The organism is Enterococcus sp. AZ095a (assembly GCF_050546735.1).
GTDB classification, from domain to species: Bacteria; Bacillota; Bacilli; order Lactobacillales; family Enterococcaceae; genus Enterococcus_D; species Enterococcus_D entomosocium.
In genome coordinates this window covers 915,686-1,120,000 of sequence record NZ_CP172953.1, presented here as the reverse complement: position 1 = coordinate 1,120,000, position 204,315 = coordinate 915,686, and the positions used below count along the sequence as shown (strand labels likewise).

Here is a 204,315-nt window from a genome sequence, read left to right as displayed (position 1 = left end):
TCCGGCTTCATGTAGGCGAGTTGCAGCCTACAATCCGAACTGAGAGAAGCTTTAAGAGATTAGCTTAGCCTCGCGACTTCGCAACTCGTTGTACTTCCCATTGTAGCACGTGTGTAGCCCAGGTCATAAGGGGCATGATGATTTGACGTCATCCCCACCTTCCTCCGGTTTGTCACCGGCAGTCTCGCTAGAGTGCCCAACTAAATGATGGCAACTAACAATAAGGGTTGCGCTCGTTGCGGGACTTAACCCAACATCTCACGACACGAGCTGACGACAACCATGCACCACCTGTCACTTTGCCCCCGAAGGGGAAGCTCTATCTCTAGAGTGGTCAAAGGATGTCAAGACCTGGTAAGGTTCTTCGCGTTGCTTCGAATTAAACCACATGCTCCACCGCTTGTGCGGGCCCCCGTCAATTCCTTTGAGTTTCAACCTTGCGGTCGTACTCCCCAGGCGGAGTGCTTAATGCGTTTGCTGCAGCACTGAAGGGCGGAAACCCTCCAACACTTAGCACTCATCGTTTACGGCGTGGACTACCAGGGTATCTAATCCTGTTCGCTCCCCACGCTTTCGAGCCTCAGCGTCAGTTACAGACCAGAGAGCCGCCTTCGCCACTGGTGTTCCTCCATATATCTACGCATTTCACCGCTACACATGGAATTCCACTCTCCTCTTCTGCACTCAAGTCTCCCAGTTTCCAATGACCCTCCCCGGTTGAGCCGGGGGCTTTCACATCAGACTTAAGAAACCGCCTGCGCTCGCTTTACGCCCAATAAATCCGGACAACGCTTGCCACCTACGTATTACCGCGGCTGCTGGCACGTAGTTAGCCGTGGCTTTCTGGTTAGATACCGTCAAGGGATGAACGTTCTACTCTCATCCTTGTTCTTCTCTAACAACAGAGTTTTACGATCCGAAAACCTTCTTCACTCACGCGGCGTTGCTCGGTCAGACTTTCGTCCATTGCCGAAGATTCCCTACTGCTGCCTCCCGTAGGAGTCTGGGCCGTGTCTCAGTCCCAGTGTGGCCGATCACCCTCTCAGGTCGGCTATGCATCGTTGCCTTGGTGAGCCGTTACCTCACCAACTAGCTAATGCACCGCGGGTCCATCCATCAGTGACGCAAAAGCGCCTTTCAACTTTCTTCCATGCGGAAAATAGTGTTATACGGTATTAGCACCTGTTTCCAAGTGTTATCCCCTTCTGATGGGCAGGTTACCCACGTGTTACTCACCCGTTCGCCACTCTTTTTCTTTCGGTGGAGCAAGCTCCGGTGAAAGAAAAAGCGTTCGACTTGCATGTATTAGGCACGCCGCCAGCGTTCGTCCTGAGCCAGGATCAAACTCTCATAATGATTTGTTTGAATGACCATACGGTCATTAAGCTCATAAAAATTAACTTTGCTAGCTATTGCTTGCATGTATTTGTTTCAATAAATTGAAACGTCCTACACATTGGTTCGTTTGCTTGCTTTGTTCAGTTTTCAAAGGTCTACCGTGCTGCGTTAGCAACTTTTATATCATATCAGAGCGACGTTTGATTGTCAACTCTTTTTTAAAAGTTTTTTTCAAGAAGTTGTTATTTAACTTCTCTCTTAACCTCAGCGACTTTTTCATCTTACCATCTCAACCGTTATATGTCAAACACTTTTTTGAAAAGTTTTTTTTGATTTATCAGGTTTTTTCAGAGACGATATTTTTTCGACTTTGTTATAATAACACTTGTAAAATGTTTCGTCAACAACTAATTTCAAAAAAGATCAATCAGTGTTTGTTACAAATGTCTTAACAAGGACAAGTAATAATATAGCAATTCTTAAAGGAAAAATCAACTAAAAAAATAGGCTTTTTGACAACTATTTTCATAGGCGAATTATTCATTACCAAACGTTTCGAACGTTCGTTTATAAGCAGTGTTTCGGCACTAAATCTATCATTTAAGAATGAAAAAAGAGAACTTAAGCTTTTTTGCTCAACGTTCTCTTTTCGTCCGATCTTCCGTTTGAAGAATCGGTATATAAATCCGAAAGATTGTTCCTTGGCCAATGACACTCTCCGCCGTGATTTTTCCTTTATAGCTTTCTAATAGTTGTTTTGCTATAGATAACCCCAAACCATTGCCACCTTTGGTTCTAGCACGGGCTTTATCTACTCGATAGAAACGATTAAAGATCTTATCGAGGTCTTCTTTGGAGATGCCTTCCCCGAAATCTTGAATGGCAATTTCAAAAGATTGACGATCCAATGAAATAGATAGATGAACTTCTTTTCGATCAGTGGAATACTTTACTGCGTTATCCAAGACAATAATAATGATCTGTTCAAAATGATTGCGATAGATTTTCAGCTTCAACTCATGATACAAATCATCATCCAACGTAAAGACAAAATCCGGATACAGTATTTTAAAGTTATTGAACACTTGATAGACAACTTCTTTTGCATTAGTTGTTTCATTTGCATAATGAACATCCACTTGTTCCGCTCTTGAGAGATCCAACATTTCCTGTACTAGCGTCTTCATTCGACTGATCTCTTGCATACTGGCTGCGAGGGACTCATCCAAGATCTCTGGATCATCTTTCCCCCAACGTTGCAAAAGATTCATGTGTCCTTCAATGATTGCTACGGGTGTCCGTAACTCATGAGAAACATCTTCAACGAATCGCTCTTGCTGCTCAATGTACAGGCGCATGCGATCCAACATCTCATTAAATATATCTGCTAAATCAGACAGTTCATCGTTCGTATTTAATTCTGGCATATGCACGGTTGACTGCGGGTTTTTCCGAACAGTTTCCATCGTATCCCGTAATACCTTTAATGGCTGAAGGAAATACGCTGATAAAAAGAACCCGAGGACACTGCTGAGAATCAGAGAGACGACTTCTAAGATAATCAAAGTCAGCAGCAGTTTGCTGCGTATTTCATAAAAAGAAGTCAACTCATAAAATGTTTGAGCATAGCCAATCCGCTCTCTGGTGCCTTTTGAATAAATGGGTTGGATCGAGAGAAAGCCTGTGATACCATCCAGCGTTACGATGGTTGGCGCTTTGCGCTGCGTGTCGATCAGTGCTAAATCATTTTCATGGGTTTTAAAAACAAGGTCCTCATTCAAATTATAAACAAACAGGCTCAATGGTGCTTGGCCTAATTCCGAAATAAAGGAGTCGATTTTCATTAAGTTGCCATCGATCGTTGAAGTGCGATCATAAATGCTCGTCGTCCCCGCATCATTTTTGGTTAAATTACGATACGTTCGGACCAATGTTAGTTCTTGATCCGAATTGGCTAAACGAGAAGCAACCTCTGACATCGTCCGCTCCACATTGTTTTCTTCTTTAGCGACGATCAAATTCACCGATGTTTTATAGGTGATCACGGCAAAGATCGTAAATACGACGAATATAAAGAAAGAACTTGCGAAGGCCCACTTTACAGTTAAAGAAGGCCCCTTCAGTTCTTTTAATTTTTTCATTCTTTTTTTAAGGTTCACGACCGCATCACATAACCTGTACCACGAACGGTTTGGATATAGCTTTCCTCCCCTGGTACATCAATTTTATTCCGTAAGTAGCGGATGTAAACATCGACAACGTTGGTTTCAACTTCTGTCTCATAGCCCCAGACTTTGTTTAATAAAACATCTCTGGCCAAAACGACATTAACGTTTTCCATTAAAGTCAACAATAGCTCATATTCGCGTTTTGTTAGTTCAATGACATCTGTTCCGCGACGAACGACACGATTTTCTTTTTCAATCGTTAGGTCTCGGTAAGTGATCGTGGTTTGTTTTGCAACGTTTTTGTCCCCTTCGATATCGATACGGCGAAGCAACGCACGTAAGCGTGCCAGCAATTCTTCAATTGCAAAAGGCTTCACAATATAATCATCGGCACCATGATCTAAACCTGATACTCGATCAATCACGGAATCTCGTGCGGTCATCATGATGATCGGGGTGTTCTTCGATTGACGCACGCGGCGGCAAACTTCTAACCCATTTAACTCAGGAAGCATTAGATCCAATAAGATCGCATCCCATTCATTATTCAGCGCCGCATCCAGTCCCGTCCGTCCGTTATAATGAACTTCAGTATTATACCCTTCATGCTTCAATTCTAATTCTACAAATCGAGCTAAGTTCTTTTCATCTTCAATGATTAGAATATTACTCATTATTGATAGCCCCTTTATTGATTATTCTGCCTTTAAATTAGACATTATCTGTCTTATTTTATCATGTATCTAAAAAATAAAAAAGAGATTGACCGAAAGTTCTCACTTTCGGCCTTTCTCTTTTGGATTCTCTTAAAGCTTACGCTTCATCATACCATGAATAATGGAAAATTCCCTCTTTATCTGTCCGTTCATACGTATGCGCTCCGAAGTAATCCCGTTGTGCTTGGATCAAGTTCGCTGGCAAACGATCAGAACGATAAGAATCGAAGTACGCGATCGCAGATGAGAACGTCGGCACAGGTACTCCTGCTTGGACAGCTAGTGCAACTACTTCACGTACAGAAGATTGATAACGTTTCGTAATATCTTTGAAGTAGTCATCTAATAGTAAGTTTTCAATGTCGGCATTCTTGTCATAAGCATCCGTGATTTTTTGTAAAAATTGAGCCCGGATGATACAGCCTGCACGCCAAATTTTGGCAATTTCACCAAAAGGAAGATCCCAATCATATTCTTTTGATGCAGTACGTAATTGCGCGAATCCTTGTGCATAGCTCATGATCTTACTGAAGTATAATGCTTCGCGGATCTTATTGATAAACTCTTCTTTGTTTCCTTCAAAAGCAACTGCTTCTGGTTTTGGTAAGACTTTGCTGGCATTGACCCGTTCTTCTTTGTAAGCCGAGATATAACGGGCAAAAACAGATTCAGTGATCAATGGTAGTGGTACGCCTAGGTCTAAGGCACTTTGGCTTGTCCATTTCCCAGTTCCTTTATTACCAGCAGCATCTAAAATCACATCAACGATTGGTTTGCCTGTACCTTGATCGTCTTTGCGAGTCAAAATATCCGCTGTGATCTCAATTAGATAGCTGTCTAATTCGCCTTTGTTCCATTCAGCAAAAATATCAGCCATTTCATCAACAGATAGACCTAATATGTTTTGCATCAAGTCATAAGACTCAGCAATCAGCTGCATGTCCCCATATTCGATCCCGTTATGAACCATTTTTACGTAATGGCCTGCACCGTTTGGTCCAATATAAGTCACACAAGGTGTTCCATCTTCGGCTTTTGCAGAAATTTGTTCCAAGATTGGCGCAACCAATTCATACGCTTCTTTTTGTCCTCCTGGCATGATCGAAGGACCTTTCAAGGCGCCCTCTTCCCCACCAGATACACCTGTACCGATAAAGTTGATTCCTGAGTTTGCCAACTCTTCGTTACGACGAACCGTATCTTTAAAGAAGGTATTTCCGCCATCGATCAAAATATCGCCTTTGTCTAGATGAGGCAATAATTCTTGGATCGTTGCATCTGTCGCAAATCCTGCTTTTACCATTAATAAAATACGACGTGGTTTTTCAATAGATTGAACAAATTCTTCTATCGTATAGGTTGCTTTAAAATTTTTATCTGGATGTTCTTTTACTACTTCTTCTGTCTTTGAACCAGTACGGTTAAATAAGGCAACTGAATAACCGCGGCTTTCGATGTTCAACGCTAAGTTTTTGCCCATAACAGCCATACCGACAACGCCGATTTGTTGTTTTGTCATCTTTCATCCTCCTAAGATTCAATTATCTTTTTCATTATAGCGCAAATGTACCTGCTTTTGAACTATTCTCTTTCGCTGGACAAAAATATTTCTGAAAAGTTCCATATTCGTCAAAAAAACAAAAAAACCTCAGGCTCCATGGTTAGCCTAAGGTTTTAGAATCCTCTTTCTGAAAAAAAGGAATTATGCTTCTTTTGTTGCTACGTCTTTGCCATCGTAATGACCACAGTTTGAGCAGACATGGTGGCTTTTTTTCATTTCACCACAGTTTGCACATTCGTTCAAACCGTTGATTGTCAATTTGTAATGTGTACGACGTTTTGCTTTCTTCGCTTTCGAAGTTTTTCTAGCTGGTACTGCCATTTTGCTACACCTCCTTGTTAATGAACGCAACCTTGAGGCTGCAATTTATTCCAATCCTACGCGTTATCGTCATCTGATTCAGTGAATAATTCGGATAATTTTGCAAGACGAGGATCAACTTGTTGAGCTTGCGCTTCTTTTTGATTTGCAAAGTCTTCTTCTGACAAAACAGCCCAATCGTTGCCAGATGGCATTGCTGAACCTTGCTTTTCTTCTTCTGTCAGGACTTGCAAAGGAATCGCAAGTAATAGGTTATCAGCGACTGATTCATCTAAGCTGATGGTTTGACCTTCAACGATCAAAACTTCTTCTTCGACGATCGTTTCATCGCGACGCTGAAATTGCTCTGGTGTCATGAAGTGTTCATCCACTGAAAAATCAAAAGGAATCGCTACAGGTGTCAAAGAACGAGTAGATGGCAATGTCATCGTCGTTTCTACTTGATAGTGCAGCAAGTATCCTTGCTTATCAACACTCATCAGCCCTTTTACTTTTACAGGAGACAAATCAATGATCTGTCCATCGCGTTTTATCAGTTGACTCTTTAAGTCAAGTGTTTCTTCAAACATCAGCGGTGTCTCTTGGTATTTTTTTAATTCCAATAAAGACCATTTCATTTTTATCACCCCTAAGCAACAAAAGCAATTATACAGGGCTTCTGAGGCTTTGTCAATGAAATTTTCTTGACACCTTTTTCATTTTTGATCGTGTCATTTTAATGCCCTTTCTCAAGGGATTTCGACCCTCTCAAAAAAACAACAGGAAGCGCACAACGTGCACTTGCCTGTTGCTTGATCAATCGTTAAAAATCATTAGATTGCTGTTGTTTCTCCACGATAAACGATACCGCGACGAGAATCAAGAGTAACCAATTCGCCATCTTTGATGGTTGTGGTTGCGTCTTTGGCACCAACGATGACTGGTAGATCTTTCGCGATTCCGACAACTGCTGCATGAGAAGTCAAGCCGCCATCTTCAACAACTAAAGCTGCTGCTTTTTCGATTGCTGGCATATATTCTTTATCTGTTGTTGGTACAACTAAAATCATGCCATCTTTTGCTTTCGCAATTGCTTCTTCGGCACTGTGAGCGATCACGGCATTGGCAACAACTGATTTTTCACCAATCCCTTGCGCTTCAAGCAATTTTGAACCGATCAATTGGATCTTCATGACGTTGGTTGTTCCGCGTTCACCAACAGGAACACCGGCTGTGATCAAGATTAGATCGCCTTCTTTAGCAAAACCTAAATCAACTGCTTGTTTTGCTGCTAATTCAAACATTTCATCAGTTGTTGATGGTTTTTCAGCAACGGTTGGGTAGACACCCCAGTTAAGCATCAAGCCACGTTTTGTACGTTCATCAAATGTAACAGCTAAAATGTCAGCATCTGGACGATATTTAGAGATCATTTTTGCAGTGTAGCCAGATTCAGTCGCTGCAACGATTGTTTTAACCCCTAGGTTTTTCGCCGCACGAGCAACAGATAAACCGATTGTTTCTGTTACATCTGTTTTATCGAATTGGTTGATTTGGAATGTGCTGTTTTCTGATAAAGCTTTTTCAGCTTCAATGTCGATCCGTGCCATTGTTGCTACTGCCTCAACAGGGTAGTCACCGTTTGCTGATTCACCAGAAAGCATTGTTGCATCGGTACCATCAAAGACAGCATTGGCAACGTCAGAAGCTTCTGCACGGGTTGGACGTGGGTTTTGTTGCATTGACTCTAACATTTGTGTTGCTGTGATAACTGATTTACCAGCAGCGTTACATTTTTTAATAATGCTCTTTTGAACCATTGGTACTTCTTCAGCAGGGATCTCAACACCCATGTCACCACGGGCAACCATGATACCATCAGAAACTTTGATGATTTCATCGATATTATCGATACCTTCTTGTGATTCGATTTTAGAGAAGATTTGCACATGAGTCATGTCTTTTTCTTCTAAAATTTCACGAATCTCTAAAACGTCTTGCGCTTTACGTACAAATGAAGCGGCAATGAAGTCGATATCGTTATCAAGACCAAAACGGATATCTTCTGCATCTTTTTCAGTAATACCAGGTAAGCTGATTGATACACCAGGAGCGTTGACCCCTTTACGTGATCCTAACATTCCAGCATTTTTAACAACAACCACTAATTCGCGGGTTGCTTCGTCTTTTTCTTTGATTTCCATGTCGATCAAACCATCATCAAACAAGATGTGTCCGCCCACATGAACATCTTCAAATAAACCAGGATAAGTTACAGCAATTTTTTCTTTTGTTCCTTTGTGTTCTGGATCCATTGAAATGCGTGTTTCATCGCCAACGTTAAATTGGATGTATCCAGCACGACCAAAGTCAGCTTCTGTCGTATTTTGTACAGTTGTACGGATTTCAGCACCTTTTGTATCTAAAAGGATACCGACATCTTTACCAGTTTTCTTCACGGCTTCACGAACCATTGTCATACGCGCTAATTGTTCTTCATGATCTCCATGAGAGAAGTTAAAGCGGAAGACATTCGCACCGGCTTCAATCAGTTGAGAAATAATTTCCACACTGTTACTTGCTGGTCCTAATGTACTTACGATCTTTGTTTTTTTCATTACTAAACGCTCCTATTCATTTATTTAAAATAGCTAATAAGCTTTTTTTACAAAATTACTGTTGCGTTGCTCTAAAAAATCTCTTTAGAATGAGATTTCTTTGTTCAAGTTATACAAGCTAAGATCTGGTTTGTGACGATTGTTTTCAAGGGTTTCGATAATATCAGAAGCAATCATTTCATTGTTTTCGATACCGATACATAGACCGCCTTTGCCTTGTTGCAATAATTCAACGGCATATGAACCAAATTTACTTGCTAACACACGGTCACGAGCGCTTGGTGAACCACCACGGACAACGTGTCCTAGAATTGATACACGGGTATGGAAATCGCCGTATTCAGAAAGTTTGTCAGCAAAATCATTTCCGCCCATCACACCTTCGGCTAAAACGATCAAGCAATGTTTTTTCCCGCGGTCGCGTCCTTCACGGATACGATCAGCAACAACTTGCATGTCAAAATCATGTTCTGGGATGATGATTTCATCCGCACCACCGGCCACACCTGACCATAAAGCGATATCGCCAGCACCACGTCCCATTACTTCGATCACAAATGTGCGGACATGTGATGTCGCTGTATCACGGATACGGTCAATCGATTCTAAGACAGTATTGATCGCTGTATCAAAACCAATCGTGAAATCTGTTCCTGGAATGTCGTTATCGATCGTTCCTGGAATCCCGATTGCTGGGAAACCGTGGCGAGTAAGTGCCATCGCACCATGGTAAGATCCATCTCCACCAATCACGACTAGCCCTTCGATGCCAAATTTCTTTAATTGCTCGATTCCTTTTAATTGCCCTTCTTGTGTCGCAAATTCTGGATAACGTGCTGAATATAAGAATGTTCCACCACGTTGAATTTTGTCACCAACATCAGCAACATCTAAGCGACGAATGTCGCCTGCGACTAGTCCGGCATAGCCATAGTTGATTCCGTATACTTCAAGTCCGTCAAAAATACCCTTTCTGACAACTGCGCGAATCGCTGCGTTCATTCCTGGTGCATCGCCGCCACTGGTTAGAATTCCAATGCGTTTCATTATTCTTTCACCTCATCAAAAGATTTTGTTTAGGGAAGCCCCTGTTTGCTAGTTTTCAAGTAATAACCACGAGACATATTCTACCATTATTCCATGAAAATGTCTTGAAATAGTGGGAAAAAGTTGAAAAAAGTGTAAGTTGAATTATCGTTTTCGGAAAATTACTTGAAAATTACATTTCCATTTCCTAATAATGCCTTCAGTTGTGTGACAAAGTTCGGCTCATCCGTTACCCAGTTTTCTTCTGCTAATAACACTTTTTTGCCACTACTTTCATAAAACATCACCACTGGAATATTTCCTTGATGCTGCTTCATTTCCTTCGACAATGCTTGCAGGTGCGACGTTTCGGCTTCAGCAGAAATCTTTAAGTAGCAAGTTTGTGGCGCAATTTTATTTTGAACGTTTTCTGCTAAGTCTATTTTATCAGCAATGAGTTGGATTTCACCATTGTAACGACTTACCTCGACCTTTCCTTCAATATAGAGAACAGCATTTTCTTCGATCAAGGAACGCACTTGTCGATAAACGATGGGAAAAATCGTTACTGAAACTTCTTTGCTAGCATCCGTTCCTTCAACAAATGCCATCTGTTCGCCTTTTTTTGTACGTATCTCCCGAATCTTGCGGACATACAAAAGGATGCGGACCCGTTCATTCGGAACCAGATCGGCAATATCGGTGATTTGTTTTAATTGATGCAATTTTTGAAACTGTTCTACGGGATGGCCAGACAAATAAACACCTAAGTATTCTTCTTCCAAAGCCAGTTTCTCTTCCAGTTTGTAATCGGCAACGGCTTCTTCTTTTAAAGCCATGGTTTCTAAGAGATCCAAACTGCCGCCACTATAAGTAATATTTTGGATTTTCCCTTCTAGTTGGATCAATGCTTGTTTTCGATTAGGCGCAATCACATCGAATACACCGATGCTCAAAAGCGGCAATAAATAGTCCAACTTTAACCACTTGCTGTTCCGCTGATTCAAGCGAAGTAAAAATTGATCCATGGACGTGAAATTGCCATGCTCTTTTCGTTCTGTCAAAATGTCTTGGATCATGTCGCGCCGAATCCCTTTGATACTGCTGAACCCAAAGCGGATTTGTTTCTCATTTTGCAGTTGAAAACTAAACCCACTGGTATTGATCGATGGTGGCAATACTTCTACGCCATAACGTGCGGCTTCATTTAAGTATTCTTTCATTTTGCTTGCAGTATTGCGTACCGAGTGCAAGATCGAAGCAAAAAAAGGTGCCGGATAGTGCACTTTCAGGTACGCCATTTGAAAGCCGATAAAGGAATAGGCAAACGCATGGGAACGGTTAAACCCATAGTTGGCGAAGCGCTCAATATAGTCATAGACCAAATTGGCGGTCTTCTCGTCATAATGATTGGCCAACGCACCTTGCACAAAATGGCGACGTTCTTCATCCAACACGTCTTTTTTCTTTTTACTGATTGCTCGCCGCAAAATATCTGCCTGTCCTAGGCTAAAACCAGCCATTTTGGAAGCTACTTGCATGATCTGTTCTTGATAAACAATGATTCCGTAAGTGTTTTGCAAGATTGGAATCAAGCTGTCATCCGGATAAGAGACCCGCTCTTGTCCTTTTTTCCGCTTGATAAAAGTATCAATATTTTGCATCGGTCCCGGGCGATACAAGGCATTGACTGCAGCAATGTCTTCGATACTTTCTGGCCCTAGCTTGCGCAAGACATTGCGTATTCCCGCTGATTCAAATTGGAAGATCCCTGCCGTCTCCCCTTTTTGAAACAAACGCAATGTTGCTGGATCATCAAGAGGAATCTCTTTTTGGGTTACGATTTGTTGGCTGATTCGTTTGATACCTTTCAAGGTATTATCAATGATCGACAAGTTTCTCAAACCTAAAAAATCCATCTTCAATAGGCCAATGGCTTCCACGTCATTCATGGTAAACTGGGTCAGCCAAATCCCATCGCTGCCTTCTTGCAAAGGCACCAAATCAAGCAGATTCTTGTCACTGATCACCACACCGGCGGCATGGGTCGATACGTGACGGGGCAGTCCTTCTAAGATTTTGGCGACTTGAAACATTACTTGATTCCGCTCATTGAACGAAACCAGCTCTCGCAGCTGATTGGATTGTTCATAAGCAAGATCTAAGGTCATTTTCAAGGCATTGGGGATGGCTTTTGACCAGCGATTAGCTTCACTTTGCGATAGACCAAAGACCCGAGAAACATCTCGCAAAACCATTTTGGCCGCCATGGTACCAAACGTGGCAATCTGTGCCATATATTCTTGCCCATATTTTTGGCGCACATACTGTAAAATCTCGTCTCTGCGATTGTCAGGAATATCTAAATCAATATCAGGCATCGTGTAACGTTCTGGATTCAAGAATCGTTCAAACAAAAGATCGTATTTGATTGGATCCACGTCGGTGATAGATAAAACATACGCCACCAGTGCTCCGGCAGCGGATCCCCGTCCAGCTCCGGTAACGATTTCTTGTTGGTGGGCAAAGTCCATGACGTCCCAAATAATCAAGAAGTAATCATCAAAGCCCATCTTATGGATGACAGACAACTCATAATCCAAACGCTGTTCGTACGCCGATGTAACGTGAGCAACACGCTGAGGCAGACGTTCAAAACAAATTTTGTGCAAATAGTCCGCGGCGCTTTCTTCTTGTGCTAATGGGTAATGAGGCAATAGCCGCTGATGCAGCGGCAGATCGACAGCGCATTCAGCTGCAATCCGCTGATTATTCATCAATGCCTGAGACGCTTCGCCAAATACAGCCGCAAGTTGGTCTGCCGGTTGTAGAAAAAACTGCGTAGTCGCTTGCTCTTTTGCCTGACGAAAGTCTTCAATTTGCGAGCCCTCTTTGATATGGGCCATCACTTTGACTGCAAAGGCTTCTTCTTGTGCTAAAGCCGCGATTGGTTGATACGCGCATGGTGCAATGTTTTGCTCGTTAAACCAAGTGATCGTTTCTGGATCTAGCCCCTTGCTAGTTATGCCTAAAAACAAGCTCTCAGAATCAAATTTATGGCTAATTGCTTGCAGTACTTTTTGATTAGCTTCTAAATCATCGTGCTGAGACGGCAAAAAGCCTTCACCTTCAGGTAGCAAACCAAAGAGGTCCTGCAAAGAATCACAAGCAGATAAATTCAACTGCTCGGTGATCATTTTTTCACTTGATAAACGCATCAAGGTTTGATAGCCCTTGAGGTTTTTGGCAAATACGTACAATGGAAAGGACATTGATCCCTCCCCGAAGGTACAGTCGAACAAAGCACCAAAAATCGGCTTGATGCCCTGTGCTAGGCATTGCTGATAAAACTCGACCGCGCCATAGAGAACATTATGATCGGTTAGGCCTAGGGTCTGATAGCCCATCTTTTTGGCTTGCTCTATATAGTGAGGAATTTTGATCGTACTTTGCAGCAACGAATAGGCGCTTAAGGTGGTGAGCTGTGAATACATTGAAATCCCTCCAAAAATGAAAATTCTCTTTCTTTCTGCTAGTAAATAGATTTGAAAAACAAAATGAAAAAGTGAAAATCTTTACAATAAATATTTTTGTGATAAACTAAAGTCGAAATGGAAGATACGCAGAAAAGAGGTGTCGTCATGCGTTACCTAGTCACTTTATTTTGGACTTTTGTATTAGGTCAAGTCGTTGGCTATCTAGGCAGCTCACTTGCTGGAGCAACTTATGATTTTCAATTAACTTCAATCATCTCTTTGGTCACAGGTGTGGTGATCATTCTTGTTGGTATTATCGCACCAGCGCCTGAAAAGACAAGCCATTAAAAAAAAACCAGTTACCTTTATTGTAACTGGTTTTTTTTTCTTTTCAACTATTCACTGATGTCCGTTTTACGTAAGCTTTTACGGAAATTAAATCCTGAGATAAAAATATTGATCAGTACAAACCCGCTCGTCACCCAAAAGACGGCTGGATAGCCAAAACCGGCTGCCACCGTTGAGCCGACCATTGGACCTAACACTTGCCCAAAGTTGGAGAACATTTGGTTGTAGCTATAGATACGGCTGACCCCTTCCATTGGAGTGATCTTGCTGATCAGTGTATTGATGGACGGCATCAAGGCACCGGTAGAAAAACCAAGCAAAAAGCGCAACACGCCTAGTTGAAACGGAGTAGAGACAAAGCCCATCGGAATGAAACAGAAAAATGACAGTACTAAGCCCCCCAACAGCACTTTGTGATTGCCATAACGATCACCGATTTTGCCTAAAAACGGCGAGGAGAGAATCGCTGAAACACCGGCAACAGAGACGATCAATCCGCTGACGAACAAAATATTGCCCGTATCCCCGCTTAAATCACGAATATACAATGTGAGGATAGGACTGATGCTCGTTACACCTAGCTGTAAAATCAGGGAAGTAATAAACAAGCCAACAAGCAACTGCATATTTTTGATTTGACCAAAAATTTCTTTAATGGAAAGCAGATCGCCCTTTTCAACTGGCTCAAAATCTTCTTGAACGAGAAAAATCGTAAGCAACAGCGTGATTAGTAGAACAACGCCTGTGATAATAAAGACATTTTTCATGCCAAACCATTGCGCTAACGCCCCACCCATCGAAGGACCAATCAAATTCCCTGCGATGGCTCCTGTAGCCAATGTCCCAAGCGCCCAACCGCTTTTTTCTCGAGGCGCCTGCGAAGCGATCAACGCAGTCGCATTTGGAATATACCCCGATAAAATTCCGGTAAAGAAACGCATGATCAATAACCAATAGACATTCGGTACAAAAGCCAAAGAACCCATCGTCACTGTCATCCCCGCAGCCGCGCGAATCATCATTAAACGACGACCTTTTTGGTCTGCTAGATTTCCCCAAACTGGAGCAATGATAGCCGCCGCAAACGCCGTTACTGAGATTGCTAATCCAGAAAACAACTCAATTTGACTCTCTGGAGCGCCTAACTCTTCTATATATAAGGGAATGAATGGCATGACAAGACTAAAACTGGCACCCGTAAAAAAACAACCTACCCATGAAATCAGTAGATTTCGTTTCCAATCAATCTTCATTTACAAACCTTCTTTCACAAATACTATACCGTATCGTGAGTAATAATCAAATAAAAAATCTTTCTGCATTTAAAATACAGAAAGATTTTCATCATTAAACTTAACTGATCAAAGCCAAAATGACAAAGTTCAGGATAAACAACGCATTGACGACCCAGATGATCGGAGACACTTCGTTGGCTTTTCCTTTCACTACTTTCACTAATGCATAGAAAATGAAACCAACAGCGATCCCATTTGAAATACTGTAAGACAAGCCCATAAAAATGGACGCGAAGAAGGCTGGAACTGCTTCTTCTAGATCAGTCCACTTGATGTCTGCAAAAGAAGCCATCATCATTACCCCAACTAAGATCAACGCCGGTGCTGTCGCTTGTGCGGGAACGATTGAGATCAGTGGAGAAAAGATACTGCTGATCGCAAAGAGTGCTGCCACCACAACGGAAGTCAAGCCCGTGCGTCCACCAGCACCGATGCCAGCTGCTGATTCCACATAAGTCGTTGTATTTGAGGTCCCTACGATGGCCCCTACAGACGTGGCTACGGCATCTGCAAAAAGAGCCTTATCCATTTTCGTATTCAACCCGTTACTATTTTCAACCGCTTCTTCATCTTTTTTCGAAAAGATCCCGGTACGACGTCCAGTCCCGATAAAGGTACCGATCGTATCGAAGACATCTGATAAGCTAAATGCTAAAATCGTCATGATTACTTGAGGGATTTTGGCAGAATCACTGAATAGTGAGCCCATTCCTTCAGAGCCAAACGCAGCGCCAAATGTGATTCCTAGTTCGCTGATGGAACTTCCTAATGAATTCCCGTGCCAATCAATGGCACTTAAATCCACCACACCCATCAAAATACCAATGATCGTCGTTCCTAAAATACCAAAAATAATTGCCCCACGTACATTTTTCACCACTAATAAAGTAGTCACTACTAAACCAATCACTGCTAACAAAACAGGTGCATTATTGAAATTCGCCAAAGCTGGGACGATCCCCCCATTAAAATTGGCACTCACAATCGTCTCACCGTCGACAACTGAACCCGTCACTGCGGCAGTGTCTGCACTGAAGTTTAGCAAGTTGGCATTTTTGATCCCTACATAAGCCACAAAGATCCCGATCCCGCCGCCGATTGCATGCTGCATGCTTTCTGGAATCGCATGAATGATCATTTTTCTGATTCGAGTCACCGTGATAAAAATGTTGATCAGGCCGCAGATGAAAACCATCGCTAATGCTTGCTGCCACGTATACCCCAAACCAAAAACAACGGTAAAGGTGAAGAATGCATTAAGTCCCATTCCAGGTGCTTGCGCGTAAGGCACATTTGCAAATAAGCCCATGATCAGGGTACCAATCACTGAAGCGATGATCGTTGCTAAGAAAACAGCTTGAAACGGCATGCCTGCAGCAGATAAAATCGTCGGATTCACAAACAAAATATAACTCATCGCGAAGAAGGTGGTGACCCCAGCCATCACTTCTGTGGAAACCGTCGTTTTATTCTCCTTTAATTTGAAAAACTTTTCCATGTTATGTTTCACTCCTGAACTTTAATCGTTTCTATGAAAAGAAAAAATGAATAATTGCGCTTTTCATCGAACAATTACAAATTATAAGGGAATAATTTTCGCTTTTCAAACCTTTTTCCGAATAAAACGAACCAAAAACGTTTAATGTTCGTGTTTTACTTTGTAACTATTATGAAAACTTATCGAAAACTTACTTGTATTGTGAAATGACAGAAATATGTTACACTTAAGCCACTACCATAAGAGAATGGAGCGAGTCTTTTGAAACCAAAAATCATCGCCATTGATTTAGATGGCACAACCTTAAATACTGAATCCCAACTTTCCCCTCGCACACGTGAGGTACTGGTTCGCGCCACCAAAGCGGGACACTTTGTTACCATCGCTACAGGAAGACCTTTTCGTATGAGTGATCAATTCTATAAAGAATTGGCGCTCACAACACCAATGGTCAATTTTAACGGTGGGTTGGTCCATAAACCTCGACAAGTATGGGCAAACGAAATGGAGCACTCGATCTCTCGAGAAATTGCGTTTGAGCTCATGGCACAAAAAGAGCAGCTGGGGCTGACGTTTGTGGCAGCAGAAAATCGTGAAACCTTTTTCATCGATGACCTAAGCGGATTTGATCAACACTTTTTCTTTTCGGGTAATGCTTCCGAAAAAAATCTATTAGCAAATTTAAAAACGGATCCCACTTCATTACTGGTGAAAACCGAAAATGAATTAGCAGAATCTGTTTCTTTACGTATCAAGGATCAATTTGACGATGCAGTCGATGTTCGCACGTGGGGCGGACCTCAAGCCATCTTAGAGATCGTACCAAAAGGGGTCCATAAAGCACTTGGTCTTTCGGTGATCGCGGATTCTTTGTCTTTGGATCGGCAAGATATCATCGCTTTTGGTGATGAACACAATGATTTGGAGATGCTGGATTATGCGGGTTGGGGCGTTGCTATGGCAAATGGCACGCAACAATTAAAATCGATCGCAAATGATGTTACTGACAAAACCAATGCGGAAGATGGCATGGTCGATTACTTGGAAAAATATTTAGGTCTATAAAAAAAGCCGATGCGGGATTGTCCGCATCAGCTTTTTTTTGCTTCCATATTCAAATCAAAGTGTTTCATAAACGATTTCTTTGGCTTCGGGAATCGATTCATCAATAAAGAATACTTTGTACCAGGTCAAGAATGTAAAGATCGTCCAGATTTTTCGCTGAAGATTCGGTTTTCCTTGGCGATGGTCTTCTAGCATTTGCAAAATCGCTGTTTGATCAAAGAAGGTTGCTGCAAAGTCTGACTCAAAAAGGGCTTTAACTGCTTCATACCCTGTTCCTTCTTTCAGCCATGCCTTGATTGGTACAGGAAAGCCTAGCTTTTCACGGTTTGCCCATTCTTTTGGCAAATGACGGTTTGACGCTTGTCGAAACACATCTTTCGTATTGTTTTGATTGATCAAATATTTCGTCGGGATCGTTTGCGCCAGTTTTTGCATCTCGATATCCAGTAACGGAACCCGTAATTCTAAAGAACTCGCCATGGACATTTTGTCTGCTTTTAACAAAATATCCTTCGGCATCCATTGATGAAGATCCAAATATTGCATCTTGTTGACCTCGTCTTTGAGACCATTGACTTTCTCATAATGAGGCGCAACGATTTCAGCAACAGATGGTCCTTTTTGATACGTTGGTTTTAAAAGCTGGAGTGCTTCCTCTTCTTCAAAGACCAGGGCTTGCCCGATAAAGAAGTCTTGGGCAGGTGCCGTTGCTTCATAAAGATGAATTCGACCATGGAAGTTTTTCATTTTGCCGATTTGACGCCCTAAACGAAAGCGGATGTTTTGCGGCAGTTTTTTCAAGCCTTGGGCAAAAACGCGAACCGCTTTAGAGTTTGTGTGGAAGCCATAGGCAGCATAACCGGCAAATAATTCATCTGCCCCTTCCCCAGATTGAACGACCCGCACTTGCTGTGCTGCTAGGTTGGCTAAAAAGTACAAAGGGACACAGCTTGGGTTAGAATCCGGTTCGTCCAAGTGATACTGAATCAGCGGAAATGCCTCAAAGGACATTTCACCATCGATGACCGCTGCTGTGTTGTTCAAGCCGAGCTTTTCCGTCAATTTGCGGGCTTCGATCGCTTCGTTGTAGGTTTTGTCATCAAACCCAATTGAAAATGAGTGATCTGGGCGCAAGACCGAGGCCACGTAACTTGAATCGACACCACTGGATAAAAATGAGCCGACTTCAACATCACTGATTTGATGAGCGGCAATTGATTCTTGGACTGCTTGATCGATTTTATCGACCCATTCTTCTCTTGAATGATTTTCTTTCACTGAAAAATCTGCATCCCAGTACTGCTTGATCGTCAATCCCTGTTCATTAAACAGATAATAATGCCCTTCTTGCAAACGATGAACGCCTTTAAAGAAGGTTTCTCCGTTCAAAGGCGAGTATTGGAACGTCAAATAAGGTTTCAACGCCTCCTGGTTTAATTCTTTCTTGAAATCTGGATGAGGCAAAAAGCTTTTGATTTCAGAGCCAAACATGAAACTGCCGTTCATTTGTGCATAGTAATACGGTTTGATGCCAAAGTGATCCCGCGCGCCGAAAAGCTCTTGTTTTTGAGTATCCCAGATGGCAAAAGCAAACATTCCCCGCAGGCGCTGCAAAACATCAATCCCCCACTCTTCATAGCCATGTAAGACTACTTCGGTATCCGCATGGGTAGAAAAGACATGACCTGCTTGGATCAATTCCTCACGCAATACTTGAAAGTTGTAAATTTCACCATTAAAAATGATTACTTTTGTTCGATCCTCATTAAAAATTGGTTGTGAGCCACCTTCTAAGTCGATGATCGATAAACGACGAAACCCTAATGCCACTCGGTCGTCGGTAAATTTCCCTGAACTGTTTGGTCCGCGATGAACGATCCGGTCCATCATGCGTTCAATAATGATTTCTTTTTGGTCTTTTGAATTGACAAAGCCGACAATTCCGCACATATTTTCACATCCGTTTTCATAATCCATTTTCATTTTTCTAAAGTAAATCATACCATAGAATTCAAGAGATACGATCTCTTTTTCAAAAAAATACAATCAATATATTTTTGCACAAAACACAATTTGAAGATAAACCTTATGATATCAAGGTTTCCAATCATCTCATACTCTCAATCTTACAAATTTGTTATCTAAGAAAATAGCTATCCTCAAAATTCTTAAGAAATTTTTTATGAATTCTATTTTTCTGAAAATATACAAAGATACTTTTCCCGAATTTACTGACTCCAGCAAACTTCTTTTGCTTCCATTCTCAGCATTGATTTCCTGAAAATAATCAGTCAGATTTGTTCGTTTGATAGTTTTATTGGACTATTGTGAAAAAAAGTGTTATTCTAACTATGGAATTTCGTTATCAACTAACCGTTGCCTTTCAATGACAAGTTTTAAGAAAGGAGAATGACTATGACATTCTATAACACAGATCTACAATATCGTGTAACTCTGGATACCAAATTGAATTTATTTATCGTTTTCGATAAAAAAGATGCGAATCATTTTGCGACTGGAATTACGATCGAGCAAGCTGTACAAGAATTGAAAAAAACTGCATAAGGAGTTTATCCAAATGAAGGATACCGATTCGTACTGAAAGCACCTCGCTAAGGAAATAATTAGCTAGGTGCTTTCTTGTTTTTTGGCTCGCTTTTGTCTGTTGCAGCATCCACTTCTTGCTTCTGTCCACTTTGCTGTTCATCTAGCTGTAAGATTTCATCAACAGATCCTTGCGTAATAAACTTACTCAATCCCTGTGCCGCAACTTTTGTATAACGCATAAAATAATCTTTTTCTTCAAAATCCATCTTCTTGCCTCCTACTGATACAACTGTGCTTTTATTAAGTTTACCATCTATTTCACTAGTCATTCTTGAGCGTCATTCCTTTAATACTTATGAATGATCCATTAATAGCATACACGTTACATTTGTCAAATCATCCTTTTCCTCTATTCATGAAAAGACAAATCTGTTTTCTGGTACAGAACATAGTACTATTGTCTTTTCAGGAGACTTTTATTTAGGAGGAATTTTTATGGCTACGTTTTTCGCCATTTTGTTTTTCATTGGATTGTTCTGTTTCGTTTTTGGCATTGTCTTATTTTATATTGGGCTTGTAAAACAAAATTCAAAACGAGATCGAAACGTTTTGATCATTGTCGCTTCCGCTTTTATTGCCTTGTTTTCTTATGGTGGCTTGTCCTTCTACGAAGATGTGACATCTTTCGATAGCATCACTGCGCAATTAAGCCTTTCTTTACGTAACGAATCAAGGCAAAGCGAATCCTTTGGCGATGCCGCTGCTTCCATGGAACAACCACAAGGAGAACAAAAAGCTGGCAACAACGAAGCAAGTAGCGCACAACAAGAAGAACCCGCGAACAACGAGCAACATACACCTGAACTTTCTCGTGAAGAAAGAAATGCACTGAATCGTGCAGAAAGATACTTATCCAGCAATGCGTTTTCTCAGTCGAGCTTAAAACGCCAACTACTCTATGAAGATTTTTCTGAGAGCGCAGCAGACTTTGCCGTAGCCACCGTGGATGCCGATTGGAACGAGCAAGCATTGAAAAAAGCGATTCGCTACTCGCAAAATTTATCCTTATCGGATGAGCGTGTGGCGAGCCAACTTTCCTTTGAAGGCTTTACTTCTGAACAAATTGAATACGCCTTATCACGTTTGCCCGATTGATTCTTTTCGTTTGTTGCAGGACCACAAGCAAAAAAGATATCGGCAAGTTGACGGAACAATTATGCTGTTTTCTAGACCGAGTGTAGGTTAATCGCTTTTCAGATGGTTATCGATCAACCTCGGCAGTCATTTATATTCTTCTGCCCACAACAAACAAAAAAGCCTATCTCGAAAGATAGGCTAAACGCTCCAAAGCGTTGGTATAAGGAGAGTACAGGATTTGAACCTGCGCGCCGGGATGAACCGGGTCGGCGGATTTCGAGTCCGCTGCATTACCACTCTGCCAACTCTCCATAACAGTTATTTTCGCTAGTTTTACAAAAAATGTCAAGAAAAATCTGCATCCAAAATGGAAATGGATACAGATTTTTTGTTCTTTAATCGAAAATATAGTTTTCTTTCTTTTCGATTACGCCTGCGATCGTCTCGTTGATGATTTTGATGATCTGATCATCGGTGGGTGTGATGATACCCGCCGACATTAAGGAAGCCAAACCAGTCACAACGATCCATGCGCCATTATGTAGTGCATTTATCGCATCTTCGGATAGATCTGCATATTTTTTTTCTGATTTGATCAAGGATTTGAAATAGGTGGATGAAAAATCATGCATCAATTTCCCACCGCCGTAGTCGTCGATAAAAAGGGCGATGTAGAGATTGTGCTGCTCTTGCGCGAAGCGTATATAATTCAGGCCTAAATCAACAAGTTTGTCTCCTGTTCGAACGACTGGAAAAACATTTTCCGATAAATCTTTGAAAACAGCCTCCACCAAGGTATTTTTTAAGTCCTGCATATTTTCGAACTCAAGATAAATTGGTTGAGTAGAAATTCCCATGTGCTTAGCGATATTCCGGGCCGTAAAGTTGCCAAAACCTTCTCTATTGATCAGTTCATAAGCGGCCTTCAAAATGTGTTCTCTTGTATAGACCTTCCTTCGCATCAATAAATCCCCCTTTTTATATTTATTTAATTGTAACCGAGATATTCATTTTTTAAAAATAAAACACTCCTTCCGTTATCTTATTTCTATTCACTTTGTTCACTAAAAACGAATGTTTAGTAATAGGAAATGTTCTGCTTTTTTCATTTATCACAAAAAATCCAACGGATGGCGTTCTAGTTATTTTTCAAATCTACTTTTCTTTCTTGTTGAAAACTCGCTGAAATTGTACACTAGGAGTGTAGCACGCAAATTCGATTGAAAAAGGGGTTTGGAAATGGCTGAATCAAAAGAGCTATTATTGGAGACCTGCTTATTAGCAGGGAAAATCATGATGGAAAACGGCTCGGAAGTGTATCGCGTGGAAGATACGATGAATCGAATTGCGGCAAACGCTGGAGAGCAAGGGAGTATTAGTTATGTAACAGCAACTGGACTTTTTATGGGCTTACGCAGTAGCCACTATGCACAAGTAGAAAATGTTCATGATCGAGTCATCAATCTCGAAAAAATTGTTGCCGTCAATGGGCTCTCTCGCGCCTATGCGGAAAAGAAACTTTCCTTAGCGGAACTGCATGAGGCATTAAAAAAGGTCAATCAGACAACACCAAGTTTTCCTTACTGGCTACAGGTTCTTAGTGCTGGCGTGGTCAGCAGTACCTTAATGATTATTTTTGGCGGTGCTTGGTTTGACTTTCTAGCGACCTTCGTCATTGGCTGCCTTGGCTTTTTGTGTGCGTATTGGGTCAAGAAACTGATCGACATTCGCTTTTTGGATATGTTTTGTGCCTCCTTACTGATCGGTACTTTGTCTGTCTTAGCGGTCTCTCTTCATATCGCACAAAACGTCGATAATTTGATTATCGGTGCCGTCATGCCCTTAGTTCCTGGTGTAGCAATCACCAATTCCTTTCGAGATATCTTGGCAGGCCATCTCATTAGTGGCACAGCTCGGGGAACAGAGGCCATCTTTACTGCTGCCGCGATCGGTGTCGGCATTGCCACGGTCTTCACCTTATTTGGAGGGATCTCATGACGATTTTTATTCACCTTTCCTTCAGCTTCTTAAGCACTGTAACCTTCGGCATCTTGACCAATATTCCTAAAAGAGCCTTAGTTGCCACAGGCATTGCTGGAACGGTTGGCTGGATGATCTATTGGTCATTGCAAACGATTGGCTACGGTCTAGGCAGTGCCAACTTCTTAGCCGCATTTGCCGTCGGTTGCGTCAGCATCTTTTTTTCCCGCAGAAAAAAAATGCCCATGATCATTTTTAACATTCCCAGCCTCGTTCCCCTCGTACCGGGTGGGCCTGCCTACAAAGCCGTTCGAGAATTCGCTTTGGGCGACAACTTTGTCGGTTTTGAAAATCTGATGATCGTTGTCATCACCGCTGGGGCGATTGCCGGCGGGTTCATGATGACGAGTCTGGTTGAAAAGATCGTCAATCGCTGGCAAGTGAAACGCACAAAAAAACGTCACCCGGATAAAAAAATCTCCTAAAACTATTGGCGCGCAGAAACTATAAATTTTTCTTATTTCAGACTTTAGTACAATGTTTTCTTTTCGGACTTCTTTTATAATAAAGGCATACCTTACAAAACTGTTTGACGTTTGTCATTTGTTTTACTGGATTTTTCTGGTCCCACCCCGTATAGTGAGATTATGAAACATAAAGGAGATGAAGTCCTGTGAGCATAGCAACTTCTCGTCGTATCATTAATACGATTTCTATTATTGGCTTAGGTTTATCGATCGCGTTAACCATCTATTTTATCAATCTAGGTGTTTTTAAAGATATTAATGCACTGCGAGGTCTAGTTGGAAATTCCGTTATCTTAGGACCAATCGTCTTTATCCTATTGCAGATCTTGCAAGTAGTAATCCCGATTATTCCCGGTGGTGTCTCCAGCGCTGCAGGTGTCTTGATTTTCGGTCCTTATCTAGGATTCGTTTATAACTATGTAGGAATCAGTATTGGTTCTGTCATTATTTTCCTGCTTGGCCGACGATACGGTAAACCATTCATTTTAAGTATGATCAGTGACAAAACTTACGATAAATATATCGGCTGGTTAGACAACCAAAGCCGATTTGAAAAACTTTTCGCCCTTGCAATCTTTCTACCGGTTGCCCCTGATGATGCCCTTTGTCTAATGGCTGGCTTGACCAACATGACAGTGAAGAAATTTACGTTGATTATTTTGTTGGCAAAACCTGCTTCAATTTTCTTGTACAGTATGGCATTGATTTACGGTGGAACATTCTTAACTGGTTTGTTAGGCGGATAAGAATCATATGTAAGAAAAACGATCAATTCAGCGAGCCGAACGTAAAGAAGCTGCTTTTCAAACAGGGAACTATGCCTGTGGCAAATGTGCTTCTAAAACTGTTCGGCTCTTTTTTACCGCCTTTCTAGAATAAATTGAACCACAATACTTACTTTGTTAGGATGACGACCATGAATTATTTAAAAAACAGCTTAGTCAACACGTGGGATTTTTTGAAAGACAGCAATGCCTACTTCCGTGATGTTTTATTGATGCACGGTGCCTTGTTGTTCTTAGTGATCCCGATATTATCAGCTTCCACCAAGTTCGTCTTAAAGCGCGGCGGCTTGCCTTATCTTTCTTTCGATAATATCGGTAGTATCTTTACAGATCACCCTGTTGTGTTGCTCTCATTAACCCTGATTTTGCTTTTGATCTTATTAGCCGTCTTTTTTGAATTTACTTTCTTACTGCTGAGTGTCTATTTTATCAAAAAGAAGCAGCCCATCAGCTTGCGGCAATTGTTACGAATGACTATTTTGCAATTGCGCAAATTACGGCCGATGACCTTTTTATTTTTCCTTTTTTACTTCTTACTGATTTTACCCATCGGTGGATTGAGTTTTAATTCGGATTTACTCGCAAAAATCAAAATCCCTGCTTTTATCATGGACTTTATTTTTGCCAATCGTGTCTTGATCATTGGGGCAGTGCTTTTGGTTTATGTTTTGTTGATTTACTTGGGGATTCGCGTGATCTTTGCCTTACCGGAAATGATTTTACGTGATCTGCCCTTTCGAAAAGCGATCAAAGAAAGCCTCCAAGTAACAAAACGCCGTTTTTTTGCCATCGTTGGTCAATTTGTCTTTATCGGTGGTAGTATCTTATTGATCACGACTCTGGGCTTCACGCTGCTGATTACCCTTCAAGCGGTGATTGAAGTTGTTACACCGGACTATGCGTTGTATAGTGCTGTTTTTATTATGACTTTCTTGCAGTTTATTTTGTTACTGAATGTCATTTTATCGACCGTGGCTATTTTTTACATCATCGTTGATTTCATGGATGATGAAGGCTTTTTACCAGAGATCCCTTCGTGGTTCCACCAAGAACCATTGAACCAGCGACATTTTCTAGGACTGAAAAGTTCCTTGTTTACCTTGGTCACGGTACTTTTTGGTGTTGGGGTTAGTCTGTATAATATGAACTATCTGACCTCAGCTGCTTCGATCCATCCGGTAACGATCTCCCATCGAGGGGTAAGCGACGGACAAGGGGTCCAAAATTCCCTTGAAGCGTTACGATTTACTAGTGAGAAATATCAGCCGGACTACGTGGAAATGGACGTCCAGCAAACAAGTGATGGTCATTTTATTGTCTACCATGATTTTTCTTACCGGCCTTTGACAGGCGGCAAAGGAAAACCCGAGCAATTGCCCTTGAGTTACGCCGAATCACTGACGGTTTCAGAAAACAACCAGACAGCCCGTATTCCAACTTTTGACGAGTACTTGGCGCTTGCCAATCAGTTGGACCAAAAATTACTGGTGGAGATCAAAACCCAACAAAAAGATACTGCGGCACTCGTAGATGCCTTCTTAGACCGATACCAAGAGGATTTAGTTGCAAATGGGCATATTATGCAAAGTCTCTCCTATACAGTTGTTGAAGAATTAAAAGAGAAGGCGCCTGAATTGACATCGGGATACATCATGCCTTTCAATATCGTAGGGCCGCCACTGACCAGTGCCGACTTTCTGACAATGGAATACAGTACGATCAACCGCAACTTCATCGCTTCTGCCCGGACCGATGGCAAGGAAGTGTTCGTTTGGACCCCCAATGATGCGGATACTATCAGCCGAATGCGTTTTTACGGTGTAGACGGGATCATTACTGACCAAATGGGGATTTTAAATGAAGAGTTGAGTTTGTCGGAAGAAGACATGACTTATTCAGACAAACTATTGAATTTCGTGATTGGCGTTGGCTGATCTCACACAAAGAAAAATACTGCTCACGGTGATCCGTTGAGCAGCATTTTTTGCTAGTTGGTTAGGCAACGTTCGTTTGCGTACAAATTTTATTGAAACTGACGATCATCCGACGATTACAAGCTTCTACTTGTGCTTGATCTTCTTCTTCATAACTTGAAACGACGATCAACGCCGTATGTACGTATAGTTTTTCCACCACACCAATCACAGGCTTGCTCGCCCCGACAGGTCGGCAGACATATTTTTCACCGATCGTAATATTCTCCATATCCTCACCTCAACCGTTTTCTTTCATAAAGATATAATAACAAAAAAGCATCAAATTGAAAACGTTTTATTTCAATTTATCACGCATTTGTCACCAAGAAATGACAGTTTCGTTCGTTCAAACGCACTGGTTTGTTCGTGCCACTTCTTAAAAAGCATTTTATACTAAAGAAAATCAAAAGGAGATGAGTCAAATGCCAATTATTCAAACCTGTATCTTTGGACTATTGTCTGCTGCGTTGCTTTGGGGATTAAAAGAAGACCGCTGATTTTTTGGATCAACTATCGAGGAACACAACAAACGCGAAAATAAAACAACGCCTTGAGCCAATCAGAACTGGCACAAGGCGTTTCTTTGTCGAATTATAGGCGTTCGTTCAATTCTTTTGCAAGATCTTCGAAACCTGGTTTGCCAAGTAAGGCGAACATGTTTTTCTTGTACCTCTTCCCCATTTCCTATTGTTTCCCACTTACAAAAACCCTTTAATATCAGTATTTTTATTAGTATTTTTCGTTTCTAACCTTTCTTATATTTAGATTCACTATCACCAAAACTATCACCAAAAATTTTAGATGTTTCTACCGATTCTAATTTTAAATTTATAATTCTGTTCGCTTTACAAAGAGAACAAACGTTCGTATACTTTTCGTAAGGAGTGATAATTATGGGAATGATTAAACCTTATGAGGATCGTAAAAAATTAAAGTGGATAGGATTCTTCTTATCTGAACATACAACTGATATTGATAGAGTTGACAAAGAGTTAGCTTATATATGCCCTCCTAAACCAGAAATGGATGAAGAAGAAATAGGAAAGTTTCTTCAGGAAGCGCTTATGAAACACAAAAAGTTAGCAGTGCAGCTTAATTATACCCAGTTGGGAAAATTTATGCCTGATATAACCGGGTTTCTGTCTGGGCACAATGATCTAGGAATCTACATCGGATCCACCCTCATAGAATATGGTGAAATTCGAAATATAGATTTCTATTCTGAGAAAAAGTGGTTTGATGTGTAATGAACATAATCAGCCAATACGAGCAAGGGTACTTAACATATTCTGAGTTCACAAATGAATTCCCTGACTCAATCTCTGAATCACAGGAATGCTTATTCGGATCAAAATGTATCGAGTTTTATGTTGCTGTCACTTTAGGTAGATCGGATTGTCGCTATTATGTACAACACTATGGAGGCGATTGTTATGAAATCGATGAAAGGCTATGTATCGAAGATTCGTGTATTGAAGATGAGCAAGACCCCTTTGGTGCGGTTCTCGCTTGATGGAGTTAACTGTTTGATTGCTGCACATAGTTTGAACTTCTTGGCTGATGTAAATGAAGGAATGGAAATCGTTGTCGCTGGTGAGTTTAACAATCGGAAGCAGTTTGTTGTGAAGAAGTACACTGTCATTGGCAAAACTAAGATTATGATTGAATTTGAAGCAATAAAAAAAGACTCCGACTAAGGGAGTCAACACGAACCGTAAAATTTCGTTTGAGATAGCCTCGAACCGTTTTTACGTCAAAAGTTTACGACTAGGTAAACAACATAGATATATATTAAAGTAATCATTCTAATAAGTCAAATACTTATTTCAACTTAATTATATATTAAATAATGTTTTAAGTCTAATTTTAATTCTTTCCAGATCACATTTATCTATTTTACCTAACTTTTGTTCTAACCGTATTGAAGATACTGATTTTACTTGCTCTGTTTTCACACAAGAATCATAAGTCAAAAAATTGTATTTATTTTTTTTAAGGATATAATGTGTCTTCAAAGGTCTTGTATTTTTGGTTAGTGGTATTACAACCAACTGACCATATCCATTATACCTAGTATCTGATATAACCAGACTCGGTCTTGAGTTACAGATCTCATAACCTACATTTTCTCCAAATATACATTTGATTATTTCACCTTGTTCAAAAAACATATTTCTTTTATCATTTGGTAAATCTATCCAGTCCAAACTGATTTGCTCTTTAGAAGGAGTCCATAACTGTAAATTTTTTTGCTTAGTTTGTTTTAAAGTATCATTAGTAACCATGCTTTCTCCTTTTACTTTGGAAATATTTTCAACCCTTTACCATCGTAGTTTGGATATCCATATATTTTATCTTCGATATAGCAAAAAAAATTATCTTTAATATTGCTTTTTATATATTTATGTATGCTATATGAACAAATATCAGCAATTTCTAATGGCCAATAAGACATTTGGTTATCTTTAGTTCTTTTTTTATTAAAATATACACCATCTATGACTCCAAAAGTATCTTTATCACTAAAATCATTGCCAATATCCACTAATTTTTTTATTTTTTCTAATACTTGTTTATCTTCATTTTTCCCTCTAGATTCCAATAAAATAGTGCCCGTTTTTTTCTGTCTTTTCATTTCAAAGCAAAAGCGTTCAAGTAAATACTCCACACACAAATCATATACAGGAAACGGGTTAACATATCTTAACTTATGATGTAACTTATTAAGATTTGTTGAATATATTTTAATTGGCAGACTCGATATTACTTCTTCTAAGTCGTATGTAAATTGATCATAGTTGATTATTTTAGGATTAAAAGGACCTTGTTTCTTCCTAATTTCTCTTGAATGAAATACAACTCTTTTTTTATTGAATACAGCATCGAACCAATACTTATTCTTCAACTGAATTATATCTTCTCTTGCTTCATCATAAAATTGCAAATCAAATAAAATACCTGTAATGGTGAACCATTGAGTATGAATATTAAACGGGTCTATATTGGACATGCAATCTGTTCCATTTTCATCTAAAGCTAATAGGTAATCAGTATTACAAATATTAGAAATTTCTGTCGGTTCATCGTACCAGCTCAATATTCCCACCAACTTATCTAGATTCCAGAGCTCTGTTTCTTTTATTGATATTTATTTTACAATATAAATAAGCTTATTTGAAGATAAAAAAATTTTCATTGTATTTTATGTGTTACTTTCTTTAAATATATCATATGATAAAGGTTGTTTTCCTTAGTAAATATATTTAAACAAAAGAAGATTGTAATTTAAGTGTTCTCCTAGGATTTTTATGAAGATATTAAATAATTAAGAGCCTATATAAAACGAATGGTACTGAACTTTATTTCTTGTTATCACAAAAACAACCACTCCCCGGGGGAAGTGGTCCTGAAAAAAGATATAAAATGAAATAGCCCCGGTCAAGGCTATGATTCCATTCTAAAAGAACATAGTTTTTATTTCAACAAAAAATCCACCCTATCTTGCGTAGAGTGGATCTCGAAAGAGTAAACGAAAAATAAACATTTTGGGTATGAGACTACGATACATCTTTTATTAATCAAACTCAACCAATTTATGACGGTTTTCTAATCAATAATATCTATTACATTGAAATAATGCTAAAATAAAAAAATCGAAGAGTACTAGGCACACTTCCCCAAGCATTACCGCCTAATACTCCTCGTAGAGTATTGCACGCATCTACTAATCTATAGGATAAACTTGGTTACTGCAAGTAAAACGAATACGATCTATGTACAAGCCCGCTGAAGCGGGCTATTTATTTATAAAAACCAACCATCTTCATGGAGGAGTAACATAATTAAATGAAAATTTTTTTTAATGAATATTGTTTTCAAATTTCATGCTGGTTAAAAAACGCTGTATACTTCTCTAAAAGTTTAAAGTCCTGCTCGAAGTTTTTTCTGATCAATATTTTATCTCCCAAAAACGACTTTCGAGATGTACGTGCTAATTTATGATAAACTTCATTTCTAATTAAATAGTCTAATTCCTCATTAATTTTCTCTAGGTTGCTTTGATCAGACAATGACTGAAAGTATCTTATCGCATTATACTCTAGGTGTTTTGCACTATTAATTACTTTTCTATAATGTAATTTATCAACTCTCATAGAATCACCTCTAATATAAATCTAACGCATTCTTAATTTTTTATCAATTTTTTAGATTTGATAAAAAATTAATTTCGTTACTATAATAATATAGATGGCTAAATTCCATGATAATTCTTGAAGATAAGCAGATAAACTAGACGGATTTCTGAACAATAATATCTATTAAATAAAAATAATGATAAAATAACCCAGAAGAGTATCAGGCACACTTCCCCATGCTTTCCCCGCCTGATACTCTTCATTGGCGATTTTATTTCGCCATAAGAAATTCTACATTAGAAACCAGTTGTGCTAGGACGTGTCCTTAATAAATTACCTGAATATTCAAGATAATTTATTTTTTTCATATAATAGTATTTTAATCAGAAAAATATTATCATGTGAATTTGTTTGAGGGAGGAATTTAATATGACTAAAAAGCAAACTATAATATTTATCTCAAAAATGCTCTTGTATTATGTCCTAATTATTTTGATTGTTTCTTTAATTTCTGGTAATTTTACTTTCTCGCACTTTCTATTCAACGATATATTAAGTCCAAAATCGTTCATTGTACTTTTTGGAATTTTTCTATTTTATAATGAAAAGAAGAAAAACTTTTAACGTAATTCAGGCAGAAGTTGATTCCCCTCTATAATTTATCTGAGTTTATGTACAAGCCCCCTACTCGACTGAGTAAGGGGTATTTTGTTTACCACGGAAGCTTGTTGTTGTTCAATTGTCATTAAAAATCAACAATATGATTAGTTTGAACACGTCAGAAAGAGTGCTTTTTATTATATTTAGTTCCTAGTTGTCGGTATCAGATGATGTGTGATTAAATTTTTTGGCACATATTTTTGCATATTTGTTTAGACCGTAGGATCTCTAGTTATAAGAACAGTTCCTTCGTATATTTTATCTGGTACAATAAAATAAAAAAAATAGAAATGAGGATAATTGTGAGTGAATTTTATGGTTCTCCCAATTTAAAAGAAAAAAAGATTATAAACAAGCAATCTATCATACATTTTATTATAGGATTAATAATATGTATGGTGATATTGTATCCATTTTTCTCGAAAAATCTTTTATACTCCCATGATGATTTTGCTTTTCATCGAAATCGATTAGAAAACTATTTTGATTCGGTTCATCATGGTAATTTTTTTCCAAAAGTGTTCCCTAACATGGCAAATGGTTACGGTTATGCTGCTGATCTATTTTACCCTTCTATTTTGATGCTACCTTATGTATTCTTGAGAACAGTGGGTCTTAGCTTTATCCAAAGCTATTATGGGTATATGTTCATCATCGCAGTATCCACTTATCTAGTTTCGTATTTTTCAATAAAAACTATTTTTAAAGACAATAATATAGCATTCCTATTCTCAGTTATTTATACTACTTCCACTTATAGATTACTTGATCAATTTCTAAGAGGCGCGCTAGGTGAAACGTTAGCATTTATTTTCCTACCACTTGTGTTTCTAGGCATATTCCGAATTTTTTTTGAAGAAAAAAATAAATGGATAACTCTTGCTGTTTCAATGGCGCTTTTAATTCATTCTCATATGATTACATCCTTGATAATAACAATATCAATTGGACTATTTTTTATTCATCAATTTTTTTCAAAAAAGATTTCTACAAAAATCTTCATGAACTTCATTAAAGCAATTGGTCTTAGTTTTCTTCTATGCCTGTATATATTTGTACCTATCATTGAACAAAACTCTAAAATAGCTTTTACCTATATTAATAATAGATCTATCTGGCCCACTGGGCTAAATTATAGCTTCAATGATCTGATCAATAATTCATTGGGAAATTATTCAGGTAACTGGGAAAATCTAAAACCTGGTTTAGGTATAGTTTTAATCTTATTTATGATCATAGGTCTGGTTTATTTCAGACAATACTCATTAGAAACGAAACGCTTTTATCTAATAGGTATTTTATTTGCAATAGTAGCAACTAATATTTTCCCGTGGGTTCTATTTAAAAGGAGCTATCTTGCTTTTATTCAGTTTCCATGGCGCATCTTATCGATTGCAACATTTTTCCTAAGTCTAAGTTTAAGTTTTTTCATTAGAGACTTAAATCTAAAAACATTGAAATGGCAAATCCCCGTTATCGTAACTATAATCTCGCTGTCCTTTACTCTAAATACTCTGAATAACTTTGAAGCAAACCAAATCCCTAGTATTACAAACAAAAGTTACTCAACTTTTGCTCCACAAGCAATCGGTGGTGGAAGAGAATATCTTCCTATTGATACCGACTTTGATGCTATATATGAAAATAAAGAAAATGAAATCACTCAGCCTTACGGTGTTGTGGTACGAGAAATAAAAAAGGACTTTAATTCCTTCTACTACACTACACATGTTGAACCTGATTTAGCAACTATAACATTACCAAAGATTGCTTATGTAGGATACGATATTTTAATAGATGGAAAACCCACTGAATCACTTAGAAAAGACGGCTTATTAACCTTTCATATTGAAAAAGGATTTCACAATGTTAAAGTAATTTATGCAGGAACATTCTTACAAAAATCATCTCTGACAATATCTCTTTTTGCATGGCTAGGTCTTTTAGCTTTGACTGCAAAACGACACGTAAATATTTTGAAAGATATCCTTACTGATAGATTCTGAGTAAGTGGGCTATTTTCAATTATAACTTTTTTAAAATATTCGGTGATTGGAAAAAAACGAGGAGTATGGTTGAATTTGAAGCAATATAAAATCTATATATTCTAACGGAGTAAGGAGATTCTAAATTGTGTCATGAAGATACAATTATAATTTGCTGAAAAATATCGGGATTTTTTAGACGATTTTCTGAACAATAATATCTATTAAATAAGAACAATGATAAAATAAATACGAAGAGTACTGGTCGCAGTCCAGAAGAACTTCCCCAAGTTTCCTGTGCCAGTACTCTTCTTAGATTAATGCATGTTGCACGATAAAGTCTAAGGTATAATTCAAATTAATACAAGCTAAACTACTTTCAAAATAATAAAAAAGCTCCCTACTCTAATTTGAGTAAGGAGTTTTTTATCTGTAACGAATCAGTTATTAATAATCCGGCTTACGATTCAAAACATTCGCAAGACGGTTATAATAAGGCGCAGCGTCTGTCCAGTTTGTCAAGAATGGAACTTCTTTTCCTGTATTCGCATGATACACTTGTCGAATTGCTCTCATTTCATCTTCGTGTCCAATTGCATATGCATGCTGACCATTAAACCAACGAACTGGAACATTTTTATTTGCTTGATAAAATACCCACATCAATATCTCCTCACTTTCATTTACTGTATTGTCATTTACTGGTGTTAAAAACAAATCAATTTCAAGTTGTCTTCGTGTCACAAGCCCCGGTATCACAGAGCCATTTCCATTTACATATTTTTTCATTTCGTTAGCTGCTGCTTGCCAATTTTTTGAATTAATATAAGTTAACAGTGTAGAACCCTGTAAAATATTTACACCCAAATTAAAGTGAAAACTTGCTAGGGCATCAAACTGGTTTTGGTTCAATTCTACCGTAACGTATTTATAAATACCGGGTAAATGGTTGGTTATATCCTGCTTCAGAAAATTGTTTGCTTGTTCTAAAGTAATAGTCATTCCAGCATATACACCTTGTGTATGACCATATCCTATTGTCCAAACGCCGACAACATCTTGGTACGCAGTCAAACTTAACCCTTCAAAACTTTTAATCAACTCAAAACCATTCTGAGATAGTTTCATATTTTCATTAGCCATTCTTTCTCCTCCTCCTGATGATTTTAGAAATCAGGTGTTCGATTCAAGACATTGGCCAAACGATTATGATAAGGAGTTGCATCAGTCCAATTTGTCAAAAACGGAACATCTTTACCTGTGTTCGCTTTATAAATTTGCTGAATTGCTTTCATCTCATCAGCGTGACCGATAGCATATGCATGCTCTCCATTGAACCAACGAACTGGTACATTTTTGTTTGCTTGGTAAAATACCCACATTAACATTTCCTCGCTTTCTTGATTTGGTATGTTTCCATCATCTGCATTTTTTAATCGATAATAATAAACCGGTAGTCCCTTGTAGTCACCCATCCAATTAGTTGCTGGTGTAGTGATAATCCCAGCACTACCACCTGCTGGTGTACAGTGTATAATGTTGGTGTTGTCTAAAAACACTCCAGTATGTCCATCATTTCCACCAGATGCGCCTTTAAATCCTGAAACGAATAAATCTCCACGTTTCACCTCTGACCTTGAAATAGGAATGAGCAAACTATTTTCTAAGCCGTATAATGATTCTGTATTACCAATATTTGTTGACTTGGGAAGGAATCCTCCCTCTATCAGTGCGAAAAACACCGCAGAGCTACAATCATAACTATTTGGTCCTAGACGATTCGCTTGGCTATAAGTTACCTTACCTTCTCGGTCCTTAAACCATTTGATCATAATTTCAATACTAGCCAATTTTAGATCCCCCTTTCTTTTCAACCATGCGTCCATGGTGAACGTACGTCCTTAAGTAAAGGATAAACCAAATCAAGGATTAAAAGAGGTCAAACCTCTTTATTAATAAACCACTTGTAATTTAAAAATGACTAAAAACACATAAAGAAAGCGACACTTTTCTGTGCCGCTTTCCTTTTAGCCTAATGCCCCACTAACAGGGGGTTTACCAGAAATTTGTTCAATTCGAGTATACCAAGGAGTGTTACCATCAAAATGATATGTTGGAATAGACTTACCATAATTATCCTTATAAATTCGCTCTATAATCGTAATCTGATCTGGATGGTCCAAATATTTTGAAGTTGTACCATCAAAATAGTAGGCATTATTCTGTCCTGAAGTTGTCTGACTAGGCCTCCAATAAATACACTCCATAACTGTTGAAATATTGATAGTCTGCGGAATACTATCTTTAAATTGATTGTACCAATAGATTGCTTGTTGAGATCGTGCAGGTTGATTAGGGTTAAGTGGATGCTCATAAAAAGCAATAAAGTATTCAGCTGCTTTACTGACGTCTGTTAATTCTGTAAAATCTTTAAATGAAATATAACTCAGATCTGGTCTTTGAGGATTTGAAAACCATTGTATATTATTGGTAACTTCATATTCGATCCTTTTACATTGAGAGATTACATTTTGATAGGTCAATCCGTTTTCTTTGGCCCAATTAATGTATTTCGTAGCCGGTGTCCATTGCACTAAGCCATAACCGCCACTCATATTTCCTACAATATCAGATTCCCAGCGATCAGCTATAATTCCGCTCTCACTTTGTATGTTCCCTAATAGCCCCGACACTGCTTGTTGAGTCCATCCTTTAGAAGTGAAATAATCCCAGATTTCTTTAGCTGTTTCTTTTTGTCCCATTTGTTAGTCCTCCTTAACTAATATTTCCATGTGTCTATAGTGAACTTATATCTGTAACAAAATTGTAATTAAGAAACTAATAATTACAAAAGAGGTTAAACCTATTTTGCCTGAATATTCCTATAGATTTAATATCACACTTTCTAAGAGTCAATAAAAAGGCGACACATTTTTGTGTCGCCTACTTTGTTATCCCAAAGCCCCAGCAACCGGCTTTTTACCAGAAATCTGTTCGATTCGAGTATACCAAGGAAGCTTACCGTCAAAATGATATGTTGGAATAGACTTACCATTGTTGTCCTTATAAATTCGTTCAATAATTGTAATTTGATCTGGATGATCTAAAAATTTTGAACTTGTTCCATCGAAATAATAAGCATTGTTTTGACCCGCTGTTGTTTGACTTGGTCTCCAATAAATACATTGCATTGTTGTTTCCCCACTTTCTGTGTCTGGTTTATTTTCATCATCTGTATTATTCAATCTATAATACTCAGTTGGTTCTGGGCCCATTCGTCCATCCGCTACAGTTGTTTGAATGTTATTATCAAACGCATTACAATGAATAATTGTTGCATTATCTAAAAAGACCCCCGTATGTCCATCGTTCGCCCAATACTTTGATAGAAAAATGTCACCTTTGCGACATTCCGATCGTGAAATTTTTTTTGCGATAGGCGGTAAAGTTGTATCGTGTAGCGATCCGGTCCATCCCATACTTCCCTCTGGGATAAATCCACCAGCAATCAAAGCGAAATACACTGTGGAACTACAGTCATAACTATTAGGTCCCAAGCGTCCATCTTGGCTGTAGCTTACTTTACCTTCTCGGTCTTTAAACCACTGAATCATATTATTTATACTACCCAAATTTAAAGCCTCCTATGGAAATTTATTTTGTGCGTCCACGAGTTCGAAACATGTTTCCCATTTCCACTTATAGTATAAATCGAAGTACAAATCAAAAGAGGTCAAACCGATAACCAGCCTAACCTCTTTGCGATTTCATTAATAAATTCCGCATCTCTTCTCTTTATAGTAGATTCGCTTAGAAAAGTTTCCGCCGATACAACCGCTAGGCATTTCTTCGAATGGCCGTTGTAATACTTCACGTAAAATATATCTCTAACATCAAGTGTCGAATCTTCTAAGACACTATTAACTACTCTTAAAAAGGATTTGTAAAATAAAATTTGATTCATTGTCCAACTTGGGTTTTCTTCCCCTAATGGATACTCCATATAAGGGTTCCTATCTGTTGCAATAATGTCTGAGAACTCTTTGAACGTTTTTTCGATTTTTTTATATTGCCATAGTATACTGCGAATGTGTGCTCTGGTTTCATTAGTCATTCTGACAACTCCTATCAATGGTTTGCAAATATATACAAAATAGTTCTAAGGTAATTTGTTGTTGTTCAATGCTTTTTGTAATGCAGAAATCATGCTCGAAACAGGACTAATAATACCGTCTGGTATAGTACCCAATCGTTTTTGGAATGCTTTGATAGTCGCTTGGCCCATTAAACCATCTTGTGTTACACCCAAATACTTTTGCAATGCCACAACAACATTTGATCCAATCAAAGAACTATCGAATTGAGCAGCATAAACGTTCTGATTAAATTTCTGCTTGTATTGGTGGCTTATAATGCCATCTTTACCAGCAGTATCAAAGTATTCTTGCAAACGACGAGCAGTAGTGTTACCGAATTGCCCATCGATAGCTAATTGAATCATTTGCGGCTTATTATCGGTTGGTTTAACAGTGCCAGTAGTGACGATTCGATAAAAATGATGTGGTAACCGTGTACTCATGTATGAATCATGGCTATCCGTATGAATTCCATTCCAATAATATGAACAGTGAATAAAGCTCTTATTGCTTAAAAAAATTCCAGTGTGTCCCGCAGATCCATGTGAAGCGCCAGGAGTCCCCGCAATAAAAATGTCACCGCGTTTTACTTCTGATCGGCTAATTTCTTTGAGTTTAGTACCAACCATTCTAAATAGTGTTTCCGTATTCCCCATTGATCCTACCGGTAAAAAACCAACAGCAATCATGGACAAGAACACAGCAGACGAACAGTCGTAACTTTCAGGGCCTAACCGTCGCTCCATTGAATAAGTTACTTTTCCTTCACGATCGGTCATCCATTTAATCATATTCTCAATTGAAGACATGGATTATTCCTCCTTCTTTTGTGTGAACTCTTGACCATCGCCATAATTAGGTTTTTCTTCATTCGGAGTTTCGTTATTTACTTTTAATCGTTTCATTATAGGGTCAAATACATTTGTTAAGACGCCAATCTTGTTTAGGTTCTCTACGATACTGATAAACTCGTTGACCATTTCGAGCGTGTACACACTGATAATTACAGTGACTGAAACAATATCCGGTAACACGACCGTCAAAGGAACAATCGCTACCAAAACCAGCAACAATGCAAATTTTTTCAACAATCCTGTACTCATTTTTCCTGATTTCAAATCATGATTGGCATAAGCTTGGATAAAGCCAGTTCCCACATCAATCGCCATTAGAACTAAAATAAATACCAGCCAAATCACAATTTTTCCATATTCATCTTTCATCATTTCCTGAGCCCATAACAACATTTTCATATCCATATATCTCACTTTCCTTTTCTATTTTTGACATTAAGTAACATAAAAAGAGCAAGCTTTACGCCTGCTCCTCCACTTCATTTAATAAATCGTCTTCAATCGCCCAGACTTTTTCTTGAAACTCGTCAACGTCCTTGCGGCATTCCACGCGATTTTGTCGATATAAATCTTGATTCTCAATTTGTTGATTGATATTCGTATTACCAGCTGAGTCTGTCGTTACAGTTGCCGAAAAATAAATTACACGTTGACCGTTTATTCTCGAATCTCCAGTGATACTAATTGCTTTTTTAACTCCTAATGCCATGATAATTTCCTCCAATATGCTTTATTTAAATATGGTCGCTGACTATTCAGCATCCTTTTTTTCAAATTCATCTAACAATCGATCATAAACTTCGGCATCTTTTCCTGATAGCATGCCATCATAGTCTTCCAAGATTCGAGGAATCTCGTCAAAATTTCGGACATACATGCCGCCTTCAATAACAACTTCTTCCTCCATGAGGATCGCTTGTTCCTTGTTGAATCCAGCTACATCTTTCGAATCCTGATCCTCGTCATCTTTTAGTTGACCATTTTCATTCAACAAACTGAATTTTTCCATGAGTGCCTTTTCTTCATCTGATAATTCTTTGAATGCTTCTCGGATCCGCTTGACTAATTTTGTACGATGACGACTGTCCTTATTTGCTTTGAGTGTCATACCTTCTAAGAAATTGATTGCTGGTACTAACTCACTGTTCTTCAAAGTGATTTTCATTTTAATTCCTCCATAAAATAAGAGCTAAAAGCTATGCTGCTTCTAACTCTCTTACTTTGTTTTCTAATTGATCGACTTCGTTTTTTAGAGATTGAATTTCTTGCTCGTGATCACTAAGGATAACATTTTGATACATGGTTAAACGATCATAAGCTAAACCCTCTACTTGACCAGAAGAGCCATACAAAACAACTTCTTTTAATCCTTTTAAATCAAAATCATCAGCCACAAACCCATAATACCTTTGCGCTTTGCCCCCACGAGCAATTTCAGCTTTGTCGTACCAAGAAGAAGGCAAAATAGACAAAAGTCGTTTTGCTTTAGAAATGACTTCCTCGGCCACTTGAATATCTTCTTTATACTTTCTTGCAGATGTTGACCGACCTATAGTTCCAGCACTTGTGATAAACATATTTGACGCACTAGAATATGTTCGATTATAAATGGCCATACTCCAAATTCTTGGCGTACTATCCATTCCTAGTGTTACACCTGCAGGTGCGTTAGAATAATAACTATCTCCGCCATTGTTTAGCTCCAAACGATCAGTTTTCAAAGTCATGTTCGCACCCGATGTGACGTTCAAATTAATAGTAGTGGTCGTTGCAATTTTTGTATTGTTGTATCTTGCTTCAATTGGCGTATATAGTGTTCCACTTTGATTATGTTTTATCCGAACTCCGTATTCTCCTTCTATAGATAAATAGTTATTCCCATCCATTTGCATGACATAACTATCTTTGTTACCTGTAACAATTCTTTTTGCTTCCACGGTATTCGTACTAACAAATCTAAGTTTTGCGTTTACTGTGTTGTTGAAATTTACTATGGCGTCCACATTCCCCAAACCATACATTTTCCACTCCATATTCGTTCTTGAAGACGTATCTGGAATTTGAAAGATTGGCATAGAAGTTGTATCAGTTGCTGAGCCGGTATTTATTGAAAATACCTCTCCTGGCATCTGTACAATAGCTAATCCCACAGGTTCTTTCGAAATATAAATAGGCTGGATTCTAGCTAATTCGTTTGTGCTTCTTCTAAAGTAGATGCTTCCTTTTAGAAGTTCCATACTATATTCACCGGAATCTGACTGAGTGATTTTCCCACCAGTCAAATCAATTGCATTTAAAGTGCCCGACACAATACTATTCGCATTCAAGTTGATAATGTTCACATTCGCTGCATTAAGCGTTCCTGTGGTAATCTTAGTCGCTGAAAGACTACCGATTTTAGCATCAGTGATCGCTGCATCTGCAATCTGTGCAGTGCTAACTGCGAGATTTGCTATCTGCGCTCTACCTATAACACCGTCTTCAATATACGTCTGGCCAGTAATTTGGACTTTGTTACCTGCAATCAAAACGCCATCTGTCGAGATATTAATTTGATTTACTACATCATCTTTTGATACTTTTAAATTAATGGTATCCGACAATTGGGTGATCTGGGATTGGTTAGAATTAGTAATATCAAACACTTCAAATTTTGCAACATACCATCGGAATGGAGCTTCAGGCGTAGGATTATCACCAGCAACAGATTGGATATATTGGAATCCAAACGTACTAAATGTTCCACCAGTACCACACTGTACTAAATATGCATACTCAGACCATGTTCCAGTACCTTGTCTAGGCGTTAACCAACGAACTGAACTGCCATCACCTACTTGATTATGTGCATGATACACCGTTCTACCAAATGGTATATTTGCTATAAACCTTATAATGAATTTAGCATTTACACGTGCATCTAGCCGATAATAGAATCCACCAAGTGCTGGACTTGAAGGGCCTTTTGTTTCTATCATCATTCGATAGGCACTGCCAGTGGGTTGAGTTCCACCTGAAGCTAATGGTATATTCTGGCGTGTAAGAACAACCGAACCTCCCGCAGTGTTGTTGTAAGGGATTAGGTTATTTGATCCTTTAAGGAATGTGGGATCCGCTGATAGTTGTAACGATCCTGCCACTCTGCCTTTCCAATCCGTATTCACAGCGGTAGTATTCATTTCGGATACAGTAGAGGTCAATCCATTAGCCGTTGCTTCAACTTGTGTAGCTTTAGTTAAAGCAGAGTTTGCAGTTGTCTCAACGCTTGATATGGTAGTTTTCAGGCCATTCGCTGTTGTTTCGACTTGCGTTGCTTTAGTAAGTGCTGAATCAGCAGTATTCTTGACACTAGCTACTGTTTGAATGGTTCCCTCAACTGTTGACTCAATTTGATTGACTTTAGTAACAGTAGCTACGTTGTCTGGGTCAGGAAACCAACCTAAGTATTTGTTTCCTTCGACAATTACAAACTCTTTGATTCTTACGATACAAGTAATGTTTGCTTGCAATGCTATTGTTATTTGAGGATTGTTCACCCACGTGTCAGTCCTTGTCCTACCGGTGCCTTTTACAATTTGCCATTCGCCTACTTTAGTGAAATCAATATGCCCCATCGGTGCATCCAGCATCGCACCGTTGTTAGTTCTCAAGAAGACGTTGGACCCTGTAGAAGTAGCATTGTTAGAAACTGATTCCACGTAGACCATAATCCCCAATGTGTATTGAGTGTCTGGCTTAAATCTTCCATCTGTGATGTTACGTGATATAGTTGATCTGTTTGTGGATGTACTTTCCTTAACAACTCGTGTGTATGCCCCATTTGATGTAATGCTTGTGATAAGCGAGGCTCCCCACCCAATGCTATCATCATAAAAGGAGCTGTTGGGCACTAGATTTCTTGCAGAAATATTGAAGTCATTTTGCCATTCTTCTACACTGGTCAACGTCTGCTTAACACCATCAACGGTTGATTCCAGAACGTTCGCCTTACTCAAGGCGCTATTTGCAGTGTTCGTCACCGTCGCTATGGTTTGTTTTTGCCCATCCACTGTGACGACTAATTCATTTAATTTCTTTGTGGTGCTTGTTGATGTCGTCTCAATATCTGTAATACGCCCAGTTAATCCAGTGACTGAGGTTTCAAGCGTTGCTGTTCTACTTTCGACAGCATTCGCCTTATTATAGGCTTCGTTAGCTTTACTACTAATAGAATTAACTGTCCCATTGATCGTAGTAACATCAGAAACAAGCCCATTGACATCAATCTGGATTTTATCGGCTTTAGCCTGTGCAGACTGTGCATCAGCTTTTGCTTTATCAGCGGCTTCTTGAGCATTTTCTCCGGCTTGTTTTGCCTGTTCGATTTCTTTCACCAAATCAGGATCTGTTGCAGTGGATACTTTAAACACCCAATCCAATTCTCCAGAACTATTTTTCTCATATACCCAAATTTCAGTATCTACACCATTTGGCTTAAACCAAATATCGCCTTCTTTTGGATCTATAGGCTCTGTTTGATCGTAGTAATTGCTGTTCCATTTATTGGCACTTAGAAGAGATTCAACATAATCCACTCGTTGATTTAAAGGACCACGGTATCTATAAGTTGTCTGTGAACTTGAATTGGTATTTGCTTTTGATTCTGAAGACATTCCACCATTAAAGGTGATATTGTACGACAGATTAGGGACAGAATATCTAGTACCGTCTTTATCAACAATATAGATCCAGTCTCCTGCTTCCAAAATGGGACTTCCACGCCACTTCAATTCGTAAGGAAAATAATTAAGTGTCTTGACTAGTTCCCACATTTGATTCAAATGTGTTTGAGTCATCACTTTATTCTCAAGCTCAACTTGTGATCCATTGGTAGAACCAACGCGAATGACATCCGTTTCTTCTTCACCGGTTTTAACCGTGATGCCACCAATTCGATAGCTGTTCTCATTTTTAGTAAATCCCTTTAACATGTATGATTCTGGAGTGATTTCAAAGTTTGTGGGGGCTAGTCTTTTTATTGTTAATTCACCCTTGCGATTAAAGCTAGCAAAACCACCTTCAAACTGAGCGATTAAACCGATTGCTTGGCGAAACGTATATCCTACAGGTTTCTGAACCCACTCAGTTCCAAGAGAAGCAAATGAGGCTTGATCAATTTCAACACCTGCTAAATTAGCTATTTCTAACGCAACTTCCCGATATGGCTTAGGATAGGTTAATTTTGATTCATATATTCCTTCCATATATATCATTTTGTCATTTGCAGTAATTATAGTCTTATTACTGTTTCTATCACGCTCAAAGTCTGTTATAAAAAAATGACCTAATTTAGTGAACTGATATTCACCATTAATTAAAATCCCCAACTCTGGTTCAATTTCTAAATCTTCTTTCACTGTTTCAATAATTGTTGGAAAAGTTACCTGAACCGAATTCAGAGGGGTTGAACCAATCTGAAACACTTCACCCGATATACTGCCAGAATTAAAAGAGAGTGAGGTAATTTCCTCACTCCCATAGGTGATATCATTCATTTTTAATCTGATTGACAATTGCCTTGATGTATTAAGCCAAGCAGCTTGAATTTCTTCACTTGTGGCTAACAAATTTCCTCACCTACCTCTCAATAAAACTCATCGTTAAGCCTTCCCACTTTGGCAGTTTATCATGCCAAGAGTATGCTGGAGCCGTTCGATCACCGACATAGAATGTTTTTGTAACAATGCCACCTTCCATGGGATCTGGATAAGTGACTTCAAAAAATACCGGCATCACCGCTTTTAAAATTGGTGAAATTTCTGCATCAGTTAGCGGACCCCACTCAAGGTCCATTTTCCTTTTTGTGGTTAGATAATCACGGGTCATATCACCTTTGGCGTTACGACCAGAATCACCATCAACCGCTTGGATACCAGCTGTAAACTTTTTAGGATTCTTGATCGTAACACCATTTATTTTTAAATATCCAGCCATAAAATCACTCCTTCCTATATGTTTAACTCGGTATACCCAAGCTGTTGATGGTATTTGTTGATTTCTTTAACTGCAATACGTCCGAATTCTTTACCGCCAATATTAATGACAATATCACCATTTGGCGCTTGTGTTGGCGTTGCTCCCAATGCAGAAACAGCATTCATCAATGTGGTTACCATAGATGAAGTGAAGTCTTTCATACCGCCACCTTCATAGTTCATTTGATTGTTGTTACTAAACGTACTGTTAGACGGTGTGAACGTTGGTTCTTGGAACATTTCCGGCAACACTATACTTGAATTGAACATATCCATTCCAAGGTACTCAACGGCTTGTTGAATCAATTCAGCGGCACGTTGTGGTTTCTCTAGTGGAATAACCATCTCTTTCTTGTTTCCTTCGCCCATACGGTATAAACCATCTTGATTGACTATGCCGCCGTTTTCATAACCTACAATTCTTCGACCAGTTGGTCCCCAACCTCTGCGACCATAAGGTAGGTCATACCGCCAATTTGAATTATTGAAGAAAGCTAACAATTGATGATAGCCATTAAAAATATTTTCATAGCCGCGTAGTTTATAAGCATTAAACGTGGACGGGATATATTGAAGCAGGCCTCTTGCTGGGTTCCCATTTGCCATGTTTATATCCCAAACAGCAGAACTTTGAGTAATGCTCTGATTACCACCAGACTCTCTTTGGATCTGAGCAAGAACACCGTTAATTTCCGAACTGCTAATCCGCTGACCTAGTTTACTTGCAGCCTGTTTGATTTTCGATGTCCATCCACCATTACCTACAGCAGCACCGCCGATTGCACCAAACGAAGCATTTTTGTCGATATCGCTTGGTCCAAGAGATCCATTGATATGCAAGTGATCGTAGTGGTCATTCTGCGGCCATCTTACCCAACTGCCACTTGATCCAGTACCAGACATTCCTTTACGGTCTCGGACTTTCCCTTGAGTGATTACATAAGCTACTTTTGATGCAAAGTTATCAAACACCCAATTGGCAGGAGCCATGTATTTAGATGATCCATTCATACTTGCTGGATACGCAACGTCAATTGCCTGATGCTTCCCATGGGAATGAGGGTCACCTGGTCTGAAACCAGAGGTGATTCGCATACCTGGATATCGACCGACAGTCTTTCTAGCGATATCGTATAGGTATTTGTATACACCCCAACTTCCCATTGATCCATCAAACGAACTATTTTGTGCTTCATGTCCTGCAGCAAATTTTGATTTAAACCATTCATAGGAACCCTCAGCAACAGTTCCAACAGCTCCTTTAGCCATTGATAATGCTGGCTCAAAAGCATTACTTAAATTAACAAATTTGGAAACTGCAGCATTCAATAACTTTTTAGGATTAGATGCATAAGACCAAATGTCTGAAGCAATTTCTTTTGCACCATTCCACTTTTCTTTGAACCAGTCACCTATTCCGTTAGCATAGGCCTGCACTCCGTACATTGCAGCAGTCTTTGGACCACTCAACACAGATGTTCCTTTTGGCAAATTTACCATCAAATTTCGCTGTGCCGGGAAGATACCTGTGCGACCGTCTGGCGTACGATAGGCTTCTTGATAGTTAGATCCTAATCCATCATTGACTAAAGCAGGCCCACCCGGGTGATATCCAGTACCTCTTGCATATTTGGGGACTTCCCACGAAGATAGCGTACTTTTTCCAGCTCCCACCTTTTTTAGAACCCAGTTGATACCATCAATGACGCCATTAACACCCTTACCTATTACACTAATCATGCCATTGAAGATCTTTCCAGCACCATCTTTTACAGACTTAACACCATTACTTAAACCTTTTCCGATTTTGCTTCCAAGACCATTTGCCCAATCGCCAATCTTTTCAAAAACACTCGAAGCAGTAGACTTCATCGAATTTAAAGAATTGCTCATATTTGTTCTTAATGTTGAAAAAGCATTGCTAGCGTTATTCTTAGCTGCTCCGGCCTGGTTTGAAACCTTATCTTTGATTTCATCCCATTTTGATCGCGTATTGCTCCAAGTCTCAGACCATCGATCAGAAACATTTCTTTTTAATTCTTGCAGTCTTGTTGAAGCATTTTCCTTAGCGGTTTTGGCTTTAGACGAAATAGTAGTAGAAAAGTTATCCCAAGTGTCCTTGGTGTTTTTCTTAACATCTGACCATCTGTTACTTACAGATTTCCAAATATCAGAGGCTTTATCAGAGACAGTTTTTTTCGCATCATTCCATTTTTCACTAGTCCACTTAGTAACTTTTCCCCAAGCTTCTGAAGTGGCCGTTTTAATGCCATCCCATTTTTCTCCAATCCATTTACCAAGTTTCCCTGCTGCTTCTTTAATCGTATCCCAATTTTTCCAAAGTAACACACCTGCAGCTACAGTTGCAGCAATCGCAATGGTTATTGGCCCACCTAAAATTGCTACTACTCCACCTATTGCACTGCCCACAGCCGATAGAATTCCAGCAAGTCCACCTATTGAACTGAGGAAACCGAATATTGAACTCAATACTCCGACGACTGTAGATAAGATACTTAATAATTTTAAGGTCGCCACAAATGTTCCGAAAACAATTACAAAGTTAGAAAAACCTTCAGAGTGCTTGGTTATCCAATCCCCTATATCAGATAATACGTCGGCTAAAGATTCTATGAATTCAACAACTACTCCGCCAGTCCATGTTGCTATAGGTTTTAAGAAGTTATCCCACAACCATTTAAAAGCAGGCTTTAACCCCTCGATAATTCCGTTTAGTAAATCTAGAGCACCACTCAGTAAATCTAAAAATGCCGGTATGACATTTTCTATAGTAAATTTTGCTAACGGCAGTAAAACATTCTCATAAAACCAAGCTAGTCCAGCTCCTATATTTTCCGCTAGCGGCTGAATAGATTTCAATAAACCCTCAATAGACGACAATAAAGGAGTAAAGTTAAGCTTCTTACCCCACTCTTCGGTAGCTCCAGCCATTACCCTTATTTTTTCTAATAAGCCATCAACAATTTCAAGAAGAGTTGAAAAGATAGATTCACCAACACTACCAGCTTTCCATGCCTCTGAGAATTGGGCAGCTATATTTGATACAGCATTATTTAATTTTGTGACGATTTCTAACAGATTTCCCAAAATAGATTCGCCTAGTCCGTTGTCATTCCATGCATTTCTAAATGAATTCGCTACTTCATGCAATAAGCCCAGAATCGAATTCCACAAATCAAAATATGATTGAATCAGGCGTGTTCCTCGTCCGTTGTCTTCCCAAGCTCGTCTGAAAGCACCAGCGATATCACCAATTATTCCGAGTATATCTGCAAGTAAGATCAATATATTTTCTATGAAAAGCTGCCCGGTCCCATTGGTCCAAACTTCCATAAATGACTTGCCGATAGCAGATGCAAGTCCAATAACCTCACCTAGTGCATACTTCCAAGCATCGATCACTCGTTGTCCTTGGTTTTTCCATGCATCCTGAAACGGCTTGAAGAAATTTTTTAGTATATTTTGGATATCTTTCATCCATTTAGGCGTGGAATAGGTACCAGTTGCAGATCCAAAATCAATACCAGGAGCAGAATCTTCTTTCTTTTCATCATCTGTATCCATCGTTAGCTTGTTGATTTGGTCAAATCCCATGAGAGACTTTTGTAGTTTCTTCACTTTCTCATTGGCTTTATTTGCGGAAGAGCCAGTATCTTTTAACGCCTGGATATTGTCATACAGTCCACTAGCGCCTTGTTTTGCTGCATCATAGGTTGTTCCGAATAGCATCGCAATAAAGGAAGCCAGCTGCCCTGTGAGTTGAGCTACTATGCTCATTAACGCATTTAGTGCTGGTAAGATTGCCGTGTATATTGGATAAAATGCCGTCATAAGGTTGACTTTAATCTGATTCAACGAAGCACTGAATTGATCGTTCGTTTTCAATGCTGACATCATACCGCTAGCTAGTTTGGTAATCGCGCCACCTAACAGCTGATAAACGACCAATGAAGGTAATAGATATTTCATCGACTGGCCAAAAGCATTCGTGCTTCCGGTCATTCGATTTGTTCCAGCTGTAACTTTGTTGGAATTACTAGAAAATAGACTTCCGAACTTTCCAATAAATCCAAGAGAGTTCCTCAAGCCATTTCCGACGCTCCCAAATCCGTGTGAAACTGCATTGGACATACGGTTGAATACTCCGCCATATTTAGAAACAGCTCGCTCAGATTGCTTCAACCCTGTGCCTGTCATACTTGCACCGTTAGAAGCATTACCAGTTTGAATGGAGGATTGGCCTAATGCAGAGTTGACTCGTTGGAGAGCCTTCCTCAGTGCTTCTGCACGATCTTCTGTTTGGGAATACTCCTTCTGTAGACGATCATTATCACTGATTAATTTATTCATCTTGATTGATTGTTTTTGAATCTCACCAGACGTTTTCAGTGATTGAGGAGTATCTTCATAGTTCTTGAATCCAGAACTAAAGCTGCCAGTTGGTACGCGTTGATCGTTGTATTCTGCCTTTAATGTTCGAATTCGTTTTCTCATCGCTTCGATTTGAACTTCGTTTTGGCTCATGCCTTTTGTAATGTTATCCAAGGAAGAAGGAACTGCATCAAGTTCTCGTTTGATGGTATTCCCCAATCCAGCTGCTTGATCTTTGAACTTCGTCATTTGCGCTTGCGCTCGGGCGATTTGTTCATCGTATTTTACGACTTTCCCTGTATCCCCTTGACTCGATGCCGTTTGTCTTTGCGATTTCAGATAAGCAATCTTTTCTTGCGCTGCTTTCGCTTGACCCATCTTGGCGTTGATCTCATTGACCATCGCATCAATTTCTTTGGTTACTTTTGGACGAGCTTTGCGAATACCAGAAGAAAAATTGTCGCCAACAGCTTCGGACGATTGCTTTGTTGATCGTTCGAAGTTTGCTAATGTTTTTTCGAGTGCTTGATTCATTTTTTCTAGTTGTTTCGTGAAATTGCTAGCACCTTTTTCAATATCCATGTTTTTCTCCGTACGATCCATAGAGTTACCAGACATTTGTTGGATTCGACTCATAGCACTTTCGATTTGCGGCAATACACGTTCCAATGACTGCTCAACTCTGGCAGTATTAATATCAAGGAGTACCTCAAGCGTTTCTAATTCCATGCTTTCTCACCTACCTTTCTTCTATGAGTTTTCTTCTCTCTCGTGTTGCATTGATCGCTTGTGCTTGAGCCAGGAAAATTTCTTGATCCCGCTTCATCGCGTCTTGCTTTGATTCCTCTTCTGTTTTGGCTTCCTCAACGGCTTGCTCAATCTGTTTGAGAAAAGGATAAGCATCCTCGAACCCAGGCATGTGTTTAGGATCGTTAAAAGCATAGATTGATAATTTTTGCTGCGCATAATCAAAATATGCCCTCTCTCTCATTTCATTTTCTTTTATCCGCTTGTTCGCTTGGACTTGTATCATGATTTCCTCAAGGGTCATTCCCCAATACTCAGTAGAGGGGATTCCTGCTTCAACCGCTTGAGGATACATATACTCAAGCATTTCAGATAAATTGGAGAAGTTTTTTACAGAAGACTGTCTTCGCTGTTCGTCTGATCCAAAGATTCCCCATCTGTCGCTTCGTTCTCCGTTTCTTTCTTTCCGAAAAAACCAGCTTCATCCAAAAATTCATTCACTTCACCGAATAGATCCATAGTCGTTTTCCCAGAATCTAGGTATTGTTCAAATGCTTCAGTGATAACTTTATCCGTTACACCGCTTGTTTTATTTGCCCCTTGCAACACGATTAGCAAACTATTTGATGGAGGCAATTTGATTTCGCCTTGTTTTTTAACAAAAAGACCCATGATCCCTTCATCTAATCGTTTTTCAATTGCCAAAACGGCTTTACCATCCAATCGCAGTTGTAAAGTTAGATCACCTAATTCGAATGGTGTTGTGTGTGGAAATTGTGCGATATTGTTTTTTGACATAATTGTTTTCCTCCTAAGATAAAAAGGCTAGTCTTTTGACTAACCTTCTACTGGTTCTGTTAATGTTAAAACGTGTGTGTCTGTTTTATTTCCGGAATTTGTTATACCTGTTGTTGTATAGGCTCCTGACGGCACATCTGCAGTCCAGGTAATATTCCCAGTGTTCGATACTGCCAAACCTGCAGTAGTTGGTGCAATTGTATACTTAACAGTTTTATCAGTAGCATCACTAGGTGATACAGTTGCTGACAATTGACGATTTGATGCAGTCCCCGCAACTGCGGTAGATGTCTTCGGTGACAAAGTAACCGACTCGGGGTTGATTACTTTGCCGGTGCAGGTGTCATAGTCGGCCCTTCACTAACAACCACACCTAAGTTAAATCCAATGGCTTGATTGACTTCTGCACCATCAAATTTATAATATGGTTCACCAGTAAACTCTGATTTTAAGCCATCTGGATATGTGATTGTCCAATCGACCGATTTATTCGCTTCAACCAAGGCGTGAATATCACGGAAGTTATCTCCTTGATATACGATCGCAAATTCTAAGTTGTCAGTATCTTCGATACCTTTGATATAAGCTTTCTTTTCTGATCCCAAGTGTGTTACATCCACTTTTTCTGGGTCACTACCCAATGCTGGGATAGATTTAACTGCTGCTACAGTTTTAGTTGTTGCACCATCTTTGTAGGTTAAGACGGTACCCTTTGATAATAGTCCTGCAAAATCCATGTGTAATTCCTCCTATTTTTTGTAAACATATTTCGTAACATTATCAACTACAGCTGTTACTTCAACGATGATTCGCTTTAGATCAGCTGTGTTAGCATCTTTAATGGTGCCAGAAAAACCAATACCACTGAATGTGTTTAAAACACTTTCAGCAATACTGGTCTGGCTTTTGTCTCCGTATAATTCAACTGTGATTGTCCATTCTGTTTGTAACTCTTTACCTAATGAATCAATCTGATGTGGCTTGTTAGCTGTCCGGTAGATAGCCAATGGGAATGTATTCCAAGTTGAAGGATAGTCCGTAGCAATCTTCTTGATAGCAGTAACGGCTTGTAATACTTCAACAGTGACTGCCTTCATATTAACTCGTTCCATCACTTCAACTCCCTTAACTTGCGTTGTACATGTTCTTTGTAGATTTCAGGTGCTTCACCGATCAAATCTACTAAAGAAGGATACAAGAACGGTCGTGCTGGCTGTCCTTTGGTAATGTAGAAGTCTGTACCTTGAACAGTCACACTAGGAATACCGTATATAGCTTCCAAATCAACTGCAACATCTTTTGCTGGGATAAACCATGCTGTTTGCGAGTAAACTGGTGTAAATCCTTCTGGTAAGTCTTTTTGACTAGCTTCACCGACAGGACCAGTACCAACTTCACGAAATAGCGCTTCTTGCTTGTCGGACCAGACACGCCCAACAATTTGGTTTTGTGTATTGATCACAACTTCATTCTTCAAACTTCCCAATAATTCACCACTAGAATATTTCATGCTAGACGATAATCGCAATTCAGCGGCTTGTTTAATCAACTCGGTAATTTCAAAAGTTGCATCCCACATCGCATCATCTAAGATTTGCGGTATTGCTTTGACTTTTCGCCGTAAACTTTCAAGGCCTTTGATTTCAACTCCCACGATTATCATTCCTTTCCAGCATAATGTTCTTGTGTGTCGAAAATGTCTGGATAGATTTGATTGTGAAGTCTGGTTCCTCATCTTTGCCGACATAGACGCAAATACCGTCTAACTCATTTTGTCCTTCGTTGATCTTGTCACCTTGGTATTTACATGCTTTCATTGTTTCAAGCTTGCTACCGTAGATCTGAGCGTTTACCGTACCGCTTGCAGCTTGTACATTCATACTGAACTCAATCGGATCAAACGGGTATGTGATTATTTCTTCTGCTTCTTCGTCATGAGTGACTTTTCGTTTTTTTAGGTAGACAATTTGTAAATCGCGTTCCCTAAGTCTCATCTGAACGACCTCACTTTTGCCACTCTATAGCGATTGAGTTTTGATTGAATCTTTGCAGGAATACCAATTTCGAAAGATTGAGATACACCGCCCTCAGTCCGGGCTGTTTCGCCTTCGTTACCTTCAGTATTCCTGCGAAAGATATACAAATCTTTAACAGAAGACGGCATATTGCCCACAAGTACATCACGATTGCAATAATCCAATGCATCATACATTGCATCTTTGATATCATCTTTCAGTACTTCTATGGCTGTTGAATCCGTAATAGAAAACTTACGCCCTAGTTCGACAGCAAGCTTATCTAGGACGATTTGATTTTGTTCATTCATAAGCTATCACTCCTTACAAAGTTACTTGATTGTCATTCATCAGCTGAATCAATGCATCACGATCAGCCTCTTCAGGAATTTCAACCTTTGCAGCTTCAAGCGCCTTACGTAAAGTTACTTCTTTAACGCCTTTGAACGGCACATTTTCGATTTCTTCGATTTTATCAAACAAATCATCATTCATATGATCGCCTTCGATAATTAACTCTTCACCTGAACCATAACGTCTCCCCGAATAGAATACAGGGATATCTTTTACTTTGACTTTAAACATTGTTTTTCCTCCTATGCGATTGGTTGTGCTTGAAACACTTCATCAGCAGCTGCAAATGAAGGCAATGCAGTTGCAACAGCTTTCGTCCAAGTTCCGACAGGATCACGCGTTTCATCGTAAACAGATGCCAATACATTGCTGACAAGCGTAGTATCAACCGCTGGATCCCGAGTCAAACGAGTTTCTTCTGCAGTAGGACCATATAGCGTTTCACCCAACAAATCATCATTGAACATTGCGAATTTGTTTTCAGGGAAATATTTCTTTGTTGTATACGTTCCGTCAGCTTGCTGTACTTTATATTTCTCGTCATAAGTACGGATTACTGGATAGCTATGAGTTTCCATGAATGCATCTAAGTCAGCTTGTGAAACTACACGCCCAGAATCTTTACCGAAGATTGCAGCAATGATTTTAGGATGCGTAGCAAGCGCACGATAGATTTTCCGAGAAGTGAGCGCACGAGTTGGCTTAGTATCCAATGCATCAATCCAACGTTCGATATCAGCCAATGGATCAGAATTTTCGTTCGTCCAAACGTTCGTACCAGTCAAGGCTTCTTTGTGTTCAGTAGGAACATGGTAATCAAGTGTGAAGTTCAATCCATTTTCTTTAACCGTAACTTGACCAGAGGCTAATACTTCCATACGCATAGCTTCCACACGAGCGCGTACACCAGCTACTAATTGATCGATGTCATTGTAAACTTGGCCAACTAGATACGCTTGTTCTGCAGGCGTGCGTGGATTTTCCAAAGCAATAATATCGGTTTCTTTCAATTGGATTTTTCGTTTGATCAAACTTAGTTCTAATTCTTGCTTGTTAGCAATTCGACTGCCGATTTCCGCTTCTGTATCAAAGTCGTGGATAGATGCTGCAATAGGAATACGGCTACCGCCGCTTAATTGATCCAATTTCAAAGACGGTTGTTTGCGCTCTGGGAAGAGTGTTTCACCTAGTAAAGGTTTATATTCGCGATCACGAACATAGCTTAAAACTTCGTTTTGTGTAAATAATTCCATAATTGTTGGCATGTTTATTTCCTCCTGCTTCCTTTTATTCTCCGCTGTCAGCGGCTACTTTTGGTTTTTTATCAGCATCTAAGAAGGTGATATTCTTCAGTGCAGTGATCGCAGCATTCGTTGGTGCTTCTGGCAAACGATCAGCCAATACATAACCACCTACAAGGATTGCTGCTGGTTGTGAGCCTGTATCAGCATCTACTGTTACTGAATTAAATACAATACCTAAAGCTGTACCGTCATTGGCTGGATAGATTTCACCAGCTTCGAAAGATTTGTCAGCTTGGTAGGTAAAGTTTTGGAATTTTGCGCTAGCTAAGAAGTTTAAGTGCTTAGCTGTTTTGATTGGTTTTACGTACATTTGTGTTTCCTCCTATTTTTTATTTCCAAAAGTCGTCATTGGTTGCTTTTTTCCGACTATTTGCATTCTTTGCATATTGGCTACCGATTGACTCTTTGTCATTACCACCGCTATTACCTGCTGGATTATCAGCTGATCCCGCAAGACGGATGTTCACTGCTTGTTCAACTGCATCACGAAAAGCTTTAGATACATTGCCATACGCTTCCTCTAGATTCTTTTCATCACCACCAAACAAAGGTGTTAATACAGTTGAGAGAGTGTCTGGGAGCTTATCAGCAGAAAGCCGTTTGATTACACCTGCTTCATCCTTGTCACGTTTCAAAGCCACACGATCAGCTTCTAACTGTTCACGCTCTTGTTGCAGCTCATATTGCGCTTTTTCTTCGGCAGACATTTGACCTTTTTTCTCGGCATCTTGAATACGTTTTTCAGCATCCGTCTGCCATTTAGCCTGTGCCGTTTCAATGGCTTTAGAAATCCGTTTGTCTACAACAGAATCGAATTCAGATTGACTGGAAAAAGAAATTGGTTTGCTTTCTCCATCATCTGACCCACCATCTGCACCGTCACCTTCGCCGCCTTCAGCAAAGAACTGCAGTTTCATTTTCATCAACCGATTGCCGTATTTGTGCCCTACAAATTGGTCCATTAACAATTTATTCTCTTTCATAACTTTCTCCTTTACCCATGCACACTCAAAACAGGCATAACAAAAAAGCACCCCATCCACGCTTTCGCCCAGACACAGTGCTTTACCTTTGATATTCTATTTTGAACCCACACACGTTATTAGATTTTACTTAGCTTTTATTGCCATCAAAGTTTGGGCATAAAAATAGCACCTAATCTAATAAAAGATTGGGTACTATTACTTCTCAAGTATTGACTCTATTTCGTGTTCAAAGAAAGCAACAGATCGATCTTTTAGCTTTCCAGATTGCGGCCTAATAACCAAATATTCTCCTTCATCGTCATTATCTTCACTAGTAGTATAGTCAATTATTCTACCTGACAATATAACACCATCCAAAAACGTTACTCGGACTTCTTTACCTAGATAGCTTTCTAAATCCATCTTAACTCTCTCCTTTCCATGGTACTAAATGGGTTCTATTTGCTGAATGATGAATCTTAAACCCCTTTACCTCTAAACCTGATCGATAATCAAAGCCTAAAAATGTATCAGTCATAATTTTTTCTTTGTTCATTCGACCGTTTTTACTAGTTTCGACAACCCCAGTACCAGCATACTTATCAAATAGCCCTTGAACATCGACATCATCATTAAAATAACTTTTTCCTGCTTTAGCAGTGCTTTTCATATGAGGCGCTTGTTTTTCAGCGTTTATAACAGATCCGTATCTTGCATCTTTCAGGCGCGATTTAACAAAGTAATGATCTTTCAATTCTTCCCATTCGTTACCCTTATTATACTTGATATTCTGGTACTTATCCAATGTCGAAGGTGTATTCTTATCACCTAATACATTTTTTAAGTTTCTGTATTCAGCATTATCTTTTGCAGCATTTTTTATTTTCTTTTGCTGTAATGCAATTTCTTCGTCAGAATACTTTTCTTTCAGCTTGTTCATCCAATCATTATAGGTTGTTTCTCCTTTTATCGGAATGACTTTGCCGCTAATAGGATCCAAAGCGTTTCTGGGCAATTTCAGCGTGCGTTTGCTATACATTACTGCAATCGTTCGACACCAAGGATGGAACGGCGGATATGTACCACTAGCTCCATTTACAACAGCTTCTGAGACTAAATAAAACTTATGGTCTTTGCCTCGACAAATCTCAGATGTCCGCAAATCCAACACAGCCACTAGCATGTACTCTTTTACGCCGTTATCTTGCCACGCTTTGAGTTTTGCTTGGTTAGCCATGTAATTAGCTTCCGTGCGTATCAACCGCCTAGCAACACCAATTGAGCGGTCAAATTCACTAGCTATTGCCTTAGCCATCTCAAACTCAGACATGCCAGTCATTGATTCGACAGTGAACAACTCTTCTAATCTTGCCGCTAAAGCTTCAGTGTCGCCCCACAGCCTTTTAGAATAATTTGATTCATGCCAATGGCTATCGAGGATGTTCTTTGTATACCTGGTAGATAATTCTTTGAACTGATAATCCTTTTTGTTCCATACCTCAATGACAACGCCATTTTTGGCATTCTCTTGGGCTTTACGAATAACTGATTCCGCGGTAGCCTCACGATATGACTCATGAATAGCATCTACATAGAATTCTGTCTGCTTTTCTAACTGAACATCTGCAACTTGCTTAGAAACTAAAAAAGACTTGGCTTTCAAATCTTCTGCACGAGTGATACGCTCTTTAAATGCTAATGTTTGCAAACGATTCTTCGCTGAAGCTTGTAACTCTGGGTCTTTAATCTGCTTTGACAGCTTTCTTAATTCTGCTAACTCTTCAACTGATGTTGTTTGATTCAGTATCTGTTTAGCCTCTTCCTCAGATAGTCCAGATCGTTGTTGAGAGCGAGCAAATAACTTCCTTACCTTTTGGGTCAAGTATTTCTGTGCTTGCCTGTAAGCTTTCGACACAGCTTCCTCAACCTTTATTGCACCGTCATTTATCTTTTGCTCAGCATCAATGTTTCGACGTTCCCAATAGGATAGCTTACGTTTCTTTTGAGCCATTTAATCAGCTCCTAGTCTTCTTCAGTCTCTTCGTTCGGCTCATCATCCAAATCCGAATGACTATCTTCAGCTTGCACACCTAATACTTTGGCTTGCAACTTCATATTTTCCTCTTTTTGCTGATTCAACATTTCAACCACTTCATGTGGATTATCGATATCATCCAACCAACCTAAGCTAATTAATAACGGTATAAACTCTTGCGATTCCTTGATCTGATTTATGATATCCGATCGGTTAATTGGCAAGTTAGGTTTGAACTTGATCGTTGTTCCTTCGACATCGACGTTATGGCCTTTTACATTTAAAATGTTTTGCAACAATTCCAAACGCTGCATGATTCCATCTTCCAAGTATCCAATTTTGATTGACAACACCAGCAACAACCCGAACAACTTGTATTTCATCGCTTCACCTGACTGGGTTCCAGCGAAGTTCTCGTCGTTCAGGTTAGGCACATAAGTAGTCTTGTGAAAATCGTCTAACAAAGAATCAGCAAGTGTCTGTACTTGAGTCTCATCGAATGTATTCGTAGCATACTGGAAATCTCCACCATCTGATTTGGCTGGCGCTTCTATGGCCATTGTTCCATTTATCTCATCCGGCTTTTCGTCAGGCAACCCAAATCCGAACATAATCATGATCGCTTTAACAAAGTTCTTCTTATCTTTGATACGATCCGTTTGTAAGACGTTGTAACCATCTATTTGAGATAGTTGTTGCTCATAGTCACCTTGCTTTTCTTCATTGTTTCTAAACTCAACTACAGGTACATCCTTGTAGTAATGCGGTTTAACTTTAGGATTCGGCGATTTATTGATTAAGCTTGTTGGATCTAGTCGCTTCGTTTTAGATAGATAAGTGATCACCCACTTTGGAGTGTAAACTGTTATCTCCCAGAATGTTCTTCTTTTCAAGTCACGCTTCTTGACCATACGAACAGCAAATAATTTTGTTCGATCAATAGTATCATCAACAACTAGAAACATCCCTCTAGGGTCAATCCAAGCAATTTTAGGCACTGTTTCCGGGACATCGTTTCCTTCGGTACCGGGCTTAATAGCAAGGTAATGTAACTCAAGCCCCATGCCCATTGTTGATAAACCTTTTTCCAATTCTTTATCGTGCTTCTTAATTTTCATTTTTTCTAACGCATCTGTAACAGGCGCAATGTCTTTATCTTTTGCAGCTGCGTAAGAAACAGGAGCGCCTACCGTGAATCCAACCATCATGTCCGTTACATATTTAGCGTTGTTGACAAAGATTTCATCCATTTCGTGTGGCGTTCGAATATTTGCTTGACCAATTTTATGCGGTCTACCTTCATAGTAATCAAACAACATATCTAGCCGTGGTATTTCTTTCTTATGCTCATCCATGCAGAAATTGATTACTTCCATACTAGGGTTATTAATATCACCAGCTAATTCACGATCAATAGCGATTGCCATTATTTCACCTTCTTTATTCCATCCATGTAGGACGATTAGTAATTTTAACTTTGTTGCTCTTAAAGATAATCGTGTAAACGAAATATCTAACGGCATCCATTGCATGGTCGTTTTGCTTAATAGGCTTATCCTCTCCACGATCCATTGCTTTAGAATCCCATATATAAGAACTAAATTCCTTTAGGGTATTCACACAAGAGGAATTAAACGCTATTTTTTCTTCGTTAAGGAGAGTACCCACAAAACGAATGCCATCTAGAACATCATTTTTTGCTTTTCTGATTTTGAAGTTACGTTTCTTTAACTCTGCAATAAAAGAAGCAGCAGATGGATCCACAATCACTTCTTTAATACGTATACCTTCTGTAAACTTCTGTAGTTCATCTGCAAATTCACTGTCTGTCTTTTGCTTTTTGTTATCACGCCCAGAATAATAGAATTCTTTTACGCAATACCAAATGCCATCTTTACTTTTTTGCCACAACAAAAATACGGTAGCGTTCTGCGTACCGTAGTCAATGCTTATATAATTATCACCGAAAATGAAATCAACTAATGTATTGTAGACATGTTTTGATTGATCAAACATATCGTAAATGATACCTTCAGCAACTGTCCACAAACCAAGAATATATCGTTTGTAGAAGACTCCTGAATACATGCTGCGATATCTCTTCTTGATAGATTCATCTAAACTAAGATTGTCATCCATCGTAAAGTGAAGATACACCAGATTTTTTTCTTTGATCTTGTCAATCCAATTCAGTTTGAACCAATGGTATGGACCATCTGGGTTGCAGTTAAACCAAAACTTGGAACCTTTCTCGGAACAACGCCCAGTCGCTTGGTTTACAAATGATTCTGGCATAAGTGCTACCTCATCAAAGAACATGCCAGCTAATGTAATACCCTGAATCAAGTCTTGGGATCGTTCATCTTTACCACCAAAAACATAAAAGTAATTGGTATTGCCTCTTTTAGTAACTTCCAACATATTGTCAGCACGATGATCTTTGTATCGATATCCTCGTGATAGAAGCATAAGTTTAAGCCAAAACAGTACGTTCCGCCGAAACGAGCCGATTGTTTTGCCTGCCATCCCAAGATTCTTGCTGTCAAATGTTGACATAGCCCAAATAACATAAGATAAGCACATAGAAATAGTTTTGCCACTACGAATAGCGCCATCGGCTATGATTCCGTCTTTATCCTTAACGGCAGACTTCTTTGTCCACCAAGTAAGAATCATCTTCTGCTTTTTGCTGAAAGGTTTGAACTTAAATACTACCTGTTTTATTCTTCTGGCCATAGTTTTTCACCCTCAGATTCTAATGCTTCCAAGAACCCATCATCTTCCGTATCAAACTCTTCGTCACCATTATTATTTTTGGCACGCAGATTGTCGATTTGTGAACTCATAAGTTCCAATTTAAGTCTTCTCTCGTCTCGATCATCGGAGATAGCTATGAATTGTTTAATCAAATTAGACAACGTTCCCATAGCTCTTGATTGAGCATTTAAGAAACTAGCTTGTTTATCCCATGCATATTGAAATTGGCGTGTAACCTTTGTTTGGACTGATTTGCCTGTTTTTTGGTCAACAAACATCGGATTTACTTCCGCACTGACAACATCCTCTGTATGATCAAATTCACTTTGAACGTTCATGATTTTCTGCGATTGTATAATTGCGGTGTATTGGATCATAATATTGTTCCAAAGGATATCACTAGGTTCAGAAGTATAAAGTTCTTGAATGATTTGGCGTGTAGCATCAGGAAGCCAGTTGGCAAACAGCCCATGACTTACAGCATTCTTATTATCAGTCGGAGGCTTACCACCAGGATTACCTTTGGCATTTTGATTGCCGCGCATTGAATCGTAACGCTCTTTTTCATTCGGAGCGCTCCGTTTCGCTTCGCCGTCCCATTTATCTTCAGATTTCCATTTACGGACAGTAGAAGCAGATACACCTAATTCTTCGGCAATATCTTTGAGAGGCTTCTGTTTATTTGATTCTATCCAAATACGATATCCTTCATCTCGCATTGGATTTCTCTGTCTAGCCATCCATTCTCCACCACCTCGCGATCTGTGTTTGTTTTGTAATTCTATACAAAAAAAAGACCTCAAGTGAGATCTTTAGACAATTACTTATTTAAAAAGATTAGTATTCTTAAAATTTTCAATTTTAAATGACTTTTGATTCAAGCTACTCTCAATTACAGATAATTTATCGTACACAAGTTTTAAACGTGGGATATTACCTTCGTCTGATAAATTGATATCCGAATTATTAACTAGTTTTTCTATTTTGGAAACGAAATAGTTTAAATTACCTATATCCCTTCTCAAATAAGGCGTGTAAACATCTATAACAACCATTAAATCAGCTATGGGATACGGACTTCTATTCAAATTTAAAAAAATTAAATCTAACGAAAGATGCTCGTAATCTAAAAATCCATTAGCCGATTGAGTTGCTGTTTCAATACTATTTATCAAAGGCTTCCTTATATCGTCTTTTAATGTATGTAAATCAGATAAATTAAGTATTTTCTCAATATCAGCAATTGTCTCCGCCCTTGTTTCTTCTTTGATTTGTTGAATTTGTTTATTACTTAATCTCCATTGTAATATTCCAGCAAATGTAAGTACAATCGCTAAAATAGCAAGAAATATTGCAAAAAAGTTATTTTGTTGGGACATCATCTGCTTAACAGATTCTACGTATTGTTCACTATTCACTTATGAATCACTCCTTTTCTATATGATATCAAGAAATCGAGTAATACCCAATAAAAATAAACAGCCCTAAAGGACTGCCTAGTAGGAAGTAGCAAATATCATGTGAGTAATCTAACCGACAACTCCCAAATCCACTGGTGAGGACTTGAACCTCACTTACGAGTCGTACACATTATATGCATAGCCTCTGCATTTCCCCGGTCTGCCACAGTGACATAATAAAAAAGACGGCTAGCGAATGAAGATAAGGAGTGTGTTCAACTCCATTCATAATAGATTTTTTTGCCGTCTTAGTTAAACACAGGGCGCTGGGAATAATTTTCAGAAAGGAGGTCTGCCAACGCATCTTAAAGGAGTGCGCCCTGTTATTTACAATAATTGACAATACTATCTTACTATGGATTATTGGCATTAAACCGCCATTATACCGCCAAAAAACCGCCATTTTTCAACGATAAGCGACAAGCTTGCCACGACGATAACTTTCAGCAAATTCAACCAATGCATCTGACTTCATTCGCTCAATTTGCCGAACTGAATAGCCCATCTCATCTGCGATCCTTAGATTAGAATACTGCTCTTGTAAGCAGAAGCTATAATGAAGTATCTGTCTGCTTGTTAGCTTCAAAGCCATAAGCGCCACGATTATTGCATCTCTTTCTGTTTCTGCATCCAATCTTTGAATGTAAGCATCCTCGGACTTATTTCCATTGCTAGGTGTTCTAGGCATATCAGTAATAATTGGTGAGCGGACATCGATCTTTGAACGACCTGCAATCCGCTCCAACCGACGATAGTTCTTCAAAACATATCGTGCATTCTTTCTCGTTTGAGAGAAATCAACTTCTCTTAGTAATAGCATCATTGCTCAATCGCCCCTTTGTCTGGTATAATGAAGTCACCTTGGCGGGGACAAAATCATTATTTTTGGGGCATTGGGCGATTGCTTAATGCTTTTTATTTTGCTTTACTTTCGATCTTTTTTAACTGCTCTGTGACGATTACTTCGACGATCAACACCATCTTGTTTCATAAAATAGCTTCCTCCATAATCTTGCTCCTTTTTGTCAGTAGCCTTGCCTATCACAACACATAAAAACATAATCACGACAAAAGCCGTTGTACCTAGTATTGCAAATGTCATCTTCATCCCCCTGCTTCCATCGCATCCCTGACTAGCGAATCATTGATAATAATCTTGTACTTCATCTGCTCATGCTGCAGTTGTTCTTGTAACTGCTCAATTTGTTCCTGTTGGTCCACTATCGTATAGGATAGCCAACTTGTAGCGATTATTGCCGATAGTATTATTACAATAAAAGATTTATTCTTCATCCGAAGCATTTCATCCTTCCTTACTAATAGTGTTTTCACACATTGATTTGATACAATATAACTGTCAGGCGGAAAACTGACAGTTCACTGTTTGAGATGGTAAGTAATTTGCCATCTCTTTTTTGTACATAGCAGTTTCCTTGACGGATACTCAATATTTACTTTAGAATATTTGTAATGCCTTTATATTCTTTTAACTAACCCTTTCAAGTTTTTAGGCATTGCCAGCAACTTTATAGTTGTTGGTTTTTTTATTTGCTCAAAAAGACTGATTAAAGTAATATTTAAAAAAAGGCAACTCCTAACTAAATGCAATTGAGGCCCGATTCATTTTAAATTTAGCCTTTCCAGTACCCGAATGCTCCAAGGTACTGGTTTTTTTTCGCATATATATAATTTTTTTACTTACACACTTTGTTCTGTTATCCTTTACTTCGAAGGTGCTTTTATGGATAACTTTAAGAGAATTGATATATGTGATTTATTTGATTCAAATAGCGCAGATATAAACGACTTATTGCTTCGAGGTATCTATGATAGAGAAATGTATATTGTATGGTATGAAATAATTTTTCCCTACCAAAATATAAAGATAAGTGATATTTTTGAAAATGATTATAAAATCCATTTCTAGTATCAAATGAGATTATTGAAATTATATTCATTCATCTAATCATTTTCTCTTACTTATTTGATATAGAACTACGGGAGGTAAACTAATGAAATTTCATAATTATAATGATGCAGATAAAACTTATCTTGGTTTAGCTGTAGCTTTTTTTGTACTAGGAATAGGGTCAAAGTTCTTTTGGATTCCAGCTGTTTTATTTTTCTTAGTTGCTTTCCTTAAAAATTAGATATTTAGGTATTTTTTTAGTTATCGCTGACGATTGCTGACTTATTTTTTTTACAATCTAAAGATTTTTTATTATCAAAAAATCAAATACCGATATTTTCAATTCATTTACATTAATTCTATTAATTAGTATATAATTTAACTGAAAGGTGGTTTATCTATGAAAAAAATTTGTTTTGTCTTAGTGCTCAATAATGTAATGTCGTATACGCCATTATCTCCGGGACTTCTTTTAAAAAAAGATACAAGTCTTAAAGATTATTTCTCTCAGTTTTACGATGTTTCAGTAAATTATCTTAGGGACAAAGATAATGTTGACTACTTGGTCCTTCCTGAGCCATTCGTTCCTTTTGATAATGAAAACAACCTTCCTATCATAAAAGTTCCTTCTAAATTCTTTCTGACTAAAGATTTTGAAAAAATTAAAGAGTACATTGATGACTACTTTAAAGAAAACGATGATAAGTAACGCTATCCTCGATCGTCTATAGCCCTTACTGGTTGATATCATTCTCAATCAGTTTTTTATTTCGTCGGATAGCTGACTATATTAGTGCTTCAAACAGACTTTCAAAGATATCAACAGGTATGCTGTTCCCAGCCTGTTTATACATAGGCATTCGAAACCTACCATTTCTTTTAACTGTTGAGGCGGCTGCAAAGTAATCCTCATCTGAATAGCCTTGTAGCCTCCAGCACTCTAGTTCAGTAAGATATCTAAAGCGATCGTTTCCACAATCAATTACCTGCGCTGGTGTGCGATCCTGTCGAGTTGTGATTGTGTATGCATATTCTTGGATCACTGTTGCACGTTTGATTCCTGTTTTTCCGATCACAGATAAGACACTAGGTTGCGTTACGTTGTAGATTGGATCGACCTGGTCGTTATTAAGCAAAAACTCTGTGATATCTTTCATAGGCTTACGATTCAAAATTTGAAAGTTAAAAGGTTCTTGATTAAGAACTGAAATCGTAAATACTCGTTGCCTTGCTTGAGGTAGACCGAAATCCCTTGCGTCTAACAAATCAAATGAATTCGAATACCCTAGTTTTTCCATTTCATCGAGATACCGATTGAAATTCTTTCGCATGTGTTTGTATGTCACGGCTTTTACATTTTCCCAAATCACAATTTTTGGCTTCCATATGCCCATATCACGTATGATTTTGATTGTTTCCCACATTAAGCTAGACCTAGTTTCAGATCCTTCGTCAGCACCTTGTTGCTTTCCAGCGATAGATACGTCTTGACATGGCGACCCATGAATCAAAATGTCCGGTTTTAGATTCCAGTTGATAACTGACTGAGTTTTGAAGGGTAATTCATCTGCAAAGATAGCGTTGTAACTATCAACGGCTTTCTGATCAATCTCCACATAATCAATTGACTTAGTCGGTATCCCTAAATTTCTCAATGCAATTCGAGGGCTGCCAATGCCTCCGAAAAGTTCTAAAATTTGAAGCACTAGCTTCACTCCTTAGTTGGTTATTTTGGTGGATTACTGACTTAATCATCATTCATATTTGCAAGCACGCTACCAAATATATACTCGACATTTTCCGCATCCAGCTCTTCTGGAATCTTGAAACTTACTTCTTCTACACAATATTCCCCGATCTCAACATCAATCACTATTTGTTTTATCTTTTTATCAGTCATGATCAACCGTCCTTTCCTAGTCGTTAATTTCTGCCGTTACTAAATTTTCATATATACAAACATTTATAGTATTTATTTATTTTGTTTGTTTATTATGGTATTTTATTTAAAAGGAGTGATTCTATGGCGAACAATATTGAATTTGAAGTTGAAAAAGTTTATAAAGGCAGAACCAACGAAATCTTTGTTATTACTGATCCCGAGACACAGGTACAATATATTCAAACAATTGTTATCAGTTCTGACGGAAAAGGCGTCGCAATTACACCAAGACTAGAGCCAGATGGAAGTATTCATTATAAGGATTAATTAGATCAACTTGTGTTGGTCTTTTTTCTTTCCAAGTTGGTAATTTCTTCCACTTACTGACTAACAGCCGCTAATATACTTCCTAAGACTATGCAGTCCTTTGCCACGTCTTTTCGTTTTACGATCTATCCAAGTACCAGTTGTTCCCCAATAATCAATCATGCCTTTTGGCGTATTGATCGCAAATTGATGGTTATTTGGATAATGCTTAAATTCAAAACCCAAAGCCTTAATATTTTTTGTCGCTGAATCGCCCATGCGCTTAACATGCTGCGTTCTACGCTCTTTCAGGTAAGGCTTCACATCATTCCAGTATTCAGCCATTTCTCCCATGAGATACCTTCTCTCTTCCTAAAGTGGATTAATTTCAATTTCTGTTCGAGGATTGAAGCTGTATACTTTACGGAAAATGCTAACTGCTATCTGCCCGTCGTCCTTGTATAAAATGCCATTTATCGCATCTGTCACTGCTTTGAAATAATTATCAATGTCTGGCTTTTTATCGCAGTACATGGTCTCATCCTCAAGCAAAGTCCTGTTTTTCTTTACTTTTGAGATATAAGCTGGTGGATACACGAAGAAGCAGACATCAACCACTACTGGTCCTTTTTCAATTAACAGCGGCCTTGTTGACATAGCATGATACTTAACTGCATTTTTATAGGCTTTCATCGCTGATTCCTCATAAGGAGTCTTACGATGCTTGGTGAACCTAGGTCTTGATTGAGGCTTTGGTGTGATCGGTATGACGATTTTCAAGCCATCTGCTCCTTTCACTGCTTCGTTTTGTTTAGATAAGCTGCTAGTTTTGCATCAAGCTCTGCTTGGCGCTCAGGTGATAACTGTTCTTCCCCCTGTTCGTTTACAGCCCAATCAGGTAGTTTTTCCTCACGCAGTGGCTTTTGATTATAGCCTTGTTTCCTAGCGCCTCTAGTTCGTTGATAATCCCTTGCTTGATCGATCGTTTTAACGTTAGCATCTGCCCATTCCTGTAAAGAAGCTGTTAAAAAGCTAATCGCTCGATTCTTAGGGACATCTTTACTACCAGCAAGTTTAATAGCAGCCTCTACAAGTTCATCGCCATAGATATCCACCAGATTAAGCAGATCATCGACCTGTACAACATTTGGAAAGAGCCATAATTTTTGGAAAGTTTCAAGGGACGCACTCTCGCCCGCAGTAGCATCTTCTTTTATTTCCTTTTCTTTACTTTCCTTTACTTTACTTTGTTGATTATTCCCCTGATTAACTGAGTTATTCCGCCCATTAATCGAGATATTCGACCGATTAACTTCATTTGTCAGCAAATACTTAAATTCAAGATCAACTTTTTTACGTTCCTTAGTGGCTAGAATGTATCTGTTTTGAATTCCTTTAGAAGTTAATACGGAGTATTTATCAAAAATATCTTTATCAAAGAATTTTACTTGCACGGCTTTTCTAACCAGTTCTTCAACTGTGCCCTCCTTCGTACCAACTTCGTCAGCCACTAAGAACGCAAGGTCGTCATCCCACAAAACGTAATACCCCTCATCTCGATAAATATTAGCCAGCAGGGCGACCAGTATATGAACGGCTTCTTTACCGCATGCTTTAATAATTCTTCTAACTTTTAAATTTGATAAAAAATCGACATCCAGAGGAAAATAATCAAGACCTTTCTTCGTTGGTCTTGCCACGCCTATTCCTCCTAATCAGAGGGAGTTTAACTCCCTCATTATTTTTCTATCGGTGGATTTGATGTATCGAACAATGTTTCAATGTTTTCAGATTCTTCAACTCGTTCAGCTTCTTTTAGATCTTGATTCAATGGCTCCATATCTGATAAATCAGTTTCTTCAATCAAATCGTTGTTTTCGTCTACTCGAAAGACTTTCTCATCCGAAGTAATTGCTGATTGCATTTCAACAGATAAAAGGCCCCATTTGGATAACATATTCCTAAGAACTGTTTTAATGGCCATTGAGTCGTAATTATCGATCCAAGCGCCACTTAATTTTTCTTTGTCATATCCCTTAGCATTCTTGATTCGATGACTTTCGATTTCTTGTTTGGTCCAGTAAACTTTTTTCTTAAAGCCGTTCAATAGTTCGAAGAATCCGACATAACCAATCACTTCATCTGATACTTTAGCTTTGTAGTCAAACGTAAATTCTTCGGTCAATGGATTCCAATCGATCAATTGCCCATCGTAGATTGCCAGAGCATTTAAAGCTTTATATTGGCCACTTCGTTGAGCAAGTTGAATATAACCCTTGTAACCTAGAATGAATTGAGCTTCGTTATGCTTGACCCATTTGTTCCCAACCTTTTCTGATCGATTAAAGGGAACTACATAAGCATAACCAAGGTTCTTATCAATCGGCAGATCCATTGTCGCTGCTTTTAAAGCTGATGCAATGATCGTCATTGGCTCGGCTTGAGATAAGTAATTATCACCACCAACTAGAGTCATAAGGGATCCCATAAAGGAATCCGACTTCTCGTGAAGAATATCTGTAAATTTCTTTTTCATTGCTGGTGTGTTCATTAAAGCCTTGAATCCTAATTTAGATGGATCAACAACCTGTGTACTCTTTTCAGCTAATTGGTTCTTCAATGCATCATTTGTGGCCATATTATTTAATCTCCTTTTCTGTGAGTCTTCGTGATTCAGTAACGTTGTAGATTTCCTCGTCTTTAGCTACTTCTGGATATTTTTCAGCAAGTTTCTTGCTGTTCATCCTTCTAGTGGATACTAACTTCCAAGAAACGATGTTGTTTTGAGCGATACCGATACTCGCATTTCTCTTGCCAAGTTCGCTTATGATTTCGTTATCCACTTGGCGAATTGCTGTTTCAATCTCCTTTTTTGCTTTCTTAAGTTCCCTTTTTTGCTCAACTAAATCATCAAATGAAGATGGCAATGTGGTTTCTGTTTCATCAAGTTCCGAATACCGATCTTTTAAAAAGTCTGAAGTTGCTTCGCTACCATCTATTGTTGGTTCTTTGCCCTCAATAACATTTTGCTCCCAGAAATCAACTAATCTTTCAGTAATCATGTCAATCAGTTCCTGATCACGATTAACTCGTTTCCAAATGAACTTTTGTCCACCGACCAAAACGGCAATGTAACAATATTTTTTATTTAAAACGTTCATGTAATGCTGAACCTGACACAAATAACTCAGAGGAACTTCTTCGCCTTCCCATTCCTTGCCTAAGTAAGCATTTGCTGTCTTACATTCCAAAATAGCATTTTCACCAACAACGTCTCTATCGATGTTCGCTCGCAAGAATGGATGCAACGGATGCTCGAATACCTGATTTCGTCGGTGAACTTTTTTGCCTGTTCGTTCTTGAAATTCTTTAGCAACAACTTCCTCTAGTACATTTCCCCAATACGCTGGTTCACTCTCAGTGTGTTCTAAATCGATTTGACCAGTCTTTTCTAGCCATAATTGATAAGGTGACTTCCATTTGTTTAAACCAAGGATTGTGGCGACATCTGAGCCACCTATACCCTTTCGACGATCTAATAACCACTCGTCATGAGTCATTTCCAGAGTTGATTTACTCATCATCTGTCATCTCCTCAATTGAAATTGGTTGACCCCATCCGGGAGTTGTCAAATACTCGTCTAACGCTTGTTCAAAAGAATTCATTGTCATTTCTCCTTTTCTGTTTTAAAATGGAGACAAAGATATTTATCCAAATATTTGATGGACTTGCTATTGCTTTGGTCGGCTAGCAAGTCTTTTTTCTTTGTCTTGGTAATCTTTAGCAGCTAAATCATAAACAACATTAGCGAAGCCCCATAAGAAAACTAAAACAAATCCTGCTGCAATGTGGATTGCTGTGAAAGCTACTACAAAAAACAAAAGTACAGTTACGGTCAAAGTGTCTTTAATTGAACGTTTCATAATTACGCCTCCTTATAGTTAAAAGTTCTATTACGTTCTTCCCATTCCTTAACCTTTTGCAGATCGTATTGAAGAATACCGCTAAGTTTTGAAAAAGGAATCGGATCAACATCCCGATGTGTTAATTTAGATAACGTTGGTCTTGAAATACCAAGATAATCAGCAATTACTTTTGCTTTCTTCCACTCAACCTCTAACACTTCATTTTTCCTCTCAAGTGGTACAACATTCTTCATTTGAGATATTTTCATAGTGGTTATCCCCTCATATATCTTTTTTTGATCCAGTGAGGCATTCTCTCTTTAATAGCCTCTTGGATAGTGACGTTTAAAATCTTCAAGATAGAAAAAACGATCGCCATTTCCACAATGATTTCATCCAGAAACTCATCTGTGTAATTTCTAAGTTCAGTTCTTTCAACATCAGTAAGCATTCTTACTTGTGATTCAGCTACGATTCTTTGAACTACTTTCTTCCGTTCTTTTCTTTCATCTGACTCGATCTCTTGAAATATCTCAAGATCGTTCGTTGATTTAACATCTGCCAGTTGGCCATCCATGGATTTGAAAAATCCTAAGTATTGATAACTGATGTCTCCTGTTAATTCATCAGTAGCTTGATACCCGTTTTCTTTCATTGCCTCTAGATACTCGATAGCCTTGTCGATATTGACATTGGCTCCATTAAAATGATCACTTATTGTTGCATTTGGTGTACTAGCATCGATCGCTAATTCTTTCTGCCTCTTTCCCGAAAGAAATAATGATAGTTTTAAGGTCCGACCGATTTTTGCTGCTTTCGGCATGCTTTCACTCCTTTTATTCGTTATTGTTTTTGGCACAAACGGCCATTTGTTGTTTAAAATGAACTTAAGCAACAAGTTCTGGTATTGAGGCGAATTGCCACTTTCTATCAATATATCTATAAATGTCCTGCGCTAAATCATCTGTAGCTAAGAAACGAATAATGATTTCTTCAACACCGCCAGTGTTTGTGAAAAGTTCGCCTTCAATACCGATCGAAATGCTAAACTTGCGTTTAATTGCAGGAATAATCATTTCTATATAGCGTGGTAAAAATCCCGAATCGACATTCGCTTTAATCATTTGTGGTTTGTCTTTCATTTCATCACCTCCTGACGTGTCATTTCGCGTAGTTCAGGTTCAAAAAAAAGAGTCCATTCAAAATCTAAAGCATCTGCTATTTTCATAGCTTTTTCAACAGATGGTCTCCGCCTCCCTTGCTCTATAGATGAATAAGTTGTTCTTGGAATGTTTGATAACTGAGCAACTTCATCTTGTGTTAGATCTTTTTCCAAACGCAATTTAGTTAACCAATTTTCCATAAAAATGATTCTCCTTTCAATGTGTCGTATTGCGTACTTTTATATTACTACGCATTTTGACACATGTCAACAAATAATTATTCTTTTTGACACATCTTATTTTTTTATTTTAACATACGCGCATTGCGTAGTATCATTATTACATATTGAAGCATTGGAGGTGCTTAGATGTTTGGTCATAGACTTATGGATTTAAGAAAGCAAAAAAAATTAACCCAAGCTGAAATGGCCGATATTTTGGGAGTCGCACGTACTACATATTCATCCTATGAACAAGGTAGACGTACCCCTGATGTTGATATTCAAAATAAAATAGCAGATTATTTTAAGGTCAGCCTTGATTACTTGCACGGTAGAACCGATTCAACGAATACTAAAAAAGATCCTAATCTCCTCATTGCAACTCACGTTGATGATGATTTGACTGAAAAACAAAAACAAGAAGTACAAGACTTCATCAAATTTATTAAGATGAGAGACCATGACAAAGAGTAGGTGATGTATTTGAATATTTCTGAACGTTTGATGGCTAAATATGATGAACTCACATATAAATTTGAAAAAGGTATGCCAGATCATCAGGATGGGCTAATTATTGGGAAAACAATATATTTGAGACCGGGGCAATCAGCAATTGAATTGGCAGCCACAATTTCTGAAGAAATTGCTCACTACCTTACCTCAGTTGGTGATATAACGGATCTAGATAGCCCTACCAATCAAAAACAAGAGAAAAGAGCTCGTGATATTGGAGCTGTGATGCTAGTGTCACCTTATGACATCATAGATTGTTTTGAGGCGGGATGTGTCTCTATTTGGGAATGTGCTGAACATTTGCAAGTGTCTGAAGTAACATTTAAGAATGCAGTAAAATGGTATGCAAGAAAATGGAACGGCATTAAAACAGAAAACAACTACACTCTCCTATTCCAACCGAATGGGACTGTAGCAGTTTTAAAATCATTTAATAATTTTTAGGAGATGGATGTTTTACTTCTGTTTCTATATAGTTGGAGGTGAGGAAAACGTTATTTGTTACTTCTGTTAATGAAAAAATGATGAATGGAAAAACTAACCCTTTTTCAGTTAAATGTAATAATGGGAAAACATATATTTTAAAAGGTATTAACGAAGACTGTTCAAAACTGACTCTTTTCAATGAATTAATTTCTTATAGACTGGCAAATTTATTGGAATTACCAATACCTCATTGCGAACTTGTTCAATTGCCACAGTCTGTCATTGACGATAATTTCCTATTAAATCAATTACATTTTGGGAATGGAACATGTTTCGCGAGTGAATACATGTTAGGTGCAACTAGAATAAGTCCAATCATTCTAAATCAAATTACTAATAGTAGTGATATACCAGGAATAGTACTCTTTGATCAGCTTATTTTAAACAACGACCGATCAAATAATGATGGAAATTTCTACTACGATAGAAAAAACAAGCGATTGATAATAATTGACCATTCACATATTTTTGGCGGGTGGCAACATTGGGAAGTTGCTGATTTAAAAAGGCTGATTGATATCCCTCCTAAAATTATTGATAATTTAGATGGGAAAAACTATCGTTATTTAGTACCTTATATAAATGGAAACAGTCCTTTTTCTAAAGTAACCAAAATTATTTCAAAAATTTCGCCAAAAGAAATTGATGGACTTTTCGAAAATATTCCTATAGAATGGGAAATCGAAAGAGAAAAAATTGAGGTAGCAAGAGAGTTAGTTCATCATCAAATCAAGAACTTCAATCTAATTTTACCTCAATTAAAAGATTGTTTCACTTTATGGAAAGGAGCTTGTTAAAACATGAAAAATTTCAAACTTTTTTATGCAGTGTTACAATACATGCCCGATCCAATCCGTAGAGAATCTATTAATGTTGGGTTGGTTTTTCATATACCTTCTCAAAAATTTTGTAAATTTATAAAGATAAAAAATAAGCATCGATTAAAATCTTTTGATGATGAATATGATCCTGACTTCATTTCTTTAATGTTTGAGTCTTTAGATTTCGAATTTAATTCAGAAAGTCTCGACTCATATACTGATCGCTTCGATAATATTTTTAGCGAATCTTTTCTTTCAGAAAACACAAAATTCTATGTAAATGAATTTAGATTTCTTCCCACAGAAACTATTGTGACAAACAATCAAGATATAAAAAAAGATATGTATGATATCGAAAGAACATATTTATATTACGATCGACCTAAAGGTGAACGAATAAGTACTCAAGAAGTTAAAGTTCTTATGAAGAAAAAATTATCTGAATATAAAATAAAAAATGAACTCAAAGAATTAAGTTTGCAAGGTGATTTTTCTAACTCTGATATTTTTGATTTCTACTATGACAATCACCTCTTTCGTGCGGTTTCTTTTGATAAAGATAAAATAGGAGCACTTTCTAATGAATTGAAAGTTATCTATTATGATCTCTATTCAAGAAAAGATGTGCTAAAAAAGTATACCATCAATTTAGTAATTGATAATGAAGTTGACTTTGTTGAAGATTCCTCCTCTGTATATAGTATATATAAGGATTTTGAAAACAAAATTTCAAATGATTTTGATAATGTAACGCTTTACCCTCTATCAAAATTTGCAGAGAAAGTACTTACAAATAGTTTTTAAAAAAAGCCTTCGGGCTTTTTTTCCCAAGATCAAAAGAACATACGTTCGTAATATCGTTGGTAAAATACGACTTATTCCCTCAATAAAAATATTGTAGGGAATTTTGAGCGTATTTTCGGATTTAATGTTCAGAACTACGAAAGGAGAATTCTCATGGCTTCTATAAAAAAATACTATCTGAAGAAAGCAAAACAATATAGATATGAAGTTTTCATTTCAAACGGAATCAATCCCGGAACAGGAAAACAAAACAAGATACACAAAAAAGGATTCAAGTCATTTGATGAAGCAAATAGTTACGCCAAAATAATTGAAGGAAAAATTGCATCAGAAGAATATTTCAAAGAAAATCCACAGAACTTAACTATAGAAGAATTTCTTGAGGATTGGGTAACCAATTATAAGCAAGCAGTCAAAGAAGGTACAAGAGTAGTTCACAGAGCCAATATAAGGATGTATATCATTCCCTATATTGGAAAATATTCTTTGAACAAATATACTCGAGCTGATCATCAAAAGTTTATTAATCTACTACTTACAAAGACAGGTTTAGGAAGAAGCGGACAAGGTTTGTCCATCACTACTGGCAAGAGCGTAAATGCGACGCTGAGCAATGCTTTCAAAAAAGCAATTCAATTAGGATATATAAAAGATAACCCAACTCAATTCGTTGAATTCCCAAGATTGATTGAGAAAAAAGAATCGATCAGATATTATGATCTGCAGCAAGCTGATAGATTTTTAGATTTTGCGAAAAAAGAATCCGAGGTTTTGTGGTACCCCTTCTTCCTACTAATCTTTGATCAAGGATTGAGGAAATCAGAAGTAATGGGTTTACAGTGGCAGGATATTGATTTCGGTGGGAATATGATCAGTATTGAAAGAGAACGGTTAGGATCAGTTGAAAAAGGTCTGAATATTAATGCTATCGTAACTGACGACCCAAAAACACCAGCTGGAATCAGAAGTATACCTATGACTAAAAGAAGCAAACAAGCGCTCCTTGCTTTTAGAAATCATATCCTGAGTTCTTTTGGTACTTTCCCTTCTACTGAAGATGGCGAACAATTTATCTTTTTGCAAACCAGTAAGAGATACAAAGGAAAGATAGTTCGTGATCGATCGGTGAATGGCGCATTTAATCGGATTGCTGAAAAAGCTGATTTGCCGAAGATTAGAGTTCACGATGGCAGACATACATTTGCTGTCAGGTCTCGGCAAGCTGGTCTGTCTTTAGAAGATATCAAAGACTTTCTTGGGCACAAAGACATTTCAACAACTCAAATCTATGCCCACATTTCACCAGAAGTCAAAAAGAGGTCTATGGAACAATTCGAAAACTACATCGAAAGCGAAAGAAAAAAGCACTCGCAATGAGTGCTTTTTATTTGTCACTATCACCAAAACTATCACCACTTACAAACCAAAGCGAACATGTTTCGTTCACCATCAATTTACAAAAGTGCGAAAAGTATTGGTTTATAGACGTTCGTTCAATTCTTTTGCAAGATCTTCGAAACCTGGTTTGCCAAGTAAGGCGAACATGTTTTTCTTGTACGCTTCAACCCCTGGTTGGTCAAATGGGTTCACACCGTTTAAGTAACCAGAGATACCTACAGCGATCTCAAAGAAGTACATCGTGTAACCTAACGTGTACGCATCCATTGTAGGAATTTTTACTAACAGATTAGGTACATCCCCATCTGTATGGGCAAGTAACGTTCCTTCAAAAGCTTTCGTATTAACAAAATCAACTTCTTTTCCTTCTAAGTAGCCAAGACCATCAAGATCTGCTTCTTGTGTAGGGATCGCAATTGATTTGCGTGGTTTTTCAACTTTTACGACAGTTTCAAAGATATTGCGACGGCCTTCTTGGATGTATTGACCAAGAGAATGCAAATCTGTTGAGAAGTTTGCACTTGAAGGATAGATCCCTTTTTGGTCTTTTCCTTCAGACTCACCGAATAATTGTTTCCACCATTCTGAGAAGTATTGCATGCCTGGTTCGTAGTTGATCAGCAATTCGGTTACTTTGCCTTTGCGATAAAGGATGTTACGCATTGCTGCATATTGATACGCTTCATTTTTTTCAAGGTCGTCACTTGCGTAAGCATCGCTAGCATCTGCTGCCCCTTGCATCAAGGCATCGATATCTGCTCCGCTGGCAGCGATTGGTAATAAACCAACAGCAGTCAATACAGAGAAACGGCCGCCGACGTCATCTGGAATGACGAAGGTTTCCCAGTTTTCGGCATCTGCTTCAACTTTTACTGCACCTTTCGCTTTATCCGTTGTTGCGTAGATCCGTTTGTTGGCTTCTTCTTTGCCGTATTTTTCAATCAAACGTTCTTTGAAAACACGGAAAGCGATCGCTGGCTCAGTAGTTGTTCCTGATTTTGAGATCACATTCACAGAGAAGTCACGGTCACCAATGATTTCGATCAAATCTGCTAAGTAAGTTGAAGAAATCGAATTACCGGCAAAAAAGATTTGTGGTGCTTTGCGTTCTTCATTTGGTAACAAGTTAAAGAAAGAATGATTTAAGAAATCAATCGCTGCTTTCGCTCCTAAATAAGATCCGCCGATCCCGATCACGACTAGTACTTCAGAATCAGATTGAATTTTTTCAGCCGCTTTTTTGATACGCGCAAATTCATCTTTGTCATAATTTTTAGGAAGGTCGATCCAACCTAAAAAGTCGCTACCAGCACCTGTTCCTTCGCGTAATTGTTTGTCTGCTGCTGTAACTTGACTTTGCATGTAGCTCAATTCGTATTCGTTCACGAATGGTGCTACTTTCGAATAGTCAAACTTGATGTGTGACATGATTTGTCCTCCTTGAAAAAATAGTTTTTCATACACTACCTACTTTACGTTTTTTTCCAACTTTTTTCAAGTAATTCCTGATAGATAGCCTGTCAGGTGATTTTAGACAAGTCCTTGAGCAAACATTGCTTTAGCAACTTTTTCAAAGCCTGCGACGTTCGCACCTAACATAAAATTATTTTTTTGATCGAAGGTTTCAGCTGTATCACGGCATGCTTCATAGATCGACTTCATGATATCATCCAATTTGGCATCGACTTCGGCTTTTTCCCATTGCAATCGTTGGGAGTTTTGACTCATTTCTAAAGCAGAAACGGCTACGCCGCCGGCATTGGCTGCTTTTCCTGGGCAGTAGAAAATTCCTTCTTCAATAAAATATTCTGCTGCTTCTAATGAGCTAGGCATATTCGCGCCTTCAGAAACGACCCGGACGCCATTGGCTTTTGCACGTTTGGCTTGCGAGAGATCAATTTCGTTTTGGGTCGCACAAGGAAAGGCTAATTCCGCTGGAGTATCAAAATCCCAGACAGTTGCCCCTTCATGATATTCCGCTGATGGCCGTTCCTTGGCGTAAGCCGTCAACCGTTCGCGTTTCACTTCTTTGATCTCTTTTAATAAGGCCAGATCAATGCCGTCTTTGTCATAAATAAAACCAGAGGAATCAGAACATGTAACAGGGATCGCACCTAATTCTTGCAATTTCTCAATTGCATAGATCGCAACATTGCCGCTTCCAGAAACGATCGCTTTTTTGCCTTCAAATGTTTCACCTAAGTCTGTCAATAAATGCTTAACGAAATAAACAGCGCCATAACCCGTTGCTTCTGTGCGGTTTTTACTGCCCCAGAAGTCTAGTGGCTTACCGGTTAAAATCCCGGCATCATATTGTTTCAATCGTTTGTAGGCACCAAACAAATAGCCGATTTCCCGACCTCCGACACCAATGTCGCCAGCAGGAACATCTAGGTCAGGTCCGATATGTTTTGACAGCTCCGTCATAAAGCTTTGGCAAAAACGCATCACTTCGGCATCTGATTTGCCTTTTGGATCAAAGTCACTTCCGCCTTTGCCGCCGCCGATCGGCAGACCCGTCAAGCTGTTTTTGAAGATTTGCTCAAACGCCAAAAACTTCAAAATACTCAAGTTTACACTTGGGTGAAAACGCAAGCCGCCTTTGTAAGGCCCCATTGCAGAGTTGAATTGAATCCGATAGCCACGGTTTACTTGCCAGTTGCCTTGATCGTCTTGCCACGGGACTCTGAATTGGATAAAACGTTCTGGTTCAGTTAAGAGTGCAAGGATATTTGATTCAATATATTCTGGATGCTCCTCTAAAAAGGGAACGATCGTAGGCAAAAATTCGTCAATTGCTTGAAGAAATTCCGGTTGGTGTTGGTCTTTCTCGTGAATCTTCGCTTGAATTTCTTTCACGTAAGCTGAAGCTTTGGTCATAGTGCATTACCTCCTTTAAGATATTTTCTATTTTAAAGAAATTTTCTGAAATTGCACGCTTTTTTTTAGAATTGTCAGAATTTTTTATCATTCGAAAAAAATCGCCCTCTCCTTTCAGCAGTCATAGGCGATGTGTTACAATCCCAAAGAGGTGAGAAGAATGGAAAAAACCTATGATGTCATCGTTGTTGGTGCAGGTACGAGCGGTATGATGGCTGCGATCACCGCTGCCAAACAAGGTGCTAGGGTCTTATTAATCGAAAAAAACAAAAAAATCGGCAAGAAACTATTGATGACTGGCGGCGGACGTTGCAATGTAACTAATAATCGGCCGGTAGATGATTTAGTTGCTCATATTCCAGGAAACGGCAAGTTTTTGTATAGTACGTTTTCCCAATTCAATAACTATGATGTAATGGCGTTTTTCGCAGACTTAGGTGTCGTCTTAAAAGAAGAAGACCACGGACGGATGTTCCCTGTGACGAACAAATCAAAAACTATCGTCGAAGCGCTGCTTCAAGCAATCAACGATCATCACGTCACCCTGTTGACGAATACGGTCGTAACCAAGCTGATCCATGATGGCAGCCAAATACGCGGCGTACGAACCGAAACCGATGAGTTCTCTGCCCCAAGCGTGATTTTGACAACGGGTGGCCGCACCTATCCTTCCACGGGCGCGACGGGGGACGGCTATAAGATGGCGAAAAAAGTCGGGCATACCATTACGCCGCTTTATCCAACCGAATCGCCGCTTGTTTCAGAAGAATCTTTTATTCAAGAACGGACCTTGCAGGGCATTTCCTTACAAGACATCACCTTGAGCGTCTTGGATCAAAAAGGAAAGCCCATCGTCGCCCATACCATGGATCTTTTGTTTACCCACTTTGGGTTATCTGGTCCAGCTGCTTTGCGCTGTTCCTCTTTTGTGAACCAAGAATTGAAAAAGCAGCAACCAGTGACGGTTGTTCTGGATTGTCTGCCGACGAAAGCCCAGGAAGCCTTGACCCAAGAATTAATTCAGTCTGCGGCTTCGAAGAAACAATTGCCGAATGCTTTAGCTGGCTTTTTGCCTGAGCGCTTGATGACCTTCTTTTTGCAGCAGCTAGACTTGCATGAGCTGGTTGCTGAAAAAGCCTCACCGGAACAGTTGACGGCGCTCGCTTCCTTGATCAAAGGCTTTTCAATCACCATTGTCCGCACGTTCCCATTAGAAAAGTCCTTCGTGACGGGCGGCGGGGTCCATCTGAAAGAAATCAATCCTAAGACCATGGAAAGCAAGAAAATCAATGGCTTGTATTTTGCCGGTGAATTGCTGGATATCAATGGTTATACAGGTGGTTTCAACATCACCGCTGCGTTTTGCACGGGTCATGTTTCTGGAAAAAACGCAGCAGAAACAGCTAGTTATTTCAGTTATTGATCGACGACCCAGGTGTTGGCAGCAATATCCTTGCCGTTGCTGCCAACACCTGGGTCTCCTCTCTTTTTGCTTATTAGTTGGGTTTTTCTCAAAGTAGGCGTAGACTAAAGATAGCAAGATCGAGGGAGGTTTTTTTTATGAAACGAATTTCAAGAGGTAAATTTGAACGAATGCAAAAACTTTCAAATGAGGACGGTGTGATTGCCGCACTAGCGATCGACCAACGTGGTTCCATGAAAAAAATGATGAAGGCGGCAACTGGACCGGATGACTTTACGATGGAACACATTTATGAATTCAAACAGTTGGTTTCCCAAGAACTGACCAAATATGTCAGCAGTATTCTGTTAGATGAGGAATATGGCTTCTTAGGGATCGAAGCAAAGAATCCCAATGCTGGCTTGATCCTTTCCTATGAAAAAACAGGCTATGATGTCAACACGCCGGGTCGTTTGCCAGAGATTTTACCCAATGAATCGTTGCAGCGCTTGGTGAAAAAAGGTGCGGATGCTGCAAAAGTCTTGGTTTATTATAATCCAGATGAACCCCAAGAGATTTTAGATACCAAACATGCGTTTTTGGAGCGTTTAGGTACGGAGGCACAGGCGGCCGATATTCCCTTATTTGTGGAACCGATCGTCTATGATGATGAGATCACAGATGACAAATCACCTGCTTTTGCCAAGATCAAACCGAGCAAGGTCATCCGAACCATTCAGGAATTGACGAAAGATCACTACCATATCGATATTTTGAAAGTCGAAGTACCGGTTCAGTTCGACTTAGTGGAAGGCTTCCAAAAAGAAGGCTTAGAGGCCGTCTATACGCAAGAAGAAGCAGCCAATTACTTCAAAGAAGCCAGTGACGCCGCGACTCGGCCATTTATCTATTTGAGTGCGGGAGTTCCAGCGAATGTCTTTCGCGATGAATTGACCTTTGCTGGTCAACATGGTGCCAAATTCTCAGGAATCTTAGGAGGTCGAGCAACTTGGCGCGATAGTGTGGAAATTTATGGGAAACAAGGTGCCAAAGCGTTGTTGGAATGGCTGGACACCCAAGGGAAAGAAAATGTTGAAGAATTAAACGCCATTCTAAAACAATATGCCACTCCATGGTTTGACTTTTATGGTGGTTTAGAAAATATTGAGGTTTTCGATATTGAAGTAATGGAATAAAATAGTACAAAATAATCCCCGTGAACGGCATTTCAAGATGGTTCACGGGGATTTTTTATTCGTGTTCAGGTGCCAACAAATCGGCAAAGATCGCCCTAGTCAATTGTTGCAACGCTTGTGGGGCAAGCCCCATCTGCAACCCGCGCTTTCCTGCAGAAACCACGATTTCTTCCAGTGTCTGCGCCCCACGATCAATATAAGTAGGAAAGAGCTTTTTCATCCCGATCGGCGAACAGCCGCCGCGAATATAGCCAGTCGTTTCTTCTAAATCTCTCAGATGCAGCATCTCTACTTTTTTGTTTCCACTGACTTTGGCTAACTTTTTCAGATCCACTTCTCTGTTTCCAGGAATCACAGCCACTAGCGGACCTGTTTTGTTGCCCACTGCCACCAGCGTTTTGTAGATGGCTTGCGGGCGTGCTAGTTGCACAGCGACGGATTGCGCATCGAGATGGTCTTCCGACCACTCATAGGTATATTCGTTATAAGCGATTTTCTGTTGTTCTACTTGACGGATCGCATTGGTTTTTTGTTTCTTCTTCGCCATTTTATCCCTCTTTTGTTTTGGTTTCTTTTAAGAGAAGGCCTTGGCTGGTCTTACTCATTGAGTGAAAATTCTTGTAAGTAGTTGGTCATTCGTTCGATCGGTATTTGTCCAGGTGCTGAAGCACCTTGCAACGAAGCAAAAGTAAAGACCGAACCAGTCAATGCCCCACTAACCCGGCTGATTTTCCCCAGCTCCCCCATCGACATGATCGCCAACGGCAGTTGGTTGAAGCCACGCGCTTTAGTAATGATCCCCATCAAACGTAAAACATCTTGGACTTGCTTGGGCATCATCGCTAACTTGCCAACATCGGCACCAAATTGATTCATTACGCCGATCTTTAAAATCAACACAGCATCTTCTGGCGTTTTCTCAAAATCATGATTGCTCAATATCAGCTTTACCTGTGCCTTTTTGATTTCTTGAATAAAGGCTCGACCTAAAAATTCAGCTTTCTCTAATTCGACATCGATCCAATCGATCAAGCCTGAATCAGCAGCAGCTAAACACAATTCTTTGTACTGGGTCAATGTGAACGCCCGCTCGCCCCCTTCTTCCAAGGTTCGAAAAGTGAAGAGCAGCTCTTTGTGCTTTAATGTCGTGCGAATATGTGATAACGCATCTAAGACCGCTTGCTGGTCTTCGACATGTTTGTAATGATCAACACGCCATTCGACGATCTGTGCCTCTGATTCCTCAGCAGCAATGGCTTGTTTCAAGATCTCTTCATTGGTTTTCCCAATCAATGGCACACAAATCAACGGTGTTTTCCCGTCTAACGTTACTGGTTTTGATCGGCTCATCTACTTCACTCCTTTTTCATTTGATAAAAGAATACTTTCAGATAGTTCCCTTCGGAAAAATGCTTATCTACCGCAAAATCAGCTGGTAGACGATAACTTTGAATACATTCATAAGCAACGTGTGCTTTCTCTAAGGATGCTTCGATCATTTCTTGAAACTTCCTCGGTGAAAGATTGGCCGCATTCGTTGAGGCGATCAACAAGCCATCAGGCGCTAAAATCGCCAAACTATCAGTGACTAAGTCGCCATAATTTTTCGCAACCGAGAAGACCTTTTTCTTGTTGCGGGCAAAACTCGGCGGATCTAAAACGATCACATCAAAGCGCAAGTCTTTTTTGCTGGCATAATTGAAGTAATTGAAAACATCCATGACATGGATACGCTGGGTATCTGGATCAATGCCGTTGACTGCAAATTGTTCGCGGGTCTTTTCTAGACTGCGTTTTGCCAAATCGACGCTCGTTGTTTGAGCAGCGCCACCGACAGCAGCAGCGACAGAAAACGCCCCCGTATAACTGAACATATTTAAAACCGTCTTGCCAGCTGCCAAGCCATCAACAAGTTGCCCACGAACTTCTTTTTGATCCAAAAAGATGCCCGTCATTAATCCTTCGTTCAAATACGTCGCATACGTGACGCCATTTTCCTTCACCAGTAAGGGTTCAGGTGCCGTTTTTCCATAGACCCATGCTGATTCAGGCAGATCAGACGTAAAGCGGATTTTTTCATATGCCCCTTTGATCTCGGGAAAGATTTGACGAAAAGCCGCCACGATCGCTTTTTTATGTTGATAAAGGGTGGCATTGTACCATGAAAAAACGACATACTCGCCATACAAATCTACGGTAAGTCCCCCCAATTGATCCCCCTCGCCATTAAACAGACGAAAGGCATCTGTCAGGTCATCTTGATAGTAAGCACTGCGTTTGCCTTTTGCTTTCGCAAAGCGTTGCGCAAAGAATGCTTGGTCGATCACTGTTTCTTCAAAGGATACGACCCAGCCGATCCCTTTATTTTGTTCCCCAAGATAGCCGACACCTAAGAAATGGTTGGCCTGATCAATAAAGGTGACCCACTCCTTCGTCTCGATTGCTTGTTGAAGATCTTCTCGTTGGATCAACGGATTCTTTTTGCGAAGCTTCGCTGATCCTTGCTTCGTTAGTTTTATTTTCATGTTCATCTGCTCCATTCATTCTCCTTTTTAGTATAGCAAAAAGCGACTGTATTGTCTGTATCCTTGAAAGTAAAGAAATACTTAATTCCGCGTCATGACAAGGAATTCATTTGACACGTCTTTCACAGCCTAGTAGAATGTATTGTGATGTAAAATCGTAATTTACCGGTTATACTGGAAAAAGAGAGGACGATTCCTTTGAAAAAAAATAAAGTATCCACCTTTGTGAATACAAGAATGGGCTTTTTTTTCCTATTAGCCCTATTATTTTGGCTAAAAAATATCTTTGCCTATATGGTGGATTTCCACCTAGGTATTGAAAGCAGCATTCAGTACTTCATCTTATTCATCAATCCGATCGCAACGACCTTATTGCTGCTGTCGATCGCATTGTACGTAAGAAGAACCAAAGCAGCTTATATCACCATGCTTGTGATTTATTTCCTGATGACCCTGCTGTTGTTCTCCAACGTTTCGTACTATCGAGAATTCACTGACTTTATTACCATCAACACAATGCTCGGTGTAGGAAAAGTGGCAAGTGGTCTAGGAGAAAGCGCGATTCGCTTGTTCCGTCCCTACGATGTGTTGTATTTTATTGACTTTATCGTGTTAATTGCAGCCTTTTCAATGAAGAAAATCAAAATGGACACTCGTCCTGTACGGGCACGGATGGCTTTCGCCATTTCAACATTGGCTGTCATGGTCTTTTCTGCCAACCTTTTCTTAGCAGAGGCGGATCGTCCTGAATTGCTTACTCGAACGTTTTCTCGTGACTATTTAGTCAAATATCTTGGGATCAACGCCTTTACGGTTTATGATGGGGTACAAACTTATCAAGCTTCGCAAGTACGTGCCGAAGCGAGTCCCAACGACATGAACGAAGTAGAGAGCTATGTTAAAGAACATTACGCAGAACCAAATGATGATCTGTTCGGTATCGCAAAAGGCAAGAATGTCATTTATATTCACTTAGAAAGTGTTCAGCAATTCTTGATCGATTATAAATTGAAAGATGAAGATGGCGTGGAACATGAAGTCATGCCGTTTATCAATAGTTTATACCATAGCGATAGTACCTTTAGTTTTGATAATTTCTTCCACCAAGTAAAAGCTGGGAAGACCAGTGATGCCGAAACATTATTCGAAAATTCCCTGTTTGGATTGAATCAAGGAGCGTTATTCACTCAACTGGGTGGGAAAAATACCTTTGAGGCAGCTCCAGATATTTTAGGTCAAACGCAAGGCTATACCAGTGCTGTTTTCCACGGAAATACCGGTACCTTCTGGAACCGAAATGAAACCTACAAACGGTTTGGCTATGATTATTTCTTCGATGCATCTTATTATGATGTCAATGATGAAAATTCATTCCAATACGGCCTACATGACAAACCGTTCTTTGAACAATCCGTACAATACTTAGAACGTCTGCAACAACCGTTCTATTCAAAATTCATTGCGGTTTCTAACCACTACCCATATTCTGAATTTACCAATGAAGAAGGCGGCTTCCCGCTAGCGAACACTTCTGATCAAACGATCAATGGCTATTTCGCAACCGCGAATTATTTGGATAAAGCCGTGGAAGAGTTCTTCAATTACTTGAAAGAAAGTGGCTTATACGAAAACTCAGTCATCGTTTTATATGGTGACCATTACGGAATTTCCAATTCTCGTAACCGTAACTTAGCAGAATTGCTTGGAAAAACAAGTTCTACATGGACAAACTTTGACAATGCCTCGTTACAACGTGTGCCTTATATGATTCATATTCCAGGACAATCAAACGGCGGCATCAATCATACGTATGGTGGCCAAGTCGATGCCTTGCCAACCCTATTGCACTTACTGGGTGTGGATACATCAAACTATATCCAATTAGGACAAGATTTATTCTCTGATCAAAACGAACAACTGGTTGCCTTCCGCGATGGCGACTTTGTGACACCAGACTACACCTACTACAGCAGTACATTGTATGACAATCGTACCGGCATGCCGATCAACGATCCATCCGATGAATTGCAAGCCAAAGTCGATGAATGGAAAGCCAAAGTCGACAAGCAGCTTTCGGTTTCTGATCAGATCAATAATGGTGACCTTTTACGATTCTACGCGAAAAGCGGTCTAGAAGAAGTTGATCCTTCGACCTATAACTACAAAGACGCCCTTCAGCAAATGATGGACATTGAAAAGAATCTAGGCAGTGATTCAACTAGTGCCTTTTCTCAAAATGGCAATCAATCGACCGTCGATCTGTATCAAACAAAAACCTTCCAAGAATACCAGCAGATGACGGAACAAGATAGCGGCGAGTAAAGTAAGAACAACCAATAATCAATCCAGTAAGGCACCTGCCTTGCTGGATTTTTTTGCACTATTTGATAGGAAAAAGTCGAACTTTCTTGCCACTTTTTTAGCTTCGATATTTTACTACAAGAACTTCATACTTTATTCAAACTCCCCTTTTATACTATGTACTAGGATGAGGTGACTTAGATGAAAACTATACATTTTGCGATTGCCAGCATTTTTTATCATAAAAAAGCCATGGTGCTTTATACGCTTGTATCCTTCTTTGCCGTGATTGGCTTGATCGTGACGTTTGCCTTGATCTATTCGATGGATCAAGTGATCGCTCAAACAAGAGATCTCTTGGCGACAGAAGATCTGCAAACGAAAGTAGCCGAAGAGATCCAACCAGTCACGACAATCTATCATCAACTGTTCTATTTGATTTTTAGTGCCTTTACACTGGTCTTTATTGGCTTTCAAGTTTACTATCAATTATATAAACGCTCGGAATACACAGCTTGGTTAGCAAGTGGCGCCACCACCAGACAATGGGTAGCGATGCAGATCATTGAAATGCTCTTGCCGCTCTTAGCAGCCGCTGTGATCGCCTTTGTCTTATTGCTACTCTTCCAGCCTTATTTCCAGCGGGAATTACTCAGTGGGCATATCATTGCCCTTGATCGAGAGCGTGCTTCTGATAACTTTTGGGAGGCTGTACAAAGTCTTCCTGGACAAGAATTCGCCATTACGATTCCGCAGAATAGTCAAATTCTGGTCCAAAATGTCGATTTGAACAGCACCACTTGGCTTGCTATTTTATTTGAAAGCACACGCCACACACTTGTCGTCTTACTTGCCGCTGTTACCAGTTTTACTGGTTTGATTGCCAGCGGACATAGTCTGTATTGGAGGAAAAAACAATGGAAAAACCAACTCAGCTAACGAAACCAATTGGTTTCTATTATGTTTCGAAAGACAATGAAACAAAAACTTCTGAATTAAGTTTGCTGCTTTCACAAAAAAAAGCCATCTTGATTCGTGCTCAATGGCCTTCCGTTCCCTTTTTATCCGTCATGGACAATGTATCTCTTGCAAATAAAAAAGGGGGCGATTTAGAGGGTGTTCTGCCTTATGTTCAGCTTCCCTTATCGGCTTTGAAAAAAGAGCGGACAGAATTAGGCCCCTTTGAGGAGATCAAAATTCAGCTGCTCTTAGCGTTACTTTCAGAAAGAGAAACCCTTTTAATCGAAAATGTCTTGAGCACGTTAACAACAGAAGAGGTCCAAATCCTGCTACCTTTGTGCCAAGAAATCGCCGAACAATTTGCTGTTGCCATCTATTTGATCCATGAAGACGAATGCTTTGCCCATACGCCCTATACCACTTATCTATAGTTTACATAGCCCTCATACAAAAAGGCTTGCTTGCAAAAGCAAGTCTTTTTGTTTGGGCTGCTGCCAATGAACCGCAAAAAAATCGACCGGCTAAGCGAATTTCTGCCGGTCGATTCCTTATTCTTCATTCAAGTCGATATCTGGAAAAGAGATTTTAAAGGTCGTGCCTTTGCCAAGTTCACTTTCTACACTGATCTTTCCTTTGTGCAGGCGTACGAGCTGTTCAACGATTGATAAGCCTAGACCTGATTCGCCAAATTGACGGTTTTTACGGGACGGATCGACTTTGTAGTAACGATCCCAAATATTTTTGACTTGTTCTTCAGACATGCCGATTCCCGTATCACTGATTTCGATAATCGTTTCTAAATAGCCTTTTTCTATTCGGACCCGAATTTCTCCTTCTTCCGTAAACTGGATCGCATTTTGTAAAATATTGACCATGATCTGGACGAAACGATCATAATCCGCGTAGACATCGATTGGATCGGTTGTTTCTAAAATCAGCACATCTTTGGCAATTTCTGCCTTGCTCTCCAGTTGCGTCAACAGATTTTTGATGGTTTGCGTCGCATCAAATTTTTTGATGACCATCGAGATTTGGTTGGTTCGGATTTTTTCGTAGTCAAGGTTTTCGTTGACAAGACGAATCAAACGATTGGTTTCATTTTTCATCAAGCGGATCGCATTGTCCTTTTGATTTTCAGGAATTGCGTTGTACTCTAAGCCTTCCAATAAGCCATTGATGGTCGTCAACGGGGTACGCATCTCATGAGAAGCATCGGCCATAAATTGCCGACGACGTTCTTCTTGCCGTTCAATTTCTTCTTGAGATTCTTTTAAGGATTTCGTCATTAAATTAAAATCTTCGGCTAATTCATCAAATTCATCCCGATTATGCACCGGCAAGAAAATATCAAAATTGCCATTAGTAATTTCTTTGGTTGCTCGTTTCATTCGATTGATCCGTCTTACTTGGAACGTAGCGAAAAGGTAACTGATCAATAATGAGACAACGATCGAGATCAAACAAACTTTAAACAAGTTTTGATTAAAAGCACTGACAAGATTCAAAATACTGCTTGCCGATTGCGAAACCACCATTACACCGTAAAAATCCGTGCGATTGACAGAAAAAGGTATCAACACATAGGAAGTCAGTTCTTTTTCCCCGTATAAATTTGTGGCGGAAGTCAGTTGTAGACGCGCCCCATTTTCTAAGGATTGCCAGTCTTTTTCAGAGATCGGAAAATCAACAGCATGAGCGGTATCTAGTGGATAAATAATGTCATCAGGACTTTTAAAGAAAGCAAAGGAGATATCTTGGTTGCTCAAAATATTCTCAGCCAAACGCAAGGAATACTGTAGATAGCCATCCCGGGTCATATTTTGCTGTAAATATTCTGAATCACTGATTTGCGAAATCGTCGCGACCGACGAAGCATACCCCATTAACTGCTCATAATTCCGTTCTTGTAACGTTTGGCGTGTCATTTGAGTAAACGCAATACCAATCGTCATCAAGATCACGAAGATCACCACGAAAAATGCAATCAGCTGTTGATACAGGTAGCGCATTAAGCAGCACCCGCATCATCAAATTTGTACCCAACGCCCCAGACGGTTTGAATGATCTGTGGCCCCACTTTTTCAATTTTTTGTCTTAGTTTTTTGATGTGTGCATCAACGGTCCGTTCATCGCCAAAGTATTGGTAATCCCAAACCAGTTCTAACAGCTGTTCTCTCGAAAACACTTGTCGCGGTTTTTTCGCTAACGTATAAAGCAAATCAAATTCTTTCGGCGTCAACCCATCGATGGGTTTGCCATTTAAATAGGCTTCCCTTGTTTTTGTGTTCATTTTGAAATGATCGGTGACGATATCAAAGGTAGCATCGGAAGCTTCAGGTGTTGTTTTTTCAACCAATTCACTGCGGCGGTGTAATGCCTTGATCCGTGCAATCAAGGTCAATGGACTAAAGGGTTTCGTCACATAGTCGTCCGCCCCCATCTCTAACCCGATGACTTGGTCGCTTTCTGAATCACGGGCCGTCAACATAATAATAGGAACTGTACTAGAGATTTTACGAATTTCGCGCGCCACCATCATGCCGTCCATGGAAGGAAGATTCAAGTCAAGGGTGATCATATCCCACTTGTCTGGTTCAGCAGCAAAGGCCTCTAGTCCTTCTTTGCCATCGTATTTAAATACTGCTTCCCATCCTTCATTCAAGAAAAACATTTGCATCATTTCAGAAACAGATTCATTGTCTTCAATCATTAATATATTCATTTTCTTCACCTCTATGTTCTTTATCAAATCGTTGCAGATTTTCTTCGATCAGGCCAAAGATCGGCACGATGAACCAAGGGATCACGATCATTTCAACTAGAAAAAAATTGGTCCATTCTTGCCATTTCAAGACAAACCCAATGAGCGCCATGATTCCGCCAAAAAGCAGAAAGAATCGGGCAGATAGTTTTTGGGCCTGTCGCCAATTGCGTTCATTTTGTTTTGCTAGATAGGAACGATATCCATAAATAAGGTTCATTTTTTTTGATGGAAAAAGAAAAAAAGTGAGACCAATCAAGAAAAAAATGCTGCCAATTACTAAAAAAATCATCGTTTCACTCCATTCTTCCTATAGTATACTCGAATTTCTTTCTTCTACCAACAACTTCACCGATTATTCATAAAGGTTTGCCTTTTTTTCAATCTTTGATAAGATTGTGAGTGGACTATGACTATAAACCTTAGGAGTAAGATACATGACCTATAAAGCATTAACTTTTTTTGATCTTGACGGTACACTTTTAGATGAGCACTCGCAAATCACTTCGGAAATTGCTGAGGCGATGGCGAGGTTGCGAAAAAACCAAGTACTGCCGATCATTGCAACAGGCAGAACCGAACCTGAAGTTACCGCTATTCGTGAAGCAGCTGGTATTACCTCGAACATCGTCATGAACGGTGCTTTTATCCGCATTGATGGCAAAGAAGTTTTTTCCGATACCCTTGAGCCTGAGCTTTGCGCACGGATGTACCAAGCCGTCAAAGACAATGGCGATGAGCTGTGTTATTACAATGAGAAAGGCTATTGGGCGACTGGTCACACCGAGGAAATGGTTGGTGCATATAACTACGTCCGTAGCCCTCTACCAGAAATCGATCCTCTGCATTATGAAACTGATCGGACCAATATGTTGTTGGTTTTAGGTGTCGGCAACGATGCTTATTATCATGAGCGTTTTCCCGAACTAACCTTTTATCGTAATACGCCCTTTTCAATCGATGTCGTAAAATCCGGGACTTCTAAAGGGACTGGCGTAAAAACCTTGGTAGAATTATTGGGTCTAGAAGATGTACCTACCTTTGGCTTTGGTGACGGCAGCAACGATTTCGCCCTTTTAGAAGCTTGTGACCACAAGATTGCAATGGGAAATGGGATTCAAGAGTTAAAAGAGCTGGCAGACTTCGTGACCTTGAAAAATACCGAAGGCGGGATCGTACACGCCCTGAAACATTTTGACTTAATCTGATTCTTTGCACACGCACGAAAATATGGTATACTAGTGAATGGTAGCGATACCCCTTTTATCAAGGGGATGTTACGGATTCGACAGGCATAGTTGAGCCTGAATTGCGCTTCGTAGGTTACGTCTACGTTAAAACGTTACAGTTAAATATAACTGCTAAAAACGAAAACTCTTACGCTTTAGCTGCCTAAAAACAGTTAGCGTAGATCCTCTCGGCATCGCCCATGTGCTCGAGTAAGGGTCCTATTCTAAGTGGGATACGTTTTATCTTTCCGTCTGTAAGATAAAAAAGAGATCATCAGACTAGCGATACAGACTGCCTGTCACTCGGCAAGCTGTAAAGCGAATCTACAAATGAGTTGACTATGAGCGTAGATTTTTAGGTAGCAATATGTTTGGACGCGGGTTCGACTCCCGCCATCTCCATTTTAAACTGTCAGTAAGTGACACTAAGAGCCAAAACCTTGATTTTACAGGGTTTTGGCTTTTTACTTGTGCCAGTATGTGACACTATTTGACTACCAATCTAAATAGTTTTTTCAAAAGCACGCAAAAAAAATCCCGCCACTCCGAAAAGTGGTGGGCTAGAAGTGATGCCGTCCGCTGGCGTGCTTCCTAAATCCTTCTGTGTCGCCTTCTCTGATTTCTATAGGATATAAAAACAAAGAGAACCTTAGAATAGTCACGTCGCTACAGTGTGATTACGATATTCTAAGTGTTCTCTTTTTTGCCTTAGCCTACTTTTCAAAAAGTTATTTTTTCGTGAGTCTGATAATTTCTGAAATATCGTCAATTTCTAATGCATTAGCGATTCTTTCAATATGTTGAAGGTAAACTTTCTCTCGTTTTCCATTTGCCAGCTTATTAATAATCGAAGGTTCAATATCCGATAAGCGTGCTAACTCTCTTAGAGAAATTCCTCGGCTTTTTACAAGCTCTTTTAAGCCTATTTCTATTCTTCTGTTCATGTGTTCCCCACCTTTTCTGCAAACAGATGTTGTTCCTAGAGACATCATATAGTAAAATAGGATTAAAAGTGGTGTCTATACAAACATCAATAAAATCAGAATGGAGGCGTTACGTTGAAAGAAATAGAAAAGATGGGTATTAAGACGAGTAATAAGCAGCCGGTAAAAGAAATTAGCTACCAGGACATATATGGTTTAGGAGATACTTTGGAGCAATTGAAATCTTGGCAAGAACCACTCGGTGTATTAGAAAAATTTTTCAGTGACAAAAAAAGACCCGTGAATAAGCAGAAAATCATCCGAGATTATCATGCCTGCTCCTTATTATTCCATGTTTTTCTCACAGACTTAGGTAGCTCCCTCGAAAAACTGGAACTCCAGATTGGTGATTTAAAGACTCGAAGAAAAGTTTAATACCAGAACGATAGGTTGAGCTCCTATCAAGGTATAGACTATCGTTCTCTTTGCTAATTGGTTTGATAATTGAAAATGTTTAACAGCTTATTCCCTTAGTTCTTCCCATTTGATATGATGAAAGCATCAAACGAAGGACGTGATTAGATGAAACTAACCTTACTGGCTCCCTCTTTTTCTGTCATCCAAGTAAAGAGTATTGATCCTTCGATACTGAAGATTGTTCCTCTTTTTTTTGCCCATACGTCAGAAGAACTTTCTTTGGTGTTACCAACTGCAAACGTTCCAGCTGAAACGCTAAACAGAGAAGATGGATGGAAAGCGATGAAAATAATTGGTGTGCTGGATTTTAGCTTGATTGGCATTATTGCAAAAATCTCTTCCCTTCTAGCCGAGGAGTCAATCAGTATTTTTGCTGTTTCTACCTTCAATACTGATTATATTTTAATCAAGGAGCATCAGGTAGAACAAGCTCGTACTGTTTTAACCGCCAATGATTATTCTTTTGTCAATTGAGAAAAAACTTTTTCTTCCTTACTACAAGTTACTCTCGATCGCTTTATGAAATACAAAAGAACGACTGAACCAAAGAAGTTCAGTCGTTCTTTTGTATTTCACTTGTCGTTGAAGAAAGATAAGAGTACTGGGTATCCCAAATAAAAGACTTCCCCAAGCTTTCATTTTCCCCAGTACTCTTCATTGCTCGTTGTTAAGATAATCATAATACAAAAATGATTTTTATTCAATAACTATGCTTTAAAAATAAACAAAATGCTATTTTGTGACAATTTATAGGGGTTTCACTTCATTTCTAGCTAATATTCCCTATATCTGTTTATATTCTAAATCGTTACGTGAAGCATCAGTTGATGAGATGCGATCCCTTCGATAGCGATCCTCCTTCTTTTAAAGTTTTGAATTTGAGGAAATTCAGCCTTGTCAATCTCGCATTCCCATGCTAACATGAATATGCAAACGTTAACATTAAAATGCACACGTGAACATTAGTTTGAGGAGGATTTTTAATGGCAAAAATTACAGATGTACAAACAGCGTATTATCGGATACCTCTTCCGGAAATCATGGAAGATGCGAAGCACGGCTTACACACCCACTTTGAAGTGCCTATCGTCAAGATCGTTACTGATGAGGGACGTGAAGGTGTGGGCTATACGTATACTGGTGGCTTCGGTGGCGAATCGATTGCCAAACTGATCGACAAAGAACTAAAAGCAATCCTCTTAGGGAAAGATCCAGCATGTGTGGAGGCCTTGTGGGATCAGATGAACTGGGGCATTCACTATGTTGCCAGAGGCGGTTTAGCGAGTTTCGCCATTGCGGCTTGTGATATTGCCTTATGGGACTTACGCGCGAAAAAAGCACAAGAACCCCTCTACAAACTTTTAGGCGGCGCAAGTAACAAAGTCAAATGCTATGGTGGTGCGATCGATCTAAACTTTTCTCTTGAAAAACTCTTAGCCAATAATCAAAAATATTTAGACATGGGATTAAAAGCGGTCAAAATCAAATTGGGCCAAAAAACACTTGCCGAAGATATTGCTCGAATAAAAGCGGTCAGAGAATTGATTGGTCCCGATGTTGTCTTTATGGTGGATGCCAACATGAGCTGGTCTGTTGAAAAAGCGATCAAAGCCGCCAAACTGATGGCGCCTTATGACATTTTGTTCCTTGAAGAACCAACAATCCCCGAAGATTACGAAGGCTACGCTCGTATCGCTAAAGAAGGGCAAATTGCAGTCGCAGGCGGGGAAAACTTGCGCACCCCTATTGAGTTTGCTCATATGATCAAATATGGCAATGTCGATTTTCCACAACCCGACGCTTCCAATTGCGGTGGGATCACCGGCTGGTTGAAAATTGCTGCCTTAACACAAACAAGTAACTTATCTGTTTCTACACATGGCATGCAGGAATTACACGTCAGTCTACTGGCGGCGATGCCTAATGCTGGGTATCTTGAAATGCACAGTTTTCCAATCGATCAATACACCACGAGACCATTAGTGATCGATCCATCCGATGGCCGTGCGATTGCACCAGAAGAACCAGGGATTGGTGTCATATTTGACTGGGAGAAACTTGCTCCTCATAAACAACCCTTTTAACTGAAAACCCACGATTATTTCCTTTAGGATTAGGAAATAATCGTGGGTTTTTATTACAGAATCAATGGCTTTTCTTCAAATGGAAGCCACCGTTCATCAATAAGGGAACGATACCAAGCGGCTGATTTTTTTAATGACCGGGTCCGTTCTTCATTTAACTCAATTCGGACGAGACCATAGCGGTTCTTAAATGCATTCATAGGTGAAACACAATCGGTAAATGCCCAAAGCATATAGCCTTCGCAGTTGGCGCCTTCCTCGACGGCTTTTAGCAGCCAGTAAAGATGTTCGGTAATAAACTGAATCCGATAATCATCTTGGACTTGACCTGTGGCATCCATATACTGTTCTTCATTTTCCCGCCCCATACCATTTTCAGTGATCAGCCATGGAATATTGCCATAATTTTCTTTAAGATAATTAGCCATATCGTACATGACCTTCGGATAGATTTCCCAGCCACGGGAGTTATTCATTTGTTTTCCTGGCAAATCAAATGTCTCATAAAACATTTCTGGATGAAATGGTGTATCCGAATGCCATTGATATCGTGGTGCCCGCACGCGTTTCGGGTAGTACTGATTGACACCTAAGAAATCCACCGTATGGGTGCGGATCGTTTCCAAATCTTCTTCTGTCGGATCAAAGTAGATGTCATAGGTTTGGCAAAGTGTGATAAGTTCCTCTGGATAATGACCTTTGACCATTGGATCAAAAAAGATCCGGTTGAAAAAGAGATCATACATTTTTTGCGCTTTTTGATCCTCCGGTGAGGAAGAGCGTGCGTAAACCATTTCTGGATTTAGCACACAACCGATGCGCCCCTCGTAGCCCTTTTCATGATAGACAGCCACCGCTTGGGCGGACGCCAATACTTTGTGATAGTTCCAAAGCATCCATTTTTTTGTGTTTTGCTCATGGGGCCAGCGGATCGCATCGAGATAGCAACGAGTCTGAATAACGATCGGCTCATTGAAGGTAAACCACTGTTTGACTCGATCACCGTAACGCTCGAAGGCGATTTCGGCATAACGGGTATATAGATCGACCACTTTCCGCGAGCTCCAGCCATCATAGGCATCCATCAAACTAGCTGGCAGTTCATAATGTTCCAAACAAAGCATCGGTTCGACGCCAGCCGCAAGCAATTGGTCGATAAGCTGATCGATATGAGCAGCATAGTCTTCGTCAACGATCAGCTGTTCATGGTCGGTAAAGAAGCGCGCCCAGTTGATCGATGTTCGGTAATGGGTCAAATGAACCTCCTGCATCAGTTCAACATCCTCTGAAAACTTTTCCATAAAATTCGTCGCAACAGCCGGCCCGTAGCCATTATGCCAGACAAAGCGTTCTTCTTTGTACCAGCGGTCGAGATACGAATCTTGCCCTTCTTTCTTTCCTTGCCAGCCTTCTGTCTGCCAAGCAGACGAAGCAGCCCCTAAAATAAATGTTTCAGGTATTTTTACCATTTTTTTAAAACTCCTTTATGCAACTTCATTGGTCGTACGATTCATTACCAAAACAAAAGGTAGATAGATCAAAATCGCCACGACAATACAGATCACTTGCGTGATCACAGCCCCGATATCCCCAGCAGTAGCTAGATAAGCATTGACGATCGGTGGCATCGGCCATGGGACCATTACCACCGCTTTAGCGGCAAAGCCTAGACTTGTCGCCACGTACCCAATCGTTCCTGTTACTAACGGTGTCAGGATAAAGGGAATCGCCAAAATGGGATTCAGCATAATTGGCATTCCGAAGATCACTGGCTCATTGATATTGAAAATCCCAGGTGCTAATGACAATTTAGTGATTTGGCGCATGTCCTCCCGTTTACTGACGATCAAAATTGCAATCAGCAAACCAATCGTCACGCCAGAGCCGCCCATACTCATATACATATCCCAAAACGGCATCGTAATGATATTGGGTACTTCTTTCCCAGCTTCAAAAGCTTCCGTGTTGACGGCGATCGCTGCCAGCAACAATGGTTCTCGAATGGGTTTGACCATCTGGTTCCCATGAATCCCGATGACCCAAAAGACTTGTGCGATAAACATCAACAACAAGATGCCTGGTAAGCCTTGGACGATTCCTTCCAGTGGTCGTTGGACGACATTGTAGATGATATCGTAGGCATACATCCCTGTGAGTGCTTTGATAGCAAAACCAGCGGTGGCGATGATGGTCACGGTGAAAATCGTTGGAAACAATGCCGAAAAACTTGCCGAAACATTCCCTGGAACACTATCAGGCATCGTGATCTGCAGCCGTTTTTGTCTTCCTAGCCACGCATAAAGCTCGATGGAAACGATTGCAACGAACATGCCTAAAAATAGACCTTTCGTGTCCGTGTATTGCTTAGCCAGCACGTTTTCGGCAACCACCGTCGCATCTTCGTGCAAAAATTCAAAGATCATTGGATTAACAGAAAGATAAGACATCACGGCGATGATTCCTGGAAAGACCCCAGAAATCTTATTTAGTTTTGCTAGCTCAATCCCAATCAAAAACACTGCATAGATCGTTAAGAAACTCAATGTCACATAACTGACCGCAGATGAGATTGGTTTTAAACTTTCTAAAAAGCGCAGTACCTCGATTTGTGCCAATCCATTTTCAGCATCAAAAACCATTGCTGAAAACAATGTACCAAATGCCCCTGTAATGATTACTGGAATCAAAGCAGCAAAGGCATTTTTAATGACCATGATGTAGCGTAAATTGTTGATCCTGTTGGCAAATTTTCCCAAAACGTCAGCGAGTCGATCCATAAATCCTTGCATAAAACTCCCTCCTATACCTTATTCTTCAATTGATGGAAAACGATTACATTACAAATGTAATTCATTTATTGAAGAATGTAAACGCAGGAAAAGCCTTTAAAACAGGGTATGTAAAGCTCCACGTTTACATACTTCGTTTTATCACTTATTATTATTTTGAGGTGAAGCAAATGGCGAACTACCATGACATCGCTGCCGATTTACGGAGCAAAATCAATCACGGGTTTTACGAAGAAGAGAAAAAATTGCCGAAGCAATCCGAACTGGCTGCGGATTATCAAACGAGCCGCGTGACGATTCAAAAAGCATTGAATATTTTACAAATGGAAGGCATTATTTACGGTAAAAAAGGCACGGGTACGTTTATCAGGGATTCCTATTCAACCTTCGATTACAACGCCAAGATCAATCGCGGGCTGACCAAGCGCCTTGGAGAAACAGGAAAGATCACCAGCAAGATCATTTCTTTTGCCATTCTTTTTCCCGATGAGAAAGAACAAGAAAAACTAAACATTCGCAGTGACCAGCAAATTTATGATATCGTTCGTTTGCGTCTATTTGACGATATACCCGTTGTTTTAGAATATACCATCATGCCGCTTCATGTCATTCCTGGCATTACCGAAGAAGTCTTAGCCTCTTCCGTCTATAGCTACATCACGAACCAACTCCACTCCTCGATTGGAACATCTGTCCGTCGTATCAAAGCGGATCGTGCAGACACCTACGACCAGCAATACTTAGCTTGTGCTGCCACCGATCCCATTTTAGAAGTGGAACAAACGGTTTACCTCGGCGATGGGACGCCTTTTGAATTTTCCCAATCACGGCACCGCTATGATATGGGGGATTTTATTGTTGTAAATAATTAATACGCTGCGTATCGATCCTCACTCAGAGGCACTCGATACGCAGCGTATTTTACTTAAAATACTGCTGATAGACTGTTTGACCAATTTCTCTTAGCCAACTGATCCCTCGGCCACTACCGGCTTTATCATAGGAAAATGCCGCAATGATGATCGTCGTTTCATTGGCTTGTAAATATGCTACATCGTGTTCGATGCGGTCAAGACGACCTGTCTTATTAAAAATGCGGCAAGAAGGCTGCGCAGTTTCAGCAAAATTCCCCGCTAATCCATCTTGAAATTGCTGCTGATTTAAAGGTGAAAATCCTAGTGCAGCTTCTTCTCGTTCCACACACCTTAGTAGCAGTTTGGCAGCCACCGAGGGTGTCAAGCGGTTCTCTTTGTCTTTGATCGGTCGCATCATATACCGTTCAAATTGGATCTCCGGCTCCTGAATCCATGCCTGAAGCGTGGGCAACCCTACTAAGTCCAATAGTACATTGGTCGCAGTATTATCAGATACGGCGATCATTGCCGTGAGAAGTTCACTGATGGTCCAACCTTTCTTCTGAGGAAAAAGACGGATCACCCCAGCACCCCCTGTCAGATCAACAGGGCTCACACAAATTACCTGTTGGGGATCGATCTTTTTTTCGATGATTTGTTCAAGATAATACGCGTACAAAACAAGCTTACTAATACTCGCTGCCGAAAACGACTTTTGACCCTGATAGTCAACAAGACATTCCGTTGGCGTACCGATCCATACCCCCATTTCCAACGTTGCCTGGTAGTTTTTTAGAATAGGATCAATTGCTACACGCAAGTCATCTTTTCCCATCAAATGCCCCTTTCCTTACGATCATGAAAAGAATGTTCATGAGTATTCCTGTGATTCATTCGGCTGGTTTTGCCAATAACGCGCCACAACTGCGAGTTCTGGTTCATAATTAGAGCCAGTGATTTTGGTTTTCATGACCCGTGACCCAGGTGTTCTTGAATGAATCATTTCGTCATCCCCCAAATATAGACCGACATGATGGACTTCGCCTTTTCCTTCTTCATAAGCAAACAACAGCAGATCCCCTGGTTGTGCCTGACTGTAAGGTACGATGTTTGCTTGTTGTGCTTGCTCGATCGTATCTCGGGGGATTAAAATACCATGAAGTCGATGCAGCGAATACATGAATCCAGAACAGTCAAAGCCACTGCCGCTAATGCCTGCCCAGACATAGGGCTGGTTTATAAATTGTTCTGCCAAGGCTATTATTTTTTCTGGGAGCTTTGCCCATGTGTCCGATAGGACGTGAGCAAAAGCTTTAGCGATCGTTGCTGGTCCATTAGGCGTAGCCACTTGATAGGAATCTGCGGTTTCCCCAACAAGTGGTAAAACTGTTCCAAAAGAAACAAGTCGTGTGGTCGAGTCAAAAACAAGCACGGCTTCTTTTGCAATCACACCAATCCTTCTTTTGGCTGTTGCATAGTCTGGTGACAATGGCTTCAATACCTCGTTCGGCAGATAACCCGGATACCCGAGTGGGTGTTTATTGCTTATTTGATCCAAGACGATCACATGGGACCAACCATCCGTTTGGGCGATGACTTCTACAATCGTCCCATATAATACTTCGGAGTCCACTAAGCTTTCCTGATAAAGCCGCATCGTATCTTCATCAGTCAAAAAAGTGTGCAGTGCTTCTAAAGGAAATGCTTTGATTTTTGCTAGTACTTTGTTTTCTTTGGGTTCCTTCCATAAGAAGGAAGAGCCAGCCTGAACAATTTGTTTCATCTTTGCTCCTCTCATAACTGTTTATTCGTTGATTCCTAGTCCGATGCGTTCGGTGACGCTCAAGCTTCCTGGACGCTGAAGAATCCCTTGCATTTCAGGGGAAGTCGTTTGGGTCTCCCACATAAAAGGAACATCCAGATCATAAAATTGGACATCCGCCATCCCCAAGGCAAAATGGGCGGCTGCAGCCATTCCCCCATACCCTTCAATCATCGAACCGACCATCACCGGCATTTGATGCTCTTTTGCCAATTGATAAATTTTTTGTCCCTCTTTGATCCCGCCGCTTTTCATCAATTTAATGTTCATATAATCGCAGCAGTTTTCAGCAATCAAACGTTTGGCATCCTCATAGGAAAAAAGACTTTCGTCTGCCATGATCGGAATCGTCGTCCGAGCAGTCACATAGCTAAGTCCAGCAAAATCATTGGCTTTGACGGGTTGCTCAACAAACTCGATCGGAATGTCTTGCCATTGGTCTAAAATCTGCACCGCTTCTTCTTTGGTCCAGCCTTGATTGGCATCAATTCGAAAGGGGATCTTTCCTGCCAAACGTTCATTGATGCGGCGAATTTTCGCAACCTCCTCTTCGATCGCGTCTACTCCCAGTTTGATTTTCAAGGAGCGAAATCCCGCCTGGATTTTCGCTTGGGCATCATGCAGCATCTGCTCCTGTGAACCAACACTGATCGTATAGTCGGTTGTCAGTGTATTGGCAGAACCACCTAAATAGCGGTAAAGAGGCAAGTTTGCCGCTTTTGCCAGTGCATCATGCAACGCGATATCAATCGCCGCTTTAGGGCTCGTATGATGCTGGATCAACGCATGAAGCTCATCCATTACCAGCAATTGGGCATCTACCTTTCTTCCTAACAGGAACGGGGTAAAGACAGTTTCGATATCTGTTAAAATACTTTCTTTTGTATCACCGGTGATCACTTCGGTAGGTGCTGCTTCTCCGATGCCAACGATCCCATTGTCAAAAGAAAGCAGCACTCGAATCACTTCGACGGCGTGCACTTCTCTGAGCGCCGTTTTAAACGGTGCATTCAGCTGGATCGGAATTAGCTTCGTTTCAACTGCTGTGATTTTCATTCGTGTTCCTCCCAAAAGGAAAAGCCGTTCTTATCTAGCTGGAATGAATGATTCCTCTTCACTGCTAGATAAAGAACGGCTTTATTCCTTGCTTTAGTTGCTGAACGCTTGGCGTTCCTCTTTTCTGCAGTACTGTTTGACTACGTCAGTCGGTAGATGTATGAAAGAATTGTTTTTTTTTACTTATTCTTCGACAAACACATTTTTATAATCATAGGCAGCACCGACACTATGAACGATGAGGCCTTTGATCTTAGGCGACCGCAGATGTGCTTCTGCACTTTGGAAAAGCGGTATAACGCCCAAATCTTCATTTAAGATTTTTTCTGCTTCCACCATATTTTCCCAACGGGCTTCTGGGTCGTTGGCATTTTCATTGGAGGCTTGTTCGATCAATTGGTCGTAGTCATCATTTAGCCATTTCCCACGATTGTAGGAACTGTCTTTTTTGAACAATTCCAAAAAGTTGATTGGATCTGCATAGTCCCCGATCCAATTGTTCATGACCATCTCAAAATCGCCGCTATTGGAACGATCCAAACGAACAGAAAAAGGAACGTTTGTGACTTCGACAGTCAATCCATCCAGTGTTTGCTGCAAGGTTCCTTGAATGTATTCCGCCATTTTTTTCGATTGGTCGGTATCTGAGGTCAGCAGCTCGAAAGACAACGTATCGATCCCCAGCTCAGCTTTGGCCTTTTCCCAATACTCTTGGGCTTTTTCTTCGTCATAGTCTAACGTCGTTGCCGCATCCTCAACAAAGTCAGCTTTTGTCTCTGGATTGAAAGCTAGGTCAGAAGGAACAAAACCGACAGCCGGTAATGAGCCGTTGCCTAAAATATTCTCAACGATTTGTTGCCGATTCATGCTATAAGAAATGGCTTGCCGCAAATTTGCATTTCGAAAAGGCGAATCTTCTGGTGCTTGATTCATTTCTAAATACTGAGTGGTTGCACTAGGCTGAACAATGTAATCAGGATGATTCACATTCTGCATCGCCAATTCACCGCTTAAAATAATGTCATCGGCTTGTCCGCTTTCGTACAAGTTATAAGCAGTCGATGAGTCTTTCACGACATCGAAATTAACTGTTTCAAGTTTGACTGAATCGGCATCCCAATAATCCGGATTTTTTTCCAATGACCACTGGATATCGGTGCCTGGGCCAGCATAATTGGTCAATAGGAATGGTCCATTGTACGCCGCGTTTTCACTTGTTAAGGCGTATTGATCACCAAATTCCTCCACGACACGTTCGTTTTGTGGGAAGAAGGTTGGAAAAGCCAGTAAAGATAAAAAGTAAGGTGTTGGTTTTTCTAACGTGATTTTCAACTCATGATCATTGACTGCTTCGATCCCTAACTCGCTTTTATCTAGCGTCCCATCTGAAATAGCGGCAGCGTTTTTAACGGGTGCCAGCATATAGGCATAATTGGAAGCAGTGGCTGGATCAACTGTTCGCTGCCAACTAAAAACATAATCAGCCGCAGTAACTGAATCGCCATTGGACCATTTTGCCTCTTCCCGCAGTGAAATGGTGTAGGTCAGCCCATCTTCACTGACTTCAGCTTCTTCACTTGCCCCGGCAATCACTGGAACATTGTTCTCATCCAAGCGATAAAGGCCTTCATAAGCATTGTTCAGAGTAATAAAGCTATAAGAGTCGGTTGCTAAAGAAATATCGGCACTGCCCATCTCCGCCGAAAATTGCACATTGATCACTTGCTCTACAGAAGAAGCTGCTGATGAATCCGTCTCGTTTTCTTGATTGCGATTTTGACAAGCTGCTAAAAATAAGCTGCCTAGTAACACAAGCGATACTGCATATTTGCTACGTTTCCCCATTTCTACTCATCCCCTTCTAACATTCAGATAATTCAAAAAATTCTGTTTGTTGTACCGAGTTTACCGCATGTTTATGCAGCCTGTCAATTTAACTCGACCAAAAAATGTAAGAGGTTACATAGCTGTGTCAGAAGCGCTCTTCTGAATGTAAAAATTAGAAAAGAGCGATTTTATGCTAAATATCGTTGAAAGGAGTAATTCCAAGAAAGCATACAAAAAAGTTCTGATCTCCTAGCGATCAGAACTTTGGCTGCTCTCTTATACATCATTTCGAAGAAAAATGGATAAAAAAACTCCCACTATTTTCCTAACATTTCGCAAAAAAAAGAAGACACAAATTTTGTCTTCATAGTGCTTTCTCAGAACCTTCCCACTTTTTCGGCTTTCACCTCAAGGAACAAAAGAAATCTCCTCAGAAAGTAAAATAAACGTATCTATTTTAAAAAGAGAGTGGTACACTAAACAAACGAAGAGTACTGCACGTGAGAAAAGAAAGACTTCCCCAAGTATCCATTTTCTCCAATACTCTTCGGACTCTTCAGTACGTATATTAATTATACGTACTTTTTTCATTTGTTCAAGGCTTTTGAGGAATTTGATCAAAAAATGACTATCGATAAAAAGATTACAAGATTCCATAGCTAATTGACAATCATTCTCAATTAGCGCTATACTAAACCAAATCGTCCCGAGTCAAAGGAGGAATTTCATGTATATCCGTACCGTTGCGTTTGAAGTCATTCCAGAAGGAAAAGAACTCTTTCTTGCTAAAATGAAAAAAGATACCGCCTCAATGAAAACATTTGCTGGCTGTCACTCTGCTGAAGCATGGTTTTCAGAATCAAAAGACAGCCTCGTTTTCCAGTTGGTGTCAAAATGGACTGAGAAAAAAGCCTTTCAAGCTTGGTTAAAACGTCCCGAACATTTGCAAAAGCACCGAGAGGCGTATCGAGCAGAAAAAGAAGGAACTGCAAAACCGAACCTTGTTTTGTCCAAGACCGGTCAAGAATTTGTCTTGATCAATGAAGAACCTACTACTCCTATTTAATGAAAAGAACACCTCTCAAACGCTCAAAGATTGATCGAGCATTTTGAGAGGCGCTTTTTTCTTCTGTGCTTCTTGGCAATTCTACTCCACCGTTCGCTCGTTCAAGGTTCTTCCTTGCTGATCTTTTAATTGCAGCCAACCATTGGTGCCCCCATAGTAAAGAAACATGCCTACCTCGTTGACACTTTTTAATACAACGTCTTCAATCGTGTGTCCCTCTTTGATCGCTGCTTGGTTTTCTTGCCGAATTTTTTCCGCTAAGCGAGCAGAAAAACCAACCGAGCCGTCTTTATTCAAAGGAATCTCTTGACTCAAAATTGCGCCTTTTTCAATTCGAACCTCGTTGCGTTTTTGCCAATAGACCCTTGCTTTACTTCCTTGATAGTCAACCATGAAGGGTTCATCTTGTAACTCTTTTGACCATTTGTGTCTCGGTTTGCCCCCTTTTTTTGCCTCTTTTGTCGTCTTTTTGCTCGTAGATCCATAGCCAAGAAAATCGATAAAACGATCAAATGGTTTTGCGCTAGCAGCAATGGTTTGCTGCAACTCTTGTGGGATGCCGATGGATGCTTTGGACCCATTGGTTAACTGATATTGTTCTTGATAATAGGCTGCTAAATAAGGAGCCATGATCTCCCAAGATGGTGTGAGGATCATCAAGCGGTCGTATTCTAGCTTGTCGTCAAAGGCTTTATCGTCTGCTACTGAGAAAATTTGGCCGTCTTTGATAAAAAATAGCACAATATTTTCTTTGACTTGCGCTAGACTTCCCTTAACAATTTGCAGTTGGCCTGCTTCATTCGGCCATTCAAAAAGCAACTGCTGCTCCTCAACGATCGTCTTTTTTAGTTCCATCCTAATCCCTGCTTTCTGTTTTTTTCTCGCCTATTATAGCACTTCTTTTGCTAGATACCTGAGTTTAAGAATCAAAAAAGAGACTGCTTCTGAGAAACAGTCTCTTTTTAAGGGAATTGGTTTACATGCATGGTTTCATTTTATTTTGATTGGGTGATTACCAATGGATCAGCTAAAAAAGCATTCAACTAGCGCTGGTTGATAGATCTCATTGTATTTTGCAACTACTCGTCCGCAACGTTCTTCGATATCTTCATGATCGATCCCATCGTAGCGGATCACATTTAATACGACACACCGTTCCATTTTTCTGACCACTTCACCGATCACGCGGCTTTGTAAGCCGACTGGTTTACATTCATATGCTTTACCTAATACAATTGTTTCTGCTTCCATAATTCTCTCCTTAAAAACTCATTTTTCTAATTGTATTATCATATTATCATCTAATTTTAATTAAATAAAGTAATATGCCCGACATTTTTAAATAATAACTAAAAAAAGCGTTCATTATTCAATGAACGCCCCGCTTAAAAACATTATGTTGTTTTATAGTTAAAATTAAAAACAAGTACTTTATTGACGGCTTGCTACCAATAAAGCAGCAAATTCTTCCAGATATTTCTGATCGATCGCATCATAGCTGTTCGTTTTTCCACTATCGATATCCAGCACTCCAAGCAACTGATCATCAACCACCATGGGAACTACGATTTCAGACATCGCTGCTGAGTCACAAGAAATATAATTTTCATGTTCTTTGACATTGGGTACGATCAATGTGGTTTTTTTCTCTGCTGATTCCCCACAAACCCCTTTGCCTAATGTGATTCTGGTGCAAGAGACTCTTCCTTGGAATGGACCTAAAATCAGTTCGCCTTCTTCAAACAAATAATAGCCGGCAAACACTGTATCTTCCAATGTTTCATTCAGTAAAGCAGAAGAGTTGGCTAGGTTGGCGATCCAATTACTCTCCGCTTCTAGCAACCCTTTTAATTGCAGAAGCATCAATTCATACGCTTCGATTTTTTTATTCATTTTATCACCTCTGTCCTTGATTATAAGCAAAGACAGAGGATTTGTCTTGTCTAAATTATTGGGTATTGGAAACAAAAATTGTGAAAAAAGAAGTTGCCTGAAACAGTCTACTTGCCAACCTATGCAGCTATCGATTCTGATCGATTGGGTCAATCATTTGTTGAACCTACTCTGCATCAATCACAGTAAAACGAGTATTTTCATGTTGCACTGTTTCAATTTCATCAAGAATTGCTTTGGCTAACGTACCGCTGGAAGTTACTGATTTCTTTTGGTCGTTGAAAAGCAAGTGATCTTTGCCTAAAATCGCTGGTTTAGCTGGTCCCTCTTGAAATAGATTCCCTGGAGAAATCCCGACCCAATGAACATTTTTGACGGTTTCTAAAAAGAGATATTCATCTAACTGATTTTCTGGGATCGCGATCCAGCTTTCACTTCCTGGGGCTTTTTTCAATTCGGTAAGATTGCGTTCACCCGCTTCGTTGAACAGGCTGCCAGCTCCTAAAATGAAGAACAAGCGTGTGTTCTTTTCTCGAAACAAATGAACCAATTTTGCTGCCAGATCCACATGCAAGTACGCTTGGTCAGGACTTGTCGCAAACGCATCGACCAACACATCAAATCCGTCGAGGTCTTCTTCTGTTAACGAAAAAGCATCTTTTGTAAGTGTTTTGACTGTATCACCAAATTGTTCTTTGGCTTTAACTTCATTTCTAACAATAGCAGTCACTTCATGTCCTCGCTGTACTGCTTCTTGATAAATAGCTGAACCTGCATTTCCTGTTGCGCCAATAACACCGATTTTCATTATAATCATCCTTCCTCATCTTTTGTTTGACTAAAACAGTTGTTACTATTCAAGTTACAACTAGAGTATAAAAGAAACTTTCTTTCCTGTCAAGAAATTGCTTAGCAGGTGAAAGTTCTTTTTACTGTGTTGTGTCCGTTCAATCTACTTGATCGGCCTCCCCTTGAATGCCTTCAATGATTGATTGCAGCGAGATGGCGCTCATCTCTTGCTCGATTTTCTTTTGCAGCACATCATAGGTTTCTTCTAATACCGCTTGGATATTCCCCCCAATCAAGCAGTTGGGATTGGTTTTTTTGTCTGCATGTAAAAGATGGTGGTCTTTTTCAACACTCGCATAAATGTCCAACAAAGAAATCTCGTTTGGTTCCTTCGTTAGTTTAGGGTTTGGTTTTCCTCTTTGGCTTTCGATCAACCCAGCAACCCGTAGATCACTCATAATCCGACGAACATAAGCCGGATTCGTTTCAACACTCTGGGCGATCCGATCACTTGATAAATCAGTTCCTTTAAAGAGGTGGATATAAGCGAGGATGTGAATGGCGTCGCTGTATTTGGTTGAGTATTTCACTTCGTCTCCACTCCTTTTTCTTGTATCATACCTCTTTTTTAGCATTAAGACAAAGGGGACTGACCAATCTTACAAAACTCGAGGATCCCGTCAAGAAAAAGCAGCCCTCAAAAAGTTAGTACAAAAGCCTAACTTCTTGAGGGAACTGCATCCTGAACCACTTTTTTACTTTTTATTTAAACAATCACTTTGCTAATAGCCATTCATCCATGCAGATTCAAGCTGATTGCCGTCGGGATCAACGATTTCATAGCCGACCATCATATCCTCTGGAATCCCCATATCAACTTGGAACGATTGGCCACCATTTGCTTCTGCAAGCTTTGCAAAATTCTTCGCTTCTTCTGGCGTATCAAAGCTAAACGCGATCAATGCACTACTCGTGTTCTTCGTATCCCCAATACGTCTGCCATTCAGAAACTGTTGATAAAACTCATGTTCTAACAACATTATCCAAATCGATTCACTCCAAACCATTCCGCTGCTAGTCTCGTTTGAGAACTCTTCATTTTTGACAAATCCCAACGCTTCATAAAAGGAGGTTGCACGTTTGATATCAGTGACAGGCAAATTTATAAACACCATTTTATTCGCCATTTTCTTGCCTCTTTTCTTTGATAAGTTGTATTGATGAATCCGCTCTCATTATAGCATCTATCGTTGGATTCACAAAAACATCAGACCTTATCCTACGCCGTTGGTTTCTATCAGCTCATTCAAAACTCGTTTTTCCAAGCAAAAAAACCTTTGCATGAAAGGCCTTTTGCTTTTATCACCTATGGAAAAGTAACCAGATACGCATCGCATAGAAGCCATTTTTTCGCTAATCAATTCAACTGCAAGCTGATCTGTTTTTTTCAATACTTAAAGCTCAAGTCTTGAATCGATCACGGTAGCTTTCCCACGATAAATTTTTCGATACTCTTTTGGCGTATAAGTAGTTGCTTTTTTAAATTTCTTACTAAAATAATTTGGATCATTGAATCCTGCTCTGACAGAGATTTCACTGATTGATCGATCACTTGTTGATAGTTCTTTTTTGGCAACTTCAATACGATAAATCATCAAGTACAATGAAAAGGTCATTCCTAATGTATTCTTGATCAAACGACTGGTGTGATACCGGCTTAAATGCAGGTGATCTGCTAAAGTATCTAACGTAATATGTTCTCTATAATTTTCATGAATATAGCGCAATATCTTATGTCTTAAAGAAAGCGAAGGAGAAGCCTCATTATTTTTCTCGATGTGTAGCAAGGAAATCTGATTGATGGATTGAATTCCCCGATCCAATGCATAAACAAAATCATTTGTGATCGGTTCGACCAAGTAATCAATCAAGCCGTAACGCAACGCTTTTTGAGCGGTAGCAAAACTTTCTACAGCAGAATACAAAATTGCTTTTGCATTAGGGCAAAATGAAAGCAATACTTTATATAATTCAAAAGAGTCCTCTTCGCCATCCGCATTAATCACTGCAATTTCAACCGGCTGCTCAAGACAGGTACGCTGAAGCGCTTTTTTTGAACAAACCGTCGGAAGCAAGATGACATTTGGAAAATGACGATCGATCAAACGAATCATATCGTTAACTGCTCCATGCTCTTTGCTATCAATGATCAATAAGTTACACACGAAATCTTCTCCTTCGTTTAAAATTCACCCGTTGGTTTTTCTATTTATTTCTCTTGAAAATCAATGACCATTCGCCCTTTGATTTTTCCTGAAAGCATTTCATCAAAAATATCATTGATCTCTTCTAACTGACGCATGACAACTTTTGGAACGACTTTTCCTTCGGCTGCGAATTGGAAAGCTTCTGCTAAATCAGTCCGTGTTCCAACAAGGGAACCGACGATTTTAATACCGTCCAATACAAGTCGAGGAATGTTCAAGTCCATGCTTTCTGGTGGAAGACCAACCGCTACAATCGTACCACCCGCACGAACGGCATCGACAGCAGAATTGAAGGCTGCTTTTGAAACAGCTGTTACTACAGCTGCATGTGCGCCGCCGGTTGCTTCTTGAATGATTTTTGCCGCATCTTCTTTCGCAGGATTGATCACAAGGTCAGCGCCATGATCTTTTGCAAAGTCCAATTGTTTGTCGTTGATATCAATCCCAATCACTTTTGCATTAAAGACATTTTTTGCATATTGTAAGGCTAGGTTTCCTAATCCTCCTAAACCATAGATCGCGATCCATTGACCTGGTTTAATGTCAGAAACTTTTACCGCTTTATATGTGGTTACACCTGCACAAGTAATGCTGCTGGCTTCAGCAGAACCTAAGCCCTCTGGTACCTTCACTGCATAGTCAGCTACAACGATACACTCTTCAGCCATACCGCCATCTACAGAATATCCGGCGTTTCTAACGGAACGGCATAATGATTCATTCCCGTTCACACAGTATTCGCATGATCCACAGCTTTCATATAACCAAGCGACACTTGCACGGTCACCGATTGCTAGAGAAGTAACATCATCACCGATCGCGACCACTCTACCGATTCCCTCGTGTCCAAGTACGATTCCAGATGCATCTCCGAAGTCACCATCTTTTACATGCAAGTCCGTATGGCAGACACCACAACACTCCATTTTCAATAATGCTTCATTCGGACGAAGCGCTCTCAATTCTTTTTCCTCAATTTTTACAACCTTATCGTTTGATACTACAGCTGCTTTCATAAAGACACCTCTTTCAATTCATTTAAATAAAGAACTTTCTTTTATTTGTGAAGTAATTAACTAACACGAAGAGGTCAGCAATAGCTAGATAAAAGAAAGTTCCCTATCGAGAAGGTTACCATAGAAACCATCAAAAAAAGGGGAATATATTGCTTTTTTTCTGTAATCATTTATGAGAAAAAAATAATGAAATAATTCAAGTTTTTTTCTTAGATTTCAAATTCCATAAACTACAAGGACTAAAAAAACGAAAAAAAATCATCATATAAATAACAAAAGTTTTAATAAAACCTATCAAGAGGAAATTACATAAACATGTAATCTTGGTCTTCCCCATTATTCTCTAATCCTTTTTTTATCAATTCGGTGATTTACGATTTATTTTCTTTCAGGCACTGAATGTCATATTGGTATTTAACGTGATGTCCCTCATCAGTGTTTTTCTAACAATTTTCACTCCCTTTTTCTCCTTCTCTGCACATAAAAGCAAATAATGCTGAAAGGTGATCGATCAAACAATCTTCAACCTGCAATCTGTCACTATCGGATAGCCGATAAATGACCACAAAAAGTTTCAGTCGATGGCATTGTGTTTCACTCAGACGACTGTTCCCATCAAAATACAAGTTTACCCAGTGGTATGCAGCAATGATCCCCTCCTATTCTTATAGTCGTTTCATGATTTTATCACAACGAATAGAAAGTTTTTTTCACCTCAGACAAAAGAAAAAAGCCCTTGAAATCAAGGGCTTTTGCTTCATCTGATAATAAATGATTAACGACGAATTTCTTTGATACGAGCTGCTTTTCCGTGTAATGCACGTAAGTAGTACAATTTTGCACGACGTACTTTACCGTAACGAACAACTTCGATTTGTGCAACACGTGGTGTGTGCAATGGGAAGGTACGTTCAACACCTACACCGTTTGATACTTTACGAACTGTATAAGTTTCGCTGATACCAGCACCGCGGCGTTTGATGACAACACCTTCAAATAACTGGATACGTTCGCGAGTTCCTTCGACAACTTTCGCGTGAACGCGAACAGTGTCCCCAGGACGGAAAGCTGGGATGTCCGTACGTAATTGTTCTTGAGTTAGTTCTTGAATCAATGGATTCATGTTTATCATTCTCCTTATTCCCAAACATTCTTAAAGCATGAAAGCTCCAGCGGAACATCGTAATAGTTGAGTTTACACTCACTGAAACATCTTACCACAGTCGACCACAGTCTGTAAAGAGAATTTTCTTGTCATCACGCAGAATATCAAAAAAACTGGCACTATTTTAGTTGCCAGCTTTCGCTTCTTCTTCAATTTCTTTTAAAAGCTTCTGCATTTCTTCCGTCAACGGATAATTTTCTAGCATATCAGGTCGGCGCTGAAAGGTGCGGCGCAATGATTCTTTTAATTGCCACTGCTCGATCAATTTATGATTGCCATTCATCAAAACTTCTGGTACTTTCATGCCTTTAAACTCTGCTGGGCGTGTATATTGCGGATGTTCTAATAAACCAGTGGAATGAGAATCGGTTTGTGCGGAGGTTTGATTGCCTAAAACTTCTGGTAATAGTCTGACCGTCGCATCGATCATGACCATTGCACCCAATTCGCCGCCAGTCAAGACGTAATCTCCCAGTGACACTTCATCAGTGACCAATAAACGGATTCGTTCATCGTATCCTTCATAATGACCACAAATGAAGACGAGGTGCTCTTCGGTAGAAAATTCTTCTGCCATCTTTTGATCAAAAGGTTTCCCCGCTGGGTCTAAAAGGATCACGCGTTTCTTCGTTTCTGGTGCTGCTTCTTCGATCGCTTTGATATTGTCATAGACAGGTTGGACTTTTAATAACATTCCTGCTCCGCCACCATAAGGATAGTCGTCCACTGTTTGATGTTTGTTGTCGGAATAGTCACGGAAATTTGAGACGTTGATTTCTAACAGTCCCTTTTCCCTTGCTTTGCCAATGATCGATTCTCCTAGAGGACCTTCGAACATTCGCGGAAATAGTGTCAATACATCAATTCTCATCGTCTAACAACCCCTCTGGGATTTCCACAATGACCTGACCATTTTCAAGATCGATCGTGTGGACAACCGACTCGATATAAGGAATCAAGGCATCCTTCTTCCCTTTTCGTTGAACGACCCAAACGTCATTGGCACCTGGTGAAAGGATCTCTTTGACTTTACCAATGATTGTGCCATCTTCTTCGACGACTTCCAGACCAATAATTTCATGGTAGTAAAACTCATTTTCTGCTAAATCCACCAAATCATCCTTGGTAACTTTTAAAATGCCGTTACGAAACGGTTCAACATCGTTAATATTGGGATAGCCCTCAAACGTCACTAAATCAAAGTTTTTGTGTTTGCGATGACCTGAAACAATCAATGTTATTGGCTCTTTATTTTCACGAAAAAGTGTCAATTCGGCCCCTTTACGGTAGCGTTCTTCTGGAAAATCCGTTTGTGATATCACACGTACTTCTCCACGGATTCCATGTGTATTGACGATTTTTCCTACGTTTAAATATTCTGTCACGTTCGTTCCCCATTTCTTCTAACTTCTGTTCTATTTTAGCATAGCAAAGTAGCGAATTCTAGCCGTTTCCTAGCGCCCCATGTTTTCCTCAAAATCATCGCGCGAAAAATGCCCCTTCGACGCTTGATCAAAGGGGCATTGTCCTAATATGAACCTTATTGATTCATAGAAACGGCCATTTTCAATGCTGAACGTGCATCTTGATGTTGCACCGTTCGAAGGGTCTTTTCTTGTTGCCAAACCACTGTAGTTGCTGTATGGTCATTTTTTCCCATATCGATAGTGATTTGACCGACCTCAGGCGCTGGGAGCATAGCTTCTTCCAGATACGCTACCACTTCTTTGGCAACCGGAACTGGATCTTGTTTCTCTTGATTGACTGCTCGAACAGTCAATGACCAATTTCCTTCTTGCCAGCTCAAATAACTGGAACCAGCAGCTCCTTGCATATGCCCAGTAATGCCATATCCGAGATCAACGGCTTGTCCGCCATCATCAGCTGTTACATTGACCGCTGCAGCAGCTTCATCCGCTGATTGATAGTCTTTTGATTGAAAAGCAGCAATCGGTGTTTCCTCGTTCAAAGCCTTGTCATTGAGAGGCAGCTGCTTATCAAGTCCATAATAAAGAATCGAAGCATCGGACTGACTGCCAGCTGTGGCCGCATTCAACACTTTACCTGAAGCAAGTGGAATGTCCTTGGGCAAGACAAGATCAGGGAATGCCGCTTGTATTTGAGCGTAGATATCTGCAGTACTATTCGTGTTTGAAGAATCCCTAGAAGCCGCCTGACTAGAAGACGTACTTGATTGACTGGTTTCTGATTGACTACTTGCTTGCGTTTGGGTACTTTCCACCATACTCGTCGCTGTTGTTTCGGCACTACTGGCTTGACTGGTTTCTGGTTCCTGTTGATTATTGCAGCCAGCTAAGGCGCCCATCGTCAGCAGCGTAACGAATAATCCTAGTTCTTTTTTCATGATGTTCCCCTCCTTATACAAAGGATACCCCTCAATAAAAAAAATGACAAACAAGTCAGATTGTCTGTCATTTTTTTTGTTGATTTTTTAAAGATTTGTCACCCAATTTTGCAGTGATTGAAAGCCATCCTTGATCCATTGCCAAACTTGATTGGCGATCGTCGATAGGTCGCCCCAACGAAAGTTTTGTGTCCATTGGTTCAATTGCGTCATGATCTCCTCACGATAGACCCAAATTAAAAAGAGCAACAACAAGATCCCTAGCGTTCGCCAAAGAAAAGAACCAATTTTATAAATAAAGACGAGGATCAAAAGAACGACAATCCATGCGATTAGTTGAGACATACAAGCACCTCCTCCTTTTGATTATCTCAAAACCACCTTTTTTTGTCCTCCATCTTAAGCATGAATTTTACAAAAAAAGCATTCCTCAAAGAGAAATGCTTTTCATTCTTGCTTATTTACCATCAATGATATTCAAACGAACTTTTTTTGGTCCATTTGTCCGTACACTGTAAACGATTGTTCGAATTGCTTTGGCAACCCGACCTTGTTTACCGATGATACGACCAATATCCTCTGGTGCCACAGTAAGATTATATTCCAAGAAATCATCTGACTCTACCAGCTCAAGCTTGATATCCTCAGGTTTGGTAACAAGTGGTGAAACGATCGTTAAGACTAATTCTTGCAAATCTTTCATCCAAAGTCACCTTATTTCTTAGTGAATTTTGCTTCGTGGTGTTTTTTCATAACGCCTTCTTTAGAAAGGATGTTACGAACTGTATCTGAAGGTTGCGCACCTTTAGATAACCAATCAAGAACTAAATCTTCTTTGATTGTCACTTCAGCTGGGTCTAGTAAAGGATTGTAAGTACCAACTGTTTCGATGAAACGTCCGTCACGAGGAGAACGTGAATCTGCTACGACGATACGGTAAAAAGGTTTCTTTTTAGAACCCATGCGTTTTAAACGAATTTTTACTGCCATTATTTACACCTCCATTGATTTAATCACAAGAGCTAGTTTAACAGGTTTTTTCGATGGTGTAAAGAGTTTTTTCTTTACAGCTAAAAAAAGTTTCTTCTTTCTTATTTTCTAAGCATGGTTATCTTTTGCCAGAATGAATCAGGACGCGTATCATTAGTAATAGAGAAACTTTTTAAAGTCAAATCGTTTTATTTGCACCATCCACTTACTTTTGGTAAGCTTAATGAGTAGAAAACAACAAGGAGGAAATTTACATGACAAAAAAAATTGGTTTTATCGTCGGCAGTTTACGGGAAGGATCATTTAATAAACTCGTAGCGAAAAAATTCGCATCATTATTACCAGAAGGTTTTGAAGCATCTTTCATCGAAATCGGCAACTTGCCTTTTTACAATGAAGATTTGGAAGTTGAAGGAAAAGTTCCTGCTGAATGGACAGCATTTCGGGAAGCATTAAGCGCCGTTGACGGGGTCTTCTTCTTTACACCAGAATACAATCGTTCTGTTCCTGCAGCATTAAAAAATGCATTAGATGTTGGTTCTCGTCCTTACGGTGCTAGCAGTTGGGGTGGCAAACCAGCTTTGGTTGTCAGCGTTTCTCCAGGAGCGATCGCTGGGTTTGGTGCAAACCATCACCTACGTCAATCATTAGTCTTTTTGGATATGCCTACTCTACAACAACCAGAAGCCTATATCGGTGGAATCACCAACTTGATTGATGAAAACAACGAAATCAACCCAGATACAGTAAGCTTCTTTGAAACGATCATTACAAAATATATTGAACTCTTTCAACGATTCAACTAATTAAGAATCCAAACAAAAAGACCAAGAAACTCGGCACTGAGTTTCTTGGTCTTTTTACTGTGAAGAATAATCGTTTGCGCTTTTTACTCGCTGCCTGACACAGACTTTCGGACAAAATGAAGTTCTGTCAGTTCCCCCATCTGTTTTGTTTCAACAAACGTCAAGCGTCTCGCATAATCCCCCGGTTCAAACAGTCGCTTGCCCTCTCCTAAAAACACCGGCGCGATTTGAATAAACCATTCATCGATCAAATCAGCTTCCAGCAATGGTTTTAATAAGGAACCCCCACCTACTACCCATACGTTTTCCTCTTGTTTTAATGCTGAAACAAATGCAACTGGATCCGTTGACACTAGGGTTGCATCCGGCAGCGGCTCTTTTCGGGTACGAGAAAAAACATAGTTGGTCTTTTCAGGATATAGCAGTCCATCATCCATCAGTTTTTTTGCTTCTTGATAGGTCTTTCTTCCCATCACGGTCGCGTCGATGGTTGCAAAAAATGCTTCATAGGTCGTTGCAACACCGGTATCAGTTTGAAACAGCCAGTCCAGTTGATCCTCCATACCTGCTAAATAGCCATCGAGGCTGATTGCACCATAAAATACCACTTTTCCCAATTAGGCTCACTCCTTTATTTTTACGATTGCTTCTGACCTTCGACAAACACAAGTGACTAAGTGATCATTAACCATGCCGACCGCTTCCATAAACGCGTAAATAGTTGTCGTTCCGACAAATTTAAAGCCTCGCTTTTTCAAGTCTTTTGCTAGCTGATCGGAAATTTCCGAATGGGTCGGTACATCGGATTGCTGCTGAAATTCATTGATGACTGGCTCATGATTGACATATCGCCACAAGAATGCGGAGAAACTGCCGTATTCTTGTTGGATTTTTAAAACTTCTTGGGCATTGATGATCGCTGCTTCAATCTTTCGTCGATTGCGAATGATTCCTGGATTCATCATCAGTTCTTCCACTTTTTCTTCCGTATAGTTCGCTACTTTTATGATATTAAACTGATCGTATGCTGCATCGAAATTCGCCATCTTGTTTAAAATCGTTTGCCAGCTCAATCCTGCTTGATTCATATCTAACACCAGTTTTCGAAACAACTGCTGATCCTCATACTCAGGTTTTCCCCATACCGTATCATGATACTCCTGCATTGCTGGTGTACTGTTGGCCCATTCACATCGCTCCATTGTCCTCATCAGCTCCTTTTTGTTTATTTTATCATAAATGACTTTACATCCACCAGCGTACTACGTATACTAGTACACATAAATGAAAGGAGCTGATTTTGTGGTTCGCATTAACAAAGCCAGCAGCAAACCTTACTATGAGCAATTGGTTTTAAGTATCAAAGAAGATATTCTGAACGGTGTTCTAACCGCCGGAGACCAAGTACCTTCGGTTCGTGAAATGGCCAAGCGCCTGTTGATGAATCCAAATACCGTCAGCAAAGCCTACAAAGTATTGGAAAATGAGCAAGTACTTGTCACCATCAAAGGAAAAGGCACCTTTGTGAAAGTTACTGAGGATCTGCCACGCGATGAGATTCGGATCTTACAAGTGAAAGAACGTTTGAAAGAATTGGTGATCGAAGCACGCCATTTACAGATCAGCATGCGTGAGCTGAGCGATTGGATGAATGGCTTTGAACAAGAGTTAGGAGGCGATCCACAGTGAAGATCGAGCATGTGACCAAGAAAATGGAACAAACAATTGTCTTAGAAAACGTGAACTTCTCTTTGGAAAAAGGAGAGCTCGTAGGATTAATCGGCCGCAATGGTTCTGGGAAAACCACGTTGTTTCGGACGATTGCTGGGCATTATTTACTAGATGATGGGGAGATTTCCATCGATAACCAACGCCTGGATCAGCATCCGCAATTAAAAGAACAACTTTTTTATATTGATGAAAAAGAAAACTTTCTTTCGGCCTACTCTTTGAAAAAGCTCAATCAATTTTATCGGCTTGCTTATCCAAATTTCGATCAGAATCTTTACTTAGAATTGATGCAAAGTCACGGTCTTCCTCTGACGCTTTCCTACCGACGGATGTCAAAAGGTATGCAAGGTCTTTATAAAATGATTCTTGCGATCGCCTCAAATGCGACGTTCTTACTGTTAGACGAACCTTTTGATGGGCTTGATGTGATCGTCCGTAAAAAAGTGATTGGATTATTGCTGGAAAGCCTCAGCGAGTCGAATCGTACCGCCTTAATCGCTTCTCATAATCTAAATGAATTAGAACATATTATTGATCGTGCCTTGTTGATCAAAGGGAAAACGATTGAAGGAGACTACCGTTTGGAAACGATTCGCGAACAATCTCGCAAACTCCAACTCGTCTTTCGCAGCAAACAGATTCCTCCCCTTATCAAGCAGCACTCCAAGCTGATTCAAAAACAAGGTCGAGTCTTGACTGCTTTGTTTGACAATTACACAGAGGAGCTGGCGGCTGAGATCCAGCAACTTGATCCTTTGGTTTTCGAAGAATTACCTTTGACTTTGGAAGATCTGTTTGAAGCAAATTTACGACAAGAAGCATTGGTGGAAGGATAGAGGTGGAAAACGATGTTAAGCAATATATTTAAAGAACGCTACGGTAAGCTATTGATCGGTTTTTGTTTTGTCGTGCTCTTCATGTATCTTAGTGCTGGCTGGCAATCACAAAATTCTTGGCACCAGCAAGAACGTTATTTGGCATCTGAGGAATTTATCAAAGATTTTAACGAAAATCGAGAATACTATGTCAAAAGCTACAACGGTGAAACCCCGGTTTACTTTGATTCGGCAGCAGAGTACCGCGATGCGGTATTGACAATCAACAAAGAGTACTCAGATGATTTTTATTACAATCGCCCGTATATGACCACCATGAATCAATTTGTGATTGTCTTCCTGTTTATTTGGGGCTTTTTGTCCTTTTTTGTCGATGGCCGCACCAATTTCAATCGCTTTTTATTTGCTTTACCCTTTAGCAGAAAGCACGTCTTTCGCAAGAAACTGCTTTTTATCGGCTTACCCTTGACCGCTTGTTTAGTGTTGGGCCTGTTAGGTCATATCCTGATCGAATACACAATGATCCCGGCTCGCTATCTCGCTGTGCCGCTTCAAGACGTGCTGCTTTCCGCCCTTAGTACTTTGGCAACGAATCTACTAGTATTTGCTGTCGGCACCTTGTTGGGCGTTTTACTGGGGAATCTGTTTACTGGCGTGCTGTCGGTGTTCTTCACTCTTTCTCTAGGAACAATGGGGTATAGCTTTTTCCAATGTACCCGCGAGTTTTTTAGTTTTGTATTTCTTGGTCATGGGGATTTTCTGCTTCCTTTTCAAACGTGGATCGATTGGCCGCAAGGATATGTCTATCCTTGGTGGCTACTGCTCCTTTACCTCGGTTTGAGCGGCTTGCTGATTCTTGCTGCCGAAAAAGTGTTCTCGAAAATTTCTTTAGAAAATGACGGTGACTATTTAACGATCCCTAAATTGCGCGCCCCGGTTTATTGGCTGCTTTCTTTAGGAACCTGGTTCTATCTATCCATGATTTCTTATTACCCGCTAGAAATTTTTTACCGTGATCTCTATGAGGGGTATGATGTCAGTCTTTGGAACATCATCCTTCGGCTTGGCTTGTTGCTGGTTGCTTGCTTATTCATCAGTTTATTGCTTGTCTATCCTAAAGCACTGATGAATTGGTGGTACAAACGAAAAAACAAACAGGTCAGCAATATTTAAAAAAGCGTCCCTACAACAAGAAATTGTTGCCGGGACGCTTTTATGTTTAATGTTTAGGTTTGTCGTCGTCTTTTTTGTCAAAGAAGTCATTTACTTTGCGAGAAACATCATCCGCAAAATCTTCAACCTTATCTTTGGCTTTCCCATATTTATTTTGGGTTTTCCCTTTTAACTCCTCGGAGTCATCTCCTGTAAGTTTCCCTTTTGTTTCGGTTACTTTTCCTTCAATGCGATCCTTGTTTGTCATCGTAAAAACTCCTTTCATACTTGCTATAAATTAATAGTAGCATCATTTGCCAGAAAGCACGAATGTTCTGCTTCTATCTTATCCTTTGAGTTGTCCGCAACGATAGTTCTTCGCTATTTTTGACTCTTGGACGATTTAGGATATTCAGTAGAAAGCTGGCTTTCTCTATAAAAAGGGATGTTCTTTAGATGTTCTATTTGATGTTCTTTGAAGGAGTTCATTTAAAGAGGACACTGTGAACATAAAAAAACCATGACCTGAAAGAAGGCAATCTGAGGAGCTGCAGCTGCTAGAATCAGGAGGTACAGCTTCTCGATTTGGTGTCTTTTCAGGTCATGTTTTTTTTAATTGTACCCTAAGAGAAGGTTCGGTTCTTAGTTCCTATCAGTGTTAAACGATTATTTGCGTTTTTTCTTTTTCTTCTTTTGTTTTTTGACCATACGATTCATGGCCATTTTTCCAAGTTTCCCTTTGACACCGCCGCCAAACATTTGATCCATGCCAGGAATGTTCATATTCCCTTTGCTCATTTGCTGCATCATTTTGCGGGATTCTTTAAATTGTTTGATCATGCGGTTGACTTCGACGACACTGTTGCCAGAACCGGCGGCAATCCGGCGACGACGGCTTGGATTTAACAAATCAGGATTTTCACGTTCTGCTGGTGTCATGGAATAAACCATGGCTTTTTGACGGGCAATTTGTTTTGGATCAACTTTGACGTTCTCGATGCCAGGCATTTGGCTCATTCCCGGAATCATTTTCAAAAGATCTTCAATTGGGCCCATGCCCATGACTTGATCGATCTGTTCAACAAAGTCATTGAAGTCGAAGGAGTTTTCCTTCATTTTTTGAGCAAGTTCTTCTGCTTTTTTCTCGTCGTAATCTTGCTGTGCTTTTTCGATCAAAGTCAGCATATCACCCATACCGAGAATCCGACTAGACATCCGATCTGGATGGAATACTTCAAGGTCGGTCAATTTTTCACCGGTACCAGTGAACTTGATTGGAGCGCCAGTAACTTGACGAATTGACAATGCCGCACCGCCACGAGTATCGCCATCTAGTTTGGTGATGACTACCCCTGTGATCCCCAGTTGTTGATTGAAGCTTTCCGCCACGTTGACAGCATCTTGTCCTGTCATCGCATCCACTACCAGTAAAATTTCATTTGGCTGTGCCAAGTCCTTGATTTGTTTTAGCTCTTCCATCAAGTTTTCGTCGATATGCAAACGACCCGCCGTATCGATCAAAACGTAGTCATTTTTCTTTTCCCGAGCCAAAGTCAATCCTTGGCGGACGATTTCAACTGGACTGACATCAGTTCCCATATCAAAAACAGGTACATCCAATTGCTGCCCTAATACTTTCAACTGGTCGATCGCAGCTGGTCGGTACACATCACCAGCGATCATTAATGGACGTGCGTTTTCGGTTTTGATCAAATGGTTGGCTAATTTCCCAGCAAAGGTGGTTTTCCCTGCCCCTTGCAAACCAGCCATCATGATGATCGTTGGGATCTTCGGTGATTTTTCGATCCCAACTGTTTCTGATCCTAATGTTTTGGTTAATTCTTCATCAACGATCTTAACGATTTGTTGCGCTGGAGATAGGCTTTCTAATACTTCTACCCCCACTGCCCGTTCACGGACATTTTTGGTAAACTCTTTTACAACTTGCAGATTGACGTCGGCTTCTAATAAAGCTAGACGAATCTCACGCATCATTTCTTTTACATCTGCTTCAGATACTTTTCCTTTTCTGCGCAGTTTGCTCATTGCCTGTTGGAGGCGTTCAGTTAAACTTTCAAATGCCATTTTTTTTCATTCCTTTATTCTTCAATTTCTTGGAGCTGTTGAATAAACCCCTGTAAGGTTTCGTCTTTTGGATAGTGAGTTTTCGTATACTCGCTTAGCTGATCCAGCAAGTCTTCCCGCATGATATAGTCCGAAAACATATGTAGTTTTTTTTCATAGTCTTCTAAAATACGTTCGGTGCGTTTGATGTTGTCATAGACTGCTTGACGGCTTACTTGATACTCTTCAGCGATTTCTCCTAGAGAAAAATCATCTGCGTAATACAATTCCATGTAATTCATCTGTTTTTCTGTCAATAACGTGGAATAAAACTCAAACAACGCATTCATGCGATTGGTCTTTTCAATTTCCATTTGCTTCCTCCTGTTTTGCAAGCCATTCGACATCGGACAAAACAGTCATGCCTTGTTGCCGAAAATACGCACAAGCGACACCGATCCCTGTTCTTTTGATTCCAGTAAAATTGCCATCATAAATCATCTGACTGCCACAAGAGGGACTTTTCTCTTTTAGGATCAGTTGAGTGATGCCTTGCTCTTGTAATTTTTGATAAGCAATTTTCGCGCCGGTAGTAAACTGTTCGGTCACGTCTTCCCCTGAGGTGGTGACGACCTTCGCTCGTTGCGCCCAAACGTCCACCCCATCGCCACCAACGATTTCGGCCGGTTCCCGTGGGATCGGCAAGCCGCCAAGAACTTCTGGACAAACCATCATTGCTTGACCTGCTCTTACCAGTTCGATCAATGGTGGCACTGCTTGGTGTTTTCCATCATAACGGCAAAGTACACCGCCTAGACACGCACTGATTCCGATCATATAGCACCCTCAGCTTTCCTATGAAATCGTCCTTTATTATAGCATTTATTTAGTGGTTGCAATAGTACCAATTGTCTATTCATGCTAAAATAGGACTTGTTCGTTGAAATTTAATCGTTTCTTGAAAAAAAGAAGCTAAAGGAGTTTGCCATGAAAAAAATACTCGTTGTCGATGATGAACCTTCCATCGTCACACTTTTAACCTTTAATCTAGAAAAAGAGGGCTATCAAGTCGTTTCCGCCTCAGATGGTCAAAAAGCCTACGAATTAGCCTTGTCTAAGCCTTTTGACTTTATCATCTTAGATGTCATGCTGCCGAATATGGACGGCATCGAGATCACGAAGAAATTGCGTCAAGAAAAAATCGAGACCCCGATCCTCGTCTTGACCGCAAAAGATGATCCAATCGATCGGATCTTAGGCTTAGAGATCGGCGCCGATGACTATTTGACGAAGCCTTTCAGTCCTAGAGAGGTATTAGCTAGAATGAAAGCCATCTTCCGTCGTTTAGAACCCCGTCAACAAACACGAGAAGAAGATCAACCTGCAGAGATTCTGCAAGTCGGTGGGATCCAAGCAGACCTGACGAATTTCCAAGTCAGTGTGGATGGTGAGAAAATCTTCCTAACGCCAAAAGAATTCGAGCTGCTAGTTTACTTTATGAAACGAAAAGGCCGCGTAATCGATCGCGATACCTTGCTCAATCGCATTTGGAACTTCGACTTTGATGGACAAAGTCGAATCGTGGATGTTCACATCAGTCATTTAAGAGAAAAATTGGAAGCTGATCCAAAACGGCCGGAATACTTAGTAACGGTTCGGGGTTTCGGGTATAAATTTCAGGAGCCAGTCTAATGAAAAAACGCTATGGCTATGGTTTATGGTCGATCGGTCTATTGCTGATTTTTTTCCTGTGCTGGCAAGTTCTAAGCAGTTTTTACCGTCAGCAAGTCATTGCCCAGCAAGTGGCTTTTCTCCAAGAGAAAGCCACCGTATTTTTGAATCTATCAGATAATCAAACCGCGGCCTTAGAACAGTTTGCGGATACCTATGTTGAAGATAGCAATAGTCGCATCACTTTGTTAGATGACCAAGGTCAGATCATTTTCGATACCTATGATCATACACTGCATGAAAACCGCTCCAATCGTCCAGAAGTCCAAGCCGTTTTGCGCGGAAGCTCCGTCGGTCAATCGCTGCGGGAAAGCGACACCTTGCATGAAGAATTGCTTTACGTGGCGATTCCTGTCAAAGAGGATGGAAACTTGACTCAAATCTTGCGAATCGCCGAACCGACCGCGGCTTTTTTTGCAAAAAATGAAGGAATCAAGCAGTCGATCTTGATTGTCTATCTTGTTTTTTGCTTTTTGATCAGCCTATTGATTTTCCATACCTTGCGCCAGCGAAATCGGCCGATCCAAACGATTCTGCCCGTCGTAAAAAAAATGATCACCTCGCCCGATCAACAAGCAATCATTATGCAAGAAACCCCTGAACATGATGAGTTGTATCAACTGATCAATCAGCTGAGCGAGCAAATGAGCCAGACCTATCGTGCCTATGCGGCTTCTGAACAGCAACTGTACGGCTTGCTCAGTGAACTGATGATCGGTGTCTTTATCATCAATGAAGAAAATCAACTGCTGCTGTTGAATCCGACGATGCAAGAACAGCTAGGGATGGAAACCGCACCGATCTTACCGCAACCTTTTACTGAAGTGATCCATGACACACAATTGATCCAGTTGATCTATCAATTTAATGACGAGACCCCTATTTTCCATGCGGAAACCACCCTTAGCGGGGAACGTTCAAAAGTCTTAGATGTTACCTTGCGAAGCTTCCAAGAAAACCAGTTGATTGGTATTTCTTATGACTTGACACGCATCCGACAATTAGAAAAGATGCAAAAAGATTTTGTCGGCAATGTTTCCCATGAATTAAAAACGCCGGTAACTTCCTTGATTGGGTTTACTGAAACACTGCTGGATGGCGCCAAAGAAGACCCTGAAACGTTGCAGACCTTCTTAGAAATCATTCAAAAAGATGCTTATCGCTTGAAAAATCTAATACAAGATATCATCCAATTGTCTCAAGACAGTGATTCTTTCCAGTATGTCGACCAACCGATCAACTTTTCTGAGCTGCTGCAACAAGTCGTTCAAACCTATGGTCCCGCAGCTGTTAAGAAGCAATTGACCTTTCAATTTGAAGGACCCGAACAATTCATTTTATCTACCAAAAAAGAGCTGCTGCAGCCCATCGTAAAAAATCTAGTTGAAAATGCGGTCACCTATTCAAAACCTGGTGGTGTCATCACATTATCCTATTCCGAGCAAGATGACCAGCTGCTTTTTCAAGTGCAGGATCAAGGCATCGGCATCGATGAAGAAGATCAAGAACGGATTTTTGAGCGGTTTTATCGGGTGGACAAAGCCCGTGCTCGCAATTCTGGCGGCACTGGACTTGGGCTGGCTATCGTCAAAGACTATACCAAATTATTAGGCGGCAGCATCAAGGTTGACAGTTTCCCTAAAATTGGTTCTACCTTTACGGTGACTTTGCCGCTTCATGAAAAAAGATGATTATTGATAAAAAACAGCCGATAACAGGTGAATAAAGGTTATCGGCTGTTTTTGTAATCATTTTTAGTTGGTATTCCCCACTAGATGAAGTGCCATCCGATAGTATCTTCTTGATTGTTTAAACAAAAAAAGAAGGAGATTCCTCCTTCTTCGTCCATTCATTTCACTATTCAACATTCGTTACTTCGCCGTCTACACTGCGTTCTACTTTCATATCAGTGATTGGCAAGTATCCTAATTCGATAACGATTCCTTGTTGGACATCGTCTGTCATGATGTAATCAAGAAAGGCTTTGACGTTAGCATCTGGTTCACCATTCGTGTACATATGCTCGTAAGACCAGATTGGCCATTTGTTATCTGCAATATTTTCAGGGGTCGCTTCTACCCCATCAAGAGATAGCGCTTGGATTGAATCATCTAAATAAGATAAAGCAAGGTAGCTGATTGCTCCTGGTGTTTCAGCAACGATTTTACGGACTGTTCCAGAAGAATCTTGTTCTTGTGTTTGGATCGTCTCTGCACCATCTAAGCCCCATTTTTCAAAGGTCGCTCTCGTACCGCTGCCTGATGCGCGGTTGATTACAGAGATTTCTTGATCTGCTCCACCTAGTTCAGACCAATTCTTCACTTTGCCTGTAAAGATATCGATTAAATCTTGTTGGCTAAGATCCGTAACGCCTGCGTCTTTATTCACTACTGGTGCCATACCAACTACAGCTACTTTATGGTCAACTAATTTGCTGGCATCCACACCATCTTTTTCATCCGCAAAAACATCGGAATTACCGATCGTCACAGCGCCTGCTTCTACTTGACTTAAGCCAGTTCCGCTACCGCCACCTTGAACAGTAATTGTATAATTGGGATTGTCTGCTGAGAAGCTTTCACCTGCTGCTTCAACCAAGGGTTGCAATGCAGTTGAGCCTACCGCTAAAATTTCTACATTTTCATTTGATGCGGCACCTGATGAAGATCCGCCTGATGCTTGACTGCTCTCAGTGCTTGCGCCACCGCTCCCACAGCCAGCTAATAATAAACCAGTTGCAAAAAATAAAAGTCCCAATTTTTTCATTTAGTAAATCTCCTTTCGTTATATGCTTAGTTTAGCAAGGCGGTGTAAACCCTTGATGGATTTAATGTAAAGAATCGATAAAGCGATGTAAATCTTTTGTAAAGTTCGTCGATTGCCTATAAAAGCCCCCACTGAATCCATCAGAGGGGGCTTACTTTATCTAAAAACGAAAGAAACGTTTGTAGAATCAATTGCTTTGCATATAGCGTGTCAAGCGATCCATCGCTTCCACCAAGTTTTCCATACTTGCCGCATAGCTTAAACGAACATAGCCTTCTGCTTCGGGACCAAAGGCGATACCCGGGATGATTGCTAATTGATTCTTTTCGGCTAAGTCGACACAAAAAGCCATGGAATCTTGGTTGAAACCAGCTGGTATTTTGGCAAAAATATAGAATGCACCTGATGGCTTCGCCATTTCAAAACCAAGGGCAGTCATCTTTTCAAACAAGTAATCTCGGCGTTCACGGTAATCGGCTTTCATGACTTCTGCATCATTGATGCCTTCGATCAATGCCCGCACTGCGGCTTTTTGAGAAATCGTTGATGCCGCAGTCACTAAGTATTGGTGGACCTTAATGATCTGAGCAGTCAACGCTTCTGGTGCAAAAATGAAGCCGACGCGCCACCCAGTCATCGCGTGAGATTTCGACAAGCCATTGATCACGATCGTTTGATCCCGCAAGTATTCAGCAATGGACACATGGGTTTCATCATAAGTCAACTCACTATAAATTTCATCGCTAATAACAAAAACGGGGTATTTTTCTAAAACCTCCGCCAATGCTTTGACTTGTTCTCGGGTATAAACGACCCCTGTTGGATTGCTAGGATAATTCAAAATGACTGCCTTGACTTGCTCCCCATGCTCTTTTAAGGCTGCTTCCAAAACATCTGGCGCTAAAACAAAGTCATTGTCCGTCGTATCAAGATAGATCGGTTGGGCATGGGCTAAATGGATGACTGGTTCATAGCCTGGATAAATTGGTGCCGGTAGGAGAACTTTATCGCCAGGTTCCAACGTGGCTAATAAAGAAGCTGAGATTGCTTCCGTTGCACCGATCGTCACTAATACTTCTGATTGAAAGTCGTAATCAAGCTGATATTTATTTTTCAAAAAGAGGCTGGCTGCTTGCCGAACATCTGCTAAGCCGGCCATTCCAGAATAGTGGCTAAAATTTTGTTCGATTGCTTGGACACCCGATTTTTTCACGTGCTCTGGTGTGTTAAAATCCGGCTCGCCTAACGTTAACTTTAAAATATCAGGAATTGAAGAAACCCGTTCATCAAATTTACGAATCAATGAAACAGCTATATTGTACACTTCGTGATTGAAGCGTTGGCTTACGTCTGCCATAGTATCACTCCTTTGAATTAAGCAAATTCATTCGCTATTGTTGTTAATCCTAACACAAAAAGGCGACAATTTTAAGCAACGGATGAAATTAATCTAATAACCACAATTCCGTTTGTTTATTTACAAACAAAAACATTTTATGTTAGTATATAATCAAACAAAAAAGGAGAACCCAAAATGAAACCTTATCAAGAGTTTACCATTTCTGATTATCAGCAAGGATATGTCGAAACAACAACGGATTATTGTTGCGTATTTTGTCAGGAGACCTTCGACAAAGAAGAAATCTATCCCGTTGATGGCGCCTTTTTTACGGCAAAAAAACGAATGATACAACATATCACTGAGCATCACGGAACCGTTTTATCCGCATTATTGGCTTTACCCAAAGAACAAACAGGCTTATCAGAAAGCCAGCAGGAGATTTTACAACTGTTTGCCCAAGATGTTAGCGATACTGTGATTGCCCAGCGCTTAGGTATCTCTTCTTCGACTGTCAGGAATCATCGCTTTAAGCTAAAAGAAAAGCAGCGACAAGCGACTGTTTTTATAAGTATCATGTCCTTGTTGCAAGAAACCCCGTTGCTGCCGCCTCACAAAGGGGCGACGATGCTTGATGATCGCTATGCCATTACGGCTAGTGAAAGAGAAAAGATCATTGCTACTTATTTTGATGAAGCGGGGTTTATCAAACAGTTTCCGAGCAAAGAAAAGCGCAAGATCGTTGTCTTAAGTGTGCTGGCACAAAAATTTGATCCGAAGAAAAATTATTCAGAAGCTGCCGTAAACGATGTATTAAAACAAGCGATCACCGATTATGTCACTGTCCGACGATATTTGATCGAGTATGGATTTATGCAACGGACGAAAGACGGAAAAACTTACTGGCTGACTTAAAACCCAGTCTGTAGTTGGATGGAATTTTTGTTGGTTGGATGGACAGTATCTTTCACAGTTTTGAAAAGTTAACAAGCTCCAGTTTTTTACAAAAAAAGACAAAGTACGAAAACACCCGTACTTTGTCTACTGTCTGAAACGCTGGGACAAGTTCCAGCGTTTATTTTTCTTTTAGAAAGATTTTTTTGATGATCAATTTATCAAATAATTGCGTTTGATTGTCTTGTTCCCCAATGACTTCAGCAGTCACTGATTTGCCGTCTTGTTTTTTGCGCAACTGATAAACAATCTTACCTGTTTCTTTCAATTCGTTCACCATGTCGACGACACCGCCAAAACCTGTTTTACGAGTGATGAAGCCTAACGCCACCATCCGCTCATCTAAATTTTTTGCCGAGATGCTGGCACCGGTGATCAGTGCTTGCCGCATGATTTGTAAGAATTCTTCTAGCCCTGCCACTGGCGGCTGTTCAGGCTCTTCTTCCATCAGCGGTCGCTGACGCAAATAATCTAATTCCTGCAATAACGTTTCGTACTGCTCTTGTGTCAACATGACCCCCGCCACTTTTTCACGATTGAATACATATACTGCTGTTCCTGCTTCTCGCGCTTGATTAAATACATCCATCGGAGATTTTTTTACTTCAGTAATTGAAGTAGTGGGAACATCCAACTTCTTCAGTTCCATAATCAACGTCCTCCTTGTCTCAACGAACACATTATAGCATAAATCCAGAAGCAGATTATAGAGGTATTTCACTGCTCCTAGGAAAAGAAACAAAAAAGCGGCTAATCGCCGCTTTTTTCGATTGATAAGGTCATTGCATTGATGGCAACGATGATCGTACTCATAGACATCAAGACAGCTCCGACTGCTGGGTTCAAAATGATCCCGATTGGTGCGAGCACGCCAGCTGCCAAAGGAATAGCAAAAATATTGTATCCTGCGCCCCACCAGAGATTTTGAATCATCTTGCGCCTTGTTTTTTTCGCCAAAGTCAAGAAGTGCAAGATGTCTTGAGGTTCGCTATTCGTCAAAACGACATCGGCTGAATCGATCGCTACATCGGTTCCAGCTCCGATCGCAATCCCGATCGTCGCTCTTGCAAGACTTGGGGCGTCATTGATCCCATCGCCTACCATTACGACGCGCTTGCCCTCTTTGACATAGTCACTGACTAGACGTTCTTTATCGTCTGGTAACATTGCCGCATGGAAGGCTTCGATTCCTAGGTAATCGGCTACGGCTTGCGCCGCTTCTTGGTTGTCCCCAGTAGCCATAACTGGCGTGATGCCTAAGTCTTTCACTTTTTGAATAAATTGACTCGCTTCTGGTTTCACCTTATCCCCTAATGCGACGATTCCTTCCACTTTGCCGTCATGAACCAAATAGCTAATGGTATTGCCCTGCTCTTGATAATTTTTCAAGGATTTCCCTTGATACTGGATGGTTAATTGCTCCAATCCTTTTTGATTGACGATCAACCACTTTTGTCCATCGATTACGCCTTCCAGACCAATACCCGTCCTTGTTTGAACATCATTCGCCTTTTTGGCTATGATGTTTTCCTTTTCTGCTTGGGCTAAAATACCTTCTGCGATCGGATGATTGGCGGTTTTCTCAAGACCTGCTAGGTAAGCTAGTACTTCTGATGCAGAAAGGCTGCCTGTCGCCTCGATGCCAGTTACGGTAAACGTTCCTTCTGTTAACGTACCGGTCTTATCAAGGATCAGATAATCAACATGATGCGCATTCTCCAATGCGTTGCGATTTTTTAAGAGCAAGCCGTTTTTGGCAGCGATCGATGTTGAACGAGCCACAACGAGGGGAATCGCTAGGCCTAACGCATGGGGACAGGCAATGACGAATACCGTGACCATTCGATCAAGAGCAGTCGGTAGGTCAGCAACAAACAGCCATACAGCAAAGGCCAAAACACCAGCAACTAAGGCGATATAGAACAACCATTTCGCCACTTTGTCCGAAAGTGCTTCTAAGCGGGATTTATCAGCTTGGGCTTTTCGTACCATTTCCATGACTTTTGCCAAATAGCTGTCTTCGCCAGTCCCTGTGACTTCCATCGTAATGGAACCATTGCCGTTGACAGATCCTCCAATGACAGTACTGCCGATGGTTTTAGGTACCCGTCTGGATTCACCGGTAACTGCCGACTCATCGATCGTTGTTTCCCCTTCAAGAATCGTTCCGTCTGTAGGAATCTTATCTCCTGAGCGAACGATCAGCTGTGTTTTGTTGGTCACTTCTTCTAATGGAATCTGTTCTTCTGATCCATCTGCATTTTTCCGAATCACTTCTTTTGGCAACAGTTCTGCTAATTTCTGTAATGCATTGCCGGCATTAGAAACGGCATTCATCTCGATCCAATGCCCCAACAACATGATCACGATCAGAGTCGCTAGTTCCCAGAAGAAATCCATTACATGAGGAACAGCAAGAAAATGATTAGCGATAAACGCGTAAAGACTATAAAAATAAGAAACCGTAATCCCCATAGCAATCAAAGTCATCATGGCTGGGCTTTTTTGTTTCAATTCCATTTTTGCACCACTTAAAAACGGCTGCCCCCCATAGAAAAACAGGATCGTTCCTAAAATCAATACAACCCAATCTGAGCCGGGAAACGTGAACTGAAAGGGCAATTCGATACCCATCATTGGTGATAAAATGACGATTGGAATCGCCAAAACCAAGGATAGCCAAAACTTTTGCTTAAAATTTCCCATATGCATACTATGATCCATACCAGACATCTCATGATCCATATGACTGTGATCCATGCCAGACATCTCATGATCCATGTGGCTATGATCCATGCCAGACATCTCATGATCCATGTGGCTATGGTCCATACTGGAAACCTCATGATCCATGTGAGCATGGTTACTATCGGCGCTTTCATGCTCCTGCAGTTTTGATGTCGCCCCTTGATGATCCACCCCATTCATCTCATGGCTTCGGGGCTCAGGGACTTCCTCCGCCTGTGGGTGTGTGAGTCCTTCTTGCCCTTTATTATCCTGCTCATTCCTAGGTTCATGCCTATGATGGCTTGACGTCTGACGATTGTCTGCAGGTGACGTTTTTTTCTGATTCATCCTAGTATTCCCCTTCCTATTTCACTGAATATCCGTACAGTCTTGCGCCTTCATACAAAAGCTTCAAGCGGCTGGACTTTCTAGATTTTTCTCCTTATCACTTTAGCGTTTGCATCGCTTATTCAAAAACACCTTGATAACCAGCTTCAGTTATTGCACTGATTAAGGCTGTTTCTGTCACTTGCGACTCGTCAAATTTGACCGTCCCACGAGCTTTTTTCAAGTCCACTTTAGCTTTTTTCACACCCGGTACTTCATTTAAGGCTTTTTCAACTTTTGCGGCACAATGGGCGCAATTCATTCCGCTGATTTGCATATTTTTTTTCATTACTATTCCTCATTTCTTTTAACAGTTTGTTGGCTATTTATTTTGTTGCATGGGTTTTGCATTGGCACTGACCAGGAATACAATTACACGAAATCGCTGCTACTGGCACTTTTTGGTCGACTGCTGCTTGGAGCATCGCCAAATCTTCTGCCGTCAATGCTGCTTCTTGGATCATTTCTGCTAATGTTTGTCCGACTTTTTTGGCACAAATATGAGAAAAAAGATTCTCAGCTGCACTGCGAACAGTGGCTTCTTCTGAAACAAGTGGCGAGTAAACAAACTTTTTCCCTTGGCTTTCTGTTTTCAATACGCCTTTTTTAACAAGTCGTCCTAAAAGCGTTTTGACTGTCGCTGCTTTCCAATTTTTATTTTCGCTTAACAACGCGGTGATCTCTTTCGCATCGGATTGTCCCAATGTCCAAATCACACGCATGACTTCCCATTCAGAATCGCTGATTTTGATTGGTTCGACCACTGATTGCATTTGTCCACTTCCTTTCATAAGTGATTCACATTTTTAAGTTTACATCTGTAATCGTATTTTGTCAAAAAAAAGCATCGCCAAACTTTCTGCGTTTTGGCAATGCTTTTTTCTATTTCGTTAAAAATGGTTTGGTTCCAACGTTTAAAAGTGGACCTGATACGTCGTCACAGAGTGGAAGGGTTCTTCTGGGCGCAGCACGATCTCACCAAAGTGGGTGAATTTCTCAGAGCCAGGAACACCTTGTGTTTCGATCGCCATCCCGCCATGTTTGGCAAAAGGACCGGTCTTCATTGGGGCCCCAGCTTCTCCCTCACCTGTTGTGTAAATAACAACAGCAGGACGGTCAGTAGTTACAGTCAGCTGCACTTTTTGATCGGGACTGGTTACTTTCAGATCCCACTCTTGCTCATGATCCAATAAGAATGGATCATCCAACATGGTCGTTCCCATTGGGCGTTCTTGTCTAAAATCAAACTTTGTGCCTGCGACAGGCGTTTTTTCACCGGTGGTCGTCACGTCATCGTTCGTTTCAGCCACATGTTCGGCATTGATTTGAACCAAGTGGTCATCGATCGGCTGTTGGGTATCACCTGTCAAATTGAAATAACCGTGGTTCGTTGGGTTAAATAAAGTCGCTTTGTCTGTGTTAGCGTCATATGCAAGCAATAGTTCATTGTCATTAGTCAACGTATAGGTGACTTGATAACGAACATTTCCTGGAAAGCCGCCGTCGCCATCTTGTCGTGAGGTAGTAAAAATCACGCCGGCTCTGTCTGCTTCCTCAAAAGTTTCAGCGATCCAGATATCCGTGTCAAGCCCCTTTGAACCACCATGAAGCGTATTGCCGCCATCATTGTCCTCCGTTTTGTATTCTTGCCCCTCAACCTCAAAGCGGGTACCTGCGATCCTTCCCGCTACTGGACCGATTGTTGCACCATAATAGCGTGCTTGGCGATGTCCTTCAATCGTATCATAACCGACCACAATGTCGCGGCCTTCTTCTACTGGAACGACCCAATCCAATAAGCGTGCGCCTTCGGGACTCAGCCTTACGATGGTACCGCTATCATTGGAAAGCTCATAAATCGTTCCCATTTTTTCTGAGGTCGTTTGTTTCACATTTGGCATTCGTTCATATCCTTCTTTCTTTGTTTAGTCTGCTACTCTTTTTAAGTATAGCCGTTAAGGGCTAGATCCGTCAATTCAAGACGGACGGATTCAGTAGGCATTCATTTTATGCCGGGCCGTCTTCACACAAATAAAAAGCGGCAAGAATGCCCAACTGGTTGATTGAATCATGGTCAGCTGATCGTGAGAGAAAGTACTAGGAGAAGCGCTGGCTGCTCCTGTCTTTTCTTCAATAATCAATCACATTCGCTTCGCCTGTTGGGCTCCTATGCCGCAATTGTATCGTTTATTTTTTGTGTTTTGCTTGGTAATGTTTTCTCTTTCGTCGCTTTTCTTTGATTTGAGAAGCACTGGAAGCCAAATCCTCGCTTTCCTCTTCTTGCTTGTCTTGTCTTTTTTCCGCACGTGCCATGAGGACTTTTTGCCTGAATCGACGGTTTCCAAGGAATTTCAGTGCGCACATCAATGGTTGACGATTTTCTCCAACCAAACCAATCAATTCGATAAACAATTCAATGCCGAAGCCTGTACTGATGATCAGTAAAATGATTGCTGTGTTGCTGGCATAATTCATCAATAATGCAATAAATGAAAATACCATTGCCAAGGCATAGATCGTCAAAACTGTTCCTCGATGGGTAAACCCTAAGGAAAGTAAGCGGTGATGCAAGTGCATTTTATCCGCTGATGAGATCTTTTGCTTATTGAATTTTCTACGAATCATGGCATAGACGGTATCAGTGATCGGTACCCCTAAAATCAACATCGGGGTGATCACTGTAATGAAGGTCGCATTTTTTAACCCTTGCAACGATAAGACGGAGATCATAAAACCTAGAAAAAGTGCCCCAGTATCCCCTAAAAAAATCGTAGCTGGATAAAAATTGTAAGGAAAAAAACCAACGATTGCGGCAATTAATGTAAAGATCACCATTGGTACTTCAACTGAATTTGGTAAAAAGAAATAACTGATGATCCCAATGGTCGTCAGACTGATAATGGAGACCCCACTCGCTAGACCGTCCAAACCATCAATCAAATTGACCGCATTTGTGATCGCCAAAATCCACAAGATCGTCATAGGCAATCCAAGCCAGCCCAAATCAAAAACCCCGAGATAAGGGATCGAAACCGTACTGATTTTGATGCCTGCAACAAAATAGATCTCCAAAGCCGCTAACGTCAAGCCTAGCGTTTTTTGCATAGGAGTCAACTCGAAGATATCATCCAATAATCCAGTAACTACGACGATAGCTGCCCCTAAAAGCATCGGCCAGACGTAGTCAAAGGGAATCATTGCGCGAAATTCCCAAAGCAATGCAAAAGAGAAGGAGAGGAAGATGCTTAATCCCCCTGCGGTCGGCATTGTTTTGGTATTGATTCGGCGATCTCCTGGTCGATCGACTGCGCCGATCTTAAAAGAGATCAATTTAATGATCGGTGTTAGGATTAAAGACACGATCATTGTTATAAATAAGCGCATTACAAATTTGAATGCAAAATCCATCGTTTATTCTCGCTTTCCGTTATTTCTCTTTATTGGTAAATGTATCTTCGATTTTCGAAGAAATCCGCTGAACAGGATCTGTTCGTTCTTTGATCTCTTGTCCTGATACATACTCTTCTACCACTGCGTTGATGATTCCACCCAAGATAATAATCGTCGCAGCAAGATTCAACCAGATCATTAAAACAATAAAACTTCCAATAATTTGATAGCCAATGATTTTCGCAGCAAAGTAACGGGCGTATAAGCCAAACACTTGTGACAGCAACATCCAGCCAATCGTTGCAAAGATCGCCCCCGGCAAAGTCGAACGCAACTTGACCTTTGCATTAGGCACTAACCAATAGATCAGCATCATGATAAACAGCAAAGCAACGATCGTGACTGGCCATTTGACTGTTTGGAACGTATCGATCAGATTGTCTTGAAACTTAAAAATCGGCTGCAAAAAATCAAGAATGATTTTTCCAAGCCCAAATACCATCGTAACCCCAACGATCGCAATCATAAAGAGCAGGATGATCACAAATGATACTGCGCGCACCACGATAAAATTGGAACGCTGGTCCACACCGAAGGCTTTGTTCATCGCAATTTGCAAGGCATTGATACTTTGACTCGCGGACCACAACGCCGCTAAAGCGGAGATCGACAACAATCCACCAGAGCTTGTGGTGAGGAGATTTTCGATCGCTGGGCCGATAAAATCATAGATTTGATTCGGGATCAATTCCTGTACATAAGATAAAACCGTGTTCGGATCAATTGATAAATAAGGCAAAAGATTCCCCAGCGCAATCATTAACGGGAAAAGTGAAAGCAATAAATAGTAGGCCACGACGACCGAAGTGGTCCCCATTTCTGAATCAGTTATTCTATTTTGCGTCGTTTCGATGAAACGCATCAGCTTTTGATTGCTTTTTACTTTATCAACGATTTTCATGTTTCTTCCTCCGCCAGCGAATCATCTGCCTTTTTTTCTTTGTCATACGTAACAACCAGAAGTTTCCTACTTATAAAATTTAGTAGGTTCCTTCTTCTCCTTGAGAAGTTAAAATTCTCGGACCTTCTTTGGTGATAGCCAAACTATGTTCATATTGGCAGCTTAAGCCACCATCTAGAGTATAGGCAGTCCAGCCATTAGGGTCCATTTTCATTTTCCACGTCCCTGTATTGATCATAGGTTCGATGGTAATGACCATTCCTTCTTTTAAACGTAACCCTTTGCCGGCTTCTCCGTAGTGAGGGATCATCGGACTTTCATGGATCGTTGGGCCAATGCCGTGTCCTACGAAATCACGCACAACCCCGTACCCTTCTTTTTCCGCATAGGTTTGAATGGCATGACCGATGTCACCGATTCGGTTACCCACTTGCGCTTGTTCGATTCCTAGATACAATGCTTTTTTGGTTACTTCCATTAATCGATCAATCTCAGGCGTCGAGTTCCCTACGACATAACTCCAACAAGAATCAGAAATGGCGCCTTTTAAATCAATACACATGTCGACTTTGATTAGATCGCCGTCTTTCAATGGTTTTTTTCGAGGAAACCCGTGACAAATCTCATCATTGATACTGCAGCAAGTGGCATATTTGTAATCTTCAAAACCAATTTGGGCAGCGATGCCGCCGTGGTTTTCAATATAATCTCTGACAAACACTTCGATATCCCAACTCGTGATACCTGGTTTGATGAAACTGCGTAATTGTTTGTGGACATCTGCTAACAGCGCGCCGGATTCGGCCATGCGGTCAATTTCTCTGGCAGATTTTAATGTAATCATGTTCTCGTCTCCCTTAATTAAATTCCTCTTATTTTACCATAGAAATCCCTTATTTTACAAAATTCACAGACATTGTAAAGAGTTTTTCAAGTTTTGTTTTCAAACTTTCGTGCATTTGCTATAATCTGTAAGAGAGTTTTCCTTGAGAATAGGAATGAGATTGGAGGAAAAAGCCCATGGCTTTAGCAAAAATCGTCTATGCAAGCATGACGGGGAATACGGAAGAAATTGCGGATATCGTTTCTGAAGCCCTTGAAAATCTTGACATGGAAGTAGAAATGAATGAGTGTACCCAAGTGGATGCAGATGACTTTGAAGATGCCGATATCTGTATCGTCGCAACGTATACATATGGAGACGGGGAGCTACCGGATGAGATCGTCGATTTTTATGAAGATTTGCAAGAACTTGATTTAAGCGGAAAAATCTTTGGAGTCTGCGGCTCCGGCGATACTTTTTATGATGACTTTTGTAAATCCGTTGACGACTTTGAAGCCGCCTTTAGCAAAACTGGTGCGACAAAAGGAGCTGACAGCGTCAAAGTTGACTTGGCTGCAGAAGAAGACGATATTCAAAACTTAGAAGCCTTTGCCAAAAAACTAGCAGAAGCATTCGCTGAATAAAACAAGAAAACCTCTGACAAAATCAATTGATTCTGTCAGAGGTTTATTGTTTGCTTAATGATAACTGATATCGATGGGTGTTTCTCTTGCTAAAATATTATCGGTGGTTTCCGTCATCAGCTTAGCAATCTGATCTTCTGTCGGATGAATGATTCCCGAAGACATCAACGCCGCTAAGCCGGTAGCGACGATCCAGACACCGGTGTGCAAAGATTGTAATTTTACATCAGATAGATCTTGATATTTTGGTTCTTTTTTCACTGATTTCACAAAAAGGTCAAATGAAAACTGTTGCATGGAATCCCCACCACCATGCTCTTCTAAGTATAGCGCTCGGTATAATCGTTTTTCTTTATTTGCAAAGCCAATATAATTTAGCGTTAAGTCAACGATGACATCTCCCCGTCTTTCAACTGGAAAAACTTCTGTCGCTAAGTAGTCGTAAATCTGATTGATCAATGCATTTTTTAAGTCATCCATATTTTTAAATTCTAAGTAGATCGGTTGCGTTGAACATTTCATCTTCGCTGCGATATTGCGTGCGGTAAAACGTGTAAATCCTTCGGTTGCGACAACTTCATAGGCAGCTTTTAAAATCTGGTCTCTAGTAATAGTTTTCTTTCTTGCCATAATTTTTTAATCTCCTTAATTCTGCTATACATCGCTTTCAGAAATACCTTTTACTTATTGTATCATGTTTTTTTAAGTTTGCAAAAAAACTTTTAAAATTATTGCCCTTAGTGTTTCCAGTTTTTCAATTTGAAGACCACTGTTTTTTTGCTCACTTTTTCGTTTGTTTTCAAAAATACTTAGTGCTATCATGAAGACAGTTATAAATTTAGAATAAATGGAGGAATTTTAATGGTTTTACCAAACTTTAATCAGAACCTTGAAAAATATGCCCAACTGATCACTGAAGTTGGCGTAAATGTCCAAAAAGGGCACACGATCGTCATCCAAATCGCCGTGGACCAAGCACCTTTAGCTCGTCTATTAACGAAAAAAGCGTATGAATTAGGTGCAGACGAAGTAATCGTCCAATGGACCGACGATGAGATCCAAAAAGAATTTCTTACTCATGCGGCCGAAGATCGTTTGTCTACGATTCCTCAGCACAAAATTGACCAAACAGAAGATTGGGTTGAAAAAGGTGCGAGCCGCATCAGTGTCGTTTCTGCCAATCCCGATGCGTTAGCGGGCGTCGACTCAGACCGAGTGGCAACCTTCCAAGCTGCTTCTGGTAAAGCGATGATGAAATTACGTCAAGCAACACAAGCCAACAAAGTCAGCTGGACTGTGGTTGCGGCGGCTGGTCAAGATTGGGCCCAAAAAGTATTCCCTGACGCTTCCCCTGAAGAAGCACAAGACAAGCTTTGGGATCAAATTTTCAAAACGACACGTATCTATGAAGAAGATCCTGTCGCAGCTTGGAAAAAACACGATGAAACCTTGCAAGTTAAAGCTGAAGAATTGAACAAAGAACAATTCAGCGCATTACACTATACAGCACCGGGTACCGATTTGATCATCGGTTTGCCTAAAAATCACTTGTGGGAAGGTGCTGGCAGTTACAATACCCGCAATGAAAAATTCATGGCGAACATGCCAACAGAAGAAGTCTTTACTGCCCCAGATAATCGTCGCATTGATGGCTATATTTCAAGTACGAAACCATTGAGCTACGCAGGCACCATCATCTCTGGGATGAAGTTCACCTTCAAAGACGGCAAAGTCGTGGACTTTTCTGCGGAACAGGGCGAAGAAGTGTTAGGCAAACTGCTAGCAATCGATGAAGGAGCAAAATCTTTAGGTGAAGTCGCATTAGTTCCTGATCCTTCCCCTATCTCACAATCCGGCATCATCTTCTTCAATACGTTGTTCGATGAAAATGCCTCAAACCACTTAGCGTTAGGCTCCGCTTATGCCTTCAGCTTGCAAGGCGGCACTGAGATGAGTGAAGAAGAACTGGCAGCTGCTGGTTTGAACCGCAGCCAAACCCACGTAGATTTCATGGTTGGCTCTGACCAAATGTCCATCGATGGCATCAGAGAAGATGGCACCACGATTCCTGTCTTTCGCAATGGTGACTGGGCTTAATAAAAAAAGGCTGAGGTGGAGTTGCTCCCCTCGGCCTTCTTTTACATAGAATATTGGAAACCGGCGGGTTTTTTCGTAGTAATCAGCCGGCTTTTTTGATAAAATCTACTTTGATAGTCTTTGATAAGAGAGGATGGATCCGATGACACCAAATCGTGAAGATTATTTAAAGCTCATCTTGGAGCTTGGTGGTGACCAAAAGAAAATCAATAACAAACAAATCGTGTCAGGTCTGGACGTCTCAGCAGCTTCAGTAAGTGAAATGATTTCAAAATTATTAAAAGAAGGCTTAGTGGAACATTCACCTTATCAAGGGGTACAGTTGACTGAAACTGGTTTAGCTTCTGCAAGTGCTCTGATCCGCAAGCATCGTTTATGGGAAGTCTTTCTTGTGGAGCACCTGCATTACTCATGGAATGAAGTTCATGATGACGCAGAAGTTTTAGAACACGTCACCTCGGAAACACTGGCGAGCCGCTTAGAAGCCTACCTTGATCATCCTCGGTATTGCCCACATGGCGGAATGATCCCCGAACAAGGAGAACTCATTCACGAAGGCGAAAAAAAAACCATGAGTTCCTACCCGGTAGGAACCAAGATTCGTATCGCCCGTGTCCTTGATGAACGAGAACTGCTGGATTACCTTGTTTCGATCCAATTGAATATTCATGAAGAATACGAGATCATCGATGCGGCAGCATACGAGGGTCCGATTACGATCAAAAATGACACAAAAGAAATTGCTGTCAGCTACAAAGCCGCCAGCACGATTTTTGTTGATAAACTGTAAGGAGTGAAGATGATGGAAAAAAAGGTCCTTTTTACGATTTTTGGCGGTACGGGCGACCTTGCCCAACGCAAACTATACCCTTCTTTGTTTCGGTTGTACAAAAAAGGCGATTTGAAAGAAGATTTTGCAGTCATCGGTACTGCTCGCCGTCCTTGGTCGGATGAACACTATCGTGAAGTAGTAATAGGTACGATCAAAGAATTGAGCGACTCACAAGAGCAAGCAGAGACATTCGCTTCTCATTTCTACTACCAATCACATGATGTAACAGATACGAGTCATTATGATTCATTAAAGGATTTGGCGGAAACCTTAGATCAGAAATACCATTTAGAAGGCAATCAGATTTTTTACTTAGCAATGTCCCCTAATTTCTTTGGGACGATCGTTTCTCACTTGAAATCACAAGGAATGCTGGATACTGACGGCTACCATCGAGTGATCATCGAAAAACCATTTGGAAGCGACTACGACTCAGCAAAAGAATTGAATGAAGAGATCAATCAAGTCTTTACAGAGCAAGAAATCTACCGGATCGATCATTATTTAGGAAAAGAAATGATCCAAAACATTTCTGCGATTCGTTTTGCCAATAACATTTTTGAGTCGATGTGGAACAATCGGTACATTGACAATGTTCAGATCAATATCGCAGAAAACTTAGGTGTTGAAGAACGCGGTGGGTATTATGATAAGAGCGGCGCCTTGAAAGATATGGTCCAAAACCATATTCTGCAGATCCTTTCCTTATTAGCCATGGAACCGCCAGTGGCTTTTTCTGAAAAAGAATTACGGACGGAAAAAATCAAAGCCTTAAATGCGATCCGTATTTACTCCGAAGAAGAAGTGAAACAACACTTCGTTCGTGGTCAATACGCCAAAGGGCAATTAGAAGATAAGGAATTTGCTGGCTACCGAGAAGAAGCCAATGTCGATGAAGAATCGGCAACTGAAACCTTCGTTGCTGGAAAATTCTTGATCGACAACTTCCGCTGGTCCGGCGTACCTTTCTATGTACGAACCGGGAAACGCTTGACGGAAAAAGGCACTCGAATCAACATTGTCTTTAAACAAGTCCCTGTCAATGTCTTTAAGCAAGACCTGAATGAACAAAAGCAAAACGAGAGTTTGGCACCGAATGTGCTGACAATCTACATTCAACCGACAGAAGGCTTCTCTCTTTCCTTGAATGGAAAAGAAATTGGCCAAGGGTTTGAGACATTGCCAGTGAAGCTAGATTATCGGAATAGTACTGAAATCGTCGAAAACACCCCTGAAGCCTACGAAAAATTGATTTTAGATGCTTTGAATGGGGATGGCACTAACTTTACCCATTGGGATGAAGTTGCCCAATCTTGGCGCATCGTTGATGTGATCCGTCACGCTTGGGACCAAGAAACACCTGATTTTCCAAACTATGCCGCAGGAACGATGGGACCCCAAGCTGCCTATGATCTCTTAGCTGCCGATGGTTTTGAATGGATCTGGCGCCCCGATGAATGGTATCGTGAGCGAGATTTACTAAATGAAAAATAAGCAAATGGTCAATTGGATGAGGAAAAAACATCCAATTGGCCGTTTTTCTTTTTTACCAACTGTTTATAATAGAAAGAAATGAGAAACGAAAGGAGCAGCAGACATGAAACAAGTCTTATCGATCGCCGGTCTCGACAGTTTGGCAGGTGGCGGCATGACGGCTGATTTGAAAACATTTGAGGAATTCGGGGTGTTTGGCCATGCCCTATTAACATGTGTGGTCGCCATCAAGGATGATCTTATGTTCCATGATCTCCCTGAGCCTGTGATCCAAGCACAGCTGGATTCACTGCGCTCGGTCGTATCCCTAGATGCAATCAAAATCGGGCTGCTTCATCAAACGGCCATCATTGAATTACTGCGGGATTTTTTACAAACATTTACCGGACCGATCGTGCTCGATCCAGTTCTTGCCTTTAAAGAAGGAGATACTGCCTTTAACCACTCCTATCAAGCAGGATTGATCTCATTGTTTCCTTACACAGCATTAGTAACACCTAATCTACTCGAAGCTCAGCACCTCTCTGGTCAAACCATTACGACGTTGGCGGAAATGAAAACCGCGGCAAAAAAAATCCATGCATTGGGTGCCCCAAATGTCCTGATCAAAGGTGGCAGTCGACTAACTGGAGAAAAAGCCTACGACCTTTTATACCACTCTGGGCAATATACTGTTTTCGAAGCAGAAAAAAGTACCCGAACGACTACCAACGGTGCTGGGTGTACCCTTTCATCGGCGATTGCCGCTTTACTTGCCAAAGGCACTTCATTGGAAACAGCTGTTCAAACTGCAAAAGCATTTGTTTGGGCAGGGATCGAAGACGGTCTGCCTTTAGGAACCTCTGGCAACGTCAATCAGCTCGCTTATTTTAAAAAGGAGGAACACCAATGAAAGTAAGAAACCTAACCATGATCGCTATGCTGACGGCACTTACCTGTGCACTTTCTTTGACCTTTATCATTCCTGTTCCACAAACGAAGGGCTTTGTGACCTTATGTGAAGCAGGGATCTATATCTCGGCCCTTTTGTTCGGACCTAGCGCCGGGGCCTTCGTAGGCGGAATGAGCGGTGGCATCATTGATTTTCTATCAGGCTATCCTGAATGGGCCTTCTTTTCCATTGTGATCCATGGTGTACAAGGCTGGATCGTGGGTAGAATGAACCATCGACCACTAGCAGCCGTTATTGTTGGCAGCTTGATCATGATTGCCGGCTATGCAGCAGCAACAGTTTTACTATTCGGTTTAGGGGCAGGGATCGCCTCAGTTCCAAGTAATTTGATCCAAACGGTCTTTGGCAGCATCGTTGCTTTACCGCTGACCCATGCCTTACGCCGCACGAAAAAGTTTTCTTTAAATGAAAGGTGATTCTCATGACAGATATCAATCAATTAAAAACGGATTTAACTACGATCGTTGAAGAAGTCATTACGACAGCGAACGTTGATGAAAATGATCTTTTTGTTCTCGGCTGTTCAACAAGTGAAGTGGTTGGTGGCTTGATTGGCAAAAATTCCAGTCAAGAAGTAGGCATGGTTATCGTTGAAACACTACGAGCGATCTTGCGTCCCAAAAATATTCATTTAGCCGTTCAAGGCTGTGAACACCTCAATCGGGCTTTAGCCGTTGAGCGTGAAACGGCTCAGCTCTATCACTTAGAAGAAGTCGCTGTAGTGCCCCAGCTGCATGCAGGCGGGGCTTGCTCAGTTGCGGCTTTCCAGCTGTTCGATGAGCCTATTGAAGTGGAGCACATAGTGGCAAAAGCTGGCATCGATATTGGTGACACAGCGATCGGCATGCATGTCAAACATGTTCAAATCCCGATCCGTCCCTCTATCAAGACCCTTGGCGCTGCCCATGTCACAGCTCTGGGATCACGGCCCAAATATATCGGTGGTCCTCGTGCTCATTACGCATAATAAGCGAATCGTATAATGAGCGAAAAACCATCTTCAAAAGGAAAAAGCATGCTTCGGCGTGCTTTTTTTGTGTCAACGTTCCTGCTATTGCCTCTCCTTTCCTTCCTTAAATGTGCTCTCCTTTCACTATTTTCTCCGCTCCATCTTATGGCAGCTTTTTCTACTTCAAATTCTGTTTCCTTTCTTGCGTAAAAAGAGCGACAGCTGTCGCCTTCCTTTTGTCATAAATTCGTCACAATTTCATCACAAAAAGAAAAGAAAGATACCAGTAAGCCCGTAAATTTCTTTTTTCTTTCCTTGATAGACTGAATGTAGCAAGAATCGAAAAGTGGAAGGAAGAAAAATATGAAAAAAATCGCCATTATTTTTGGAGGCAATTCACCGGAGTACGCCGTTTCTTTAGCCTCAGCAACTAGCGCAATCGAAGCACTCCAATCATCTCCCGATGACTATGACCTCTCTTTGATCGGGATCGCCCCAGATGCTATGGATTGGTATTTGTATACAGGAGAACTGGAAAACATCCGACAAGACACGTGGCTGTTGGATACGAAACATAAACAGAAAATCCAGCCGCTTTTTGAAGGAAACGGCTTTTGGCTAAGTGAAGAGCAGCAAACGTTGGTACCTGATGTTTTATTTCCCATTATGCATGGCAAATACGGGGAAGATGGCAGTATCCAAGGATTGTTTGAATTGATGAAGCTGCCTTATGTAGGCTGCGGGGTGGCAGCCTCTGCCTTATGTATGAACAAATGGCTGCTGCATCAAGCTGCAGCAGCCATTGGCGTACAAAGTGCTCCTACGATTCTCTTGACAAATCAAGACAACCAGCAAAGACAAATCGAAGCCTTTATCCAGACCCATGGCTTTCCGGTTTTCTTTAAGCCTAATGAAGCTGGCTCCTCAAAAGGGATCACAAAAGTGACTTGTGTCGAAGAAATTGCTCCTGCCTTGAAGGAAGCCTTCGCTTATTGTTCCGCAGTGCTCTTACAAAAAAATATAGCTGGCGTTGAGATTGGTTGCGGTATCTTGGGCAACGACTCTTTGACTGTCGGTGCTTGTGACGCTATTTCATTAGTAGAAGGCTTTTTCGATTTTGAAGAAAAGTACCAGTTGATTAGCGCCAAGATCACCGTTCCTGCACCATTGCCTGAAACGATTGAAACCAAGGTCAAAGAACAAGCTCAGCTGCTCTATCACAGTCTTGGTCTTAAAGGACTTGCTCGCATCGACTTTTTTGTCACGGATCAAGGAGAACTATACTTGAATGAAATCAATACTATGCCGGGCTTTACGAGTCACTCCCGCTATCCTGCCATGATGGCAGCAATCGGCTTATCCTATCAAGAACTACTACAAAAACTGCTTGTCTTAGCAAAGGAGGAAGGCAAATGAATCCCTATCTACAGTTAGTTAGCAAAGAGTTTCCATTAGAAAAAAACCAAGAGCCGCCCCACCTCGTCCTTGCTGCTTTTAGTGAAGAAGAAGTTTACTTGCAGCCTGAAGCAGCCAAACAATGGGAACGCCTCGTCAAAGCCTTAAAACTTGAAAACGAGATCTGCTTATTAGACGGCTATCGAACCGAAAAGCAGCAACGGCATTTATGGGAATATTCCTTAAAAGAAAATGGATTAGCCTATACGAAACAATTTGTGGCGTTGCCCGGCTGCAGCGAGCATCAGTTAGGCTTAGCGATCGATGTTGGTTTAAAAGCCCAGCAAGGTGATTTGATCTGCCCACGGTTTCGTGACAGCGCAGCGGCGGATTTATTTACACAGGAAATGATGAACTACGGATTTATTTTACGCTATCCCGCAGACAAACAGGAGACTACAGGGATTGGCTATGAACCATGGCATTTTCGTTATGTCGGTCTGCCTCATAGTCAAATCATCGCCAGTCAACAGTGGACATTGGAAGAATACTATCAATATCTTGAACAAACCGCGAGGCAGTTCGCATGAAGAAGAATCAAGGAATTGAGCAGTTTCGGGTGATTTTAGCGATGATGGTGGTGGCGATCCACTGTCTGCCCCTTCATCGATTGTGGCCCAATGGTGATATCCTGATCACATTGACTCTTTTCAGAATCGCCGTCCCCTTCTTTTTTATGATCAGCGGGTATTATGTGTTCAGTGATTTAGCCACCCAAAACAGCTATCCTGCCAGACAACGTATCTGGTTATTTATCAAAAAACAGCTGCAAGTCTATCTCATTGCCACACTGCTCTTTTTGCCGCTTGCTTGGTACAGCGGCATACTAGGATTGAACATGCCACTAGACACTTTTATTCAAACTTTGCTAGTCAACGGCATTCTTTACCATCTTTGGTATTTTCCTGCGATCATTACCGGCGGTCTACTAGTGATGGGCCTCTTGACACGGCTTTCTTTCAAGCAGGTGTTTTTCATTGCTGTCGGTTTGTATGTGGTTGGTTTAGGTGGGGACAGTTGGTCTGGCCTGGCTGCACAAACACCCATCACGCCACTCTATTCACTGATTTTCCAACTATTGGATGGAACTCGCAACGGCATTTTTTTTGCTCCCTTATTTTTGATCTTAGGGGTACTAGCCAGAAGATTTGCCAAAAAACCTGCTTCTCCCCATCGCTATAGTTATCTGATGATTAGTCTTATTTGCTTGCTTTTGGAAAGTTATCTTTTGCATCACTTTACCACGCCGAAACATGACAGCATGTATGTCTTTTTGCCCTTCGTTCTCTTGTTTTTATTTCCGATCATTCAGCAATGGCAAGCACCCATGATCTGGAAACAAGCGGGTCGTCTGTCCCTTTGGCTCTATTTGCTCCATCCTTATACCATTGCAGTAACCCATTTTCTTAGTCAAAAGCTACCCTTGCTGCAAAACAATCTGATCAATTTCTTGGTGGTCTTAGGACTGACCATTGGGGTGGTGCATGGTCTCTTTGCTTTGCAAAAGCTGTTGCCGTTTCCGAAAAAAACGCCGCTCCACTTGCAGCGGGCAGCCAAAGAATTCTCAGCCCCCGCCCTGTTGCACAACTTGCAGGAAATCAAGCGATTGATCCCCGCAAAAACAAAAGTGATGGCGGTGGTTAAAGCAGATGCCTATGGTTGCGATGCGCAATTGGTCGCTCGTACCTTGGAAAGAGTAGGCGTCGATTTTTTTGCTGTTGCCACCATAGAAGAAGCCATCGAATTACGGCGAGCTGGCATTAAAAGTCGCTTACTGATTTTAGGGTACACTTCTGCCCAACGTGCCAAAGTGCTGAAACATTATTCCTTAATTCAAACTATCGTCAGTGAAGCGCATGGACAAGCGTTAGCCCGAACAGGCCTTCCAATCGAATGCCATTTAGCGGTAGATACCGGCATGCATCGTCTAGGCGTTGCCCCTGACCTTGAAACAGTTAGAAGGCTTTATGCCTTGCCATCCCTCAAGATCACAGGCATTTTTTCCCATCTAGGCTCTTCAGATCAGCTAGATACGGCAAGTATCTTACGGACACAAGCCCAAATCATTTGTTTTGATGATCTATTGGCTGGCTTATCCGCTAGAAATATCGCCTATGGTCTGACGCATCTGCAAAGCAGTTACGGAATATTGAATTATCCAGAGAAACAGTATGATTATGTGCGCCCGGGTATTCTTTTAACTGGTTCCCTGAGTGTCCCGAATGAACCAACAAAACAGAAGATAAACGTACAGCCGATTCTGACCCTAAAAGCCTTACTAGTGGACAAAAAAACAGTCGCCGCTGGTGAAGCGATCGGCTATGGACTAGCCACTGTTTTTGATCGACCTACCATGATTGGGATCGTTAGTATCGGCTACTGTGACGGAGTCCCCCGTGCCCTATCAAATCAAGGATTCCAATTGTCTTATCAAGGGGTTTTACTCCCGCAGGTTGGGTTGATTTGTATGGATATGCTCTTGATCGATTTAACGGACTATCCAGAACTGGCGCTCGAAAGTTGGTTAGAAGTAATCAGCGATTGGACGAATACAGCTGATCAAGCACAAACCATTCCCAATGAATTGATCAGTCGACTAGGTTCCCGCGTCCCTTCAATGTCAAAGTAGAAAACGAATGCATTCGCTTACCGATTACGGTATGATGTGGGTAGAGTAAATGGTAGTTTAAATGAAAAAAGATCGTAGATAGTTGGAGTGAATCAAGGATGGCAGAAAAAATAATTGTTGTTGATGATGAAAAAGAAATCGCCGAGTTAGTCACGACGTTTCTAAGGAATGAAGGCTTTCAAGTGGAACCTTTTTATGATGGAACGAGTGCTTTGGCTTATCTCGAAAAAGAAACAGTCGATGTGGCAGTTTTAGATGTGATGCTGCCGGATATCGACGGCTTTCAGCTGTTACAGACCATTCGCAAAACCCACTTTTTTCCAGTACTGATGCTCACTGCCAAAGGAGAAGATCTGGATAAAATTACCGGTCTAAGTCTAGGTGCAGATGATTATGTGACGAAACCCTTCAATCCATTAGAAGTTGTTGCTCGGGTCAAAACGCAACTACGGCGATACCAACGATACAATCAGTCAGCTGTTCCGCAGAAGATTGAAGAATACGAAAAGGAAGGCTTACTGTTGAAAATCAACAGTCACCAATGTTTTCTTTATGGCAAAGAGGTTTTCTTGACCCCCATCGAATTTAAAATCCTGCTTTACTTATTTGAACACCAAGGATCGGTCGTTGCCTCGGAAACCCTTTTTGAAGCAGTCTGGAAAGAAAAATATTTAGACAACAATAACACAGTGATGGCACATATTGCCCGTCTGCGGGAAAAGCTAAACGAACAACCCCGCAAACCGAAATTAATCAAAACTGTATGGGGGGTCGGCTATATCATTGAAAAATAGAAGTCCATTGATCCGGAAACTTTTGACTCAATACTTTATCACCACAGGTGTTTTAATGCTCCTTTTGATTCTGATCCCTTTAACTGTTCGCTTTGTAGCAGGATTGAGGGTTTGGTACGGCTATGAGCCCATTTATCAAATATTACGGCTTTTTGCTGATTATTGGCTCGTCTGTCTAGCGATCGGTGCCTTGCTGATTTGGGTGAGCACAACGATTTATTATATGAGTAAAGCCATCAGCTATTTGAATGAAACGATTCAAGCCACGAATCAATTGATTGCTGAACCTACGAAGCGAATCGTTCTTTCCAGCAATCTGATCGACGTGCAAGAAGAAATGAACCAGTTGCGGGAAAAAAACCTACAGGATCAACGAGCTGCCAAAGAAGCAGAGCAGCGGAAAAATGATTTGATCGTCTATCTCGCACATGATTTACGCACACCTTTGACCAGTGTGATCGGCTATTTGACACTTCTAGAAGAAGAACCGCAGCTTTCTTCCGAACTACGCGCACGCTATACCAAGATCGCCTTGCAAAAAGCCCAGCGGCTAGAATTATTGATCAGCGAATTTTTCGAAATCACTCGTTTTAATCTTACAACGATCGCCTTACAGACCGAAACCACGGATCTTAGCTTGATGCTAGAACAGTTGACGTTCGAATTTTTACCGCTGCTAGAAGAAAAGAACCTTCATTGGCAACTGCAGCTACAGAAAAAAGTCTATGCGACTGTCGATACAGAGAAGATGGAACGCGTCTTTGATAACTTGATCCGCAATGCCATCAATTATAGTTATGCCGATTCCCCCTTGCATTTAGCCATCAGTGCCTCTGATGATATCCTGATTCGTTTGACCAATCATGGAAAAACGATCCCTGCTGAAAAGATTGGCTTGATTTTTGAGCCTTTTTACCGCATGGACGCTTCCCGAGCAACGGCGACGGGTGGGACCGGTCTGGGGCTGCCGATCGCCAAAGAAATCGTTGAAGCATTAGGTGGAAAAATCTGGGCGGAAAGCCGTGACGAAACCATCGTCTTTTCGATTCGCCTACCGAAGGCAGCAATGGAAAAAAATGAACAGCGGTCAAAGCCCCATCCATCTGAACCAACTGCTTAACAGGCAAACAACCTGAGCATTTCGCTGTTCCCCTTCTAATTCAGAGGGAGGAAGAGCTGCTCAGGTTGTTTTTTATTGATTGCTTATTGATACACCAATGATCGTAACGCTTGATCGACTTTTTCTGCCGCTAAGCGTCCTTCGCGAATCCCCCAGATGACTAAACTCGGTCCTCTTTTAGCATCTCCTGCGACTAACACTCGTTCATTGTTCGTCGTGTAATCATCGTACACTTCTCGCACACCAAAGGCATCGAAGAGTTGGGTCTCTGCACCAACAAAGCCCATTGCCAACAAAACCAAATCCGCCTTGATCACTTGCTCTGTGCCAGGGATCGGCTGAAACTGTTGATCTACTGAGACCGTTTCGATGGCGATCAACTGGCCGCGTTCGGCGCCGATAAAGGCTGTTGTGGACACCCCATGATACGTCACTTGTGTTTGCAGGACTTCAGCCGCTTCTTCTTGCCCATATCCTGTGCGGGCTGTCATTGGGTATTCAGGCCAGGGATTGCTGTCGGTACGTGTCAATGGCAGTTGGGGCGTGATCTCCAATTGACGCACAGAAGCGGCTCCTTGCCGAATCGCTGAACCAATACAGTCATTTCCAGTGTCGCCGCCGCCAATCACGACGACGTGCTTGCCAGCAAGTTTTTTACTTGTTGCCGCTTTGCCATGCTTTAAGACATCTTTGGTTGCTTCCGTCAGATAATCGACTGCAAATTGCACCCCAGTCAATTCACGACCTGGAATCTTCAAGTCACGAGGAACGCTAGCTCCTGTTGCCAAAATGACCCGATCATACTGAGCGGATAATTCTTCTGCTGACAAGTCACGACCGATCTCCGTATTAGCGACAAAGGTCACGCCTAGCTCTGCCATCAAGTCAATACGTCGCTGCACAACATCTTTATCTAATTTCATATTTGGAATACCATACATCAGTAAACCGCCAAAGCGATCACTGCGTTCATAGACCGTCACTCGATGTCCTAGTTGATTCAAGCGCCAAGCAGCAGATAAACCAGCCGGTCCGCTACCAACGATTGCCACCTTGAAACCAGTCGCTTCTTGAGGCAACCCGGAGGCTTTGACCCAATCGTTTTCAAAAGCAGTATCGATAATAAAGCGTTCATTGTCGTGGATCGTGACACCTGAGCCATTCAGTGCCTCGGTACAGCCTTTTTCACATGGAGCTGGACAAACACGTCCAGTCATTTCCGGTAATGGATTGGTTTTGGCAAGACGCTCAAAGGCGGCTTGGAAACGCCCTTGATAAACCAGATCATTCCATTCAGGAATCAGGTTGTCATTGGGACAACCTGAAACCGCCCGTTGACCGCCGTAAAAAGAACCCGTATGACAAAATGGGATCCCGCAATTCATACAGCGTGCCGCTTGCTCTTGACGCTCATTTTCAGGCAATGGCATCTGTAATTCTTGCCAGTCTTCGATACGTTCTGAAACCGGTCGGGTAGGATTTTCTACTCTTGGGTACTTTAAAAAACCAAATGGATCTGCCATATTAGTCACGCTCCTTTCCTGGGATGGTCAATTGTGGACCGACGACAGCTTCGAAGGCTTTCGTCACAAGTTCCTCCCCGATAAATCCTTGCTCAGCCAAGGTCTCCGTCGCTTGGATCATCTGATGGTATTCTGTCGGATAGACTTTGATGAAATGTTGTTGCTGATTTTCCCAATCTTCTAAAATCTCAGCCGCCTTCAATGAATCCGTATAGGCAAAATGCTGCTGGATCATCTCCTTCAACTGGTGGTCATCACCGCTTTCACCAATCCGGTACAAATCAACCATTTCCCGATTGCATTTATCAGCAAAGGTTTGATCGGGATCGTAAACATACGCCACGCCACCGGACATTCCAGCACCGAAGTTGCGACCGGTTTTTCCTAAAATTACCACGACACCGCCAGTCATGTACTCACAGCCATGGTCACCAACGCCTTCGACAACGACTTTGGCTCCACTGTTACGGACACAAAAGCGTTCGCCAGCAATGCCGCGGAAATAGCCTTCACCACGATTCGCCCCGAAACAAGCAACATTACCGACAATCGGTGAATGCTCTGCATCGTAAGCAGCATCTTCAGGCGGCACAATGATCAAACGGGCACCACTCAATCCTTTGGCTACATAATCGTTGGCCTCGCCAATCAGTTTCAACTGGATTCCCTGGGTGGCAAACGCCCCAAAACTTTGTCCAGCAATGCCGCGGTACGTAAACTGCAACAAGCCTGGTGTTACTTCGTAATTGCCAAAGCGTTCTGCGATCCAGCCCCCTAAACGAGCGCCGACTGAACGTTGAACATTATTGATCGTATGATTCATAACGATTTCTTGATTGTTGTCGATGGCTGCTTGGGCAAAAGCGTCTAATTCTGGCCATTGTCGTTTCTCAAGGAATGGGTCCTTCACTTTGCGTTCGATCGGGATCGTCGTTCCAATCATTCTGGAAAAGTCTAATGATTTTGCTTTGCCTTTGGCAACGAAGCGTGGTGTCAACAATTCCGCGTGTCCTACCATCTCATCAATCGTGCGAAACCCTAGCTCGGCCATCGTTTCCCGTAAATCTTCTGCTAAAAAGTACATCGTATTGATGATGTGCTCAGGTTTCCCTGCGAAAAATTTGCGCAAAGCTGGGTTCTGTGTAGCAATGCCGACAGGACATGTATTGATACTGCAAACTCGCATCATGACACAACCAATCGCAACTAGCGCTAAAGAGGCAAAGCTATATTCTTCTGCTCCTAAAAGAGCAGCAATGGCGATGTCACGCCCCGTCATCAATTTTCCATCTGTCTCTAAGGTCATTCGCTGCCGCAAATGATTCATAGCTAACGTTTGATGGGCTTCTGCAAGCCCCATCTCCCAAGGCAAGCCAGCATCCCGAATCGAATTTCTCGGAGAAGCACCGGTCCCACCGTCATAGCCTGAGATCACGACTACGTCTGCGCCGGCTTTGACGACACCGGTAGCGATCGTACCCACACCTGTACTAGAAACCAATTTGACATTGATGCGGGCATACGGGTTGATTGCTTTTAAGTCATAGATCAGCTGGGCTAGATCTTCAATCGAATAAATGTCGTGATGTGGTGGCGGCGAAATCAGTCGGACACCAGGTGTTGAGCCACGAATCTCCGCTACCCATGGGAAGACTTTGTTGCCTGGCAATTGACCACCTTCACCAGGTTTTGCCCCTTGGGCCATTTTGATTTGGAGTTCGTCCGCACTCATTAAATATTCGGCATTGACACCAAAACGGCCAGAAGCAACTTGTTTGATACGACTGTTATAGTTAATGCCCTTCACTGGTTTGAAACGATTCCGATTTTCTCCACCTTCTCCACTGTTGGATTTTGCACCGATCGCATTCATCCCTTCAGCAATACAGCGATGCGCCTCTTCACTTAGAGAGCCGTAAGACATCGCACCGACTTTAAACCGTTTGACGATCGTTTCAACAGGTTCCACCTCAGCTAAAGGAATACTGCGTCTCGTGTTCCCAAAAGTCCACATAGAACGGAGGGTCGTTGGATTCTCTAACGCGTCTTGGTTCATCTCCGCCGCATATTCTTTATAAAGCGCATAGCTGCCTGTACGAACAGCTTTTTGAAACCCATAGATCGTTTTTGGATTGAACAGATGATGTTCCCCGTCGGCTTTGTATTGGAAACTACCGCCCGAATCAAGATAATCCACGCGTTTCTCGCCATACGCCGTTTCATAACGCATTAAGTATTCTTGCTCGATTTGCGCTAATGAAAGTCCACCGATACGAGTAACCGTGCCGGTAAAGTATTCGGAGATGACTTTCTCAGAGATACCAACCGCTTCAAACAATTGCGCCCCATGGTAACCGGCGATCGTTGAAATCCCCATTCGTGACATGATTTTGACAATGCCCTTTTCACATGCTTTACGGTAACTTTCGATCTTCTCTGAAAGCTCAAAATGCGCCAATGTCTGGTAAGCCCCATAAGGGTGGACCCCACTTACTCCGTAGCCGACTAACATGGCATAATGATGGACCTCACAGACTTCCGCAGTATCCGCAACGATTGATGCCAAGGAACGTTTGCCTTTTCGCACCAAGTAATTGTGCAGACCTGATACCGCCAAGAGAATCGGAATCGCCACTTTTCCTTCTTGCGCTTGGATGACTTCCCGATCACTTAAAATGACGATCGTTGCCCCAGAATCGATTTTTTGCTCCGTCTCTTTAAAAAGCGCTTCTAACGCTTGTTGCAAAGCTGCCCCGTTTTCTGGTACATAATCATAAAGAATCGACTGTAAAGCCGCTTTTTGACCATTTTGATCTAACTGTTTGATTTTTTCATATTCACTCGTTTTTAACATCGGACTAGCAATCTTCAGCTTATTACAATTGATTCGAATGTCCTTTGAAACATCCCCATCTCGACCTAAAAACAGCTCGGTACCGATCACCAATTTTTCGCGAATCGCATCGATTGGCGGATTGGTCACTTGGGCGAATTGTTGCTTGAAGTACGTAAACAAGGATTGGGGACGTTCGCTCAAAATAGCTAAGGGTGAATCAAACCCCATGGAGATCACTGGTTCTTCTCCCGTTTGAGCCATTGGTAAAATCAACGTGCGAATGATCTCATCCGTGTAACCATTTCGTTTCCAAAGGGTCTGGATCGCATCATCTGCTGTTTCCTCCTGCTTCTCAGTCTCAGGAAGCAGCTCTGGTGTCAATAAGTGATCCGCTAGCCACTCCTGGTAAGGATGGGCATTCGCATAATGCGCTTTGATTTCTTGATTGCGTAAGATCACCCCTTTTTTGGTATCCACCAAAAACATATTTGCTGGTCCAAGCACCCCTTTTTCAATCACTTCCGATGCTGGAAGATCCACAACGCCTGACTCAGAGGCCACGACCACAAAACCAGTTTTCGTGATCGAGTAGCGAGATGGCCGTAACCCATTTCGATCGAGTGCAGCCCCTACCAAATCCCCATCTGTAAAACATAAAGCTGCCGGTCCATCCCAAGGAGCCATAAAGCTTGCGTTGTACTCATTAAAAGCCGTCAGCTCCGGTGACAATCCAGCTTCTTTGGACCACGCTTCTGGCACCATCATCAACAGTGCTTGAGGAATATCTCGCCCTTGACGGTACAAATATTCCATACAATTTTCTAGTTTCGCCGAATCAGAATTTTCATCATCATAGACTTCGATTTGATGTCCATGCATCCAATTTTCTGCCCCGCGTAACGTGTTGATTTCGCCATTATGGGCTAAGAAACGAAAAGGTTGCGCCCGACTCCAGCTTGGAAAGGTATTCGTTGAAAAACGAGAATGGGTCAAAGCAATACTCGAAGTCATTTCTGGGCTTTGAAGATCTTTGAAAAACAAGCCAACTTGATAGGCATGCAGCATCCCTTTATAAACAACTGTCTTACTAGATAAGCTGCAGATAGACAGCTCATCGGTATGATACGTTTTTTCCAGTTTTCGCCGTAACCGATAAAGCTGATCTTCAAAGGGACGACCTGCAGCTACATCGACAGGTTTTTCAATAAAGACTTGCACAAATGAGGGCATGACTTTTTGAGCCCCTGGCCCACATTGATAATAATCATAAGGCACATCTCGTTGCCATAAAACCGTAAAACCCATTTGTTGAATATCTTTGACTACTTCTTCTTGGACCTGTGCTGCTCGGAGCTTTTCTTTCGGTAAAAAAAACATCCCAACAGCATAGGCGCCTTTTTCAGGCAATGGGATTTCGGCCTCTTTTGCTCGCTGTTGAAAAAATGGGTCAGGCATCGCCATCAAAATTCCAGCTCCGTCACCTGTGTCAGGTTCAGCGCCAGTTCCCCCTCGGTGGTTCATCCGTTCTAACATTGTTAAGGCATTTTGCACAAGTTCTCGAGAATAGCGACCATCTTTTTGTGCAATAAAGCCCATCCCACAAGCATCTTTTTCAAAAGCGGCATCGTACATCATTTGGTTCGTTTTCCTCATCATCTCTAAATCACTCATGGAATCACACTTTCTTTCAATATTCTGAATATTCCGATTTTTAACAGTTTACAACCTGTTTTTCTATCTGGCAAGTTTTTTTTACTTGATCCGAGCTCGTTGGTTTCTTCTGTTGACAGTGAAATACTCTATCTCGAACAAACAATTGCCTACAGACCTTAAGGAAGAAACTTCGTCTAGTAAGGTTTTTTTATTATACAATAAACTGTCGAAAAATTATTGCAAACAAATGAGAATCGTTATCAATTGACACCTATTTTCTCATATTCATGTCAGAAACGTGCGTTTTTCTCCCATTCTCAAGGAATAAGAATGAGCAAGCGCAAAAAAAGATGACCCGCAATGGGGTCATCTTTTTTCGTTCTTTTATTTTTCAAAGCCTTCTGCAACTGCTTCGGGATAGTTTTCTTTGACGATGGTTGCACAATGCCCACAAAGTGTTGGCAGTTGCTCTTCTACACCAACATCTACCCGGACTTGGCGACAACGTTCACATACTTCCCCTTCGGCTTTTTCAACTAAGATCGCCACATCCTCAAATTGATATGCCGCTTCAGGAGCTGCTTCACCGACTTCTTTGATCGTTAAGAAGTCTGGTGAAATGATCAGCAGTTGTGCAATATCTGAATCGATAGCTTTTAGCAATGCCGCAACTGGCTCAGTTGGATAAACAGTGACTTTCGCTTCAAAGGACTTTCCGATCAATTTTGCATTACGCGCTTCTTCTAATGCTTTTAAGACATTGTCACGGAAATCAAGGAAGGCCCGCCAAAGATCGAGCAGTTCTTCTTGGTTAGCAAATGTATCATAGCCAGGGAACTCCGCTAACTGTACGTATTCCTCTTCTTCTTTCAAGTGTGACCAGATTTCTTCTGCGGTATGCGGAATGATCGGTGTCAATAATTTCGTCAATGCAACCGCTGTTTGATAAAAGACAGTTTGCATAGCACGGCGTTGGAAATCATTTTCAGCTTCGATATAAACGACATCTTTTGCAAAATCCAAATAGAAGGAAGACATATCGACTGTCAAGAAGTTGATGACTGTCCGGTAAATATGCAAGAAGTTATATTTTTCATAGCCATCTTCCCGAATCGTTTTGATCGTTTGATTCAAACGAACCATCATGTATTTATCGACAGAACGCAAGTTTTCAAAAGGTACGCTGTCTTTTGCTGGATCAAAATCACTCGTGTTCGCTAATAAGAAACGCATGGTATTGCGAATCTTCCGATAGACTTCTGACACTTGATTCAAGATATCCATAGACACTCGGACATCCGCTTCGTAGTCAACACTGCTGACCCAAAGTCGCAAAATATCCGCACCCATTTGATTGATCACTTTTTCTGGTGCAATGGTATTACCAAGAGATTTACTCATCTTGCGACCTTCGCCATCTAAGGTGAAACCTTGAGACAAGACGGCTTTATATGGTGCGACTTCATTGATCGCAACACTAGTCGTGATACTTGAGTTGAACCACCCACGATATTGGTCAGAACCTTCCAAGTACATGTCAGCTGGGAACGTCAATTCAGGACGTTGACGTAACACGGCTTCGTGAGAAGAACCTGAATCAAACCAAACATCCATGATGTCAGTCTCTTTCGAGAATTTGCCATTTGGTGAGCCCGGATGCGTGAAGCCAGCTGGCAGTAATTCTTCTGCTTCTTTTTCAAACCAAATCGTTGAACCATGTTCAGCAAACAAGTTTGCCACATGCTCGATCGTTTCAGGCGTAATGATGGCTTCGCCGTTTTCTGCATAAAAGATTGGCAACGGAACGCCCCACGCACGTTGACGAGAGATCACCCAGTCGCCGCGGTCGCGAATCATATTGTATAAACGAGTTTTGCCCCATGGAATGATCCAATCTACTTTTTCGATTTCATCCAAAATATTTTGACGGAACTTATCAATAGACGCAAACCATTGTGGTGTTGCCCGATAGATGACTGGTTTTTTCGTCCGCCAATCATGTGGATAGCTGTGAGTAAAGAAGTTTAGTTTTAGTAGGGCTCCTTTTTCTTCTAAAAGCTCAGTGATCATTGGATTGGCTTTGTCATAAAAGACCCCTTCAAATCCTGGTGCTTCTTCTGTGAAGACCCCACGGCTATCGACTGGTGATAAGACATCTAGACCATATTTTTTGCTGACGATGTAGTCATCTTCCCCGTGTCCTGGTGCAGTGTGGACCAAACCAGTACCGGCATCCAATGTCACATGGTCCCCTAACATCAATAGAGACGTACGATCATAAAAAGGATGTTGTGCCGTCATTTTTTCCAATTGATCGCCAGCCAATTCTTGTAATACTTCGACAGATTCCCAACCGATCTCATTCGTCACGGTTTCTAATAAATCTTTTGCCACGACGAATTTGCGGCCATCGGCCAAGATTTGAACATAGGCAAAGGTTGGATTCACAGAGATTCCTAGATTCGCTGGTAAGGTCCATGGCGTCGTCGTCCAGATAACAAAAGATGTATCTGAATCAAGCAAATCTTTGCCATCTGCTACTGGGAAAGCCACATAGATCGATGGTGATTTCACATCTTTGTATTCGATCTCAGCTTCTGCTAATGATGATTCACTAGATGGTGACCAGTAAATTGGTTTCAATCCTTTGTAGATGTAGCCTTTTTCTGCCATTTTTCCGAACACGCGGATTTCTGCTGCTTCATAGTCTGGTGTCAATGTGATATATGGATGATCCCAGTCACCAGAAACGCCTAAACGTTTGAAATCAGCTCTTTGTGTATCCACTTGTGTCAAAGCATATTCTTCACATTTTTTCCGATATTCTGCCAAGCTCATTTCTTTGCGCTTGATCCCTTTATTGGTCAGTACTTGTTCGATCGGCAAACCATGAGTATCCCAACCAGGTACATAAGGTGAACGGAAACCTGACATCGATTTGGAACGTACGATGATGTCTTTGCTGATTTTGTTCAATGAGTGTCCAATATGGATGTTTCCATTCGCGTAGGGAGGGCCATCGTGTAAGACAAAGGTTGGCTTGCCTTCATTTAATTCTTGACGACGTTGATACAATTGATTTTCTTCCCATTCTTTTTGCCAATCCACTTCGCGGTTCGGCAAGTTGCCTCGCATTGGAAAAGCGGTTTTTCCAAGATGCAGTGTTTCTTTCATTTTCATTCTTGTTTCGCTCCTTTTCGTCTCTCAACGTTTTGGTATAGTTTCAAAATCCATCGACTCGATCAACCGATTGCTTCTATTGAACCTGTCAAATGGATTGGTTGCCATAAACTCAATGCATTTAGGATTCACTGATTGTTAACAGTTGATCAGCGTGATTCCTAATTTGGTTACTACGCTCCCTATGGTCGCCTAGTACTGTTCATCATCTATTCTGTCTTGCTTCGCAAGCCAATCATAGTGATTCTTAGTACGGTTACTACGCTCCCGGCGGTCGCCTAGTACTGTTCATCATCTATTCTGTCTTCCTTCGTAAGCCAATCATAGTGATTCTTAGTACGGTTACTACGCTCCCTATGGTCGCCTAGTACTGTTCATCATCTATTCTGTCTTGCTTCGCAAGCCAATCATAGTGATTCCTAGTATGGTTACTACGCTCCCTATGGTCGCCTAGTACTGTTCATCATCTATTCTGTCTTGCTTCGCAAGCCAATCATAGTGATTCACAGCAAAAAACACGTCCGTCCCTGGTAAGGGACGAACGTGTTCGTGGTACCACCCAAATTTTATTGTCGGTTGACAATTCTTTGATGATCGGTAACGGGATCAGGCGTCGTTCTCTACTCGAGTCTTTGAAAAGTCAGCTCTTTCAAGAACGCAACTCACAGATGATCTGATTTCTTACAGGGTTTTATTTGGCTTCCACTCTCCCAAACTCGCTTGAAAAATATAAGAAATTTTTCTGTTCTGTGTCTTAGTTGTTATCTGTCTTGTTCAATTCGTCTAATAAGTTTCTCGCATCATCTAATGTTTTCACTTCAGGGCTTTCACTTACATCAACGATTTTTTCATCTGATTCAACAATGTCCACATCAAATGTTTCCACTGCTTCTGAGTTTACTCCAGAACCATTTTCACTGTCAAGTTCTTTTGACAAAACTTCTCTGATCACTTGGTGGGAATCTTGTACATAGCTTGAAAATGGCGCCAAAATTTCTTCCCACTCAGGACTCTTCACTTGTTCTAATTGCGTTTGCAACATAACTAATAAGTTGTTATGGAAGACTCTGGTTTTCTTCTTCAAGTCATTTGTTTCTGTCGCCAATTGACGGGCATTGTCGGTTGCATCCGTCAAAATCTCTTTGGCTTTTTCTTCCGCTGAGGTCATCAAGGCATGCGCATGTTTTTCTGCAGTAGCAACCATTTCATCCGCACGGTTTTGAGCAGAAGTAACGATTACTTCTGATTCTTTGCTTGCGCTTGTTTTTACTTTATCCGCCGTATCTTGAGCCACGATAATGGATTGATTCAAGGCATCTTTCAATTCATTGAAATATTCAAGTTTTTCTTCTGCGTGTTTCAACGATTTTTCTAACTCACGATTGCGTTGAACGGCTTCTTCATAATCACGAACGATCATATCCAAGAAGTCATCGACTTCATCTTGGTTGTAGCCTCTCATTTTTACTGAAAAGTTTTTATTTTGAATGTCTAATGGAGTTAATGCCATATTCTATACACCTCTTTGATTTATTTACGTAATACACCTAATAACAATCTAACTTTTTCTTTTTTCGTGGTTCCTTCTAACCCCTGTATTTGAATCCGACCAAATCCTCTTACCGAAATGATATCCAGTAAATCCAGAACAAAATCTGGTCGTAATGCTTCTGTCCAGTTTACTTTTACTTTTCCTGATTCGATCAACTGTTTCGAACGCTGGCGTGAGATGTTGTATACGGCAGAGATCACTGTATCAAGACGCAATGAGCTAACCGTTTCTCTTTCCTCGGTCCAGCCATCTTTAGGCACGATCAAATCGGTATATTTTGTTTCTTCCAATCGAACGGATACGTTGCCGATTTTATCCACTTGGAGTTGAATAAAATGACTGACTTCAGTGGCAACGAATACTTGCCATATTTCACCATCGGAAAGAATGTCTCCAAAGTATTCCCTCTTGACTCCAGTCCCCATTAATGTGCCTAAAACTTTTCCATGACTCAACACCGTAAATTTTTTCGGGTATTGAATCGTAAATAAAGTCATGTCAAACTCATCGGTGGTGGGCTCATAGTAATCGGGATAAATCAAACAACGTCGTCTCTCAGCAGCTTCATATCCACCAAAAAAGCGGAAACTTAAATCCGTTGATTGACGAATCAAGCTTTCTAAGATATACGCTTGTCTCGGATCTAAAAAATCAGTCAAGTAAGGCGCATACTGCATTTGCACTTGTTCGATCCATCCTTGAGCGGAATCAATAAAAGGGCGTTCATCGTTTCGAAAATGTTGATAGACATTTGCGTTCACCGATAACCACCCCTTACGTTAAAATAAAATTGATTGTAAGATCAATATCAATGCTTGTGATGCTAGCTGTAAGACAATAATTGCAAATGCAATCGTAAAATCGATACCAGCAAAACTTAATTTCAATCGATCAAATAAACTCAAATACGGTTCACACACTTTTGCTAAGAAACGGCCAAAAGCGGACTGATACCCTCCTGGAAACCAAGACAAAAGTGCATAGATCACTAATAAAATGGTATACAGATAAACAGCATCACTCAGTAATTTAACGAATCTCAAGAATAAAATTGGCGTTCCTCCTCACTTTAGATATCAAAAAAATTGGTATCTGCTAATGTTTGGGCAGTGCCTTCAATTTCCATACCCTTAGGCGTGCAAAGAAAAATTTCATCGCCAACACGCTTGATATCACCATCTTCAGCGTACACTGTTCCTGTTAAAAAATCAACTATTCGACGAGCTTGGTACTCTTCAATTAAATGAAAATTAACAAGTACAGCATCTCCATTGATGACTTGCTTCGCAATCCCCATAGCTTCTGAATAAACGCGTGGTTCTACGATCGTTATTTTTCCAGCCATTTGTGGAGAAGTTTCTTTTGCTTTTGTGTCTTTGACTCTCGTATTAGTTCTTTGTTGCGCCATTGGAACGACTTTTTCTTCCGTCTTAGGCACCGATCTTACTCGTTCAGCCGCCGCTGAGGATTGTTGATAGGCAGCAGTTTGAGGCTGCTGTCTGTATTGATAGGCTTGATTTTGTGGTTGACTTGTTGTATAAGAAGCCGCTTGGCTAGAAGCACGCGTACTCGCTGTTGTTCTAGGGGCGGTAAAAGCTCCTCCTTGGTTCACAGCTGGTTTCGCTGCCGTGCGTGCCGGTTCTTCAGTGGCAAATGTTTCTTCATAATAATCTTCTTCGTCAGTCAATCCAAAAAAATTGGTCAGTTTCTCTTTGAGCGACATCGGTCAACCTCCTTTTTTATTGAAATAATGCTGTTCCTACACGAATAAATGTTGCGCCTTCTTGAATCGCAATGGGAAAGTCATTACTCATTCCCATACTCGTTTCTAAGCAAGGGGCATGTGTAAGATGCAGGTCAGCGATCTGTTGTTGAATCCTTTTTAATTCTTTGAAAATCTGATGCTGCTCGTCTTTGGAAGCAGTGAGCGGGGCCATCGTCATCAATCCAACAACACGAATTTTGTCGAACGAAGCGAGTGCTTCAATAAAAGCCACCACCTCTTCTACGAAAATCCCTTGTTTCGTTGCTTCCTGCGAAACATTCACTTCCACAAAGCAGTTGATCGGATGCTCTGCTCGTTTTTGAATTTCTTGTGCCAGTTTGATTGAATCCAACGCATGGAAAAAATCAATCTCATTTATAACTGATTTTACCTTTCTGCGCTGTAAATTACCAATAAAATGCCAACGGACATCTGGGTAATCAGTTAATGCTGCCTTTTTTTCAAGTAGCTTTTCTACTCGATTTTCTGCACAATCACGCACACCATTTTCTAGAAGTTCTCTTGTCGTTTCTGTATCGACGGATTTTGTCACAGCTGTCAAACAGACCTCACTGGCATTTCTAGAAACAAGAGCACAGGAGTCCTGTATCTCTTGCTGGATCTTGTGCAAGTTCTCAGAAATCATGTGCTCTGCCCCCTAGCGTTTACGACGGAAAAATGGTGGTGTGCTTAATTCGTCGTCATCATTCGAGCGTACTTCATCACGGCTGAAGGTGTCGAATTCTTTCTTTTCTACATTTTCAAATGTGTTTTCTTCTACTTTAGGTCGTACATTTTGTTCTTTACGGATATCCCAATCACCAAAACCATTGCTTTCTTCTGCTTGTGCAGGACGCGCTTGGTCCATATCTAAGGTTGGTTTTTGTGGGATAGAATGAATTTGGCTTTGACTTTGTCTGCTAGAGCGAGACCCACGTTCTTTTTTAGAAGGGTCAATGCCAGTTGCAATGACAGTCACACGGATTTCATCGCCTAAGTCTTCATTGATTGATGTACCTAAAATAATATTTACATCACCTGTTGCCGCATGAGCGACGATATCAGAAGCATCTTGTGCTTCAAATAAAGTCATGTCCAATCCGCCAGTGATGTTCAATAGCACTTGTTCAGCACCATCGATCGATGTTTCTAGCAATGGTGAAGAGATTGCTTTTTTCGTTGCTTCGATCACGCGTTCTTCGCCGCTAGCAACACCGATTCCCATCAAAGCGGTGCCTTGATTTTCCATCACTGTTTTCACATCAGCGAAGTCTAAGTTGACATAGCCAGGTGCAGTGATCAAGTCTGAGATCCCTTGAACCCCTTGACGCAAGACATTGTCTGCTTCACGGAATGCTTCAAGCATTGGCGTTTTCTTGTCAACAACTTCTAACAAACGGTTGTTTGAGATGATCAATAAGGTATCGACATTCTCTTTTAATTTAGCGATTCCTTCAGCAGCAAAACGGCCGCGTTTTGGTCCTTCAAATGTAAACGGACGAGTAACGACGCCGACTGTCAATGCCCCGATTTCTTTGGCAATTTTAGCTACGATCGGTGCAGCACCGGTCCCGGTTCCGCCACCCATACCAGCGGTAATGAAAATCATATCTGCGCCTTCTAATGATTCACGAATAGAATCTTCACTTTCTTCTGCTGCTTTTTGACCAACTTCTGGTTGTGAACCAGCACCAAGACCACGGGTATATTTAGGGCCTAATTGAATGACTGTTTCTGCTTTTGAATTTTTTAATGCTTGAACGTCAGTGTTGGCTGCAATAAATTCTACGCCTTTGACATTTTCTTCGATCATACGATTGACTGCGTTGCCGCCACCACCGCCGACTCCGATGACTTTGATCACAGCGCCGTCATTGATGTTATTATCAATTGAAAATTCCATAGTTTATCTTCCTCCTGAGAATCGTTTTAGATTATTCAAAGATATTTGAGAAGAAATCTTTTACTCGGTTTGTGATCGACTCACCTTTTTTCTCTTCTTCTGTTTCTTCATAAGTTTCTTCTGGAGCTTCATATTGTTCGTAATGCACTTCTTGTTGTTGAATGGCAACGGGCTGTTGCGCGACTGTTTTTTCACCAGTGATCGCACTTTTGGCAAGCTGATAGACTTCGCTTAAGTTTGCTGAATAGTCAACGATACTGATTACATTGGTGAATACAGGATTTCTAAGTCCCATATGATTAGGAACGTAAAGCTTAACGTTTGTTTCGAATACTTCTTGAGCCAAATCTACGACACCCGGCAGGCTTGCAGCACCACCAGTCAAAATCACGCCACCTGGCAAATCAAGTCCATCAATTTCATCTAAGACTTCTTTTGATTTGGTAAAAATCTGTTCCATACGTGCTTCGATGATTTCTGACAAATAGCGTTCATCGATCTTCACAGGTTCTGATTTCCCAATCACATCCACTGGAAATTCTTCACTAGCGGACGTCCGTTCAGGATACGCATCCCCATAATTGATTTTTAATGCTTCTGCATTGTTGAAGGAGGTATTTAAAACTGTCGAAATGTCTTTTGTGACAAATTCGCCACCCTCTTGGTTCACATGGGTAAATTTCAATTGCTTGTCGTGCATCGCTGATGTCGTCGTTTGGCCGCCGCCGATGTCGATAACGATCGTACCAAAATCTTTTTCACCATCAGATAAAATCGATTCTGTCAGTGCTAATGGCGTAATGACTACTTCATTAACGATCAGACCAGATTTTTCCACACATTTACGAATGTTGTGAATGATGGTTTTTGGTCCTGTATAAACCACACCAAACATCTCTAGGCGAACACCGATCATGCCACGAGGATCTTTGATCCCTTCAAAACCATCCACTGTAAATTCTTGCGGTAAGATAGCAATGATCTGTCTTTCAGGAGGGGTTGAACGTACAAGTGCTGCGGAAGCAACATTGCGGACGTCTTCGTCGGTGATCTCTTTTGATTCACTGTTGACAGCGATCATCCCTTGACAATTTTCCACTTCAAGAAGATTGGCTGGTACACCAACACTTACACTGCGAATTTGAATTCCTGCTTTTTCTTCTGCTTGTCTTACTGCTCTTTGAATGGCTTGTACCGTTTTATCGATATCTACAATGATGCCACGGTTGATTCCTTCTGATTTTGCATTTCCTACACCAATGATATTCATTTGGCTGTCAACGTATTCGGCTACTACAACTTTTACAGATGTCGTACCGATATCAAGGCCAACATACATTCCCGTTTTTGCCATGGATGGGGTTCCCTCCTACTTAAATTGGATATATAGCGAACCATCACAGTCCGTTTTTAGAGTTCATTCGAATAATTTGTTCACTGTTACCAATTCTACCATATAATGGCGCTTTTTAGAAACAAGTTAATGAAAAAAACTCTTGAATTTTTCCTAAGAATCACTATCAGCTGTTTGATTTTCGTCTGCATCGTCTTCTTGTGTATTTGAAATTGGATAAGTAAAGATCCCAACTTCCATATCCACAATACTGTCCTCGGTCAAATCTTTGGCAATTTGCGGATAATACTGCATTTGACTCACCATATTTGAGATATTGACAATCACTTGATTGCCATCATTCATAAAGAGAGTTAACAGTTCATCATTGCTGTCACGGGGGGTGTATTTGATTTGAGAAATGCCATCTCGAATTTCTGAACTTAATTCTTGATAGGCACTGAGTGTCGCCTTGATTTTGTCTTCAGCCGAAAAATTTTCTAAAACCGGCAATCCTTCCTCTGGCTGCTCACTGATATCATCCAAAACAGCGCCATTTTCCAAAACTGGTGCATAGCCGCCATCTTTGGCTAATAAAGCCACTTCCTGGAATTCAGTGACAGTGATATCAAAACGATTAATACCAGATAAAGAAATAGAAGCATTTTTTATGCGCGGCAATTCTTTTTTGATTGCTGCTACACTCTGATTCCGTTCAAAAAATTGCGGCCACATCTCTTCATTGACGGCTAGGTCAGAATTTTTGAGAATCGCTTCTGCGGATACTTCTTGATTGCCTTTGACCACCACATTAGCCAAACGACTAAGCGGCGAAACAAAATACAAAACAATCAGCAAAGGAATCATCAGTAAACCGATAATCAGCGCTAAACGGCGAATCAATACTTGATTGCGGTACGCCTTTAGATTAGGTAGCCGATCAGCAAAGGAGCGAGCCTTTTTTTCTGGCTCAGGCAGCTCTTCTTTCCCAGCGTCGGTTTCTTCTATCGCTTGTTCTGCTTCAAAAAGTGCTTCTTCTGCCAACTCCTCTTCATCTTCATTCGCTTCTTTCATGTCTTCTGTTTCTTCAGAAGCGGGTGAAGACCAAGCTGGCTGATTGCCTTTTTCTTGCAAATATTTTAGATTTTCTTTTTGCCAAGGGGTCAACTCTTCCGTTGACGAGGGGGTTTGATCATCATGAGGTGTTTTGTCTTTACTAATGATAATCGCTCCTTTCTATCCCACACATTGTACTATTTGATTACCTCTTGCACAAGTCGAAATAATCGTTCTGAGGCATCGCTGATCCCTTGTTCTTTTGAGGCTTTGGCCATCTTACTACGAAGGGCTTCATCTTGCATGATACTATCTACTGCTTCCACGAGGTTTTGGCTGTTTAGTTCATGATCGGCAATCATTTTGACTGCTCCTGCATTAGCTAAACTTTGGGCGTTCTTTGTTTGGTGGTCATTAGTCACATAAGGGCTAGGAATCAGAATTGCTGGAATCCCTAATGCCGTAAATTCGGCAATCGATGTGGCACCTGCTCGTCCAATCAACAAATCACTATTTGCCATCACTTCTGCCATTTGATCGATATAGGGACGAATACTGATATTAGGGAAAGCATCTTTTGACATCCCGATTTTTTCTTCGATCTCTTTGTAATACCTTTCGCCAGATGCATAAAGTAACTGATACTCTTTTTGAGCAAAAAGCGGCAGCGCATCAATGATCGCTTGGTTGATTTTCAGAGCTCCTTGACTCCCACCAAAAACCAAAACCGTTTTTTTCGCCGGATTTAAATCGTAAGAAGACAAAATCGTCGACTTTTGACTATTCCGTACTTCTTGCCCCCTGGGATTGCCCACAAGCACCGTTTTCTTCGCTGGAAAGTATTGAGAAGCATCGTGAAAAGCAATGGCGATTTTATCCACATACTTGGTTAGAAACTTATTGGTGATTCCAGGAACACTATTTTGTTCATGAATAATGGTAGGTATTTTCAACTTCGCTGCAGCAAAGACCACGGCGCCAGAAACATAGCCGCCGGTGCCAATCACCACATCCGGTTGAAACTCCTTGATGATTTTCTTTGCTGCATAATAGCTTTTCATGAAAAGCTGGATCGTTTTTACGTTATCAAAAGACAGCTTACGCTTAAAGCCTTGGATCTCTAACGTTTTAAAAGGAATACCTGTTGGAGGGACGATTTTATTCTCTAAGCCCCTTGTTGCACCAATGTATAAAAATTCGGCTGTCGGGTCAATCTCTTTTACGTAATCGACAAAAGACAACGCTGGATAGATGTGGCCGCCAGTACCGCCGCCAGTCACAAGTATTTTCATGTCCTTCACTCATTTCTATTTAAGTTCTGCTACTGCCGCCATAAATTTGTCGCCGCGAACTTCAAAATTAGGGTATTGATCCCAACTTGCATTCGCCGGTGACAATAGAATCGTATCTCCAGCAGCACTTAAAGAAAAGGCAACTGGGACGGCTGTTTCAACATTGTCTGTCATTTCAATCGTTTTTACGCCAGCTGCTTGAGCGGCTGAGGCTAATTTTTCTTTTGTTTCTCCAAACACTACGATAGCTTTGAGTCCTTTTAGTGCTGGAACCAACTCATCAAAACTGTTGCCACGGTCCAAGCCGCCTGCCAATAAGACCAATTTCTCATTGTCAAAACCGCCTAAGGCCATTTCTGTTGCTAAGATGTTGGTTGCTTTGGAATCATTGAAAAATTTCACCTGATTGATGGTGGTGACATACTGGGTCCGATGAGGTACCCCAGTGAAGGTTTGCAACGCTTGTTTGATTGCTTCGTTTGGCATATTGCAAAGTTTTCCAACAGCGATCGCCGCTAAGGCATTTTCAATATTGTGTGCCCCTGGTACGCCAAGTTCCTCCGCTGCCATAATTGCTTCTTCTTTATAGTAGAGCATCCCATCAAGCATATATGCTCCTGCTACTTTTTCCTTGGTGGAAAAAGGAATGATTTTCGCCTTTGATTTGGCCGACAGTGCTTCTAGTTCCGGTTGGTTCCAGTTGATCACTAAATAATCGTCAGCGGTCATTCGTTGTTGCAAGCGCCATTTTGCTAAGACATATTCCGGGCGACTACCATGGTAATCGATATGGGCTTCATATATATTCGTGATGACAGCGATTTTCGGCCGTAAGGTATCGATTCCCATCAATTGGAAACTTGAAAGCTCCATCACCAAGCGATCTTCAGGCTTAGCTGTTTGAGCAACGGAACTTGCAGGAAACCCGATATTTCCAGAAAGCAATGCCTGTCCTTTTTCCATTCCAGCATTCAAGACATTGGCGATCATAGTCGTTGTGGTGGTTTTTCCATTCGTACCAGTAATACCGATAATCGGCGCTTCAGAGATTTGATACGCTAGTTCCACTTCCGTGATCACAGGAATTTTTTTCTCTAAAGCTTTTTGAACAAGAGGTTGTGAATAGGGGATCCCTGGATTTTTAACGACTAGCGAAAATCCTTCATCCAATAATTCAATCGGGTGGCTGCCAGTGATCACTTTGACCCCTAAAGCCAAAAGATCTTGTGCTTCTGGATTTTCAGCAAATGGCTTTCCGTCATTAACGGTCACAAGTGCGCCCAAATCATGTAACAATTTGGCCGCACTGAATCCACTACGCGCTAATCCTAGCACAAGAACTTTTTTATTTTGATATGTTGTAATTTTTTTCATTTTCTTCATCTCCTACCATACAAGGGCTATTGTGAGCAACGAGCAACCTAACGCGATACACCAAAACACAGTGTCGATCTTCCACTCAGACCATCCGCTCATTTCAAAATGATGATGGATGGGTGACATCTTGAAGATTCGTTTGCCTGTTAATTTGAATGAGGCAACTTGCAGCATCACGCTTGCTGTTTCACAAACATAGACCAGTCCGACAAGCAATAGGGTCCATTCTTGGTGTAAAAGAATCGAGATAGCTGCCAGCAGACCGCCTAAAGCCAGTGAGCCGACATCCCCCATAAAGATTTTTGCCGGTTTGCGATTGTAGGGAAAGAAGCCGATCAATCCGCCGATGATCGCAAGACAAACGATTAACACATCGATTTGATCTTGTCGCCAAGCAATCAGTGCGTAAGTTGAAAAAGAAATCGTGCCCAGTCCTGCGACTAGCCCATCGATACCGTCCGTCAAGTTGACTGCATTTGAAAAACCAACAAGCCAAAAAATGACGAACAAGCCATAAAAAATCGATAGCGACACGTCTATCCCAAAGAAATTCAGTACATCCGCATTGCCTTCGGATCGGAAAACAAAGTAAAAGACGAGTCCGCCTAAAATCTGTCCAATCAGCTTTTGCAACGAGTTCAGCCCCATATTTCGTTTGCGGAAAATCTTGATGAAGTCATCAAGAAATCCTAATGCACCATAAACCAAGGTAATGAACAAAAGAATGAACAATGAAGCAGTCAATTGATTTTGCCATGCTCCTACCCAGATGGCAGTGATCATTGCAGAAATCAAAAATACAAACCCACCCATCGTTGGTGTACCGGCCTTTACATTGTGCCATTTGGGGCCGTCACCACGTATTTCCTGTCCGTATTTCTTCATTTGAAAATAGCCGATAAACAAAGGCATTGTGGCTGTTACGATCGCAAAGCCACTTGCCAAAGGTAATATCATCTCTGTCCATTCCATATTGTTCTCTCCTATTTATTCGTTTTCACTTAGTGTAAACTTGATCGATTGTCCTGATAATTCGGTGTATGGTTCCACGCTTTGTTTGGTACAATAGCCGTTTCCTTCAAAACTGACGTCTACATTCAGCAGACTACCAAATTTGATTAAGTCTGCTTTTGACCAAGAAGTCGTATCCGGCATATAGTACTTATCGCTGTCGGTAACGAGCAGTACCCGTCCGCCAGGCATGATCGAAGTTCCACTGTCAACCGATTGGGCAATGACTTTTTCACCATCCCCGATGACTACCGGGATCAATCCAGCTTTTTGAACATCCGTTGCAGCCGATTCTGTATCGAGATTGCGATAATCCCCCACAGTTGTTTCGCTACCAGATGTTGTGCTTTCTTCTAATGCAGAGTTTTTCAGATCCATGACCCGTTTCATCAATGGATTGGCAATTTCACCCAACACGGTGCTTTCGTGCTTCTCTGGTAATTTAATCGTCAAATACAAAATGTATTCTGGTTCTTCTGAAGGAAACATCAAAACAACGGAATATAGATAATTGGTGCCACCAGACAAATACTTACCGGTTGTTGGATCGGCTACTTGGGCCGTCCCTGTTTTTGCAGAAATGTTGTAGCCAGGTAATTCATAAACGCCATAGGCACTTCCATAATTTTCACTCTCGACAACATCACGCATATATTCACGGACCTCTGTTGCAGCCTCTTTTGTGATCGGATGGCCGACCTCTTCTGGTTGCGTGACCGTTTCTTCTCCAGTATTGCCATCAACGATTTTACTAATAAATTGTGGTTTCAGCATCGTTCCATTATTTGCGACCGATGTGAAAGCCTGCATCATTTGGAAATTCGTCACACCAATCGCTTGACCAAAGGAAGTCATCGCTTGGCTGACAGGATTATCTTCTGGGGTGATTCCAGTATTTTCGTTAGGCAATCCTGAATAGGTGCTACGGCCAAAGCCAAATTCTTTTAAGTATTGTTGCCAACGATCAGCCATCCGCTGCTCCAAGGTCACCATTCCGATATTACTGGACCATGAAAGAGCTTGGCGCATCGTCAGTGTTCCTTTTTGACCAAAGTCCCAGTCATTGATGGTTGCATCGTAAAGTTTTAATCCATCAGGACTTGGGGTAAAGGTTTCGTTCTCATTGAAGATGCCTTGATCGATGGCAGCTGCTGTCGTCAAAATCTTCATGGTTGATCCTGGCTCATAGTTGTCTTCAACTAACAGATTTTGCCAATCATTGATCGAATCCAAATTTTCTGGATTGTAGGTTGGTCGTTGCGCCATCGCTATGATTTCGCCGGTTTTGGCATCCATTAAGTTCGCTGTTAAGTTTTCTGGTTTGTTTTCTTTAAAGACGCTGTCCATCAGCGTTTCCAAATAGCTTTGGATTCGACTATCGATGGTGGTATAAACGTCTTTTCCGTCAACGGCTGCGACGGTCTCTGCTACTGTTCCGGGCAGCGGGTTTTGATTGTTATCTTTTTGATAAACGATCTCACCATCAGTTCCCGATAATACATCATTGTAAGCAGCTTCCAACCCAGTTTTGCCGACTAGACCAGTATCGTCATCATTGGCAACAGCATACCCGATAAAGTGAGAAGAAAAGACCCCATTCGGATAAAGGCGAGCTGGATGGCTATCAAAATGGAAGCCGGCAATATCTTCTTTTTCCATTGCATCTTCGATCGCATTTTTTTGTTCTAATGTAATATTATTTCCCTTGCTCCCAAAAGAGACCCGCCACAATTGTTGCTCAAGGCCATCCTCTAACGTATTGACTGCTGTTTCTTGATCAATGGACAATACATCTGACAAAATTTTGGCCAACTTATTGAAGTTTGCTTTTTCTGCAAAGAGATTTTTGTTGCCATCTTTGTAATTCTGATTCAAAACAGCATAAATGGAATACGAGGTCACATCTTCGGCGATCGGAATCCCATTACGGTCATAGATTGTTCCACGTTTCGCTTTGATCACTTCGCTGCCTTCATAAAGATTTTTGGTCTTTTCTGCTAATGAAGTTCCCGCGACATCCCCGACAATGACGATATAGCTCAAACGCGTGACAAACAAAAAGAACAATCCAATACTCGTAGCAAAGAGAATAATACCTACTTTTTTGCGATTGTTCGTTGTAGTTTGATTGTTCTTTTTTAAGTATTGCTTGAATTTATCTGTTAACTTCATTTAGTCCACTTTCCTTAAATTGCCATCATCAATCGACAATCCATTATCCTCAGCAATCTTTTGGATGCGCTCGGTTTTAGAAAGTTCATTTTTCTCTTGTTCCAACTGTTCTGCTTGTGTTGTTTTCTCAGTGATATCCGATTGGATCAAGGAAATATCATGCTCAACTTGGCTGATATTGGTCCGAATATTGATGGTCAAGATTGCCAACGTCAATACAGCGATAATCACAAAGGCAGCAATCAGTTTTTCTAGAGTAGAAATACTTTTTAACCGACGAGCCGGAGATGCTGGTACACGGATGACCTCAGGACGCTGGGGATCAGTAGGCAGTTTTTCAGTTGTCGGTTCAGAGTGATCCAAAGGTTGTGATTCAAGAGGTTCTCTGAATTCATAGTCATGAACTTTTAGTTCTGCCATAGTTGTTACCCTTCGCTTTCCTTGATTTTTTCCGCGATTCGTAGTTTCGCACTACGAGAACGATTATTTTCAGCTACTTCTTCCTCAGTAGGAAGCAGTGGTTTTCTTGTTATAAGTTTTAGTGTTGGTTGAAATTCTTCTGGTATCATCGGCAGACCTGGTGGCATATCCTTTGGTGTACTGTATTCCTTGAACATCGATTTCACAATGCGATCTTCTAATGAGTGGAACGTGATCACACTGACACGTCCGTTGACTGCTAAAAGATGAATGGCTTGTTCAAGTGATTCTTCAATTACACCTAGCTCATCATTGACTGCAATTCGAATGGCTTGGAAAACCCGTTTTGCTGGGTGACCGCCCTTTCTTCTTGCTGGAGCTGGAATGGCTGTTTTGATGATATCGACCAATTCCCCTGTTGTTTCGATGGGATGATCTTGTCTCACCCGCTCGATTTCCCGAGCGATTTGTTTTGAGAATTTTTCTTCTCCATAACGGAAGAAGATTTTGACTAATTGATGGTAGTCGAATTGATTGACCACTTCATAGGCAGTCAATGCTGCAGTTTGATCCATCCGCATATCCAGCGGTGCATCTTGGTGGTAGCTAAAGCCACGTTCGGCTTCATCTAATTGGGGTGAGGAAACACCTAAATCATACAAAATACCATCGACTCGGCTTACGCCGTGTTGATTCAATGCTTCCTTTAAATAGCGGAAATTACTTTTAATAAACGTGACCATCCCTTTAGCAACATAAGGTGCTAAACGTTCTTTTGCATGGTCGATGGCGGTTTGGTCTTGATCAAAAGCAAAGAGATGTCCTTCTTCAGACAGTTGTGACAATAAATATTCACTATGACCAGCTCCACCTAATGTACAATCGACATAGACGCCTTCTGGACGAATTGATAATCCATCAACGGTCTCCTGTAGCATAACGGTGTAGTGTTGAAAATCTGCCATGTGTTTTTTCCTCTTCCTATCAAGCCTATAAGCCAAAGTCGATCATTGTTTCAGCAATTTCATCAAAGTTTTCTTCTGCTTCTTCAGAGAATGCTTGCCAACGCGTTTCATCCCAAATCTCGATTCGATTTGAAACCCCGATGATCACGCAGCTTTTAGTAAGGTCTGCATGATTTCTCAATGTAACAGGGATATTGATTCGTCCTTGTTTATCGATCTCGCACTCTGTTGCAGCAGAATAAAAGAAGCGGACAAATGTCCGAGCATCCTTTTTCGCTAAAGGCATTTCGTTTAGTTTTTCTTCAAGTTTTTCCCATTCAGATAAGGGGTAGCCAAATAAACAGCCATCTAATCCACGTGTCACAACAAATTTTTCTCCGAGTTTTTCTCGTAGTTTTGAAGGGACGATTAGTCGGCCTTTTGCATCTATCGAATGTTGAAATTCTCCCATAAACATCGATAAATAACCCCCGATCTCCACCTGATATTCACAGTCTACCACAATCCCCCACTTTCTACCACAAATTATATGAAATTTGAAAGGGAAGTTGTTTGACTTTTCTTTACCAAATGAACAAAAAGAGGGAATCAGACTCCTTAAAGTCTTTAAAAAAACTTTAAGCAAAAAAATGGACGTTTATCAAGGGGCAAAACACTATAAGTAACTTACGATATTTAGAATGATCAAAACGACATGAAAGATGATCGTAAATAGAAAAATACTGCGCCAATACATCTTAAAATAGCGACCATATTGGATCTCTTCATAGTAGTACGCCTGAAAGACGGCCAGTAGAATGCCTAATAAAAAAATGGAGATCAAATAATACAATGTGATTGCTTGATCAAAAGTATATTTTGATAATTGATGAATCCCCACCATTAAAAATGGTACCGCTAAATCCGGTGCCTTCACATGGAAACGATCATTCAACGAAAGTGCAGAAACGATAAAACGACAAGCAAAATAAACGAGCACAGGAAAAATATACCAAAACAAAACGATTGGATTAAATCCAGACATACAGCAAAATCCTTTCTAACAACTAGTGTCACTATACTTTATTTTCTTTACATCCATGTTTCAGTTCTTTTAAAAATCTAAGCCGGAATAAGACAGCCATGAAATTTTTTAAGGAGGCTCTTATTTCAACAACTAACTTTTGAAAGTTTTAAAGAATGTATTTCTTTACCTATTAAAACAGAAGGGCGTAGCTTCAACAAGCCTATCTTGCCATTCTAACGAATTTTTTTATAGTGAAATTGAAATTTTCTTAATTTCTCCTTGGATCAACTTGAGTTCTTGAGAAATTGAGGGTAAACTGTCACTAGAATAACTCTAAAAGGTGGATTAGAATGAACGAGAAAAAACCAAAAAGTACCTTTGCAAAAATCACGCAAGTCGTGATCTGGACCATGCTTATTCTCACTGTCGGCTCGATTTTCTTAGCAGCGTACACAAGTATTATGGGTTAATCCTATTAAAAAATGCCCTTTTCCAAAATGATGGCTTCCATCTTTTGGAAAAGGGCATTTTTTTACAGTAACGGTGACACAAGACGTGCCAGGCCTTCCTTGATCTTGATCGTCAATTTTCTTTGTTGATACGCTTCGATCGTTAACGGTTTGGAATCGATCGAATCCGCCAGAAACGCTTCTTTTGTTTGAGTCGCAAGTTGCGCATCATAGATAATCGTATTGACTTCAAAATCTAAGCGAAAGGATCGAACATCGATATTTGCTGAACCAATCGATACAAGTCCACTATCTATAATCATCGTTTTCGCATGCATAAACCCTTTCTCATAGGTTTCAATGATTGCACCAAAATGAAGCAGCTCAGCCGCAAAGGAATAGGTCGCCCAATATACCAAGGGATGATCCGGTTTATTAGGGATTTGGATATGGACTTTCACCCCAGAAAGCAGTGCCAACTTTAAGGCATTGTGAATAGCTTCATCCGGAATATAGTAGGGCGTTTGGATTAGAATTTCTTTTTTGGCTAAATTGATCATTTTCAAATACGTCATTTTTATTTCTTCATGTTCCGTATCAGGACCACTAGTGATAACTTGGGCTGCGACTGTCCCCGCTTGTTTGATTTCAGGAAACAAAGAAGGATCATATTTGATCTCCAAGGCATGTTGTGAATTCCAATCCATCAAAAACCGATTTTGCAGCGAATAGACAGCTGAACCGGCAATTCGCAAGTGATTGTCTCGCCAATAGCCAAATTTTTCCACTTGTCCTAGATATTCATCTCCCACATTAAAACCGCCTGTATAACCAATCTCACCATCAATCACCACGATTTTACGATGATTCCGATAATTGATTCGCGGATTGACATAAGGAACGAACAAAGGAAAGAAAAAGGCAATTTGCCCGCCATGCAGACGCAATTCATCAAAAAACTTCAATGATACCTGGGTACTGCCCCAAGCATCTAACAAGACTCTTACTTTTACGCCTCGCTTTGCGGCTCGTACCAATGCTTCTTTGACCTCATTTCCCAATGCATCACTGCGATAAATATAATATTCCATATGAATGTGATTTTTTGCCTGTTCGATATCCGCGATCAAGGCATCAAATTTCTGCCGCCCATCGGTATAAAGTGTCATGCTATTGGCTGTCGTATAGAGGGATTGACCAAAGACCGTCAACAGATAGACTAACTGCTGGACTTCTACTTGAGCAGTCGGCGGATGCGGAAACAAATGACGCGCGAGCGCTTGTTTTTGTTCTTCTAATTCAACGTTTAGACCAATCTTTGCTTGTGAGCGCATATCGAAAATCTTTTCCTTGGAAATTCCTCTACCAAAGAAAAAGTAAAGCACAAAACCAACGATTGGGATGAACATCAAGACCAAAAGCCAGGCCCATGTCTGAGCAGTCTGACGTCTCTCTCTGAAAATGATAATGATTGATAACAAAATATTAACTATAAATAAAATGGTTACCAAATTATCCATTACAACCATTTTTCCACCTCTTCCCCGATTTCCCGCTACTAAAGCATATCAAAAAATAGTACCTAAAGTAAAGAAACACTGTGATGAAACAAAAAAAGCCGATCTGACGATCGACTTTAATAAAACATACGTTTAGAATTTTAAAAATCGGCGCATTGATAAGACGGAACCAAGCGAACCAATCACGATACCAATCAGTGCCATCACACCGCACACTTGTATTAGAAACATATTTGGTGCAATTAAGCTGTAATTTGAACGTAGCAAGGATGGATTGACCATTGCATAAACTTGATGATACCCGAAGTACATCAACGCAATTGGGACAATTGATCCTAAGAGTCCGATCCAGCCTCCTTCAAGGAAGAATGGCCAACGAATGTAGCCGTTTTTCGCCCCAACCAGACGCATGATTTGAATTTCTCTTTGACGGGACAAAATCGTGATCCGAATCGTATTAGAGATTAGGAACATTGCCACAAAAATCAGTAAGACAGCAGCAGCTAAGCCCCAAGTCCGCACAGCCGCAGACAATTCAAAGATTCGGTCAGAAGAGTCTCCACCGTAATCGGCTTTAAAGACATTCGGCAAATCCCCAGCTTGTTCTGCGATCTCTGTCGTATACTCTGGATCTGTGGCACTTACAACAAATACGTTATACAGTGGATTACTGTCGCCTTCGAACAAGTTCCATGAATCCCCCATGGCATCCTGGATCTTCTGCAATTCTTCGTCTCGACTAGAAAATGTCACTTCTGAAACGTTCGGCAGATCATTTAAGGCCTGTTCTAAAGCATCCATGTCTTCTTGTTCTGTACCAATATCAACGAAAACCGACACGTCCACATTCTCACGAATATCTTCGGCTAGTTTTGTTGCATTTAAGATTACACCTAGAAAAATACCGACTAATGTTAATGTGATCGTCACGGCACTCAATGACGCGATAGTCATCCAGCCGTTACGCTTTAAACTTTTAATACTCTCCAGGAGATGACGGAAAAATGTTCTAATCATCGTAACCATATTCTCCTTCCGCTTGGTCGCGAATAATGCGGCCATTCTCAATCGCGATCACGCGATGACGAATCGTATTTACGATCGTACTATTATGGGTCGCCATAACGACCGTTGTTCCTTGTGCATTGATTCGATCAAGCAATTTCATGATTTCCCATGAGTTTTCAGGATCTAGATTTCCGGTTGGTTCATCCGCAATCAATACCTTCGGTGTATTTACGATGGCACGAGCGATCGACACCCGTTGTTGTTCCCCACCGGAAAGTTCACTTGGAAAGACCCGAACTTTATGTTTCAGTCCGACCAAATCCAAAACTTCCATCACCCGTTTTTTGATATCACGGGGTTTGCGTCCGATAACTTGCATTGCATAAGCAACATTTTCAAAGACCGTTTTCCGCGGTAAAAGTTTGTAGTCTTGGAAGACCACGCCGATTTCCCGGCGCATCAAAGGGATCTCACGGTTTTTCATGCCGACCAAATCATATCCTGCGACATTCAAAACGCCTTTTGTTGCTCTTTCTTCTCGATACATCAATTTGATAAAGGTTGATTTTCCGGCGCCGGATGGTCCAACGACATAGACAAACTCCCCTTGATCAATTGAAATCGAAAGGTTACGGATAGCAGTCGTACCATTAGAGTACTTTTTCATTATATCTTTCATTTCTATCATACAGCTATCTCTCCATCTCAAATTTTCATTCTGGCTTATTATAGCATGAATATATTTCACCTTGCTTTCAACAGATTACAATTGTGTTTCAATCTGTTTAAGTCATACCAGGTTATTTTTGATTCAGTTTCAGCTTCAAATAGGCATCGATAAAGCCGTCCAAATCGCCATCCATGACTGCCTGTACATTCCCAGTTTCGAAATTCGTTCGGTGATCTTTGACCATTGAATAGGGATGGAAGACATAAGAACGAATTTGCGAGCCCCAGCCGATCTCTAATTGCTCGCCTCGCAAGGCTGCTGCTTCTTGTTCTTTCTTTTCGACTTCTAATTGATACAGCTTAGCTTTCAACATCCCCATCGCTTGCTCACGGTTTTTCAGCTGTGAACGCTGGGCTTGGCTAGCGACCACTGTACCTGTTGGAATGTGAGTGATCCGCACAGCAGATTCGGTTTTGTTGATGTGCTGTCCACCAGCGCCGCTTGCGCGGTACGTATCGATCTTCAAATCATCTGAGTTGATCTCCACATCGATCGCCCCATCTAATTCTGGCATCACATCCACCGAGCAAAATGACGTATGCCGTCTCTTAGCAGAATCAAAAGGTGAAATACGGACCAAGCGATGCACGCCTTTTTCCGACTTCAAATAGCCATAGGCGTTGTGGCCTTTCACAAGTAATGTGACACTTTTGATCCCCGCTTCATCACCGGCTTGATAGTCCAAAGTTTCCACCTGATACCCATGTTGTTCACAAAAACGAGTATACATCCGTAACAGCATGCTGCCCCAGTCTTGCGACTCGGTACCGCCTGCTCCCGGGTGCAGCTCGATGATGGCATTGTTTCGATCATAGGGTTCATCTAACAACATCGACAATTCATAAGAAGCCATTTTCTCATTTAACTTACCGATTCGCGCATCAAGTTCTGCTTCCATTTCCGGATCGGCTTCTTCTTGAATCATTTCCAACATCACTTCGAGTTCTTCCAATTCTTCTGCTAGCTGATTGAATTGATCGTAAGTCTCTTTGTTGGCATTGTTGGCGTTAATGACTTGTTGAGCTTTTTCTGAATCATCCCAAAAGGTAGGATCTGCCATTTGGTGTTCCGCTTCCGCAATGTCCTCTTCTAACTGATCTAAGTCAAAGAGACCCCCTAAAACTGATTATTTTTTCATTCATCTGGGTCAATTGATTCCGAATATCTGCGATTTCCATTAAAATTCCTTCTTTCTTTTTTTCTTACAAACGAAAGTAGACTGGACAAAAACGTCTGCCAGCCTACTCTCACCTTTTTCAAAACTTGTTACATATTTTTCCCGTGGCAATTCTTGAATTTTTTCCCGCTTCCGCAAGGACAAGGATCATTGCGGCCCACGTTTTTGAAACTTGGCGCTTGGGCAGCCGGTGCTTCTTCTACCCCTTGTGCTTCTCCTTGGGCTACTTGTTCCCGTTGAACGTTTTGGCGGATTTCTGCCTTCATAAACAGACGAGTTACTTCATACTCGATGGCTCCAACCATGTTTTCAAACATATTGAATCCTTCTGTTTGGTATTCAACTAACGGATTGTTTTGTCCATAAGCCCGTAACCCAACCGATTGGCGCAATTGATCCATGGCATCGATGTGGTCGGTCCACTTCGTATCAACGACTCGTAAAATCACTACTTTTTCAAATTCCAGTAATTGTTCTGGACTATTAAGTTGTGTTTTCTTTTGTTCAAAGACTTCTTCTGCCCGTTGGTTTAGATAATCTTTAATCTCTTGAGCTGATTTGCCCTTGATGTCTTCAATACTGATGGTATCTTCATGAACAAGTGCATTGGCAGCAAAATCAACGATTCCTTCATAATTCCAATTGCTTTCTTCTAATTGCGTATGACTGTCAACGACACGGCTGATGGAACGTTTCACCATATTCATTAATTGTGGTGAAAGATCCGTTTCTTCCATGATTACTTCTTGACGTTGTCCGTAAATAACTTCCCGCTGTTCTCGCATTACGTCATCGTATTGCAAGACGTTTTTCCGGGTATCGTAGTTATTCCCTTCCACTCGTCTTTGGGCAGATTCTACTTGTTTTGAAAGCATCTTGCTTTGGATCACGGCATCGCCTTCATCGATTTTCATCCGATCTAAGAACACTTTGATTCGTTCAGAACCAAAACGTTTCATTAAATCATCTTCTAGCGACAGGTAAAATTGCGACATCCCTGGATCTCCTTGACGTCCCGCACGTCCCCGCAACTGGTTGTCGATCCGTCGTGATTCGTGACGCTCGGTACCAATAACTGCCAATCCGCCTAGTTCTGCAACACCAAGACCCAACTTGATATCCGTTCCCCGACCAGCCATATTGGTCGCGATCGTTACAGCACCTTTTTGCCCAGCATTCAAAATGATTTCCGCTTCTTTAAAGTGATTCTTGGCATTCAATACTTCATGAGGAACTTTCTCCCGATCAAGCATTGATGATAGTAATTCAGAAGTCTCAACAGCGACCGTCCCTACAAGGACTGGTTGCCCTTTGCGGTGACGCTCTTTGATGTCTTGAACGACTGCTTGGAATTTGCTGGTAAGTGTTGGATAAAGCAAGTCCGCACGATCATCCCGTAAGATCGGTTTGTTCGTAGGAATCTGAATGACTTGCATGTTATAGATTTCTCTAAACTCTTCTTCTTCCGTTTTCGCAGTACCGGTCATCCCAGACAGTTTTTTGTACATCCGGAAATAGTTCTGGAATGTGATCGTCGCCATCGTTTTGGTTTCATCTTCGATCTCGACACTTTCTTTTGCTTCGATCGCTTGATGCAGCCCGTCAGAATAGCGGCGGCCATCCATGATCCGACCTGTAAATTGGTCAACAATCATTACTTTGCCATCTTGCACCACGTAATCAATGTCACGAATCATGATGTAATTCGCCCGCAACGCTTGGTCCAAGTGATGGGTCAATGCGGTGTTTTCGATATCATACAAGTTTTCTAAGCCGAAGGTCTCCTCCGCTTTTTCGATCCCACGTTCTGTCAAGCCGATCGTTTTTGATTGAATATCGATTTTGTAGTCTTCTTCTTCCGTCAAGCGTTTGACGAAATTGTCGACCCGATTGTATAGCGCGGTCGATTTTTCTGCTTGTCCTGAAATGATCAATGGCGTTCTCGCTTCATCGATCAAGATCGAATCGACTTCATCGACAATGGCATAGTTTAATGGACGTTGTACCATTTGATGACGATAAACCACCATGTTGTCCCGCAAATAGTCAAACCCTAATTCATTGTTTGTACTATAAGTGATGTCACAAGCATACGCCGCACGTTTTTCTTCTGCTGATTTTGAGTTGATGTTCAAACCGACTGTCAATCCTAAAAAGTTGTACAGCTCCCCCATCTCAGTCGAGTCACGAGTTGCCAAGTATTCATTGACAGTTACGACGTGGACACCTTGACCGCTCAAAGCATTCAAATAAACAGGTAATGTCGCCGTCAAGGTTTTCCCTTCACCCGTACGCATCTCTGGGATATTCCCATCATGCAAGACGATCCCACCCATTAATTGGACGTGGTAAGGATAAAGGCCCAAAACGCGTTTTGCAGCTTCACGTACTACTGCAAAGGCTTCAGGTAATAATTTATCCAAAGTCTCTCCCTCTTGGAAACGACGACGAAATTCATCGGTTTTCCCGCGTAATTGTTCATCAGATAAAGCGGCCATTTCATCCGCATGTGATTCAACTTGATTCGCAATATGGTCAAGACGTTTTAATTCTTTTTTGTCGTTTTCGATTAATTTTCTAAAAAAATTGGCCATACCTTAATAATTCTCCTTTTACTTCTGCATTATCCTAGCTGGAAACTCTCCTAACTATTTTAGCACTAGTTCACCATAAATGAAATATTTTTCGATAGAACTATCGCATCAATCTTGCGTGATAAACGGATTCTTAACCTTTTTTCACAGATTTTAAAGAAACGAAGGGAAAAAATACGCAACAAGCCATCGATCGGTGCCCAAAGTCCAGCGCACGTCCAAATGACTTGTTGCGAATATTTGCAAATTAGGCCGTTTTAAAACGGGTTTTTATGAAAGCTAAGAAGAGCATCAGCAGCATGCCTAAAGATTGGATCCCAATCATCAAGATGATGTCCGCGCCAATAAATCCTGCCAACATCGCCACCAGAGAGCCTGCCCCCAGTGCATTCAAAATCACGTTGGTACTTTCTTTGAAACTGCTGATCGTCGACAGTCGCGACTTTTTCGTCAGCCAGAGGAAAAACGCTGCGCCCATGACGAGGATACTATTCATTGCCACCAATAAAAATGCCACCGTGATCGTCTGGCTGAAGAAAATCGCCGTCTCGTTGTTGCGATAAAAGCCGTCTTCGATCACTTTCTGAAACGAAGCCGCATCATGCACTTGATCAGGCATCATTTCCGCCGTGTAACGCATCTCATAATGATAGGTTTGTCCATCGATTTCCTCTTTGATGGTCCAGTCTGTTTCACGAAAATTGATGGCATATTTTGCTCTTGAAAGGTCCGCTTCTGAAAGCGCAACACCTATAATGCCCGCTTCTGTTTGCGAAAAGACTTGTGACTCATCCGTTAAAAGTTTGCCATCATCCAGCTGCAGTTCACTGTATTCGGCTGCTGTTTCAGCAGTCATGAGTGTTTTTGCATGGGGGAAAAATGCTGCAAAGGCTTGATCCGTTTGCTTGCTGATCATCAAGGTCAGCGGGATCATCAGCAAGGACATCAAGAAAATATAGACAAACACTTGCTGCCAGCGATTTAATTTTTTACGCCATGCATAGACTTTTGTTGGAGAAAATATGGCCCCAAAGTATGTTAAGGGAAATCGTTGTTCAGACATCCTATCATTCCTATCCTTTTGTTCCGCCCGAGGTCAAACCTGAAACAAAGTATTTTTGTAAGAAGAAAAACAGTGCAGCAATCGGTACGGCGATCAAAATCGCCCCAGCCGCAAAGAGTGCGACCCGTTGATTACGGGCATCGTTGATAAAGGTCTGCAGCCCGACTGCGACGGTCAAACGCTCTTGTGAGCGAAGCAAGAACCGCGCCAGCAAGAATTCGCCGAATGGCCCCATAAAGGCCCACAATGCTTGGACGGCAACCATTGGTTTTACGAGGGGCAAAACGATTTGCCAAAAGATGCGGAAATGCCCTGCACCGTCAAGTTTTGCTGATTCATCCAAGTCGATCGGTACCGTATCAAAGTACCCTTTCATCAGCCAAGTATTCATGGGAATCCCACCACCGATATAGATCAGTGTCAAGAACCAGAAACTATCTAGACCGTTTGCTAATAAGCCCATGACATAAAAAGCGGTCAACGCCGACATCGTTGGCACCATCTGAACGATCAAGAACACCATCAAACTGCTCTTACGACCGGCAAAGCGATAACGACTGTAAGTATACCCTGCCAGTGTTACGATCATTACTTGGATCACCATCGTGGAAACAGCCACGATCAAGGTGTTTTTATACCATGTCAAATAGGGGGTTTCATTGAACAATCGTCGAAAGTTGTTCAATGTCCAATCCGCATCAAAATCCAAGCGAAAGGCGATCATATTCCCTGCCTTGAAGGCTGAGGTTGCGGTAATCAACAAGGGATAGATGATAACGATCGATAAAGCGATCATAAACAAGTAGGTAAATAATTTGCTGAAAGAAAACTTTTTCTTTTTCATCCTCAATCCTCCATATTAAATGCATTCGTCTTTTTAAACACCAGTAATGAAATGGAAATCACCACAAAGGAAATGATCAAGGTCAATGCAGAAGCAATCGAGTATTGTGGCGAGCCGCCCGTCGTCAATTTGTAGATCCATGAAATCAAAATATCCGTCGAACCGGCATTTCCACCTAAACTTCCTGGACCACCTTCGTTAAAGAGATAGATCATGGAGAAGTTATTAAAGTTCCCTGTATATTGCGTAACGAAGGTTGGTGCTGCCACCAAAAAGATCGCCGGTAACGTAATATTGCGAAAACGCTGAATCGCATTTGCTCCATCCATTTTGGCTGCTTCATACAAATCTTCAGAAATGGATTGTAAAATCCCTGAGACCATAACATAAATATATGGAAACCCTAACCAGCCCTGAATCAAAATAATCGCCGTTTTCGTCCAAAACGGATCGGTCTTCCAAGCAATGTTACCAATATCCACAAAGGGCAGATTGTTCAATAGCGGGATCACCTGCGTATTGATCGCTCCTGCGGTATCATTAAACATGTTCGAAAAACTCATGATCGTGATGAACGCTGGCACCGCCCAAGGAAGCAAGAAAATCACCCCGAAGACCCGACGGAACTTCACAAATTTTTGATTGGCAACAACTGCTGTCAGTATTCCTAAGGTAATTTGCAAAGTAGTTGCTAAAACGGTCCAAATCACCGTCCAACTAAACACTTTTACAAAGGTGTCGCGGTAAGAACTTAAGGTGAAGATATTCGTAAAATTCGAAAAACCGATCCAGTCGATTAAGTTTGCTGGCGGAATATGTCGAAAATCATAGTTGGTAAACGCCATGAAGAGTGTCACCATTACCGGAAAAATAATTGCTACGATCATCACCAGATAGGCTGGGATCGTCAATAGATAAGCGAAACCATCCTCATACAATTTATTGAAAAACTCTTTTCTCGTAACTGCCACCGGGAACCCTTTTTCAATACTTTGGCGAACTTGATAGGCATCTTTGATATTTAAAACCCAAAAGATAATGAAAATAACGGTAACGATGACCTGTAGCGTTCCTCCGATCAACAAGAACAAAGAATTGTGTTCCATCGGTACTGATCCCAGTGTGACAAAGTTATATAATGCTTGTCCACCGAACAAAAGCATTTCGCCTAGAAAAATTAGAAAGACCGCAAAAAAGAGTCCCGCTTTAAATTTCTGACCATTTTTGAATTGTCCCACCCCAGGGATGATTGAAAGAAGCGCTGTCTGCATGGCTTTTGAATTCGTCCTCATATGTATCCTCCTTAAAATCGAAAGTCTGCCAAGCGGCCGACGATCCATAGAAATCAATCTCATCAAGCAATTTCTTGCGTGCTACGTTGCAAGGAATCCTTTTGACAAACATCCTCTATAGAATCGTCGACATGAATGACAGACCGTAATCGGCTATTTATTAATATTTCTGCTCAATCGCTTCTTCGATTGTTTTGGCAGCATTGTCCGCTGCTTCTTGAGGAGTCATATTGCCTGAACCTGCATCAAACAGCATGTTTTCAGCCCCTACCCAAACCTCAGACATTTCAGGGATATTTGGCATTGGTTGTGAAACACTGTATTGCTCGATCACTGCTTTTGCTACTGGATCATCAGAAGCAGCAACTGTTTCTTGAGCCATAATGTTTGCTGGAATATCATGACGCATTTCATACAATTTCTCTTGATTAGCTTCGTTTGTTAAATATTCGACAAATTGTTGAGAAACGTCTTTGTTTTGTGAGTAGTTGGAAACAACCCATGCTTTTCCACCACCAAACGTTTCATAATCATTGCCATTGCTCAGCGTTGGGATTTTCGCTACGCCATAGTTAATCCCTGCTTCTTCAAAGCCGTTCACGCCCCATGGTCCGTAAATGATGGCTGCTGTTTTGCCTTGGTTAAAGTAATCTAACATCAAGTTTTCGTTGGCCGATACATCCAGCATTCCTTGCGGCCAGACATTTTGGAACCAATCAGTTGCGTACGTGATTGCTTCAACAGAACCTTCATTGTTGATCCCTAAATCAGATGGATCTGTCCCTTCATCCCCAAAGACATAACCACCATAACCAGCTAATAGACCATACGTATAATAAAAGTCTGTCCAACGAGCTAAGAAACCAACATTGTCATCGCCTTCTGCAAAACGATCATCTTTTGCTAGCTCTTCTAAATCAGAAAAAGTTGCTGGCGCTTCATCGATCAAATCTTTGTTATAGAACATGACAACTGCTTCAATCATTGCTGGTGCGCCATAGATTTTATCATCGATCGTCACTTGTTGCTTGTCTGTATCGCTGTACCGTCCATCATCTGGCAAAGTCATTTCTGCCAAATGCCCTTGCGAGCCTACTTGACCTACACGATCGTAAGGAGACATCGTAACATCTGGACCTTTCCCAGCAGGACCGTCTAGTTGAAGCGCATCCATTTGATCGAACATATCCATTTCTACAACGTTGATGGTAACATCATTTTCAGATTCAAAGTCAGATTTCACTTCATTGATATAATCAATATAGTCTGCGCCTACAGAGACCGTGAGCGTTTTTTCATCGCTACCTGAACCTGCATCTGCATTACTACCATCGGTACTACCGCCGTTGCCGCCACACGCCGCAAGCGCTAACAACGCACTTCCTGAAACTAATCCTAGAGCTGCCTTTTTCCAATTCACTTTCATCCTGTTTACCTCCTGCAATTTGTAACTCCATTATGCAACCGGTTTCTTAAAATGGCAAACCTTTTCTAAATGTTAGCGATAACAAAAATAGAAAAAGCCTTTAAATTAAGATGTCTAGGAATCGAAAAGAAATTGCGCAACCATTTGCTTAATTTTTCATTTTGTGGATTCACGAACCACGAGTTGAGGTAAAAAGCGCTGTTGTCGCTGGCTCGTATCATTATGTTCGATTTTTTGGATCAATAATTCGCCGCAAACTTCCCCCATTTCCACGATGGCTTGCTTCATCGTTGTCAATTTTGGCGAACTTACCTGATCAAGGAATACGCCATCGTAGCCGATGATCCCAAAATCATCTGGCACCTCCACTCCGATCGACTGTAAGCCTTGATTGATGCCTAACGCTAAACGATCTGTGGCACAGATAAAACAAGTGTTTTTCATTAAATGCTCATTCTGCGTTTGGATAAACTTGCGGGCGGCGGAAGATCGGTTGTCAAAACGATAGATTTTTGGTGATTTTCCCGCTTTTGTGACTGTATCTATGTACCCTTTTTCTCGGCTTTTCGTAAACGCTTCTTCCAACTCTAAACCAATATAGACCAATTGTTGATAGCCGGTGTCAATAGCATGTTTGCATGCAGAAACGATTCCTTGGTAGTTGTCACTGTCAACAAAACTGAACCCAGCTTCATTTTCGCCAAATAACACCACAGGCTTTCTTAAATTTCTTATCCAGTCCATGTCCGCCTGGCGAAAGCCCGTAATGATGCAGCCATCTGCTGGACCACGATCCACCCCGTCAGTCGTAACTAGCTGCAAAGAATAGTGTGCTTTACCAATAGAACGAGCGATCCCAACCAATAAGTTCATATAGTAAGGTTCCGTCGTATCCATCTCCTCTAAAATATACACTTTGATGATATGGGAACGCTTGGAAACTAATGATTTGGCAGCAATATTCGGCTGATAATCCAATTCAAGCATCGCTTGATGAACCAGCTGCTTTAACTCTTCAGTTACTTTGTCCGGATGATTGATCACTCGAGAAACGGTCATTGCGGAAACATTTGCTTTTTTAGCAACATCTGCTAGCGTAGTCATGATTCACTCTCCTTGTATTATTTCATCTATAGTATAACATAATAAACCAAAAGAAGAACCAAGACACTCTCTATATAAAAAAGATTCCCAGCCAATTTAACGAGTATAAAAAAACAGAGTAGCTTCTCAGCTACTCTGTCAAAAAAGACTATTTTTTGGGGTGTTGAGAAAAAGGTATCAACACTTGTTAATCGGTTTCGATCAACCCGTATTTGCCATCTTTTCGACGATACACAATGCTCGTTCCATTCGTTTCCGCATCTTCAAAGATAAAGAAGTTGTGTCCAAGCATGTTCATTTGTAAAACAGCTTCTTCACTGTCCATTGGTTTTAAAGACAAACGTTTTGTACGTACGATGTCTAATTCAGAACCATTGTTTTCTTCATCGTTTGCTTCAGTTGTGAACAAATCACCATCTGTTGGCGGAACCAATGCTGTCTCGCGAGATTTGCGGTTGATTTTTGTTTTAAATTTGCGGATTTGGCGTTCCAATTTGTCAACAACCAAATCGATACTAGCATATAGATCAGGTGAGGTTTCTTCCGCACGCAGAACTAAGAATGGTAAAGGAATCGTTACTTCTACTTTTGCTGTTTTTTCAGTATAAACTTTCAAATTAACATGTGCTGTTGCTTCCGGCACATCATTAAAATAACGTTCTAATTTACCTACTTTTTTCTCGACGTAATCACGGATCGCTTCTGTTACCTCGATATTTTCGCCGCGCACATTATATCTAAACATAAAAATTACCCCTTTCGTCTACCAGTAAAGAAGGAAAAGGACCACTCTTTTCTTCTTCTTAACTCTATTATATCGAACTCTTGCTCATTTGCCTAGTAAATCGAACAAATTTCTTTAAGCGTTTTCAAAATAACGATTCAACGGGCAAAGGAAAAGGATCGAATCGACTGGGGGCCAAAGGTCTGCAATGCTTCAGCTGCGTGATATAACGTTCTACCGGTAGTGTAAACATCATCGATCAACAACAGTTTCTTGTTTTTTATTTCAACCGTTGCCTCTGGCTTCACCGCAAAAGGTTGCGCCTCCTCTAATCGTTGCTTGCGAGAACGTTGAGCTTGTGGTGCGGTATCAACCACTTTATCCAGCCATTCTTTCGACTTAACTCCGCCTGCGTCCAGCACAGCGGTCACTTGATTAAACCCTCGCTCCTGGTAACGTTCTGCCGATAGCGGGATGGGTATCAAACAATCGTAATCAAAGTTGTTGATCTTTTGTCTGATGGCAGCAGCAAAGGTCTCTCGCAACTGATAGTTTCCCATTAATTTGTATTCGTGAATCCACTCCTTCATCCCTTGATCGTAAGCGAACAGTGCCCGATGCTGCAAATGGATCATGGGACAGGTTTTCGCCCAAAAGAGACAGTCACTGCAGGAAATGGTATCCTTTTTGCCACATGTTGGGCAGCAGCTTTGCCAATTGATCACTGTAAATCGCTGAGCGCATTGTGGACATAATTCTTTTTCGGGGATGCGCCAAGGAGCCAACAGCTCAATGATCGTTACCTCTCTTGAAAAAAATATTTGGCACCAACTACACTCCATCGGTCAACCAGCTCCTTGCTAATTGGTTCATCTCATTGATTTCTTTGATTGCTTGACGGATTGCTTCTGTCATTTGGTCGTAGAAAAAAATGACTTCCCCTTCTGTAAACGCACCTTTGCGATCGACACGGCCAGCGATTTGTACTAACGCCGATTTTGTAAAGACCGGGTGATTGGCTCCCAGTACCACCACTGAGACATTTTCAAACGTTACACCTCGTTCTAAAATCATCGTTGTAAACAACACCTTGTACACTTGGCTACGTGCCGATTGGACTTTTTCCCTCCGTTTTTCATCTTGTGAAGAAACACTAGTGAGGAGCCATGATGCTTCTTGCCTGCGGACTGCCCCTTCCATTTCCTTCATCAGCTGAATACTTGGACAAAATACCAAGACAAAGTTTTTTTTAACCAACCGCTGCAAGTGCTGTAGCAATGGTCGCAGCCAACGTTTTTTGCGATAAGCCTGCGCCCAGCGGCTATAATGAATAGGTTTCGGAACGATCAGCGGACGCTGATGAAACCGTAGAGGCATTTTTAACACTGCAAATTCCGAATGAATTTCTTGCAACAATCGTTTTGAAGGCGTCGCACTTAAATAGATCAGACACCCGTTTTCTGCCAAGGCATTGTATAATCCGTAACGCAGCTGCGCATCGCCCTCGTAGGGAAATGCATCTATCTCATCCACCACGATCAGTTGAAAGCTGCGATAAAAATGCAGTAGCTGATGAGTGGTGGCAATAAGGATCGTTGTATAACGATAAGGTTCTTCTGATTTCCCATAAAGGAGCAGGCTTTCCTCTTGTGGGAACGCTTGTTGAATCCGGGGGAACAGTTCACGGCAGACATCGATCCGTGGCGAGACGATCGCCACACGACCACCTTCTTGCCGTATGTGGCGGATCGTTTCAAAGATCATCTCGGTCTTCCCTGAACCCGTGACTGACCAAACAAGAGACGATTTCTTTTGTCGACAATTTGCCACTAGTTGCTGAGAAATTTTTTGCTGAAACGAAGTCAACACTCCTGGCCAAACGATCTTGTGATCAAAGGCTGGAAGATCCGTTTGTTGAATTACGAGTTGGCCATCTGATGTGATCCGACCATAGCGAATACAAGTTGGACAGTAATAGCAGCCTATCGGCAATAGAACCGACGGCTTGTGGTGGGAAGAACCGCAACGCTGACAAACGATTCTCTTCCCCTGCTCGAGCATTGCCGGTCGAGAATCAAAAGTTTTTCCTACACTCATTGTTTCATCTAAAACAAAAAATTGTCTTCCTTTTTGATTGGTCATAACATACACCTCAGTTTTAAGTACGCAAAAAAATCGGTTCAAGTACTTTTTGAAAAGTACTTGAACCGATTACAGGTTTCTTGTTTGCTTCAACAGCAGGTCTTGCTTATTCGCCGATCAATGTCAAAGCTTGATCTAAGACTTTTTCGCCGTTCATCATGCCGTAATCTGCCATGTTGATTACTTCTAATGGAATTCCTTTTGGCGCTAGACGTTTCTCGAAATCGCCTTTCATGAAACGAACTTGTGGTCCTAATAGTAAAACGTTTACGTCTTTGCTTTCTAAATGTTGATCTGCTTCTGATGCGGAAACTGCAAAAATATCTGCTTCTAATCCTTTTGCTTCAGCTGCTTTTTGCATTTTTGTTACTAATAAGCTTGTACTCATCCCTGCAGAACAAACTAACATAATTGTTTTTTTCGCCATATCGAACACTCCTTGAATTTTAAGAATAAGATAACATTTCCTATCTCTAGTATAGAACAAGTTTGAAATTTGTCAACGCTTTCTATCCAGCAACCAGTTTGATTTTACTAAACGATTAAAAACGACGTACTCTTTTTTTAAATTGACGAGGACTACCTCGTAGCCGGCATTCAGCCACGCATAAGCCCCATTTTCTGGATGTCGGTAATCATTCGCCCACCAATCGCTACTGGTGCGGGCACTTTTGGGCAAACCGGATGCGGGGAAAAGAAATTCATCAAACTGCGTAAACGTTAAGGTGATTTGCGAACCACCGTTGTTTTTTAAATAGTGAGTGATCGTATCGTACTTTTTGCGTCTACCCAAAGCAACTGCCTCCTCTTTTTAGAGTCTATGTTCGTACCTGTTTCTTTCTTCTATTTGTAACTTTCCTTCCGATTGCCTATACTAGAAATATAAAGGAGGCGATCGTGCGCGTGACTTATCGAACGATTCGACAAGACGGAGAAACAGAAATAGAAATCAAAAAATCGCGTTTCCTCTGTTCATTAAAACGAATTCAATCAGAAGACGAAGCCAAAGCGTTTATTCAAGCCCTCAAGAAAGAGCATTGGAAGGCAAATCATCATTGCAGCGCCTATGTATTAGGTGAAAATCATGAGATCCAGCGCAGCAGTGATGATGGTGAACCGAGCGGCACCGCTGGGGTACCGATTTTAGAAGTGTTAAAGAAAAACGAACTGATCAATGTGATCGCCGTTGTTACCCGCTACTTCGGTGGAACGAAACTGGGTGCTGGTGGATTGATTCGCGCTTATTCAAGTTCGGCCTCTGCTGGAATCAAAGAGGTAGGAATCGTCGAGGGTATTTTGCATCAAGAACTTGCCTTGACCATCGAGTATCCACTTTTAGGCAAGCTCCAAAACTACTTAGAACTGCAGAATATCTATATAAAAGATATTGCTTATACGGAGAAAATCGTTGTCACCTTAATGATTCCTGAAGCAGTACTTGCCGACCAAGAAGCCGCTCTGATCGATTTGCTACAAGGTCAAGTGCAATTGACCAGAGGGACTACCGAATATGTAGAACGCTTGATCGAGCAGTCAACAGAGTAAGCCAGCTTACTAAAGACCTTCCAGTGTGTGCTCTTTTCCTCAAGGAGGACGCTGCCAAGTTTGCTACAACCAATGCAGGAAGCCCAAATATTTGAAAAGCCGAAACGGTCATGCAACCAGCGACGCTACGCAACAGCTGAAACGCTCGTAGGGTCCTTTCGGCTTTTTTGGTCTTTTTGTTGCCAATTGGAATAGACAGGTTATTTTTCCATATAAAATTCAAAACGATTACCAACATATTGGGTGCGCACGTATTCAAATGGTTGACCATCTTCAAATGAAGTGATTTGCCGCATACGTAAAATCGCATCGCCGCGTTTGATTTGTAAGTAATCAGCAATTTGCTCGGAAGCGACCATAGCTGAGATCGTTTGCGAAGCGCCGCCAATTTTCCGCTGTCCTTTTTCTTCCAACACTTTATAGAGGGAAGAGATGATCTCCTCCTTGCTAAAGTCATGAATAAACTTTTCAGGGATACTCGCTACTTCAAAACAGATCGGCACATCATCCGCATACCGAATCCGCTCCATCCGTAAAATCGTTTCGTGACCTTCTAATTGCAGCTTTTCCATCTCACTGGAGCTAGGTGCCGTCAAGAAATAAGCGACCGCTTTGCTGGAAGGCTTACGACCAAGAGAATTCATGATTTCGGTAAAACTCGTCGTGCCCGTCATTTTCTCTTGTACTTTTTGGCGAGCCACATAAGTGCCGGAACCGATTTTACGCTCAAGAATCCCCTCATCTGCTAAGGTTTGGATCGCTTGTCGCAACGTCATGCGACTCACGCCGAATTGTTTCGACAACTCGCGCTCTGAGGGCAGACGATCCCCGATTTTGTATGTATTGTTTTCAATATTGGCTTTAATTTGATCATGAATTTGGATATAAACAGGTAATTTTTCCACCACTACACATTCCTCCGTTCCCCTCCTATTATAACTGGTATATACCTAAATAGCTAATAAAAAAAGCAAAAACTGCTCTGTTTTTCTCAATTTGTGCGAATTCTTTCCCTATTTTATAGGCAGAAGAAAGAAGTTATCACAAAATGTCCAAACAAGAGCAGTCGCTTTTCTTTTAAATTGGTTCGGTCGCTGGCTTGAGAATTTATTCAGCCAACGCTTTATTGGCAGTGGCCATCAACAATCGGATACGATTCAATTGATTGACGATTGAGACACCTGGATCATAATCAATGGCCGCAATGTTCGCCTGCGGGTATTGACGACGTAATTCTTTCATAACACCTTTTCCTACCACATGATTGGGCAGACAGCCAAATGGTTGCAGACAAATGATATTGTTGACATTATTTTCCAATAGATCAATCATCTCACCGGTCAAGAACCAGCCTTCTCCCGTATGATTACCAATGGAAACAATCTCGCTCGCTTGCTCCGCAAGCTGATGGATCGAATGGATACCATCAAAACGCGTTGACGCCCTCAGTGCTTTATCCATCGGTTTTTGGAGCCTCTCAATCGCCATGATCGCAAAATCAGCGATCATTTTACTTTTCTTCGCCATCCCCAAATGCTCGTAGCGCCAAATCTGATTGTAGAGGGAATAATTCATGAAGCCGACAATATCTGGTACGACCGCTTCCGCTCCTTCTGCTTCTAACAGGCGAACGACATCGTTATTGGCAGTCGGTGAATACTTCACTAAAATCTCTCCCACGACACCGACACGCGGCTTCTTGATATCTCTTATCGGCACTTGATCAAAGGCTTGAATGATTTTTTTCATATTTCGATTAAACAGACTGAAGGAGCCATTACGAACGTTTTTGGCAATTTTTTCCAGCCATTCTTGATGGAGCCGATCGACAGCCCCTGCTTCTTGCTCATACGGACGGGTGCGATAAACGACCCGTTCAAAGAGATCTCCGTATAAAAATGCCACCGCCAAACGCTTCATCATCGGTAAGGTAAAGCGAAAGCCCGGATTTGATTCAACCCCAGTGTTGCCCATCGAAATAGATACCACCGGCACTTGTGGAAATCCTGCATCGTTCAGTGCTTTACGTAACAAAGGAATATAGTTCGTTGCACGACATCCGCCGCCCGTCTGAGTCATCAAAACACTGGTATTTTCAACATCATATTTTCCGCTTTGCAATGCTTCTACTAGCTGTCCAATGGAAATGATCGCCGGATAGCACGCATCATTATTGACAAAGCGTAAACCGACATTAACCGCCTCACGATCTTCACTAGGTAGACAGATCACTTGATACCCAGAAGCTTGCAAAGCAACATCGACTAACCCGCTTTGATGGATGGGACTCAACATCGGCAATAAGAGCGTGTGCTGCTTGCGCATCTCTTTGGTAAAAATGATCTTTGCCGGTTCCTCGTATTGCTTTTTAGGTACAAAGTGCTGTTTGTCCCGTTCGTTGACTGCTGCTTTCAAGGAACGCAACCGAATCCGAATTGCCCCAAGGTTTGCTCCCTCATCGATTTTCAACACCGTATATAACTTCCCATACTGCGCCATAATCTCTTCGACTTGATCAGTAGTGACTGCGTCGATCCCGCAACCGAATGAGTTTAATTGAACCAGTTCTAATTGTTTGTTTTTCGCGACCACTCGAGCTGCCGCATACAATCGCGAATGATAGACCCATTGATCCACAACCCTCAGATCGCCGACATTTGCTAAATGAGCAATACTGTCCTCAGTCAATACATGGAAGCCTTCTTGGGTAATGACTTCTGCAATCCCATGGTTGATTTCAGGATCCAAATGATATGGTCTTCCAGATAAAACGATCCCTTTTTGATTGGTCGTCATCAGCATACGTAGCGTTTCTTCTCCCCGTTGCGCAATATCTGTCTTGAACTGATCCAGCTCCTCGAAACCGCTGCGTAGGGCTTGGGCAATTTCTTCTTCTACAAAACCAAAATCTTGAAAAGTACTCGTTAAAGTTTTGACCATTGAGGCTTCATCCGCCAAATTCAAAAACGGACAGCGGTAGTCAACCGCCCCTTCACGAATCGCATCGACGTTATTACGAATCACTTCTGGATAGCTTTGCACAATTGGACAGTTAAAATGATTCTCAGCGGCAGTGTTCTCTAGTCGCTCAAAAATAACACCTGGATAAAAAATCAACGGTACGTTTTGATCAATCAGTGCCTGGATGTGTCCATGGGCTAGTTTGGCTGGGTAACAAACCGTATCACTAGGAATCGTTTCAATCCCTTGCTCATATAGTTCTTTGTTGGAACGTGGCGACAAGGTTACTCGAAACCCTAACTTGGTGAAAAAGGTATGCCAAAGCGGATAATTTTCATAAAGATTCAATACTCTTGGCAGGCCGATTTCGCCATGGACGGCCTCTTTTTTACGTAAGGAACGGTACTTAAACAAGCGGCGATATTTTTCATCCACAAGATTGATTTTGCGGTCTTCTTTCTTGATTTTGATTCGCGCACCACGTTCGCAGCGATTCCCGGTAATAAATTTTCGACCGTCAGAAAAGAGGGTCACCGTCAACAAGCAATTGTTTTCGCATAGACCGCAATTCGTAAATTCTTTTTCTGCTTGGAAATCGGCCATTTCTGCTGGAGACAACAACGTACTAACATCGTCAAGGGCTGCTTCTTCTAAAGCGATCAAGGCGGCACCATATGCCCCCATCAAACCGGCGATCGATGGTCGAACGACTTCACGGCCGCTGATCAATTCAAAAGCGCGCAGAACCGCTTCGTTATAGAAAGTCCCTCCTTGGCAGACGATTTTCTCGCCGAGGTCTTCAGGTCGCCGAACCTTGATGACTTTATAGATAGCATTTTTTATGACCGAGTAAGACAAGCCGGCTGAAATGTCGCCAACAGAAGCCCCTTCTTTTTGGACCTGTTTCACTTTTGAGTTCATAAAGACGGTACAACGCGAACCAAGGTCAACCGGTGCTTGGGCTTTTGTAGCTGCCAACGCAAATTCTTTGACATCCTGATTCATAGATTTGGCAAAAGTCTCAATGAAGGAGCCGCATCCTGAGGAACAGGCTTCATTCAATTGAATCGAAGATAACGCGCCATCTTTAACCGTCATCGCCTTCATGTCTTGTCCACCGATATCTAGGATAAAATCAACCCCCGGCTGGAAATGTTCGGCAGCTTTGTAATGGGCCATCGTTTCCACTTCACCGATATCGACTTTCAGTGCATGTTTGATCAAATGCTCGCCGTAACCTGTGATCGTTGACTTTGCGATGTAAACGTCAGAAGGCATCTGACGATAAAGCTCTTGTAAAACCGCCATCGTTGTCGCTAACGGTTCACCTTCATTATTGCCATAGAAAGAAAACAATAATTCCCCTGCATCATTGATCAAAACCACTTTCGTTGTGGTTGATCCTGCATCGATGCCTAGATAAGCAGCGCCTGTATGCTCAGACAACGCTTTTTCTGTGGCCACCGCTTGAGCATGGCGAGCACGAAAAGCAGTCAATTCCTCCTCGTCTTTAAACAATGGGGCTAATGTATCAGTTGGCGCGAGTTTGCCATCTTCTCCGTTGGCTAAGCGGGCTAATAGCACGGAAAGCTGTTGCTCTTCTTCTGCATACAGTGCAGCCCCCATCGCCACAAACAGTTCTGGGTTCTCGGGAAAAATGATATCTGCTTCTTGCAGGTTCAACGTATCGATAAATCGTTGACGCAATTCCGACATAAACGTCAACGGTCCACCTAGAAAGGCTACCTTGCCTTTGATTTTACGACCAGCAGCCAAGCCAGCAATCGTTTGATTGACCACCGCTTGAAAGATACTCGCCGCAATGTCTGCTTTTGCTGCTCCTTCATTGATCAGCGGCTGCACATCGGTTTTGGCAAAGACGCCACAGCGCGATGCGATCGGATAAAGGGTTTGATAATCTTTGGCTAGTTCATTGACCCCATTGGCATCGGTTTTCAATAAAACTGCCATCTGATCAATAAACGCACCCGTTCCACCGGCACAACTGCCGTTCATTCGCTGCTCCAATGCCCCTTCAAAAAAGGTGATCTTCGCATCTTCGCCGCCTAACTCGATAGCCACATCGGTTTCGGGAATCACTGTCTCAACTGTTTTGGTACAAGCGATGACCTCTTGGACAAATGGGATCCGCAAAACTTCCGCCAGACCCATCCCACCTGATCCGGTAATCGCCAGCGCAAGCGGCTGATCTTCGATCACTTCTTGCGCTTCTCTAATGATTTTTTCCGCTGCTTTCTGGATATCTGCATAGTGCCGTTCATATCTTGAAAAACACGTTTGATTGCCTTCATCTAACAGAACCATCTTGACTGTTGTCGACCCGACATCGATGCCCGCTTTATATTTTTTCATTTGTTGCCTCCATCTAAACAACACTTTGTTGATTATCTAACAAGCCGTTTGTTATAATACTTATGTTCATTGTAATTCTTTTAATTGATAATTCAACAAACAATTCTAAGGAAGGTGTGGGATAAACAACAATTACCCGTTTTTTGTTGTTTATTTTGAAAGGAAATTCACAATATGAAAAAATTGGATTTACGTGTCAAACGAACCAATAAGTACATTATTGAAGCTTTTATCCGCTTAGTGGAAGAAAAAGGCTTCGAGCAAGTGACTGTCCAAAATATCGCCGATGAAGCCATGATCAACCGTGCAACCTTTTATGCCCATTACAAAGACAAACAAGACTTGTATGAAAAGATATTTGACTTGGCTGTCGAATCATTTACCGCGATTCTTGATTTTGAAGATTTTGTTCAAGGCAATCGCATCAAAATCCGCAAAATCGAAGCGGCCATGACCGAACTTTTTTTACACATTCAAAACAATCGTTCCTTTTATTTGACGATCATGGATGCCTCTGCCATTGAGATCATCCGTAAAAAGTTGGGCCTGATTTTGACTGAACGTTACCAAGAGATCTTTTCAACGTTGAGAATCACCGAAGGAGACATTGAAGTGCCCTTAGACTTCATCATTGACTATATGACCTCGATATTTGTTGGTACCTTGCATTGGTGGCTAACGGCAGAAACAACGATGACACCCGACCATCTAGCAAAACTTGTCATCAAACTGGTGGCAAACGGCCACCTGACTGTCTTGGGGATTGAGATTGAGGAATAGCTGCCAAACCCACTTTACTGGTTTGCCCAAAGAGAAGGGGGTCGCTCCCTTTTTGCGAAGAGCATTCATTTTAACAACGTTTAACCGTTTATTTTTTTCTAGAATCATGGAAAAACCCGTCCAGATCGCTTGATCACATGGACGGGTTTCTTACCGATTATTTACGTTCTTTTTGACAGATTTGCGTTCAATCAATTCGAAAGGAATGATTTCTGAGGTGATTTTTTTCCCGTTAAGAATACAGTCAAGCAGCTTTAAACAAGCGCGTTTCCCCATCTCATGAAAAGGCTGGGAAATGGTGGTCAGCGGTGGACTGACCATTGCGGCAATCCGAGAATTATCATAACCGACTACCGAAAGATCATCGGGGACGACGATCTTGTTTTCATAACAAATAGAGATAATCCCTAGTGCTGTTTCATCACTCGCACAAAACACAGCTGTAATCGGTTCTTTCCTCTCCAAATACCCGCTCATTGCACGTCTTCCAGATTGAAAACTAAAGTAGCCATAATCAATAAATTGTTTATTTACGGGAATCTGATTCTTCTCTAGGGCGTCGACATACCCTTTGATCCTAGGCACACTCGTATTTTCATCATCATAGCTTAATCCTGCCAAGCCAATATTGTAGTGCCCCTGTTTGATCAGATAATCAACAGCGGTAAAAGATGCCAAATAGTCATCCACTTTTATCGAAGGAATTTTTTTGTTTGTATCAGTACTAGAAACTAGAACAATCGGGATATTCAAGCTTTCGATCGGTGCTAAATCGTATTTAGACAAAAAAATGGAAAACACAATAATACCGTCGACTCGACGTTCAGCCATAAGATCTAAACTTTTCTGAAACCCTTCTCCACCAACACCTGCATGAGTCACGATCACACTAAACCCTCTAGCGTGTGCTTCTTCTTCAATCCCCTCGATGATTTTTACATAAAAAGAGGTGTCGGAGTTCGGCATAATGATCCCCACCGTCTTTGTCGTTTTCGTTACAAGACTGATAGCAGTTTCATTCTTACGGTATCCTAACTTTTTGACTGCCGAAAGAACACGTTCTTCAACTTCTTTGCTATATCCGCCAATATTATTCAGCACTCTCGACACAGTGGCAATTGAAACGCCTGTTTCTCGAGCAATATCTTTGATAGTTGCCGCCATATCAAAACTCCTTTTATCTGCTTTCATTGCCTTTTCTTTCGATCGAATAGAAAAAGGCTTGTTCCTTCCATACTTGGCCGACAATTTCAGCCAAGTGTCTCTTCCATTCTAACAAATATTGAGAAAAAAACGATAGTTAGAAGAAGTAAAAACGACTTCTAGCTATCGTTAATCGGAGGAAAACGATGGAAATTGGTTCTAAGATACCTGCTTATTCACCCGTGATCCCAGACTTGTCGATACTTTCAACAAACCATTTCTGAACAAAAACATAGAAGAAGATCAATGGAAAAATACTCAGAATCGTTCCCGAATAGGCTACCGCCTCTGTATAACTAAGATTGGGATTGACTCCTGGATCACCTAGATTCGAGGTATTGTTGACGACATTGTTAAATTGACTTTCCAATGAATTGAGTAACATTGGAGTTGTTTGAATGTTTCCTTCTAAATAGAAAGAAGTCAACAAGGTTTCATTCCAGTACAACGCAAACGCATAGATCCCCACAATCACAAATGCAGGTCTCACCATCGGTAAGGCGATCTTATAAAAGGTTTTAAAGGCACCCGCTCCATCCAAAAAGGCTGCTTCTTCTAATGCAGTTGGGATCATTTTGAAAAACTGATAAAAGATCAAAATGAATAAAGCGGCTTGTTCTCCTTGACCCATAAGAGCTGGAAAAATCAGCGCCCCCATATTTCCGCTTAATCCTAACGTCGTAAAGAGTTGATAGCGAGGAATAAAAAACAACACCTTCGGCGCAAGATACGTAAAAAGCAACAATGAAAAGATCAGAAATTTTCCAGGTACTTGAAAACGGGCTAACCCGTATGCAATCAAAGCAGAAGAAAGCATCAGACAAACGGTCGATACTCCTGCAACAAGTACCGTAGTGAAATAGCTCCCTGGCAAACGTAACGCCCGCCACGTAAGCCGAAAATTTTCTAGATAAAATTCTGAAGGAATCCATTCGATCGAGTGATCAGCCAAATCTAAATTTGACATCAATCCTACAGTTATCATATTGATCAGCGGGAAGATAAAGACAAAACTAAGCACGATCAAGATTGCATAAATGACGATTTTTCCTAATAAGCCGTTTGTAAAATTGGTTCCCAGTAACAGTTTTTTCATTCTATGGGTATTTCCTCTTCGTCGTATCATCATTCTTAACCCGCCTTACTTTTCTTGCGTTCTTTTATGACCATATACAAAATACCAATCATTATGAATTGGAACAACGTATATAAAATAGCAATCGCTGACGCATAGCCTTCTCTTCTCGCTCCATCGTAGGTCGATTCCAGAATGATCGAAACAATCGGATTTGCTTCAAAATTCGCTAAAAAAACCACAAGAAAGACGACCGCTACATTGATCAGTGGAAAAATGATTGGTAAGGTGATTTTCCAAAAACTGACCCAGGAAGAAGCACCATCGATTGATGCGGCCTCATAAATGCTCGGGTTGACATTTTGGAGGGATGCTAGAAAAATCAATACCGGAACTGCACAATACCACAATAGTTGCGCAATCATTTCAAATAATTCTGCAACCAGCAGGACAACGGCTTGTGAAGGAATAAATAAATCTAAGATATTGAGAATCACCAGATTCTCAACGATCCCTGTACCACCATACTCACTGATCATAGTCATCAATTTGCCACTTAAGATAATGATTGGTAGAAAAAAGACTAAGCGAAAGAACCAATTGCCGTGAATTTTTTGATTCAAAAGCATGGCAATAATCACCGATAAAGCGATAATCACAGGAACTTGAAACAAGGTAGCAACAAAAAAATCTTGTAAGGCAATCACGAAGTCAATATCCTGAAACAAAATTCGGTCATAGTTCTCCCAACCGACCCAATTATAACGCCAGCCAGAACGAATGCCATAGGAGACATTATGAAAGCTAAAGAAGATCGTTCGAGTAAGCGGATAGGCCACTAATGTCAGAAACCCAATGATCCATGGACTAACAAAAAGCAGCCCTGTTAATTTCTTTTTCTTTTGCATGGATAATTTCACCGTACAACGACCCCCTTTCCTTCTACTATGACTTCTCCTGTTTCAAAGGTTGTCTCATTATAGTTGATTGTTAGTGTCTTTTGATTTGCATAGGTTACTTGAACGACTCCGTCGGCTAAGAGTTGATGATCGACCATCTCACTCCCTCTGACAACTGACAAAGCTTCATCCATCGCTTCATAATAAAACATGATTCGCTCTGATAAATACTCATATTCCGAAACAGTGATCGCACTCGCCCCAGTATTTTTCATTTTGTATGCAGGCTCTCCCGTCAAGACAAATGTGGGATACACACCAAATTCGATCAGCCGCAAAAGAGTATCTTGATCATGGGAAACACTATTAAGATACGTAGAATACATCTCTACTTGGCCACTTAAAATCAGCTGCAATAAAGGAATCGTTTCATCAATAAACACAAAACCGGAAGAGTAGATGGGTGTATCATAATACTCATCAAGATAAGGGAAAAGATACGCATTTGGTTGATAGATATTCGTTGCTATTTCAGCTGCTTCCAACCGCTCAAGCAGCTGTTTGACACTGGTCATCGTCACAAGACTATGGATCTGACGTTCTTCAAAAAAAGTAAATACATTGTGATCAAAACCAGCCAAAGCCAGACTTACTCCCGCAAGATCAGCGAGTGTCGTTAAATCATTTTCTAAAGATGAAGCATAGAAGTACGGACTGTTCATATAATTGAGGGTTGCCTTTTCAGGATCAAAAAATTGAAAGTCATTCCGATTTAATTTGTATGTTTGCTGATTGCTTGCATTGTGATACGTTTTTGTATAGTCGACGTAAAAATTGAAATCTACCTCGTGTTCATGAAAGTAAGCCAGTAACGCTTGGAAATCATCGTCATTGTTCAGATTTTTTTGTGGGCCAATGCCATACGTCCAACGGTCTTGCAGAAACGCTTTGGCAGTGACGGTTAATTGCTCGATGCCATTTTCTAGTAATTGTTCCGTGATAGCTTTTGCTTGAAGAGGATCTGTCAAGGTTACTTCCTCAATCCCCAAACTCCCCATCTTTACTTCATTCATCAAAAAATCGATTTTTAAAGGCAGCGATTGTTCGGGCGTTTCTTTCTCTTTGGTTTTTCCAAGCTGTTCAATAAAGCTGCGATAACTCTTTGCCAGCCCAACATAATTTGCCTCATCTTCTCGCAAGAAAACATAGCGTTGCACGATATCATACTCGTTGGGAAGCTCTTGAAAACCTAGGATATGCTGATCTTCATTGATCCGACTTTGAAATTGAGAATAGGCGGTTCGATACGTATAAGTAAAATAAGATTGATAGAAATGTGTATCCGTATTTTTGGGTCGATAGTTATACGTGGCATAACTTTCTCCGTTTTCAGAAATGACTAAAACACCGGCACTATTCTCTTCTTTGATCACACCATAAAGAGGCAATGTCAAAAGTTCAATTGGTTTTGAAGGATAGGCACCGCCTCGAGGATTGTCCTCATATCCTTGATCTAAACCATAGACTGGTGCCGAATACCCCACCAATGACCGCGGTGTCTCATCAAGGCGAATGGTTGCTCCAGGACCATCGGGTATGACCAAATACCCCGTTTCTTCCCCTTCTGTACTAGCAAAAAAAGGATACATGATCAATTGGTTCAATGAAATATTATTGTTTCCCGGCTGCCAAAGGTTTTCATTGTATTCTTCAATACTCTCCTTCGGAATATGAACAAGAAGATCCCCGCCTTGAATAGTGACCCTCATTTCAAAACGAATCTTTTGTGAAGTAAAATCAATTGCAACAACAAAGCCATCCTCATGAAATTGGTATTCCCTCGTGACCCCTGAGTCCATCAGGGTACGCCGTCCCGGTGTGGCTCGGTCATAGGTAACGATCGAAACACCGGACTTGATATAATTGATGATTTCTTGACTATACTGCATCTCAACATAGTCTGCTTGGTAATCATAAGACGCCCACTGCTCACCATTCACCTTATCAAAGACAAGAATTGCTGCCGTCTCCTCCTCGACATACAACACGAGTTGTTCATTTTCAGCCGCTAATCGAAAAGTGTCTGGAATTTCTGATGGTGCCTCATACCTCCCCTCAGAAACGTTTGCTGCGGTATTGACAGTCACCGCCTGAAAATCATTCATCAGCGGCTCGATCGTAGGTCTTACCTCTTGCGAATCGAACAACCAAAATCCCAGTAAAACAATCATTGGTAAAAATAGTATATAAGTCAGCCATTTCTTATTCATCGGGCACTCACCTCAGTTATCACGTCTAGAATAAAGTTGATTAGCTGGCTGCCTAATGTATAAAGGACAAACACACACAATCCAATAATCAACATGGTAAAAATACTTTTGAAGATAATCGTAAAGGTCTCGCCAACTTCATAGTTGTGTAGATCTTTGATCACAAAAAATTGTAAAAATAAGACCCAAAGACCTGCAATCGCTTGTGGGAGATAAAAAAAGACGCTTTGTTCTAAAGTGAGACCATTACTCAGCAAAATCACCACTGGGAAAACAAACAATATTGGTGTCATCGCATAAGCTGTCCCATTGACACTTTGAAGAAACGTGCCTTCCCCATCATTGATCGAGCAAATCAAGTAATTCGATACCATCCATAACAAGACGACAAAAATGAAGGTTGCTAGCTCATACAAAAGATAAGGATTATCTGCTACAAAGATCACATTCGTCCATTGATGGTACATGAGAAACAAACCGATGTAGAGAAGAAAGAGAATCATAGAGAAGAACACGGATACCCGTTTGCGACGCTTGATCGTATAGATCCCATCAAAAATTGCTTGATGAAACTCGAAAATAAACAAAAAATTATCGACGAATTTATACTTTTTCAGCCATTGAAGCTTATGAGTGAGTGAAATAGAACGCCGACTAAATTTCTTCACCAATCGCCATAAACTCCACAATATCAATCCAACCATCATCAAGACAAACAACGTATTTAAATGGGCACTCAACCAGTCTTGTCGAATCTCCCAAAAAGCCGCTGATATTCCTGGTGTAAACTCAGCACTCATAAATTCTTGGTACGCCAACTGTGCTTCACCTTCTCGCAAGTAAGCGTTACCCAATCCGATCCGTGCATTATCAAACACTGAATTATAATTCAAGGTATATTCCCAAAGTTCTTGACTGACTCGGTACTCTCCTTGTTGATAACTACTCATGGCTTGATGGACCGCTTCGGTGAAACGAGTGCGTTCATACTTCACTAGCGAAGCGGCTCCTTGATCGACGACGATCAGCTCATTTTCGGACGTTGCTGCAATACTCGTAGGTCGGCTTAAAATCCCGAAACGACTAGAGATCACATCATTCCCTCCAAATACGAAGAGCAACTGCCCTTGAGAATCGTACTCATAGATCCAACCATCTGAAGAAACTGCATAAACACTGTCCTGCTGACCGACCCAAATACTTTCCATATTAAACTCACCTAACAAATTGTCTGGAAAATAATTGGTCCCTGCAACGTTAAACTTTTTGATCGCACCATTTGCCAACGAAGAGGTCACCGTGTAAACAAATCCTTTTTGGTCAATACTCACATCCGCGATAATGTTTGGAAAGACAGTTTCCATCGCTTGTTGCTGCGTTTCTGTTAAAAAGAAGGAACGGATTTGATCTAAGAGGGGGACATTTAAGGGATTGGCACCAAAAAAAGTCACGAACTCTCCTGCACGATTCAGCATAATCAAGCCATTACTTGATTCAGAACTTCGAACATAGATATTCCCCCTCATATCCACCGCAAGATGCGTCGGTAAGAAAGGATAGCCTTCATTGAATACAGGTGCATCTGGCGTACCAATTTCTTGTAATAATTCATGGCTCTCTTTGTCATATGAGAAAATTTTATTTTGGCTCGTATCTACTGCATAAATAATATCTTCTGTCACGAAAGTACTATGTACTTCCACTAATTCTTCACTCTCTAGAAATCCTTGATAGGACAACGTTTTATCAAGAATGATGACTTGATTCAGCCCCGTATCAGAAATATAAACATTGTCTTCATTATCAACAAAAACATGATTTGGTTCGACAAATGAATGACCATCAAACGCTGTGATTTCTTTTGCAGGTGTATAGGCTGTTTGGGTCCGCAAAAAATAATTTTCACTATCCGTCGTAAAAGTAAAATATGGAACCTCTTGGGCAACGGCTTTATTCGGTAAAATAGTTGCGAAGACCATAACAAATAAAATAAGCATCGTCATCTTTTTCATATCACTTGATCCCCGTATGCGCCATTGAATTCATGACTTTATTTTGTAAAATGATAAACAACAATAAATTAGGGACAAACATAATCAGTCCACCAACCGCTTCGACACCCGCACTTGCGACGACATTTCCCGTTTGCGAAGATAGGGTCGACATATAAAACGGAAGCGTACGGATAGTTTCACTATCCATAAAAATCGCTGAAGCTTCTACGTTGCCCCATACGGACTGAAACGTCAACAACGAAACAGTGATCAGTGCTGGTTTGATCATCGGCATGATAATACTCCAATAAATTCGGGCGAAGCTTGCTCCATCCATTTTAGCTGCTTCGATCAAAGAATCTGGGATCTGATCGATAAATTGCTTCAATAAAAACAAGCCGACAGGCATTGCCAACATTGGGATAATATGTGCCCAAATCGAGTTG

At 41.0% G+C, this 204,315-nt stretch carries 202 protein-coding genes, 1 tRNA gene, 1 rRNA gene, 1 other RNA gene and 3 pseudogenes (2 of these 208 only partly in view); 54 read left to right on the top strand and 154 right to left on the bottom strand.

The features are described 5' to 3' along the window. From IGJ26_RS05155 to dnaE, 9 genes are all read right to left on the bottom strand, one after another. A 16S ribosomal RNA gene (locus IGJ26_RS05155) occupies positions 1 to 1,356 on the bottom strand (it extends 204 nt beyond the left edge of the window). Positions 1,357 to 1,973: 617 nt separating this feature from the next. After that, complete coding sequence (locus IGJ26_RS05150) at positions 1,974 to 3,479, bottom strand: HAMP domain-containing sensor histidine kinase (protein WP_034872519.1); 1,506 nt, start codon at positions 3,477 to 3,479, stop codon at positions 1,974 to 1,976. A 14-nt stretch (positions 3,480 to 3,493) separates the two neighbouring features. Then, positions 3,494 to 4,180, bottom strand: a complete 687-nt coding sequence (locus tag IGJ26_RS05145) for a response regulator transcription factor (RefSeq protein ID WP_005229193.1) — start codon at positions 4,178 to 4,180, stop codon at positions 3,494 to 3,496. A gap of 139 nt (positions 4,181 to 4,319) precedes the next feature. Beyond that, on the bottom strand, positions 4,320 to 5,741 hold the full coding sequence (gene gndA, locus IGJ26_RS05140; protein ID WP_005229192.1) for an NADP-dependent phosphogluconate dehydrogenase: 1,422 nt from the start codon (positions 5,739 to 5,741) through the stop codon (positions 4,320 to 4,322). Between the two features lie 183 nt (positions 5,742 to 5,924). Beyond that, positions 5,925 to 6,104: a 50S ribosomal protein L32 gene (gene rpmF, locus IGJ26_RS05135; protein WP_005229191.1), complete on the bottom strand. Its 180-nt coding sequence runs from the start codon at positions 6,102 to 6,104 to the stop codon at positions 5,925 to 5,927. 56 nt (positions 6,105 to 6,160) lie between these two features. Continuing rightward, complete coding sequence (locus IGJ26_RS05130; protein WP_005237175.1) at positions 6,161 to 6,721, bottom strand: YceD family protein; 561 nt, start codon at positions 6,719 to 6,721, stop codon at positions 6,161 to 6,163. A 195-nt stretch (positions 6,722 to 6,916) separates the two neighbouring features. Continuing rightward, positions 6,917 to 8,701: a pyruvate kinase gene (gene pyk / locus IGJ26_RS05125; protein ID WP_008377816.1), complete on the bottom strand. Its 1,785-nt coding sequence runs from the start codon at positions 8,699 to 8,701 to the stop codon at positions 6,917 to 6,919. An 84-nt stretch (positions 8,702 to 8,785) separates the two neighbouring features. Next, the gene (pfkA, locus tag IGJ26_RS05120) at positions 8,786 to 9,748 is read right to left on the bottom strand and encodes a 6-phosphofructokinase (RefSeq protein WP_005237177.1); all 963 of its coding nucleotides are present in this window, start codon (positions 9,746 to 9,748) and stop codon (positions 8,786 to 8,788) included. Positions 9,749 to 9,909: 161 nt separating this feature from the next. Further along, positions 9,910 to 13,221, bottom strand: coding sequence for a DNA polymerase III subunit alpha (dnaE, locus tag IGJ26_RS05115; RefSeq protein ID WP_194199619.1), 3,312 nt, complete (start codon positions 13,219 to 13,221; stop codon positions 9,910 to 9,912). 147 nt (positions 13,222 to 13,368) lie between these two features. Here dnaE and IGJ26_RS05110 point away from each other — a divergent pair, with 147 nt between their 5' ends. Next, positions 13,369 to 13,551: a YjzD family protein gene (locus IGJ26_RS05110; RefSeq protein ID WP_008377814.1), complete on the top strand. Its 183-nt coding sequence runs from the start codon at positions 13,369 to 13,371 to the stop codon at positions 13,549 to 13,551. Between the two features lie 47 nt (positions 13,552 to 13,598). Here IGJ26_RS05110 and IGJ26_RS05105 read toward each other — a convergent pair whose 3' ends face one another. Both IGJ26_RS05105 and IGJ26_RS05100 read right to left on the bottom strand, forming a co-directional pair. Beyond that, a complete protein-coding gene (locus tag IGJ26_RS05105; protein ID WP_016613926.1) occupies positions 13,599 to 14,804 on the bottom strand; it encodes a multidrug efflux MFS transporter in 1,206 nt (401 codons plus the stop codon). 100 nt (positions 14,805 to 14,904) lie between these two features. Continuing rightward, positions 14,905 to 16,344, bottom strand: coding sequence for an NCS2 family permease (locus tag IGJ26_RS05100; protein WP_005237180.1), 1,440 nt, complete (start codon positions 16,342 to 16,344; stop codon positions 14,905 to 14,907). A gap of 261 nt (positions 16,345 to 16,605) precedes the next feature. On the opposite strand from IGJ26_RS05100, the gene IGJ26_RS05095 reads away from it, so the two are divergent. Then, a complete protein-coding gene (locus IGJ26_RS05095; RefSeq protein WP_005229159.1) occupies positions 16,606 to 17,409 on the top strand; it encodes a Cof-type HAD-IIB family hydrolase in 804 nt (267 codons plus the stop codon). A gap of 54 nt (positions 17,410 to 17,463) precedes the next feature. Here IGJ26_RS05095 and asnB read toward each other — a convergent pair whose 3' ends face one another. Beyond that, complete coding sequence (gene asnB, locus IGJ26_RS05090; protein ID WP_061054487.1) at positions 17,464 to 19,359, bottom strand: asparagine synthase (glutamine-hydrolyzing); 1,896 nt, start codon at positions 19,357 to 19,359, stop codon at positions 17,464 to 17,466. Between the two features lie 465 nt (positions 19,360 to 19,824). On the opposite strand from asnB, the gene IGJ26_RS05085 reads away from it, so the two are divergent. After that, a complete protein-coding gene (locus tag IGJ26_RS05085) occupies positions 19,825 to 19,974 on the top strand; it encodes a hypothetical protein (protein WP_005229155.1) in 150 nt (49 codons plus the stop codon). A 59-nt stretch (positions 19,975 to 20,033) separates the two neighbouring features. On the opposite strand, the gene IGJ26_RS05080 is transcribed toward IGJ26_RS05085, so the two are convergent. Then, positions 20,034 to 20,222 carry a hypothetical protein gene (locus tag IGJ26_RS05080; protein WP_034872503.1) on the bottom strand — a complete coding sequence of 63 codons (189 nt, stop codon included), beginning with the start codon at positions 20,220 to 20,222 and terminating at the stop codon, positions 20,034 to 20,036. A gap of 229 nt (positions 20,223 to 20,451) precedes the next feature. Between IGJ26_RS05080 and IGJ26_RS05075 the strand changes: the two genes are divergently transcribed. After that, complete coding sequence (locus IGJ26_RS05075; protein ID WP_194199618.1) at positions 20,452 to 21,111, top strand: Ltp family lipoprotein; 660 nt, start codon at positions 20,452 to 20,454, stop codon at positions 21,109 to 21,111. A gap of 205 nt (positions 21,112 to 21,316) precedes the next feature. Here the strand turns inward: IGJ26_RS05075 and IGJ26_RS05070 are convergent. Both IGJ26_RS05070 and IGJ26_RS05065 read right to left on the bottom strand, forming a co-directional pair. Continuing rightward, a tRNA-Ser gene (locus tag IGJ26_RS05070) sits at positions 21,317 to 21,404 on the bottom strand. 84 nt (positions 21,405 to 21,488) lie between these two features. Continuing rightward, positions 21,489 to 22,055, bottom strand: coding sequence for a TetR/AcrR family transcriptional regulator (locus tag IGJ26_RS05065; protein WP_086316977.1), 567 nt, complete (start codon positions 22,053 to 22,055; stop codon positions 21,489 to 21,491). A 277-nt stretch (positions 22,056 to 22,332) separates the two neighbouring features. On the opposite strand from IGJ26_RS05065, the gene IGJ26_RS05060 reads away from it, so the two are divergent. The 4 genes from IGJ26_RS05060 (at position 22,333) to IGJ26_RS05045 (ending at position 26,319) form a co-directional block, all read left to right on the top strand. Then, positions 22,333 to 23,091 carry a threonine/serine exporter family protein gene (locus tag IGJ26_RS05060; RefSeq protein WP_016619873.1) on the top strand — a complete coding sequence of 253 codons (759 nt, stop codon included), beginning with the start codon at positions 22,333 to 22,335 and terminating at the stop codon, positions 23,089 to 23,091. Then, entirely contained in the window at positions 23,088 to 23,558 is a 471-nt protein-coding gene (locus IGJ26_RS05055; RefSeq protein WP_430599937.1) for a threonine/serine exporter family protein, read from the top strand. Before IGJ26_RS05060 ends, IGJ26_RS05055 begins: the two co-directional genes overlap by 4 nt. Before the next feature lie 188 nt (positions 23,559 to 23,746). Beyond that, positions 23,747 to 24,346, top strand: coding sequence for a TVP38/TMEM64 family protein (locus IGJ26_RS05050; RefSeq protein ID WP_005229140.1), 600 nt, complete (start codon positions 23,747 to 23,749; stop codon positions 24,344 to 24,346). Positions 24,347 to 24,516: 170 nt separating this feature from the next. Continuing rightward, positions 24,517 to 26,319 carry a glycerophosphoryl diester phosphodiesterase membrane domain-containing protein gene (locus IGJ26_RS05045; RefSeq protein WP_086316976.1) on the top strand — a complete coding sequence of 601 codons (1,803 nt, stop codon included), beginning with the start codon at positions 24,517 to 24,519 and terminating at the stop codon, positions 26,317 to 26,319. 61 nt (positions 26,320 to 26,380) lie between these two features. Here IGJ26_RS05045 and IGJ26_RS05040 read toward each other — a convergent pair whose 3' ends face one another. Further along, positions 26,381 to 26,590: a hypothetical protein gene (locus tag IGJ26_RS05040; RefSeq protein WP_016619871.1), complete on the bottom strand. Its 210-nt coding sequence runs from the start codon at positions 26,588 to 26,590 to the stop codon at positions 26,381 to 26,383. 664 nt (positions 26,591 to 27,254) lie between these two features. On the opposite strand from IGJ26_RS05040, the gene IGJ26_RS05035 reads away from it, so the two are divergent. The 3 genes from IGJ26_RS05035 to IGJ26_RS05025 are packed head-to-tail and all read left to right on the top strand — an operon-like array spanning position 27,255 to position 28,058. Next, positions 27,255 to 27,608, top strand: a complete 354-nt coding sequence (locus IGJ26_RS05035) for a hypothetical protein (RefSeq protein ID WP_430599936.1) — start codon at positions 27,255 to 27,257, stop codon at positions 27,606 to 27,608. Then, a complete protein-coding gene (locus IGJ26_RS05030) occupies positions 27,608 to 27,874 on the top strand; it encodes a hypothetical protein (protein ID WP_430599935.1) in 267 nt (88 codons plus the stop codon). The genes IGJ26_RS05035 and IGJ26_RS05030 overlap by 1 nt, the downstream gene beginning before the upstream one ends. After that, positions 27,795 to 28,058 (top strand): hypothetical protein, encoded by a 264-nt coding sequence (locus tag IGJ26_RS05025; protein ID WP_430600007.1) that lies wholly within the window; start codon positions 27,795 to 27,797, stop codon positions 28,056 to 28,058. Before IGJ26_RS05030 ends, IGJ26_RS05025 begins: the two co-directional genes overlap by 80 nt. 138 nt (positions 28,059 to 28,196) lie before the next feature. Here the strand turns inward: IGJ26_RS05025 and IGJ26_RS05020 are convergent, their stop codons facing one another. The 3 genes from IGJ26_RS05020 to IGJ26_RS05010 form a co-directional block, all read right to left on the bottom strand. Beyond that, on the bottom strand, positions 28,197 to 28,646 hold the full coding sequence (locus IGJ26_RS05020; RefSeq protein ID WP_194193227.1) for a type II toxin-antitoxin system PemK/MazF family toxin: 450 nt from the start codon (positions 28,644 to 28,646) through the stop codon (positions 28,197 to 28,199). Positions 28,647 to 28,657: 11 nt separating this feature from the next. Continuing rightward, positions 28,658 to 29,458: a DUF3800 domain-containing protein gene (locus IGJ26_RS05015; RefSeq protein ID WP_194193228.1), complete on the bottom strand. Its 801-nt coding sequence runs from the start codon at positions 29,456 to 29,458 to the stop codon at positions 28,658 to 28,660. Between the two features lie 778 nt (positions 29,459 to 30,236). Beyond that, positions 30,237 to 30,515, bottom strand: a complete 279-nt coding sequence (locus IGJ26_RS05010; protein WP_430599934.1) for a hypothetical protein — start codon at positions 30,513 to 30,515, stop codon at positions 30,237 to 30,239. 944 nt (positions 30,516 to 31,459) lie between these two features. Here IGJ26_RS05010 and IGJ26_RS05005 point away from each other — a divergent pair. Then, positions 31,460 to 33,163 (top strand): hypothetical protein, encoded by a 1,704-nt coding sequence (locus IGJ26_RS05005; protein WP_430599933.1) that lies wholly within the window; start codon positions 31,460 to 31,462, stop codon positions 33,161 to 33,163. A gap of 426 nt (positions 33,164 to 33,589) precedes the next feature. Here IGJ26_RS05005 and IGJ26_RS05000 read toward each other — a convergent pair whose 3' ends face one another. From IGJ26_RS05000 to IGJ26_RS04840, 33 genes and pseudogenes are all read right to left on the bottom strand, one after another. Continuing rightward, positions 33,590 to 34,285: a lysozyme gene (locus tag IGJ26_RS05000; protein WP_430599932.1), complete on the bottom strand. Its 696-nt coding sequence runs from the start codon at positions 34,283 to 34,285 to the stop codon at positions 33,590 to 33,592. A gap of 23 nt (positions 34,286 to 34,308) precedes the next feature. Next, positions 34,309 to 34,992, bottom strand: a complete 684-nt coding sequence (locus IGJ26_RS04995) for a peptidoglycan amidohydrolase family protein (RefSeq protein WP_430599931.1) — start codon at positions 34,990 to 34,992, stop codon at positions 34,309 to 34,311. Positions 34,993 to 35,169: 177 nt separating this feature from the next. Beyond that, a complete protein-coding gene (locus IGJ26_RS04990) occupies positions 35,170 to 35,904 on the bottom strand; it encodes a phage tail tip lysozyme (protein WP_430599930.1) in 735 nt (244 codons plus the stop codon). 189 nt (positions 35,905 to 36,093) lie between these two features. Continuing rightward, entirely contained in the window at positions 36,094 to 36,774 is a 681-nt protein-coding gene (locus IGJ26_RS04985; protein ID WP_430599929.1) for a peptidoglycan amidohydrolase family protein, read from the bottom strand. A 101-nt stretch (positions 36,775 to 36,875) separates the two neighbouring features. Beyond that, positions 36,876 to 37,256, bottom strand: a complete 381-nt coding sequence (locus tag IGJ26_RS04980) for a transcriptional regulator (RefSeq protein WP_252704447.1) — start codon at positions 37,254 to 37,256, stop codon at positions 36,876 to 36,878. Between the two features lie 45 nt (positions 37,257 to 37,301). Further along, positions 37,302 to 38,087 (bottom strand): peptidoglycan amidohydrolase family protein, encoded by a 786-nt coding sequence (locus tag IGJ26_RS04975; protein WP_430599928.1) that lies wholly within the window; start codon positions 38,085 to 38,087, stop codon positions 37,302 to 37,304. Between the two features lie 3 nt (positions 38,088 to 38,090). Further along, the gene (locus IGJ26_RS04970) at positions 38,091 to 38,537 is read right to left on the bottom strand and encodes a phage holin family protein (protein ID WP_430599927.1); all 447 of its coding nucleotides are present in this window, start codon (positions 38,535 to 38,537) and stop codon (positions 38,091 to 38,093) included. Between the two features lie 55 nt (positions 38,538 to 38,592). Next, positions 38,593 to 38,841 (bottom strand): hypothetical protein, encoded by a 249-nt coding sequence (locus tag IGJ26_RS04965; protein ID WP_200125071.1) that lies wholly within the window; start codon positions 38,839 to 38,841, stop codon positions 38,593 to 38,595. A gap of 42 nt (positions 38,842 to 38,883) precedes the next feature. Further along, the gene (locus IGJ26_RS04960; RefSeq protein ID WP_430599926.1) at positions 38,884 to 39,297 is read right to left on the bottom strand and encodes a DUF1617 family protein; all 414 of its coding nucleotides are present in this window, start codon (positions 39,295 to 39,297) and stop codon (positions 38,884 to 38,886) included. Between the two features lie 31 nt (positions 39,298 to 39,328). Beyond that, a complete protein-coding gene (locus IGJ26_RS04955; protein ID WP_430599925.1) occupies positions 39,329 to 43,738 on the bottom strand; it encodes a hypothetical protein in 4,410 nt (1,469 codons plus the stop codon). A 10-nt stretch (positions 43,739 to 43,748) separates the two neighbouring features. Further along, positions 43,749 to 44,105, bottom strand: a complete 357-nt coding sequence (locus tag IGJ26_RS04950; protein ID WP_200125074.1) for a DUF6711 family protein — start codon at positions 44,103 to 44,105, stop codon at positions 43,749 to 43,751. Positions 44,106 to 44,119: 14 nt separating this feature from the next. Continuing rightward, positions 44,120 to 49,267, bottom strand: a complete 5,148-nt coding sequence (locus tag IGJ26_RS04945; protein ID WP_430599924.1) for a phage tail protein — start codon at positions 49,265 to 49,267, stop codon at positions 44,120 to 44,122. Between the two features lie 10 nt (positions 49,268 to 49,277). Further along, positions 49,278 to 49,652, bottom strand: a complete 375-nt coding sequence (locus IGJ26_RS04940; protein WP_430599923.1) for a hypothetical protein — start codon at positions 49,650 to 49,652, stop codon at positions 49,278 to 49,280. A 23-nt stretch (positions 49,653 to 49,675) separates the two neighbouring features. Next, on the bottom strand, positions 49,676 to 50,083 hold the full coding sequence (locus IGJ26_RS04935; RefSeq protein WP_008377747.1) for a DUF6096 family protein: 408 nt from the start codon (positions 50,081 to 50,083) through the stop codon (positions 49,676 to 49,678). Between the two features lie 323 nt (positions 50,084 to 50,406). Further along, a complete protein-coding gene (locus IGJ26_RS04930; protein ID WP_008377743.1) occupies positions 50,407 to 50,820 on the bottom strand; it encodes a major tail protein in 414 nt (137 codons plus the stop codon). A gap of 12 nt (positions 50,821 to 50,832) precedes the next feature. Further along, a complete protein-coding gene (locus tag IGJ26_RS04925) occupies positions 50,833 to 51,195 on the bottom strand; it encodes a hypothetical protein (RefSeq protein WP_430599922.1) in 363 nt (120 codons plus the stop codon). Next, on the bottom strand, positions 51,195 to 51,737 hold the full coding sequence (locus tag IGJ26_RS04920; protein WP_008377739.1) for a hypothetical protein: 543 nt from the start codon (positions 51,735 to 51,737) through the stop codon (positions 51,195 to 51,197). The genes IGJ26_RS04925 and IGJ26_RS04920 overlap by 1 nt, the downstream gene beginning before the upstream one ends. Further along, positions 51,727 to 52,077, bottom strand: a complete 351-nt coding sequence (locus IGJ26_RS04915) for a hypothetical protein (RefSeq protein ID WP_430599921.1) — start codon at positions 52,075 to 52,077, stop codon at positions 51,727 to 51,729. Before IGJ26_RS04915 ends, IGJ26_RS04920 begins: the two co-directional genes overlap by 11 nt. Next, the gene (locus IGJ26_RS04910) at positions 52,074 to 52,409 is read right to left on the bottom strand and encodes a phage head-tail connector protein (RefSeq protein WP_430599920.1); all 336 of its coding nucleotides are present in this window, start codon (positions 52,407 to 52,409) and stop codon (positions 52,074 to 52,076) included. Before IGJ26_RS04910 ends, IGJ26_RS04915 begins: the two co-directional genes overlap by 4 nt. Before the next feature lie 13 nt (positions 52,410 to 52,422). After that, complete coding sequence (locus IGJ26_RS04905) at positions 52,423 to 52,683, bottom strand: conjugal transfer protein (protein WP_430599919.1); 261 nt, start codon at positions 52,681 to 52,683, stop codon at positions 52,423 to 52,425. Between the two features lie 11 nt (positions 52,684 to 52,694). After that, on the bottom strand, positions 52,695 to 53,717 hold the full coding sequence (locus tag IGJ26_RS04900; protein WP_429968661.1) for a major capsid protein: 1,023 nt from the start codon (positions 53,715 to 53,717) through the stop codon (positions 52,695 to 52,697). 22 nt (positions 53,718 to 53,739) lie between these two features. Next, complete coding sequence (locus IGJ26_RS04895; protein WP_008377728.1) at positions 53,740 to 54,066, bottom strand: hypothetical protein; 327 nt, start codon at positions 54,064 to 54,066, stop codon at positions 53,740 to 53,742. Between the two features lie 19 nt (positions 54,067 to 54,085). Beyond that, positions 54,086 to 54,739 carry a DUF4355 domain-containing protein gene (locus IGJ26_RS04890; RefSeq protein ID WP_430599918.1) on the bottom strand — a complete coding sequence of 218 codons (654 nt, stop codon included), beginning with the start codon at positions 54,737 to 54,739 and terminating at the stop codon, positions 54,086 to 54,088. A gap of 198 nt (positions 54,740 to 54,937) precedes the next feature. Next, positions 54,938 to 55,144 carry a hypothetical protein gene (locus tag IGJ26_RS04885; RefSeq protein ID WP_008377723.1) on the bottom strand — a complete coding sequence of 69 codons (207 nt, stop codon included), beginning with the start codon at positions 55,142 to 55,144 and terminating at the stop codon, positions 54,938 to 54,940. Between the two features lies 1 nt (position 55,145). Next, positions 55,146 to 55,475: a polymorphic toxin type 50 domain-containing protein gene (locus IGJ26_RS04880; protein WP_430600006.1), complete on the bottom strand. Its 330-nt coding sequence runs from the start codon at positions 55,473 to 55,475 to the stop codon at positions 55,146 to 55,148. Positions 55,476 to 55,625: 150 nt separating this feature from the next. Continuing rightward, positions 55,626 to 56,732: pseudogene (locus IGJ26_RS04875) on the bottom strand (minor capsid protein); the annotation flags it as partial. An 11-nt stretch (positions 56,733 to 56,743) separates the two neighbouring features. Beyond that, positions 56,744 to 58,183 (bottom strand): phage portal protein, encoded by a 1,440-nt coding sequence (locus IGJ26_RS04870; RefSeq protein WP_430599917.1) that lies wholly within the window; start codon positions 58,181 to 58,183, stop codon positions 56,744 to 56,746. 13 nt (positions 58,184 to 58,196) lie between these two features. Further along, positions 58,197 to 59,492 (bottom strand): PBSX family phage terminase large subunit, encoded by a 1,296-nt coding sequence (locus IGJ26_RS04865; RefSeq protein ID WP_430599916.1) that lies wholly within the window; start codon positions 59,490 to 59,492, stop codon positions 58,197 to 58,199. Next, positions 59,477 to 60,253, bottom strand: a complete 777-nt coding sequence (gene terS / locus IGJ26_RS04860; RefSeq protein ID WP_430599915.1) for a phage terminase small subunit — start codon at positions 60,251 to 60,253, stop codon at positions 59,477 to 59,479. Before terS ends, IGJ26_RS04865 begins: the two co-directional genes overlap by 16 nt. An 84-nt stretch (positions 60,254 to 60,337) precedes the next feature. Beyond that, entirely contained in the window at positions 60,338 to 60,931 is a 594-nt protein-coding gene (locus IGJ26_RS04855; protein ID WP_413139584.1) for a hypothetical protein, read from the bottom strand. Between the two features lie 448 nt (positions 60,932 to 61,379). After that, the gene (locus IGJ26_RS04850) at positions 61,380 to 61,796 is read right to left on the bottom strand and encodes an ArpU family phage packaging/lysis transcriptional regulator (protein WP_429972157.1); all 417 of its coding nucleotides are present in this window, start codon (positions 61,794 to 61,796) and stop codon (positions 61,380 to 61,382) included. Between the two features lie 102 nt (positions 61,797 to 61,898). Next, on the bottom strand, positions 61,899 to 62,075 hold the full coding sequence (locus IGJ26_RS04845; RefSeq protein WP_430599914.1) for a hypothetical protein: 177 nt from the start codon (positions 62,073 to 62,075) through the stop codon (positions 61,899 to 61,901). 2 nt (positions 62,076 to 62,077) lie between these two features. After that, positions 62,078 to 62,266, bottom strand: a complete 189-nt coding sequence (locus tag IGJ26_RS04840) for a hypothetical protein (protein ID WP_430600005.1) — start codon at positions 62,264 to 62,266, stop codon at positions 62,078 to 62,080. Positions 62,267 to 62,985: 719 nt separating this feature from the next. Here IGJ26_RS04840 and IGJ26_RS04835 point away from each other — a divergent pair. After that, positions 62,986 to 63,123: a hypothetical protein gene (locus tag IGJ26_RS04835; protein ID WP_244733440.1), complete on the top strand. Its 138-nt coding sequence runs from the start codon at positions 62,986 to 62,988 to the stop codon at positions 63,121 to 63,123. A gap of 159 nt (positions 63,124 to 63,282) precedes the next feature. After that, positions 63,283 to 63,591 (top strand): hypothetical protein, encoded by a 309-nt coding sequence (locus IGJ26_RS04830; RefSeq protein WP_225001203.1) that lies wholly within the window; start codon positions 63,283 to 63,285, stop codon positions 63,589 to 63,591. Between the two features lie 76 nt (positions 63,592 to 63,667). On the opposite strand, the gene dcm is transcribed toward IGJ26_RS04830, so the two are convergent. Both dcm and IGJ26_RS04820 read right to left on the bottom strand, forming a co-directional pair. Then, positions 63,668 to 64,588 carry a DNA (cytosine-5-)-methyltransferase gene (dcm, locus tag IGJ26_RS04825; protein ID WP_430599913.1) on the bottom strand — a complete coding sequence of 307 codons (921 nt, stop codon included), beginning with the start codon at positions 64,586 to 64,588 and terminating at the stop codon, positions 63,668 to 63,670. A 41-nt stretch (positions 64,589 to 64,629) separates the two neighbouring features. After that, complete coding sequence (locus tag IGJ26_RS04820; protein ID WP_347482662.1) at positions 64,630 to 64,782, bottom strand: hypothetical protein; 153 nt, start codon at positions 64,780 to 64,782, stop codon at positions 64,630 to 64,632. Positions 64,783 to 64,905: 123 nt separating this feature from the next. Between IGJ26_RS04820 and IGJ26_RS04815 the strand changes: the two genes are divergently transcribed. Continuing rightward, positions 64,906 to 65,091 carry a DUF6440 family protein gene (locus tag IGJ26_RS04815; protein ID WP_430599912.1) on the top strand — a complete coding sequence of 62 codons (186 nt, stop codon included), beginning with the start codon at positions 64,906 to 64,908 and terminating at the stop codon, positions 65,089 to 65,091. Between the two features lie 60 nt (positions 65,092 to 65,151). Here the strand turns inward: IGJ26_RS04815 and IGJ26_RS04810 are convergent, their stop codons facing one another. The 10 genes from IGJ26_RS04810 to IGJ26_RS04765 all read right to left on the bottom strand — a co-directional run bounded on the left by IGJ26_RS04810 (position 65,152) and on the right by IGJ26_RS04765 (position 70,339). Beyond that, entirely contained in the window at positions 65,152 to 65,424 is a 273-nt protein-coding gene (locus IGJ26_RS04810) for a hypothetical protein (RefSeq protein ID WP_430599911.1), read from the bottom strand. Between the two features lie 18 nt (positions 65,425 to 65,442). Beyond that, on the bottom strand, positions 65,443 to 65,850 hold the full coding sequence (locus IGJ26_RS04805) for a RusA family crossover junction endodeoxyribonuclease (RefSeq protein ID WP_430599910.1): 408 nt from the start codon (positions 65,848 to 65,850) through the stop codon (positions 65,443 to 65,445). 14 nt (positions 65,851 to 65,864) lie between these two features. Then, positions 65,865 to 66,770 carry a Lin1244/Lin1753 domain-containing protein gene (locus IGJ26_RS04800; RefSeq protein WP_430599909.1) on the bottom strand — a complete coding sequence of 302 codons (906 nt, stop codon included), beginning with the start codon at positions 66,768 to 66,770 and terminating at the stop codon, positions 65,865 to 65,867. A 38-nt stretch (positions 66,771 to 66,808) separates the two neighbouring features. Next, positions 66,809 to 67,708 carry a recombinase RecT gene (locus IGJ26_RS04795; protein WP_430599908.1) on the bottom strand — a complete coding sequence of 300 codons (900 nt, stop codon included), beginning with the start codon at positions 67,706 to 67,708 and terminating at the stop codon, positions 66,809 to 66,811. Position 67,709: 1 nt separating this feature from the next. Next, entirely contained in the window at positions 67,710 to 68,651 is a 942-nt protein-coding gene (locus IGJ26_RS04790) for a YqaJ viral recombinase family protein (protein WP_430599907.1), read from the bottom strand. Between the two features lie 151 nt (positions 68,652 to 68,802). Beyond that, positions 68,803 to 68,994, bottom strand: a complete 192-nt coding sequence (locus IGJ26_RS04785; protein WP_008377683.1) for a hypothetical protein — start codon at positions 68,992 to 68,994, stop codon at positions 68,803 to 68,805. A 2-nt stretch (positions 68,995 to 68,996) separates the two neighbouring features. After that, positions 68,997 to 69,245 carry a helix-turn-helix domain-containing protein gene (locus IGJ26_RS04780; protein WP_430599906.1) on the bottom strand — a complete coding sequence of 83 codons (249 nt, stop codon included), beginning with the start codon at positions 69,243 to 69,245 and terminating at the stop codon, positions 68,997 to 68,999. Positions 69,246 to 69,250: 5 nt separating this feature from the next. Next, positions 69,251 to 69,799: a hypothetical protein gene (locus IGJ26_RS04775; RefSeq protein ID WP_430599905.1), complete on the bottom strand. Its 549-nt coding sequence runs from the start codon at positions 69,797 to 69,799 to the stop codon at positions 69,251 to 69,253. A 64-nt stretch (positions 69,800 to 69,863) separates the two neighbouring features. After that, complete coding sequence (locus IGJ26_RS04770; RefSeq protein ID WP_430599904.1) at positions 69,864 to 70,118, bottom strand: hypothetical protein; 255 nt, start codon at positions 70,116 to 70,118, stop codon at positions 69,864 to 69,866. Further along, a complete protein-coding gene (locus tag IGJ26_RS04765) occupies positions 70,115 to 70,339 on the bottom strand; it encodes a helix-turn-helix transcriptional regulator (RefSeq protein WP_430599903.1) in 225 nt (74 codons plus the stop codon). The genes IGJ26_RS04770 and IGJ26_RS04765 overlap by 4 nt, the downstream gene beginning before the upstream one ends. 168 nt (positions 70,340 to 70,507) lie before the next feature. Between IGJ26_RS04765 and IGJ26_RS04760 the strand changes: the two genes are divergently transcribed. The 5 genes from IGJ26_RS04760 (at position 70,508) to IGJ26_RS04740 (ending at position 74,361) form a co-directional block, all read left to right on the top strand. After that, complete coding sequence (locus IGJ26_RS04760) at positions 70,508 to 70,834, top strand: helix-turn-helix domain-containing protein (RefSeq protein ID WP_016608663.1); 327 nt, start codon at positions 70,508 to 70,510, stop codon at positions 70,832 to 70,834. A 3-nt stretch (positions 70,835 to 70,837) separates the two neighbouring features. Continuing rightward, on the top strand, positions 70,838 to 71,317 hold the full coding sequence (locus IGJ26_RS04755) for an ImmA/IrrE family metallo-endopeptidase (RefSeq protein WP_430599902.1): 480 nt from the start codon (positions 70,838 to 70,840) through the stop codon (positions 71,315 to 71,317). 38 nt (positions 71,318 to 71,355) lie between these two features. After that, the gene (locus tag IGJ26_RS04750; RefSeq protein ID WP_430599901.1) at positions 71,356 to 72,156 is read left to right on the top strand and encodes a HipA family kinase; all 801 of its coding nucleotides are present in this window, start codon (positions 71,356 to 71,358) and stop codon (positions 72,154 to 72,156) included. Positions 72,157 to 72,159: 3 nt separating this feature from the next. Beyond that, positions 72,160 to 72,984: a DUF3037 domain-containing protein gene (locus tag IGJ26_RS04745; RefSeq protein WP_430599900.1), complete on the top strand. Its 825-nt coding sequence runs from the start codon at positions 72,160 to 72,162 to the stop codon at positions 72,982 to 72,984. 153 nt (positions 72,985 to 73,137) lie between these two features. After that, a complete protein-coding gene (locus tag IGJ26_RS04740) occupies positions 73,138 to 74,361 on the top strand; it encodes a tyrosine-type recombinase/integrase (protein ID WP_430599899.1) in 1,224 nt (407 codons plus the stop codon). Between the two features lie 102 nt (positions 74,362 to 74,463). On the opposite strand, the gene IGJ26_RS04735 is transcribed toward IGJ26_RS04740, so the two are convergent. Together IGJ26_RS04735 and gdhA are read right to left on the bottom strand one after the other, a co-directional pair. Beyond that, positions 74,464 to 75,810, bottom strand: a complete 1,347-nt coding sequence (locus IGJ26_RS04735) for a glucose-6-phosphate isomerase (protein WP_005229134.1) — start codon at positions 75,808 to 75,810, stop codon at positions 74,464 to 74,466. Positions 75,811 to 75,912: 102 nt separating this feature from the next. Beyond that, positions 75,913 to 77,262: an NADP-specific glutamate dehydrogenase gene (gdhA, locus tag IGJ26_RS04730; protein WP_061053892.1), complete on the bottom strand. Its 1,350-nt coding sequence runs from the start codon at positions 77,260 to 77,262 to the stop codon at positions 75,913 to 75,915. Positions 77,263 to 77,422: 160 nt separating this feature from the next. Here gdhA and IGJ26_RS04725 point away from each other — a divergent pair, with 160 nt between their 5' ends. Beyond that, on the top strand, positions 77,423 to 78,685 hold the full coding sequence (locus IGJ26_RS04725; protein WP_086316975.1) for an NAD(P)/FAD-dependent oxidoreductase: 1,263 nt from the start codon (positions 77,423 to 77,425) through the stop codon (positions 78,683 to 78,685). A 137-nt stretch (positions 78,686 to 78,822) separates the two neighbouring features. Next, complete coding sequence (locus IGJ26_RS04720) at positions 78,823 to 79,860, top strand: tagatose 1,6-diphosphate aldolase (protein WP_005237193.1); 1,038 nt, start codon at positions 78,823 to 78,825, stop codon at positions 79,858 to 79,860. Positions 79,861 to 79,915: 55 nt separating this feature from the next. On the opposite strand, the gene ybaK is transcribed toward IGJ26_RS04720, so the two are convergent. From ybaK to IGJ26_RS04705, 3 genes are read right to left on the bottom strand one after another with little or no spacing between them, the layout of a single operon-like run. Then, complete coding sequence (gene ybaK, locus IGJ26_RS04715; protein WP_005237194.1) at positions 79,916 to 80,407, bottom strand: Cys-tRNA(Pro) deacylase; 492 nt, start codon at positions 80,405 to 80,407, stop codon at positions 79,916 to 79,918. 50 nt (positions 80,408 to 80,457) lie between these two features. Then, positions 80,458 to 81,210: a type I 3-dehydroquinate dehydratase gene (gene aroD, locus IGJ26_RS04710; protein WP_005229128.1), complete on the bottom strand. Its 753-nt coding sequence runs from the start codon at positions 81,208 to 81,210 to the stop codon at positions 80,458 to 80,460. A 5-nt stretch (positions 81,211 to 81,215) separates the two neighbouring features. Next, entirely contained in the window at positions 81,216 to 82,385 is a 1,170-nt protein-coding gene (locus IGJ26_RS04705) for a class I SAM-dependent rRNA methyltransferase (protein WP_042890257.1), read from the bottom strand. Positions 82,386 to 82,622: 237 nt separating this feature from the next. On the opposite strand from IGJ26_RS04705, the gene IGJ26_RS04700 reads away from it, so the two are divergent. The 3 genes from IGJ26_RS04700 to IGJ26_RS04690 all read left to right on the top strand — a co-directional run bounded on the left by IGJ26_RS04700 (position 82,623) and on the right by IGJ26_RS04690 (position 86,077). Next, the gene (locus tag IGJ26_RS04700) at positions 82,623 to 84,707 is read left to right on the top strand and encodes an LTA synthase family protein (protein ID WP_016613914.1); all 2,085 of its coding nucleotides are present in this window, start codon (positions 82,623 to 82,625) and stop codon (positions 84,705 to 84,707) included. A 180-nt stretch (positions 84,708 to 84,887) separates the two neighbouring features. Beyond that, positions 84,888 to 85,625, top strand: a complete 738-nt coding sequence (locus tag IGJ26_RS04695) for a hypothetical protein (protein WP_005237197.1) — start codon at positions 84,888 to 84,890, stop codon at positions 85,623 to 85,625. After that, positions 85,604 to 86,077, top strand: a complete 474-nt coding sequence (locus tag IGJ26_RS04690; protein WP_005237198.1) for a hypothetical protein — start codon at positions 85,604 to 85,606, stop codon at positions 86,075 to 86,077. Before IGJ26_RS04695 ends, IGJ26_RS04690 begins: the two co-directional genes overlap by 22 nt. Before the next feature lie 117 nt (positions 86,078 to 86,194). Here IGJ26_RS04690 and IGJ26_RS04685 read toward each other — a convergent pair whose 3' ends face one another. Genes IGJ26_RS04685 through IGJ26_RS04675 form a run of 3 tightly spaced genes read right to left on the bottom strand, consistent with a single transcriptional unit; the run spans position 86,195 to position 88,699 of the window. Continuing rightward, entirely contained in the window at positions 86,195 to 87,655 is a 1,461-nt protein-coding gene (locus tag IGJ26_RS04685) for a sensor histidine kinase (protein ID WP_016619861.1), read from the bottom strand. Then, positions 87,655 to 88,368, bottom strand: coding sequence for a response regulator transcription factor (locus IGJ26_RS04680; RefSeq protein ID WP_005237200.1), 714 nt, complete (start codon positions 88,366 to 88,368; stop codon positions 87,655 to 87,657). The genes IGJ26_RS04685 and IGJ26_RS04680 overlap by 1 nt, the downstream gene beginning before the upstream one ends. Beyond that, complete coding sequence (locus IGJ26_RS04675; protein ID WP_005237201.1) at positions 88,349 to 88,699, bottom strand: SdpI family protein; 351 nt, start codon at positions 88,697 to 88,699, stop codon at positions 88,349 to 88,351. The genes IGJ26_RS04680 and IGJ26_RS04675 overlap by 20 nt, the downstream gene beginning before the upstream one ends. A gap of 145 nt (positions 88,700 to 88,844) precedes the next feature. On the opposite strand from IGJ26_RS04675, the gene IGJ26_RS04670 reads away from it, so the two are divergent. Both IGJ26_RS04670 and ssrA read left to right on the top strand, forming a co-directional pair. Then, on the top strand, positions 88,845 to 89,615 hold the full coding sequence (locus IGJ26_RS04670; protein WP_016619858.1) for a Cof-type HAD-IIB family hydrolase: 771 nt from the start codon (positions 88,845 to 88,847) through the stop codon (positions 89,613 to 89,615). A 62-nt stretch (positions 89,616 to 89,677) separates the two neighbouring features. Further along, positions 89,678 to 90,041: a transfer-messenger RNA gene (gene ssrA / locus IGJ26_RS04665) on the top strand. Positions 90,042 to 90,364: 323 nt separating this feature from the next. Here ssrA and IGJ26_RS04660 read toward each other — a convergent pair. After that, on the bottom strand, positions 90,365 to 90,580 hold the full coding sequence (locus tag IGJ26_RS04660; RefSeq protein ID WP_034872498.1) for a helix-turn-helix domain-containing protein: 216 nt from the start codon (positions 90,578 to 90,580) through the stop codon (positions 90,365 to 90,367). Positions 90,581 to 90,694: 114 nt separating this feature from the next. Between IGJ26_RS04660 and IGJ26_RS04655 the strand changes: the two genes are divergently transcribed. From IGJ26_RS04655 to IGJ26_RS04645, 3 genes are all read left to right on the top strand, one after another. Further along, positions 90,695 to 90,994, top strand: a complete 300-nt coding sequence (locus IGJ26_RS04655; RefSeq protein WP_016613909.1) for a hypothetical protein — start codon at positions 90,695 to 90,697, stop codon at positions 90,992 to 90,994. A gap of 147 nt (positions 90,995 to 91,141) precedes the next feature. After that, the gene (locus IGJ26_RS04650) at positions 91,142 to 91,510 is read left to right on the top strand and encodes an ACT domain-containing protein (protein WP_005237205.1); all 369 of its coding nucleotides are present in this window, start codon (positions 91,142 to 91,144) and stop codon (positions 91,508 to 91,510) included. Between the two features lie 509 nt (positions 91,511 to 92,019). Then, positions 92,020 to 93,120 carry a mandelate racemase/muconate lactonizing enzyme family protein gene (locus tag IGJ26_RS04645; protein ID WP_005237206.1) on the top strand — a complete coding sequence of 367 codons (1,101 nt, stop codon included), beginning with the start codon at positions 92,020 to 92,022 and terminating at the stop codon, positions 93,118 to 93,120. Positions 93,121 to 93,173: 53 nt separating this feature from the next. Here the strand turns inward: IGJ26_RS04645 and IGJ26_RS04640 are convergent, their stop codons facing one another. Together IGJ26_RS04640 and IGJ26_RS04635 are read right to left on the bottom strand one after the other, a co-directional pair. Then, complete coding sequence (locus IGJ26_RS04640) at positions 93,174 to 94,589, bottom strand: glycoside hydrolase family 1 protein (RefSeq protein ID WP_008377640.1); 1,416 nt, start codon at positions 94,587 to 94,589, stop codon at positions 93,174 to 93,176. A 15-nt stretch (positions 94,590 to 94,604) separates the two neighbouring features. Beyond that, entirely contained in the window at positions 94,605 to 95,909 is a 1,305-nt protein-coding gene (locus tag IGJ26_RS04635; RefSeq protein ID WP_430599898.1) for a PTS sugar transporter subunit IIC, read from the bottom strand. A 170-nt stretch (positions 95,910 to 96,079) separates the two neighbouring features. Between IGJ26_RS04635 and IGJ26_RS04630 the strand changes: the two genes are divergently transcribed. Then, a complete protein-coding gene (locus IGJ26_RS04630; protein ID WP_042890247.1) occupies positions 96,080 to 96,781 on the top strand; it encodes a GntR family transcriptional regulator in 702 nt (233 codons plus the stop codon). A gap of 49 nt (positions 96,782 to 96,830) precedes the next feature. On the opposite strand, the gene IGJ26_RS04625 is transcribed toward IGJ26_RS04630, so the two are convergent. The 4 genes from IGJ26_RS04625 to IGJ26_RS04610 form a co-directional block, all read right to left on the bottom strand. Further along, a complete protein-coding gene (locus IGJ26_RS04625) occupies positions 96,831 to 97,598 on the bottom strand; it encodes a serine hydrolase (protein ID WP_005237210.1) in 768 nt (255 codons plus the stop codon). Positions 97,599 to 97,634: 36 nt separating this feature from the next. Further along, positions 97,635 to 98,546, bottom strand: a complete 912-nt coding sequence (locus tag IGJ26_RS04620) for a C40 family peptidase (RefSeq protein WP_008377632.1) — start codon at positions 98,544 to 98,546, stop codon at positions 97,635 to 97,637. A gap of 21 nt (positions 98,547 to 98,567) precedes the next feature. Further along, a complete protein-coding gene (locus IGJ26_RS04615) occupies positions 98,568 to 99,641 on the bottom strand; it encodes a dipeptide epimerase (protein WP_086338006.1) in 1,074 nt (357 codons plus the stop codon). A 183-nt stretch (positions 99,642 to 99,824) separates the two neighbouring features. After that, positions 99,825 to 101,486 (bottom strand): peptide ABC transporter substrate-binding protein, encoded by a 1,662-nt coding sequence (locus IGJ26_RS04610; RefSeq protein ID WP_194188549.1) that lies wholly within the window; start codon positions 101,484 to 101,486, stop codon positions 99,825 to 99,827. 709 nt (positions 101,487 to 102,195) lie between these two features. Here IGJ26_RS04610 and IGJ26_RS04605 point away from each other — a divergent pair. Continuing rightward, on the top strand, positions 102,196 to 102,534 hold the full coding sequence (locus tag IGJ26_RS04605; RefSeq protein WP_086332133.1) for an antibiotic biosynthesis monooxygenase family protein: 339 nt from the start codon (positions 102,196 to 102,198) through the stop codon (positions 102,532 to 102,534). Between the two features lie 81 nt (positions 102,535 to 102,615). On the opposite strand, the gene IGJ26_RS04600 is transcribed toward IGJ26_RS04605, so the two are convergent. From IGJ26_RS04600 to rpsP, 15 genes are all read right to left on the bottom strand, one after another. Further along, a complete protein-coding gene (locus tag IGJ26_RS04600; protein ID WP_194188548.1) occupies positions 102,616 to 103,389 on the bottom strand; it encodes a hypothetical protein in 774 nt (257 codons plus the stop codon). Between the two features lie 168 nt (positions 103,390 to 103,557). Next, on the bottom strand, positions 103,558 to 103,785 hold the full coding sequence (locus IGJ26_RS04595) for a hypothetical protein (protein ID WP_005237217.1): 228 nt from the start codon (positions 103,783 to 103,785) through the stop codon (positions 103,558 to 103,560). 180 nt (positions 103,786 to 103,965) lie between these two features. Continuing rightward, positions 103,966 to 104,427, bottom strand: a complete 462-nt coding sequence (locus IGJ26_RS04590) for a GAF domain-containing protein (protein WP_008377623.1) — start codon at positions 104,425 to 104,427, stop codon at positions 103,966 to 103,968. A gap of 166 nt (positions 104,428 to 104,593) precedes the next feature. Then, positions 104,594 to 105,244: an NAD(P)H-binding protein gene (locus IGJ26_RS04585; protein ID WP_016613898.1), complete on the bottom strand. Its 651-nt coding sequence runs from the start codon at positions 105,242 to 105,244 to the stop codon at positions 104,594 to 104,596. 130 nt (positions 105,245 to 105,374) lie between these two features. Next, a complete protein-coding gene (locus IGJ26_RS04580) occupies positions 105,375 to 105,806 on the bottom strand; it encodes an Rrf2 family transcriptional regulator (protein ID WP_008377620.1) in 432 nt (143 codons plus the stop codon). A gap of 192 nt (positions 105,807 to 105,998) precedes the next feature. Next, positions 105,999 to 106,403: a VOC family protein gene (locus tag IGJ26_RS04575; RefSeq protein WP_194188547.1), complete on the bottom strand. Its 405-nt coding sequence runs from the start codon at positions 106,401 to 106,403 to the stop codon at positions 105,999 to 106,001. Between the two features lie 267 nt (positions 106,404 to 106,670). Continuing rightward, the gene (locus IGJ26_RS04570) at positions 106,671 to 107,390 is read right to left on the bottom strand and encodes an AraC family transcriptional regulator (RefSeq protein WP_176285408.1); all 720 of its coding nucleotides are present in this window, start codon (positions 107,388 to 107,390) and stop codon (positions 106,671 to 106,673) included. A 95-nt stretch (positions 107,391 to 107,485) separates the two neighbouring features. Beyond that, the gene (adhP, locus tag IGJ26_RS04565; protein WP_194188546.1) at positions 107,486 to 108,499 is read right to left on the bottom strand and encodes an alcohol dehydrogenase AdhP; all 1,014 of its coding nucleotides are present in this window, start codon (positions 108,497 to 108,499) and stop codon (positions 107,486 to 107,488) included. A 775-nt stretch (positions 108,500 to 109,274) separates the two neighbouring features. Continuing rightward, positions 109,275 to 109,622 carry a 50S ribosomal protein L19 gene (rplS, locus tag IGJ26_RS04560; RefSeq protein WP_002357176.1) on the bottom strand — a complete coding sequence of 116 codons (348 nt, stop codon included), beginning with the start codon at positions 109,620 to 109,622 and terminating at the stop codon, positions 109,275 to 109,277. A gap of 166 nt (positions 109,623 to 109,788) precedes the next feature. Continuing rightward, positions 109,789 to 110,535 (bottom strand): tRNA (guanosine(37)-N1)-methyltransferase TrmD, encoded by a 747-nt coding sequence (gene trmD, locus IGJ26_RS04555; protein ID WP_430599897.1) that lies wholly within the window; start codon positions 110,533 to 110,535, stop codon positions 109,789 to 109,791. Then, complete coding sequence (rimM, locus tag IGJ26_RS04550; RefSeq protein WP_061053876.1) at positions 110,525 to 111,049, bottom strand: ribosome maturation factor RimM; 525 nt, start codon at positions 111,047 to 111,049, stop codon at positions 110,525 to 110,527. The genes trmD and rimM overlap by 11 nt, the downstream gene beginning before the upstream one ends. Before the next feature lie 155 nt (positions 111,050 to 111,204). Further along, complete coding sequence (locus tag IGJ26_RS04545) at positions 111,205 to 112,029, bottom strand: hypothetical protein (RefSeq protein ID WP_061053875.1); 825 nt, start codon at positions 112,027 to 112,029, stop codon at positions 111,205 to 111,207. Between the two features lie 87 nt (positions 112,030 to 112,116). After that, a complete protein-coding gene (locus tag IGJ26_RS04540) occupies positions 112,117 to 112,374 on the bottom strand; it encodes a hypothetical protein (RefSeq protein WP_005228919.1) in 258 nt (85 codons plus the stop codon). A gap of 112 nt (positions 112,375 to 112,486) precedes the next feature. Further along, positions 112,487 to 112,732 carry a KH domain-containing protein gene (locus tag IGJ26_RS04535; RefSeq protein WP_005228918.1) on the bottom strand — a complete coding sequence of 82 codons (246 nt, stop codon included), beginning with the start codon at positions 112,730 to 112,732 and terminating at the stop codon, positions 112,487 to 112,489. Positions 112,733 to 112,743: 11 nt separating this feature from the next. After that, the gene (rpsP, locus tag IGJ26_RS04530) at positions 112,744 to 113,019 is read right to left on the bottom strand and encodes a 30S ribosomal protein S16 (RefSeq protein ID WP_005228917.1); all 276 of its coding nucleotides are present in this window, start codon (positions 113,017 to 113,019) and stop codon (positions 112,744 to 112,746) included. 254 nt (positions 113,020 to 113,273) lie between these two features. Between rpsP and IGJ26_RS04525 the strand changes: the two genes are divergently transcribed. Next, entirely contained in the window at positions 113,274 to 113,825 is a 552-nt protein-coding gene (locus IGJ26_RS04525; RefSeq protein ID WP_061053874.1) for an NADPH-dependent FMN reductase, read from the top strand. A gap of 83 nt (positions 113,826 to 113,908) precedes the next feature. Here IGJ26_RS04525 and IGJ26_RS04520 read toward each other — a convergent pair whose 3' ends face one another. Then, positions 113,909 to 114,442 (bottom strand): dihydrofolate reductase family protein, encoded by a 534-nt coding sequence (locus IGJ26_RS04520; protein WP_005237235.1) that lies wholly within the window; start codon positions 114,440 to 114,442, stop codon positions 113,909 to 113,911. Positions 114,443 to 114,448: 6 nt separating this feature from the next. Further along, positions 114,449 to 115,027 (bottom strand): DNA-3-methyladenine glycosylase I, encoded by a 579-nt coding sequence (locus IGJ26_RS04515; RefSeq protein ID WP_016619836.1) that lies wholly within the window; start codon positions 115,025 to 115,027, stop codon positions 114,449 to 114,451. A 100-nt stretch (positions 115,028 to 115,127) separates the two neighbouring features. Between IGJ26_RS04515 and IGJ26_RS04510 the strand changes: the two genes are divergently transcribed. The 3 genes from IGJ26_RS04510 to IGJ26_RS04500 are packed head-to-tail and all read left to right on the top strand — an operon-like array spanning position 115,128 to position 117,565. Further along, complete coding sequence (locus IGJ26_RS04510) at positions 115,128 to 115,514, top strand: GntR family transcriptional regulator (protein ID WP_008377404.1); 387 nt, start codon at positions 115,128 to 115,130, stop codon at positions 115,512 to 115,514. Beyond that, complete coding sequence (locus IGJ26_RS04505; RefSeq protein WP_005237238.1) at positions 115,511 to 116,392, top strand: ABC transporter ATP-binding protein; 882 nt, start codon at positions 115,511 to 115,513, stop codon at positions 116,390 to 116,392. The genes IGJ26_RS04510 and IGJ26_RS04505 overlap by 4 nt, the downstream gene beginning before the upstream one ends. Positions 116,393 to 116,404: 12 nt before the next feature. Then, positions 116,405 to 117,565, top strand: a complete 1,161-nt coding sequence (locus IGJ26_RS04500) for an ABC transporter permease (protein ID WP_430599896.1) — start codon at positions 116,405 to 116,407, stop codon at positions 117,563 to 117,565. 46 nt (positions 117,566 to 117,611) lie between these two features. On the opposite strand, the gene IGJ26_RS04495 is transcribed toward IGJ26_RS04500, so the two are convergent. The 4 genes from IGJ26_RS04495 to IGJ26_RS04480 form a co-directional block, all read right to left on the bottom strand. After that, positions 117,612 to 117,812, bottom strand: coding sequence for a CsbD family protein (locus IGJ26_RS04495; RefSeq protein ID WP_008377398.1), 201 nt, complete (start codon positions 117,810 to 117,812; stop codon positions 117,612 to 117,614). Between the two features lie 398 nt (positions 117,813 to 118,210). Further along, positions 118,211 to 119,629, bottom strand: coding sequence for a signal recognition particle protein (gene ffh / locus IGJ26_RS04490; protein ID WP_194188543.1), 1,419 nt, complete (start codon positions 119,627 to 119,629; stop codon positions 118,211 to 118,213). Positions 119,630 to 119,643: 14 nt separating this feature from the next. Beyond that, positions 119,644 to 119,982, bottom strand: coding sequence for a putative DNA-binding protein (locus tag IGJ26_RS04485; protein WP_005228897.1), 339 nt, complete (start codon positions 119,980 to 119,982; stop codon positions 119,644 to 119,646). Next, the gene (locus IGJ26_RS04480) at positions 119,972 to 120,445 is read right to left on the bottom strand and encodes a DUF523 domain-containing protein (protein ID WP_430599895.1); all 474 of its coding nucleotides are present in this window, start codon (positions 120,443 to 120,445) and stop codon (positions 119,972 to 119,974) included. Before IGJ26_RS04480 ends, IGJ26_RS04485 begins: the two co-directional genes overlap by 11 nt. A gap of 150 nt (positions 120,446 to 120,595) precedes the next feature. Between IGJ26_RS04480 and IGJ26_RS04475 the strand changes: the two genes are divergently transcribed. Further along, positions 120,596 to 121,300 (top strand): response regulator transcription factor, encoded by a 705-nt coding sequence (locus IGJ26_RS04475; RefSeq protein WP_005237242.1) that lies wholly within the window; start codon positions 120,596 to 120,598, stop codon positions 121,298 to 121,300. After that, positions 121,300 to 123,030, top strand: a complete 1,731-nt coding sequence (gene pnpS, locus IGJ26_RS04470; RefSeq protein WP_016613838.1) for a two-component system histidine kinase PnpS — start codon at positions 121,300 to 121,302, stop codon at positions 123,028 to 123,030. The genes IGJ26_RS04475 and pnpS overlap by 1 nt, the downstream gene beginning before the upstream one ends. A gap of 166 nt (positions 123,031 to 123,196) precedes the next feature. Here pnpS and IGJ26_RS04465 read toward each other — a convergent pair whose 3' ends face one another. Then, a complete protein-coding gene (locus IGJ26_RS04465) occupies positions 123,197 to 124,105 on the bottom strand; it encodes a phosphate ABC transporter substrate-binding protein PstS family protein (protein ID WP_016608721.1) in 909 nt (302 codons plus the stop codon). Between the two features lie 187 nt (positions 124,106 to 124,292). Continuing rightward, on the bottom strand, positions 124,293 to 125,462 hold the full coding sequence (locus tag IGJ26_RS04460) for a pyridoxal phosphate-dependent aminotransferase (protein WP_194199610.1): 1,170 nt from the start codon (positions 125,460 to 125,462) through the stop codon (positions 124,293 to 124,295). Positions 125,463 to 125,639: 177 nt separating this feature from the next. Here IGJ26_RS04460 and IGJ26_RS04455 point away from each other — a divergent pair, with 177 nt between their 5' ends. Beyond that, a complete protein-coding gene (locus tag IGJ26_RS04455) occupies positions 125,640 to 126,359 on the top strand; it encodes a DUF2087 domain-containing protein (RefSeq protein WP_061053872.1) in 720 nt (239 codons plus the stop codon). 160 nt (positions 126,360 to 126,519) lie between these two features. Here IGJ26_RS04455 and IGJ26_RS04450 read toward each other — a convergent pair whose 3' ends face one another. The 8 genes from IGJ26_RS04450 to map all read right to left on the bottom strand — a co-directional run bounded on the left by IGJ26_RS04450 (position 126,520) and on the right by map (position 134,707). Next, positions 126,520 to 127,047, bottom strand: coding sequence for a type II toxin-antitoxin system Phd/YefM family antitoxin (locus IGJ26_RS04450; RefSeq protein ID WP_005237249.1), 528 nt, complete (start codon positions 127,045 to 127,047; stop codon positions 126,520 to 126,522). Positions 127,048 to 127,148: 101 nt separating this feature from the next. Continuing rightward, the gene (locus tag IGJ26_RS04445) at positions 127,149 to 129,473 is read right to left on the bottom strand and encodes a heavy metal translocating P-type ATPase (protein WP_194188540.1); all 2,325 of its coding nucleotides are present in this window, start codon (positions 129,471 to 129,473) and stop codon (positions 127,149 to 127,151) included. A gap of 118 nt (positions 129,474 to 129,591) precedes the next feature. Then, on the bottom strand, positions 129,592 to 129,801 hold the full coding sequence (gene copZ / locus IGJ26_RS04440; RefSeq protein ID WP_005237251.1) for a copper chaperone CopZ: 210 nt from the start codon (positions 129,799 to 129,801) through the stop codon (positions 129,592 to 129,594). 37 nt (positions 129,802 to 129,838) lie between these two features. Beyond that, positions 129,839 to 130,285, bottom strand: a complete 447-nt coding sequence (locus tag IGJ26_RS04435; protein ID WP_008377382.1) for a CopY/TcrY family copper transport repressor — start codon at positions 130,283 to 130,285, stop codon at positions 129,839 to 129,841. Positions 130,286 to 130,426: 141 nt separating this feature from the next. Next, the gene (locus IGJ26_RS04430) at positions 130,427 to 131,413 is read right to left on the bottom strand and encodes an aldose epimerase family protein (RefSeq protein ID WP_194188539.1); all 987 of its coding nucleotides are present in this window, start codon (positions 131,411 to 131,413) and stop codon (positions 130,427 to 130,429) included. A gap of 286 nt (positions 131,414 to 131,699) precedes the next feature. Continuing rightward, complete coding sequence (locus IGJ26_RS04425; protein WP_016613834.1) at positions 131,700 to 132,920, bottom strand: glycosyltransferase family 4 protein; 1,221 nt, start codon at positions 132,918 to 132,920, stop codon at positions 131,700 to 131,702. 19 nt (positions 132,921 to 132,939) lie between these two features. Continuing rightward, positions 132,940 to 133,863, bottom strand: coding sequence for a YihY/virulence factor BrkB family protein (locus IGJ26_RS04420; protein WP_005237256.1), 924 nt, complete (start codon positions 133,861 to 133,863; stop codon positions 132,940 to 132,942). A gap of 79 nt (positions 133,864 to 133,942) precedes the next feature. After that, positions 133,943 to 134,707: a type I methionyl aminopeptidase gene (gene map / locus IGJ26_RS04415; protein WP_194188538.1), complete on the bottom strand. Its 765-nt coding sequence runs from the start codon at positions 134,705 to 134,707 to the stop codon at positions 133,943 to 133,945. A gap of 176 nt (positions 134,708 to 134,883) precedes the next feature. On the opposite strand from map, the gene IGJ26_RS04410 reads away from it, so the two are divergent. Next, a complete protein-coding gene (locus tag IGJ26_RS04410) occupies positions 134,884 to 135,330 on the top strand; it encodes a flavodoxin (RefSeq protein WP_005237258.1) in 447 nt (148 codons plus the stop codon). A 54-nt stretch (positions 135,331 to 135,384) separates the two neighbouring features. On the opposite strand, the gene IGJ26_RS04405 is transcribed toward IGJ26_RS04410, so the two are convergent. After that, a complete protein-coding gene (locus IGJ26_RS04405) occupies positions 135,385 to 135,960 on the bottom strand; it encodes a TetR/AcrR family transcriptional regulator (protein ID WP_005228861.1) in 576 nt (191 codons plus the stop codon). A 231-nt stretch (positions 135,961 to 136,191) separates the two neighbouring features. Here IGJ26_RS04405 and IGJ26_RS04400 point away from each other — a divergent pair, with 231 nt between their 5' ends. From IGJ26_RS04400 to vanS, 11 genes are all read left to right on the top strand, one after another. Further along, complete coding sequence (locus IGJ26_RS04400) at positions 136,192 to 137,427, top strand: aminopeptidase (RefSeq protein ID WP_005237260.1); 1,236 nt, start codon at positions 136,192 to 136,194, stop codon at positions 137,425 to 137,427. A gap of 142 nt (positions 137,428 to 137,569) precedes the next feature. After that, a complete protein-coding gene (locus IGJ26_RS04395; protein ID WP_194188537.1) occupies positions 137,570 to 138,217 on the top strand; it encodes a metal-dependent transcriptional regulator in 648 nt (215 codons plus the stop codon). Positions 138,218 to 138,226: 9 nt separating this feature from the next. Further along, positions 138,227 to 139,753, top strand: coding sequence for a glucose-6-phosphate dehydrogenase (gene zwf / locus IGJ26_RS04390; RefSeq protein WP_008377369.1), 1,527 nt, complete (start codon positions 138,227 to 138,229; stop codon positions 139,751 to 139,753). Between the two features lie 103 nt (positions 139,754 to 139,856). Beyond that, positions 139,857 to 140,645 carry a bifunctional hydroxymethylpyrimidine kinase/phosphomethylpyrimidine kinase gene (locus tag IGJ26_RS04385; RefSeq protein WP_194188536.1) on the top strand — a complete coding sequence of 263 codons (789 nt, stop codon included), beginning with the start codon at positions 139,857 to 139,859 and terminating at the stop codon, positions 140,643 to 140,645. Continuing rightward, the gene (locus IGJ26_RS04380; protein ID WP_005237264.1) at positions 140,642 to 141,121 is read left to right on the top strand and encodes an ECF transporter S component; all 480 of its coding nucleotides are present in this window, start codon (positions 140,642 to 140,644) and stop codon (positions 141,119 to 141,121) included. The genes IGJ26_RS04385 and IGJ26_RS04380 overlap by 4 nt, the downstream gene beginning before the upstream one ends. A 5-nt stretch (positions 141,122 to 141,126) precedes the next feature. Beyond that, positions 141,127 to 141,672 carry a TIGR01440 family protein gene (locus IGJ26_RS04375; RefSeq protein WP_194188535.1) on the top strand — a complete coding sequence of 182 codons (546 nt, stop codon included), beginning with the start codon at positions 141,127 to 141,129 and terminating at the stop codon, positions 141,670 to 141,672. Positions 141,673 to 142,017: 345 nt separating this feature from the next. Further along, on the top strand, positions 142,018 to 143,070 hold the full coding sequence (vanC, locus tag IGJ26_RS04370) for a D-alanine--D-serine ligase VanC (RefSeq protein WP_194188534.1): 1,053 nt from the start codon (positions 142,018 to 142,020) through the stop codon (positions 143,068 to 143,070). Beyond that, on the top strand, positions 143,067 to 143,639 hold the full coding sequence (gene vanXY, locus IGJ26_RS04365; RefSeq protein WP_194188533.1) for a D,D-carboxypeptidase/D,D-dipeptidase VanXY: 573 nt from the start codon (positions 143,067 to 143,069) through the stop codon (positions 143,637 to 143,639). The genes vanC and vanXY overlap by 4 nt, the downstream gene beginning before the upstream one ends. Continuing rightward, positions 143,636 to 145,738, top strand: a complete 2,103-nt coding sequence (gene vanT, locus IGJ26_RS04360; RefSeq protein WP_194199609.1) for a membrane-bound serine racemase VanT — start codon at positions 143,636 to 143,638, stop codon at positions 145,736 to 145,738. The genes vanXY and vanT overlap by 4 nt, the downstream gene beginning before the upstream one ends. Positions 145,739 to 145,836: 98 nt before the next feature. Further along, the gene (gene vanR-C / locus IGJ26_RS04355) at positions 145,837 to 146,532 is read left to right on the top strand and encodes a vancomycin resistance response regulator transcription factor VanR-C (protein ID WP_034872470.1); all 696 of its coding nucleotides are present in this window, start codon (positions 145,837 to 145,839) and stop codon (positions 146,530 to 146,532) included. Then, positions 146,522 to 147,652 (top strand): vancomycin resistance histidine kinase VanS, encoded by a 1,131-nt coding sequence (gene vanS / locus IGJ26_RS04350; RefSeq protein WP_034872467.1) that lies wholly within the window; start codon positions 146,522 to 146,524, stop codon positions 147,650 to 147,652. The genes vanR-C and vanS overlap by 11 nt, the downstream gene beginning before the upstream one ends. Before the next feature lie 83 nt (positions 147,653 to 147,735). Here the strand turns inward: vanS and IGJ26_RS04345 are convergent, their stop codons facing one another. The 19 genes from IGJ26_RS04345 to IGJ26_RS04255 form a co-directional block, all read right to left on the bottom strand. Continuing rightward, entirely contained in the window at positions 147,736 to 149,175 is a 1,440-nt protein-coding gene (locus IGJ26_RS04345) for a glutamate synthase subunit beta (protein ID WP_430599894.1), read from the bottom strand. A gap of 1 nt (position 149,176) precedes the next feature. Next, the gene (gltB, locus tag IGJ26_RS04340; RefSeq protein ID WP_430599893.1) at positions 149,177 to 153,682 is read right to left on the bottom strand and encodes a glutamate synthase large subunit; all 4,506 of its coding nucleotides are present in this window, start codon (positions 153,680 to 153,682) and stop codon (positions 149,177 to 149,179) included. A gap of 366 nt (positions 153,683 to 154,048) precedes the next feature. Continuing rightward, positions 154,049 to 156,844, bottom strand: coding sequence for an isoleucine--tRNA ligase (gene ileS / locus IGJ26_RS04335; protein ID WP_086299197.1), 2,796 nt, complete (start codon positions 156,842 to 156,844; stop codon positions 154,049 to 154,051). 754 nt (positions 156,845 to 157,598) lie between these two features. Continuing rightward, the gene (locus IGJ26_RS04330; protein WP_005237274.1) at positions 157,599 to 158,354 is read right to left on the bottom strand and encodes a DivIVA domain-containing protein; all 756 of its coding nucleotides are present in this window, start codon (positions 158,352 to 158,354) and stop codon (positions 157,599 to 157,601) included. Between the two features lie 20 nt (positions 158,355 to 158,374). Beyond that, positions 158,375 to 159,157, bottom strand: coding sequence for an RNA-binding protein (locus IGJ26_RS04325; protein WP_005237275.1), 783 nt, complete (start codon positions 159,155 to 159,157; stop codon positions 158,375 to 158,377). A gap of 18 nt (positions 159,158 to 159,175) precedes the next feature. Then, positions 159,176 to 159,439 (bottom strand): YggT family protein, encoded by a 264-nt coding sequence (locus IGJ26_RS04320; RefSeq protein ID WP_005228822.1) that lies wholly within the window; start codon positions 159,437 to 159,439, stop codon positions 159,176 to 159,178. A 26-nt stretch (positions 159,440 to 159,465) separates the two neighbouring features. Continuing rightward, positions 159,466 to 160,119, bottom strand: coding sequence for a cell division protein SepF (locus tag IGJ26_RS04315; protein WP_005237276.1), 654 nt, complete (start codon positions 160,117 to 160,119; stop codon positions 159,466 to 159,468). 16 nt (positions 160,120 to 160,135) lie between these two features. After that, the gene (locus IGJ26_RS04310) at positions 160,136 to 160,807 is read right to left on the bottom strand and encodes a YggS family pyridoxal phosphate-dependent enzyme (RefSeq protein WP_008377340.1); all 672 of its coding nucleotides are present in this window, start codon (positions 160,805 to 160,807) and stop codon (positions 160,136 to 160,138) included. Between the two features lie 12 nt (positions 160,808 to 160,819). Further along, positions 160,820 to 162,064, bottom strand: a complete 1,245-nt coding sequence (gene ftsZ / locus IGJ26_RS04305) for a cell division protein FtsZ (protein ID WP_005237278.1) — start codon at positions 162,062 to 162,064, stop codon at positions 160,820 to 160,822. A 31-nt stretch (positions 162,065 to 162,095) separates the two neighbouring features. Then, on the bottom strand, positions 162,096 to 163,418 hold the full coding sequence (ftsA, locus tag IGJ26_RS04300) for a cell division protein FtsA (RefSeq protein WP_005237279.1): 1,323 nt from the start codon (positions 163,416 to 163,418) through the stop codon (positions 162,096 to 162,098). 153 nt (positions 163,419 to 163,571) lie between these two features. Beyond that, complete coding sequence (locus IGJ26_RS04295) at positions 163,572 to 164,564, bottom strand: cell division protein FtsQ/DivIB (protein WP_430599892.1); 993 nt, start codon at positions 164,562 to 164,564, stop codon at positions 163,572 to 163,574. An 86-nt stretch (positions 164,565 to 164,650) separates the two neighbouring features. After that, the gene (gene murG, locus IGJ26_RS04290) at positions 164,651 to 165,745 is read right to left on the bottom strand and encodes an undecaprenyldiphospho-muramoylpentapeptide beta-N-acetylglucosaminyltransferase (RefSeq protein ID WP_005237281.1); all 1,095 of its coding nucleotides are present in this window, start codon (positions 165,743 to 165,745) and stop codon (positions 164,651 to 164,653) included. Between the two features lie 15 nt (positions 165,746 to 165,760). Continuing rightward, positions 165,761 to 167,119: a UDP-N-acetylmuramoyl-L-alanine--D-glutamate ligase gene (gene murD, locus IGJ26_RS04285; RefSeq protein ID WP_005237282.1), complete on the bottom strand. Its 1,359-nt coding sequence runs from the start codon at positions 167,117 to 167,119 to the stop codon at positions 165,761 to 165,763. Between the two features lie 12 nt (positions 167,120 to 167,131). Continuing rightward, positions 167,132 to 168,094, bottom strand: coding sequence for a phospho-N-acetylmuramoyl-pentapeptide-transferase (mraY, locus tag IGJ26_RS04280; protein WP_005237283.1), 963 nt, complete (start codon positions 168,092 to 168,094; stop codon positions 167,132 to 167,134). A gap of 15 nt (positions 168,095 to 168,109) precedes the next feature. Further along, the gene (locus tag IGJ26_RS04275; RefSeq protein WP_008377336.1) at positions 168,110 to 170,305 is read right to left on the bottom strand and encodes a penicillin-binding transpeptidase domain-containing protein; all 2,196 of its coding nucleotides are present in this window, start codon (positions 170,303 to 170,305) and stop codon (positions 168,110 to 168,112) included. Continuing rightward, complete coding sequence (gene ftsL, locus IGJ26_RS04270; protein WP_008377334.1) at positions 170,306 to 170,725, bottom strand: cell division protein FtsL; 420 nt, start codon at positions 170,723 to 170,725, stop codon at positions 170,306 to 170,308. A gap of 5 nt (positions 170,726 to 170,730) precedes the next feature. After that, positions 170,731 to 171,690 carry a 16S rRNA (cytosine(1402)-N(4))-methyltransferase RsmH gene (gene rsmH / locus IGJ26_RS04265; RefSeq protein WP_008377332.1) on the bottom strand — a complete coding sequence of 320 codons (960 nt, stop codon included), beginning with the start codon at positions 171,688 to 171,690 and terminating at the stop codon, positions 170,731 to 170,733. Positions 171,691 to 171,715: 25 nt separating this feature from the next. Then, positions 171,716 to 172,147 (bottom strand): division/cell wall cluster transcriptional repressor MraZ, encoded by a 432-nt coding sequence (gene mraZ, locus IGJ26_RS04260; RefSeq protein WP_005228792.1) that lies wholly within the window; start codon positions 172,145 to 172,147, stop codon positions 171,716 to 171,718. A gap of 198 nt (positions 172,148 to 172,345) precedes the next feature. Next, the gene (locus tag IGJ26_RS04255) at positions 172,346 to 172,714 is read right to left on the bottom strand and encodes a DUF3397 domain-containing protein (RefSeq protein ID WP_005237289.1); all 369 of its coding nucleotides are present in this window, start codon (positions 172,712 to 172,714) and stop codon (positions 172,346 to 172,348) included. 332 nt (positions 172,715 to 173,046) lie between these two features. Between IGJ26_RS04255 and IGJ26_RS04250 the strand changes: the two genes are divergently transcribed. Further along, entirely contained in the window at positions 173,047 to 173,166 is a 120-nt protein-coding gene (locus IGJ26_RS04250) for a DUF4044 domain-containing protein (RefSeq protein ID WP_005237290.1), read from the top strand. A gap of 62 nt (positions 173,167 to 173,228) precedes the next feature. Here IGJ26_RS04250 and cls read toward each other — a convergent pair whose 3' ends face one another. From cls to IGJ26_RS04170, 16 genes and pseudogenes are all read right to left on the bottom strand, one after another. After that, positions 173,229 to 174,674, bottom strand: a complete 1,446-nt coding sequence (gene cls / locus IGJ26_RS04245) for a cardiolipin synthase (protein WP_005237291.1) — start codon at positions 174,672 to 174,674, stop codon at positions 173,229 to 173,231. A 123-nt stretch (positions 174,675 to 174,797) separates the two neighbouring features. Further along, positions 174,798 to 175,682 (bottom strand): permease-like cell division protein FtsX, encoded by an 885-nt coding sequence (ftsX, locus tag IGJ26_RS04240; RefSeq protein ID WP_005237292.1) that lies wholly within the window; start codon positions 175,680 to 175,682, stop codon positions 174,798 to 174,800. Further along, positions 175,675 to 176,361 carry a cell division ATP-binding protein FtsE gene (gene ftsE / locus IGJ26_RS04235; protein WP_005237293.1) on the bottom strand — a complete coding sequence of 229 codons (687 nt, stop codon included), beginning with the start codon at positions 176,359 to 176,361 and terminating at the stop codon, positions 175,675 to 175,677. The genes ftsX and ftsE overlap by 8 nt, the downstream gene beginning before the upstream one ends. A 112-nt stretch (positions 176,362 to 176,473) precedes the next feature. Next, positions 176,474 to 177,581 (bottom strand): peptide chain release factor 2 gene (prfB, locus tag IGJ26_RS04230; RefSeq protein WP_101495161.1). Its coding sequence is split into 2 segments (ribosomal slippage): positions 176,474 to 177,508 and positions 177,510 to 177,581, totalling 1,107 coding nucleotides; the frame shifts between segments, so codons are not numbered across the junction. Positions 177,582 to 177,669: 88 nt separating this feature from the next. Beyond that, a pseudogene (locus tag IGJ26_RS04225) lies at positions 177,670 to 177,744 on the bottom strand (SEC-C metal-binding domain-containing protein); the annotation flags it as partial. A gap of 45 nt (positions 177,745 to 177,789) precedes the next feature. Next, positions 177,790 to 180,174: pseudogene (gene secA / locus IGJ26_RS04220) on the bottom strand (preprotein translocase subunit SecA); the annotation flags it as partial. Positions 180,175 to 180,421: 247 nt separating this feature from the next. After that, a complete protein-coding gene (locus tag IGJ26_RS04215; RefSeq protein ID WP_086316960.1) occupies positions 180,422 to 181,237 on the bottom strand; it encodes a DUF1189 domain-containing protein in 816 nt (271 codons plus the stop codon). 10 nt (positions 181,238 to 181,247) lie between these two features. Beyond that, entirely contained in the window at positions 181,248 to 182,081 is an 834-nt protein-coding gene (locus IGJ26_RS04210) for a sugar ABC transporter permease (protein ID WP_005237297.1), read from the bottom strand. A gap of 2 nt (positions 182,082 to 182,083) precedes the next feature. Beyond that, the gene (locus IGJ26_RS04205; protein ID WP_194188528.1) at positions 182,084 to 183,373 is read right to left on the bottom strand and encodes a carbohydrate ABC transporter permease; all 1,290 of its coding nucleotides are present in this window, start codon (positions 183,371 to 183,373) and stop codon (positions 182,084 to 182,086) included. Positions 183,374 to 183,533: 160 nt separating this feature from the next. Further along, positions 183,534 to 184,799, bottom strand: coding sequence for an extracellular solute-binding protein (locus tag IGJ26_RS04200; protein WP_005237299.1), 1,266 nt, complete (start codon positions 184,797 to 184,799; stop codon positions 183,534 to 183,536). A gap of 156 nt (positions 184,800 to 184,955) precedes the next feature. Next, positions 184,956 to 185,903, bottom strand: coding sequence for a LacI family DNA-binding transcriptional regulator (locus IGJ26_RS04195; protein ID WP_142437489.1), 948 nt, complete (start codon positions 185,901 to 185,903; stop codon positions 184,956 to 184,958). A gap of 187 nt (positions 185,904 to 186,090) precedes the next feature. Beyond that, positions 186,091 to 186,648 carry a ribosome hibernation-promoting factor, HPF/YfiA family gene (hpf, locus tag IGJ26_RS04190; protein ID WP_005237301.1) on the bottom strand — a complete coding sequence of 186 codons (558 nt, stop codon included), beginning with the start codon at positions 186,646 to 186,648 and terminating at the stop codon, positions 186,091 to 186,093. A gap of 137 nt (positions 186,649 to 186,785) precedes the next feature. Further along, a complete protein-coding gene (locus IGJ26_RS04185) occupies positions 186,786 to 187,469 on the bottom strand; it encodes a ComF family protein (protein ID WP_194188527.1) in 684 nt (227 codons plus the stop codon). Beyond that, the gene (locus tag IGJ26_RS04180) at positions 187,459 to 188,769 is read right to left on the bottom strand and encodes a DEAD/DEAH box helicase (RefSeq protein WP_086372686.1); all 1,311 of its coding nucleotides are present in this window, start codon (positions 188,767 to 188,769) and stop codon (positions 187,459 to 187,461) included. The genes IGJ26_RS04185 and IGJ26_RS04180 overlap by 11 nt, the downstream gene beginning before the upstream one ends. Positions 188,770 to 188,875: 106 nt before the next feature. After that, positions 188,876 to 189,196, bottom strand: a complete 321-nt coding sequence (locus IGJ26_RS04175; protein WP_005228768.1) for a PTS sugar transporter subunit IIB — start codon at positions 189,194 to 189,196, stop codon at positions 188,876 to 188,878. 72 nt (positions 189,197 to 189,268) lie between these two features. After that, complete coding sequence (locus tag IGJ26_RS04170) at positions 189,269 to 189,562, bottom strand: DUF7662 domain-containing protein (RefSeq protein ID WP_005237305.1); 294 nt, start codon at positions 189,560 to 189,562, stop codon at positions 189,269 to 189,271. A 110-nt stretch (positions 189,563 to 189,672) separates the two neighbouring features. Here IGJ26_RS04170 and IGJ26_RS04165 point away from each other — a divergent pair, with 110 nt between their 5' ends. Continuing rightward, a complete protein-coding gene (locus IGJ26_RS04165) occupies positions 189,673 to 190,314 on the top strand; it encodes a YigZ family protein (protein ID WP_016613813.1) in 642 nt (213 codons plus the stop codon). Positions 190,315 to 190,514: 200 nt separating this feature from the next. Here IGJ26_RS04165 and IGJ26_RS04160 read toward each other — a convergent pair whose 3' ends face one another. Continuing rightward, positions 190,515 to 191,222, bottom strand: coding sequence for a GntR family transcriptional regulator (locus tag IGJ26_RS04160; protein ID WP_005228765.1), 708 nt, complete (start codon positions 191,220 to 191,222; stop codon positions 190,515 to 190,517). A 199-nt stretch (positions 191,223 to 191,421) separates the two neighbouring features. Beyond that, entirely contained in the window at positions 191,422 to 195,648 is a 4,227-nt protein-coding gene (locus IGJ26_RS04155; protein WP_142437486.1) for a 2-hydroxyacyl-CoA dehydratase, read from the bottom strand. 174 nt (positions 195,649 to 195,822) lie between these two features. Here IGJ26_RS04155 and IGJ26_RS04150 point away from each other — a divergent pair, with 174 nt between their 5' ends. Further along, the gene (locus IGJ26_RS04150) at positions 195,823 to 196,428 is read left to right on the top strand and encodes a TetR/AcrR family transcriptional regulator (RefSeq protein ID WP_005237309.1); all 606 of its coding nucleotides are present in this window, start codon (positions 195,823 to 195,825) and stop codon (positions 196,426 to 196,428) included. Positions 196,429 to 196,578: 150 nt separating this feature from the next. Here the strand turns inward: IGJ26_RS04150 and IGJ26_RS04145 are convergent, their stop codons facing one another. The 6 genes from IGJ26_RS04145 to IGJ26_RS04120 form a co-directional block, all read right to left on the bottom strand. After that, complete coding sequence (locus IGJ26_RS04145; protein WP_034872458.1) at positions 196,579 to 197,592, bottom strand: LacI family DNA-binding transcriptional regulator; 1,014 nt, start codon at positions 197,590 to 197,592, stop codon at positions 196,579 to 196,581. A gap of 211 nt (positions 197,593 to 197,803) precedes the next feature. Then, positions 197,804 to 198,727, bottom strand: a complete 924-nt coding sequence (locus IGJ26_RS04140) for a carbohydrate ABC transporter permease (RefSeq protein ID WP_016613811.1) — start codon at positions 198,725 to 198,727, stop codon at positions 197,804 to 197,806. Between the two features lie 35 nt (positions 198,728 to 198,762). Continuing rightward, complete coding sequence (locus IGJ26_RS04135; RefSeq protein WP_430599891.1) at positions 198,763 to 199,626, bottom strand: carbohydrate ABC transporter permease; 864 nt, start codon at positions 199,624 to 199,626, stop codon at positions 198,763 to 198,765. Beyond that, the gene (locus IGJ26_RS04130; protein WP_194199597.1) at positions 199,623 to 201,875 is read right to left on the bottom strand and encodes a DUF5696 domain-containing protein; all 2,253 of its coding nucleotides are present in this window, start codon (positions 201,873 to 201,875) and stop codon (positions 199,623 to 199,625) included. Before IGJ26_RS04130 ends, IGJ26_RS04135 begins: the two co-directional genes overlap by 4 nt. Continuing rightward, on the bottom strand, positions 201,872 to 203,887 hold the full coding sequence (locus IGJ26_RS04125; protein ID WP_142424794.1) for a hypothetical protein: 2,016 nt from the start codon (positions 203,885 to 203,887) through the stop codon (positions 201,872 to 201,874). Before IGJ26_RS04125 ends, IGJ26_RS04130 begins: the two co-directional genes overlap by 4 nt. A gap of 1 nt (position 203,888) precedes the next feature. Next, a protein-coding gene (locus IGJ26_RS04120; protein ID WP_005237316.1) for a carbohydrate ABC transporter permease crosses the window boundary here: on the bottom strand, positions 203,889 to 204,315 show its 3' end. It continues 443 nt past the right edge of the window; only the last 427 of its 870 coding nucleotides appear in the window; its start codon lies beyond the right edge, outside the window — the gene reads right to left on this strand; it ends in the stop codon at positions 203,889 to 203,891.

Bases quoted from the DNA above. Each gene is read 5' to 3' on its own strand.
- vanC (WP_194188534.1), top strand. From the start codon at position 142,018: ATGAAAAAAATCGCCATTATTTTTGGAGGCAATTCACCGGAGTACGCC.
- IGJ26_RS04840 (WP_430600005.1), bottom strand. From the start codon at position 62,266: ATGAAGAATAAATCTTTTATTGTAATAATACTATCGGCAATAATCGCT.
- IGJ26_RS04215 (WP_086316960.1), bottom strand. From the start codon at position 181,237: ATGTCTGAACAACGATTTCCCTTAACATACTTTGGGGCCATATTTTCT.
- IGJ26_RS04400 (WP_005237260.1), top strand. From the start codon at position 136,192: ATGGTTTTACCAAACTTTAATCAGAACCTTGAAAAATATGCCCAACTG.
- IGJ26_RS04605 (WP_086332133.1), top strand. From the start codon at position 102,196: ATGTATATCCGTACCGTTGCGTTTGAAGTCATTCCAGAAGGAAAAGAA.
- murG (WP_005237281.1), bottom strand. From the start codon at position 165,745: ATGAAAATACTTGTGACTGGCGGCGGTACTGGCGGCCACATCTATCCA.
- IGJ26_RS04590 (WP_008377623.1), bottom strand. From the start codon at position 104,427: ATGAATAAAAAAATCGAAGCGTATGAATTGATGCTTCTGCAATTAAAA.
- IGJ26_RS04585 (WP_016613898.1), bottom strand. From the start codon at position 105,244: ATGATTATAATGAAAATCGGTGTTATTGGCGCAACAGGAAATGCAGGT.
- IGJ26_RS04640 (WP_008377640.1), bottom strand. From the start codon at position 94,589: ATGGTAAAAATACCTGAAACATTTATTTTAGGGGCTGCTTCGTCTGCT.
- IGJ26_RS04345 (WP_430599894.1), bottom strand. From the start codon at position 149,175: ATGGCAGATCCATTTGGTTTTTTAAAGTACCCAAGAGTAGAAAATCCT.
- ftsA (WP_005237279.1), bottom strand. From the start codon at position 163,418: ATGGCAAAAACGGGAATGTATGTTGGCCTTGATATCGGTACGACATCT.
- IGJ26_RS04765 (WP_430599903.1), bottom strand. From the start codon at position 70,339: ATGGAAAATTGGTTAACTAAATTGCGTTTGGAAAAAGATCTAACACAA.
- IGJ26_RS05025 (WP_430600007.1), top strand. From the start codon at position 27,795: ATGAAATCGATGAAAGGCTATGTATCGAAGATTCGTGTATTGAAGATG.
- aroD (WP_005229128.1), bottom strand. From the start codon at position 81,210: ATGAGCCGATCAAAACCAGTAACGTTAGACGGGAAAACACCGTTGATT.
- gdhA (WP_061053892.1), bottom strand. From the start codon at position 77,262: ATGACCAAAGCTTCAGCTTACGTGAAAGAAATTCAAGCGAAGATTCAC.
- IGJ26_RS04675 (WP_005237201.1), bottom strand. From the start codon at position 88,699: ATGATTTTTTTAGTAATTGGCAGCATTTTTTTCTTGATTGGTCTCACT.
- IGJ26_RS04650 (WP_005237205.1), top strand. From the start codon at position 91,142: ATGAAACTAACCTTACTGGCTCCCTCTTTTTCTGTCATCCAAGTAAAG.
- IGJ26_RS04420 (WP_005237256.1), bottom strand. From the start codon at position 133,863: ATGAAAATCGTTGATAAAGTAAAAAGCAATCAAAAGCTGATGCGTTTC.
- IGJ26_RS04830 (WP_225001203.1), top strand. From the start codon at position 63,283: ATGAAAAAAATTTGTTTTGTCTTAGTGCTCAATAATGTAATGTCGTAT.
- vanR-C (WP_034872470.1), top strand. From the start codon at position 145,837: ATGGCAGAAAAAATAATTGTTGTTGATGATGAAAAAGAAATCGCCGAG.
- IGJ26_RS04485 (WP_005228897.1), bottom strand. From the start codon at position 119,982: ATGGAAATTGAAAAGACCAATCGCATGAATGCGTTGTTTGAGTTTTAT.
- IGJ26_RS04945 (WP_430599924.1), bottom strand. From the start codon at position 49,267: ATGGAATTAGAAACGCTTGAGGTACTCCTTGATATTAATACTGCCAGA.
- IGJ26_RS04630 (WP_042890247.1), top strand. From the start codon at position 96,080: ATGGCGAACTACCATGACATCGCTGCCGATTTACGGAGCAAAATCAAT.
- IGJ26_RS04885 (WP_008377723.1), bottom strand. From the start codon at position 55,144: ATGGATTTAGAAAGCTATCTAGGTAAAGAAGTCCGAGTAACGTTTTTG.
- IGJ26_RS04625 (WP_005237210.1), bottom strand. From the start codon at position 97,598: ATGGGAAAAGATGACTTGCGTGTAGCAATTGATCCTATTCTAAAAAAC.
- IGJ26_RS04775 (WP_430599905.1), bottom strand. From the start codon at position 69,799: ATGCCGAAAGCAGCAAAAATCGGTCGGACCTTAAAACTATCATTATTT.
- rpmF (WP_005229191.1), bottom strand. From the start codon at position 6,104: ATGGCAGTACCAGCTAGAAAAACTTCGAAAGCGAAGAAAGCAAAACGT.
- IGJ26_RS04680 (WP_005237200.1), bottom strand. From the start codon at position 88,368: ATGAATATATTAATGATTGAAGACAATGAATCTGTTTCTGAAATGATG.
- IGJ26_RS04910 (WP_430599920.1), bottom strand. From the start codon at position 52,409: ATGAATGAACAAAATCAAATCGTCCTAGATAAGCTTGCTGTCGAACTA.
- IGJ26_RS04250 (WP_005237290.1), top strand. From the start codon at position 173,047: ATGAACGAGAAAAAACCAAAAAGTACCTTTGCAAAAATCACGCAAGTC.
- IGJ26_RS04850 (WP_429972157.1), bottom strand. From the start codon at position 61,796: ATGATGCTATTACTAAGAGAAGTTGATTTCTCTCAAACGAGAAAGAAT.
- IGJ26_RS04835 (WP_244733440.1), top strand. From the start codon at position 62,986: ATGAAATTTCATAATTATAATGATGCAGATAAAACTTATCTTGGTTTA.
- pyk (WP_008377816.1), bottom strand. From the start codon at position 8,701: ATGAAAAAAACAAAGATCGTAAGTACATTAGGACCAGCAAGTAACAGT.
- IGJ26_RS05010 (WP_430599934.1), bottom strand. From the start codon at position 30,515: ATGAGAGTTGATAAATTACATTATAGAAAAGTAATTAATAGTGCAAAA.
- IGJ26_RS04865 (WP_430599916.1), bottom strand. From the start codon at position 59,492: ATGGCCAGAAGAATAAAACAGGTAGTATTTAAGTTCAAACCTTTCAGC.
- IGJ26_RS04660 (WP_034872498.1), bottom strand. From the start codon at position 90,580: ATGAACAGAAGAATAGAAATAGGCTTAAAAGAGCTTGTAAAAAGCCGA.
- IGJ26_RS04965 (WP_200125071.1), bottom strand. From the start codon at position 38,841: ATGGCATTAGGAGTTAAAAAAGCAATTAGTATCACTGGAGATTCGAGA.
- IGJ26_RS04140 (WP_016613811.1), bottom strand. From the start codon at position 198,727: ATGAAAAAACTGTTACTGGGAACCAATTTTACAAACGGCTTATTAGGA.
- IGJ26_RS04495 (WP_008377398.1), bottom strand. From the start codon at position 117,812: ATGACAAACAAGGATCGCATTGAAGGAAAAGTAACCGAAACAAAAGGG.
- IGJ26_RS04425 (WP_016613834.1), bottom strand. From the start codon at position 132,920: ATGGATTTTGCATTCAAATTTGTAATGCGCTTATTTATAACAATGATC.
- IGJ26_RS05060 (WP_016619873.1), top strand. From the start codon at position 22,333: ATGGCTGAATCAAAAGAGCTATTATTGGAGACCTGCTTATTAGCAGGG.
- IGJ26_RS05080 (WP_034872503.1), bottom strand. From the start codon at position 20,222: ATGGATTTTGAAGAAAAAGATTATTTTATGCGTTATACAAAAGTTGCG.
- IGJ26_RS04310 (WP_008377340.1), bottom strand. From the start codon at position 160,807: ATGATTTCTGAGAACTTGCACAAGATCCAGCAAGAGATACAGGACTCC.
- IGJ26_RS05105 (WP_016613926.1), bottom strand. From the start codon at position 14,804: ATGAAGATTGATTGGAAACGAAATCTACTGATTTCATGGGTAGGTTGT.
- IGJ26_RS04735 (WP_005229134.1), bottom strand. From the start codon at position 75,810: ATGTCACACATCAAGTTTGACTATTCGAAAGTAGCACCATTCGTGAAC.
- IGJ26_RS04935 (WP_008377747.1), bottom strand. From the start codon at position 50,083: ATGTCAAAAAACAATATCGCACAATTTCCACACACAACACCATTCGAA.
- IGJ26_RS04905 (WP_430599919.1), bottom strand. From the start codon at position 52,683: ATGTTTAAAGTCAAAGTAAAAGATATCCCTGTATTCTATTCGGGGAGA.
- IGJ26_RS04455 (WP_061053872.1), top strand. From the start codon at position 125,640: ATGAAACCTTATCAAGAGTTTACCATTTCTGATTATCAGCAAGGATAT.
- IGJ26_RS04540 (WP_005228919.1), bottom strand. From the start codon at position 112,374: ATGTCTCAACTAATCGCATGGATTGTCGTTCTTTTGATCCTCGTCTTT.
- IGJ26_RS04155 (WP_142437486.1), bottom strand. From the start codon at position 195,648: ATGAAAAAATATAAAGCGGGCATCGATGTCGGGTCGACAACAGTCAAG.
- IGJ26_RS04900 (WP_429968661.1), bottom strand. From the start codon at position 53,717: ATGCCAACAATTATGGAATTATTTACACAAAACGAAGTTTTAAGCTAT.
- mraZ (WP_005228792.1), bottom strand. From the start codon at position 172,147: ATGTTTATGGGAGAATTTCAACATTCGATAGATGCAAAAGGCCGACTA.
- IGJ26_RS04385 (WP_194188536.1), top strand. From the start codon at position 139,857: ATGAAACAAGTCTTATCGATCGCCGGTCTCGACAGTTTGGCAGGTGGC.
- IGJ26_RS04890 (WP_430599918.1), bottom strand. From the start codon at position 54,739: ATGAAAGAGAATAAATTGTTAATGGACCAATTTGTAGGGCACAAATAC.
- IGJ26_RS04960 (WP_430599926.1), bottom strand. From the start codon at position 39,297: ATGAAAATCACTTTGAAGAACAGTGAGTTAGTACCAGCAATCAATTTC.
- IGJ26_RS04535 (WP_005228918.1), bottom strand. From the start codon at position 112,732: ATGAAAGATTTGCAAGAATTAGTCTTAACGATCGTTTCACCACTTGTT.
- IGJ26_RS05065 (WP_086316977.1), bottom strand. From the start codon at position 22,055: ATGCGAAGGAAGGTCTATACAAGAGAACACATTTTGAAGGCCGCTTAT.
- ffh (WP_194188543.1), bottom strand. From the start codon at position 119,629: ATGGCATTTGAAAGTTTAACTGAACGCCTCCAACAGGCAATGAGCAAA.
- IGJ26_RS04475 (WP_005237242.1), top strand. From the start codon at position 120,596: ATGAAAAAAATACTCGTTGTCGATGATGAACCTTCCATCGTCACACTT.
- ftsE (WP_005237293.1), bottom strand. From the start codon at position 176,361: ATGATAGAAATGAAAGATATAATGAAAAAGTACTCTAATGGTACGACT.
- IGJ26_RS04720 (WP_005237193.1), top strand. From the start codon at position 78,823: ATGAAACGAATTTCAAGAGGTAAATTTGAACGAATGCAAAAACTTTCA.
- IGJ26_RS05030 (WP_430599935.1), top strand. From the start codon at position 27,608: ATGAACATAATCAGCCAATACGAGCAAGGGTACTTAACATATTCTGAG.
- IGJ26_RS04500 (WP_430599896.1), top strand. From the start codon at position 116,405: ATGTTAAGCAATATATTTAAAGAACGCTACGGTAAGCTATTGATCGGT.
- IGJ26_RS04445 (WP_194188540.1), bottom strand. From the start codon at position 129,473: ATGAATCAGAAAAAAACGTCACCTGCAGACAATCGTCAGACGTCAAGC.
- map (WP_194188538.1), bottom strand. From the start codon at position 134,707: ATGATTACATTAAAATCTGCCAGAGAAATTGACCGCATGGCCGAATCC.
- IGJ26_RS04570 (WP_176285408.1), bottom strand. From the start codon at position 107,390: ATGATTCGTTTGATCGATCGTCATTTTCCAAATGTCATCTTGCTTCCG.
- IGJ26_RS05000 (WP_430599932.1), bottom strand. From the start codon at position 34,285: ATGGCTAATGAAAATATGAAACTATCTCAGAATGGTTTTGAGTTGATT.
- IGJ26_RS04480 (WP_430599895.1), bottom strand. From the start codon at position 120,445: ATGATCGGAATCAGTGCGTGTCTAGGCGGTGTACTTTGCCGTTATGAT.
- IGJ26_RS04515 (WP_016619836.1), bottom strand. From the start codon at position 115,027: ATGGAGCGATGTGAATGGGCCAACAGTACACCAGCAATGCAGGAGTAT.
- asnB (WP_061054487.1), bottom strand. From the start codon at position 19,359: ATGTGCGGAATTGTCGGCTTTGTCAATTCAAAAGACCAAAAAGAAATC.
- rsmH (WP_008377332.1), bottom strand. From the start codon at position 171,690: ATGGCAGATTTTCAACACTACACCGTTATGCTACAGGAGACCGTTGAT.
- IGJ26_RS04845 (WP_430599914.1), bottom strand. From the start codon at position 62,075: ATGACATTTGCAATACTAGGTACAACGGCTTTTGTCGTGATTATGTTT.
- hpf (WP_005237301.1), bottom strand. From the start codon at position 186,648: ATGTTTAGATATAATGTGCGCGGCGAAAATATCGAGGTAACAGAAGCG.
- IGJ26_RS04990 (WP_430599930.1), bottom strand. From the start codon at position 35,904: ATGGGACAAAAAGAAACAGCTAAAGAAATCTGGGATTATTTCACTTCT.
- IGJ26_RS04940 (WP_430599923.1), bottom strand. From the start codon at position 49,652: ATGCTTGAGTATATGTATCCTCAAGCGGTTGAAGCAGGAATCCCCTCT.
- IGJ26_RS04125 (WP_142424794.1), bottom strand. From the start codon at position 203,887: ATGAAAAAGATGACGATGCTTATTTTATTTGTTATGGTCTTCGCAACT.
- IGJ26_RS05145 (WP_005229193.1), bottom strand. From the start codon at position 4,180: ATGAGTAATATTCTAATCATTGAAGATGAAAAGAACTTAGCTCGATTT.
- IGJ26_RS04950 (WP_200125074.1), bottom strand. From the start codon at position 44,105: ATGGCTGGATATTTAAAAATAAATGGTGTTACGATCAAGAATCCTAAA.
- ybaK (WP_005237194.1), bottom strand. From the start codon at position 80,407: ATGGCGAAGAAGAAACAAAAAACCAATGCGATCCGTCAAGTAGAACAA.
- IGJ26_RS04315 (WP_005237276.1), bottom strand. From the start codon at position 160,119: ATGTCGCTCAAAGAGAAACTGACCAATTTTTTTGGATTGACTGACGAA.
- IGJ26_RS04820 (WP_347482662.1), bottom strand. From the start codon at position 64,782: ATGACTGATAAAAAGATAAAACAAATAGTGATTGATGTTGAGATCGGG.
- IGJ26_RS04465 (WP_016608721.1), bottom strand. From the start codon at position 124,105: ATGAAAAAATTGGGACTTTTATTTTTTGCAACTGGTTTATTATTAGCT.
- trmD (WP_430599897.1), bottom strand. From the start codon at position 110,535: ATGAGAATTGATGTATTGACACTATTTCCGCGAATGTTCGAAGGTCCT.
- IGJ26_RS04895 (WP_008377728.1), bottom strand. From the start codon at position 54,066: ATGTACGTAAAACCAATCAAAACAGCTAAGCACTTAAACTTCTTAGCT.
- IGJ26_RS05075 (WP_194199618.1), top strand. From the start codon at position 20,452: ATGGCTACGTTTTTCGCCATTTTGTTTTTCATTGGATTGTTCTGTTTC.
- IGJ26_RS05085 (WP_005229155.1), top strand. From the start codon at position 19,825: ATGACATTCTATAACACAGATCTACAATATCGTGTAACTCTGGATACC.
- IGJ26_RS04620 (WP_008377632.1), bottom strand. From the start codon at position 98,546: ATGAAACAAATTGTTCAGGCTGGCTCTTCCTTCTTATGGAAGGAACCC.
- rpsP (WP_005228917.1), bottom strand. From the start codon at position 113,019: ATGGCAGTAAAAATTCGTTTAAAACGCATGGGTTCTAAAAAGAAACCT.
- IGJ26_RS05020 (WP_194193227.1), bottom strand. From the start codon at position 28,646: ATGGTTACTAATGATACTTTAAAACAAACTAAGCAAAAAAATTTACAG.
- IGJ26_RS04790 (WP_430599907.1), bottom strand. From the start codon at position 68,651: ATGAGTAAATCAACTCTGGAAATGACTCATGACGAGTGGTTATTAGAT.
- dnaE (WP_194199619.1), bottom strand. From the start codon at position 13,221: ATGTATTCACAGCTCACCACCTTAAGCGCCTATTCGTTGCTGCAAAGT.
- IGJ26_RS04150 (WP_005237309.1), top strand. From the start codon at position 195,823: ATGAAAAAATTGGATTTACGTGTCAAACGAACCAATAAGTACATTATT.
- IGJ26_RS04255 (WP_005237289.1), bottom strand. From the start codon at position 172,714: ATGTCTGGATTTAATCCAATCGTTTTGTTTTGGTATATTTTTCCTGTG.
- IGJ26_RS05055 (WP_430599937.1), top strand. From the start codon at position 23,088: ATGACGATTTTTATTCACCTTTCCTTCAGCTTCTTAAGCACTGTAACC.
- IGJ26_RS04795 (WP_430599908.1), bottom strand. From the start codon at position 67,708: ATGGCCACAAATGATGCATTGAAGAACCAATTAGCTGAAAAGAGTACA.
- pfkA (WP_005237177.1), bottom strand. From the start codon at position 9,748: ATGAAACGCATTGGAATTCTAACCAGTGGCGGCGATGCACCAGGAATG.
- ftsX (WP_005237292.1), bottom strand. From the start codon at position 175,682: ATGATTAGAACATTTTTCCGTCATCTCCTGGAGAGTATTAAAAGTTTA.
- zwf (WP_008377369.1), top strand. From the start codon at position 138,227: ATGATGGAAAAAAAGGTCCTTTTTACGATTTTTGGCGGTACGGGCGAC.
- IGJ26_RS04685 (WP_016619861.1), bottom strand. From the start codon at position 87,655: ATGCGCTACCTGTATCAACAGCTGATTGCATTTTTCGTGGTGATCTTC.
- IGJ26_RS04405 (WP_005228861.1), bottom strand. From the start codon at position 135,960: ATGGCAAGAAAGAAAACTATTACTAGAGACCAGATTTTAAAAGCTGCC.
- IGJ26_RS04435 (WP_008377382.1), bottom strand. From the start codon at position 130,285: ATGCAATCAGTGGTCGAACCAATCAAAATCAGCGATTCTGAATGGGAA.
- adhP (WP_194188546.1), bottom strand. From the start codon at position 108,499: ATGAAAGCAGCTGTAGTATCAAACGATAAGGTTGTAAAAATTGAGGAA.
- IGJ26_RS05110 (WP_008377814.1), top strand. From the start codon at position 13,369: ATGCGTTACCTAGTCACTTTATTTTGGACTTTTGTATTAGGTCAAGTC.
- IGJ26_RS04595 (WP_005237217.1), bottom strand. From the start codon at position 103,785: ATGGAAGCAGAAACAATTGTATTAGGTAAAGCATATGAATGTAAACCA.
- IGJ26_RS04810 (WP_430599911.1), bottom strand. From the start codon at position 65,424: ATGGGAGAAATGGCTGAATACTGGAATGATGTGAAGCCTTACCTGAAA.
- IGJ26_RS04180 (WP_086372686.1), bottom strand. From the start codon at position 188,769: ATGACCAATCAAAAAGGAAGACAATTTTTTGTTTTAGATGAAACAATG.
- murD (WP_005237282.1), bottom strand. From the start codon at position 167,119: ATGAAAAAAATTACAACATATCAAAATAAAAAAGTTCTTGTGCTAGGA.
- IGJ26_RS04695 (WP_005237197.1), top strand. From the start codon at position 84,888: ATGAAAACTATACATTTTGCGATTGCCAGCATTTTTTATCATAAAAAA.
- IGJ26_RS04980 (WP_252704447.1), bottom strand. From the start codon at position 37,256: ATGACTAATGAAACCAGAGCACACATTCGCAGTATACTATGGCAATAT.
- IGJ26_RS04645 (WP_005237206.1), top strand. From the start codon at position 92,020: ATGGCAAAAATTACAGATGTACAAACAGCGTATTATCGGATACCTCTT.
- IGJ26_RS04200 (WP_005237299.1), bottom strand. From the start codon at position 184,799: ATGAAAGTGAATTGGAAAAAGGCAGCTCTAGGATTAGTTTCAGGAAGT.
- IGJ26_RS04330 (WP_005237274.1), bottom strand. From the start codon at position 158,354: ATGGCATTAACTCCATTAGACATTCAAAATAAAAACTTTTCAGTAAAA.
- IGJ26_RS04690 (WP_005237198.1), top strand. From the start codon at position 85,604: ATGGAAAAACCAACTCAGCTAACGAAACCAATTGGTTTCTATTATGTT.
- IGJ26_RS04275 (WP_008377336.1), bottom strand. From the start codon at position 170,305: ATGAAGTTAACAGATAAATTCAAGCAATACTTAAAAAAGAACAATCAA.
- IGJ26_RS04785 (WP_008377683.1), bottom strand. From the start codon at position 68,994: ATGAAACGTTCAATTAAAGACACTTTGACCGTAACTGTACTTTTGTTT.
- IGJ26_RS05040 (WP_016619871.1), bottom strand. From the start codon at position 26,590: ATGGAGAATATTACGATCGGTGAAAAATATGTCTGCCGACCTGTCGGG.
- IGJ26_RS04615 (WP_086338006.1), bottom strand. From the start codon at position 99,641: ATGAAAATCACAGCAGTTGAAACGAAGCTAATTCCGATCCAGCTGAAT.
- terS (WP_430599915.1), bottom strand. From the start codon at position 60,253: ATGGCTAGACAGAGAAATCCAATGCGAGATGAAGGATATCGTATTTGG.
- IGJ26_RS04670 (WP_016619858.1), top strand. From the start codon at position 88,845: ATGACCTATAAAGCATTAACTTTTTTTGATCTTGACGGTACACTTTTA.
- IGJ26_RS04610 (WP_194188549.1), bottom strand. From the start codon at position 101,486: ATGGGGAAACGTAGCAAATATGCAGTATCGCTTGTGTTACTAGGCAGC.
- cls (WP_005237291.1), bottom strand. From the start codon at position 174,674: ATGGTTGTAATGGATAATTTGGTAACCATTTTATTTATAGTTAATATT.
- vanXY (WP_194188533.1), top strand. From the start codon at position 143,067: ATGAATCCCTATCTACAGTTAGTTAGCAAAGAGTTTCCATTAGAAAAA.
- copZ (WP_005237251.1), bottom strand. From the start codon at position 129,801: ATGAAAAAAAATATGCAAATCAGCGGAATGAATTGCGCCCATTGTGCC.
- IGJ26_RS04145 (WP_034872458.1), bottom strand. From the start codon at position 197,592: ATGGCGGCAACTATCAAAGATATTGCTCGAGAAACAGGCGTTTCAATT.
- IGJ26_RS04700 (WP_016613914.1), top strand. From the start codon at position 82,623: ATGGGCTTTTTTTTCCTATTAGCCCTATTATTTTGGCTAAAAAATATC.
- IGJ26_RS04545 (WP_061053875.1), bottom strand. From the start codon at position 112,029: ATGAAAAAAGAACTAGGATTATTCGTTACGCTGCTGACGATGGGCGCC.
- IGJ26_RS04705 (WP_042890257.1), bottom strand. From the start codon at position 82,385: ATGAAAATAAAACTAACGAAGCAAGGATCAGCGAAGCTTCGCAAAAAG.
- IGJ26_RS05100 (WP_005237180.1), bottom strand. From the start codon at position 16,344: ATGGAAAAGTTTTTCAAATTAAAGGAGAATAAAACGACGGTTTCCACA.
- IGJ26_RS05130 (WP_005237175.1), bottom strand. From the start codon at position 6,721: ATGAAATGGTCTTTATTGGAATTAAAAAAATACCAAGAGACACCGCTG.
- rplS (WP_002357176.1), bottom strand. From the start codon at position 109,622: ATGAATCCATTGATTCAAGAACTAACTCAAGAACAATTACGTACGGAC.
- IGJ26_RS04210 (WP_005237297.1), bottom strand. From the start codon at position 182,081: ATGAAAAAGAAAAAGTTTTCTTTCAGCAAATTATTTACCTACTTGTTT.
- IGJ26_RS04575 (WP_194188547.1), bottom strand. From the start codon at position 106,403: ATGGCGAATAAAATGGTGTTTATAAATTTGCCTGTCACTGATATCAAA.
- IGJ26_RS04600 (WP_194188548.1), bottom strand. From the start codon at position 103,389: ATGGAACTAAAAAAGACGATCGTTGAGGAGCAGCAGTTGCTTTTTGAA.
- IGJ26_RS04925 (WP_430599922.1), bottom strand. From the start codon at position 51,195: ATGGAACGAGTTAATATGAAGGCAGTCACTGTTGAAGTATTACAAGCC.
- ftsL (WP_008377334.1), bottom strand. From the start codon at position 170,725: ATGGCAGAACTAAAAGTTCATGACTATGAATTCAGAGAACCTCTTGAA.
- IGJ26_RS04450 (WP_005237249.1), bottom strand. From the start codon at position 127,047: ATGGAACTGAAGAAGTTGGATGTTCCCACTACTTCAATTACTGAAGTA.
- IGJ26_RS04205 (WP_194188528.1), bottom strand. From the start codon at position 183,373: ATGAGGACGAATTCAAAAGCCATGCAGACAGCGCTTCTTTCAATCATC.
- IGJ26_RS04725 (WP_086316975.1), top strand. From the start codon at position 77,423: ATGGAAAAAACCTATGATGTCATCGTTGTTGGTGCAGGTACGAGCGGT.
- IGJ26_RS04375 (WP_194188535.1), top strand. From the start codon at position 141,127: ATGACAGATATCAATCAATTAAAAACGGATTTAACTACGATCGTTGAA.
- gndA (WP_005229192.1), bottom strand. From the start codon at position 5,741: ATGACAAAACAACAAATCGGCGTTGTCGGTATGGCTGTTATGGGCAAA.
- vanT (WP_194199609.1), top strand. From the start codon at position 143,636: ATGAAGAAGAATCAAGGAATTGAGCAGTTTCGGGTGATTTTAGCGATG.
- IGJ26_RS04755 (WP_430599902.1), top strand. From the start codon at position 70,838: ATGTATTTGAATATTTCTGAACGTTTGATGGCTAAATATGATGAACTC.
- IGJ26_RS04185 (WP_194188527.1), bottom strand. From the start codon at position 187,469: ATGGAGTGTAGTTGGTGCCAAATATTTTTTTCAAGAGAGGTAACGATC.
- IGJ26_RS04915 (WP_430599921.1), bottom strand. From the start codon at position 52,077: ATGAGACTTAGGGAACGCGATTTACAAATTGTCTACCTAAAAAAACGA.
- IGJ26_RS04975 (WP_430599928.1), bottom strand. From the start codon at position 38,087: ATGTCTTCAATTGAGAATATGATTAAATGGATGACCGATCGTGAAGGA.
- pnpS (WP_016613838.1), top strand. From the start codon at position 121,300: ATGAAAAAACGCTATGGCTATGGTTTATGGTCGATCGGTCTATTGCTG.
- IGJ26_RS04760 (WP_016608663.1), top strand. From the start codon at position 70,508: ATGTTTGGTCATAGACTTATGGATTTAAGAAAGCAAAAAAAATTAACC.
- IGJ26_RS04815 (WP_430599912.1), top strand. From the start codon at position 64,906: ATGGCGAACAATATTGAATTTGAAGTTGAAAAAGTTTATAAAGGCAGA.
- IGJ26_RS04930 (WP_008377743.1), bottom strand. From the start codon at position 50,820: ATGGATTTTGCAGGACTATTATCAAAGGGTACCGTCTTAACCTACAAA.
- IGJ26_RS04970 (WP_430599927.1), bottom strand. From the start codon at position 38,537: ATGGATATGAAAATGTTGTTATGGGCTCAGGAAATGATGAAAGATGAA.
- IGJ26_RS04780 (WP_430599906.1), bottom strand. From the start codon at position 69,245: ATGAAAATATCTCAAATGAAGAATGTTGTACCACTTGAGAGGAAAAAT.
- IGJ26_RS04175 (WP_005228768.1), bottom strand. From the start codon at position 189,196: ATGGCGAAAAAAACAATTATGTTAGTTTGTTCTGCAGGGATGAGTACA.
- IGJ26_RS04525 (WP_061053874.1), top strand. From the start codon at position 113,274: ATGACAAAAAAAATTGGTTTTATCGTCGGCAGTTTACGGGAAGGATCA.
- IGJ26_RS04130 (WP_194199597.1), bottom strand. From the start codon at position 201,875: ATGAATAAGAAATGGCTGACTTATATACTATTTTTACCAATGATTGTT.
- mraY (WP_005237283.1), bottom strand. From the start codon at position 168,094: ATGGAATGGACAGAGATGATATTACCTTTGGCAAGTGGCTTTGCGATC.
- gltB (WP_430599893.1), bottom strand. From the start codon at position 153,682: ATGAGTGATTTAGAGATGATGAGGAAAACGAACCAAATGATGTACGAT.
- IGJ26_RS05045 (WP_086316976.1), top strand. From the start codon at position 24,517: ATGAATTATTTAAAAAACAGCTTAGTCAACACGTGGGATTTTTTGAAA.
- ftsZ (WP_005237278.1), bottom strand. From the start codon at position 162,064: ATGGAATTTTCAATTGATAATAACATCAATGACGGCGCTGTGATCAAA.
- IGJ26_RS04635 (WP_430599898.1), bottom strand. From the start codon at position 95,909: ATGCAAGGATTTATGGATCGACTCGCTGACGTTTTGGGAAAATTTGCC.
- IGJ26_RS04870 (WP_430599917.1), bottom strand. From the start codon at position 58,183: ATGGCAATCGCTATTGATCGTGAATTAGCTGGTGATATTAATAACCCT.
- IGJ26_RS04745 (WP_430599900.1), top strand. From the start codon at position 72,160: ATGAAAAATTTCAAACTTTTTTATGCAGTGTTACAATACATGCCCGAT.
- IGJ26_RS05035 (WP_430599936.1), top strand. From the start codon at position 27,255: ATGGGAATGATTAAACCTTATGAGGATCGTAAAAAATTAAAGTGGATA.
- ileS (WP_086299197.1), bottom strand. From the start codon at position 156,844: ATGAAAATGAAAGAAACACTGCATCTTGGAAAAACCGCTTTTCCAATG.
- IGJ26_RS04770 (WP_430599904.1), bottom strand. From the start codon at position 70,118: ATGAAAGACAAACCACAAATGATTAAAGCGAATGTCGATTCGGGATTT.
- IGJ26_RS05150 (WP_034872519.1), bottom strand. From the start codon at position 3,479: ATGAAAAAATTAAAAGAACTGAAGGGGCCTTCTTTAACTGTAAAGTGG.
- IGJ26_RS04430 (WP_194188539.1), bottom strand. From the start codon at position 131,413: ATGCCAAATGTGAAACAAACGACCTCAGAAAAAATGGGAACGATTTAT.
- IGJ26_RS04395 (WP_194188537.1), top strand. From the start codon at position 137,570: ATGACACCAAATCGTGAAGATTATTTAAAGCTCATCTTGGAGCTTGGT.
- IGJ26_RS04740 (WP_430599899.1), top strand. From the start codon at position 73,138: ATGGCTTCTATAAAAAAATACTATCTGAAGAAAGCAAAACAATATAGA.
- IGJ26_RS04380 (WP_005237264.1), top strand. From the start codon at position 140,642: ATGAAAGTAAGAAACCTAACCATGATCGCTATGCTGACGGCACTTACC.
- IGJ26_RS04195 (WP_142437489.1), bottom strand. From the start codon at position 185,903: ATGACTACGCTAGCAGATGTTGCTAAAAAAGCAAATGTTTCCGCAATG.
- IGJ26_RS04410 (WP_005237258.1), top strand. From the start codon at position 134,884: ATGGCTTTAGCAAAAATCGTCTATGCAAGCATGACGGGGAATACGGAA.
- IGJ26_RS04460 (WP_194199610.1), bottom strand. From the start codon at position 125,462: ATGGCAGACGTAAGCCAACGCTTCAATCACGAAGTGTACAATATAGCT.